A 202,188-nucleotide genomic window follows, 5' to 3' on the forward strand; every position below is an offset into this window, starting at 1 on the left:
GGGTCAAAATGGTGAGGTTGATGGCCAAAGAGCGGGTCATGCGAACCGCGAACCAACCCAAAATGTTTGAGGCAATCTGACCTAAAAAGATGGCCAGAGACGGAATTTTAAGCGCATTACCGAGCGTACCGAGAATGGGGAGCAGTGGAAGTGCCATATTAAATACCTCGCGAGCGATGCGGAACCGTACCGGGAGCCGGGGTCACGCCATTGAGCAGGATGTCAACCAACGACCAAACCGTGTAGAGATAAATCAAGAATGACGCAACGATTTTGAACTGAACGGAGAACTCACAACCGAAATCGACCACGCCAAACGGCGAGGGCATGGTGAACGATGTGCACTCTTTAATGGAGTAGGGAAACAACCATTCCAAACGGCGCACGACATTTTTCACAGGTTGCAGCGCGTCGTTGAAGTAGTAATCGTTGGTGTACTCATTTGCGTTGTACATCATGTCGGCTTCAATGGCGTCGAACTGCTCTGCGACGGACGAGTTGACCTCGTTGTGTATACGTGTGGCCAAGTCCGTGTCTAGGCCGTTGACCCCTTCACAGTTCAACGGATCATCATTCGGGTTACACACGCCATCGGTCAGTGAAACGGCATCGAGTTTATCGACAATCCGATCGCCTAAATTCTCTAAGTTGTCGGTCATGGTGTCGGTGGATGACGCCAATTGATTACTGAGTGCAGACGTTTGGCCATGCAAGTTACTGACGACGGCATCGGCGCCCTCGGCAATCGTGTTGGTTTGGTGGAGCATCAAATCTTTGGTGTTGAGGTAGATTTGATAGTCCTGATTGAGTTGGTCAACGGCGGTTTGGCCAATGGCATCACTCGACAATACCAAGTCGGCCAGTGTGTCATTCACTTGGGTAAAGCCATCGTTGAGGTCAGTGCTCAGTGCTTCAAAGCCAAGGTTGCTGTCCCGGTTTAAATTGGTGATGGCTTCGAGAACAGCGGTGTCGGTGGTGTCCGTTGGCGTGACTTCATCGGGTTCGGGTTTGCTAAAACTTGGCGCGGAAGGGTCAGAGGGTGTGGCCGTGTCGCGGTCAAAGTCTTGGTTTGGCGTATCAATCGGATTAGTCGGGTCAATGGCGCCTAAGCAAGCGGGATAGGTCGCCACACCGGGTGAGCAGGTGCCCGGCGGTGTGCCGCCAAAGAATTCTGAATCGCTCGTTGAAAGGGCGCCCGTAAACACAAAGTCACTGGTACAGGAATCAGCGGGGGTAATACCAAAATCGCCCACCGTACAGACCGTACTATTGATACGGCGCAGCTCGCAATACTGAGTTTCGGCGCTGCCATAACGTGACCCTGTGACGTCCATGCCGTAGATATACGGCTCCCAACTGCGATTCATCACGCGGCCATCATCGGCGAAGAACTGGCAAGTGTTTTTACAAGTGCCGTCGGGATTTTCACCAAGGTCGCACGACTCACGTCGGACGTTCATATACCAAGAGCTTGTTTCAAACTCACCGGAACAACCCGAACCCCAATAGCGATTGCCGATGAATTGGATGTAACCGAGTTCGCTGTAATCGTGCCATAGGCTTTGATAGCGGAAAGAGTAATTAGTGTAATGGTCAGACATTTGAAAACAGCCAAGTTCCTCGGTGAGATTGAAGTCATCAACAATGCGCGGAGGAATGACACCCGTTAACTTCCATTGATTGGCTGAGTGAGCACTAAACGAAACACCAATAAAAACGAGTAGTGCGAAGATGCTTGGTTTAATGTTCATGATGCCATGTCCGTTTGCACGAGGGGAAAATGTCGGGGCCTTGAACACCCGACGACCAAGCGATTAGGTCGCTTTGTTGGCGCCTTTTTTGAACAGCTTGATGCCCACAAAGCCCACCGTGACGACCGTCACGATGCCCCAAACGGCGACAAGAATATCGTCCACAAAGAGGGCGATAGAATCGATAGCACCTTGCGCGTCAGCAGGTAACGCAGCAGAAGCGACGCCAGCGGTCATTGCGAGCGCAAGGCCGACAGCGATTTTAGATTTCAGTGTTTTCATGGTTATTCTCCTTTAACCTAACCATCAATTTGACGTTGAAATTTCAACTGAACGCTTGAAAATCAACAGTTGTTTTCCGACCACAAGGCCAGAGATAAAGGCAGTCCCAAAGGCGCCTAGCATGAACTCAATAGACAGCATTTATCTTTGACCTCCGATAAACCAACCGATACCCATCAGCACCAGACACAAGGCGATGAACAACATCAGTTGCAGGTTGTCTAGCCTGGCCATTAACTCGATGAATTGGGTATCGGTCATGGTGATTCACTTATTTGGTTTGGGGCAGGGCGTAGAGATGGAACCCGTCCATCGATACGTGTTTGCCGTCGTTATCCGCAAAGCTGAATTTCTTGTACTCAATGTCAAACGACGAGCGATTGCCGACGAGTGTTTTGAGCAGTTCACCGGCTTTTCCGTTCTGCCACAGCTCCGGGGAGATGCGCACCTCAATGGTGTTGGTCGGATTGGTGGTGATGAGATTCAACTTGCCAAATGTCTGATGTTCGCCATCGCGGCCAATGCGCGTTTCTTGGCGAATGTCGGACGGGTCTAAAATCAGTCCTTCGGTTTTCATGGCTTGTCCTCTTTATTGATGGTTTCGTTTGGGGTAAAAATTTAAGCGACAGTTAGTGACACAAGTCCAAGCCGCCCTGATGGCTGTCCCAGTCGGGCTGCGCCCAACTAGGACAACCATCGGGCGGGGAGTCGTATTGGGTGTATATCTCGCCGTCAAATAGGATGGCCGCTTCAATCGACGGCATATCAAAATAAAAGGCCGCTTGCTCTTGGATGCGTTCGTACTCTTCCAGCTTCATGGCTAAGTATTCTTGCTGCGCTTCGAGTGAATCGAACACAAGCGTGGTGCCTTGCATCATGGTGCGAATACCACGCACGAACTGTTTCTTATTGGCAAACTTCCAATCTTTGAAACGGGTTTGAATGAGTTTGCCCTTGAACATGACGCCAGCAATGGCCGCGCTCATTTCGTCGCCATAGCGGGTTTGACGAAACAGGCCCTCAACATTGACTTTCTTGACGTAGGCCGCTTTGACTTCTTGGTCATGGCGTCGGACAAACACGCCGCCCATCGCCATGACAAAGCGCTTAAAGTCGCCGTCATCCGCCGCTTTTCGTATCGTCTCTAGGACAAAATGCTCATCCTTAGAAAGGGTGTTTCCTGCTATCACAGCATCGTCCTCTTTGAATTCTTCTCGAAAGCGGCGCATTTCACGCCACACTGTGACCGATGGGCCACCGTAAAATTGAAACTGGCGTATGCCTTGAATGCGGTTAAACGACACCACCGCCGACGAGGTAGATTTGCCATCGAGTTGTGTGTCTTTGTCGGTGTCGATGTTGGCGCCGTCAATGTTCTTGGAGAGGTACTTGGCAACGTAACCAACCGCAGAGCCGCGCTTCCAGTCAATCTGTTCACACTTAAAGCGGTATTTTTTCGCGCCGGGCTCTTTGGGTGAATCGGCCATCGCGTGATGACGCAATAGCTTGGTCACGGTGTCTTTGTGCTCGGGGCTGATGAAAAACAGCATGTGATTGTGTGGCGTTCCGTCGTGGTGTGGCTCGACAATACGCAGCCCATAAATTTTGATGTCGAGTTTATCGAGGTCTTTGCGAAACGCGTTGGTGACGCCAAGCAAGTGATGATGGGCATCAAGGGCCGACGGCTTCCCAGCTTTACTCCATGCTGGGTTGATGTCATCGCCTTTGTAGACATGAAAGCGACTAGGGGCCGTGACCGTGTAGAACATCGCAAGGTGGCCCGACTCTTTGGCAATATCTTCGAATGCGCGAAGACGCACAAACATTTCAGCGCGGCGAATCATCGGGTTGGATGTGGACTTGGACGCGAGTTCTTGGAGCGTGAACCACGTTTGCGGATCGTCTTCGAGATAACACGCGGTATTGATGAGCGCTTGTTCGGTGTCGGCTTTGCGCGTTTTCATCACATCGACACTGTATTGTGAGCAATACGCGTCTTGAGTTTTGTGCACCAAGAGTAAGTCACGGGCGACCGATTCCACTTGGCTAAAGTAGCGGCGACGGAGCTGACGACGCAGCCACTTGTCACAACAAGCGCGTTTGACCAAGGCATCGAGTTCACCACGTTTGGTTTTTTGTTTGATAAGCTCAGGGCGAAACGCCAAACCGAGTGTGTCCAGTAAGTATTCGGCGCGCTCAAAACGTGCGTTCACGTCTTTGATGGCGACGAGCTGTTTCGCAAACGCGCGTGCTTTGGCTTTGGCCAGCTCGATAATCTCTTCGTCGGTGCGACTGAAACGGATGCCGTTCTCTCGTAAGCGTTGGTCAGCGTCTTCGAGCATAGACAAGGCGGTGACGTAGTTCTTACGCTCAAGAATGTTGGTGAATGCGCGCATCATGTGCGGCGCAAAATCGCCGTGACGTCGAGTCAGTTTAAGCAGTTGTTCGCATGGGTGTGCGCGATTGGGCTTGATGAACTCGGATAAGTCGTGCGAATAAATTTGAGCGGCGAGGGCGCGGCGACGCACAGAGCGGTAAGAGACGTTCGGGTTGGTGTGGTCCGTGTACGAGTCGAGATGATCAAAGAGATAGTCGCGCTCGTAATCGGTACGCATAGGATCGGAAACCGGAATGAAATCCAGTGTTTCGAATTGTCCTTGTGATGTTTCTACAGTGCGTAACACAATCAGCCACCTTGAACGAGATTGGATTGGCTCGGCGGTTCTAATCGAATGTTTCAAGGACAAGCGACCCCGAACCACCAAGCCAAATTAAGTTACAGATACAAGCTAGTAACGATTTATCAGGATTCTAGTCCTGCATAATCAGGATTGGCAATAGCGAAAAATCAGGATTAACAAGCTAAGATATGTGCAAAGAGAGGAAATTCTATGTATGCAAATGAGCTGTTAGACGCCTACAAAAAGGCGCAAAACTACATACAAGACAAGCAGATTGCCCACGATTTGAATCTAACGCCGCAGAAACTGAGCAATATTCGCAAAGGCATTCGTTATGTGTCTGATGAAGAAGCAATTTTTCTAGCTAAAGGCGCAGGAATCGATCCGGAAATTGCATTGCTTGGATGCCACGCTGATCGCAACGAAAACCCACACATTAAAGCTGTATGGGCAAACATCGCAAAAAAGTATAACGGGCTAGGTTTATCAGCGATTTCAGGCGCTTATGCAGTGTTTACGATACAAACTGACAGCCTATTTACTCGTGTTAATGAGTGCGTATTATGTATATTATGTTAAATAGGCTTTAGGAAAACACAGGGAAGACCACTCCCTATCCAATCTACCCATCCTATAAGATGTTCCATTAAACATAACTGCATTTACCATAAAATACCTAATAATCAGTTTGTTAATCAAAGATTTCCAAAGCTGATTATTAATGCTGAGCGATGCTCATAATTTGTGATTTCGACGAAGAAGTCGCACGTTTTCTCGCTCGTTCGCGTCAAATTTAACATCTCACTGTTCGAGCCATTGGCTATCAAAATGGATTGTAGGACGTTAATTATCCCAAATTTGGGCTCAGTTACATTCGAAACTTGATTGTCGCTTCTTTGCTCTTGTTGAGCTCTTGCAAGCTTAGGCTTAACGCTTCATTGACGGGAGCCTCGAGTCTCCAGTCAGTATCACTTTCCGTAATTGTTTGCGGTGATTCTAACGATTTTAGCAGCCACTTTGTGTTGGGCTTGGTGATGATAATCTCGTTTGCCTCAAATTTTGCGGTGAAGCGGTCGTTTTCGACAACAAATGTGCACGCGGGTTTGAGTTCGCACACCACTTCTATCGCATCTTTGTGCGTGATAGTACGCCAGAAAAACGCCGTCAGAAGCAAGGTTAACATGATGATTATTTGAGCAAAACGACCTCTTGTAAGTTTTTGGGCTGCCATTCTGTTGGGTTCTCCGTGTAACAAACTTCAAACTTTTAAAATAAAAGGCCAAAACCTGACCAAGTGTAAGGTTACTATGCTGTCATTGAATTGTTAAATGAAGTATAGTTGGCGGCTGAAAGTGCCACTTTTTTTAAAAACTGGCAAGATTATTTAACCAACTGAGATTGGCGACATTTTCTTGAGGTTTTGGGTGGCATTACGACATGTGTCGTGTTGGAAGTAAAGTGTAGTTAATTAGAAATTGGAAGCATGCAAATGAGCCAAGAAAAGCAGCTAGAACAAAACTACAACTATACGGTCGTCCGTCAGTTTACCTTAGTGACTATTCTCTGGGGTATCGTCGGCATGGCTGTTGGTGTTTTGATTGCCGCTCAATTAGTTTGGCCACAGCTAAACTTTGATACGCCGTGGTTGACGTACAGTCGCTTACGTCCTCTGCATACTAATGCGGTTATTTTTGCGTTTGGTACAAGTGCCCTATTCGCAACGTCTTATTACGTTGTACAGAGAACTTGTCAAACACGTCTATTTGGTGGCCCTCTCGTCGCCTTCACCTTCTGGGGTTGGCAGGCAATTATCCTCGCAGCCGCGATCACTCTCCCACTCGGTTTTACCTCGGGTAAAGAGTACGCGGAACTAGAATGGCCGATCGATATTGCGATCGCTGTTGTCTGGGTGGCTTACGCAGTGGTGTTCTTCGGCACACTGATTACGCGTAAAACATCACACATCTACGTGGCAAACTGGTTCTTTGGTGCGTTCATCATCACTGTCGCTGTATTGCATATTGTTAACAGCATGGCGATTCCGGTCTCTATGGGTAAGTCTTACTCTGTTTACTCCGGTGCCGTTGATGCAATGGTACAATGGTGGTACGGACACAACGCGGTAGGTTTCCTACTGACCGCTGGCTTCCTTGGCATGATGTACTACTTTGTTCCTAAGCAAGCTGAACGTCCCGTTTATTCATACCGTTTGTCGATTGTTCACTTCTGGGCATTGGTCTCGCTATACATCTGGGCAGGCCCACACCACCTTCACTACACGGCTCTGCCTGACTGGACTCAGTCGCTCGGTATGGTGATGTCTCTCGTATTGTTCGCACCTTCTTGGGGTGGCATGATCAACGGTATCATGACGCTATCTGGCGCATGGCACAAACTTCGTTATGACCCAATTTTGCGTTTCCTTATCGTATCTCTGTCGTTCTACGGCATGTCAACGTTTGAAGGCCCGATGATGTCGATTAAGACCGTCAATGCCCTTTCCCACTACACTGACTGGACAATCGGTCACGTGCACTCAGGGGCGCTAGGTTGGGTTGCTATGGTGTCGATTGGTTCGGTTTACCACTTGGTTCCGCGTCTGTTCGGTCAGCAACGTATGTACTCTGTTGGCATGATCAACGCCCACTTCTGGCTTGCCACTATCGGTACTGTTCTTTACATCGTCGCGATGTGGATTTCGGGCGTTATGCAGGGCCTAATGTGGCGCGCAGTGAACTCAGACGGCACATTAACGTATAGTTTTGTAGAGTCTGTGCAAGCGTCTTACCCGTTCTATTTTGTACGTTTCCTAGGTGGCTTTATTTTCCTAGCAGGTATGTTCCTCATGGCATACAACACGTACAAAACCGTTACCGCGCCAAAAGATAGCCTAAAAGCTATCCCGCAACCGGCTTAAGGAGATTAAAGAATGAGTTCAAATTCTAACAATCGCCACGAACTAGTAGAACGTAATGTCGGTTTGCTTGCGATCCTGATTGTGTTTGCCATCAGTTTGGGTGCGCTGGTAGAAATCACGCCACTGATTTTCCAAAAACAGACAACGGAGCCGGTTGAAAACTTGCGTCCCTATTCTGCGTTGGAACTCGAAGGTCGTGATATTTACATTCGCGAAGGTTGTAACGTGTGTCACAGCCAAATGATTCGTCCTTTCCGTTCGGAAACAGAGCGCTACGGTCACTACTCCGTCGCGGGCGAAAGCGTTTGGGAGCATCCGTTCTTATGGGGCTCTAAGCGTACAGGTCCAGATCTTGCGCGCGTTGGTGGCCGTTACTCTGACGAGTGGCACCGCGTTCACTTGATTGACCCACGCGAGTTGGTTCCTGAGTCAAACATGCCTGGTTTCCCATGGCTGGCTGACAATGAACTGGATGGTAAGGACACTGAGAAGAAACTACGTATTTTCCGCGACCTATTCGGCGTGCCTTACACAGATGAACAAATCGCAAACGCGTCTAAAGATGTAGAAGGTAAAACAGAGATGGATGCCATCATTGCTTATCTTCAGTCTCTTGGTCACGCAATGAAGTAAATAAGGGGTGACGTAATGGATATCGGTACTATTCACAGTATTTGGACCATCGTTCTGTTCGTGAGCTTTATTGGCGTTGTGTGGTGGGCTTACGGCAAAAACCGTAAAGCTCGCTTCGAAGAAGATGCCAACCTTGTCTTTGCTGACGAGATTGAACAGCCCAAAAAAGAACAGGGAGTGACTAAGCAATGACGACGTTTTGGAGTCTTTGGATAATTATCATCACGGTCGGAACACTGGTCGGCTGTGCTGCACTACTTATCTGGTGTCTTAAAGACAAAATGGGCGTAGAGGAAGGCGCTGATATGGGCCATGAATACGATGGTATTCGTGAGCTTAACAATCCTCTACCTAAATGGTGGACCTACCTTTTCATTGGTACGTTCGTATTTGCAGCGATCTATTTAACGCTTTATCCAGGTCTTGGCAGCTTTAAAGGTGTCTTGGGCTGGCAGAGCTCAGATCAAACCGTTCGTTCGGTTGAAGAGTCAAAAGCGTCGATTGCCGCCTCTCAAGAGAACAAGCAGCTAGTACAATACGCCAAAGAGCTTGATGATGCAGATGCCTACTTTGGTGAAGCATTCAAGCGACTTGCGTATGTTGATGGCTCCTCTGATCTGCGCCCTATCCCTGCGATTGCAGCGGATGATGAAGCAGTAAAAGTGGGTCAGCGCCTGTTCTTACAAAACTGTTCGCAGTGTCACGGCTCTGACGCTCGCGGTCAAAAAGGATTCCCTAATTTGACTGACGACGCATGGCTATACGGTGGCGAGCCAGAAGCTATCGTGACCACCATCATGCAAGGCCGAATCGGTCAAATGCCTGCGTGGAAAGATGCGCTTGGCGAAGAAGGCGTGAAAGAAGTCGTGAGCTATACGCTGAGCTTGTCAGGTCGTAGCGTGAACGCGCGCGAAGCAGAAGCGGGTAAAGTACGTTTTGCGGTTTGTGCGGCTTGTCATGGTACGGACGGTAAAGGTAACCCAGCTGTGGGTGCACCGGATCTGACTGACCAAGATTGGTTGTTCGGTGGCTCGCGTGCTGAAGTGACAGAGACGGTCATGAACGGCCGCTCAGGCGTAATGCCAGCTTGGAAAGACATACTAGGTGAAGACAAAGTGCAACTTGTCGCTGCCTATGTATGGAGCCTAAGCAACTCAGAACAATAAGTTACATTTCAATTCCAGCCCCATGCTGTCAACAGATGGTAATGGGGCTGTCTTTCCTTTACAGTTAAAGCCCTGATTTCATTTTATAAATTGAGAACTTTTTTATGGAAAAGCCTTGGTATAAGCAGTTTTGGCCGTGGTTTCTAATCATCCTTCCATCGATCGTGGTGGTGTGGACTATTATAACGGTCGTTATTTTCTCTCAGAACTCGGTCGATCTGGTTACTGAGGATTACTATAAAAAAGGAAAAGGGATCAACGTTGATATTTCAAAGATTCACGTTGCAAAAGAGTTAGGACTGAGCGCTCAAGTCGTCTCTGACGAAAACGCTATCGTCATCACGCTTGATAAAGGCACTCTCGAACACTTCCCCGCAATCACCGCGATGTTTGCCCATCGCACACTGCCTGATCGCGATTTTAGCCGATTACTGACGTCTGACGCCAAAGGTCAATATCGCTTTGAGCTCGACGAGGCGCTGCAAGGCCCCTGGTTTATCGAACTGACCCCTCATGATGCACAATGGTTAATTCAAGGCCGCGTGACATTCCCTTCTGAGATGGCCATCCCTCTTTCCAACTAATTGATGTAAGCGTAGCTATGTGTAAAACGTGTTACCACTGTGGTGAAGAAGTACCAGACAACACGGATTATAAGGTGGAGATCCTCGGCGAATCTCGCGATATGTGTTGCCCAGGGTGTGAAACCGTCGCCCAAACGATTATTGATAGCGGGCTCGTGTCCTACTATCAATATCGAACAGCGCCTGCAGAAAAAGTCGAACTGGTTCCCGAGCAGCTTAAGGCACTCATTCACTATGACAACGAAGAGGTTCAATCGGAGTTTGTCAGAACCAATGAAGAACATGCAGAGGTGACATTGTCACTCGATGGTGTCTCTTGTGCGGCTTGTGCTTGGCTGATTGAGAAACAAGTTTCGACCCAATCTGGCGTTTTGTCTATTCGTGTCAACACCACGACCAATCGTGCGATACTCGCGTGGGATAAAAGCAAAACTCGACTCAGCGATCTTCTCTCGTCGATTCACCAATTGGGTTACAAAGCTGCGCCATTTGAAGCTGACCAGCAAGAAGCGGCTTACCATCAGCAAATGAAGCAGTACCTCTATCGGTTAGGTATAGCTGGCCTTGCGACCATGCAAGTCATGATGTTGGCAGTGGCGCTCTACCTTGAGGTGTTTGGCGATCTAGAACCAGAGTTTAAACACTACTTTCGCTGGGTAAGCCTTATTTTTGCCACACCGGTTATGCTCTACTCGGCGCTGCCCTTTTACCTAAATGCATGGCGTAGCTTACGCAGTAAAACTCTCGGCATGGATGTCCCCGTCTCTTTGGCGATGATTTTTGCCTACTTTGCCAGTTTGGTGGCGACCATTACAGAGCAAGGTGAAGTTTTCTTTGAATCCATTTCGATGTTTGCGTTTTTCCTTTTGGTTGGCCGCTTTCTTGAAATGCGCGCAAGACGCAAAGCCGCCGCTGCAAGTGGAAACCTGCTTAAATTAATACCTGCAATGGCCACCACGGTTCAAGGTGACCAAATTGCCGTCAGAAGCCTAAAACTTGGTGATCAAATCCGCGTGTTACCCGGTGAGCACATTCCTGCCGATGGCAAGATCATCAAAGGCCGAGTCCACATCGATGAGTCGATGTTAACGGGCGAATCCGTTCCTGTCGTGAAAAATGTCGAGGATTATGTGTACGCCGGTACCCTCAACGGCGAGGAAGCGTTTGAACTTGAGGTGACATCCAGCAAAGCGGACTCGATGATCTCGAAAATTGTACGCCTGCAAGATGAAGCACAGCTTGCGAAACCCAAAATCGCCGAGATAGCCGACGTCGTTGCGCGCTATTTTGTCACGATTATTTTGGTGATTGCTGCGGTTACCTGGTTCTTTTGGCACCAAGCAAACCCAGACGATGCATTCTGGATCATGTTGTCAGTATTGGTCGCGACCTGTCCTTGCGCCCTCTCTCTCGCGACACCAACGGCGTTGACCTGCGCGACATCTCGCATGGGCAATTTTGGCATACTTCTGCGCAAAAGCCACGTGTTCGAAACGCTGTGTAAAGTGAACCATTTGATCATCGATAAAACCGGGACCTTAACGCATGGTGACATTGAAATTCGTCACGTGACGCTCCATGGAGATATCACTCGTGAAGAAGTGCTCTCTATGGCCGCAGCATTGGAGTCCCACGCCAATCATCCTCTGGCCCGTGCGTTTAAGCCTTATGCGGTTCAGAGTCTGGAGATTCAAGACATCGAGAACGTAATTGGTTCTGGTGTAACCGGTTCGATTGATGGTGCGATTGCGAAAATAGGCAGTGCCTCGTTTGTGATTGGTGAAGGGGCGAGTCCCTCACCTAACTGCATTTACTTATCACTGAATAACGAGCTAGTGGCCACCTTTGAATATCACGACCCGATTCGTAAGGACGCCAAGCCGTTTATTGAGCAGTTTCAGCAAGCGGGCATCAAAGTGACGCTGCTAACGGGTGATTCCCACACCAACGCGACATTGGTCGCCGAGCAAATTGGGATTGAGGATGTAGTCGCAGGAGCCAAGCCTCAAGACAAGCTCGAATTCTTAAACCACGTTGATGCGAATGACGTCACCATGATGATCGGGGATGGCATTAACGATGCCCCTACTCTCGCCGGCGCGCATCTGTCTGTCGCCATGGGTGGTGGTGCCGATGTTGCCAAAGCCTCAGCGGACATGGTGTTGCTTGGTGATCACTTGGAACGAATCCTTGATGCACGCAAACTCGCGCTGCAAACTCGAAAAATCATCCGTGAAAACCTCGCGTGGTCACTGGGCTATAACGTACTGATTTTGCCACTCGCTGTTGCCGGCTTGGTCGCGCCTTATTTTGCTGTGGTTGGTATGTCTGCAAGCTCAATTATTGTAGTATCGAACTCTCTGCGTTTGCTCAAAGAACAGGGTAAGTAAATGGAAAGCTTGTATATCTTAATCCCTATTGCCATCGTACTGGTTTGTGTTGCCGTAGCGGTGTTTCTGTGGGCAGTGAAAAGCGAGCAGTTTGAAGATCTCGAGCGTCAAGGTCACAACATTCTGTTTGACGAAGATGAGTCTGAGCAAAAGAAACGTGAGCCATGATGATTGATTGGTTTGGCGCGTTTGTTATCGGTCTTGTCGGGGCCGGACATTGTATGGGGATGTGTGGTGGTATCGCCTCAATGCTCACCATCGGGCAAACCTCGCCCTCTCGCTGGACGCCCGTTTATTACAATCTTGGTCGATTAATCAGTTACGCACTGCTTGGAGCCATCGTCGGCGGCGCAGTGGCGTCGTTGAGCAAACTGAGCCAAATAAATAGTGTCTTGATATGGCTTCGTTTGCTGGCGGCACTTTTCATGATTTTTCTGGCGTGTTACATCGGAAAATGGTGGCACGGACTGCTGCATATTGAAAAGCTGGGTCAGCAGCTTTGGCGTTTTATCGCTCCAGCGGGCAAATCCCTACTGCCTTTACAATCCCCCTTGCACGCCCTTCCGTTTGGCATGGTCTGGGGATGGCTACCCTGCGGACTTGTCTACTCCACATTGACGTGGTCTGCGGTGTCTGGCAGCGCGCTAAACGGCGCCTTAGTCATGTTGATGTTTGGGCTGGGAACCCTACCCGCGATGCTGGCGGTTGGCATGGGGGCTGAGGCGCTTAAGCGGATTCAAAATTCTTCAGTATTTCGTCAAATTGTTGCGTTTATGCTGTTAATCTACGGCATTTTTACCGGATATGATGCAATATCGATTTTATTAATTAGTTTATAGATACCTGTTTTTATACATTTTTTTCCGCTACCTTTTGCCGCTAATGGGTGCTAAAATATTGATGTATATCAAATAGTGAAAGGTTGTTATGATTTCTGAAAAGCCTGCAACAAAGCGAATTCAGTCCGGTGGTTGTGCGATTCACTGTCAGGACTGTAGTATCAGTCAGCTTTGTATTCCGTTCACTTTGAACGAGTCCGAACTTGACCAGCTTGACCAAATTATCGAACGAAAGAAGCCTATCCAGAAAGGCCAGGAGCTATTTAAAGCGGGTGATGAGCTTAAATCTCTTTACGCAATTCGTTCAGGAACCATTAAGAGCTACACCATTACCGAGCAAGGCGATGAACAAATTACAGCCTTTCACCTCGCCGGTGACCTTGTAGGCTTTGATGCGATTACTGGTGATTGTCACCCAAGTTTCGCTCAAGCGCTTGAGACGTCGATGGTGTGTGAGATCCCTTACGAAATCTTGGACGACCTTTCAGGTAAAATGCCTAAGTTGCGTCAGCAAATCATGCGCCTGATGAGTAATGAAATCAAAGGCGACCAAGACATGATTCTCCTGCTCTCAAAGAAGAACGCAGAAGAGCGTCTCGCTGCTTTCCTATACAACCTTTCAACTCGTTTTTCGCAGCGCGGCTTTAGCCCTCGTGAGTTCCGTTTAACCATGACTCGTGGTGATATTGGTAACTATCTCGGATTGACGGTAGAGACAATCTCGCGTTTGCTAGGCCGTTTCCAAAAGTCTGAAATTCTCAGCGTGAAAGGGAAATACATCACCATCATCGACCACGATGCGCTGATGGATCTGGCGGGCGTTTCAAAAGAATCGTAATCAGTTCAATGATGTAGCTCTATTCTGAGCTACATCATACTTCTTTTACTTTCCGCATTGTTTTCCTAATACTCTCCTCAAAAGTAAGCTACATTAATCTTATAGCCCAACTCTACTCCAAGGAGTAATTATGAGCATTTACAATAAGATTTTAGTGGTTGCCGATATCAATAAAGAAGAACAACCCGCCCTTTCCAGAGCGATGCAGCTTGCCGCGCAGAGCCGTTCACCGAGTCGAGTGACGTTCTTTCTCTCTATCTATGACTTCTCTTATGACATGACCTCAATGCTCTCTTCTGATGAAAGAGATGCAATGCGCCGAGGTGTGATCGGTCAACGCGAGCAATGGATGCAAAAAGTCGCACAGCCCTATTTGAATGACAACGTGGAGTTTGAAGTCAAAGTGGTGTGGCACAACCGTCCATATGAAGCGATTATAGCCGAAGTCTTTTCTGGTGAACACGACATCGTTATTAAAGGTACACGCAAGCATGACGTCTTAGAATCGGTGATTTTCACCCCAACCGATTGGCATTTGCTGCGTAAATGCCCTTCTCCTGTGTTGCTGGTTAAAAACGAAACGTGGCCAGAGGACGCAAGTATTCTCGCCTCCGTGCACGTGGGTTCAGAAAATGACACACACATTGGGTTAAACGATGAAATGGTTGAGCAGCTAAAGAGTTTGTCTGAGCGATTAGGCGCACGTCCGCTGCTTGTTAACGCTTATCCAGTCACACCGGCCAACATTACTATTGAGTTACCAGAGTTTGACCCGACCACCTATACCGATGCTGTTCGCGGCCACCACTTAACAGCGATGAAAGCACTGAGACAAAAACATGGTTTTGATGAAGAGCAAACCATTGTAGAGCAAGGTTTGCCAGAGGACGTTATCCCAGACGCCGCTATCAAAGAGAATGCCGCTATGGTGATTATCGGTACCACTGGACGCACCGGACTCTCAGCGGTGTTTATCGGGAATACCGCTGAACATGTGATTGATAAGATCAATTGCGATGTACTCGCACTGAAACCCGCTGGTTATATCAGCCCACTCGATCCTAAAACAGCAATCTAATGGACTTGTTCTCCTTCAATAGCCTCACCCTTTGGTGAGGCTATTTTCTTTCCTCTCAAAAGACCGCGGTTTGGACCTCAAGCCGGTAAATTATTTTCTGCGCTAACGCTGGCATCTGAGTGATTTATCCGTATCATACGCACTTCATTTGGATTCATGATTGATTAAGACTGCAAGCTGATGACTGAGCAAACTCAAGAGCTAACTAAAGCTCAACAATACAACTTTAATAAGCTGCAAAAGCGTATCCGCCGCAACACCGGCCAAGCCATCCAAGACTTCAATATGGTTGAAGACGGTGATCGCATTATGGTTTGCTTATCCGGCGGCAAAGACAGCTTTACTATGCTTGATATTTTGATGAGTTTACAAAAGAGTGCGCCAATCAATTTCCAATTGATTGCGGTCAACCTTGATCAAAAACAGCCTGGCTTCCCTGCACACATCCTGCCAGAGTATTTAGAGTCACTTGGTGTCGAATACAAAATTGTCGAAGAGGATACGTACTCTATCGTTCAAGATAAGATCCCTGAAGGCAAAACGACCTGTTCACTCTGTTCACGTTTGCGTCGTGGTATCTTGTATCGCACTGCAAAAGAGTTGGGCGCAACCAAGATTGCCCTTGGCCACCACCGCGATGACATTCTCGAAACACTCTTTTTGAATATGTTCCACGGCGGAAAAATGAAAGGCATGCCACCTAAATTGGTGTCGGATAACGGTGAGCACGTGGTGATTCGTCCGCTGGCGTACTGCCGTGAAAAAGACATCATCAAGTATGCAGATTTGCGCGGCTATCCAATTATCCCGTGTAACTTGTGCGGTTCACAGCCAAACTTGCAGCGCCAGAACATCAAACAGATGCTTAATGAGTGGGACAAACGCTTCCCTGGTCGAATCGAAAGCATGTTCCGCGCTATGCAAAATGTGGTACCTAGCCACTTGGCTGACTTTGAACTGTTCGATTTTAAATCCGTTGATAAAGACTCTGGTGTCATCAACGGTGGAGATATTGGCTTCGATAAAGAAGAGATCCCGACTCCAGAGCTTGATGAAGACGATCGTGTACAAGAGTTCGATCCTAGCCTTCAGCTCAATGTGACCAACTTGTAGTCAGGTTTAGTCGTCATAAAGAATAAGGGCCGCAGATGCGGCCCTTATTACGTTTAGGTAAAGACGAGCAGATGGCTATTTTGCCTTGGGTAAGTATGGCAACACTCGCGCAGTTTGGGTCGGAAGAGTTATCTTACCCCCCTCACCAATCTCACTTAACGCCACTTGCACTTTGCCAGCCACAATCGCTTTCTCTGAGCCATTGGAGAACTGAATCACACCATTGAGATCGTTGGGAAACTCCAACGTGACACCTTCGACATCTGGCGTGAACCAGCTAGCGAACATCCCTCCGAGATCGACAAGCATGGCATGCATTTGAGGAAGGAGCACCTCAACCTCTTGGTACGAGACCTCTCCTTCCATTGGCTGTTTGGTCATGACGACCATCGAGAAATCACAGCGCTGATCTTGCGGGGTGCGCACGAAAACCAGTGGATTCGCAGAGCGCAGATTGTTATCGAGTGGTACCAAAAGCTCATGGTACTGAGAGGACTTAAGCTCTTCGTAGTGCTGCTCTTTTTCCATCCAGGCTTTCTCAATCACGCAATTACGCTTCGTATCGGCATTGAGAAAAAAGAAGCCGATTTTAACGTCTTCATGTCCCTCTTTGGCGTTTTGCTTCATGTGGGTGTAAAGCTTGGTGTAGGTAAACATGTATTCTTGCGCTGCGACGGGCGTGAACGCTATCGCCGCTGCAAACCCAAGTCCTAGGGCTAACTTTAATCGAGTCATTATCGTTACTTATTGTTTTGTCAGGTTATCTTCCCAGAAGTCCTGATTGTGCATGATCATCGTCTTGATGTCTTGGACATAGTCCTCACCGCGCTCAGAATAGCGCAGCAAGCCATTAGTTAAAGCGATAGCTGCTTGAGTGTCGGTAAGACTTTTATCTTTTACATGTCGTTGGTAACGGATCTCACGCAAGTCTTCATACGCGTGATTACGATTCACATTCATAAAATAGCCATGAATGGACTGCTGGACCGATTTAAACTTGGCAACTTCATGGCTCATATCATCGCCCCGCTTCAGCGGTACCACACCGCACCCTTCGGAGTAACACCATTGACCAAAGTAGTTGTTTGCCTTGCGGGCGAAACGCGACGTGCCCCAAGCTGACTCATTGGCGGCTTGAACCAACACCAGAGATTCCGGCAATACATCGACGCGATGCAACATAGTCTCAAGCCAAGCTTGATCAATGCCGCCTTCTGGAAGCTGGACGTTGTAACGTTCACCCAACTCAGAGGCGTATTGACGATCTTTGGCTGTTAACTGGCCTTTTTGAAAACGACGTTGAATGATGTCTAAACGCGAACGCTCTTTTTTGACTCTCTGGTTTTCCAACTCGATACCCGGGCGTAGGTAGTCGAAGAACGCCTGTTTTTTCTCGGAGACATCATCAAAGCGAGTAAAATCTGGCGCTTTACCGACTTTCTTCGCTTGAGAATAGGAAACGCTCACCGCCTCTTCTTGATCCTGTTTCTCGTACTGGTAGTAACTGCAACTGGCAACCAGAGCTGCGATCACTAAAACAAGTAGTTCCGTCTTACGCATTGAAAATTTGTGGGTCGTTGTCATCATCATTCTCATCTGTAGGTTGTTCTTTGGTGACAATTTTTAGCTTAATACCAAACATATTGCGGTACACGATGCCTTTGACGTGGAAGAAAAACGGCAGCACAAAAATGAGGCCGATTCCGTAGAACATCACACCGACGATAAACAGCACCGTTACGACCGAATACAAACCCACTAGTGGGAAAAACTTCTTATTAACGGCGCGCAGCGACAACAGCAGCGATTGCATGGGCGGTACACGCTTCTCACAGATAAGGAGCATAGAGTTGCTAAACGCCAGCGACAAATACATAGAAACAAAGGGCAGAATCATTCCGGCCACGCCTTGAAGGAGCAGGCTAAACAGTGTCGCCATAATAATTGGAATGGTATGTTGTAGCCCTTTGAGCATGTGGCGGGGCTTGGTTGAGAGTCCAGCCGCGTGACTCATCGCCATTAAGCTGATCCCGGCATAAATCGGTGCACTGATCACTTCGTAACTAAAGTTGGCGACCATAATCGCACTGAAAATACTGGGGTCGAACTCTGCGGTACCTAAAATCGCATCGAAGATGATAGAAGGATTACCCAGTTGCAATTTTAGAGCGATATAAAAAATCGCCAGTTGCAACGCAATCAAGGCGATGATCGCCGGAGAGAAAGAGATGAAATGTTTCATGGTGTGCTGGCCCGCTTCTTTGAGCACATCCACCACCTTCAGCTCGTAATTTCCGGATAAGGCGCGCTCGATACTGCCGCCAAGGTTGAAGTCTTTTTCAAACTCACTCTTCATTGGAATTCCATCACTGGTCTGCCTGCCATGTTACGCTGGCACACTCACTTTTAGAGAAAAAATTAACATCATTATACTGAAACATCTCGCACTCTAAAATCAGAACCGTCATTGTTGCCAGTTTTATCAACGATTTGATTGATATTTGAACTTTTTGTGTTTTAAAGTGGGCAACAGGTTAAACAAATCACGGGTCGTAGTCTCGTCCACCCACGTTAGATAACGTGGGCTAGTTTCGTTAACAAACATACAGGTCAGACTTCATAAAAATTTTTTCACTTGGAGGCTGATAAATTGCTTTGATTTCACGATTTTGGTGATTATGATTCGCGCCTCTAACTTCACGTTATTTTATGCGCTTTCTCATTAGGGAAATGAATCAATACCCATAGTGATGGCTAGGTACAACGCTATGGTTCTGTTTAAGTAGGAGAAATACAGACGTTGAACAGCAAAAATACAGCAGAACAACCGGTTATACGCTTAGCAGGCATCAGTAAAAGCTTCGATGGCAAAGAAATCATCGGTCACCTAAATCTCGATGTAAATCACGGTGAGTTTTTGACCATTTTAGGCCCTTCAGGCTGTGGTAAAACAACCGTATTACGTATGATTGCGGGCTTCGAGTCTGCAGATAACGGTGACATCATTCTTGATGGTCAAACTGTGACTCATGTTCCTGCTGAGCAGCGACACGTCAATACTGTTTTCCAGAGTTATGCCCTCTTCCCGCACATGACGGTGTTTGAGAACGTCGCGTTTGGTTTGCGTATGCAAAAAGTGCCGAGCCAAGATATTGAACCCCGAGTCCTTGAAGCGCTGCGCATGGTGCGCCTTGAAGAGATGGCGCAACGCAAGCCTCACCAGCTTTCCGGTGGCCAGCAGCAGCGCATAGCCATTGCACGCGCGGTGGTCAACAAACCCAAGGTATTGCTGTTAGACGAATCGTTGTCAGCGTTGGACTACAAACTGCGCAAGCAGATGCAAATTGAGCTTAAGCAGCTTCAGCGCAAACTGGGCATCACCTTCATCTTCGTCACCCACGACCAAGAGGAAGCGCTATCGATGTCGGACCGCATTATCGTGATGCGCGATGGCGTCATCGAGCAAGATGGCTCCCCACGTGAGATTTACGAAGAGCCGAAGAACCTATTCGTTGCGCGTTTTATCGGTGAAATTAACGTCTTTCATGCCACCATGATCGAGCGTTTGGACGACAAACGTGTGCGCGCCGAAATTGAAGGCGTCGATAGCGTTGTTTACTTCGAAGGTGAAGCTCAAGCCGGCGACAAGCTACAAGTGATGCTACGCCCTGAAGACTTACGTATCGAAGAGATCAAAGAGTCCGAGCAGCGTGGCATCGTTGGTCACGTCACCGAGCGTACCTATAAAGGGATGACGCTCGACTCCGTAATAGAACTTGAATCAGGTATGCGCGTCATGGTGAGTGAATTCTTCAATGAAGATGACCCGGATGTTGATCACTCTCTCGGTCAAAAAGTTGCCATCACTTGGGTGGAGAGCTGGGAGGTGGTGCTCAATGAAAGCGTCGAAGTTTAATCTTCAAAATGCGATCATCACACTGATTGTCGGCTGGTTAACACTATTTGTGCTGTTACCCAACCTGATGATCATTGGTACGAGTTTCCTTACGCGTGACGAAGCAAATCTCATCGATCTGACCTTTACTTTAGACAACTACGCGCGCTTATTCGACCCATTGTACGCCAAAGTACTGTGGCATTCGTTTTATATGGCGATCGTCGCCACCTTGATCTGCTTGGTGATTGGCTACCCTTTTGCCTACATCGTGGCAAAGATGCCGGCCAAGTGGCGCCCTATCATGCTGTTTTTGGTCATCGTTCCTTTTTGGACCAACTCGCTGATTCGTACTTATGGGCTAAAAATTGTCTTAGGTACTCAGGGTATTTTAAACAAATCATTGATGGCACTGGAACTTATCGATAAGCCACTACGCATTATGTACACCGAGAGCGCCGTGATGATTGGCCTTGTCTACATCTTGCTGCCGTTTATGATTCTGCCGTTGTATTCGGCGATTGAAAAATTAGACGATACCTACATTGAGGCGGCGAAAGATCTCGGTGCCAACAAACTGCAAATCTTCACGCGTGTCACCTTACCATTGACCATGCCGGGCATTATTGGTGGTTGCTTATTAGTTCTGCTGCCTGCACTCGGCATGTTCTATATCTCCGATTTGCTCGGTGGTGCGAAGAACTTGCTCATTGGTAACGTGATCAAAAGCCAAGTGCTCAATGCACGTGATTGGCCATTCGGCGCGGCAACCAGTATCGCATTGACCATTGCGATGGCGGTAATGTTGTACGCCTACTATCGGGCAGGAAAACTCTTGAATAAGAAAGTGGAGCTAAGCTGATGGGAAAAACAGTTAGATTTAGCTTTATGAGCGTTGTGTACGGCTTTTTGTACCTGCCTATCATCGTGCTGATCGTTAACTCATTCAATGCCAATAAATTCGGCATGAAGTGGGATGGTTTTACCACCAAGTGGTACGAAACCTTGGTCAACAATGACAGCCTAATGCAAGCTGCGTGGCACTCGATCAACGTGGCGGTGTTTTCCGCTACTGCCGCCACCGTGATTGGTAGCCTAACTGCGGTGGCGCTATTTCGCTATAACTTCAAAGGCAAAAACGCGGTGAATGGCATGCTGTATGTTGTCATGATGTCACCGGATATCGTGATGGCGATTTCGCTGCTTGCCCTATTCTTGGTGCTAGGCGCCCAACTGGGCTTTTTCACTTTGTTGATCGCCCACATTACCTTCTGTCTGCCTTTTGTGGTTGTGACGGTATACAGCCGCTTAAACGGGTTTGATGTAAAAATGCTTGAGGCAGCAAAAGATCTGGGCGCGAGTGAGTGGACGATTTTAAGCAAAATCATCTTACCCTTGGCGAAGCCAGCGGTCGCTGCCGGTTGGCTGCTGAGCTTCACGCTATCACTGGACGATGTGATCATCAGTTCCTTTGTCACAGGGCCGACTTATGAAATTCTACCATTGAAGATCTATTCAATGGTGAAGGTGGGCATTTCACCAGAGGTGAATGCTCTTGCAACCGTCATGTTGGTGGTGTCGTTGACACTGGTTATCCTCTCGCAATTGATTGCTCGCGAGAAGGACTGATACCCATGACTTTGTACGGGACGGCACTCACCGTCCTGTTTTTTATCGATAATGGCCAGTGTTGCTGGCCTGTACGTTTGGTTTGGAGCTAACGTCAATGAAAAAATGGGCAACTTTAATTACGGCAAGTGCATGCATGTTCTCTCTCTTTTCAGCGCAAACGCGTGCAGAAGACAAAGAATTAGTGTTTATGAACTGGGGGCCGTACATTAACAGCAGTTTGCTTGAGCAGTTCACCAGTGAAACCGGAATTAAAGTGATTTACTCGACGTATGAGTCGAATGAAACACTCTATGCCAAGCTAAAAACGCACAACCAAGGCTACGATTTAGTCGTCCCTTCGACTTACTTCGTCGCTAAAATGCGAGACGAAGGTATGTTGCAGAAAATTGATAAGAGCAAGCTGTCAAACTTTGCCAACTTGGACAAAAACTACCTCAACAAACCTTATGATCTAAACAACGAATACTCGATTCCCCACGTGGTAGCGATCACAGGTCTCGCCGTAAACGAAGACATGTACGATGCCAACGACTTTACCAGCTGGGCAGACCTATGGAACCCGGATTTGCAAGGTCAAGTCATGTTGATGGATGACACGCGTGAGGTGTTCCATATCGCTTTACGTAAACTGGGTTACTCAGGCAATACCACTGACCCAGAGCAAATCGACCAAGCATACGCTGAACTGCAAAAGCTCATGCCAAACGTCTTAGTCTTTAACTCAGACAACCCAGCAGCACCTTACTTATCGGGCGAAGTGGGTGTCGGCATGTTGTGGAATGGCAGTGCTGCCGCCGCGCAAAACGAAGGTCTCAACCTTAAACTGGTCTTTCCAAAAGAAGGAGGCATTGGTTGGGTCGATAACTTTGCTATCTCTTCCGGAGCGAAAAACGTAGAAGCCGCGCATAAGATGATCGATTTCTTACTACGCCCTGAAATCGCTGAACAAATCTCGCGTGATACCGGTTATTTGACCGCTGTAGCAGAGTCTAATGCCAAGTTTAAAGATGTGGCGCCGCTCTTCCCATCGCAAGAGGATCTTGACCGAGTAGAATGGCAAGATGCGGTTGGTGACATGACGGTTAAGTACGAAGACTACTTTATGAAGTTGAAAGCGGGTCAATAACCGTTTAACAGACGAAAAAGAACAAAATAGGTAGCGGATGCTGCCTATTTTTTTGTTTGGCTGATATACTTTTCGCGTATGGTTTATCTTGTCGATAAATATTATTACTCACTGCACTATCAATAAGATACGTCAGGAACGATGGATCTTGATGGCGCACCAAAAAACGGAAATACAATGAAAAGTAAATTCTATGCAAGCGCCTTGTGCGCAGCGACACTTATCGCTTCCCCTGCTATGGCTGCTGATCAAGAACTCTATTTCTACAACTGGTCGGAATACATTCCGTCTGAAGTTCTTGAAGACTTTACAAATGAAACTGGGATCAAAGTGATCTACTCAACCTACGAGTCTAACGAAAGCATGTACGCCAAGTTAAAGACTCAAGGCTCAGGTTATGACCTGGTAGTACCGTCTACCTATTTTGTGTCGAAGATGCGTAAGGAAGGCATGCTTCAACAAATCGATAAAACACAGTTGTCGCACTTTGCCGATCTCGACAGTAATTTCTTAAACAAGCCTTTTGACCCAAGTAACAACTACTCGATTCCATACATCTGGGGCGCGACGGGGATTGGCATCAACTCTGATATGCTAGACCGCTCAACCGTCACCAAGTGGGACGACTTTTGGGATACCAAGTGGGAAGGCCAACTCATGCTGATGGACGATTCACGTGAGGTGTTCCACATCGCCTTAACCAAACTCGGTTACTCACCCAACACCACCAACCCTGACGAAATTGAAGCGGCGTATCAAGAGCTGAAAAAACTAATGCCCAATGTATTGGTATTTAACTCTGACTTCCCCGCGAACCCTTACCTTGCCGGTGAAGTCTCGCTGGGTATGCTCTGGAATGGGTCTGCCTACATGGCTCGTCAAGAGGGCGCATCCATCGACATCATTTGGCCAGAAAAAGGCGCCATTTTTTGGATGGACAGCTTAGCGATTCCAGCAGAAGCGAAAAACATCGAAGCCGCGCACAAGATGATCGATTTCCTACTGCGTCCTGAGAACGCAGCGAAAATTGCCGTTGAAATCGGCTACCCGACCCCCGTCGCTACCGCGCACGACTTGCTGCCCGAAGATTTTGCCAACGATCCAAGCATCTTCCCACCACAAGAGGTGATGGAAAGCGGCACATGGCAAGATGAGGTGGGTGAAGCCAGCGTGCTTTACGATGAGTACTTCCAAAAACTCAAAGTGAACAACTAGTCCACGAATGACTCACTCATATCGATAATCCATTGTCGATAAGAGTATCAAAGTAAAACGGCTACGCAATGTGGCCGTTGTTGTATTTAACTGCTCACTTTAATCGTTGAGTGAGTCGTTTGAGCTCCTGTCGCGCCAGTTATGCATGCTTGCGTGATGGTGTCTGTAGCGACAAAATCTCATCCACAAGTTTCGGCACCTCAATACTTGCTTTACCGTAGCGTTTTTCTTCAAACTCACTCTCGATAGCGCTGGGCTCAAGATTGATTTCAATCGAATGGGCACCGTGCATTCTTGCATCATGAACAAATCCTGCGGCGGGATACACCACACCGGAAGTGCCGATGGATATAAACAGATCCGACTTTTCCAACGCTTCATAGATGTCACCCATGCGCAGCGGCATTTCGCCAAACCACACAACATGGGGGCGCATCTGTGACGGGATTTGACAGCAATGACATAAATCACCGGTGTGAATCGGCCCCTGTTCATCGACTACTTGATTGGAGACGCTGCAACGCGCTTTCAGTAGCTCGCCATGCATATGAATGACATTGGTACTGCCACCGCGCTCATGTAAGTTATCGATATTTTGCGTGATGATGGTGACACTGCCTTCCAACTCCTGCTCTAGCCTACCTAGTGCGAGATGGGCGGCGTTAGGTTTAATCGAGTCATCTTGGAGTTTGAGACGGCGCTGATTGTAAAACTCTTGCACTAAGTCTGGGTTGCGCGCGAATCCTTCTGGGGTTGCGACATCTTCAATACGGTGGTTTTCCCAAAGGCCATCTTGAGCGCGAAAGGTCTTAATACCAGATTCAGCGGAGATACCTGCGCCAGTCAATACAACGACGTTGCGGTACGGAAACTTCATAGGTCTTCCTTTATTGGTTTTCTTCCTTTGCTGTTAGCTTAGCACTTCATCAATAACAACAATAGGAATAAGGATTAGACCATAGTCGAAGCGTTTTAAACGAGGTGTGGTTTCTGTGATGGATGATCGAAAACGGGGCGCCTAGTCGCGCCCCGAGTTGGTTGGATACAGCTTTTTGATCAGTCTTCGTTGGTTGAAGAGATCTTGTGAATCGCCAAATCGGCGCCATTAAACTCATCTTCCTCGGACAAGCGTAATCCGGTCACACTATTGATGATGCCGTAGACAAGCATGGCGCCTACGACCGCAATCACGATACCAGCAATGGTGCCAAGCACTTGAGCCGTCAAGCTCACGCCGCCTAAGCCACCCAGTGCCGTTTGGCCAAAGATTCCAGCCGCAATACCACCCCACGCGCCACAAACGCCGTGCAGAGGCCACACGCCGAGTACATCATCGATCTTGGTTTTGTTCTGTAGATAGGTAAAGAGGTAAACGAACAGTGCGCCAGCCACCGCACCAGTGACAAGCGCGCCAATCGGATGCATCAGATCGGAACCGGCACACACCGCAACCAAACCGGCAAGCGGTCCATTGTGGATAAACCCAGGGTCATTTTTACCCGCAATCAAGGCCGCCACAATCCCCCCGACCATCGCCATCAGTGAGTTCATCGCCACTAGGCCGCTAATGCCTTCCAGCGTTTGCGCAGACATCACATTAAAACCAAACCAGCCGACACATAGAATCCATGCACCGAGTGCCAAAAATGGGATGTTTGAAGGCGCGAAGTTGGTGTGCTTACCTGCGCGAATACGGCCGTTACGCATACCTAGAAACAGCACGGCAACCAAGGCTATCCAACCGCCCACGCCATGCACAACGACAGAGCCTGCAAAGTCATGGAAGCCATAACCAAATTGATTTTCAAACCAAGCTTGAACGCCGTAGTTGCCGTTCCAAATCATACCCTCAAAGATTGGGTAGACCAGACCGACGGTAAAAAACGTGGCAATCAGTACCGGATAGAATCGTGCACGCTCAGCAATACCGCCTGAGACAATCGCTGGTATCGCCGCCGCAAAGGTGAGAAGGAAGAAGAACTTCACCAGTTCATAGCCATTGCCTTGCGATAGGGTTTGCGCATCGGCAAAGAAGTTCGCGCCATAGGCAAGCCAGTAACCAAAGAAAAAGTAAGCGAGGGCTGAAATACCGAAATCAGCGAGGATCTTGACCAGTGCATTGACTTGGTTTTTGTGGCGCACCGTCCCTACTTCGAGAAAAGCAAAGCCCGCGTGCATTAAAAACACCATGATTGCACCAAGCAGCAAAAAAAGGGTATCTGAACTCTGTGTCAGGGTTTGAACGGCTCCGTGTACCTGACTTACATCTAGGCTCATTATTGTCTGTCTCCATGTAGCGCACTTTTTATGTGCGTCGGTTGTTTTCTATTCACCAAATTAGTGAAAAATGAATCAGGAAAGCCAGTAAACAATATCTGTGCCAGTATTGAGCAATATGTCAGAGTAAAAATAAGGCATTGATTTTATGTGGATAATAATTCTAAAGCTTGAAGGGAGAGCGACTAAAAGTGAGAGAGATTTAAACCAATGGCACCAACTTGGTGATAACGCACCAATTTAATGCATCCACCAAATCAATAAAGCGCCCCATATTGGAGCGCTATCGATATATGTGAATGCCATGTCACCGTTAGAGGTTGGGCCCTTTGGAGAATTGAAACGGTTGATTCTGGCGAAGCAATCGCATGCCCTGTGCCATACGCACAAACCAGACTGCAATGGCCACCAAGCCCAAAGCAAAACCGATGTATGGAATCGCATGAGCCATCGAATCTATCCACTGGCTTTTATACCAGTAGTCGTTCACCCCTTTAAGCAAGCCATTGGATGTCGCGACGGTGATGATCAAGACCACAAAATAGGTCAAATTAAGGAAAAAGGTTCTGATCAATCCATAGTAGTGTGAATCCACCACCTGTCCATCTTCACCTTTATCGAGTCGATAACCCGCGTACACAATGGCGATCACCCCTGAAATCAAACAGGTAAAGGGAGTGAAGCAACTCAGGATATAGGCGACCCAAATTCCTTTATGCGTTTGGTTCATGCTTATCTCCTTTGTTGCCCTCGGGCGTTTTTGCCATGACTTCCTCGTACCACAAATCATGGTGCTCTTTCGCCCAAGTTTCGTCGACTTCACCCGTGACCATGCCCTCTAGTGCGCCCTCCATACCAAACAGACCGATATAGATGTGGAAGACAAAACCACAAATCAAAATCAGCGCCGCTAAGCCGTGCACGAGATTAGAAAGCTCCATATCGCGGCGAGTTTGACCGAATATTGGAAAATCCAACACCAACCCGCTAAACGCAACCACGGTGCCCACCACGATCAAGAGCCAAAAAAGCGCTTTCTCCCCCGCATTTGAAAACTCTGCGGACGGATGGCTACCTTTGTGTTTGCCCACCATGCCACCCAGCTTGAAGAACCAAACCAGGTCCACCTTTTTAAACACCGACTTTCGCCACCACTTAACGAGGATGCACAGCAGCAAGAGATAAAAAATAGGGCCAATGTAGTTGTGATACTGCTTGGCGGTGATGATCACCCAGCCCCATAGCTCACTTGGAATATACGGCTTAAGAAAGTGCTTGCCGTAAACCAACATCAAGCCACTAAACGCCAATGTCAAAAAGGTAAAAGCCATACTCCAGTGCAGTGCGCGGTCTAGGCGTGACCAGCGTTTGATCTTTCTGCCTGTACGCGGCGCACTCAACTTAATTGGCCCCATCACTAAGTAGACCAAGGTCACCATCGCAATACTGCCAAATATCGCCACTGCGCCTGCGGGCGACATCCACTTTTCTTTGAGGATGTACCAGGTTTGCCCTGGGGCACTGATCAGAACGCCATGCTCAGGAAACTGCGAGGTTGTATACCCCGCCTCGCCTTCGCGCACCTGGCTCCAATAATCGGCGCCGGCTAGTTGGGTCATCTCACTTTGTGCCACGTTTGTCTCTTGCTCCGCGTGCACGGGCAGAGATACGGCCCACCATGCCGCCATGACTGACAGCATGGTGACCCAAGCACGTTTAAAAATAGAACTCATTCTACTCTCCGTGCTCAGCTCTTAGTGGCGTCAAAGGCGAGATCATGACCATCAGTCCAACCAGCCCCTTTTGCTCCCCGTTCAACCACACGTTGGCGGAAAATGTCAGATACTTTCTCTGCATCGCCCGCCAGCAGTGCTTTGGTTGAACACAATGACGCACACATCGGCAACTTACCTTCCGCAATGCGGTTAGCCCCGTACTTTTGACGCTCTTCTGGCGAGCCTGGCTCTGTTTCCGGTCCGCCTGCACAGAAGGTGCATTTGTCCATTTTGCCACGTTCACCAAACGCTTCCTGTTTTGGAAACTGCGGTGCACCAAATGGGCAAGCAAACAAACAGTAGCCGCAACCAATGCAGAGATCTTTGTTGTGCAGCACGATGCCATCTTCAGTGTGTTCAAAACAATCGGCGGGACACACTGCCATACATGGTGCATCGGTACAGTGCATGCACGCCACCGAAATCGAGTTTTCACCCGGTTCACCATCATTGAGGGTCACAACGCGGCGGCGCTGTATGCCCCACTCTAATGCGTCATCGTTTTCGTTTTTACATGCCGTGACACAGCCGTTACATTCGATGCAGCGTTTGGTGTCACATAGGAATTTCATTCTAGCCATGGGGTAACTCCTTACGCTTTGCGAATGTTACAGAGGGTGACTTTGGTTTCCTGCATCTGCGTCACAGGGTCATAACCGTAGGTCGTGGCAATGTTGGCAGACTCACCAATCACATAAGGATCAGAGCCTTCAGGGTAACGACTGCGCAGATCTTCGCCTTGGAATTTGCCGCCAAAGTGGAAAGGAATGAACGCCATACCCGGGCGAACTCGGCGCGTTACCATGGCTTTAACATTGATTCGCCCTTTCTCAGCCCCTTCAACCCAAACCATATCGCCATCTTTAAAGCCGAGATCGTTGGCATCTTTCGGGTTCACCTCAACAAACATCTCTTGTTGCAGCTCTGCCAACCAAGGGTTTGAGCGCGTTTCATCACCGCCACCTTCGTACTCGACCAAACGACCAGAGGTCAAAATAATCGGGTACTCACCGGATTTATCTTGGTCTTGAATGGATTTGTAGAGCGTCGGTAATCGGTAAATCGATTCACTGTCGTCCCAAGTTGGGTAATCGGTAACAAGATCACGACGAGGTGTATAAAGTGGCTCACGGTGAAGCGGCACGCGATCTGGGAAGGTCCATACAATCGCTCGTGCTTTCGCATTACCAAATGGAATACAGCCGTGGGCGATGGCCACACGTTGAATGCCGCCAGAGAGATCGGTTTTCCAGTTTTTGCCCTCTGCGGCGGCTTTCTCAGCTTCCGTGAGATCGTCCCACCAACCGAGCGATTTAAGCAACTTGTCACTGAACTCAGGGTAACCATCTTGGATCTCAGAGCCTTTCGAATAGCTGTCTTCTGCCAATAGGTTTTTGCCCTCAAATTCAACCCCGTAACGGGCGCGGAAGTTACCGCCACCTTGTGCTACTGGCTTGGAGGTATCGTACAGGATGTGCGTGCCTGGGTGCTTCATCTCTGGCGTTCCCCAACATGGCCAAGGCAGTCCGTAGGTTTCACCGTGGATCGGGCCGCCTTCTGCTTCCAATGTGGTTTTGTGGAAGGTGTGCCAGTTTTGTTGGTGCGCCTTCAATCGCTCAGGGCTTTGTCCTGTGTAGCCAATGGTCCACATCCCTTTGTTGAATTCACGCGTGATGTCTTCAATCACAGGCTGATTGTTTTCGACCCGAATGTGTTTAAACAGTTGATCGGCAATACCCAGTTTCTGACTCAATAAATAGATGATTTCATGATCCGGTTTGGATTCAAACAAGGGCTCAACCACTTTATCGCGCCACTGAATTGAGCGGTTTGACGCAGTAACGCTACCATAGGTCTCAAATTGCGTTGTGGCAGGCAGCAGATAGACGCCATCGGTGCGATCGTTCATCACGGCAGCAACCGTTGGGTATGGATCGACAATCACCATCATGTCGAGCTTTTTCATCGCCTGACGCATCTCAACGCCACGGGTTTGCGAGTTGACTGCGTGTCCCCAGTAGAACATGGCGCGGATGTTGTCGTTTTGCTCGATGTTCTCTTTGTTTTCCAGTACACCATCAATCCAGCGTGATACTGGGATACCCATGTTATTCATCGGTTTCTGACCGCGATACTCGTTTTGATCGAAGCGATTCTTCACCCAGTCAAAATCCAGATCCCATACGCGCGCCCAATGTTGCCATGCTCCATCAGCGAGACCGTAATACCCGGGAAGAGTGTGCGACAGCACGCCAAGGTCCGTCGCACCTTGCACGTTATCGTGCCCGCGGAAAATGTTAGCGCCGCCGCCCGACTTACCCATATTACCCAGTGCCAGCTCTAATACGCAGTAAGCACGTGTGTTGTTGTTACCTGTGGTGTGTTGAGTCCCGCCCATACACCAAACCACGCAGCCAGGTCGATTTTCTGAGAGCAGTTTCGCTGTCTGATAAACATCCGCTTCACTGACGCCTGTTACACGTTCTACTTCGGCTGGCGTCCATTTGGCGACTTCCTGACGGATTTCGTCCATACCAAACACGCGTTGACGAATGAACTCTTTATCTTCCCACTGATTAGCGAACACGTGCCATAAGATGCCCCAAATAAAAGCAACGTCCGAGCCCGGTCGTAGAGAAACGTAGTGATCCGACTTCGCTGCGGTGCGCGTTCTACGTGGGTCAGCGACGACAATCTTACAGTTGTTCTTCTCTTTGGCGATCAGGATGTGCTGCATCGCCACAGGATGCGCTTCTGCTGGGTTAGAGCCAATAAACAACATCGACTTACAGTTGTGCATATCATTGAACGAGTTGGTCATCGCGCCGTAGCCCCAAGTATTGGCTACACCGGCGACCGTCGTTGAGTGACAAATACGCGCTTGGTGGTCGACGTTGTTGGTTCCCCACAACGACGCCATTTTACGGAACATATAAGCTTGTTCGTTATTGTGCTTGGCGCTGCCAAGGAAATAGACCGAATCTGGGCCCGACTGCTCTCTAATAGACAAGCACTGATCACCAATTTCGTTGATCGCTTGCTCCCATGACAACTTCTTCCATTTGCCATTTTCAAGCTTCATTGGGTACTTTAAGCGGCGCTCACCATGACCGTGCTCTCGTAGCGCTGCCCCTTTTGCGCAGTGACCGCCTGCGTTAAACGGGTGATCGAACGCAGGCTCTTGCCCTGTCCATACGCCGTTTTGCACTTCGGCGTAAATACCGCAACCCACAGAGCAGTGCGAACAAATCGTGCGTTTTACTTCGGTTTTCGCCTCAGGATCAACCGCTTTCGCTTCGGCTTTTTTCATCATTCCCGGGGTGAAGAGACACGCACCCGCCACTGCACCTCCTGCGGCGAGCGAGCTATTTTTCATAAAGGCGCGACGCGAAATACCCAGCGGATTATTTTGCTGGCTGACCGTATCGGAGCGTTTGGTTAGTTTCATCGTCTTCACTCCTATAGCGTGTCGTAGTAATCGCGCACATGCTGCGTTTCACGATAGCCAGCTTTGGTTGGCTCGGTGGCTGTAACGCTGCTCTCTTTTGCCTCTACGGCTTGACTGGTTCCAGCGACAACCGCACCAACAACGGCGGCACTGGCCACGCCTTTGAGCAGGTCGCGGCGTCCATTATCCACTTCACTTTTGTTTTTCATTTTGCTTCCTTACCTTATTGGTATTGAGAGAGTCACTCTGTTATCGTGCCCTCTCTTATTCCTGAGTTCAGACCAAATCTCTATAGAGAACTCGGTCCATACTCGGTGGCATCTTTAACTTCAATTCGTGTACTGGTGTGATGATCTGGCGAGCGCGTAAAACGCACCTGCTCGACAGTGAGAAAAGCGCTTATCAATTGAGCAACACTTCGATAGAACTGGGCGTGCTTTGCTTCATTCAGTTGCTCGGTAAACAGATAAAACCAAGGCGCAATGTGGTCGTTAAAAAACTGTTGCTGAGTCACTTCATCTTGAGGAACCAGCATCGCCATGACTTCACACAATGCTGCGAGGTGATCCTCGGGCTCTTTAACATGGCTGTCGCGTTCGAATCCAAGTCTGGCTAGCGTCTGACGCAGCTCTGCCAACGGTTTCTCCATCAAAGAGCCCGTCAGGTGCCAGGAGGCAAACGGCACCACTTCGCCTCGGCCAATACCGATAAACAGCTCAAAGAACTCATCTTCAAGTTGGCTTGGCTCGACGTACTTTGCTGCGCTGTTGAGTGATTGCCACGCCTTGACCATGTCATTGTTCGCAGACTCGGTCTCTAACTCTCGCAAAAAGTTCAACATCGGCTCATTGGGGCACTGGCGCAGCAAGGTCGCAATCAACAGATACACTTCTGCGCGCGGGGATGGATGAGGGTCCATTGTCGTTTCCATTTGAAATCCTAATAGTTGAGCTGTTGCATCGGGTCGTTCGCCATCGACTCAAACATATCGACGACACGACAATCTTCACACATGGCAATACGATTGATTGCTGCTTGATCGGTGAAATGTGAGTGACCCTGTAACTTGGATTGCAGCATGTCTATCATAGACTGAGGAGCAAACGGCTTTTCACAGCGTAAACACTTGGCAGCCGGTTCTTGGTGAATGATTCTGGCGCTCTCTCGCTCTTGCTGATTCCAGTTCATGCGCGCTTCTAACTCAATCGCGCTCTCTGGACACGCTTTTTCACACAAGCCGCACTGCACGCAATCTTGCTCGACAAACTGCAAAGAGGGCGATTGACCGTCGGTATGTAAGGCGCGCGTCGGACACACCGCCACGCAGCTCATGCAAGAGGTACACTTAGTGCTGTCACACTTCACTTGACCATAAGGCGCATGAGCAGGAACATCGGCGATAACCTGGCTTGGCGGGTAGTGCTGCGCGAGGGCATCTAAACAGCTAAACAGACGCTGACGTTTGTTGCCACTGATCTCACCCAAAGAGATGCTTAACGGCTCGGTGATCAACTGAGGTATCGTGCTGCGCAGTGACTCGATATAGAGTAGCTCAATACGCGAGGTCTCAATCCCTAGTTGCGCAAGAAAGCGTTGAGCAGTGTCAATCTCACTATTGAGTACGCGCAATATGGTTTGTGGCATGTGCTGACTGACGGCAAACAACACTTGGCAAGCGCCATTGCTCAATGCTGCAAACCACGTATCGATACCGACGCTGGCGATCTCTTCCAACTCGACGGGAATAACATTGTCAGGTAACTGCTTAAGCGCTATGACGTTGTAACTTTCATGGCGTTCACTGCAAAATAGAAGGACGGGCGCTTGGCCGTTGTGCTTGCGGTAGTTGGCCAATAGACGCTCAACAAACGTCTGCGTTTGTGTCGGGTTAGGTAGCGCGTAATGAATCGCTTCCGTCGGGCAGCTGGTTGCACAGGTGCCAACCCCTTGGCAGAGAAACGGATTAATCTCTATCTTATGCCCCGTTTTCTCACTCCCTTGGCTGGAAAGTGCGCCTGCCGGACAGGCATCGACACAGCGCTCACACCCTTTGACACCTCGTGAGCTGTGCGCGCACAAGTCGGTATCGAGACGAAAATATTTAGGCTTATCAAAGGTGCCTTTTAAGGTCGGTATCTCTTCAAGCGCTTGAGTCAGTTTGGGGTAACCTCGGCCTACAGGGTAATAACCCGGCACCGGCACTTCTTCACTCATGCAACTGCTTAAGCAGAGATCAAGCACAATATCGAATTGACTGCGGCCCAGTGTTGCAGCAGCGAGATTGCTTTCGCCGCCTTGACTCTCGATCATCACCTCAAATGCGCCGAGAAACCCACTTACTCGCACGCTGCGAGTAAAGTAAAGGGATGGATGTGTGCCCGCTTCTCCGTCGGTAGAAAGCAAAGTAACGCTGCCCATCATAGTTAACTGCTCGGCAGCGCTCTCGATAATGGCGGTTGGGCCAATGATCAGCGTATCGCCTTGGCTTTCATAACTGACGGTGGGTGGGATGAGGTTGGCAAGCTCAACCGTGCTTTGAATGGCGGCGGCGCGTGCTAGGCCATTGATTGACTGACTTTGTTCGAGCAGTTGCCTTAAGCCAAGTTCGCTAGGCAGGTGTTGACCTCCCCCACCTTGCGCCGGGTAACTGCTCACGTGTGTGTGATCATGCATTGCTGCGTTCCAGTGTTTTATTATCGTTTTATTTTGATGGAACAGAGCAAAGCAAATGCCATACCAAAAAATAATTTCAAATTAATCAGTAAATTAGCTCTATTTTATAAACAGTTAGTGCTGATCAGCTAAAGACCATAAAAAAGGTGAGACAATTTGTCTCACCTTTTCTTTATCTCTTGGTCAAAATGTCCCTTATTACAATGTGGGATCTTTTGTCCCACTCACATTAACGGGATCTGCGATCTCTGGGAGCTCTTCATCCGAATGCGTGTCAAGATCAGAGCATGACGTGTCTGCTTGCGACGGTTCTTCTATCGGGTCGCTGGTGGATGCCTTATCTTGTTCACCCATCCAGTCACGCAATTGACTCACCACATCGCTGGATAAGCTCTTGACCGCCTTAAAGTTATGATCGTAATCATTGAGATTATCGACTTCACTAAAGGCGCCGGATTGAAACAGTTGTCTTAGCGCGAGCTTTTTTATGCTCTGCTCTGCATCTGATGACAATAGTGCGGCGATGTCGCCAGAGGACTCATCGAGAGAATGATGTGACGAACTACCCGGCGCTGACGTATCTTGCTTCGCCTCAACACCACTGGTCGACGGCTGTGCTCCGCTATCGTCCGAATCTTGCGCCTCTGAATCGGACGGTAAGACAGGTTGAGCCTCCTCTCTCACGTCCTCGAGTTTGCGCTGGGACCAACGCTGTAAAAAATTACTTGCCACTGGCGCGCCCTGCTCCTTTGCGTTTCTTACGTCTCACTTCGAGTAGCTCGCCGTGTCGGCCGATAAACGCTTCCATCCACGCCTGGACGGGCAGTGGCATGGCGTTGGAAAGCACTAGGTAATCGCCATCCATGTATTGCCCCGCAACACTTTGCGAAGCAGTGATCATCACGATTTTTGGCGTTTCATCGCTTTCCATAACATCCAATATTAAGAATAGCTTGGGTTGCTGAGCGCTTAAGTTGAATCGATAGTCCGTGCGCTCATCTTTAAATAAGCGCAGCGTGCTAACAAATGGCTCACCGGAGGTGGGGTTGAGCTCAAACTCCTTGAGTTGCCATTGGGTGGTTGACCAAATCCCAGTTGAAATTTCATGCGACACCAATCGGCTCGCGATGGGCCAGCTATCCTCGGTTTTAATTCGATGTATTGAGTTTGACATGGTTCACCAGCGTATCATTGTTATCAGCCCATTCGAGAAAATGAATGGCGCTCGTATTATCTATTCGCCTGACAAGACCCACTATTGATTTCTTAAAAGACGAGTCTTAAAGAACGAACAGTAAAATAACGCTCTGCAAATATCGTACCTAGCGTTGATGTGTGCGCAAAGAGACACGATGCCTCAGTCGCTCTAATAACATAGACAACAGAGTGCACATCGATCGTGCTTAATGAGGTTGAGTATTCTAAATATTGATCTCACTAGAGTTTAGGAACGCAAATTGCTATATGTTTGTCTCAACAACAATACAAACCCATGCGAAAGGCCGTGTCGACGTGAAACCCAACATCATTAAAACCCAACCCAACCCTCAGCAAACGATTGAAGTCGACGTTTATGACGAGTACGGAGAGAAACTCGTTAAGCAGATCGCCTGTGAGCGTCCGTTGACTGTGATGCTCAATTGGAAAGAAGTGGTCACGCTGATGACACTCGGTTCAAGACCCGAATCGTTAGTATTGGGTTATCTGAAAAACCAGAGTTTCCTCACTGACCCGGACGCGATTGAGTCGGTGATCATCGATTGGGAAACGCACACCGCTGCGGTGGTAACCAAAGAGGATATTGAACACGTTGAAGGTGCGCTAAAGAAAAAGACGGTCACGTCGGGCTGCGGTCAAGGCACCATGTATGGCAATGTCATGAAGCAACTGGAGGGGTATCAAGTCCCGCAAATCTCGATCAAGCAAAGCGCCATCTACCAAGCCCTAGAAGCGCTCACCCATTACAATGATACCTACAAAAAAGCCGGCGCGGTGCATGGCTGCGCAATTTGTCAGGGCGATCACGTGCTCTCTTTTGTCGAAGATGTAGGCAGGCACAATGCGGTAGACACCTTGGCGGGTGAGATGTGGATCAATCAAGAGTCCGGCGAGGATAAAATCTTCTATACCACGGGTCGCTTGACGTCTGAGATGGTGATTAAAGTCGCGCAAATGGGCATTCCTGTTCTGCTCTCGCGCTCTGGTGTCACGCAAATGGGGTTAGAGCTTGCTGAGCAGTTTGGCATCACCACCATTGCGCGCGCCAAAGGGCTGCGTTTTCAGGTCTTTACCGGCGCGCAAAAAATGGTGTTTGATGTCAAAGGGGAAACGAGTAGCGGGACGCGTTAAGACTCTAAATCTTCTAAGCAACATCAATCAACGCGACCTACAAAAACGGCCGCCTCAGGATGCTTTCTATCGAAAGAGTACCTGAAGCGGCCGTTATCATTCATCTAGGATGGCATTGATGATGTCATCCTAGGGATCGTCCATTAGCCATCGATGCCTTTGGCTTTCAAGAACTCAGCGTAAGTGCCTTTGAAGTCAGTGATCTTACCGTCTTTGAGTTCGATGATTCGTGTCGCCAAAGAGTCAACAAAGACGCGGTCGTGCGAGACGAAGAACAAGGTGCCCTTGTATTGCTCTAGCGCATTGTTGAGTGATTCGATCGATTCCATGTCCATGTGGTTGGTAGGCTCATCCATCAACAACATGTTGGGTTTATGCATCATCAATTTACCCAACAACATGCGGCCTTGTTCACCACCAGAAAGCACTTTGACGGACTTTTTGATGTCATCTTGTGAAAACAACATACGGCCTAAGAAGCTGCGAATCACTTGCTCGTCGTCACCCTCTTGTCGCCATTGACCCATCCACTCCATCAAGTTCATGTCTTCTTCAAAGTCATGCGCATGATCTTGGGCGTAGTAACCAAGATTTGAGTTTTCAGACCACTTATAAGCCCCCGATTTCGGCTCAAGGACGCCAGCAAGCGTGTTGAGCAAAGTGGTTTTACCCACACCGTTTTCACCGATAATCGCGACGCGTTCGCCCACTTCAAAAATCGCATTGAAGTTTTCAAACAGCATGGATTCAAAACCTTGGCTAAGGTTTTCCACTTCCAGCGCATTTCGGAACAGCTCTTTTGATTGCTCAAAACGGATGAACGGGTTTTGACGGCTTGATGCTTTGACTTCTTGCAATTGAATCTTATCAATTTGCTTCGCGCGAGAGGTGGCCTGCTTAGCTTTTGAAGCGTTGGCAGAGAAGCGCGCGACGAAGGTTTGCAGCTCGGCAATTTGCGCTTTCTTCTTCGCGTTGTCGGCCAGTAGACGTTCACGCGCCTGCATAGCGGCCATCATGTATTCATCGTAGTTGCCCGGGTAGACACGCAATTCACCGTAATCGAGATCCGCCATGTGCGTACAGACAGAGTTGAGGAAGTGACGGTCGTGCGAGATGATGATCATGGTGCAGTTACGCTGGTTGAGCGTCTCTTCCAACCAACGAATGGTGTCGATGTCCAAGTTGTTGGTTGGTTCGTCAAGCAACATGATGTGCGGGTCAGCAAACAGTACCTGAGCCAACAGCACACGCAGTTTCCAGCCTGGGGCTATTTCGCTCATCAAACCGTAATGTTGCTCTTCAGGAATGCCCACTGCGAGTAGCAATTCACCCGCTTTGGCATCGGCCATGTAACCGTCCATTTCAGCAAACTGAACTTCCAGGTCTGCCACCAGCATGCCTTCTTCTTCGGTCATTTCTGGCAAAGCGTAGATACGATCGCGCTCTTTTTTCACCGTCCAAAGCTCTTTGTAACCCATGATCACGGTATCAATCACAGTGAACTCTTCGTAGGCGAACTGGTCCTGATTCAGTTTAGCAACACGCTCGTTCGGGTCGTAGCTGACGTTACCGCCCGTTGGCTCTAGCTCACCACTGAGGATTTTCATAAAGGTTGATTTGCCACATCCATTCGCGCCAATCAAGCCATAGCGGTTACCTTCGCCAAACTTTACCGAGATATTTTCAAACAGCGGCTTAGCACCAAATTGCTGCGTGATGTTGTTGGTGGATATCACAATCGTTACCTTATTTTTTGAAACCGTTAAAAACGGCGCCACACTACTTGCTCAAAGCGGCAACTGCAAGCCTTTTACCGCTTTTCCTTTCGTGTGATGCTTTATAGGGTGGCGACCTTGATACCGTTATCTGCTTTGCATGGCAGGTGAAGACTAAAGCAGCTGCCTTTTCCTAGTGTCGATGCCACTGTGATCTCGCCGCCCGTTTGGCTAAGTAAACTTTGCGAGACCGATAGCCCAAGGCCAGTACCTTCGCGTTTGGTGGTGTAGAAAGGCGAGAAAATACGCGTTAGGTTTTCTGGCTTGATGCCGCAGCCGTGATCCTCGACTTGAATCACGACACCAAGGGTCTGCCCCTCTTCTTGCCAATCGTGACTGCGAATGATCAGCGTCCCTTCCCCTTGCATCGCATGAATGCCGTTCATCTGTAGGTTCACCAAGATTTGCAGCAGATGATGTCGATTCACTTCAACCGGCGTGTGTGCACAAAGCTCGGTCTCAAAGGTCACTTGGCGCTTTTTACTGCCCGTCTTGACTAGGGTAATGCTCTCTTCAATGATGGGATTAACATGCTGCCAGGTGATTTCATCTTGCACGCCGCCTTGGCGACTGTATTGCAACAAACTGCGAGTAATATTTCGGATCCGATCAATTTGACCGTGAATCGCCACTATTTCATCGTTGACTCGATGGGCTTCCTGACCGAGTTCAAATTGAATCAACTCAATATTGCCAAGGATCACCGCAGTTGGGTTGTTGATCTCGTGCGCGATGCCTGCGGTTAACTCCCCGAGTGCCGCCAGCTTCTCCCTGACCACCAGCTTATCGCGGGTTTGGTTGAGTAATTGGATATGCAGCTCAAGTTGTTGCGTCTTCTCTTCTAAACTGGCCGTGCGTTGACGCACCTGACCTTCTAACTCGCTCGCCGCCATCTCGAGCTGGCGTTTTTGTTTCTCAAGCAAGTCCAACATATTGTCAAATTGCTTAGCCAACTGAGCCAGCTCGTGGTTTTCGTCAAGCCCTAAATCGCCAATGCGGGTCTCCTTACCCAGTTGAATCCATTTGACGACACGGTGAATGTGCTCGATAGGTTTGAACAAGTCGCGCGAGCCACGATAGACCATCACCCCAGAACCGATCAAAAGCAGCACGGTAATGATCGACACCTCAGCAATGTTGGTCATGTAGGTCATGACAAATGGCCACAGCAAGTAACCGGTATACAACATACCAATCACGTTGTCGTATTGATCGCGCAGTGGCTGATAGGCGGTGATGTACCAAGCGTCATACACAAAGGCCAAATTGACCCACTCCTGTCCGTCCTCAAGCACGCTTTGGCGCACTTCATTGGACACGCGCGTGCCGATGGCGCGGCCGAGGCGGTCTTCACTATCGAGCGGTACATTGGTGCTGACGCGGATATCATCAAGAAACAGGGTCAAGGTGCCAACCGGCCTTAAGGCATCTTGTTTGGTGGGATAAATAAGATCGCGAATTTGATCGACCAGAACAGTACTGTTATTAAGCAGTAACCCGCCGTCTAGAAATCCCATCAGATCGCCCTGATCATCATGAATCGGAACCACAGTACGACTGACCAGCCCCTCTCTAACAATATCGTCACTGCCAAGAATGGGCACTTGAGCGCGATTTTTCAGATCGCCGCCGAGCATCGCTAGCTCTTGCTTTGACAACAGGTCAAAAAAGGATTCGCGGCGCGTGAGATCGAGAAAACGGAACTTGTCTTCAATCGTATCGACACTGTGAAATCGCAAAAAATCGAGTTGGTAATCGCGCTTTTTGCTCGCCACCCATGAAATGAAATCGGCGTTGTTTTGATGCAGAGAGAGACGCTTGGATAAACGCACACGAAATTGGTAAGAATCGGCAAAGGCTTTAACGTGATTGGCTTGCTTCTCTTGAATCAGTTCGATGCTGTTATTGGCCACGCCAAGTCGCTCGGAGACATCCACCAACGCGCTCTGCCAAGTGTATTGAATCGACCAGTAGATGGTAATGCCAATCAAGGCAATCAACGTCAGAGCGATAGGCGCGGAGGTCAAAAACATCAACCGATAGCGCACCATACTCTGAAAACGGCGTCGCCACTTATAACTGAGGCGATTAGACATGGTCAGAGTCTTCCCACTCTTTAAACTTGCGTTCAAGGGTTTTTCTCGCCACACCCAAATCGCGCGCCGCTGCGGATTTATTGCCGTCATGCAATTCGACCACTTGGCAAATGTGCGCTTTTTCTACCTCTTTAAGTGACCAGTTATTGGGGTAACCGGTGGGCGGATTATCACTACCAAAGTCAATCAGCTCACTGCCAGTCGATACATTGACACTGATCGCGCTGTGCACAGGCAGAGTGTCGGTCTGGCGCCAATAATGCGCGGGGGGCTTACCGAGCAAAATGCAGCGCTCGATGACGTTTTTCAACTCACGTATGTTGCCGGGCCAATCGTAATCATTCAGTGCGACGATGTCTTCATGCGCCCACTTAGGATCGGGCATACCAAGCTCAGACGCCAACATGCGCGTGAAAAAGGGGATCAACTCAATCAGATCGAGTTTCCGCTGACGAAGTGGCGCCACGTCGATTTTCAGTACATTTAGGCGATAATAGAGATCCGCGCGAAACTGCCCTTTTTCGACCTCCTCTTGCAAGTTGCGGTTGGTGGCGGCGACAACGCGTACATCCACCGTGATCTCTCGCTCGCTGCCGACCGGACGTATGGTTCGTTGCTCGAGTACCCGCAGCAGAGCCGATTGCATCGAGAGCGGCATTTCGCCAATTTCATCTAAAAACAGTGTGCCGCCATTGGCCACACGAAACAGACCTTCTCGGTTTTTCTTTGCACCGGTAAACGCGCCCGAGGTATGGCCGAACAATTCACTTTCTAATAACTCAGGTGCAATCGCGCCGCAGTTCACCGGCACAAACGGCCCACTGCGTTGACTGGCTTCATGAACCCCCCTTGCGACCAACTCCTTACCCGTACCCGACTCACCCTCGATAAGAACAGAAGCGCGAGACGGCGCAAACTGAGTAATCAATTGTTTCAGTTGCTTGGTTTTTTCTGAGCCACCGACAATGTCGGTTTTGATGTGCCGTGCAACATCGCGCTTCAGCGCGTATTGATGACGCTCTGCCAAACGCTTATTCATACAGCGCTGCACCGCGGCGAGCATCTGTTCTAAGTTAAATGGTTTGAGAATAAAATCAGACGCGCCGAGTTTTAACGCGCTGATTGCTGTATCGAGATCCGCATAGCCAGTCATAAAAATCACATCGGCACGTTTATCATCGTCATCAAACGCTTCTTCCCACTCAATTCCGGATCTTCCCGGCAAATTGATGTCGAGAATGATCAGATCAAAATGGTGTTGGCTGCGCAGTCCCTCTGCCTCTTCAATGCTTCCGGCGCAGTCGACGCGCGTGAACCATTTACTCAAGGCTTTTTTTAATATCGCCTGCATGCCCTCTTCATCGTCAACGACAAGAACCGAAAAGGCATGGTATTGATTGGCTTTTTGCATATCGAGTGAGCTTGGCATAACCGCAGTGTCTGTGTTGGGTATCATTACGCTTGAGTGTATCAACAAATGGTCATTTCGCCCTATCTTATGTGCGACAATTTGTCCCACCTCACGTTGCACCAATCTAACTCATTGAAATATATAAGATGATTCAATGGCATTTGAATTGCATACTAAGCGTATTCTATTTTAGTGATCACGCCTCATTTTTTGAGAGCAACCATAAAGACAATAACAATTACGGACAGTTAGCATGAAATCAACCTCACTCGTTGCCCTATCGGCGTCTTTAGCCATCGTCAGTTACTCCGCGCAATCAAGCGACTCACCTTCGCATGTACGCTTAGCCACCACGACCAGCACCTATCACTCAGGTCTGCTCGACTACCTTTTGCCCAAGTTTGAGCAAGAGAGTGGCTATCGCGTCGACGTGATTGCCGCAGGAACTGGAAAAGCACTGAAGATGGGCAAGAACGGCGATGTCGATTTGGTGATGACCCACGCCCCCAAAGCCGAAGCAGCATTTGTCAACAAAGGCTACGGCGTGCTGCCTCGCGCTTTGATGTACAACGATTTTGTTTTGGTGGGCCCAAACAGCGATCCGGCCAAAGTCAATGAGCAAGAGAGCGTGATCGACGCATTCAAAGCGATCGCAACATCAGGCGTGACCTTTGTCTCTCGAGGCGATGACTCAGGCACACACAAAAAAGAGCTTGGCATTTGGCAACAAACCGAGATGGAACCTAACTTTGGTGGCTATCGCTCGGTAGGCCAAGGTATGGGCCCGACACTGAATATGGCCAATGAAATGCAAGGCTACACCCTCACCGACCGTGGCACTTGGTTGGCGTATAATAACAAGCTTGAGTTGAGCATCGTTTACCAAGGCGACCAAGCGCTGTTTAACCCTTATCAGGTGATTCTAGTGAATCCCAAACGCTACCCGAGTATTAATTACCAAGGCGCAAAAGCGTTCAGCGATTGGTTGGTTAATCCTCAAGGGCAAACGTTGATCAATGAGTTCAAACTCAACAACCAGCAACTGTTTGTTGCCAATGCAGAGAAGAACTGATCGTCGATGACCGTTTGGCAAACGACGCTAGAAGCGCTAGCGTTACTTATTCACTTTGATCAAGAGCTGTGGGAGATCGTTGCGGTCTCCTTTTCCGTCTCTCTCAGCGCTATTTCGATTGTATTGTTACCGGCGATTTTGCTGTCATTTTTGCTTGCCTATACTGAGTTCACGGGCAAATGGCTGCTGCTTGCGATCGTCAATACTCTACAGGCTATCCCAACGGTGGTCATCGGTCTGCTCCTCTATATGCTGCTGTCACGCGCGGGGCCACTGGGCGATTGGCAAATGCTGTTTACCCAAAAGGCGATGGTGGTTGGGCAAATGCTGATCGGCTTTCCTGTGATGGTGTCCATGATGCATGGCGCGCTCCAATCGAGCGATCGCCGCGCAGTGGAAACCGCCGTCACCCTCGGCGCCTCGATACCGCGTATCATCGCCACCATGATTTGGGAAACCCGCTTTCCTCTGCTGGCGGCGGCGATTGCGGCCTTCTCACGGATTGTGACTGAGGTGGGTTGTTCAACTATGGTGGGCGGCAATATCATGGGGATCACACGAAACATCCCAACCGCTATTGCGATGGAGAGCCATAAAGGCGCATTCGCGCAAGGGGTAGCTCTGGGGATTGTGTTACTTACTTTGGCGCTGGCGTTGAATTTTGTACTCACTTCGATGCGTGGCAAAGGCCATCTTAGAAATCAATAAGGCTCGACTATGACCATCAAACTTAACGCGACCCAATTGTCGATGCGCTTTAAAGAACGAGTGCTGTTTCACATTCCTCGTCTGACGATTGGCCCTAATGACGCCATCTACCTTAAAGGGGCCAACGGCGTCGGTAAGACGACACTGCTTAAAATTCTCTCTGGCTTAATCAAGCCCACTACAGGTCAAGTATTGGCACAAAACGATCACTGGCTACAACGCCTCTTTCCAAGGCTTGGCCGCAGTGACGTTATCTATTTGCATCAGTCTCCTTATCTGTTTGATGGTAGCGTCTATCAAAACGTGGTGTATGGGATAAAGTTTCAGCAAGCAACGGCAAAAGACAAGCGAGCGCAAGTTATTCAAGCGCTGCGCATGGTAGGATTAGAAACCTTGGCCGATGAGCACATTTCGGTGCTCTCAGGTGGTGAAAAGCAGCGAGTGGCGATGGCTCGAGCGTGGATTCTGAAACCGTCGATTCTGTTAATGGATGAACCGAGCGCCTCACTCGACCAAGCGTCTATCGAGCGTTTGGTATTGATGGCGAAGGATTTATTAGATCGAGGTTCGAGTATCGTCGTCACCAGCCACCAGCAAAATGCCCTAACCAATTTGTGCCGTAAGCAGTGGTGGATTAAAAAAACGACGCTAATCGAATCGCCGCTGCTGCACGTCATTTCAGAACAAGCGAAAGAGAATAACTATGCTTCATCCAACGCAAACTAGTTGGGTTATCTTAGCGGGTGGGCAAGCAACCCGAATGGGTGGACAAGACAAGGGGCTGATTACGCTCAGCGATAAACCGTTGATTGAACATGTCTACCAACGTCTTGCGACGCAAACCTCCCAGATTGCTATTAATGCCAACCGCAACCTTAAGCGTTACGGGCAGATGGCGCCGGTTTTTGAGGATCAATTCAAAGACTTCCCCGGACCACTCGGTGGCATTCATGCCGGCCTTCACTATGCACTGGCGAAATCCTCATCCCCTTGGGTAGGATTTGTACCGTGTGACAGCCCGATGATCAATCTCGATCTGGTGGAACGTTTTTGCGCGGCGATTGACGATGGCGTTGAAATCTTGGTCGCCCATGATGGCGATCATCTGCAACCGGTCTTTACTCTGTTTCACACCACCGTTCTGCCAAGGCTTGAGGCGTTCTTACGCCGAGGCGATCGCAAAATCATCCTCCTCTACCAAGAGTGTCAGACCAAATGGGTCGATTTCAGTGATTCGCCCGATTGTTTTGTCAATCTCAATACCCCTGAAGAATTGCAGCGTTTTGGACACCTTACCTCATGAATAGATCGTTTTATGCCGAGCTTGGCGTACCAGTGCTTGGTTTTGCTGCCTACTCAGGCACAGGAAAAACTACCCTACTTGAAGCCTTATTGCCCAAACTAACCCAGGCAGGGTTGCGCGTCGGCATGCTCAAACATGCGCACCACAACTTTGACGTCGACAAACCCGGTAAAGACAGTTACCGACTGCGCAAAGCGGGCGCCAGCCAAATGCTGATCGCTTCACGCAATCGCTACGCTCTGATGACAGAAACACCGGAAGCAGAAGCGCAGTTTGACTATTTGCTTAAACGATTCGATCGCAGCACACTCGACGTCATTTTGGTAGAAGGCTGTAAGAACATTGCGTTCGACAAAATCGAACTGCATCGTGAAGCGGTAGGAAAACCTTGGCTATACCCGACGGACAGCAACATTATCGCCGTGGCCTCGGACAGCGACTCACTCGACACCTCGCTACCCACACTTAATATCAATGACCTCGATGGTATTGCGCAGTTTGTTCAAGACTATATTGTGCAGAGCTCGCAACAACACGTCCGACAAAGTATCCAACAAAGCGCATCCACACCGGCCAGTTGCGACGCCCTCTCGCCAGCGTTTCTCTCGGTTGAGCAAGGACGAGCCAACATACTTGCCGCGGTAAGCCCGATTGAAGAGCGTGAAACCGCCTCCATCCAGAGCAGTTACCAACGCGTATTGGCTAAACCGCTCACCTCACCGATCGATGTACCAGCGTACACAAATTCAGCGATGGATGGGTTTGCCATTCGCGGCGACGATCTTAATCGCAGCCACTATCAGGTTGTGGCGCAAGTCTTGGCAGGTTCGAGCTACGATCGCCCACTCGAACCTGGTCAAGCGGTCAAAATCATGACTGGCGCTCCGGTGCCAATCAACGCCGACACTGTGGTGATGCGTGAACAAGCGCAAACAGACGGTGACAATGTCACCTTTGCAGGCGCGAGCATTAAAGCTGGCCAGAATGTGCGTATGGCCGGGGAAGACCTAAACATCGGCAGCGCGGTGTTTGATGCGGGTCAGCGCCTCAACTCGCCGGAGATGGGTATGATGGCGTCACTCGGTTTTGCCGAATGCGAGGTTTACCGCCGTCTTAAAGTGGCGATATTCTCCACTGGCGATGAAGTGCAAGCCCCAGGCTGCGCGGCGCAAGCCAACACCATTTACGACTCGAACCGCTTTACACTGTTTGGTTTACTTACCCAGTTAGGCTGCGACATCATCGATTTAGGGATCATTGAGGATGATGAGCAAACCATGACACAAGTGATTGCTGAGGCGGCCAACCAAGCCGATGTGATTATTACCTCTGGCGGCGTGTCCGTCGGCGATGCCGACTTTATCAAACTGGCGCTTGAGCGATTAGGCAGCATCGATTTTTGGCGCATCAATATGCGCCCGGGGCGACCTCTGGCCTTTGGTCAAGTGCAAGGTATCCCATTTTTCGGTTTGCCCGGTAACCCGGTTGCTGTGATGGTGTCGTTCATTAACTTTGTTGAACCTGCGCTGAGAAAGATGCAGGGCGAAACCGGCTGGAAGCCACTCAAGGTGCCCGCCATTGCCACTGAGAATTTACGCTCTCGCCTTGGTCGCACCGAGTTTAGCCGCGGCATCTATCACATCAATGCCAACGGACAGTTGTGCGTCGCCACCACTGGCAGTCAGGGTTCCGGCATTTTGCGCTCAATGAGTGAAGCTAACTGTTTGATTGAGATTTCACCCAGCGTTGATACGGTTAAAGTGGGTGAAAGCGTGACAATCCTCCCACTTCAAGGCAGAATCTAACCCTAACGACGATCCTTATGATCGCATCACGATTCGATTTGCCAGCATGGATGCTAACCAAAGCCTCCACGCTTTAGTGACTTATATAGAGAAGATTTATGGCGCGTACCATCCTCTACACCTACAAAGGTGAAGACAAAACCCTGACTTTTTCCTACCAGCAGCATCGCAATATTCATGAAGCCGTCGCCGAAGCGGAAGGTCTTGATATTTCAGCCTATCTCAAAATGGAGCAGCAAATCGAAGCCGTCTCTGACACCAAGGCGATGCGCAACTACCGCGACAACCACTTCAGAAAGTTAGGGTTTGACAAAATCACCCTAGCGCAAAAAGAAAACTTGGGTGTGGGTAAAAAGAAGTCGTAGAGACGTCTCTGCGCTCACTAACTTAATTGCTATGAGCCGCAAACACCACGACCCATTAATCCACGGATAAAAAGAGAGCTTGCCTAGGCAAGCTCTCTTCTTATTTCTTTATGACCATCCGTTACTTGATATTCAAGAACGCCGCGCCACGCACGCCGCCAGAATCACCGTGTTTTGCTTTGATGATTTTCGGACACTTGGCTACAGACAGTAGGTATTTTGGCACACGTTTTGGCATCTCTTCATAGATCAATTCGAAGTTCGAGAGACCGCCACCCAGTGCGACCACATGTGGGTCGTTAGCGGTGAAGATATTGGCAAAACAGATCGCAAGTAGCTCCATAAAGCGCTCAACGTGCTCAACGGCTTTGCTCTCGCCTCGTTGGTAAGCGGTGATGATATCGATCGCTTTTTTCGACTCTTGGAAGTAGTGCTCGTAGATCAGCTCAAAGCCGCGACCAGACAGGTAGCTGTCCAAACAGCCCTTCTTACCACAACCACAGCCCAGCAGCGGGGCGTTGTCACCAAGGTGGAACCAAGCGTCGATAGGCAAACGCATATGACCCAGTTCACCGGCAACGTGGTTGCGACCTGAGAATACTTTACCTTCGTACACCAAACCGCCACCAAAACCGGTGCCGAGGATAAGGCCCATCACTGAAGGCTCATCTTTCAGCTCATCGTCCCACGCTTCTGATAGAGCAAAACAGTTCGCATCGTTTTCGATTTTAACGCCACGACCAATTTTCGCTTCCAGATCGCTGCGCAGCGGTTTGCCTTTCGCTGCAGGAACGTTAACGGTCAGCACGGTGCCGTCATCGGCATCTTCCATACCTGGCAAACCCAGGCCAATCTTGCCTTCGCAGCCGAACTGCGCATCGTATTTGCTCACCAAGCCAGCGATGGTCTCGACCAGCAATTCATAGTTATCGGTTGGTGTAGGCACACGCTCGGTTGCAACACGCTCTAACTGCTCATTGAACGCACCAAACTCAATCTTAGTGCCACCCACATCAAAGCCGTAGTACATGGTTTCTCTCCCAGAAATCAATGTTATCAATTTTATAAATCGACTCATTATCCATATTGCTACGCCTACATTCCGTGACCGATGACGGATTTAGTTGTCGCTTAAAACCAGGTGCGCAGACAATCGCCACTCAAACCGTGGCTTTTAGAGCGAATTCTCATTTTCACTCTGTTCGATGAAATGTTTCAGCGCTGGTCGAGTGGCATCGCCCAAACCACGACTTTTGGTCAGTAGATAGGCTTCACGAAATACCGAAAACCAATCGCTCAGTGTGCGAGATGCCTTGACTTCGCCCAGTTGCGCCAGCAATAGGCTGGCTACTTCTGCTGTCGCGAGGTGCTGCTCATTGTCAGAGCGGCGAATCAGGTATTGGGACACGCTTTCTGGTGTCAGCGAAACCACGGGTAAATGCGCCAAATAAGGCGATTTGCGAAACATTTTTCGCGCTTCTCGCCAACTGCCATCAAACAAAATCAGTAATGGCGTCTTATTCGGGTGATTGAGGCTTTGGCTTTGTATCCATTCCGGTGTGACTAAACGAGAACTATCGTCTACGTAGGCATCTGGAAACACCAACACCGGCGCGTTGCTTGGATCGGCGATGAGGGCGAGCATGTCAGGATCGGGCTCCGTGCGCTGCCACTGATAGACATGCGTCTCACGCACGGTATCGGCAATTAACCGACCGGTATTGCTTGGTTTGAACACTTCATTATCTGAAACAATGAGCAAAACCTGCACGCCACACTCGATGTTGGGTTGATGCGCGCATAGGCAATACGACTGCGCCACTTGGCAATAAGGGCAGCGCACCACTTTGCAGCCGCGTGCAATAAACGGTTTGGTTGAGCGGTCTAATCGGTGTTGATATAAGCGATGAAACGCGTGAACTCTCATACAATGTTTGGCAAGGTCAAATTAGGGAGCTAGAGTGTACCTAGCATGATGGGAGATTCAATCAAAACTCACTCCCGATGTAGAAGATGTAGAGGATGCCATGCAAGACCCACAATTTATTCGACTCAGCGTATTTATCGGTGTACTGCTCGCGTGTGGGCTGTGGGAGTGGTGTGTGCCGCGTAAAACCTTGACCCAGAGTAAAGCGGTGCGTTGGCTAAATAACCTCACGCTTGTGGCGTTTAACTCTGTCGCCCTTAGCCTTTTGCTGCCAACCCTCGCTTTTGGCGTTGCTTTGTACGCGCTCGAGTATCAATTTGGCGTCATGCATTGGCTGGAGGTGCCTGCTTGGCTCAATGTTGCCCTATCTGTGTTACTGCTCGATTTAGCCATTTATATTCAGCACCGCCTGTTTCATCGCATCCCTTTGCTGTGGCGATTGCACCGCATGCATCACGCGGATCAAGACATCGATGTCACCACCGGGGCGAGATTTCATCCGCTAGAAATTTTCCTTTCGATGCTGATTAAAATGGCCTTGGTGTTGGGTCTGGGGGTGTCCCCGATTGCTGTAGTGGTGTTTGAAGTGCTACTCAATGCAAGTGCGATGTTTAATCATAGCAACGCCAAGCTGCGTCTTGATTGGGACCGAAAGCTGCGTCACTTCATCGTCACACCAGACATGCATCGCGTGCATCATTCAGTCATCCCCCGTGAGACCCACTCCAACTTTGGCTTCTTTCTTTCAATATGGGATAGAGGGTTTGGCACTTATATCGACCAGCCCGCTTTGGGCCACGATGAAGTGAAGATCGGTTTACCGATCTTCAACCTAGCACGCGAGCAGTGGCTGGATAAAATGCTGTCTCAGCCCTTTCGCCGCCCCAAAGCCTAACTATCGATATTTCTTTCGCTTATTTTTCTCAGGACAAGCGGTACTTATGCAGCATTGTCTGCTGTTGGCCCGCAATGTCTGCCACTTGCTCTGAGCTTTCAACCATCGATTCCAGCTGCAATTTAGTCTGTTGACCCTGATCGGAGACCTGAGTAATGGATTGACTCACATCAGCGGTGGCGCGTTCTTGCTCTTCAGTGGCGACCGTGATCTGCTCGACGCGCAATTTGATTTGGTTAACCGCTTGTTCGATGTCAGCAAAGGTGTGTTTCACCGTTTCGCTCGATGCCAATGCGTGGGTCATTTCCGCTCTAGTATCAGCAACGGCTTGGCGCGACTTCTCCGCCGCAGAGACCAACTCACCCATACGCTGGCTAATTTGCGTGGTTTGCTTAGAAGTATCGCTAGCCAGTTTCCTCACTTCATCTGCGACGACCGCAAAGCCTCGCCCTTGCTCACCTGCCCTTGCCGCTTCTATCGCAGCATTGAGAGCCAGCAAATTGGTGTTTTCTGCAATTCCAGCGATCATATCCACCATTTCACGGATCTGTTTGACGCGGTTATCTAACTCGACCATCGAAGACTCGTTCAGGTTTAATGTCTGTTCTAGTGATTGCAATCTGGCTTGATTATCGACAATAGCGTTGACGCCTTGACTTGAAAACTGCGCTGCAGCTTGAGACTCGCCGTAAGATTCATTGGTCACCTGCGCGATTTCACGAATCGATGCCTCTAGTTGGGTCACCGTGGTCACCATGCTCGCCAACGCTTCGTTTTGCTGAGTCAAACTTTGATTGGATTGCTCCGCGGCGTTGTGACTGATTTCAGCGGTTTGATACAAGGTTTCGCAGTTCCGTGTCACAGTCGAAATAGACTCATTGGTTGACGCAACGACTTGATTGAGCTTCCGGGCGATCTCTTTAAATTCAAACGGCCCGACTGAACTAATCGATTGAGAAAAGTCATGCTCTGTGAGTGTGGTGAGGCTAGCGAGAATGTTCTTCAAGCCGCGACTGGTCCAGCTGCGCAGTGCCAACCAAGAGACTACCACCAATGTCACTAAGAGGGCGCTACTTAACAACATGGTCGAGACAATCTGACTCATCGCCGTGTTGACGACCGCCTGGCTATCGTTCATTAGCCCCTCGGATGTGTCTGAGAGCTGATTCAAAAGAGTGACGGTTTGATTCGCCAATACCGCCGCTTTTGCTACGTTCGCTCTTTGCGTATCCGCGAGTTCAAGTTTGTCTAGGATCTGTTGTAAGACCCCAGCGTCTTCAAACCCCGCTAAAACCATCTCATACGGCGCGATCAAGCTGGCAAACTCAACCACATCCGGGTGCCACTCAGCGAAGTCATCGTACGCTAAGGTGATGCCGGCGATCCGGTTGCGCATCTCTTTGTATTCGTCCATGGCCTGATCCAAGTTGTCTTGCATCATCAATACCAGAAAAGTGCTCTCCATTGAGCTGGCACTGGCAATAAATCGGTTCGCCGCATCACTTGATTCTGGGTTGTCTATCGCCAAAAACGAGCTTATTCGGTTCATTTCAGGACCGATTGAACTCAATCCATAACGAAAACCGCTGACGTCTGTGTTGATCTGCGCTTGACGCTGAAGAAGGGCTGCTTGTGTTGCGAGAATTTGTCGCGTCAACTGACTCAGTTGATCAATATTGTCCGCCAGCGCTGTTTGATCTTCAGTGGAAATGGCTTGATCAAACTCGTTGGCAATAGTGAACACATCTTGCGCATATTGGTGTGATTGGCTAATGCGCTGTTCAACCTGCTCTTGAATCTGCGTCAACTCCGTTTGACTCTCGACTTGTGTGCCATAGCTCAGTTGCTTGAGCTGGTCTAAAATGGTTTGTGTTAACTTAGCGTTTGTCATCGCTAATGGCAGCGCTTGGTTTGATAAGCGGTGAAATTGTGCGTCCACTCTCTCTAAGCCTTTCACACTGGTGACAGACTGGACGATCACCAGTATGGTGATGGAGAGAAACACCGCACTGATGGTTTGAATCAGTGATAACGATTTACGATGTTTGGCGTGCGCAGTCGCGGGTTTGTTTTGAGTCATAGTTTGGAACCGACGTCATACAAAAGTTTAGATGCGCGTAGTGTATGACGTGATTATGACAACCACGTGTCAGGAGTGAATGTGAAGAAAGTCGTAAGGATACCCAGCAGCACAATAGCGACAACACTGATGTCGCTCACGCTTTTCGCCTGCAGCAGTTCGCCACAGCGCTCGGCGCAGGCACCGCTTAACCAGCCGTTAAGCGCACACGAACAAACCGTTAATCAGTCATTTATGCAAGTTTATGAGCAGTGGAAGGGGGTGCCCTATCGTTTAGGCGGCAGCTCATACTCTGGTATTGATTGCTCGGCGTTTGTGCAGATAGCCTATCGCGACGCGCTTGAATTGAGCCTTCCGCGTACAACCAAAGCTCAGGTAAAACTCGGCGCACAAATAGACTACCAAGACGCTCAAGTCGGTGATTTGGCGTTTTTCAAAACCTCGTGGAATGTGCGTCATGTGGGAGTTTATGTGGGCAACAAGCGATTCATGCACGCCTCGACGTCCAAAGGCGTAATCATTTCTCGCTTGGATAATCCATATTGGGCCTCGAAGTTCTGGCACTTTAGGCGCATCGAGACGCCGCCAGCGTAGGCATGGCGTCTAATGAGAACAATATAAACTGAACATTTCAAAACAACAAAACCGCCCTATTTGGGCGGTTTTGTTTATTGTCGCTACCGACAGGCTCGAATCACAGCGTTAGTCGTATTTGGCGACAGCGCTATCGAACAGGTTTTTCAACAGAGCAATAAACTCATCAAGGAAGGTAATTTGCTCATTGGTCGCCGGTTTGGTCCACACGCCCGCCAACACTTCACCCAAATCTTCAACAACAGAATCGGCTTCTTTGAGTAACTTGAAACGGACACTGGAGTGGAGTTCAGGATTTTGCTCAAAAATGGCCATTATGTTACTTGCCACCATATCGGTCACCACGTCTTCCACGCTCTCTGTTCCGGTGTCACCATCAGCCGCTGTGAAAATATCAATATTAAGTGCTAAATGTTCAATTAATGCTAAGTAACCATCTGTGTCAACGACCACAATCCACCCTCTTACTTATGTCGTTCCATACAGTAGTAATACTAAGTCATTTTTTTACCCTTTCACAACCAATTCAGGCTAAGAATCCATGCTTATGTTGATTTTTTGCACCAAGCTGGAATTCACTGTTCGATTAGAGCACGGTCACACTTTCGTTAATCGTACGTTTAAAGTCTCGAAATGATTGAAATTTTTGCACTAGAAACCAGTAATTATGCGTCAACTCTTCTAAACTGGATTTATAGCAACGAGTTGAGGGCAGATTATGTGGCAAGCGATCTCTAAGCACCTTTCCGATACCCTTATGTTCAATTTCGAGATCCTCGAAAAAACACGCATCAGCGGCGGCGATATCAGTGATTGCTATATGATCTCTGATGGCGAGCAACGTTATTTCGTCAAAGTGAACACACGTGAATTTTTGCCTAAGTTCGAAATTGAAGCGGAAAACATCCGTATTATGCGTGAGAGCAATACCGTGTTTGTCCCAGAGTTGATCGCCGTCGGCAAAAGCAAGACTCACGCCTTTATTATCCTCAACTATCTGCCGACTAAGCCGCTCGACGATGCCGAAAACAGCTACAAGTTTGGTCAGCAACTGGCACGTTTGCATCAGTGGGGTGAACAAAAAGAGTATGGCTTTGATGTCGATAACTATATTGGCGCGACCTTACAACCCAATCCGTGGACGAAAAAATGGAACCACTTTTTTGCAGAGCAGCGTATCGGTTGGCAACTGCAACTGATGAAAGAGAAAGGGATTAATTTGGTCGATATTGATGAATTTACCCAAGTCATCCGCGACCGCTTAGCCAATCACCACCCTAGCCCTTCGCTACTTCATGGTGATTTGTGGCATGGTAACGCATCGCTCTCTGTGTTTGGTCCGATTTGCTACGATCCGGCATGCTATTGGGGTGATCACGAGTGCGATATTGCCATGACTGAGTTGTTTGAGGGATTTCAGCCTGAGTTTTACCAAGGTTATGAAAGTATTTTACCGCTCGATCTTGGTTATTCCGAGCGTAAAGAGATCTACAACCTCTACCACCTCTTAAATCACTACAACCAATTTGGCGGGCACTATCTCGAGCAAGCACAAAAAAGCATCAACACGATTCTCAGCTACTGATCTTGACTAATCTCTACGCCTCGACGTTACGTGTAGAGAAGATACGTTAAATCTAACCAAAAGGCCGCGTAGATAAACTCTGCGCGGCCTACTTCTTTGGTGGGATTTTTCCTTAGTAGGTCAAATTTTTTACTTAATTCACGTCAAACAGCAACAAGTCAGCGTATGCTTTATTCATCGCCAAGGCGGTTTTGTTGCAAGGAGTCTGTTATGCGTGAATACACCGAAAAACGTATCTCTTGCCCTCATTGCGGGCACCATATTGCCATTACGCCGGACGCGTCCAATGGCAGTCAAAACTTTTATGATGACTGCCCTGCCTGTTGTCACACGATTCATCTCAATATGATGGTCGACGAGTTGCACGATACGGTTGAGCTCCAAGTCGACGCCGATGATGAACAGATTTTTTAACGCTCGAGCCTAAAGCACAGCACGGATTGAACGCAACGAGCGCTCAGGGCTGGTCATCCACGCTCGCCTAACTAGGTTAGGTGCGACTTGCCAATACGCGCTCGACGGTATCCACAATCGCTTGGGTTTGCGGATCAAACTCAACATTGATGGCATCACCCGCTTTGCGCTGACCAAACAAGGTACGCTGCATCGTTTCCGGGATCAGGTGCACCGAAAAGCGCAAATCTTTAACCTCACCAATGGTCAGCGAACAACCGTCTAGACCAATGTAGCCTTTGGCTAATACGTATTTGAGCCACTCTTCAGGCAACTCAAACCAGATAGTGCGATTGTTAGGTGTATCAATGATCTCGACGATCTTGGCCACTGCACTGATGTGACCCGACATCGAATGACCGCCAATTTCATCGCCAAACTTGGCCGCCCGTTCGATATTGATTTGATCGCCCTCGTTCAACTCACCAAGATTGGTCAAACGCAGCGTCGCCTGCATCAAATCGAAACTGATGTTTGCGCCGTCGATGTGTGTGACCGTCAAGCAGCAGCCGTTATGCGCGACCGATGCGCCGATAGCCAGTCCTTCTCGCATCGTCTCTGAAAGCGCAATCACATGAGTTTGAAAGTTCTCTCTTTTTTCAATGGATACAACTTGCGCTGTTCCTTGTACAATTCCCGTAAACATAATCACTTCCACCTGTTTTGTCGGGCTCACCTTGCTCTGTGTGCAAGATAAGACAGTATTGATACGTATTTTGATGGCGCTTAGTGTGACACTTCTTTATCATCGCGCACAAGCGTACTATTCACTTCTATTATAATAACGACCGTAAGTTGGAGATTTCCGTGCAACGTTATCAATCAGAGGCCAAAGCCCTCATCAAGTTGGCCACACCTGTCTTGATCGCCTCCGTCGCTCAAACCGGAATGGGATTCGTCGATACCGTGATGGCCGGGGCTGTCAGTGCCACCGATATGGCGGCGGTGTCGATTGCCGCCAGTATCTGGTTGCCGACTATTTTGTTTGGTATCGGTTTGCTTATGGCATTGGTGCCGGTTGTCGCGCAGCTCAATGGCTCTGGTCGTCAGCAAAAGATCCCATTTGAAATTCATCAAGGCATCATTATGGCGCTGCTACTCAGCGTGCCGACCGTGATCGTGTTGCTGCAAACACAAACGATTTTAGGCCTGATGGATGTAGAGCCCGTGATGGCGGCCAAGACCATCGGTTATATGGATGCGGTGATGCTTGCAGTTCCGGCCTTTTTGCTGTTTCAAACCTTGCGCAGTTTTACCGATGGCATGTCCTTAACCAAACCCGCGATGGTGATTGGCTTTCTCGGGCTTTTACTGAATATCCCTCTCAACTGGATATTTGTCTTTGGTAAATTTGGCGCCCCGGCGTTGGGCGGCGTTGGGTGTGGCGTTGCCACCGCGATTGTCTATTGGGTCATGTTTGCCATGTTGCTTTTCTACGTCGTGACCTCGAAACGCTTAGCGCATATCAACGTCTTTGGTCAGTGGTGTGCACCCAAGCTGGCTGCTCAAGTCCGCTTGTTAAAACTTGGCTTTCCCGTCGCTGCCGCGATGTTTTTTGAAGTCACACTGTTCGCGGTCGTCGCGCTGTTGGTTGCCCCACTTGGGCCCTTGGTCGTCGCCGCTCACCAAGTAGCGATCAACTTTAGTTCGCTGGTCTTTATGTTGCCCATGAGCATTGGCGCTGCGACCAGTATTCGCGTGGGTCATAAGCTGGGTGAAGAGAGTGTGGATGGCGCCGCAGTGGCTTCTCGTGTCGGGATTATTGTTTCAGTGACACTGTCACTAGCCACAGCCGTCCTCACTGTCGTCTTTCGTGAACAGATCGCACTGCTCTACACTCACAACCGTGCGGTGATCGATCTTGCTTTGCAACTGCTGCTGCTAGCGGCGATTTACCAAGTGACTGACGCGATTCAAGTGGTCGCTGCCGGTGCGCTGCGTGGCTATAAAGACATGTCTGCGATTTTTAACCGTACCTTTATCGCCTACTGGGTATTAGGGCTACCCACCGGTTACATTCTCGCGATGACCGATTGGATTACCGACCCCATGGGCGCACACGGCTTTTGGATGGGATTCATTGTCGGTTTGTCCTCCGCTGCCTTGATGCTGGGTCTGCGCCTCAAGTGGATGCACCGCCAACCTGAACAGTTGCAGTTAGAGTTTGCATCGAAATAAGGACGTGTTTGCTCATCACCTGTATTCTTCTTAAGACCAGCTAGATGCTGGTCTTTTTGAACCATACTTGGCCTCATACGTAACAACTTATCAATCAAACCACCAGACAGTATTCCATGACTTCTCGCTATGATGTAAATGAAACAGCAAAGAACAATCGGAAGATGACCCTATCCCTCGGTCGTCATATCCGAAAACTCATAATGAGGTTGGTGGCGGTAGGATGGCTCGCGCTTTTATCAGGCTGCGAATTTGGCGAGCATTCTACCGGTGAACGATTTGACGACTATTTAAGCCGTGTTGCGAATGTTCAAGATAAACCCGCGCTGGAGCCGCCAGATGCGGTTTATTGGTCGTTCCCCGCGCAATCAGACATTCGAATCGACATCGCTGCCACAACCATTGGCTTGCTCGACAGCTATGAGTTAAGAAAATGTGGGCTCTTTAACCTGATCGCCGAAAAAAACTCCTCACTGGGCAAAGTGCAAGACGAGTTCGCCAATTTCGACTATCAAACAGAGTTGTTAAGAGGTATTCAACGCTGCATCAACGCTGAGTCTCTTTCTCCCGCGCTCGTATCGACGCTCTCGACACTCTTACCCAGCAAAGAGGCGCAACTCAGCAGCCATTGGTTTAACTTGCTCTACACCAGCGATGCGATGCGGCGCCAACTTCAAGTTCAAGATTGGCTTTCACCGAGTAATGGATTTCCTGATGAGCGTTTTGTCAGTGCGTTGCAAACCTTGGCAGGCATTTCCGAATTGATTGAACCACGCAGTGCGTGGCAATACGCCCATCCAATCCGACCTCATCAAGAGGTGCTGGACAAGCAACTGTGGTTGGGGAATCTCCTGTTTTCTCTGCAAAACAGTAGATTGTGGCTTGATACCATCACCAAGCAGTTACATCAGAATGATGATGTGATTGTGTGTGGCACCGGCCGTGACACCACTCGGTATCGCTATCTACGTAACGTATTCCAATCGGTTTATATAGAGAAAATACAACCCGAACTGAGCTATTACGATAAAATCTACTACGCGCTAGAAGCGCATCTCACTTTTCTCACTGACGTCCCCCTTGACCCGGCGTACCCTATTGACACGGCCTACCAAGCATATCGCCAAGCCACGCTGGAACACGTCAAGTATTGGCAGCAGCTTTTTGCGCGGTGTGGGGACTCTCCACGCTGATAGCTAGCTGGAAAGTGAGACCTCTTACTCTTGGTGGACGCGAATAAAACGCGCGAACTTGGGCACACCATTTTGAGTCAGTCCGTTGTAGCGAAAGGTAACGGTACTGCCAAGTGGTGGTGGATTGCGGCGCTGTTCATCGTTGAACCCGCTACCAATGTAAAACTCTATGCCGTTCGGCATCTTGACCAGCAGCGCGCCGAGCATGCCTTTGTATTTTCCCTTACCCACTTTATGACCAAGCACTTGCGCTTCGGTGTCTTGATATTTTTTCAGTTTGAGCAGGTCCGTGCTGCGACCAGCTTGGTAACGACTGGTGATTTTTCTTAGCATCACCCCTTCGCCGTTATCACTATCAATACTATCTAGGTAGCGTAGCAGCTCATCTTCATCGCCTATCGGCGTGTGTTCAACATAGCGGATGTGAGGCCGATCAATGGTTTCGACTAAGGCAATTAAGTTGTAATAGCGTTTTTGATAATTGCCTGCCGAGGTCGGCAAATCAAACAGCATAAAGTCGATCTGTTTCCACGCTGCGTCTTGAGGTGTGGTATCCATCACTGTCTGTTGCACGATGTGAAAGCGCCCTCGCCCTGCCCACAACTCGCCTTCCACTGGATAGTCCGGTAGTGACTGGGTAAACCACGCTGGCGCATGGATCGGATTGCCACTTCGAGTCAGCAAGGTATTGCCCGTCCACATCGCGCGAATCCCATCGAGCTTCTCACTTTTCCAATACGCCTCAACATCGACATTCGCATCATAACTGTTGGCGAGTGGCATTTGCAGCCAGGGATCCGCACCTGTGGGTTCACTCGCTTGGCTTGTCAGTGCCGTGACGATGGCTAAAGCCGTTAATGTGTAACGTAAATGCATAACATTCATCCATGTAAAAGCGTTACGCACATCATTGTTCAGCCTACAAGCTTATGCAACTGTGAACAAAATTCGTTCGAGCCACTTCATGTTGACCTAAACTTAGAACGTTATCAGTTGCAGTTGAATTGCTTGTCAAAATGACAAAAGCGAATTTCTCAAAATGAGAAAGTGACAGAAGATCAACTTAACTCATTAAAATATATAAGAAATAAAATTGGCACGCTCCATGCTCTACTACCGATAAGCCAAACACAACCCAACACACTTATCGAGGGAATGACCATGGAAATGCAAACTCTAGAACTCAACGCCAATACTATTTCACTGATTATTCACGGCAACATGGACGCAGAAGGCAGTCGCAGTGCGCAGCCTTACATTGACTCCATTATCGACGATCAAAACAAAACGGAGATCGAAGTTGACTTTAAAGACGTGCAGTTTCTCGACTCTTCAGGCATCGGCGCGCTGGTGTATTTGTACAAGCGTTTAGTCGAGCGTAACCGCCAAATGCGTATTGAAAATGTCAGCGGGCAGCCATTGGAAATTATGAATCTGCTGCGCATTAGCCAGGCGATTCCTGTGAATTCAAAGCTGCATTAATGTCGCACAACCCGAGCAATAAGACTCTAACTAAACAGGAGCGTCGGTATGGCAACCCAACTTCGTACTTTGGCGGTGATCGCCACCACAACCTTAATATTCGGGTGCAGCAGCTACCCAGATGAAGGTCAAGGTGGCTTGGCCGAGCAATATTTGCAATCGAGCTTTTCTCCAGTGATGCCAGATGAGCCACTTGGCCCAGAGCATGGGCTGAGGTTCGACTGGCAACTTGCCAAACTGCACCTTAATTCCCTGATTCGAGAAGGCGCTCGCTGGTGCTTTCCTGCGGCGGTGGTTCAAGCGGTTGAAAAACAGAATCGAATCGCACGTGAGCTTGAGGGCGGACTTTTGGTCGACGCCGCCAACGATTTGGTGATTCAGCGCAAACGTCTCAATGAACTTGAGCAGCGTTTAGATTATGTCACTGCTCAAGCGAACTGTGTGCCTCCTCAGGACGAACAGCAATTTCAGGAGCATTTGAGCACTGTGGATTCACTGTTCGATCTTCTCAACGTCGACAACCAATTCGCCCACAACTCTACAGAAATCAACCCCAAATACATGGGGCATCTCGCGCAAGCCGCGAACGTTCTGCGTACGCATCCAACCTTGACGCTGCGCGTGACCGGCCATGCCGATGCCGATGGTTCCAGCCAATACAATGAAACGCTCGCAATGGGCCGCGCGAAACAAGTTAAACGCTATTTAACCATTTTTGGCTTAGAGCCCAACCGAGTTCAAACTCAGTCGGTCGGTGACACCCTGCCCCTTTTCGAAGGCGATAGTGCTGGTGTCAAACTCACCAACCGCCGCGTAAGTGTCGAAGTACTTGACGCAGAAGAGGTGACGCAAGGAGGCCAGCATGGCATGGAGTAAATGGCTTATCGCCCTATGTCTCGCCTTTAGCGTTCAAGCTTGGGCGGTAGAGCGCGTGCAAGTTGGCGATCTCATTCAAGTCGACTTACCTGGAGAAGAGACGCTCAACAAAGGCTTCCAAGTGGACAAACGGGGACGAATCTCTCTGCCTGAAGTGGGCGCACTGTATGTGGCAGGCTACAACGAAGCGCAGCTCGAATCCGCGGTGCGACAATCGCTTGAGCGGGTGTTTCGCGATCTTTCCAACCTCACGGTGTTTATCGCTGAGCAACAGATCCTTGTCTCAGTACAAGGTTATGTCAATTCACCCGGCGAGTACACTCTGGCAAAAAGTGCCGATGTACAAATGGCCATTTTCGCAGCGGGCGGGCTACGCTCTGGCGCTCAGTTGAACAACATGTTGCTTAAGCGCGGCGCTGACAAACAGTCGTTTAATTACAAATCTTTTCTTGATACCGGCGATGAAAGTTTGCTGCCCGAACTGGCATCCCTAGACACCATTTTTGTCCCAGCATCTCCGCTGGTAGGTAACATAGAACAAGAGTTCGATGCCGCTAAGCTCGCCAATTCCGGTGACAGCGCCGACGGGCGCACCGCCATCAAGGTGTTTGGCGAAGTGAATGCACCGGGCTCGTTTAGCTACAAAGCACAAACGGATCTGGTTGATATTCTAATGCGTGCTGGCGGCGTGACTCGCTATGCCTCTGTTGAGCAGATCCGCGTCATCAGTGAAAACTCGCCGCAAAAATTTAATCTCAAAGCCTATCTTGATAGCGGCGACACCTCGCTGCTCCCTACGATCAATCCAGGCACGACCATTTTCGTACCCAAGCAAGAAGAAGAGATTCGTGCGGGGGCCAACGTGGTTTACATCATGGGCGAAGTGGCAAGTCCCGGCGCGTACGAAAGTAAAAACGGCGCCTCTTTTATGGATATTTTGGCCAATGCAGGCGGACCAACCCGCTTTGCCGAGTCTCGCCAGATCCGTCTCATCAAAGCCAATGGCGAAGTTGTCAAATTTGACCTAACGGCGTTTACAGAAGGTTTAAATCCGCAAGCCATGCCTGCCATTGAGTCTGGCGACGCCATTTTCGTACCGGAAAAAACCGACATGAATGAAAAGTCGTGGCTTAAAATAGCGCCTAACCGTGCGGTGAGCGTGATTGGTGAAGTAGTGAGACCCGGGCGCATCGAATGGTCAGATGAAATGGATTTGATGGACTTGCTTGCCCATGTCGGTGGCCCGACATTGCGCGCCGACACCTCAAAGATTGAAGTGGTGACCGCCGATGGAACGCTGCATAAATTTAACCTTGATACCTTCATTCTTGAAGGCGCGCCAAGTCAGGCTCTGCCTCGCATTAGCGCCGGTTCGATTGTGCGTGTACACGATCTTCCGCAAGATCCCAGTGACAACAAGTCGCAATGGGTGCGCCAGAGCTCCGATGCCTCTATCTATGTATTTGGCCAAGTCAACGCCCCCGGTCGCTACCGCTTTACTAAAGAGATGCATTTTCTTGATATTCTCTCCGCGGCTGACGGCCCAACCAAAGACGCCGATATTCACAACATTCGTGTCACCCACAGAGACAAACGCTACGCCAAAGTGAGCAAACTTAACCTTTCGCTTTACTTTGAGACGGGTGACGAAAGTCTGCTGCCCAATGTCACTATGGGTGACACCATTTATATCCCCGAGAAAGATAAAGTGTGGTTGGATGCGCCCAAAGAGTCCACCGTGCGCGTGCTTGGGGCGGTCAATAGCCCGGGTCGCTATGTGTTTGACGACAACATGACCATTCTTGACCTATTGGCTGAAGCCGGCGGCCCGTCAGACAGAGCCTATCTAGAAAAGATTTCCATCGTCAATATGTCCTGCTGTCAGGGGCAAGCAAGAACCTTTGACCTGGTTGATTTCAGTAAAACCGCCAATATCTACCAACTGCCTGTGTTGCGCGCGGGTGACACCATCTATGTGCCCGATCGCAATGAGAGCTTTCTCGAGAAAGCACGTGTGGGTTTAGAAGATATTCTGCGACTCACAACAACCATAGTATTGATAGGAGCGCTGTAATGACGATTCCTGCGACTCATGCTGAAATTGAGCAACTCTATCTCGCCGCTGAAATGCAAGGCTGTCGCTCTATCTGTATTACCTCGTGCAATTCAGGTGACGGCGTCACGTCTGTTGCAACAGCTTTGGCGGAGCGCTATCTGCTCTCCGGCCTCAAAACCTTGGTGGTGGATTTAAACACCTTCCACCCCTCGCTTATCCCGAGCCTATCAGCGATAGACAATCAAGATATGCCCGGCATGTTGCTTGAACACGAAGTGAGCCACAAGCTGTTTACTGGTGTGCCAGCCCCCACCACCACCGAGGCGCTGCTCGAGTATCGAGACCCGCGCTGCATGAAAACGCTCATGACACAATGGCTCAGCTGTTACGACCGCGTGGTGTGTGATACCTCGCCAATCTTACTGATTAACCGAGGGAATATTCCCGCGCAAGTGGCCGCCACCGCCTGCGATCAAACCGTGATTGTGGTGCTCGGTGGCAGCACCACCACCGGACAACTTGAGAAAGCGACACAACTGCTAAGCAACGAATCTATTTCGCTGCTTGGCAGCGTGTTTAATTTAAAAAATCAGCCGACACTCGCGCAAGAAATGGTGCGAGAGCTCAATCGCATTCCTTTCCTTACCCCAAAATTTCGCCGCTATCTGCAAAATAAACTCTTTAGCAACGAGCTGCTCAATCAGCATTGATTCATTCTCTGCTTGCTGAAAGCGCGATCGACGTAACTCTTTCGTTAAATTAAACCGCTGACGGAATATTTTCGACTATTCTTAATGTATATCAGCCGTTTAGAAGGAAGCGATGTGAGTTTAATCGATGAGAGTATCATTAAGCAGATGATCCAAGATACCAGTGCAGAAGTGGTGCCGATGCTGATCGACCACTTTGTTGAAGAGACCCAATCACGCATTCAGCGCATCATGCAAGCGGCCAGCGACAACGACAAAACTGTACTTGAATTTGAAAGTCATACTCTGGGCAGCGCCTCGTTAGCGCTCGGCTGTCGGCGTCTCTCCAACCTTGCACGAAAAATTGAGCACCTCTGTCTTGATGATAAAGCCGCACCCGCGTTCGCGCTGTGTCCTGAGCTCAACCAGCTGACACAAGAATCGATCCAAGCCCTACAAGAACGACAACAACAGGGCTTTTGAGTGCTCGCTTCACACCAAGCGCTCAATAACTCGCATTCAACACCAAGGACTTAAGCAAGGAATCAATCATGCGATCTAAAGTACTTCTTATCGAGGATTCAACGTCCCTAGCGATTTTGTATAAGGAATACGTCAAACATGAAGACTTCGATATGTTTCATGTTGAGACCGGGCGGGACGCAATGGCGTTTATTGAGCGCCACGCGCCTAATCTGGTGATTCTCGATCTCAAATTGCCCGATATGGATGGTGAAGACATTTTAGATTGGATCAATGAAAAGCAGATCCCAACATCGGTAGTGGTGGCCACCGCGCATGGCTCCGTCAATCTTGCGGTGAGCCTAGTGCAAAAAGGCGCGAAAGACTTTTTAGAGAAACCGATCAATGCAGACCGACTGATCACTTCCATCAATCTGCATATCAAGCAAGCCAAGCTTGAGCACCTTGTTGAAGACATTGAAGCCAAGTTCGACCGACCTCAATTTCATGGTTTTATTGGATCTAGCTTGCCGATGCAAGGCGTCTATAAAATCATTGATTCAGTCGCCCCCACCAGCGCGAGCGTGTTCATCGTCGGTGAAAGTGGTACGGGTAAAGAAGTGTGCGCTGAAGCCATTCACAATGAAAGCAAACGACGCGATAACGCCTTTATTGCCATTAACTGCGGCGCAATACCTAAGGATCTGATGGAAAGCGAGATTTTTGGCCATGTCAAAGGCGCCTTTACTGGCGCGACGGCGGATCGCAAAGGCGCTGCGTCAATGGCCCACGGCGGCACCCTATTTCTGGATGAGCTGTGTGAAATGGAGCTGGAAATGCAAAAGAAACTGCTGCGTTTTCTGCAAACGGGCACCTTTACGCCCCTCGGCGGTAGCAAAGAGATGAAGGTGGATGTGCGCATCATCTGCGCGACTAACCGTGATCCTCTCAAAGAGGTTGAAGAAGGCCGCTTTCGAGAAGACCTTTACTACCGTGTCCATGTCGTGCCGATTGAAATGCCGCCGCTGCGCGAACGAGGCAACGATATTGTCACGCTCGCCAAACATTTTCTCACCCTCTATGCCAAAGAAGACGGCAAAAAATTCACCTCTATTCGCCGAGAAGCCGAAACGGCGCTCAAGCGCTACGCGTGGCCGGGCAATGTGCGTCAATTGCAAAACATCATGCGTAACATTGTCGTGCTCAATGACGATACCCAATTGCAATACGATCATTTGCCAGAGCAAATTACCCGCGGTAAAACCGCCGCACGAGTTGCCACGCCCGTGCATGTCTCTAGCCCTGCCGCCACGCAAACTGTGCCGCCCTCACCTCAGCCAGAACTCGGCGTCGCCGCACAAAGCGCTGACGAGCCTATCACTCATGTTGAAGATAAACCAATCTCCATCCGGCCCATGTGGCAAATCGAGCGAGAAGCCATTCAGCAAGCGATTGAGTATTGTGATGGCAACGTGCTCAATGCCGCTGTTTTGTTGGAGTTGAGCCCTTCGACCGTCTATCGCAAAAAGCAGGCATGGGAAAATGATGAGCAGCAAGAGCTCACCTAAAACCGTCTGGTTGATGATCGATTCACTCACCTACGGCGGCATCGAAACCCATGTCTTGCAGCTGGCGACCGGACTTATCCGCAATCACGTACCGGTTCGCGTGTTCTTGGTCAGACGCTATGGTTCAGCCAGCCCACTCGAACAAAAACTTCGTGATATAGGTGTCGACGTCGACTGTCTCTCAGACAGCGGTCAGTCGCCCCTGTTTGCCTTAATTGAAAGAGTAAAACAGAACGCACCGCAGTGCGTGCATTGCCACGGCTACAAAGCAAGTTTAATGGGGAAAGTGGCGAGGTTAATCACGGGCGTGCGTCAACTCTCCACCTACCATGCTGGCGAAGTGCCCAGTGGTAAAGTGTGGCTCTACGATGCTCTAGACCGCTACAGCGCGTTTATGTCTCACCACACACTCTGTGTCAGCGATGCAATTCGCGCTCGCATCCCGTTTCGTTCTAAGTTACAAAACAACTTTATCGACACGCAAGGTATTGCGGCTTCAGTCGGTCATCAAATCGCCTATGTCGGTCGGCTCAGTTTTGAAAAAGCGCCAGATCGCTTCGTCGGCCTTGCCAAAGCACTTCCTAATCACCATTTTGATGTTTACGGTACTGGGCCAGAAGAGGCCAAAAGCCAGCAGCCGCGACTCGCTAACCTTACCTTTCATGGTCATCAAGCTGAGATGAATAGAATCTGGCCCGACATCGGCGTATTGGTCATTCCTTCGCGCTTTGAAGGATTGCCCATGACAGCGCTGGAAGCGATGGCACGGGGAATCATCGTCATCGCAATGGATGTCGGTAATTTGAGCCGACTGATTAAACACGGTAAAAATGGCTTTCTCGTTAGTGATCCTGCCCAATTACCCGATACGCTGTGCCAAGTGCTGGCACTTGATAACGCGCAAGAGCAGGCTCTGCGTCACAGCGCCGTAGAGACAGTTCGTCGCCACTACTCCCTGCGCGCGGCATTGCCGACGCTACTCAAACTCTACTATGGACCTCACTACCAAAGTGATTGTCAATTTGAGAATTTAAACTGAACCTCACCCTACGCAGATAAATAGCCAATAAATTCAATTATTTACACACAAAGCACAGTTGGCACCCTCCTTGCTCTATGGTTGTTATGCTCATTAACCGCTAAGGAGAAGCCCCATGGCCAAGCGTATTCTTTTTGTTCATTACGGCAGTGATTGGATTCGTGGCAGCGAAAAGTGTTTGCTCGACCAAATCAAATACGTCGCGCGCCTCGGCTATTACCCAATGGTGTGGACCAATAACCCTTCGCTGGCAAAACAAGTCGAGCTGATGAGTCTACGCTGTCAGTTGGATGAGTTCCCGCTGCTACTCGGTTGGAGTAAGCCGCGCTTGGATCTCTCAGCGTGGTCAGGATTGGTCAAAAAGGCCACCGTCATGCTGCACAAGTTGAATGTTGACCTTATTCACGTCAACAGTGGCGCGCCCTGTCAGTGGATGATTCCCGCTTCCCGCGCGACGGGTACGCCATTGGTCACGCAGCTTCACTGCCCCTACACGGCGCGCGATCGCATGACGCTGGCCATTCACCTTTCGCCGCATGTGATTACCGTCAGCCGATACGTGGCGCGCACGCTCTTACGTGATGGCTTTGATAAACGCAGGCTCTCCGTTATCCACAACGGTATTGATGTCACCGCACTTGAAACCCAGCCAGAAGTCAATGTACGTGAAGAGCTTCGCCTCGCGGCTGACGATTTTCTTTTTGCCACTGTCGGTTCACTCATTCACCGTAAGGGCATTGATCGCATCATTACCTCCCTTCGCCATGTGGTGCTTGAGTATCCAAATACGAAGCTGGTTGTGATTGGTGATGGCCCACAACGCGATCACTTAGAGCAGCAGTGTGACTATCTGCACCTACAAGATCATGTACATTTTGTGGGCGAGCAGAGCCATGTCGTGGGCTGGTTGAAAGGGTGTAACGCCTTTATCAGCGGCGCTCGAAGTGAGGCGTTTGGACTTGTGGTCGCTGAAGCCGCCATTGCACAGATCCCCGTCGTAGCGCCTTATGAAGGCGGCATTCCTGAGTTTGTTCAGCATGGTAAAACCGGCGTCCTCTACGTGAATCAAGGCTACGGCCCGATGGCGAATGCGATGCGCAATGTGATCAACAGTGAAGCACTGCGTGACAGCTTAGTGGCAAACGCCTATCAGCACATCACTGAGCATTATGACACCTCGGTAGCGTGCGCCAATATTGAGCGCGTATATCGCAAGCTGATCAAGCAAAAGCAGCCGAAGAAAGTGGGTGTGCTTCGCACTCTACTGCCCATCAAAACCGCCATCAGCAACCGACTCAGCTTTGGAGGTCAACATGGCTAAATCACCCCGCTCATCAGCCCTCGTGTTTGATCCGATTCCCTTTAAGGGCGGATCCAAAATTGCCACCGCCGTCGCCCTTGGCACCTGTAAAGTCAATGCAAAGCGCTTTGTTATCGCCACCGTGGACCCAACGTTTTGGCGCAATTCGGATTTTTATCGTACCCACGACGTGCAAGTGGTGCGTCTCTGGATCCCCGGTTCACTGCTCAAGCAGCACAACGGTGCGCGCTACTGGTTGTGTCAGCTTTGGTTTATGCTTGCCTTGGCGATGATTTGCGTGACCACTCGTCAGCTCAAGCAGGTGGTCGGCGCGTCTGGTCCTGGGCTGGATATGCCGCTTTATTTGCTCAAGCCCTGTTTTCGTTTTGAGGTGATTCAGTTTATCCACGGCAATGTCGGGCTGTCACGCTCGATTGGGTACTGCTTAACCCAAGCCGATTCGGTGCACTATTTGCCCTCGACCAAAGCCAGCCTTAACCAAGCGTTAAGCTGCTATTTGCAAAGCGCGCTCGGTCAGCAAGAGGTTAACGCACTGAGTGAGTGTTACCTTAGCGGCGAGCGCTATGTCGAATTTGTTAATGGCTTGCAAGAGTCTCACTGGCCAAGCGCTTGTCAGCACAAGACACCTGTATGTTTTTGGGCGGCATCACTGCTTAAATGGAAGGGTTTGGATCTGTTTGTGCAAGCGCTCAAAACCGCACATCAGCGCACCCGCTTTGCAACCCACATCTGCTATTTGATTCCGACATCGACCACACTGCCAGTTTCGCGCGCACCGGTATTATTGAAATACACCGAATGGCACCATGATCCAGACAACCTCGACACCCTGCGCCGTGAGAGCAACATCTTTGTCTCGACCAGTGTCAATGAGCCTTTCGGTCTCTCGATTCTTGAAGCGCTCGCCGCAGGGATGTGCGTCATCCTCCCTCAAGATGGATCTTACTGGGATCAAGTGCTGACCGACGGCGAGCACTGCATCAAATATCCAGCGGGCGACACTGAGGCGCTCACCCACGCCATCGAGCAAGCCGTAACGAAAAAGGCACTCTTTTCTACATGTTGTGAAGGCGCGCAGCGCATCGCCAAACGCTATACCGCAACACAGTGCTATCAAGCCTTCGCGAACACGCTCAGCGCTGCGTAACCCCTAATATCAAACGTAAACAATGAAATAATCAATGCGACAACACAGAGGATGTCACTATGGCCAAGCAGAATCCGATAGCACAGATGGCACTTTATGCCCTCAGCCTTATCGCAATGAAAGGTTCAGCGCTGATCGCCCTGCCGTTTGTCGCCCGATACCTCAGCCCTAATGCGCTTGGTCAGTTAGAACTGATTGGTTCGGTGACCATGTTTCTAAGCCTAGTCGTCGGCTTAGCCATGCATGAAAACCTCTACCGATTTATTGCTGTTGAAGAGGCGCACAAAACTCGCAAACGTCTCGCTAGCAAACTCTACAGCGTGACTATTCTGATTTCTCTGCTTCTCAGTGCCTTTGCGGGTGTGACGCTATTTGCCTTGTCACCCAGCGATTTATCTGCACAGCACATTGCTCTCATCGCCTTAGCTGTGAGCTACGAAGCGCCGCTGGCCATCTGTTTAGCTTGGCTGCGTTTGAACGATCAAGCGAGTCTGTTCGTCAAACTGACCCTTGCCACTGTGGCCCTTCAGCTTGGCGGGCTATTTACGTTGCTGCAATTTACCACCAGTATCACCGCTATTGTGGCCTGGAATGTAACCTGCACATTGGGCCAATTCCTTTTTCTTCATCTATCGCTGCGCTTTCGTTTATCGCTGCCAAGCAGAGCGACACTACTGCGCTACCTGCGCTATTCAACGCCCATCATGCTGTCTGCGATGGTGGCGTTTGGTATGAGTGGTGCTGAGCGCTGGTTTATCGCGGCGGGCAATAATCTCGATCAGCTTGGTCTTTATGCGGTTGCCGCTAAATTTGCGCTGGCGGTGGGCATTTTGATTCAACCGTTTCATATGATGTGGATGCCCAAACGCTTTGCGCATCTGGAAAAAGGTCAACAAGGCTACGTGGTGCGCATGACTCAGCTTGGCGTGCTGTGCCTCACCCTAATCGCGGTGTGCGTTGGCGTGTTTGCCCAGCTCTTTATCAATGTGGCGATGCCCGCTAGCTACCAGGATGCGGCATTACTGTTGCCTTTGGCAATCATCATCATGGTATTAAAAGAGCTTACCGAACTCACCAACATCGGGCTACTGGCGGCAAAGCAATCTCGATGGTTGCTGCTTTCGAACGTGATCTCGACAACAGCCGCCTTATTGCTCTGCGTGTGGTTTTACGAGATGGGCGCAGGCGCGATTCTTATCTGCCTCGGCTTTGGTCAAGCTGTGCGCTTTGTGCTTGTACTCACGCTAAGTCAGCGTCATCACCCACTGCCGTTTCACCTCGCTTGGCTAATCCAAGTCATCATACTGAGCGCGGTGACGGTATTGACGCCTCTTTGGCTCGAAGATCAAGGGCTGTATATGGCGATCAGCGCGTTGAGCGTAGTCGGCCTTGTCGCTTTGTCTCTCTTCGCCAAACTGTTCTCTTTAGAGGACTTAGTGGCGCAAAAAGTGCTGATTTCCAAGCTAAGCACTATGCTTAAACGAAGCCCAGCGCATTAACTATGCGGCAGGCCGCGCTGACAATATGCCAATGTCTCTAACCCATTTCACCTCACTGATAGCATGGGAGCCAAACGATGGTGATTGCAAGTAAATGGATGACACTCAGCGCCATGACGGTGCTCTGCCTGACGCTGTTTGCATTGTGGCAATTTCTCCCTCACCCAGCCGTGATCGTGGTGCTGTGCTTTTTGCCGTTTGCGCTGCTGTTTGTGCTGCGATTTTCCTTCTGGTTGGTGATGTTTTTTGTTCTGTTCTCGTTTTTTCGCATCCATGAAGCGCTTCCTGCCCTCTACTCACTGAAAATCCCGTTGTTGCTCTCCCTTGGCGCGCTATCGGCACTGCTTTGGCATGCCATCATTACCCGTAAATTAGAGATGTATTGGCACCCTGCCTTCACTTGGCTGAGCGTGTTCTGGGCGTTGGTTGTTTTTGGCGCGGTGACCTCATCGAACCCGGGAATTGCAATTGAATACATCAAAAACATCTATTGGAAGATCATTATTATGACGTTCGCCGTCGCGTGGTTGCTCGACAATGAAGAGGCGGTAAAACACTTTTCAATTTGGATTGTTATTGCAGGAACCCTGATTGCTATCGTGGCGATTTCCAATTCACTGTCAGGGGTTGGATTGGTAGAGGGGACGCGGGTCACCATAGGTCGCCATTTGGGGTCGGTACTTGGCGATCCGAACGATCTTTCACTGGTGTTGATGTTCCCGCTGGCGTTCGCCATCAGTTTAGCCACCGCCAAAGAGATTGGCCCGCTGCGCTATCTCGCCTTTGGGGCGATGCTGCTTACCATGTGGGCGGTGATCGCCACACAGAGTCGCGGCGGCCTGCTTGGGTCATTGGCGGTATTTGGCATCTTCGGTCTAAAAATGATTCGCTCCAAAACTTTACTGATCACGCTGGGCGTAGTCGCCATGTTAGTGCTGTTTGCGTTGGCGGGTGTGTCAGATCGTCAATCGGGCGGCGCGGCAGAGGAAGGCATCGACGCCTCCGCCATGGGCCGGCTCTACGCGTGGGAAGCAGCGTTTAAAATGGCGCTGGACAACCCGCTGACGGGCGTGGGTTTAAACAACTTTTTCCCCAATTACTTTTTCTACAGCTCGCATTGGGATGGAGTCAATCACGCGGTGCACAGCACTTGGTTTGGCGTGCTGGCTGAAACCGGGTTTCTTGGCTTGATTGTCTTTTGCGGCATTATCGTCAAATTGATTCTCACCAGTCGCAGCGCACTCGCCATTTTAGATAAGCCAGAGTGCGACTGTTCCACCTATTTACGTGCAACGACCTTCGCCACCTATGCCGGTCTGGTGGGCACCATTGTCTCGGGTACCTTCCTTACCCAAGGCTTCACTTGGCCGCTGTATATCCTCGCCTCAATATGCATTGCCACCGCCAAATTGAGTCAAAACTATTCTCAAATTGAGAATACCGCCAAAGAACAAACGTAAGTCACTGAAATTTAGGTTTTTATATTTTGGCACACTCTGTGAAGTGTTCAGGGGTACACACTCATAACACCTTCAGAGGCAACTATGTTGGCGACCCATTTAAACACCTTCAAACTGTGGCTACGCGATGGCGATAGCCCCTCGAAACAACGTACTTTCCAAACGCTTAAAGCGATTCGTGCTTGTGACCTTCCCTTTCCCACTGCACTGTGCCGTTTGATGTACCACGCTCATCGCACTGTCTCACTCACAGTGCAAACACTGCTGCGCGTTCTTTGGCACACACCGATTTTTAAAGGCCGGGTGAACCAATGCGGTAAACGCTTGTATTTGTACGGAGGCGTTCCTTATGTGTCAGGCGCGCTAGAGATACATATCGCCGATGACGCGCGCATCAGCGGCCACACCACCTTTTCTGCCCGCCCTCAATCTCAACGCCCCACACTGGTGGTGGGCAGTAACACCGACATCGGCTGGCAAACCACCATCGCCGTGGGCAGCAGAGTGATCATCGGCGATCACGTTCGCATTGCGGGACGTGCTTTTCTGTTTGGCTATTCGGGCCACTCGTTAGATCCGAAACTTCGCGCGTTAGGCGAAGGGGATTTAGACAAAGACGTCGGCGATATCATCTTAGAACGCGATGTCTGGCTTGGCACCAATGTCACTGTCTGCCCTAGTGTGACGATCGGCCAAGGCACCGTCGTGGCCGCTGGCAGCGTCGTCACCAAGTCACTACCGGCGTTTGTGGTCGCGGCGGGCAACCCTGCCAAAGTGGTCAAATCCTTACCCTTTAGCGACAAATCTTCTAGCGATAAAACCTCTAGCGAAGAGAAGGAGTAACCCATGCGCGATTTGATTGTTTTCGGTGAAGACTTCACAGGCCTGCCTTCGAGCACGCAGCACCTCATTCGCACATTGGCACAAACGCGCCGCGTGTTGTGGGTCAACTCTATTGGCCTGCGCCAACCCAAATGGACTCTGAGCGATCTCAAACGCGCCGGGCAAAAGCTGCTTGGGCGAGGCAAAGGAGGCTATGCCAATCAAACGCGTCAACATCCAAATATTCATGTGATCAATTTACGTACCGTGCCTGCGCCGCGATCTGCTCTTGCAAGACGCGTTGCGCGCGACATGATGATTGCTCAGCTCAAACCGTGGATACAAAAACTCAAGTTACGCTCGCCAATTCTCTGGACCTCTCTGCCTACGGCGGCTGATTTATGCGGCCATCTTGGCGAGTCAGCGGTGGTGTATTATTGCGGCGATGATTTCTCCTCTTTGGCGGGAGTAGATCACACCTGCGTCGCCCAGCACGAAGCGACACTGGTCGATCGTGCGAATTTGATCCTCACCTCCGCCGCTGCCCTACTGACGCGATTTCCCGCCAGTAAAACCCACTACTTACCGCATGGTGTTGACCTCGAACTGTTTGAGTCATTCACCGAGAGAGCCCAGGATCTACCCAATGACGGAAAACCGATCGCTGGTTTTTATGGCAGCCTCTCCAATTGGCTCGATTACCCCTTGATTGACGCCGTCTCTGCGCGTCATCCAGAGTGGCATTTCGTCTTCATCGGACCGCAAGAACTCAGCCATAACCCGCTACCAAAGCGCGATAACGTCCACTATCTCGGCCCCAAAGCGCACCATGAATTGCCGCAATATAGCCAGCACTGGTCGGTTGGATTGCTGCCTTTTGTTCATAATGAACAAATCGCGGCATGTAACCCATTGAAGCTGCGTGAATACCTCGCCGCGGGTAAACCTGTGATCTCAAGTCGTTTTCCTGCCGCCTTGAATTACAAAAATCATCTACATTTAATAGACGGTGTCGAATGTTTTTCTCGCGCGCTCAGAGAGATAGAAACACAACGCACCCACAAGCCAGCGGCTAATCTGCGCGAAGAGAGCTGGCAAGCAAGAGGCAAGGAAGTCGCAACGCTGCTGGAGGCGCTATGAATGAGCTTAAACTGCGGTTAATGCAGATACTAAACGGGGCGTGGCGGCAGCGCTACGTCATCGTTGTGCCTATTCTGATCATGCCGTTTGTTGGGCTAGCAGTCAGCCACCTTGCCCCCGTCAAATACACCTCGCACACCAGTATGCTGATCCAAGAGACCGCCAAAATGAATCCGTTTTTGGAGGATTTAGCCGTCTCGTCGATGATCAAAGAACGACTTACGGCCTTAAGCACCTTGCTTAAAAGCCGCCATGTGTTAACCGCAGTGGCGACCAAGCATCAGTTGATTGACGACAACACCTCACCCCAAGAGGCAGAGTTTATTATCAACAAACTGGCAGAGAGTCTCAGCGTGACGCAGCCTGGCAAAGATTTCTTGCAGATCACCTTTACCGCAAGTTCGCCAAGCGGGATGAAAGAGCTGTTAGAGTCCATCAGCGATCAGTTTATTGAACAGCTGTTGGCACCTGAGCGCTCAAGCATCGAAGATTCAGCCAACTTCCTCGCCATGCACATTGACAAACGTCGCCAAGAACTCGATGACGCCGAACTCAAACTGGCCAAGTTTCGCAACCAATACGCCTCCGTCACCCCTGAAATGCAAAGCCAAGCCCTAGGTAGACTGGCATCGCTCAAGCAAAGTTTGGCAGAAAAACAAGCGGAGCTGTCCGGGGTAAAACGCAGCTTAGGTTCGTTGGATGAGCAGCTGTCAAAAACCAATCCTGTAGTTGGCAAAATTGAGGATCAAATCATAGAGATCCGCAGCGAACTGACACTACTGAAAGCGAAATACACCGATAACCACAGCGCAGTGAAAGGCAAAGAGCGCGAACTGCAGCGCCTTGAAAGCGAGCGCGAGGCGCTCCTGTCGGTCAAACAAAACGCCGTCTCGAGCGATCAATTGTGGGACATCGCCAGCAGTACAGATTTGGATGATATCCGCCGCATGCAGCCCTTATTAGTCACCCAACTGCAAAGCCTGCAAGTGGAACGTGGGCGCTACGAGTCACTCAGTGAAGAAACAAAGAGTCTTGAAGTAATCATTGCCGATCTTGAACAGCAAGCCAATCAATTTGGTGATAACGCGCGTGAGATGTTTCGCCTACAGCGCGATGTCGCCAACAAGCAGCAGCTCTATGACGAGTTATTGCAGCGCTATGAAATGGCGCAGCTCACCGGATCGCTCGGTATGTTTGAGCAAAACAAACGGGTCAAAATCATTGATTTGCCCTACACACCGACCACACCCAATAACCTCCCCACTATCGTATTTATCATCGCAGGGTTATTCGCAGGCATCGGCCTAGGTTGCGGTATTGCGACGTTTATTGAACTGTTTGACACCTCCATTCGCACCCGTCAAGAGATTCAAGCGATCACCGGCAGCCCCGTCATCACCTCTATTCCTAAGATCGCAAACTATAACGAATTTCAAATTGACAATGGCCGTGTGTCAAAATAGGAAAATATTTTAACCTACTGAAATATAAACAAATAAAAGTCGGCACACATACTGCTATTCCATAGTAACCAACACGGAACGATCATCAGTATGAGGTGCCCATGACCACACAACGTAAACTTACCTTTCATGTTGTTCAACATCTCACCCCCGGCGGGATAGAGACATTGGCGATTAACATGGCCAAGCTCGCGTCTCCAGAACGTAAAGTGCTCATCATCAGCCTTGAAGGTCAGCTTCAACAAGCGATTGACGCCTGGCCAGCGCTCGCAGAGATTCAAGACAAACTGCTGTTTCTTGGCAAAGGGCCGGGGGTGGAGTTAAAGACATGGAGCACGCTCTACCGTCTATTTCGAATCATGCAGCCAGATGTGGTGCATACCCATCATATTGGTCCACTGCTTTACGCCAGTGTCGCAGCGCGATTGGCGGGAGTGAAACATCGAATTCATACTGAGCACGACGCATGGCACCTTGAAAACAGCAAGTCACGCTGGGTACAGGGCGCTGCGCTCTCTTTCGCTAAGCCGTGGCTGGTGGCCGATGCGCAGCATGTCAAAGGGGTGATCGACGGCCACTTTGGCTACTCTCGCTCCACCGTGATTCATAACGGGATTGATTGCACCCGCTTTAAACCGGCCGCAAAGCCACTGGCTCGACAAGCGCTCGGTTTACCGACCGATAAAAGGCTCATTGGCTGTGCGGGCCGCTTAGAAAACGTCAAAGGTCACGATGTCGCGATACGTGCACTGGCAACACTGCCAAGCCACTACCATCTCGTCATCGCAGGTAGAGGCAGTGAGCGTGAGTCATTGATTGCGCTCGCCCGCGAGCTAGGCGTCGAGTCTCGGCTCACTCTCCTTGGATTGGTAGAAGATACCGCACACTTTTACCCATGCTTAGACGTGTTTGTTCAACCTTCGCGCTTTGAAGGGTTTCCTCTCGCGACACTGGAAGCGCAAGCGTGTGGCATTGCTACTGTCGCGACCGATGTTGGTGGCACTGCGGACACCTTGTGTCCACAATCTAGCCTGCTAATTGAACCAGACAACGTCACCGCCCTCAGCGAAGCCATTTTGGCGCTAGAGCGCCGAGCACTACCCCACTCACCGCGCCCGTTTGTTGAAAGACAATTTGAGATACGCGAGATGATCAAAGCCTATCAAATGCTTACTAGGGAGGCATGCGCATGAGCGATACGATATTAATGGCGCTATTTGCCCTGTCCGCCAGTTTGGTGATTTACCATCATATTGGCTATCCACTTCTATTGGCGTGGTATGCGAAAAACCATCCCGTCAACGCGCCGCGCCATGCCAATCGTGGTTTTAAAGCGCAGAAAGAGGATGATCAATGTGCTTCCATCACCATTTTGGTTCCCGCTTACAATGAACAAGCTTGGATTGCAGAAAAAATTCGTAACCTAGCCTGTTTAGATTACCCCAAGCACAAATACCAAGTGATGATTCTGTGTGACGGCTGCACTGATGACACCGTGCATATCGCGCAGCAAACGGTGCAAGAGGCCATCTGCGCCGATACCCACTTCGAAATCAAGAATTTTGCCACTAACCGCGGTAAAGTCGCGGTGCTGAATGAGCAGATTCCTTTGGTGACTACGCAACTCACCGCGCTCAGTGATGTCTCAGCCATCATCTCAGTGGATGCGCTGATACTTGCTAATACTCATTTCCAAAACCGTCAGGTTGGCGTGGTCAATGGTCACTACCAGCTGTTTGGCAGCCAGCATCAAGGCGAAAACCGTTATTGGCAGTATCAGACCAAAGTCAAACAGCAAGAGGTCAGCTTAGGTTCGACTTTAGGCGCACATGGCGCGTTTTATCTCTTTCGCACTTCTCTTTTTGATTCTCTCGATGAGAATACCATCAACGACGATTTCATTTTGCCGATGCGCATTGTGAAAAAAGGCTACCAAGCGGTCTATGAGCCTGAGCTCGTCGCGCTCGAACTCGAACCCACTAACCCAGACAGTGATTTCAAACGTCGCCTGCGCATCTCAGCAGGAAACATGCAGCAAGTCATACAGTTAGCGGACATGCTCTTACCCAAATACCGCGGGGTTGCTTTTGCTTTTCTCTCTGGCAAAGGGCTCAGACTCGCCACGCCGTATCTATTGATTGTCTGTTTTGTTACGGCTTTGCTGCTTGCAAGCTACCCGCTGTTTAGTTTGGCACTGTTCGTGCAATGCCTCTTATACACAACCGCTGTGTTGAGTTACTTGTTCCCCATCCTCTTTCGACACAAGGTGTGCAAAGTGATGTTGTATGTGGTGATGGGTCATTACGCAAATTTTGTCGGTGGTCTGCGCTATCTATGTGGCGTCGGCGCCAAAGGTTGGACTGGTCAAAACCAGTAACAGGAGTTCATTATGTCTGCTTACACTACGATTAAACATTCTAAACGCGCGTTCGACGTTACCGTTGCCCTGATTGGCCTGATCTTATCTGCGCCCATTTTTGTGCTGGTCGCCCTCGCTGTCAAGCTCACCTCCCCCGGCCCGGTGCTCTACAAACAGTTGCGAGTAGGTCAATCCAGCCCCGATCGAATGGCGCTGTTCGAAATCATTAAATTTCGTACCATGTATCAAGACGCAGAAAAAGTCAGCGGCGCCGTCTGGGCCACCGACAACGATCCACGCATCACTCCTGTCGGCCGTTTCCTTAGAAAAACCCGCCTTGATGAGATCCCGCAGCTGCTTAATGTCATCAAAGGTGAAATGTCACTGATTGGCCCGCGCCCAGAACGCCCAGTCTTTTATCAAAAATTGGAGACCGCCATTCCCTACTTTGCCGATCGCACCTATGGCGTTATGCCCGGCATCACAGGTCTTGCGCAAGTGAACCAAGGTTACGACTCCTGCATCGACGATGTACGCCGCAAAGTCGGATTCGACCACAGCTACGCACTCTCTTTGTCGTCAGTGAAGTCTTGGTTACTAATGGATATGGCAATCATGACCAAAACCGTGAGCGTAATGTTTAACGGCCGAGGCCGCTAACACGTGACCCAATGCACACTTTACCGCCAACGGCGTCTAAAACGGCGCCAATTCGATTAGATATAAAGCAAACGCACTCAAATCATTGAAATTAGGCTTGCACAGGGAATTAAGACTGGTTAATATTCTCGGCGTTCCAAGGGAATGCGTCCGTAGCTCAGTTGGTTAGAGCACCACCTTGACATGGTGGGGGTCGGTGATTCGAGTTCACTCGGACGCACCATTCCTTTCTGAATCAAGTTCAGTGGAACAAGAATTTGGGTCCGTAGCTCAGTTGGTTAGAGTACTACCTTGACATGGTAGGGGTCGGCGATTCGAGTTCGCCCGGACCCACCAAATTCGTTCTTATAGAACAAGCACAAAGCCCGCATCATGCGGGCTTTGTTGTTTTTAATCACTGTAATTTTGTGTTGATTAAATCCTAAATTCTTACCCTACTCCCGTAATTACTAAGTGCATACACATTCATTTTTTATTCACCTACAACAATCAACTTAATACTCAATAACGCTCGGTGTCCATCTGGTGTCCAAAATGGTGGCTAAGTAAAAATTGTTTGGTGACCAAAACGGAGTCCAAACTGAAAGTTGTAGGACTCAATTTCGGTGTCCATGAAATATAGAAGGCTCCCCCTCGTTGCTGTAGCCAACGCAATAGCCCACATCGCCAGACGTAAAAAAGCCAAGCTAAATCCGCTTGGCTTGCATGGTATCGAAACTGTTTACTCAAGAGGCGGTAGATTCAAGCTCTTGTTCAGCAATCGAGAGCATGGCGAACTCTTCTTCTGCGGTACCCGCCACTAAGTTATTGCGGCTATATAGACCATAGTAAGCACCACCAATCACGAACAAGCCAAGTGTCATCATAAAGGCCGAGGGATCAAACGCGTACACCCCTGTCATAGCAATCAGCGATAACACCAAACAGATCGCCGATGTGACCACACCGCCCGGTGTTTTGTATGGTCTTGGCAATTCGGGCTGTTTGACTCTAAGCAGAATATGACTCAGTGCCATCAACGCATAGGACACGGTCGCACCCACTACCGCCATGGCGAGGATCAAATCGCCCTCTCCGGTTAATGACACCACAAAACCAAAGATACCAGGGAAGATTAACGCGCGAGAAGGGACTTTATTTTTGCTCGTCAGTGACAAGCTCTTCGGTAAATAACCGGCTCTGGACAAAGCAAACACCAGACGACTGTATCCATAAATGATCGAAAAGAAAGACGCGACCAAACCGGCAAGCCCTAAGACGTTGACAATAGTGGCTATCGTCGGATTACCTGTCAGTTTAAGTGCATCTACCAGCGGAACTGCACTGCTACCAATCACGTTTGAGCCTACTGCGCCCGCCAGCAAAAGCACAACTAACGCCGCAGTAAACAGCAGAAATAACATCGCACCTATGATGCCTTTAGGTACATCTTTCGCGGGATCTTTAGCTTCTTCAGCAGCCAGTGGCACCCCTTCTACTGCCAGAAACAGCCACATCGCAAATGGCAACGCGGCCCAAACACCATACCACCCATAAGGCAGTGCCTCTGTTGCTTGCGCGCTCGCAGGCGCAATATCGAATAGATTGCTGGCGTCAAAATGGCCAATAAGCACCGCGGCGGTCAACAGGATGGCGAACACAGCAAGACCGCTGATCACCATCATCACTTTGAGCGCTTCCCCAACACCCGCTAGGTGCACAGCGATAAACGCCGCATAAAAGAGTGCATAGACCCAAGGCCCATCAATCCCGATCAGCTCATTGACGGCAGACCCAATGAAAATAACAATGGCTGCTGGTGCCAACGCGTACTCAATCAAGACGGCAAGCCCGGTGATAAACCCACCTGTTGGGCCCATGGCTTGTCGTGCAAAACTGTAGCCACCGCCTGCGGCTGGAATCGCGGCAGACATTTCCGCTAAAGAGAGAACCAAGGTTAAATACATGACTGCCATCGCGACGGCGGCAATCAGAAATCCGCCCCAACCCGCTTGGGCAATACCAAAGTTCCACCCTGCGAAATCTCCCGAGATCACATACGAGACCCCTAGTCCTGCTAATAGCACCCAACCGGCAGTGCCTCGTTTCAGTTGCCGTTTGGCAAGGTATTCTTGATGTTTAGACATAGTGATTCCCTTTACTGTTTTGAAATTAGAAAGTTTGATTGGTGTTGCTCGCCGAGCGTCAGGCCATCTTGCTGCTCATCCATACTGGATCGATCTTTGAGATTAACGCCTGTCAGCTTGAGCGAACGCGCTTCTTCAAGAAGATAACTGGCGCGAAAAGCAGCGTCGGAATAGTTCAAACCTTGCGGTCGAATGTTAGAGATGCAGTTTCGCTCAGAGTCTTTACTGCCTCGCTTGGCGCCCCAGGTGAGGTACATCCCCATGCTATCTGGCGAAGTGAGCCCTGGGCGCTCACCAATCAGAACGACAACCATATTGGCATTGAGGCACTGGGCTACATCGTCACCGACTGCCACTCTTCCCTGCTCAACAATCGTGATGGGGGCGATGCGCCAAGGCGCGTTGTGTTGGCTGGTGAGTCTCACAAGCAGAGCCTCCAGCAGTGGCACTGCATGTCGCTGAATCGCTACCGATGAAAGGCCATCGGCCACAACGAAGGCCAAGTCATAAGCGTGTTGGTCATGTCGATGCTGCGCGATCACCTCCATGCTCTCTTTGCTCAGTTCACGGCCAAAGTCGGGCCTTTGCAAATATTCGAAGCGGTCGTTGGCTTTTGATTTCGCCACAATGGGCTCGCGTCCTATCTGGGAAGTCATTACGCTTGATTGAGTAATGTCCTGCGCCAGTTTGTTAATGTCGAGCGCGCAATGCACCGCATCCATCGCCTTGGCATGGTCAAAACTAAACGACAGCCATTCGTTGGTCGGCACACTACTCCCGCAGCGGCCGAGTGCAATGCGTGCGGAGGTGAAATCTTTCAGTTTCTGCCACGGATTCTCGACCACACTTTCTCGAGCAGGATGAGACTCAAATCTGATCACTTTACCCATCAACTACGCTCCCTGGATTCGATTCATTGCGTTGGAAAACGACTTCGCGACTTGATTACTGAGGCGCACACCGCTGACATCTTCAAAGATCTGCATCTCCATTAACCAACGTTCAAACTCTGGTGCGGGCTTTAGTCCGAGCACTTTTCGCGCATAAAGCGCATCGTGAAAAGAAGTCGTTTGATAGTTAAGCATGATGTCATCAGAGCCAGGGATCCCCATGATGAAGGAGCACTCAGCCACACCGAGTAGCGTCAGCAAGTTATCCATGTCGTTTTGATCCGCGTAAGCATGGTTGGTGTAACAGATGTCGCAACCCATCGGCAGCCCGAGCAGCTTGCCGCAAAAGTGATCTTCTAATCCGGCGCGAATGATTTGCTTCCCATCGAACAGGTACTCAGGACCGATAAAACCCACCACGGTATTCACCAGCAGCGGATCAAAATGACGGGCCACTGCGTAGGCGCGCGTCTCGCAAGTCTGCTGATCGACACCATGAAAGGCATTGGCCGACAGCGCCGTGCCCTGGCCTGTCTCAAAATACATGACATTGTTGCCCACTGTGCCTCGCTTTAGCGAGAGTGCGGCATCTTGAGCCTCTTTAAGAATATTGAGGTTAATACCAAACGTGTCATTGGTACCCTGCGTGCCGCCGATAGATTGAAAAACCAAATCAACCGGCGCGCCCATCTCAATCGCTTCGATGGTGTTGGTCACATGGGTCAGAACACAGGATTGAGTAGGAATCGCGTAATGTTGAATAACATCATCCATGAGGGTCATCAATTTAACCGCTTGCGGCACGTTGTCTGTCGCCGGATTGATACCGATCACCGCATCGCCATTGCCATACATCAAGCCATCGAAAATGGTCGCGGCGATCCCGTTGAGTGAATCTGTGGGATGGTTGGGCTGAAGGCGTGTGGATAGACGTTGGGGTAAGCCGATCGTGTTGCGAAACGCCGTCACCACCTCACACTTCTTCGCGACGAGAATCAAATCTTGATTGCGCATGATTTTGCTCACTGCCGCGACCATTTCAGGGGTTAGGCCAGGCCGAATGGCGGTCAAAGTGTGGCTATCGGCTTTATCACTCAACAACCAGTCTCTCAAGCCACCCACCGTCAGGTGAGCGAGCAACTTGAACGCCTCACGGTCGTGTGTATCGATGATCAAACGCGTGATTTCGTCGTCCTCATAAGGAATAAGAAGATCATCGAGAAATGTGCTCAGTGGCAAGTCCGCCAGCGTCATTTGCGCAATTGCGCGCTCGGTGGCGGATTCTGCTGCCACGCCAGCCAAACGATCGCCTGATCGCTCAGGTGTCGCTTTGGCCATCAGTTCCGTCAGTGAAGCAAAGGTATATACTGTCGTTCCTTGCTGCCGTCGATAAATCGCCATCCATTACCTCTTTTTGGCTATTGGTGCAGTTCTTGCTCTCTTCATCATTCCCAGTAAGAGAATGAACTCTTTAAGCGTGTGTTTAAGAGGAATGAAGCGAAAACTGTTCCAATCAACTATCAAGAATTGGCAATCTTTAACCCCTTTTTATTCAATGAGTTAATGATGGGCGCCCCACAATGGCGCAAAGTGGAGATTAGGAGTATTACAGGATGGATCTCGATACCCCAACCAGTGAACCAAACTTGTGCACTCGTCACTGTAATGATGCAAATCAGCAAGCAGGCCAATTGATTAACTGGCATCAAGAGTATGATCAACTCAGCGAGGGGAATTTTAGTGGGATGATACAAGAGCGACGGTTTCGTCATCTGCATGTGTTTCGTGAAGACAGCAATCGTTCACTTCGTCAGCAATGCTCGATTGAAGAAGGGATATGGCTAGGTCTCAGCGTTGAGGCTAGTGCGATTACTGTCAACCAGCGGCCAATGAATGCTTCTGATATTCTCGTGCGTGATAGCAACAGCGAGTTTGAACTCGTCACACCGCGAGATTATGCCATCTACGGTATCGTCGCTGACCAGTCAGTGCTTGATCATGTACTGTGTGAAACCGACCATCAAGGTTCCGGTCTCAACCCCGCATTACTTGGAATCACAGACGAGTCATCCGCCAATCTCCTCAGACGTTACCTCAGTGTCCTGCTCAATCCAGAAAGGCATGTATGGTCAGCGCGCACTCATCAGCGATTATTGTGTGATTTCATTAGCGAATTACTATCTCGCAGCTCTGCGCCACCCCCTCGGGTGGCGGCCCCTCAGCAACAACGTCTTATCCAGAGCGCCATCGACTACGTCACTCAAGCGCCCTCTCATCGCCCCATCACCGTCAGTGATCTCTGCCAAGCGACACATGTCAGCCGAAGAACGTTACAATACGCCTTCGAGCACTATTGCCAGGTGTCACCCAAACAGTACATCAAGCGCGTCAGGCTCAATCAAGTAAGGCGTGCCCTACAGGCGCCATTCGAGGATGGTTCGATTTCAGACATCGCTTTTCGCTTTGGCTTTTATCATATGGGAGAATTTGGCCGTAGCTACCGTCAATTGTTTGGAGAGTCGCCGTCTGAGACGCGAATGAGTGGCACTCGTGACTGAGCACGGCGAACTCTTACCTATCGAAGCGCTGTCTATTAAGCTTATTGGCCATTCAGTTTTAACTCTGTGAAGGTCACGCTGTTGTAATCACCGTTGAGTTTGTCCACGGCAAAATCACCCGTGCCCTCGCAACCCGGCCCCCATATTGGGTGACTGTCCTGAACGCTACATTGACCATAGGCGCCTGCTTTAAAGTAGAACGCGTCTTTGGCGTAGCCGTACGGTGAATCCTTATCATCAATCCCCTTACTCAAATCAATCTCATAAGTCACGGTGTCATGACGGTCCGTTTCAAACGTTAGAGACATGGTGGTTCCGTTGACTTCAATTTGATAACTGAATGACTCACCCAAGGCGATGCCCGCTTCACCAGGCTCGGCATCATTTTCCCAAGTGTTACCCCAGACTGGGTAGGCGATGTCTTCTCTATTTGGATCGTCTTTGGCTAAATTTCGTTCATAGTTCCAGAATACTGAACCCATTTTATGATTTGGAAACTTCTTGTAGAAAATTTTGATCGGTTCGTTTCCGTGACCAAAACCTGTCTTGGCTTTGATTTGATCGTTGTCTTTTTCAGCGTGAATCTGCCCGACTACCACAGAATAGGCGGGATACTTATTTGGATACTTAGCATGAAGAGAGACATGATTAACCTTGAGCGTCGCTTCGAGTTTACCGCCAATAGCACTGAATGATTCGGCGTCTGGATGGCTCGACAATGCCCAGTTGTTTAAAGGATCATGCGTTCCGATGGCAAAGTTCGCGCCTCTTGCCATTTGGCGCAACTCCGAACGAGCATTTTTGGAATTTTTGGTGGTGATGGCTTTATTGTGCACTTCAAACACCAAATGCCCTTGGCTATCGAGATAGAAAAAATCCGAGTGTGAATAACTCATCATCGCGACCCCCTCAATCTCATCGACTCGGCCATCTTGGTTAATGTCTGAAGGAATGGTGATCTTCCAGTGGCGCATGTCGAACTTGTCTGCAGGGACGGGATAGTTCACACCATTATTGGCCACATCAGCAAACGTCGGTAAGGACAGAAGTAGCGATGTTGCCACTAACATTTGTTTCATTTTGATACTCCTTTTTGTGTTATTGTCCTACATGCTATCGATCAATTTTCATTCAAAAATAACCAAGAACTAAAAAACCAATGCAACTCACAGTATAAAGTTGCATTTTGCCACGCAGATCAAAATGCCACCAAATCAGCCTAAATTACGCATTAAAGTAAAAACAAAGTCCAAAAATGGTGATTTTAGCAACAATTAATATGAGTAAAATCACAATTCAGTTTAAATTCCACTCAATTATGCTGGCTTGCCGCACATATAAACTTTTGTGTCATTGTATTACAAATAATTCAAGAAAATACTGATGAGGAAGTTTGAAAGACGCTTCACTCTACCGACCAAAATAAAAAGGATGACAACATGAAACAGACGATTCTGACGGTGGCTGCCGCCTCGATGATCTTGGCTTTCGGTGCGCAAGCTCGAACGCTAACATTAGGTCACGCGATGAACCTAGAGAGCGCTGCCCATGCAGGGATGGAAATCTTTGCGGCGAAAGTGAAAGAAAAATCCAATGGCGAAATGGACGTGAAAATCTTTCCTAATGGCATGCTTGGGTCAGAGCGCGATCAAGCAGAGCAAGTCGTGACAGGCGCCATCGATATGGCGAAAATCAACGGATCGTTGGCTGAATCGTTTGAACCCACTTACAAAGCGATCTCTATCCCATTCTTGTTCCGTGATGCAGACCATATGCATACCTTTATGCGCAGTGAGACAGCACAGCAACTTCTCCAGTCTAGCGAAGGAAAAGGGTTCATCGGGCTCACACTGTATGATTCTGGTTCACGCAGTTTCTACAGCTCGAAACCCATTCAAACCCCCGACGATCTTGCTGGCCTCAAAGTCCGTGTTCCAGAATCTCCAACCATGATGGAAATGGTGAGACTGCTCGGTGCACGCGCGACGCCCGTTCCGTTTACGGAAGTGTATACCGCGCTTCAGCAAGGCGTAATTGATGCCGCAGAGAACAACATTTCCAGCTTAGTCGAAATGAAACACTCTGAAGTCGCGAAATACTATTCCATGGATCAACATATGATGACGCCTGATCTCATCATGATTTCAGAAGTGACATGGAGTAGCCTCAATGACGCTCAGAAAGCCATAGTCCGCGAAGCTGCCGCCGAATCGATGGAAGAAGAAATTAAGATCTGGGCTGATATCGACAGTAAGAACAAGAAATTAGCCGAAACATTGGACGTAAAATTTGTTGAGGTCGACAAAGACAAGTTCCGCGAAAAAGTCGCACCGATGTTAGACAGTGCCAAGCAAGACCCTGTCTTAGGCACCTACATTGAAGCCATCCAAAAGCTCTGATTTCCCCTTAAAGTAACAAGCCCCACCATCGCGGTGGGGCTGCAACTTTGAATCATTGTAAATAGGAGTTTCAATGGTTTCTGCTCTTAACACGTTAAAAACGACGCTCGATAAAGTGATACTCATACTGTGTGGCGTGGCCATTATTAGTCTTGTCATTACTGTGACTTGGCAGGTGTTTAGTCGCTACGTACTTAACGATCCCAGTTCTTTTACTGATGAGCTTGCCCGGTACACCATGATATGGTTCGGTCTGCTGGGTGCCAGTTATCTGTTCGGTAAAAATGGCCATCTGGCCATCACCCTTTTTGTCGGTTCAGTGGGTCCTAAATACCAAAAATACTGCCATCTACTCATCAACTTGGTGTCGTGTGCCTTTATCTATCTTGCCATGATCAAAGGTGGCAGCCAGCTCATTGGTCGGACGATGCTGCAGTTTTCGCCTGCGCTACAGATCCCGATGGCTTATGTCTATTTCATTTTGCCGCTCTCAGGAGCGTTAATGCTGGTTTACCTTCTTCTCAACACCTTACTGCTCTTCAACCAACAAGAGCGACGCATTCAAGGGTAATGATATGGATATCTCTGTAGGTTTTTGGCTTTTATGCCTCTTTATCGTCATGATCAGCTTCAGTATTCCGATTGCGATCGCCATCGCAATGTCCTCACTGGTGATCATGTGTACTATCCTTCCTCCTCACGTGGCCTTCATGACCGCAGGTCAAAAGATTGTGACTGGCATTGATAGCTTCAGCTTGCTTGCCATTCCTTTTTTCATTTTGGCAGGGAACATCATGAATCGAGGGGGAATAGCCAACCGGTTGGTCGAGTTCGCAAAACTCTTGGTTGGAAAAATGCCCGGCTCGTTGTCACATGTGAATGTGATTGCCAATATGTTGTTTGGCTCGGTTTCCGGCTCAGCGGTCGCCGCGGCGGCAGCGGTAGGAAAAACACTAGAACCAGAGCTGGAAAAGGAAGGCTACGACAAATCGTTCGCTACCGCAGTGAATGTAGCGTCGTGTCCATCAGGCTTATTAATTCCACCCAGTAATTCATTGATCGTCTTCTCTGTCGTCAGTGGTGGTACATCCATCGCGGCGCTGTTTATCGCCGGTTATGTGCCTGGCATTTTAATGGGCCTCAGCTGTATGGTTGTTGCCTACTTTATTGCCAAGAAAAAAGGCTATCGAACCTTATCGCAACCCAAAACAGCGAGAGAAATTCTCACCATTACCTGGCGGGCAATACCGAGCTTGGGGTTGGTCGTGGTCGTCATTGGAGGGATTATAGGGGGGATCTTTACTGCCACTGAAGGCGCGTGTATCGCCGTTTTGTATTCGTTTTTCTTGTCATTATGTTATCGCACTCTCGGCGTTAAAGAGCTAAAAACCATCTGTGTGGAAACGGCTGAAATCACAGGGATTATGCTGTTCTTGATTGGTGCATCAACAATTATGTCTTGGGCGATGGCCTTCACCGGTTTGCCTAACCTCATCAGTGAATGGATGCTATCGATTTCAGACAACCCGATTATTATCTTCATTTTAATGAACGTGATTTTGCTCATCGTCGGGATGTTTATGGACTTAACCCCTGCCGTGCTTATCTTCACGCCAATATTTATGCCCATCGCAACTCAACTCGGTATGCACCCGATTCACTTTGCGATGATGATCATCTTCAACCTATGCATCGGGATAGCGACGCCCCCAGTAGGGACAGCGCTATTCGTCGGCTGCAGTGTCAGCGGCGCAAGGATAGAGAGCGTAATACGTGCAGTTTTGCCTTTTTGCGCAGTATTGATCATCACTCTCCTGCTCATCACCTTTGTCCCAGACATCAGTTTGGCCCTGCCCCGAGCATTCGGTTTGATTCACTGAGTTTAGCCCCCCGTCACGCCATGTAACGGGGGACTTTGCTATTCCCTAAAACCCACTACCAATATTAATATACAGAGCACTCTCTTCGTCACTAAACGCGACATCCATACCGAGATGCAAACCGTAGCGTCTGACAATTTTGTGCACTTGGTTTTGCCTCCTAGCTGAGTTAGACGCACTACATCCATTCAACCACGCCACAACTATAGATCTAACTGCCCAAGCGGCGCCGGTTTACTGTACAGGTAGCCTTGGTGCAAGTTGACCCCTTGTGAGAGAAGGTAATCGGCTTGTTCCGCGTACTCAACCCCTTCGGCGATCATGGTCAGGTTGAGCGCTTTGGCTAGATTAATGATGGCGTTAAGCACTGGTGCGCTCACGCTGTCGACGCCGATGGTATCAACAAAGCACTTGTCAATTTTAAGCACATCGATTTTGGTCTGCTCTAACACCGCGAGTGAGGTTTGTCCGGTGCCAAAATCATCAATCAACACTTCGAGGCCTTTTTCGCGCAATTTTGCTATGCCCTCTCGGGCTTGACCATCAAGCAATTGACGCTCGGTCACCTCTAAACCTAATACAATGTTGCGCTTTGCGAACTGGTCGTGATGATTCACCAAAAATAGTTGCTTCTCCGCTGAGGCAAAGTAACCCGGCGGGAAATTGATCCCTAAGTGGAACGGCGCATCAAAGTGGCGATCGCACCAATCATTCCATGCTTGCTTGACCACCACATCGGTCAACTCATTGATTAAGTCAAACTCCTCCATCACGGGAATAAACACATCCGGATAGATCAAACCTCGAGTGGGATGCTGCCAACGCACCAACGCTTCCACCCCGACCGTTCGACCACACGCCGCATCCACTTGCGGCTGATAATGGAGCACAAACTCATTGCGACGCAGTGCGAGCTTAATTTCTGCGTACATGCTCCGCTCTGCGCTCAGCTGAATTCTAAGTAAAAACACCGCGATATAAAGCACGATTAACGCCAGTACTGCGAGACTCACGTAATACAGCGTGGTCTGTCGAATTAACTCGCTGCTCGCCTCGACGAGTATTCGATGGCCAAATTGACTGGACTCAATCGAATACACGAACCAACTGTTTGGGATGCTCGCACCAGCAGGAGCAACTTTGCCGTTTACGATTAACACAGCCGTATTGATGTTCGGCTCCGTCAGATAGCCCAAACGTGCCCGCATAAAATCTCTATCCACCAGCGACACTGCGTGGTAGATCTCTCCATCAATCACACGTGAATTAATCACCGCTAGTGAGACATCCACAGAGTTAGGGAGCGGCACCACCTCAATGGTCTGATTTTCCACCGGTTCGGTCAGCGGAAACAACGCACTGGTGTTGCTCAATGATGAGCAGATCACTTGGCCATTGCGGAGGGTTTGCTGCTCTTCCACCTCACGTTCAAAGCGCATGTTTTGCTGAATAACATGACAGAGATTGGGCGCGATGAGTGCGGCGCGGTTTTCATCAAGAATACCGTTGATGATGCGCTCATAGGTGACCATGTAATGGTCACCGATATCTTGCAAGGTTTGGTGAATTTTTTGCGTAGCAAAGTAGACTGAGGCAACAAAAATCAACAGAGGCGGGATGACATACACCGCGAAGCGCGACGAAGCTTTTTTAACCTGACGATATCCAACCATAGCCAACTCAACTTACTGTTTATAATAATATTATAAACATAACCTCAACATCGAGGTTATTCAATTTTCCTGTGCACTTTCACGCTTTGTTTGCGCCTAGCTGAGTCGTTTCAATACGATGGTTTGATCAAGCTGCTGATGAAAAGGTTGATAATCGAGTCCCGTATCAAACAGATACTCTGTCACCAAGCTTCGCACGCACCCTTGCAATTCCTTTGCGCTCCAAGGTTTTTCAAAATAGTGACTCACCCCGGCGGTGTTGATAGCGGTGATGGTGTCGGTGTGGGTCGCTTGTCCAGTGAGCAATACTTTCTTGGTGTACTTAAATCGGTGGTCATTGGTGATCTCGGTTAACAGTTCTACCCCTGTCATTCCAGGCATAACATGATCTGAGACCACGACTGCGATAAACTCGCCCTGTGCATCAAGCTCATCCATTAGCTCCAGCACTTCCTCACCAGATTCACAATCTAACACCGTGAGCCATTGGTTGAGTGGCTCTAAATCCTGAACGACCGCACTTAATACTTCTCGTTGGTCGTCAACACAAATGACATTCAGCTTATCCATTGCTCTCTCCTAACGGTAACTTAACGCGAAAAATGGTGCGTGAATGATCGCTTTTGACCACCACACTACCGCCATTTTCGCTGACGATTCTTTTAACGATGGCAAGCCCAAGGCCCAAGCCAAACGATAGACCACCTTTTTTGGTGGTGAAATTGGGCTGAAAAATTTTGCGCCGGGTCGGCTCATCAATCTCTGGCCCATTGTTTGCGATGGTGACCAAAATCCTCTGGTTGACCACCTTAGTGTGTATCTCAATCATCGGGTCGTCTGCGCTGCGCATCGCATCACACGCGTTTTTGATGATGTTGCTCCATACCTGAACAAATTCGGTCGAGGAGCCTTGAATCCTTGGTAATTGAGCAGGCCGCAAGTGCACATTCACTCGGCGTAAGTCACTTTGCAGCAACGCAAGGGCTTTGTTGAGGGTGTCGTTGATGTCGAGCAGCTCCAGCGGCTCAGTGTCCGTACGCCCAAGCTGTTTCACCGATTTGACGATGGCAACAGAATGGCGCGTAGCACTGCGCAAATCGTGCATACCCCGCCCCATCTGCCAATATTTAAGCGCAGAGTCGACATCGCTGAGCCACTCGCTTGGCACCTCATCACTGGCCAACGCACGTGCGAGCGCACTGGCGGTTTTGCTATCAACGCGATAGCGCTGCTCGATGTTTTTTGCCAAACGGCGAATCTCTCGTGACGAGATCATTTGCCCTTGCCGCAAGCCAAAATCAAAGTGCGCCTTATAAGCGGGTTTGACCTCAGCCAGCAGTTCACTCAGTTCGTGTTGCAGGCGCTCGGTTTTGCTACTGACAACACCAATCGCATTGTTGAGTTCATGGGCGATCCCCGCAGCCAGTTGACCCAGGGTGGTCATCTGCTCGGCGGTATGCAGCTGTTGTAACGCTTTTTCTTTGGCTAGCGCTTCTTGAGTGGCTCGATGCTGGCGACGATTGAGTTCATTGACCATCACCGGCATAAACTGCGCATTGAGCGGCCCCAACCGTTCAGGCTCCACCGCTGCCGTGGTGCGATCAATCCAAGCCAGTTTGACGTCCGTTTTGCTGATGACCGTTGAGGAGGCCATCCACGTCCCGGAGAAAAAACTGTGCACGCCAATGAAGGCACTTGGCCCAGCGGTAAACACCTTAATGCGTTTGCCTTTGGATTCGGATTCCACAAACCCCTCAAGCTCACCTTCTCGAACATAGTAGAGCCGATCGTTACTGCCATTTTGTTGCAAGATCACCTGATTCGCCGCCAAATCCATTTGGCGTTCTGGATCTGAAAAATAGTGACAAATCAGCTCGTCCACGACGTTATCTAACATAGCCGACAAGATTTAAAATCCACACCAACACAAAGCTCAGTAACACGCCCACCACGCCAAGAATCACCCCAACTTTTGCCATCTGGTTACTCTGTACGTGACCGGTTGCGTGTGCGAGCGCGTTGGGCGGCGTACTGATGGGAAGCGACATGCCAAGGGATGCAGCGAATGTCACCACAAGAATCAAGGTCACTTCACCGCCCAATGGCGCCAGTGACGTCATCGAGGTGCCAAGTGCGGCCATAATAGGCATCAACAAGTTGGCGGTGGCGGTATGAGACATGAAATTCGCCATCAACAAGCAGAGCATTGCGGCGCCAAACAGGACAACGTAAGGAGAGAAAGCATCAAACGGAATACTGTGAACAACACTTTGTGCTAATCCGGTTTTGTCCAGCGCGAGACCGAGCGCAATACCACCGGAAACGAGCCATAGGACATCCCAAGAGATCTTCTTCAAATCTTCTTTGTTGATGATGCCGGTGAGCGAGAAGATCGCGACCGGAATTAGCGCCACGGTGTAGGAGTTCATACCGTGGCTAGAGCCCATCAACCACAATACAATGGTCAGAGTGAATGTCGCGTACACTAAGATTGCTTTCGGCGTCTTGAGGAATTTTCCTTTGATCGACAATTCAATGCGTTGCTGCTGCGCGCGATAAAGGCTGTTCATTAACACCCATGCGAGCGCCATCATCACCACGACAAACGGCACACCAAATGCCATCCACTCACCAAAACTGATGCTGTTCTCCCCCACCAGATACTTCAACGCGATCGCGTTAGGCGGCGTACCGATTGGCGTACCGATGCCGCCGATATTGGCCGCGACCGGAATACAGAGTGCAAACGCCACACGCGCTGGATCTTTGGGGCCAAACAGCGCAATCACCGGCGTTAAGATCGACAGCATCATCGCTGTGGTGGCCGTGTTGGACATAAACATGGAAAAGATGCCCGTGATCAACATCAACCCGAGCATCACATACTTAGGATCATGGCCGAACGGCTTGAGCAATACTCGCGCTAAGTTGACATCCAATCGGTATTTCGTTGCGGCCATCGCTAAGAAAAAACCACCCAAAAACAGCATGATAATAGGGCTCGCGAAGGTCGCCATAATGTCCGAGTAGTTGAGCAAGGTACCAAAGTGCGCCTCACCCTCATTGGCACGAAACCAATAAATACCCTTGTTGGAAACCAGCAGTAGCTCCAACACAATGATCACCACCGACGTGGCATAAATAGGGATCGGCTCAAATACCCAGCACAACGCGGCCAGTAAAAAAATCGCCGTTACGCGTTGTTGTACTAGCGTAAATCCGTCAAACGGGAAAGCGGAAAAAGGTAAGGCGAGAACGATCAGTGGAATCACGATCGGTATAATGAATTTCAAGTACTTTTGCATGACACAGCTCATCCTGAGAATAATTTCTCGCCGCAGTATCAGGCTTTAGAAAGCTGACGACCCTAGTGTCGGATCAATCTTTTTGCAACTATACCAATGAGTTATTTGGAATGTGATCTAGAGCTCACTTTTCACGTGCTACGCGACAACGTGGCTGACATCAAGCGCTCAATGTGCTGTTATCCGTGCTCGCCAGAAAAATAAACGTGCAGATTTAGCCACAATCAAATTAATTTCGTGACATTGGGGTGGTTAAATTAAAATTCAATAGCGACATTATTGCCATTTTTGCACATGTAAAATGACAAACGTGATATTTATCACACTTATGATTTCGCGCAGAATACATTCCGTACAGAGAACAACTTCTCCCATGTGAACAAATTCTGAGGAAATCAAAATGAAAAAAGTATTATCAGTACTCGCCCTTACCACACTGACTTCAAGCATGGCTTTTGCGGCTAGCGACTACACACTGAACGTTGAACCTAACAACAACCAAGCGAAAGTTACCGTATTGAAAGATGGCCAACCGGTCAGCAACGTACCGGTTAAAGTCGTCGGCAACGGCACCAAAACTCACATTTCAGGCTCAAAAGGCACCTTCGTTGCGGCAAACTTGTTCGATAACGGCCGTACCTTCACCTTTGAACTGGTTGATGACAACGGCGAAGTCGTTCGCGAACAACGTTACCTCACTTCATTCTAAGTTAGACGGTTGCTGTCCACAGCTGTCTGCGTGAATCGTCACAGTGAGACGCGCCTTGTACGGCCAGTCTGCTCAGTATATCAAAACGCCCAGTATCAACTGGGCGTTTTTTATTGCTCGGACGTTATGGTTCGCTCTGCTTTCACTCAATCTACTTGGTGTATGTTAGCTAAAGTACTGCTCCCACACTGGCGGCGTCCCGATGACTTGCTGAGCAATATCAATAAAGGCTTTTGCCAAAGGCGAAACGTTGCGGTGAGTATACAGGGCGTAGACATCACCAAAAGAGGGCATGTGATAATCGGGGAGCAACTGAACCAACCCCATCTTTTCGATTTCTTTGGAAATCATAAACTGACCAATCATGGCATACCCCATCCCTGATTTAACGCTGTCTATCACTAACTGAGGCTCATTGACGCGATATGGCCCGGTCATGGTGAAGGTGTCCAATCGCAAGTTATCTTTCGAGTGGATCTGCAATTTATCAATCACAATACTGCTGTTAGCGTAAATAACCGCAGGGAGGGCCACCAACTGCTCAGGGGTCTCAGGCAAACCATGCTGCTCAACAAACTCTTCAGACGCCACCAGCGCCAATTTGTTGTCCGCCAGTCGTTTCGCCACCATGGACGAATCGCGCATTGGGCCGATGCGAAACGCGAGATCAATACGCTCTTTGATCACATCAACACGTAAATCATCCAGCACCAAGTTGACGGTCGCTTTCGGGTATTTCTCCAAAAACGCTTCCACCACTTTTTGAATGTACTTACGCCCAAACAGCGTGCTGCTTGAGATCCTCAAGTTGCCGACCGGCTCACTATGGTAAGACTCGGCAATTTGCTTGGTCTCTTCGAGCAGCGAACTGACTTTATTGGCTTGATCCACAATCTGATAGCCGACATCGGTTAGCGACAACGAACGGGTAGTTCGGTTGATAAGCCTTACCCCTAAATGCTCTTCAAGCTGTTTCACCTGCTTAGAGAGCACTGAACGGTCGAGATTGAGTCGGTCTGCCGCTTTGGCAAACGAGCCCGCTTTCGAGACTTCCAGCAACAGCTCCATCCTACTGGCCAAATCCATTCACACCTCTAATTATCTATCCACCATTCATTACGCCATAGTAGCGGAGCTACACAAAAAAATTAAGCCCGCCAAATGGCGAGCTTAATGTGTAGTCTTGATAAACCAAGTGCAAGTCGAAGGCGTTACACTTTGAAAAAGTCAAGTTCTTCTTTTTGCGTGACCGCGAGTTTTGACAGCTCAGCCGAGGCTTGCAGCGTTTCATCCACACCCGAGACGTTCTTTTGCACCAGATCATAGGCGTGAGTGGTGTTTTGGGAAATGTCCTCGGTGACGCTAAATTGCTCTTGCGCGGCGGTGGCCACTAGCGTGTTGATTTCAGAGATGGCGTCCACCGCACGATAAATCTCTTCAAATGAGGCTTTGACACGATCGGCAAGCTCGACTGACTCCTCAATCAACTCAACATTTTTGCTCATATTGTGCTGCGCCACATCAGATTGTTTTTGCAGCTTTTCAATGATCTCTTTGATGCTTACGGTAGAGTCTTGCGTTTTGGATGCCAAACTGCGCACTTCGTCGGCCACAACGGCGAAGCCTCGCCCATACTCACCCGCACGCGCCGCCTCAATGGCTGCGTTCAGCGCCAGCAAATTGGTTTGCTCTGAAATGGTATTGATGACTTCAATCACACTGCTGATCTCCAGCGCAAACTGACGCAAATCACTGACAATTTGCGCGCTGTCATTGACAGAGGCGCTGATAGAATCGGTCAAGGCGATATTTTTCTCGAGAGTCAGCTTACCGTTGGCGACATTCTCACGTGCACCTTTGGCAACCTCTTCCGCTTGCACCGCTTGCTGACTCACCTCTTGAGAGGTAGAAGACAACTCATTGATGGCTGTGGATATTTGCTCCATCTGCGCCAACTCTTGATGTGCGTTGGATTTGGTGTCATTCATGATGACGTTGAGCTGCTCAGACGCCGAAGAGACGCTTTCTGAGATGCCGTGTGTGTTCTTAATTAGCTCAGAGAGTTGCAGTTTGAGCTTGATCAGAGAGAGATAAATACCCGTCTCTTTGCCCGTTTGCGGGATCTCTTGACTGAAATCCCCTTTGGCCATCTCTTCCATCAAATGCGCAATCTCATCGGGCGTACCGCCAACCGGGACTAATACCAGTTTGTCGACCAACACAAACAGCACGCCAATCGCTAGCAGCAGACTCACAAAGCCTATAACAGCTGATGTGATCAATTGATCGTTCGCATTGCGCTCAATTTGCGCATCACGGATGAAGGTGACAAACTTCCATCCACTGACGTCCAGTTTTGTCCAAAAAGCGGTGAAGTCGGTCGCCTTACCATCCACGACTGCCTCATATTGTAGGATCTGGGTATCATTGTTGAATTGTTTATAGAGCGGGCGCTCTTGGTAGATGTCTTTTCCTAATAGATCTTGATACGGGGATAGCAAAATAGTGCCATCTTCACCATATAGGAACATGTCATTGCGACCTTTGATTTTAGTCAGCAATGAATCGAGATAGATCGAGGTGATCACAGCCACTTGAGGATTGATTTTGTAGGCCAATACCACCACTTCTTTTTGTGTCACAGCTGAGACAAAAGGCGGCGAAACGAAAAATGTCTTCCCTTGTGTGAACAGTGCATTGTAATAAGACCGGCTGAGCTCTTTAACGTTGAAATCCATTTGGCGACCTTCCACGTTGTATATGCCGCCATCCACATCAATAATATACGCGCCCTCAATAAAAGACTGCTGTGTGCGATAAAGCATTTCCAACTGCGTCACCGCTTTGGTCGATAAACCTTGGTCAGTGATATCACCAACGCTCACCTTAACGCCCGACAAGACGTGTTGGTAGCCAGTAAACTTCTCAGTTAGGTAGGTTTCTACTGCAGCATTTTTCTCCATCAGCACTGTTTGGCTGAGAGCCACGCTCTCCTCTTTGAATGATAAAAATCCAGTCACCGTCAGCAATGCAACGATGACAACAATCATGCTGCCAATCGCCGCGGATATTTTCAGTTTGAATGAATTCACACTCATTTCCCTTTGTCATTATTGAAATATGCACTAAGGGTAAATCGATGCTGCCAATCCTTTATTGATCGGAGTTAATCTTGATGCTGAAACTATTATTCCGAGTGATAATTTAACCATTCAAATGACGGGGGAGTCTTGCAGCGTGGGTGGAATCTGCTAGGATGTGCGCCCTCTACTCGATAAGGTGTTCACCATGAATCGTAAAAAACGCATCAACCAGATTTTGAAGTCAAAACAGAAAAAAGCGAACGCTAAGCTGCACAAAAGCAACAAGCCGCGTTACATCTCAAAAGCCGAGCGCGCCAAGCTTGAAAACGAGGAAGAGAACGCAAACCAAGTATCCGACAATGAGACTAAACAGAGCGCAGCCAACTCAGAATCAGCGACGCAGTAATAGATCGTGGTCGATGGCGATGAATCGATCACTCGCCTCTATCAAGCTTTGGGCTGTCAGTGCCTCGACACCGTAAACGTCAACGGGCGTATTAAAACGCTGCTTAATACGCTCCAGTAACAAGGTAAAATCCCCATCCCCTGACAGCAGAACGACTCTATCCACTTGGGCCGCCGCCTCATAGACATCGAGCGCGATACCCACATCCCAATCCCCTTTCGCACTGCCATCTTGACGCTGGATAAAAGGTTTTAACTTCACATCAAACCCGATACCACGCAAGATGTGGTGGAACTGGCGTTGTTTAGGATCATGAGAAGCGATGGCGTAAGCATTGGCGATCGACACTTGACGCCCTTGCGTCGCAACGTACCAAAATTGGTTGTAATCGAAGTGAGCGCGGAACTGCGCGCGCGTGGTGTAATAGATGTTTTGCACATCCACAAAGAGTGCGATGGTTTCCATCAAGTGCATCCAACCTAGTGATTTAGCAATGGTTCGGCACTGTAACAGAATTCGATGAGGTTGAGAAATCGGTCTATTGGCAATAACAATAGCGGCAGAGAGTCCCTGCCGCTATTGCTCGTCTAGCCAACGAGTTGTTAATTTAATACGGTGTAGCCACGGTTGGTCATGCAGTTACGCATCACGGTTTGGCGTTCAGCTTCATAGTTTTTCTGGTTTTCACGGCGATCTTTACTGCCACCAAGCACACCAACAGCTAAGCCCACGCCAGCGCCCTTCTTCGCACCTTCCGAACCTGAACCACCAGCGATTGCCGTACCCGCCGCGCCCAGCGCTGCGCCTTTCGCTGCGCCACCGACAGCACCACGTGATTGGGTGTCTTTTTGCACTTGATTGGCCAACTCTTCACATTGATGCTTATCGTAGATGAAGTCTTTCTCATCAACGCCGTTTTTATCAATAATCAAATTGGCGTTTGCGCCGGCTGCCATGACAAGGGTGGCAAATAACGTGGTCATTCGTTTCATCGTTGCTCCAACAAAGCGTTCGCGTTAATTCGTTGTTAAGGAGAATAAGCAACCCTGCGCCGTTTCACTAGGAATAACGATTATTCCGTCTTATTTTCTGGTGCAAACCAATGCAATGAACGATGCAATTGTGTGACGCTGCCGACCACAATCAGCGCGGGACTCACGGCTTGTTCGGCGAGATTCGCCAGATCTGCGAGTTTACCCGTTAAGACACGCTGCTCTTTACGAGTGCCGTTTTCGATGATGGCGCAGGGCATGTCGACATCCATACCCTGCTCAATAAGATTGGCCTGAATGTGGCGACACTGTTTTAAACCCATATAGAAGACTAACGTATTGTTTGGCTGTGCCAGCGCGGACCATTGGATCTCTTGTCCATTCTTTTGAACATGACCGGTAATAAACTGCACGCTCTGGGCATGGTCTCGGTGCGTCAAAGGAATCCCCGCGTAAGAGGTCGCACCTGCGGCGGCGGTGATGCCCGGCACCACTTCAAATGAGATATTGTGCTCGGCGAGCGCTTCCAACTCTTCGCCACCACGGCCAAAGATGAATGAGTCACCACCTTTAAGGCGCACGACACGTTTGCCTTGCTGGGCTTTTTCGACCAAGATTTGATTAATTTGATCTTGCGGTACACAGTGAAAATCGAGCTGTTTACCCACGTAAATCCGCTCTGCCTCAGGGTTAGCGATGGCGAGGATCGCCTCTGACACCAATCGGTCGTAAACCAAGACCTCCGCTTGCTGGATAACTCGATACCCTTTCACTGTCAGCAAATCCGGATCGCCCGGGCCCGCTCCGACCAAAGAGACAAAACCACCTTGATTTGTGTTAACGGCGTTTGTAGACATAGCCACCACTCTTAAAAATCCACGATAAAAAGTGACAATCGCTCTATTGAAATCATCACTTGTTATCGAAATTCAGCCCCGCGAAGAGCGGGGTTGAGTGACATTATTTCGCGTTCAATACCGGAGTTGCTTGCGCGTTCGTCTCTTCTGCGTCAAGCGCTGGCGCTGTTTTCGCGTGAGTGAGATAGAGAGGGATGCAGGTAAACACAAGGCCACCGACAATGTTACCTAAAATCGTTGGGATTAGGTTAAAGTTTAACCATGTCGCGACACCAAAATCCGCACCCAGCATCATACCTAGCGGGAATAGGAACATATTTACTACTGCGTGCTCGAATACTAGCGCGAAGAAAATAAAGATAGGGAACCACATAGCGGCGATACGACCACTTAAACGGCGCGCGGTCATATTACCAATCACACCGAGACACACCATGAGGTTACACAAAATGCCGCGCACGAAGCAGGTGATCCAACCATCCATACCTAATGATTCAAAACCCGCCGAGCGTGCTGTTGAAGCATTGATGATGGTTTTAGCGACGGCGCCGCCATCATTGGTGAAGTTGGAGGTCAGTGACAGTGCAATGATGTAAGCGATGAAGATAGAGCCCACTAGGTTGCCCAGGCCAACGAGCCCCCAGCAGCGAAGGACGCGACCCCAGGTGATGCCTGGACGGTTTTCAAATTTCGCTAGCGGCGCTAAGCCAAAGACACCGGTCACTAAGTCGTAACCCATAATACTCAAAATCACAAAGCCCACAGGGAACACCATCGCCCCTACTACACCCAACCCAGTTTGGGTAATCGTCGTGAGCGCCAGAACCACCGCCAGTGACAGGATAATACCTGCCATAAAGCCACGGATAAGTAAATCTCGCGTATGGGTGTTGGTTTTCGCTTCACCAACATTGATCATCGTTTGCACGAATTCAGCAGGCTTGAAATCAGACATCATTGTCTCTCCATAAAGTTTAAAAATAAAAGTGAATAGGGAAAGGCTCCCGGCTGTCGCAGCCCTGCGCCAACAGGGAACCTTTAATCTATTGACTCTAAGAAAGAAAGTAAGCGATAACGCTAGCCCTCAATCTCTAACGCCCCTTTCACGACGCGGGCATTAAACGCTTTGACGCTGAAGCGCTCATCTTCCATACACACGCCCGTTGCTAGGTTGAAATGCTGCTTTTTCAGTGGGCTTGCCACCCAAAGCTCGCCTTTGTGCTCACCGATAAGGCCGCGTGATAACACGTTGGAACGAGCGAAAGGATCCATGTTGCTGATAGCAAACACCTCTTCCGCTTCTGACGGACGAAAGATTGCCACTTGTTGCTCCTTCACTAGCGCACATACGCCCGTGCCTGGGATGATGTCTGTGATGTCACATACTTTTTCAAATGCCATGATGATGACTCCGCTCTTATTCAGTCACTGCTACGTGAAGGATGTCGCCCTTTGTTTTCGAGGAGACGGCTTTAGAATGTTTTTCGCTGTAAGTGGCTGGGCGATGCTGAGCACGCTCATCAACAAACACGACGTTGTCATCACGCTTATCTGAGTTGATGAAGTGTGAGAAGCGTTTTAGCTGCGACTCGTCGTTGATGGTATCCGTCCACTCACAACGGAACGCGTCAACCAATTTCTCCACGTCCGTTTCTAACTGTTCGTTGATACCCAGCTTGTCATTGACAATCACTTCACGCAGGTAATCAACGCCACCTTCCATGTTCTCTAGCCATACTGATGTGCGCTGCAGTGGCGCAGCCGTACGGATGTAGAACATCATGAAACGGTCAATGTATTTAATGAGCGTTGCTTCATCTAGGTCGCTTGCGAGCAAATCAGCATGGCGGGGCTTCATACCCCCGTTACCACAGACGTACATGTTCCAGCCTGCATCGGTCGCGATGATGCCAAGGTCTTTACCTTGCGCTTCCGCACACTCACGCGTACAGCCAGAGACACCGAACTTCATCTTGTGTGGAGTACGGATGCCTTTGTAACGGTTCTCGATCATCACGCCTAGGCCTACTGCATCTTGAACACCGTAGCGACACCAAGTGGAGCCCACACATGTTTTGGCCATACGCAGTGCTTTGGCGTACGCTTGACCGGTTTCGTAGCCTGCGGCAATCAGCTTCTTCCAAATGGCTGGAAGGTCATCTTTTTGCGCGCCAAATAGACCGATACGCTGCGCGCCCGTTACTTTGGTGTAAAGGTTGTATTCCGCTGCCACTTCAGCCAAGACTTTCAATGCTTGTGGGGTGACTTCCCCGCCCGCCATACGCGGAATCACCGAGTAAGTACCGTCTTTTTGCATGTTACCGAGGAAGTTGTCGTTGGTATCGTGCAGCTTTACCAGTTGTGGTTTTAGGATGTGCTCACCCCAGCAGGAAGCCAAAATAGAACCGACTGCTGGCTTACACACTTCACAGCCGTAGCCTTGACCATACTTCTCTAAAAGCTCATCAAATGTTTTGATCTCTTCAATGCGAATCAGGTGGAACAGCTCTTGGCGAGAGTAGGCAAAGTGCTCACAGATATCGTTCTTCACTTCGACGCCAGATTTTGCCAGCTCAGCGTTCAGCACTGATGTAACCAGTGGGATACAACCACCACAGCCAGTACCTGCACCGGTTGCCGCTTTAATGTCAGCAATCGTGTGATGACCTTCAGCAACGGCTTGTGCCACTTTGCCTTTCGTTACGTCAAAACATGAACAGATAACCGCACTTTCTGGTAGCGCGTCAGCGCCCAGTGTTGGCTTCTCTGCGCCTGCGTGCGCTGGAAGGATAAGCGTATCTGGATGTTCTGGTAGGTCGATTTCGTTGAGCATGAGCTGAAGAAGGTCGCCATAGTCAGACGTATCGCCAACCATTACGGCACCAAGAAGCTTCTTGTTATCTTCAGAAACGATCAGGCGCTTGTAAACTTCTTGCTCTTCATTTTGGTAAACGTAGCTCTTACAACCTGGAGTACGACCGTTCGCATCACCGATTGAGCCTACTTTCACGCCAAGAAGCTTAAGCTTCGCTGACATGTCCGCACCTTCAAACTTGCTGTCGTTACCAAGCAGGTGATCAACCGCGACCATTGCCATCTTGTAACCTGGCGCCACTAAGCCGTAGAACATATCGTTCCAAGAGGCGCACTCACCGATGGCATAGATGTTTTCATCAGACGTTTGTGAGTAGTCGTTGATCGCGATACCACCACGCGGTGCAACCTCTAACTCCATTTGACGAGCGAGCTTGTCTTGTGGACGGATACCCGCAGAGAAAACAATAAAGTCAGTCTCAAGCTCAGTGCCATCGGCAAAACGCATCACGTTACGTGCATTTTTGCCTTCTGGTGCAATCTCAAGTGTGTTTTTGCTGGTGTGAACGTTCACGCCCATGCTTTCAATTTTGTTACGCAGTTGGTCGCCGCCCGCTTGATCGAGCTGCTCAGCCATCAACTTAGATGCAAACTCAACGACGTGTGTTTCAACGCCGAGCGCCTTCAATGCGCCTGCCGCTTCAAGGCCAAGTAGACCGCCGCCGATAACCACACCGACTTTGCTCTTCTTCGCACAAGCTTCAATCGCTTTTAGATCTTCAATGGTGCGGTAAACAAAGCAATCTTTGCTTTCGCGACCTTTAATGGGTGGCACAAATGGGAAAGATCCCGTCGCCATAATCAGCTTGTCGTACTGAATTTCACGGCCAGAGCTTGAATAGACGGTGCGTTTGTCTCGGTTGACATTAATTGCGCGCTCACCGAGCAAGACGTTGATCGCGTGTTTTTCGTAGAAACCTTCTTTAACGAGAGAGAGTTCTTGCGCGGTATGGTGAGAAAAGTAAGAAGAAAGGTGGACACGGTCATAGGCAACACGAGGCTCTTCGCAAAAAACCGTGATGTCAAACTGTGAGATATCCGTCTTATCGACCAAATCTTCCAGATAACGATGGCCAACCATGCCGTTGCCGACGATGACCAGTTTCAACTTGCTCATAATACTTCCTAAGAGTTAGGTGCTTATATCTGAGCGCATTGTTTATCGGTTGGCTGATTTATTTCATGACGTAAATCAATTCAAAAATCAAACTACCCTAAAGGGGTAGAGGTGAACTACAGTGTATTCAAACACCTATTTGCCATTTATGCTTTGAGATCACACTAACACTGTAACAGTGCACCTAATTTCATTTCCATTAGTGTGATCTTACTTCACGCCTGAACTTGATTAGTGAAATCAATGGCATAATATGTCTATTAATCAAACAAAAGTATAATAAAACAGCGGTTAACAGATGGCTTCAGGGAACGAACTCGATATTTTTCGACCGTCGCGGCAATTGCGACGGGCAACGTTATTTTGGCTTAGTTTAGTGTTGGCCGCCATGTCGATGCTGGTGGCCATTGTGAACGTCTATGTTGGTCCGTTTTATACGCTTGCCTACATAGAAGCGATGTTTTGCACCTTCTCTCTTTACGTGGGTTACTGTTGCTATCATGGCAGGCACTCGAACACCTTAGCAGTGCTCTACATTTATAGCGTGGTGGCCATCATTAGCATCGCGACCTATAGCCACCCAGTCGCGCACGGTCTGTTTGTGTGGGCGTTCCTTTACCCTGTTCTCTTTTATCTGATTCTTGGTCGTCGACAAGGCTTCATTGCGACGGCGATTGGATTCTCTTTACAGTTGGTGATCATCTGTCAAAAAAACGGCGATACCGCCCTACTTGATTACTTCCACCTCTCGATTAACTTTGCGCTTGCCTTTGCCGCGGTGTGGGTGACTGCGCACGTCTTGGAGGTCAAGCGTAAAACCTCTGAAGCCTCCTTAGGTCACTTGGCGTCACGGGACGCTTTGACGGGTGTCTACAACCGCCATGCGTTGGTGCATAACTTCGAGCGTTATCGTCGTGAGAGTCAAACACTGCCTCTCTCTTTGCTGATCTTAGATTTGGATTACTTTAAGCAGGTCAATGACCAATTTGGCCACGATGTCGGAGATAAGGTGCTGATACAGACGGCGGCACTGATTGATGCCTTAAGCGATGAGCATCTGGTCTATCGCATTGGGGGCGAAGAGTTTTGTGTTGCTCTGCACAACACGGACTTACCGCAGGCGATGCAAAAAGCCGAACAGATTCGCGCCACGATTGAACGTGCAAACTTTCACTCTCGTGAAGAGCCGATTCATTTAACCGTCAGTATTGGGGTTTACCAGTGCGACCACTACCACGATCTTGAAAGTGTGCTGCGTGAAGCCGACAAAGAGCTCTATCGCGCCAAACAAAATGGCCGCAATCAGGTCATGGTATGCAATGAAGCGGCGGCCTCATAGGGCCGCTATTCTGCGGTGTCTGACTCGTCGTCAAACACGACGTTGTAGTTTTCTGTGTAAGTACAGTGTGGTTGGCGACTACAGGTAAAGAAACGCCGACCTTTGAACTCCCCTTGGCTGGCGATCTTGATGTTCATTGGGCTACCGCAGCGTTTGCAAAAACGCACCTCTTTATCCGATTCAATCAGATCAATATGTGCGGCGAGCAATCGACGCAGTCTCCCGACTTGATAGCTGTGCTTGACCGATGCACCGATGAGCGGGATCCCGGCAGATTTACATACGTGCATCAAGAGCTTCTGGCGCTCGACCTTACCTTTATTGAGCTCTTTGCCGTCATCAAGCTCAATCACGGCCCGCACATCCAAAGAGCGAGGATCGCACACCACATAGTCAAAATAGCTGCGCGCAATGCGGTTGTTGGCGATAAACCACTGCTTTTTGTCGGTGGCTTTGGGCGCTATGACGTTCGCCATGTTCACTTTACTCAACACCACTGCTTGCTGACCAACCGCGCTGATGAGGGCATTGTAAAACGCCGTCTCTTGCATGTTGAGTAGCGCGCCCTTGCGTTTGTAGGTGCTGTCTTTGAGCTCATCTTGCTTAAGAAATCGCTTTTGCACGATGAAAAAGAAGATCACTAGTATCGCAACAACGATGAAAACACTTTCCATTCCATTCACACCAATAGCTTAACTTTTCAATACTTTACCACAACTTCATTCCGCCGCAGCAGATTTGTAGCAGCGCTCGGGGCGTCCGACCGTGCCGTAGTTGAGATCCGCCGTCAGCTCACCCGTACTGATTAAGTGTTCCAAGTAGCGCCGAGCTGTGGTACGGCTTGCGCCAATCTGCTCACCCGCCTCATCCGCGGTCAAACTCTCGGCTTGCTTAAACAGTGCACGAATTTTATCCAACGTGACGGCATCGATGCCCTTTGGCAATCGGGCCACATTGGAGGTCGCTGGCGTGGATGCTTGGAGCATTTTATCCACTAAGCGTTGATCGATACCGTCACTGTGCGTCAGCTGTTGCTGCCTATCTCGATATTTGCTTAATGCCGCTTCTAGGCGAGAAAAGACGACGGGTTTGAGCAAGTAATCCACCACACCTCCGCGCATCGCCTGTTGTAAGGTTTCAACATCGCGCGCCGCCGTGATCAAAATCGCGTCACACTGGCGCTGTTTTGCGCGCAATTCACGCAAAATGTCCAACCCCGTTCCATCAGGCAAGTGAACATCGAGCAGCACGAGATCGGGGGTCAGCAGATCGAGTTGCATGTCTGCCTCCACTTTATTTGTCGCAATACCAATGACCTCAAAGCCGCCCATCTGATCGAGATAACGTTGGTGAAGCTGCGCGATGGCTAAGTCATCTTCCACAATCATGATTCGAATCGCCGAACTCATCCTCGCTCTTCCTTTGGTAAATAGACTGTCATTCTGGTGCCAAAATCCTTGTTATCGGTAATATCTAACTGTCCGTGGTAACGTGTAGAGAGCTCATTCACTAAGTATAATCCGACCCCGCGATTGGATTGGTCTTTACTCGACACGCCGCGCTGAACGAGCTCCTCTTTACTTAGATGTGCCGGTAGGCCGCAACCTTGATCGCTCACCTCAAGAATGATCTCGTTACCATAATCACTGATCGACACTTCTATGATGCGCCTCGATTGGGCTAATTGCCCTTCTTGGCTAATTGCCTCACGCACGGCATCGAACGCGTTATCGATCAAATTACCTAAGATGGTGACTATGTCTTCGGCATTGATTCGCTTTGGTAACGGCTCGAGTCTTGTGCCTTCTTCTACCGTCAACTCTAATCCAAGCTCGCGCGCGCGCTCGGTTTTGCCAAGCAACATGCCCGCGATTAGCGGCTCTTTAACCGTCTCGCGTAAAAATTCGATTAAGACTTGATAATGCTCAGTCTCTTGGCCAATCAATGCAAGCACTCCCTCTAACTCCCCCATTTGCACCATGCCGCTGATGGTGTTGAGCTTGTTTCGATGCTCATGCGTTTGAGAGCGGAGCATCTCTGCGTACTCTTTGGTTTTGGCTAATTGCTCAGTTAAATCGGTGATGTCGTCACGCAAGCGGAAACTGGACACCGCACCGACCACCTGGCCATCCAATATAATCGGGCTGCGATTGGCAATAAGACGTTTATTATTGAGGTAAAGATTGATGTCGTTATCGGTGCGAGCAGTCGTCAACACAGTATGTAAGTCACTGTGTGGCAACACTTCACTGAGTGGCTGATTCAAACATGCCTGTTTATCCAAACCTAAAATTTGGCAGGCACTTTTATTGATTGAGCGCAGTTTACCGGCCCCATCGATACTCAAAATGCCCTCTTTAAGGGTTTCCAGTGTCACATCCAACTCGACATAAAGTCGGCCAATCTCTTCGGGCTCAAACCCCAATATCGCTTTTTGAAAGCGCCGTGATGCATAGCTAGAGACCAAGGCGTTCGCACCGACCACAATCAATGCCATCACAATCAAGAAGAACAGGAATGGTTCAATCCTATCTTGAAGCCGGTCAATCAAATACCCGACAGACACAACGCCGATGATTTCACCGTGCTGATTGAACACCGCCGTTTTACCCCGCACTGAGTAACCCAGTGACCCTTTGGCGAACGAGATGTACGCCTCCCCGTCGACCAAAGCGCGCTTGTTGTCACCACCGCGCATTGGCTTACCAATTCGATCATCGACTGGGTGCACCAAACGCATACCTTGCTTGTCGCCGATCACGATAAACGCGGCGCCAATCAACTGGGTCAAATCACGATAGCGCTGCTGACTTTGCACTTGGCCGGTTTCAATCATTTCAATCACAATCGGTGATTTGGCAAGAAAAGAGGCCACCCCAAGCGCCTTCAAGCCCATCTCTTCTTCTTGCGAATGCTTGATGTAAATAAAGCCGGCGGCCGAGAGCAAGAGCAATTCGATTAGCCCAGATAATGTCATGATCATCAGCATCCGTTTGCGAAAGCTGATACTGCTCCAATTCATACTTTTCCTCACTGCCGATCGCGTGTCGCTGCGATCAAGAGACCTTCCTATAATGAGACATTTTAAGGCTAACATCGATGCCAGTATTGGACGACTGGCGCTCATCCAAACTGTGAATTCCCCAAGTGAATTGAGATCAAAATGCTAATGACTTGGTGATTTTTTAGCCGCAAGGTTGCTTTTTTGAGTTCACTTCATGTTTATTCAGTTATTAACCTCCTTTTCGTTGATTAAGATCAAACCGTTTTTAGAACATTTTATGCACTAAAACCGCATTTGTTTTGTATACTATTTGAACACTCAGTGGTAATCGTCATTGGCTAACCTGCAGCACACCGTTTAAAAGAAGCGACTCACGCACAAGATTCGATGCTGCTCAACAGATAGGAACGTTGGACATGGAAAAGGATATGTACGGCTTCTGCCTTTCAAAAGCGCTACTTTCAAACCATCTCACTGGTACGTTCACTCACGTTCGTGCTTATGAATCTTGCCCTTCTGGTGAACAAGATCGCATCAAACATGCCTACCCCCAATTGTCGGGTAAAGAGCTGCTTGCGACCATGAGCAGCTCGGATCGTCTGCGTTGGCGAGCCGAATTTGTCTGCTTAGACTCAAAATGATCGTCATTACTCGATGAATGCACCATACTTAAGAGAAACCATCCGGTTTCTCTTTTTGTTTCAATGCACTCTATCCACAACGAGAGGTGTAACATGACCCTTCATCCCCGTATTTTGGCGCTATTTGCGGTACTGATCTCACTGTTGTCAGGTTGTGTTTCGACACCCACCGGCATCGCGCCTGTCAATGAGTTTTCTCTCGAGCGCTATCTTGGCACATGGCATGAGGTTGCTCGGCTTGATCACAGCTTTGAACGGGGCCTCAGCCATGTCAGCGCACAATACTCGCTCAATGATGATGGCAGCGTGCAAGTGATCAATCGTGGCTGGAACGATGAAGATAACCAGTGGAAAGAAGCGATAGGTGTCGCCAAGTTTGTCGATGGAGAGGAGATTGGGCACCTCAAAGTCTCTTTCTTTGGACCGTTTTACGGCAGTTATGTGGTGTTCTATTTAGAAGAGGATTATTCAGCTGCGGTCGTCAGCGGTTACAATCGAGACTATTTATGGATTCTCGCCAGAGAGCCTGATTTGCCTACGTACAAGCTCAATAAATACGTCAGGATTGCCCAATCCGCTGGCTTTGACACAGAACAGTTACTGTTTCCTTTTCATGGTGACCTGAGCGAATAGGCCTTTTAGCACTGCGCGTAACTTGGTTTTTGTTGCCCTCCAGTGCGTTGAGGGAGTGGTGGGCGTGGTCGCGATAAGGTGCCGATAGGCACTCTCATCGAAAGTCACCGAGCCACCATGAGCAACGAGCAAAGTCTCTGGGTTTAGCTTGAAAACCCGCTCGACGGAACGCCGATAATAATTAGGATAAAAGATTGGAAAAGGTGAGATTAGGTGCTGTTTCACTTCCACCATTAAGTCCGCCACATAGAGTAGCCGTGTGGGCTCATGCCACAAAGAGAGGTCCCGATCAGTGTGGCCTGGCGTCTCTAGAATCGTCCAATCTGGAAATCCAGGTATCTGGTCCCCTTCGTTGACTACGCTATCAGGCTTGAGGTAACGGTCATACCAGAGGTTGACGCGTGCTTTTTTCATTCTGCCCGCCACCCATAATGCGAGTAGCAAGTCAGACAAAAACATCGCCCCACCCGACCACCCTTGATACCAATGGGTCTTTTTGTCGGCAGAAACTATCTGGCACCCCGTTAATGCTCTAAGACGATGCGCCGCACCCGCATGATCGGGGTGCATGTGTGTCACCACAACGACTTTCAGATCGCACAGAGGACGCGCAAGTTGCTGCTCAATGAACTGGCACAAGTAGGTAATGTCGGCTCGACTAGCGCCGTCAAGAAGCAAGAGTTTGTCGGGATACTCAGCGAGATAGATGGTTTGAATATAACCTTCAATGGTATGAATGTGCATAACGCTGCTAATTTAACAATGTATTCACATTATAAATTAGCAGCGTCTTACTCTTGGCAAAGAGTAAAAACTCTAAGCTGTGAGCCCAATCCTCTTTTTCAAGCCAGTAGCGAGACAGGTTGTGATCTTGCAAAGAGTACCCCGTTAACGGGCATTCAAACCTGTTTGCGCCGCCACTTGTTCAACGATTTTCGTGACGTTATCCGCCACCGCATGGAGCGTACTGAGCTCATCTTGAGTAAAGGGATGTTGCAAAATCGCTTGGGCACCATTTTGCCCGACGACGGTTGGCAAACTAAGCACAACATTGTCGAGGCCATAATCCCCTTGTATCAAGGTCGCAACCGGCAACACCGAGCGTTCATTGATCATAATGGCTTGAATAACCCGGAACACACTCGCGGCAATACCGTGTGTGGTGTTTTGCTTGCGCTTAAATATCTCGTAACCCGCTTGCTTGACCGATTCAAGCAGTTCATCCGCGCAAATACGAGGCATTTTGTGTGTATCGCAGTAATAATCTGCAGGTTGTCCGGCGATCGAAATTAAGCTCTTGGGGGTGAAGCAGTTGCTTCCATGCTCACCAAGAACATAACCGAAAACGTTTTTAGGATCTAAGTTGACGCGGTTAGCCACAATACTCATCAAACGTGCGGTATCAATCACACAACCGCTGCTGATCACTTTCTCCGCCGTGTAGCCAGTATTGGTTGCGATAAAGTGTGTGACAATGTCACAAGGGTTGGAGACCACGATGAGTATCGCGTTCGGTGCGACGCGCTCAACATTCCTCGCGATATCAACACCAATTTTGGCGTTGATTTCTGCCAAATCAATTCGAGTCTGCCCCTGCTTAATCTGCGCGCCTGCGGTAATCACGACAATGTCTGCGCCAATCAAACTGAGATAGTCATCGGTCGGCACAATGTGGGTATTTTTTGTGAATGTTAGCGCGGCAGTATGGCGAAAATCGAACGCTTCCCCTTCCGCCCTTGCTAGATTCTGATCCAACAACACCAGTTCACTAATACTGCCCAATGTCAGTAGATAATTACAGACACCCACACCCACTGCGCCAGCGCCGATCACTCCGATCTTCATGCTCTCTTCCTTGTTCCAATCAAATTTAGTGCTCTGGGCGTATTCTAATCGTCTGAAACCTCTTTTTTCCAATTTAATTTTATCTTCAAATTAAATATTAGATAAAAATATCGTTCATGACATAAAAACCAGTAGAGTTAATCGCAATCTGTTGAAAGAGCGAGCACAACTTAGAGATCAAAATGACTACCACATCCACTCAATGACGCGTATTCTCAGACCAAATCACTCCGTTGAGAATCAGATATGCTCATTATTGGCCACCGCGGCGTGGCAGGACACTATCCAGAAAACACCACCGCCAGCATTCAAGCGGCGATAGATCTTGGCCTTACTTGGGTTGAAGTCGATGTGCAGCCTTGCAAAGACGGTCATCTCGTCGTGTGTCACGACCATACTGTTGACCGTTGCTCAAATGGTACAGGCAGAGTCGACACCTTGACCCTCAGTGCGCTCAAACAACTCAATTTTGCGGCGCGCCATGAAGGTCAAGTGACACCACAAACCCTGTTAACCCTTGAAGAGCTACTGACACTTATTGAACCCAGCGACATCAAGCTGAATATTGAAGTGAAAGTTGATACCCACGACGCCCAATCGGTATGCGCGCTATTGGCCTCTACGCTCAATGTGACCTCAATACCGCTAGAGCGCATTATTTTGTCGAGTTTTAGCCATGACGTGATGCGCGAGTTAGCAAAGCAAATTCCTCAGTGTCGACGCGCTTTACTTACCGAGCGATTGAAGCGCAAGGATTGGCGACTTCTCAAAGAGGTGGAGGCGACAGGCTGCAATATTGGCGCAACATGGGCGACCAAGTCTACCGTCTCAAAACTACAAGATGCCGGGTATGAAGTGTGGTGCTACACCATCAATAATCCGAAACGACTCAAACACCTTTCTCAATTGGATGGTATTTTTAGCGACTATCCAGAACGTTTTCTCTAGCACCTCTTCTCACCCTGTTCGCCTCTACTTGGCCTCCTGCTGAGTAGAGTGAGTTACCCATCACATTTTCTGCACCTTTTCAAAGCTCTCATTCAACCTATCAAACCAATATAATTTAACTACTTATCAGATAGTTAGAAAACACACTCCTTCTATTAATCTACCTGACCCGCTCATTTTGCGCGCAAAAAATGCTTGCGTCTTCGCCACAATAAAACTACTGTATACGCATACAGCATGTATAAAAGGACAGTATTATGATTTCAGTTCAAACACCTCGTCACGGCTACTCAAAGTTTAATGTGTTGGCTCAGTCTACCCAGCCTCTATCTTTGGATGACACCAGCCTTGAACGACTGGCTGATCTGTCACAGCAGAAACAGTGGATTCTATTTACAGGTCAATGCCCACGTCCAGATTTTGCTCAACTGTCCTCACATCAAGTGCGTTGCAATCAAATCATCCACATGAAGCCATCGCAAATTCAGTCGGAAGTCGATATTGTGACCAAAGCGATTCAATCAGGTAACGCCAGTGCGGTGGTTGCCTCAAGTGAGCTCTCTCTTATCGAACAGCGACTATTGAAAGAACTGGCCAAGCAACATCAGTGTGAAGTCTTTTTTGTTGATGCGTCTATGCATCACTACCACTAAATCGAAACCTCACTGCTTCGCCTCCTATCATTGTGATAAGAGGCGTTTCTTTTCGCGGTTTCTTGATTTGAAACCAAGGCCTAACTCATTCAACTTAAAAACAAGCAAACGTTTGCTTTTTATCTGGAACAGAGAAAAAGTTCTGGTATCATGCTCTGCAAATGAAGGGCCTTCATGGCTTATCAACCATTTTTGACAAATTATAGGAATGTCTAAATGAGTCTCGCAGAACAAGTTCTCGCCGTTAATGACGATCTTCCCATCCGCACTGATAAACCGGTTCACAGTGGTAAAGTCCGCTCTGTGTATTGGCTAACCGAAGCCGATAGCCGACGCCTTATCGAAGAAAAAGGTTACGACGTGTCGCCTGACGCACCACTAGCAATTATGGTGATCAGTGACCGTATCTCCGCGTTTGACTGCATTTGGCACGGTGAAGGGAATCTAAAAGGCGTGCCAGGTAAAGGGGCGGCGTTAAACGCCATCTCCAACCACTGGTTCCAACTGTTTAAAGACAATGGGCTCGCAGACAGCCACATTCTCGACATTCCTCACCCATTGGTTTGGATCGTGCAAAAAGCCAAGCCCATCATGATCGAAGCCATCTGCCGCCAATACATCACCGGTTCAATGTGGCGTGCTTACGAAAAAGGTGAGCGCGAGTTTTGTGGTATCACACTACCTGAGGGTTTAGAGAAAGACAAAGCGCTTCCAGAGCTACTTATGACGCCATCCACTAAAGGCATTCTACGTGGCATCCCTGGTGTACCAGAAGCGGACGACGTTAACATCAGTCGCCGCAACATCGAGGAGAACTTTGCCGCGTTTAACTTCTCAAAGCAAAGCGATATCGCGATTTATGAGAAGCTACTCAGTGAAGGCTTTGGCGTCATTAGCTCGGCTTTGGCGAAAGTAGGTCAAGTCTTTGTTGATACCAAATTTGAGTTTGGTTACGTCACCGACGCGGCGGGTCAGGAAAAACTCATCTACATGGATGAAGTGGGGACACCGGACTCTTCACGTATTTGGGATGAAGCACAATACCAAGCCGGCAATATTGTCGAGAACTCAAAAGAAGGGTTCCGCCAGTTCTTGCTTAACCACTTCCCTGACCCAGACATCTTGCTCAATAAAGATCGCATGCCTGAGCGTGAAGCCCTTGCTCGTGACAATGCCCTTCCTCTCTCTGCGTTGATGGACATCTCAAAGACCTACACAGGTATCGCAGAAAAGATCACGGGAAAAGCGATTACGCTCAGCGATAATCCTAAGCAAGAGATCATCGATATTCTTGCCGCAGACTACGGTCTCATTGACTAAGTGACCTGTTCGACTGAAACGACAACGCCCAGCTAAGCTGGGCGTTGTTTTATCTTAACAATGATATCTCTACTTAGTGGCTTTTCATCTCATCGCTTAGAGCTTAAAGCGCTTTATCTCTTGTTCAAGCTCAAGTGAGAGTTCGGAAAGCTGTGTTGCTTGCGCCGCAGCGTCATGCGCTTCATCGGCTAATTCATTGGAGACATCACGAATACCAACCGTATTACGCGTGATTTCTGACGTCACCGAGGCTTGCTCTTCTGCCGCTGAGGCGATCTGAGTCGCCATATCGCTAATACGCTCGACCGCATGTTGAATATCAGTGAGGCTGTGTGCCGCCAAATCCGCGTCTTCAACACTGGTTCCCGCTAATTGTCCACTATCACGCATGATGCCCACCGCTTTTAGCGTGGTGCCTTGCAGCGTCTCAATCATGTGTTGGATCTCTTTGGTCGATGAGTGTGTGCGTTGGCTAAGCACGCGCACTTCATCGGCAACGACTGCGAACCCACGACCCTGCTCACCAGCGCGAGCGGCTTCAATGGCCGCATTCAAGGCGAGCAAATTTGTCTGCTCTGCGATATCTTGAATCGTCGAAAGAATGGTATTGATGCTGTTGCCATGGACTTCTAACTCTTGAATGACTTTTGTCGCCACTTGAACTTCATTAGCCAGGTTCTGAATCGAGCTTTGCGTTTGCACCACTTGTTTACCACCTTGCATACAGGCTGACACCGCTTGGGTAGAGTTCTGCGCTGTGTGGTCCGCGTTGCCGGCAATTTCTTGCGTCGCGGCCGCCATCTCGTTGATGGCTGTGGCGACCATGTTGATCTCATCTTGCTGCAAACGAATTCGTTCACTTCGCTGCGCGGCATTTCGTGCTGTGCTTTTCGATTGCTCAGACAATGAGGCAGACACAAGGCTCAGCTTCGATACCATCGCATGCATATTGCCGACAAACGTATTAAAGTTTGCCGCCAGTTGACCCACCTCATCGTCACTTCTTGGCTCTAGACGCTGAGTTAAATCCCTTTCGCCTGACGCAATGGCTTCCAAGGCGGTCGACACGCGCACTAAGTCGCGAAATAAGAAGCTCACCAACCAAGAGACCAGTGCGATGACCACTGCCGTGATCACCAGTGACGTCACCACCAGCTTGATCATCAACTGATTGAGCGCCGCTTCTTCAGTCGTCACATCCATCTCAATGGCAAAAATCCAAGGGGTGTGGGCAACGGATTTGAAATAGTACAGCTTCTCTTGATTGCCTTGATGTAAACGATGTATCGATCCGTTGTCTGCTGCTTGTTTGATGTCTCGCAAAGATAATCGGTCGAACAACTGACTGACCGGTTTGAGCAGCAAGTTTTTATCAGGATGAGCGAGGAAGTTACCATCTTGTGTATCAATCAACATCGCGTGCGCATTTTTGCCTACATTGAGGTTGATGACGTCGTTAATCAGCTGATCAATCAGCACATCGGCCCCAACCACACCACGTAGCTGCGTACCCTGCGTAATCGGTTGAGCGATCGTCACGAGCAACGCATTAGTGATTGCATCTTGGTAAGCCGTGGTGATCATCTGGCGTCCTGCATTCTTGGCATCAATATACCAAGGTCTGACTCGCGGATCGTAGTCGGCACGATTGCGGTCAGGGTGAGAGCGGAACATCTCTCCCTTCGGTGTGCCGTAGAAAATGTCGTCGAAGCCACCAGCATTGCGTGCTTGTTGCAGATAAGGCACAACATTCTCTTCGCCCACGTATTGATTGAAGGCAGACGCAATATCCTTACGGATCGCTATCCAGTCGGCAATACCGGAGGTCGCCGCATTGGCGATACTTTCTGCACGGTCTTGTACACCTTGATGAGTTTGATTGGCAAGTTGCTGGGCAGACAGCCAAGTCAAGACGCTGGCCATCAAAACAACGGCCGACAAACTAGCAATAATGAGTTTTTGTTTGAGTGATAACTTCATGGTTCGCATTGAGTGAGTAAATAAACATCGCGCGCATTCTATAGGCAAAATAGCACCTATGCACGTGAATTAAATTTCGCTCATCAATTAGCTAAACTATTGTTATAACGATATATTTTTGACGCCATTTTTTAATCGATCAAAAAAGCCGAGGGGTTACCTCGGCTTTCTTTATCAACGTAACAGAGTAAGATTACACTTGCTCGTCATCACCGTCATTCACATCCGGTGCGTCAGTTGGCGCGCTCACTTGTGCTGACTCATCTTGCTCAGCATCTTCGCCATCGATGATGTCTGCTTGTTCGATTTCATCGATACGTTGTAATCCAACGACCGATTCATCTTCAGCGGTGCGGATCAGAGTCACACCTTGTGTGTTACGACCGACTTGGCTCACTTCCGCCACACGAGTACGTACCAGTGTACCAGCATCGGTGATCATCATCATCTCATCGCCTTCTTCTACTTGAACAGCGCCAACGACTGGGCCGTTACGTTCAGAGACTTTGATAGAGACAACACCTTGGGTTGCGCGACCTTTAATTGGGTATTCCGCCAATTCAGTACGCTTACCGTAGCCGTTTTGCGTCACAGTGAGGATATCGCCTTCGTTCGCAGGAACGATCAGTGACACCACTTGGTCATCATCCGCTAGCTTCATACCGCGCACACCTGCTGCGGTCCGGCCCATCGCACGGACTTTATCTTCACTAAAGCGCACCACTTTGCCCGCTTTAGAGAACAGCATAATGTCGCTTTCGCCGGTAGTGATATCCACACCAATCAGTGAATCGTCATCACGCAAGTTCACTGCAATCAGACCATTTGAACGAACATTGGCAAATTGATCCAGTGACGTTTTCTTCACTGTACCATCGCCTGTCGCCATGAAGATGTATTTGTCTGCCGAGAACTCATCAACTGGCAAAATAGCGGTAATACGCTCTCCCTCTTCAAGAGGCAGAATATTAACGATTGGCTTACCACGCGCTGTGCGTGTCGCTTGAGGCAATTGGTACACCTTCAAACGGTAGGTCTTACCGCGAGTCGAGAAGCAGAGGATATTGTCATGCGTATTGGCGACAAGCAGACGCTCAATAAAGTCTTCTTCCTTCATCTTGGTGGCGCTCTTACCTTTACCACCACGACGCTGAGATTCGTAATCACTCAGTAACTGATACTTCACATAACCTTCGTGAGACAGGGTTACCACTACGTCTTCACGAGCAATCAGCTCTTCCATATCGATGTCATGGGTGGCCGCTGTGATTTCTGTACGACGAGGATCACCGTAACCATCACGTACCGCTTCTAACTCTTCACGGATGACTTCCATCAAGCGCTCAGTGCTAGCCAGGATGTGCATAAGCTCCGCGATTTCATCTAGAAGTGCTTTGTACTCATCAAGAATCTTCTCGTGCTCTAGACCGGTTAGACGGTGTAAACGAAGTTCTAGAATGGCTTGCGCTTGAGTTTCTGTTAGGTAGTACAGACCTTCACGGATACCGTATTGATCTTCTAGCCATTCTGGACGTGCGGCATCAGTACCAGCACGCTCAAGCATTGATGCAACGTTACCCAAATCCCAACCACGCGATACCAAGCCCACTTTCGCTTCTGCTGGTGTTGGTGCGTTTTTGATCAGCTCAATAACTTCATCGATGTTTGCAAGCGCAAGGGATAGCGCTTCAAGGATATGCGCACGTTCACGTGCTTTGCGTAGTTCGAAGATAGTACGACGAGTGACCACTTCACGACGGTGGTCAACGAAGCACTTCAACATGTCTTTTAAGTTGAATAGCTGTGGCTGGCCGTTATTTAGAGCCACCATGTTGATACCGAAAGTCGTTTGCAGCTGAGTCTGTGCGTAGAGGTTGTTGAGCACCACTTCGCCTACTGCATCACGCTTACATTCAATCACAATGCGCATGCCGTCTTTATCAGACTCGTCACGCAGTGCACTGATGCCTTCCACTTTCTTATCTTTAACCAGCTCAGCAATCTTTTCGATAAGACGAGCTTTGTTCACTTGATAAGGAATTTCAGTGACAATAATGGTCTCTTTACCATTCTTCTCTACTTCGATTTCCGCTTTAGAACGCATGTAGATCTTACCGCGACCGGTTTTGTACGCGTCTACAATGCCTTTGCGACCACTGATGAGCGCCGCAGTCGGGAAATCAGGACCCGGTATGTAGTCCATAAGCTCATCAATCGTGATTTCTTCATTATTGATGTAAGCCAGGCAGCCATCAATCACTTCACCTAGGTTGTGAGGCGGAATATTGGTGGCCATACCTACCGCGATACCAGAGGCACCGTTCACCAGTAGGTTAGGAATTTTTGTCGGCAGTACCGCAGGGATTTGCTCTGTGCCATCGTAGTTTGGCACGTAATCTACGGTTTCTTTGTCTAGGTCAGCGAGAAGTTCGTGGGCAATTTTTGCCATACGCACTTCGGTGTAACGCATTGCTGCTGCGGAGTCACCATCGATAGAACCAAAGTTACCTTGGCCATCAACAAGCATGTAGCGCAATGAAAACGGCTGAGCCATACGTACGATAGTATCGTACACAGCACTGTCACCATGAGGGTGATATTTACCGATAACGTCGCCAACAACACGGGCAGATTTTTTGTATGGTTTATTCCAATCATTACCTAGTACGTTCATCGCGAATAACACGCGGCGGTGTACAGGCTTTAGGCCATCACGCACATCTGGAAGAGCACGACCAACGATGACTGACATCGCATAGTCTAGGTAGGAACCTCGCAGCTCATCTTCAATGTTTACGGGCGTGATCTCTTTAGCTAGATCGCTCATAGAGCCATTATCCCTCTATTTATAGATCGTATGTACAATACGTTTAAGGTGCGAAAATATAACACACAAATCAATAGTTCGGCATTACTTTCCCTCTCGTTTTATCAGGTTGTGAGCTTGGTTGTGAATCAAACGCTGAGAAATTGCACACTCATGAATTATCTTGCTGATTAATGACTACTTTTTAGCCAGCCATACAGAAAAGTGCGCCCTTTCATGGTGCCAAGGAGATGATTGAGTATAATGTCGCCCAATAACCTAGGTATGGATACAGAGATGACTATGAGCCAATCACAAAACGTCGATCCAAAAGAGATAAAGAAATTCGAAGATATGGCATCACGTTGGTGGGATTTAGAAGGCGAGTTTAAGCCCCTTCATCAAATCAATCCCCTACGCCTACAATATGTGCTCGACAAGGCCAGTGGGCTGTTCGGCAAGCGTGTGTTGGATGTCGGCTGTGGCGGCGGCATCTTAGCCGAAAGCATGGCGAAAGAAGGCGCGGAAGTGACCGGTCTCGATATGGGCAAAGAGCCCCTTGAAGTCGCTCGCTTGCACGCCTTGGAAACCGGTACTCAGTTAACCTACATTCAGAGTACCATTGAAGACCATGCGCAAACCCATGCCCAAAGTTACGACGTTGTGACGTGTATGGAAATGCTTGAGCATGTTCCTGAGCCTCTTTCCGTTGTGCAATCTTGTGCTCGCCTCGTCAAGCCGGGTGGTCACGTTTTCTTCTCGACACTTAACCGCAATATCAAGTCTTATCTTTTTGCGATTGTCGGTGCGGAGAAGCTCCTCAAAATCGTGCCGGAAGGCACCCACGAGCATGAGAAATTTATTCGCCCATCTGAGCTTATCAAGATGATTGATCAAACGGATCTTACTGAACTCGGCATTACTGGGCTGCACTACAATCCGCTCACTGATCGCTATCGATTAGGCACTAATGTCGACGTGAACTACATCGTCCACACCCAAAAACGTTGATCGACGAACCCCGTCAGCGCACAACATCTAGTGGTCATGTCCTAGGCGGTAGCACAAGTTCACCGCCTTTTTAGGTCGGTTTTTGTGCACGTGATTCCATTTTAAACACATCAAAAAACGCAGAAAAAAATTAGCAAAGATCAAGGAATTTTTTTTTGTTTATGGTTACTTCTAAACCGATTCCAAAACGGTAATTTTGTACAATCTTGTTTGCCCTTTCCTCATCGGTTAGTAGTCACTTACTGTTTTTTCTATTTTTGTCAGTTATCCACAAGTCATCCCAAAACTGTAACTTGAAAACCGTCTTCGATAGCTCTATCTTGTAACCCGCACATCGATGCACCCCTATATATTGTGTTTGTACTACAATGTATAGAATGATTTTGATCACAAAGCTGGAATCAATTTTACAAGAATTACATATAAACACGGCTTTAATCAGTTTTGTTAGGGAAATGAAGCAGAATGAACCAACAACTCACCGTTACTAAACGTAATGGCAGCAAAGAAAACATTGATCTGGACAAGATCCACAGAGTGATTACCTGGGCAGCAGAAGGCCTTGATAACGTCTCTGTGTCGCAGGTAGAACTTCGCGCTCACATCCAGTTCTACGATGGCATCACCACTTCTGATATCCATGAGACCATCATCAAGTCAGCCGCTGATCTTATCTCAGAAGAGACGCCAGATTATCAATACCTCGCCGCTCGCTTAGCTGTCTTCCATCTGCGTAAGAAAGCGTACGGTCAATATGAGCCACCAACGCTGTACAACCACGTTGCGCGTCTTGTCGATATGGGTAAATACGACCAGCACATCCTAGAGGACTACACTAAGTCCGAGCTAGATGAGCTTGATGCTTACATCGACCACCGCCGCGATCTCGACTTCTCTTATGCCGCTGTGAAACAGCTGGAAGGTAAGTATTTCGTTCAAAACCGTGTGACAGGGGAAATTTACGAGAGCGCTCAATTCTTGTACATCCTTGTGGCAGCGTGTTTGTTCGCAAACTACCCGAAAGAGACGCGCCTTGACTACATCAAGCGATTCTACGATGCGACGTCGACATTTAAGATTTCTCTGCCTACGCCAATCATGTCGGGTGTACGTACCCCAACGCGTCAATTTAGTTCATGCGTACTGATTGAGTGTGGCGACAGCCTTGATTCGATCAACGCAACCGCAAGCTCCATCGTGCGTTACGTATCACAACGTGCCGGTATTGGTATCAATGCAGGTCGAATCCGTGCTCTGGGTTCAGAGATCCGCGGCGGTGAAGCGTTCCACACTGGCTGTATCCCGTTCTACAAATACTTCCAAACCGCCGTCAAATGCTGTTCTCAGGGTGGCGTTCGTGGCGGCGCAGCAACCGTCTTCTATCCAATTTGGCACCGCGAATCTCAGACACTGATGGTGCTAAAGAACAACCGCGGTGTCGAAGAGAACCGTGTTCGTCACATGGACTATGGCGTTCAGCTTAACCGCTTGATGTACCAACGCTTGGTTCAAGGTGGCAACATCACCCTATTTTCTCCTTCTGATGTCCCTGGGTTGTACGATGCATTCTTCGAAGATCAGGATGAGTTCGAACGTTTGTACGTTAAGTACGAAAACGATCCATCGATTAAGAAGGAAACGGTGAAAGCCATCGATATGTTCTCTATCTTGATGCAAGAGCGCGCATCCACAGGCCGTATTTACATTCAGAACGTCGACCACTGTAATACGCACAGTCCTTTTGACGCCAGCGTTGCGCCGGTTCGCCAATCGAATCTGTGTCTTGAAATCGCCTTGCCGACCAAGCCACTGAGCAATGTTGAAGATGATTCTGGCGAAATCGCGCTCTGCACGCTTTCTGCTTTCAACTTGGGTGCTATCCAGTCACTGGATGACTTCGAAGAGTTGTCTGACTTGGTCGTACGTGCACTTGATGCACTGCTTGATTACCAAGACTACCCATTACCAGCGGCGTATAAGTCCACCATGAACCGCCGTACACTCGGTGTGGGCGTCATTAACTACGCTTACTACCTCGCGAAAAATGGCGTGAAATACTCGGATGGCAGCGCCAACGGACTGACGCACCGCACTTTTGAAGCGATGCAGTACTATCTACTTAAGGCGTCCGTTGCACTGGCGAAAGAACAAGGCAAATGCCCATCGTTCCACGAGACCAACTACGCGAAAGGCCTCATGCCTATCGATACGTACAAGAAAGACGTGGACTTAGTGTGTGATGAACCTCTGCACTACGACTGGGATGGCCTACGTGAAGAGATCATGACACACGGTCTGCGCAACTCAACATTAACCGCGTTGATGCCTTCAGAGACCTCATCTCAGATCTCTAACGCCACCAACGGTATTGAGCCACCGCGTGGTTATGTCTCTGTCAAAGCCTCTAAAGACGGCATCTTGAAACAAGTAGTGCCTGACTTTACTGCGCTTAAGAACAACTACGAACTGCTTTGGAATATTGGTTCAAACGACGGTTACTTGCACCTAGTGGGTATCATGCAGAAATTCGTTGACCAAGCGATTTCCGCGAACACTAACTACGACCCAAGCCGTTTTGAAAGTGGCAAAGTGCCAATGAAGAAACTGCTGCAAGACCTTCTGACTGCGTACAAATACGGCGTTAAAACCCTGTACTACCACAACACGCGTGATGGCGCGAGCGACGACCAAAAAGACGCCGTTCAGCCGCAAGACGACGATTGTGCAGGCGGCGGTTGTAAGATCTAACGCTTACTAGGATTTGCAACGTTTAACCAAATTAATGCCCCGAGTCTCGGGGCATAAAAGGAATTGAGGCATCATGGCTTACAGTACTTTTAACCGAACTAAAAATGATCAACTCAAAGAGCCTATGTTCTTGGGCCAATCTGTCAACGTCGCTCGCTACGACCAACAGAAATTTGAGATATTTGAAAAACTGATCGAAAAACAGCTTTCTTTCTTTTGGCGTCCAGAAGAAGTCGACGTGTCGAGTGACCGCATCGACTACAACAAACTGCCAGAGCATGAAAAACACATTTTCATTTCCAACCTGAAATACCAAACGCTACTTGACTCGATCCAAGGTCGCAGCCCTAACGTCGCGCTGTTGCCTTTGGTCTCTTTGCCAGAAGTCGAAACGTGGATCGAGACTTGGTCGTTCTCTGAAACGATTCACTCACGCTCTTACACGCACATCATTCGTAACATTGTGAATGATCCAGGTCTCGTGTTTGATGACATCGTTGAAAACGAGCACATCTTGAAGCGTGCGGACGACATCTCACGCTACTACGATGATTTGATTCAGATGACCAACGACTATCACCGTTTTGGTGAAGGCACTTATCAGATCAAAGGCGAAGAAGTCACGGTTTCTCTACACAATTTGAAGAAGCAACTTTACCTCTGCTTGATGTCTGTCAACGCATTGGAAGCCATTCGCTTCTACGTGAGCTTTGCTTGTTCTTTTGCATTTGCAGAACGTGAACTGATGGAAGGTAACGCGAAAATCATTAAGTTGATTGCTCGTGATGAAGCGCTACATTTGACTGGCACCCAACATATGATCAACTTGCTTCGCAATGGTCAAGATGACTTCTCATTTATGCAGATCGCAGAAGAGTGTAAGCAAGAGTGCTTTGACCTGTTTAAAGCCGCGGCGGAACAAGAGAAAGAGTGGGCTGAGTACCTGTTTAAAGACGGTTCTATGATCGGCTTGAACAAAGACATCCTCTGCCAATACGTTGAGTACATTACTAACATTCGTATGCAAGCTGTCGGACTGAGCGCCGCTTATCCAAATGCGACATCGAACCCGATCCCTTGGATCAACGCTTGGTTATCATCAGATAATGTCCAAGTCGCACCGCAAGAAGCGGAGATCTCATCGTACCTTGTCGGTCAGATTGACAGCGACGTACGTGCTGATGACTTCAAGGACTTCGAACTGTAATGCCCAGTATCAAAATCAACGCGATTACCACCATCCAATCCAATTCGTCCAACACGATATTGGAGACGATGGAACAGGCCGGACTGGAACCTGAATATAACTGTCGAGATGGACACTGTGGAGCGTGCCGCTGCACCTTGGTCTCAGGCGAGGTGGAGTACGTTGGTTTTGCGATGGCTTATACACAGGGTGATGAAATTTTGCCTTGTATATGCAGAGCAAAGTCGGATGTGGAAGTGGCTGACGTCAATTATCGCCTTAAGGAAAAACGCGCTTAACAGCGATTGGTGAGCGCATACCGATTGACATCAAGCACCATCCTATTCCCAACAACATTAAGGCCAGCGTCATGCTGGCCTTACTCTTTACTGCTGTTATCAATTTTGACACTTCATATCCAATCTTCAACAGCCGAAACTGAATCACTGAAAAGACCAGAGCAACCCAGAGAGCTATCGAGATTGAGGTTACATCTGAAGACGAATACCGGACAAAAACTCATCGGCGGTCATCATGGAGACGGGTTTGTCACCAATCTGTCTTCCGTCATCATCAAACAGTGAAAGTCGATAGCCCAAACTCTCTCTAGGTGTGAGCTCTTCTGGGGCATTGAGCCACATAGAAATCACATCGTGATGCTCATCACTGAGCGCTTCACCAAGAAATACTTTCTGGCTCGCCACTTGATACCAGATAAGGATCTTCGATTGATTAAACATGTCACTCTCCTTTGCAACACCCTGCCGAATTTCCAGTTTACGATCAATTTTGTTAAATGCACGTTGCAAAAGTAAGACAAACAGCGCTTCTATTGAAAATCATCCGTTTAACCATTAGAACGATTTCTTCTAAAAGGTTTAATTCTGAGGGAGTAAAAAATAAACTTACTTTTCATAAAGATAAGGAGAAGTGACACAGTGAGTCATTTGACAGACTCACTGTTATTGACTAACTCTCGAGCGCATTTCGTGGCACGAACAGCTCTTTTTCACGAGATAACGAGCTGTATTTCGCAAACAGGGGCTTCGCTGACAAATAGCGTCTGAGCATATCTGCAGCCGTGGTCGTAATGATCGTAATTTGATCCTGACGGCCATATTGGCGATTGAACTTCAACGTCTGCCCCCATTCACCTTCGGGGCTAGAGAGCGCGAGGGAGAATACTCCCTCTATGACCTTGCCCGTCACAATAGCGACATCCGTCGCGCATTTCTCGCGAGTCGCCCCCGCCAAGGCGAACGCCGCCGCTAATGAATCCTCTTTTTGCTCGCCCACCGAGACCGCATGACCAATCACCCAGCCATGACCACAGTATTGCGCTGCCTCGGGCTCAGCGTGCAACCACTGAGATAGCGCGCCAAACGTCGATTGCTCGGCGGTCGCAATCGATGATTTACGCTCTTCGATTAAAAACGCGACATGCTTTTGCATGGTTTCATCTACCGACACCACACTAGGTTCAATGAGATTAAAGATCAGTTGCAGTAGCTTAACCCGTGTCTCTAGCTCTCCTTTCGGGCCAAAGAGTTTGACCTCAATAAAAGGCAGGTAAGACCGATAGCCCAGAGTGTACCCCTCAGGTAATGACACTTTATCGAGCGTGTCAGACAACGCCGATTCGGACGTGCCAAACGTATAGAGTCGACTGCATTCATACCCCTGCACTTGAGGGTGCTGCTGTTTTAAATCAGGCAAGATTTGCTCTTTGACCATGCGCTTAAATTCACTCGGCACACCCGGTGTAAAATAAAACACGCAGTCATTGATCACGACCTTAAACCCACACGCTGTGCCGATAGGATTGTCGAGTAAGACACTGCCTTTAGGTAACATCGCTTGCTTGCGGTTACTTTCGGGCATTGCCATGTTGCGGGCAGCAAAAAAGGCCGTCAACTTATCAAGCCACTCGGGATACAGCACAAGCTCCACATCTGCAGCCAACGAAGCTGCGTGCGCGCTTAAATCATCGCTGGTTGGTCCGAGGCCGCCATTAACCACCACCACGTCATAGTTAAAGCTCAACATCAACAGCTCTTCCACTAGGGCACTTTCTTCATCACCAACGGTAGAACGTTTAGCTAGTGAAAATCCGTGTGTAAAGAACTGCTCAGACAGCCAAGCGGCATTGGTGTCGACGATGTCTCCGTGGAGCACTTCTTCCCCAGTACTTAACATGGCAATTTTTAACATATGAATTCCTTTATTTGGTAGCGTCAGCGCGTGAAACTTATCTTTTTGTTATCGCTCTATAGTGACAGACATTACTAATATCACCTAGTTTCTTATTTATGACATTTACTGGTTTGCATTCTCCCCTCTATAAGGGATAATTGTGAGCGCGATCAATATAACAACCCTTTGGAGTTCATGTGTTTAGAAAAAGCGTGGGTGCACTATTATTAACGGCGTCGTCTTATGCCGCAGCAGGAAGCCAACATGATATTCAGCCGATAGAGTTGAGTTATATCCCTGCCAAGCCCCATACCTTCTACGCGCACTCATACCAATACCAAAGCGGTGATCCTTTTACCTTAAGTCTGAACGCAAATGAGCTAGAACTCTCCGAGCCTCCTCGCCCACGCTATCTAACGGTGCAAAGTGAGAAAGACTGGGATTACTTGATGGGCCAAACCTACACCATTTTAGGCCTCAGCGTCGCCACTGTCGGTCTGATGACTCTACTGCCTGAGTCCATCACTAAGTGGGATGAAGAGAGTCGTGACCTGAGTAATTTGGGTAAGAAGTGGAAAGACAACGTCTCTGATGGTCCAGTTTGGGATCGTGACGAGCATTTTCTCAATTACGTCATGCACCCTTATTTTGGGGGTGTCTACTACACTGCGGCGCGTCACGCTGGATTCAATGAGTTTGAGTCCTTCCTCTATTCCGCTACGATGTCAGCGTTTTTCTGGGAGTACGGGGTGGAAGCGTTTGCGGAAGTGCCCTCTTGGCAAGATCTGTTCATCACCCCATTCTTTGGCGCCGTGGTTGGTGAGATGATGTTTGAAGCAGAACAAAGTATCGTCGCCGATGGCGGTGAAGTGTTCGGGTCCCAAGGCATGGGGGACTTAACACTGTTTTTCTTGAACCCCGTTGGCCATATTCATGGCTGGGTGACTGACGCCTGGGGCGGCAGCGCAGAGTGGCAGTACGTGAGCAATCCGTGGTTTGGTAACCAAGAGGCCGCGACGTTTGCCCTCAATTCAGGCGCAACCTATGACCCCGTCTTTTACGGCTTTGAGCTTAAAGTGACGTTTTAAACCCAACGTCTCGTGTTCACACTTCTTCATCGAGCGACGCCATGCGTCGCTTTTTTGTGTCAGAAGTACCAATATTCTCAATTTCAACAATGTATTAGCTTGAAAAATTGACCTAAGTCAAACCTCAACTTTACCGCGATCCTACACTGAAATGAGACGATATGTTTTCGTCCAAGAACGCAGGAGGCACTTATGACTCACACATTTATTGTCAATTTTGTTGGTAAAGCGACGCCAACCACAATCAAAAACCTCGCGGCCATTACCCATGAGAACGGCGGTAAATGGCTGATTAGCAAAGTGAACTTTATTGAGGATCAAGTCGCAGCCGTGATCAAAGTCGATGTCCCGGTGGAGAACGTAGACACCGTCAAAGCCGCATTCCAATCTTATGATGAGTTGTTGGTACAAATTGTCGACTCAGACACAGCGGCTCATGCCTCGGATGCGATTTATCAAATCCGTTTAGACGCTAACGATCGCAACGGCATCGTTAATGAGATCACTCACGTACTGGATGGTCAAGGTATTAATATTCTCGACATGGATTGCCAACGCGTCTTTATTGCGGGCGGTGGCGGAGTGAGCTCGAGTTTGTTCACCGCCAACATGGCAATTCGATTGCCACAGGAGATCAGCATTGACGATGTGGCCAACGAACTCGAATCGCTGAGTGAAGATACGCGCGTCATGGTCGAGTCCTAATTGGACTGTCACCGCCTCAATTAATAGAAAAGCCCCGTTTGGGGCTTTTTAGATCGAATGAGTTAGTGTCAGTGAAATGGTTACCTATAACCACCCTCAACGATAGGTGGCTCTAAGCCTAGCTTGACATAATTTCGCCAAATCGCCTGTTCAGGTAAACTGATAAAACCATAGCGATTGAGCACCGATTGATGCTCTTGGCTCAGTGCCAACTCGATAAACTGCTTTTCTGACGGTGAAAAGTAATTTCGATGCGGTGGCAAATCGAGATACAAGTAATAAACACTCGACAGCGGATAACGGCCCGACAAGATGGTTTCTTTATTCACATCGTAACGATCACCTCGGTCATCGACGACCGACAAGATATTCGCCTCTTGCCAACGTTTGGAATAGGTCACATACGCTAGCGCTTGCTCGTTATCATCCAGCGCCTCTTCCAGCCCCTCTTCGTCCGCGACAAACTGCGTCGCCGCATAGGTGCCTTCCTTGCACGTGACCCACTCGTGGAAGGTATGATGGAGTTTTAAACCTTCATCCACCGCAAAAGGCAGCATCAGCGGCGTTTCTGCTTCTTTGCCCCACGTTGACCAGCGCGTAGGCAGGACATCGTCGTTACAACCAAAAACGTCACGGAGCTGTTGCAATGTCACCTCTTGGTTTGGGTTCTCTTCGTTGGCTAATACGGCCACCACATCAGCGGTAAAGTAAAGCTCGGTCGGACGATACCCGGTGAGCTTTTCAAATTTGGCCACTTCTAAGTCCGTCCAACGACGAGCGCTCACACCGACCCTAACTTCTCGGCTAAGCATAGCGGCAGGAATATTTTCTCGGCTAAGAATGTCCAACTGCTCAAACTTGCCATCCGTTAATGCACCGATGAGAGAGACCATATGACTGTCCACCGCCACTGCGGTGATCGAGTCTTGCGCCGATGCGTTAGAGACCATACTCCAAGGCATAATAAACAACGCAGTCGACATCAGTGGCAAAAGTTTACTGTTCATTTTTCACCTCTGCATTGCTTTTGGGTGTTAATTGTTGCTCGGAGCTGAAAATCGTCCACGTTGGCTTTACGCTCATGACGTCGGTCATGACGACGGCAATGGCACGACGTTTACGCGCATGCAGATACTGAGTCAATGCCGTCACTTGGGTGAACTCCTGCTCTGAAATACGGTTGGGGTCGATGCCTTGTCGCTCAAGCATCAAACGTATGGTGTAGGTGCGACGCTTAGCCAGAGCCTGGTTGTACGCCAAGCTCGCTTCAGGACTGGTATCACCGAGCAATATTACCGACGCGTCGGGGTGCGCATCGAGCAGTTGCGTAAGCTGCTCAAGGGGCGCCTGATGTTCTGGCGTTTCTTGGTCCTTGTCCATGTCGAAGAAGAAACTGATCACGTTGGCTTTTTCTTCAATTTGCCACTGCGTACAACCTTGTCTGTCGACAGCCACATTTTCCGGCGTCGATGCACACAAGTCACGCTGGTTGATCACGCCGTCGCGATCGTCATCGGTCAGATCATCAATTTGGTGACGCGTCGTTTCAATATTTGGCTCTTGCGCACAAGCGGTCAGCAGCACAAGCGAAAGGGGTAACCACTTCATCATTGTTTCTCCTCCCCTTGCCACTCTTCCGGATGTTCGACCCGAAGCGCATAAGTAAGAATACCCATCGCATTAAACAGTCGGTATGCGGCTAAGGTATGATCGTACTTAGCTGAGACATAATTTTTTCTCGCTAAGAACACTTCCACTTTGGCATCCAGCACATCCAACAAACTGCGGCGACCCACGTTAAACTGCTGGATATAACCAAGCTCTGCGATTTTCACTGCATCCACGTTTTGTTGCAGTAACATCATCTGTTTCTCTAACATGTCGTAGGCGTTCCAAGCCAGTTGCGTGCCCTCTTCGACTTCACGTTCAGTGCGCAAGCGGATAGCGCGAGCCTCTTCTACGCGCCAAGCGGAAGACTCAACACTCGCATCGGTGGCAAAGCCATTGAAAATATCGTAATCCATCGTCAGCATGATGCGCGCATCTTCATCTGGCCCTTCAGCGTTGCTGACGTTGTCATTCTTGTTGGCATGTAACTCAAGCTTGATCTCTGGGTAATAACCGCCTTTTTCTCGGCGGACCTCTTTACGAGCGGCATCCAAATCCAATACCGCCGCCTTAATTTCGGGGTGATTGTCGATGGCCTGCGTTTTCGCCACCTCCGCACTGCTCGGCAGCAGCGCGTCATCAAACACAGGATCGACCAAGTCCGTAGGCATTTTGCCCACTAGGCGCAAATACTGAGTCTGAAGATCGACGAGATTGTTCTGCGAAGCGATAAGAGAGGATTGAGACGTGGCGACACGCGCTGAAATCTGAGCTAAATCGGAATTGCTGCTCAACCCTTTTTGCGTTTTGTCCAATACATTTTGGTAGATCTCTTGGTGCTCTCGGACATTGCGCTCTGCAAGCTCAAGTAGGGTTTGCGCTTTCAGCAGTTCCAAGTAAATACGGACAATGTCGAGTGACACGTTTTCTGCCCTTGAGATTAACGTTAGGCGCTCTGCTTCTGCCTCATACCCCAAACGAGCCACATTTGAACTGGTGCTAAAACCATCAAACAGCAACTGAGAGATTTTTAGGCCAATTTCGGTGCGCGTTAAGCCTCTATCATCTGGGTCAATGTATGATCCACTGTTGTAGCGCGTCTCCTCATAACCGGCCGCAGCATAAAGGTTGGCCTGTGGAAGCTGAAATCCACTTGCGGCATCACCATCACGCACTACAGACTGATAGCGGGAATACTGAGCCAACAACTCTGGGCTGTAATCGATGGCAAACGCCACCGACTCTTCCAGAGAAATGGCGTGCGCTGAACTCGACAGCAACACGCCTAACAGTAACGATTTGGAACGCATTATCTATCCTTATGTTTATTATCGTTCTCGAAGAGCATTCTCTTTTGCTCTCAAAATAGGTTTTAGCCAATAACTCAGGACGGTTTTTTCCCCCGTCAAGATATCCACGGCCACCTGCATGCCGGGAATAATGGTAAATTGCGACACCTTTTCGTTGTCATCCAACGTGATGTGAGCACGGTAGTAGGCATTGCCCTCTTCCGTTTGCAGGGCGTCAGCACTGACATAGGTGACTTTGCCTGCTAATCCACCATAAATGACAAAATCGTAGGCACTGAATTTCACGGTCGCAGCAAGGCCGCTGCGCACAAAAGCAATGTCTTGCGGCGAGATCCTCGCTTCAACTATCAAGGTGCTATTTTCAGGTATCAACTCCATGATCGGCTCGCCGGGTCTCACCACACCACCAATAGTGCGAACAAAGACTTCTTTGACTCGTCCATCAACTGGCGAGACAAGCTGCGTGCGATTAAGTTGATCCGCTATCGCCTGTTGACTCTCTTGCAGTTGAGCCAGTTTAGTGGCGACTTCATTCAGTTGTCCTTGCGCTTTAGCGCGAAAATCGAGCGCCGTGCTTCGCCTATCGGCAATCGCTTCGGAGTAAGCGGCTTTTTGCTTTTGCGCCATCACTTGTGAACTGGCGATGTCACCTTGTAGCTTGACGTAATCACGATTGAGCTTGAGCAGTTCGACTTCCGCGACCGCGCCACTGGCAACGACGTCACGTAACATGTCGCGCTCTTGCGTGACAATGGCCAGACTGCTTTGCAATGTTTTGATGGCATTCAAGGTATCGTTGTAGGCCTGTGCTTGCTGCTCTATGCGCAGCGTCGACTCCTCAAGCTCTGCATTGAGCTGGCCGATACGCTCCAAGTAGTTAGCGCGTTCATTAAATAGTGCGTTATGGCTGCCCTCTTCTAACACAAAGGGCGCGGTGACCACGTTGACCTGCTCACGCCAGTCAACTTGCGAGCTTTGCACTTTAACACTCATCAATTCGGCTTCCAGACGCTGCTTTTGTGCCAGCAAAGATTGCGCTTGCTGAGCCGACTCTTGAAAGCTCGATTTAAAACGCGTGTCGTCTAAAATCGCTATGGGCTGACCAAGCTCAACGCGCTCACCTTGAGTGACGAGCACTTGTTTCACCAAGCCCCCTTCTAGGCTTTGTATCGTCTGGACAGAAAGGCTCGGTACCACTTTTCCTTCGCCCACCACCACCTCTTCCAGTTTGGCCCACGTGGCCCACACGATGATGGCGACAATGAGCGCACCACTTAACCAAATCAAGCGGCGTGAACGATAGGCTAAATGCGCGTTGTTCCATGCGGTGCTACTCATGCTTGCCTCCTTTGACCACTGAGACAGAGCGAACACGCTTTTTGTTGGTCTCTTTACGCGCATGCAAGATCTCTGCGGGTGAACCATCTGCGACGATCTGCCCCTGATGAACCACCAAAATACGGTCGCACAAGGAGAGGAAGGAGTGTTTGTGCGAGCTAATGAGCATCGTTTTGTCACGCGGCAACGATTGCAAACTATGGAATAAACGCGCTTCTGCGTCGCTATCTAAGGAAGCGGTCGGTTCATCTAGAATCAATAAACTTGAGTTGCGATAAAACGAACGCGCCAACGCCACCGCTTGACGTTGACCGCCGGATAAAAAACGCCCGCCTTCACCCACTTGGGTCTCCAACCCGTTACTCATACGATCGAGGTAGGCACCCAATCCCGAAAGCTGTATCGCCTGCGCTAACTTTTTCTGATCGACCTCGTTCGCACCCAAGGTGATATTGTCTATCACTGTACCATAGAGCAGTTGTGGGTTTTGTCCCACCCAGCCGGTGTGATGACGAATGGAGGCACTCGGCCAAAGTTGGCTATCAATCTCATCGTAAAAGACGCGTCCTTGGGTTGGATTGGCCTGCTTGGCGATAATGGCGAGTAACGTAGACTTTCCCGCGCCCGCAGCGCCAATAATGCCAACACGCTCACCGGCGGGAATGGTAATACTTACGCTCTCTACACTAGGCGTAGGAGTTTGAGGGTATTGGTAACTCACCTTGTCTAAACGCACGCCGCCTTGGAACTGGCCTTGGGACAATTTACTGCTTTCTTGATCTTCTTGAGGCAAATCGATGATGGCATTGAGCCCTTCGATAGCGGTCTTGGTTTGCTGATAGCGCAGCATGAGAAGAGAGAGCTGATTGATGCTGCCCGCCGCTCGGCCACTGAGCATCACAATTGCAATCAACCCGCCCATACTAAGCAAGCCCTCAGAAATCTGATAGACACCAAACACGATGAGGCAAATCGTGACGATTTGCTGACTCGATTGAATTGAGTGCGCCACTAAGTTGGAATAATGACGAGAACGATTTTGCCAGTCGGACAAGGACGCGACCGTCTGCTCCCAGCGTTTTTGTATCGTCCCTTGTGCGTTATTTTGTTTGATTTCAGGCAACGAACTTAGGCAATCAAACAGTTGGGCTTGACGCTGGCTCGACAGCGCTGCCGTCTCCTGTTGGGTTTGTTCTATCTTGCCTTTCATCGCGACCGACAACCCGATCAGCACCAACATCACAGTGACAGGAATCAACATCATCGCCCCACCTAGCCAGCCGATAAGAAGCAAAAACAGCAGGGTAAAAGGCAGATCAATCAAGGTCACCAGAGAAATGGAGGTGAAGAAATCACGGACACTATCAAAATCTTGAAGTTGGCGAGAAAACGCCCCGATCGATTGCGGACGGTTTTCTAGCTTCATCCCCAATACTTTACCAAGCAAGATGGCAGACAGCTTATTATCCAGATAACGCCCAGCGACATCCGTCACTGAGCTTCGCGCCTCGCGCAGCAACCAGTCGAAAACAATCACGACACAGACCCCAACCACCAGCACCCACAAGGTACTAAAGGCTTGATTGGGCACCACTCGATCATACACGTTCATCGTGAACAGCGGGACAACCAGAGCCAGCACGTTGATAAGTAAAGACGCTACGAGCAGATCTCGATACCAAGGCTTCACCTCTTTGACCACGTTCCATAGCCAATGCCCTTGGGAACGAGGCTGCGAGCTTTCGATTCTCTCGTCATAGTGTGCTTGAACGTCAATACGCCACAGGTTGGGCTCTGAGCACCGCTTGATCTCTTCGGCGCTCATGGTCTTCTCGCCATCTTCCGACCACAGCTGATAGCCTTGCTCATCGTATTTGGTGACGATATGAGGTTGATTGCTGTGTTTGTCCACCAGTAAGAGGGGTAAGGATTGTGGAGTGATCTCTGACAGTGGCAACGGCGTCGCGTATAGCTGTGCCCGTTCCAACGCACGGAAAAATAGCTGATGATCCAACCTACCGTGTTCAGACAGCGGCAACCCCGTCAGCAACAAATCCTTGTGGCAACGTTTATCAAAGTGGTTTACCCACCACTCAAGGGCCGCATACCAAGGGTCTAACGCCCCGTTTTGTTCCATAGCCTTCTTTCCCATCTTTTACTGCACGATGAGGTTTTGATCATCAATCATTTTTTGCAGAATCTCGGCTTCCCCGCTCACACTCGGCGCGAAGTCGTTAAGACTCACACCCGCAATACGCACGGATTGCTGAACTGTGCTGCCATCTGGTGTCACCTCAATCAAGACATCCCCGCCGTCATCTCGAATATCGAGTTTTTGCGCCGCACTATCGCCGTCGCTCACGCCAGTTAAAATCGCACTTAAGTCGATGGCATCGCTATCGGCGCTGTATTCAAAATCCGTAATCGTATCGGTGCCGCTACTTTGACCAATCACAAATCGGTCATTAACGCCATCAGTACCCGTCAACGTGGTTGAGACAACGCTAGGGTCTTGCAAACTGATGTCAATAACTTGCGCGACACCGCTTGCTGAATCGGAACCTATGCTGGCCACCGGCTCAATCGACAACTGAAAATCGCTGGCTCCATCGTAGCCGCCAACAATCGATAAATCAGCGATGTCCTCCATCGCAACGGTGTACTTACCGTTTTGACTAGTACCCGCGCTTAACACTAGGCCACTCGGTAAGCCAGAGATGATCACGCTGCCCGTTTCATTGTCGGCTGGATTGATAAGTTCAAGACTCAGCCCCAATGGTATGGTGCCATCGGCATCGGCGACAATGGTGTCATAATCCACAGTCAGAGTGGGCGCATCAGGCTCCGGCGTAATGGTTAATGTTAAACTCTCTTCGGTCGCCTCGCCCAGATCATCGGCAAGCTCACCCAACACGATCGCTTGATCATAGCTCGACACAGAAATCGTCACGTCGAACTCTCCAAAAGCATCACCCGGGAAGAAAGTGACGTTGTTAATTTCGCTCGCTTTAACCTGTACAGTCGCGATCGCTCGGCCATCGCCTGTCGACAAAAACACCGAGGTTTGCAATCCCACTTTTATCCGATCTAAGCCCGTAAACGCACTAGCGTCAGAAGTCGGTTCAACAATAAAACTGAGTAGTAGGTACTCGTCACTGTTGGTCTCAAAACTCGAGGCATTGAGTGTAATCTCCACACCGGTGTTTTCCTCACTCGTCAAGCTATCAGCCAGGTCGACCAACTCTACACGGTCACCTACCGGCAATACACCGACAATGAATTCAGAGCTGGTGAAATTGACATCACTGTTTTCAAGTTCTTGGGTGATCGCTTCCAAGGAGAGAGGCATATCACCACTGAAGTCACGTGGCGGAAGAATGTACACATCGCTCAAGCGAGCACTGTCTAACTGCCACTCATAGGTGTTGCTGCCGTCAAAAGTGCCGCCATCAGGACCATTGTTTGGTGCAAGCTCGTAACTGTCTCCCACTTTGTAAACCACAACAGCACCATCAGGGACACCTTTTAAACTCAAAGAGAGGCTTTCTGATCCGTCTTGATCGATCAGCGCCGCACTCATGGAGCCGAGAGAAATATAGCTGTCTTCGTCGCCAGTCACGTTCTCTGTCACAAGATTCGCTTCATCAGCGACAGGTTCAACATTGACGGTGACTGTGGTGGATTTATCTTGTGTGTCAGTTTCAGCGATGTCACTCGCTTCATCGGTGATATTGGCAGTGAAGGTCATCACGACGTCTCCACTGTAATGCGCTGGCGGCACCAACTCGACTTCATTTAATCGAGCAGGCTGCAAAATAGTCCACGTTCCATCGCCGTTGTCTTGCAACACATCCTCAGGGCCAGACAGCGTCGCACCGGCAGTCAGAGTCACGGTCAAGCTATTGACCGTCTCTTTACCCGTTGCTTCAGTACCCTCGCCAGTGATCATCTGGCTGTCTTCTATACTATCGCCAAGAATGAGCGATAGATTGAGGTCACTGACCGCATCCTCTTGAATCGTGTAAGTATCCGCTGTGACCGCAATGTCATCGACCACGGGCGTAATCTTGATACTAATGGTTTGGTCTGTGGTCACCGAGGTGCCATTACAGGCTGAGGTTTCTATGGTTTGAACGGTAAAGGTTAGGATACCCGCATAATCTTCATCAATACCAGTCAAGACCAAACTGTCCAGCGCCGAAGCAGTAATGGAATAGCCAATCACGTTCCCCAAACGATCATACTCTACAGTGACACCACTGCCCTGAATCTCAACACCTTCGGGCAGTGAATCGGCCGGCACAAAGAACGAGATGACGTTGTCTGGATCGCTAGCAACATCACTATTGAGTAGCCCCGAGAGGTCGATGTTGTCGCCTTCCGGTTGCGTAATATCGCCTGACTGAATATCACCGGGCGTTCCGACTGGATCGCATGTTCCGCTGCCATCATGACCGGTGATCTGCAGTTCAAAACTGGTATCGATAAAGCGGTCATCGCTGCCGTCAAGCACGCGCGCGCGAACCACGATATCCAACACTGGGGTGTTTTGTGCGCTGGAGATAGTCGCACCATTTAGAATTTGTGTCACGCTCTCCTGGAAGCTGTCACTGGTCAAACCCGCTGCTGGAATCAGCCAATTACCATCACCGTCTTGGCTAGCACCATTAGGATGCGTCACAATCAAGGTGTACCCATCCGGAACGACGAGCAAAATGTAATCGAGGTATTCTGAGCCATCGAGATCTTCGTCAATGAAAATGACCGCATCCGATATATCCACCGCGGAGCCATCATCACTGCTGTACAATTTGCCGGAGCTTTCAAGACGCGTATCCAGCTCGACTTTTGCACTCACATTGACACTCAGCGAACCGTCAAGCCAGCGAACATCGGTCGCGCCTTCGCTAGAGGTATCTGTCACTTGGTATTGAATGCCCACACTGAACACGCCACTTAAGTCTTCGCTGGCCAGCACGCTCAAACGGCCACTGGCTAATAAACTGTCGAGGGTGGGCGTGTCGCCATCCAATAAGGTACTCAAATCGAGGCCGCTTCCAATCTCAATGGGCGCCCCATCAAAGTAGAGGGTAAGGTCGTTATCTAGTGACGTAATAACGTAACCGGTTAAGGTCTCACTGCCATCCTGATCGGCATTGATGGACGGCTGAAGCGATAGTGAAATCAATCGGTCTTCGACCCCTTGGGTCGAAATCACTTGGCCATCGGCTTGATCCACCTGAGGCAACACCTCAATCTCGACGGTCATTGGGAACTCGCCGGCATCACCGTCAGGCTCGGTCGACACCGCGATCACCGACAAGGTGAGCTGGCCACTGAAATCTTTAACTGGTTTGAGATAGAGCGACGCTAAGTCGTCATTACTGACCTGATATACAGGACCTGTGGTGTCATCGATATACGCGATGGTTAACGCAACAGGGTTTCCAGAAGCATCAACTAACTGGGTACCTTCTGGAATATCGGTGAGTAGAATATTGATCGCTTCTGAGACATCATCGTCACTGGTTTGGACAACAAAATCGAGTGCGATTAGCGCATCTTCCAACATGTCCGCTTGATTGCTGATCACCTTGTTCTCAGCATCATACTGCCAATGCCCTTGGCCGCCATCGATGACCGTCGGCTCATCCACCACGCCTTTGAGGTAAATTTGAATCGTTTCAGTGTTGCTTGACGCTTCAGAGTTCTCTGGAATCAAGCCATCTTGGGTAGATTCTGTCGCCACAGCGGTCACATTGATAAAGAGTGATTCCGTGTAGGAACTGATGTCTTCTTTAGGCACCAACGTCACTAAACCAGCCGCAAGATCCGCCGCAAACACCGTGTACTGGTTGTTACCGATATAGCTGCCGCCTTCAATAGTCCAGCCGTCTTGTACTTGAATGTTGATGCGCAAGCTTTCTGAGCCGTCGGTATCGGTGAGGTCAGCGAAGATGTAATCTTGAAGATTGATCCCCTCATCTTCCAGTCCTTTGATGTCTTTGACTTCAAGGGTCGGCGTATCGGCATCCGGTCTCACGTTGACCACCACCTGTGAGGTGGTTTCAGCGGTTTTATCATCGCTGCTAGCAAAGCTATTCCCCGCTTCAATCGCAATCGCCTTGATATCGAACGTGAAACTCCCCGCGACATTCGGGTCCGCTTCGATTTTCATCTGATCGAGTTGAGGTTGAGTGTACTGTTTACCTTCACTGATGGGCGAGCCATTAAGGGTAACGGTGATCCCGTCGGGGATATTTGAGATCTCATATTTAAGCGATTCAGAGCCGTCAAGGTCGACAAGGTTGGCCGTGATATCCAGTGACAGCGCCTCGTCGGCATCTTCAACGGTACTGTAAGTAAACTGGGACTGGCCCCATTCAGGGGTATCAGCAATCGGTAACACCGAGACCTCTAGCGTTTCCGTTAGATCTCGAGGACCCGTATCCGTGCTGATCACCGCAGAGACATCAAGAGAAATCGACTGTGTAGTATCTGACTGATTTTCCGCAGGAAGATACGTCAACGTACCATTGGGTACCACTAAACTAGGATTCGAGCTATCGAGTTGGCTGCCAGAGAGGGTAATCAATCCGTCAACGGCAACAAGAAGCACACCATTGAGATAGAGTGAACCACCTTGAAGCGAACTTTCGCTGATGGCGATTTGCGTCACCTGCTCTTCTTGGTCGACATCCCCTGTTGAGACTTCAATCGCCAGCGTAGCGAGATTGTCTTCGGTCGTTTGCGTATCAGCAACACGAATAAAGCCTTCGTTGTCCCCCAGTACAAAGCTAATCTCACTGGTGGCTTCATCGCCATCAAAGTCCCGCACTACCATTTGCAGGAAGTCATTCAATACTGGGTCTGCATCTACGCTATCGTTGGTCACCAAGGTGTAACTGCCGTCTCGATTGACCGTTAGCGTGCCGTAGCTGACTGATGGGGTGTTGTCGTTATAGAGATTGATGGTATATGACGGATTGGCATCACTAAAAACATACTGATCATAGCTACCATTGCCATCGACATCATAACCGATGCTGACCAACTGACCACCATCGGCGCCAACACGGCCAAATGCGGTGATCATGTTGCCTGATTGACTGTCCCCTTCGACCAAATTGAGCGTCGAATCTACCGAGATCGGCACATCGTCTTTGACATTGACGGTGTAGTCTACGGCAGTTGAAATATCGCCATCCGCATCGGTCGCCGTCAAAGAAAAGTTGAGTTCGAGGTTGTTCTCACCTAACCCCGATTCGTGATCCAATGGGCGGTACAATTCAAATTCAACGCTGCCATCTAGGTTGAAACGGATACGAAACGCTTCGTCGCCATCAGCCATCGCATAGTACCAACCATTGATGTCGACCTCAGCCAATATCAGTGCGACGCCGCCACTGGTATAACCTTGTGCATCAAAGGCGGTGCGATCTAAACTCAAGGAAACGATATCATCCGAACCTTCAATCAAGTTGATCGAAGGCGTCGACGTTTCAATACCGCTGTCTTGCTGACCTGAGGTCAACCCCTCTTCATCGACATCCATCGACCCAGTCACTTCAATTTGAGGATCCGCGCCATCAAAAATGGTGATGCTCGATTCAACGGTATTTTCCGTCCCATCTGAATCCACTGTGTAGACCGGTACGGGGATGGTTAAGCTTAAATCATTGCCTGCAAGGTTGTGATCAATTTGCTGATACAGCTCAAGACGTACATCAATCGTTGTCGTGTCGCCTGCCGCCAGTACAAAATCGCTAGGCAGAAAAACGCTTAAAACGGTTTGACCATTGGAGAGAATGGCATCGTAACTCCCATCGCCATTGTCTCGCCATGTGATCGCTTGACCGTTTTGGGTGATGGGATCGCCATTCGAGTCCAACACGGCATCACCCGTTTCAACGCCCAAGCCCAAATAAACCAATGGGTCAAACGCTGCACTGACATCAAACGAAACGTCGGCGGTCGCTTTCGCTGTCACGCCTGTTGCTCTTGGCGTTTCAGACAAATCGACGTTCCCAGAACCAATGCTCGGCACGCCACCATCGCTGACGGTAATATCCAAGGTCAATTTCGACTCATCGCCATCGTTATCTTTGGCGGTGACCACGATCGGCAACGTGCTATCACCATCCAGTTGGTCGAGTGCTTGATAGAGTGTGACGGTATAGGGAACGGTTGCATCCGCGTCATTGTCAGGCTGAGCAAAGGTGACGGTAAACACCAGTTCATCGGGCACCAGACGAGTGTGCAGATCTTCTGTATAGCCAGAAAGCGAGCCGTCGTCATTCAAAACAAAGACAATATCACGACCGCCACTGCTTAACGTTGGTTGGTCGGCCAAATCAAAAAACAGACTATCGAGGTAATCACTGCCGATCGTGAGAGAAAAACTACCATTTGCACTTAACGGTGCTGAGCCAAGATCGCTTTCATTGAGCGTTACGCTAGTGGCATTGGCCAACTCAGGATCCGCACCGTCGTGAATCACCCATTCAAATGCACCGGATGACAATGGCGTTCCATCCAAATCGCTACCGGCAATCAAAAGAGGAATAGTGACAGCATCACTTTTTAAGGTGTGACTGATGGGCTGCGACTGATTAAGGGTGACCGTTGCCGTCACATCATCGCCATTGGCGACTGCGCTCAGTGTTAAGGTAAAGATGGTTTCGCCAGCCGAACTGGCAGTAATGAGGGTACCATCGCCACTTAAGGTATAGGTGATATCGGCTAAATCTAAGGTTGACTGCAAACCCAAAGCGTCGAGCAAAGCGAGCGTGCCATTGGCAAACACAAGGGAGGACGGATCGGGATTATCCGAGCCAGCCAATACCTCAAACGTTGCGTTAAGAGAAGCAGAAACATCGCTTAGGTTGGATTCTGTGCTACTTGCCACACCGTTTAGAATATCACCCGCGCCACCATCGTTGATGGTGATCGTGGCGGTTGCGGTGCCAAAGTCATTGCTCTCATCCCCCGCCTTGTAGTTAATAGAAACCAAGTGCTCTGCGTTGTGATCTAAGTTTCGCGATGCGGTGAACGTCCAGTAACCATTGGCAAATACCGTTAATACGCCATCACTGGTGGTAAAACTGACTGGCTGATTGCCGGTGATGGCTTTAGTTTCAGCACCGACTTCTACTTCTCGGATCAGAAGTTGCGTATCCAAATCAATATCATTGTTGAGCAAGTTACCTGATGACGTTGTCCCTTCTGTCATGGTGTAGCTTTCGCCAAACACTAGCGGATCGGAGTCCTTGATCGTAATGGGTAAATGGGCAATCACGGTTTCGGTTGTCCCATCGGCATCCGTTTGTATCCCTTCAAGCAACAGAGCCGTTTGCAGTGAATCTAACCCTTCGCCTTGATCTATCGCTTTGTAAAAGGTGACACGAACTTCATCGCCGACGATTTGTGCTCTGAACACCACTTCATCAGTGTTATTCAGCCCTTCAAGACTTTGCCCATCGCCAGCGACTGTCACCGTGATACTGCTGTTTTGAGAGGTGACACTATCGGTCAGAAAGCTTTGATCGGAATAAAAACGAAAATCGGCGAAATCAACATTAATACTGGCATCTTTTGCTTCGCTGCCAAATATGCCCACCACGGTTTCAGAAAATGAGAGCGAGTCAGGCAGCACGATCGTCGGCATATCGTCGACAGCTTGGTTGCCAATGGCGTTATAAACAGACGCATCAATGGTCCACGTTTGGCTGAGGTCAAGCGACGAGATATCGATATCTTCAACGCTCCATGTATCGCCCGTTACAGCGCCCTGAAAGGTTAACGTCTGCGTACCGTCTGAAACGGTAATGGTGACCAACAATCCATCGTCAACCCCCGTGGTTGTGCCTTGCATCGTAGTCAAATTGCCTTGGCGAAAATCTAAAATGCTAAAGCCCGACAGGGTGTCGATATCAATGGTAGGGACAGTGGTATCGACAATGGTACTCGTATCGGTCGTGGTAGCAGGGTTTCCTGCAATATCTTGCGTACTGGCCGTGACCTCTAAAGTGCCGTCGACAAAATCACCAATATCGACATCCTCGACCTGCCACTGACCGTTCACCACCACAGTGTCAAATTCAAGGGTTGTACTGCCATCGGTGATCACGACATGAACAGGCTGACCATTTTCGACATTGGCCACGGCGCCGGAGAACGTCACGCTCTCTTTTTCATTAATATTGATGACGTTGTCACCACCATCTTCGACATCCGCCGTAATTGACGCCAACGTATCTTTGGTGATGGTGTCTTGCGCGATTGCAGGGTTACCCGCCACATCGATGGTTTGTGCGATAACGGTTAAGGTGCCCTCGGCGAGTGCACTGAGGTCGAGGCCAGACAGGCTCCACTCACCGTTGAGCACCATGGTACTATAATCAAGGGTCGTACCGTCCGCATCGGTAATCGTCACATCAACCGTCTGACCATCTTCTACGAAAGTAACCGTTCCCTGAATCAGTCCAGCAGAAATTTCAAATTGGTTGTAGATACGATCTCCAAAACCATCAAACGCAACCTCTATTCCGGCGAGCGTATCTTTTGTGATCGAGTTTGTCGTCGTAGCATTATTCCCCGCTAAGTCGACGGTTTCAGCGGTTACGATGAGCTCTCCTTCATTAAACGAAGTGAGGTCCAGGTCAGGTAAAGTCCATTTACCATCAATAACTTGAGTTGAAAAATTTAATGTCGCGCTAGTAGAATCTTTTATTTGAATTGAAACCGTTTGTCCGTCTTCGACATTTTCCACAACACCACGAATCAGCCCGTCGTCTACCTCAAACTGGTTGTAATATTGGTCACCGTAACCATCAAACTCCACTGTGAGTTCCGCCTGAGTATCTTTGACGATGGTATTTGAACTCGATGCCTGGTTGCCCGCTTCATCTGTGACATTAACAGTGACGCTCAATACCCCATCAGATAAGTGACTTAGGTCCAATCCTTCAGCCACCCATGATCTATCGTCCAATACAACAGTCGAAAATTCCAACTTTTGACCGTTGACGTCGGAAATAGTCACAAAGATCTCTTGTCCAGATTCAACGAAATCGACTTCGCCTAGAACACGACCATCGACTACCTCTACTTTGTTATAAAACTCATCACCTTTACCATCAAATTCAACGTCAATCTCCGCCAAGGTATCTTTGATAATGGTATTGGAAGAAGTCGCAAGGTTGCCCGCTATATCAATAGTGTCTGCGATCACGGTAAGCTGACCGTCAGCTAATGATGAAAGGTCGATACTCTCAATGCGCCAACTGCCAGCGGTTACAACCGTTTCTAAATAAATAGATTGGCCTAGAATATCCGTAATTTGCACATTCACTTTCTGGCCATCTTCAACAAAACTAACCTCACCGTTAATTGTTGTATGATCGATCTCTAAAGCATTGTAATAGCTGTCCCCAAAACCATCGAAGGACACAGTAATGTTTGCTTGTGTGTCTTTCAAAATGGTATTTTCAGCGATAACTTCATTGCCAGCGACATCTTTCGTTGTGGCGACAACTGACAGTTCGCCATCGACAAGACCCTCGAGATCAATGCCATCAATACTCCAGGAAGAACCAGACACTTGCGTTGTTAAAGATAGCTGATTTCCTTCAACATCATAAATTTGTACGTAGATCGGTTCTCCATCTTCCACATTTGAAACGGAGCCTGTAAGGGCGCCATTGGTCAACTCAAACTGGTTATAATAACTATCTCCACCAGCATCAAAGCTCACCGTAATATCAGCCAACGTATCTTTGGTTATGGTATCTTGCGCGATTGCAGGGTTACCCGCCACATCGATGGTTTGTGCGATAACGGTTAAGGTGCCCTCGGCGAGTGCGCTGAGGTCGAGGTTATCCATCGCCCAAGTTCCGCCGGAAACGACAGAGCTCAGTGTTAACGTTGTTCCCACACTGTCAATGATTCGCACTGTGATGGGCTGACCATCTTGGACGAACTCGACACGCCCGATTAAGGCGCCGTTACTCACTTCGAACTGGTTGTAGTATTCGTCACCCTCACCATCAAAGTCGACATCAATGGTGGCAAGGGTATCTTTGATGGTGTTGTCTTGGGCGCTGACGCTATTGCCAAAGTTGTCTGCGACCACGGCGTTGACCAACAGGGGGCCCTCTGCGAGAGAGGTCAAATCCACTCCGCTTACCGAGTAGATTTCATCATTCGTCACTGCAGTGGTTGATACACTCTTACCATTGATATCGGTAATGGTGATGTTGACGGTGCGACCGTCACGAATATTCGGCGCCGTTCCTTGGATCACCACACCTGGCGATTCAAATCGGTTTTCGTAGCCGTCTCCGCCATCGAGGATATCCACGCTCAGTTGGGCGTTTTGATTAAGGAGATCGAGCACTTCTTGCTCAGGCTGGGCATCATCGTTGGCGAAAGGGTCGTTAGGACGGGTGTCAAAGCCCGCTTTAGCGATGGTTTCTTGCAGGGTTGCTTGAACAAAGTTAATCAAAGAAGCGCTTTGACTCTCTTGTGAATTCGCGCCTGAGTACGCCTCTCCGCTTCGGTTGTTAAGCGTGTATTGAGTCAGCTCTTCTACCACTTGGTCTAGCTGCGCTTCAATGGCCTCTTCTTGCTCTGGCGTCAGGACAAGATTGTCACCCTCGACATCTTGAGTAATCACCAGCACATCTGGCTCTTTGCTGGTGTCGAAAGGGATTTGTTGCCAGCTACCATCTGGCATGATCTGCCAAAGGACGCCGCCAACTTCAATATACATAATAGGGCGCATCTGCTCTCCTAGCCTTTAACTCACCTGACAACCGAATCAAAAACAACCCAGCAACAAATTTTTTATAGGTATATTTAATAATGTGCACACTCAGTACACACAGTTAACGCCTAATAGTCAAGAATTTAACCTAGATCATGGTTAATTGTAGCGAACCTGATACCAGATGCAGCTAAAGCGTCGAATTTTCAGACAATTCTGACGACAATAAAAAACCCTATCCGAAGATAGGGTTTTGGAGAAATAGCTTGTAGAACCGTCTATTCATCACATTATATTGATGTTTAACGGACACTCCATTGCGAGAGAGAGCGTTTGAAATCCGAGTAATCAAACTCGTTCAGCTTCTGTACCTCACCAGACGAGCGCTCGCAGTACACAGATGGCATGCGCAGGCCGTTGAACCAGTTCAGTTTCACCATGGTGTAGCCCGCGCTGTCAAGAATATGAAGGCGCTGACCAATCTCAAGCGGCTGGTCAAAGTTTGCAACACAGAATTGATCCCCAGCAAGACACGAACATGATCCGATCACATATTCATGCTCACCACCATCAGACGCTTCTAGAATCGAGGCAGGCTCGTTGTAAATAAGCGTATCTAAGCGGTGCGCTTCGGTCGCCGAATCAACAATCGCTGTTTTTTTGCCGTTCTCAACGATATCCACGACGGTAACCACTAAATCTGTGGTCTTAGTGATGATGGCTTCCCCCGGCTCAAGATACATTTGCACGCCATGCTTGTCGGCAAAGGCTTTGAGTGCTAGGCCCAGCTTTTCAATATCATAACCTGGCCAAGTGAAGAAGACGCCACCGCCCATGCTCACCCAGTCGAGTTTATCTAGGTAGTCACCAAACTGATGAGAGATAGAATCGAGCAAGCCAATAAACGCATCGACGTCCTTGTTTTCGCAGTTCATGTGGAACATCACGCCATCGATGCCATCAAACACCTCTGCATTAACGTGGTCCGCTTGCACGCCCAAACGAGAGAACTGACGCGCTGGGTTAGCCAGATCTTGACCTGCGTAGCTGACACCTGGGTTGAGACGCAAACCAATCGACGCCTTGCCCTCAACGATATGACGGTACGCAGCAAGTTGTGATTGCGAGTTGAAAATCATCTTATCGCAGATGTCCGCGACTTGACGCACATCCTCTTCACTGTAACCCACGCTGTAGGCGTGCGTCTCGCCGCCAAACGTTTCGTAGCCGAGTTTCACTTCAAATGGGCCAGAGCTGGTGGTGCCATCAAGATAGGGCTTGATGATGTCAAACACACCCCAGGTTGAAAAACATTTCAGCGCCAACACCAGCTTAACACCCGAAATCTCTTTGAGCTGCTTGGCTTTCTCTAGGTTTTCAATCAACTTGTCTTCGTTGATCATAAAGTACGGAGTTTTCAATTCGTTGTGCATCACGAGTTCCTGCTTAAGAGTTCTACTGTGCTGTACCACCACAGAACCCTAAATGACAAAAAACAGCCATTGAACACGACCAATGGCTGCTTTGATGAGCATCGCTGGGTGTGGACTCACACCCGATACTCGATTATTTGAGTTTATGAATCACGGGTTGGCCAGGCTCGAGTTCCTGAACATGCCAATCTAGACCAATCTCAGGCATGGTCTCTAGGAACGGATCTGGGTCGAGCTGTTCCATGTTGAACACGCCTTTATCCGCCCATTTACCACGGAAGAACTGAAGCGCAGCCGTAATAGCTGGCACACCTGTCGTGTAAGAGATCGCTTGATGCTCCACATCTTGATAGGCGACTTCGTGGTCCGCGTTGTTGTAGATGAACACGCTACGCTCTGCGCCATCTTTCTTACCTTGCACCCAAGTACCGATACAGGTTAAACCTGTGTAGCCTGGCGCCAATGAGGTCGGGTCAGGAAGTAACGCTTTCAATACGTGCAGTGGCTGAACCACAGTGCCGTCATGCAACGTCAGCGGATCTGGGCTCAGTAGGCCAATATCACGCATCACGTTGAAGTAGTTAAGGTAACGATCACCAAAGCCCATCCAGAATTCGATGCGTTTTGCAGGGATGAACTCTTTCATTGAGCGCACTTCATCGTGCGCCATAGAGTACACCTTGTGAGCACCACAATTAGGGAAATCAAACTCAAGCATACGAGAGTGACAAGGTACTTGCTTCCACTCACCGTCTTCCCAGTAGAAAGAATCGCCCTGGATTTCAAGCATGTTGGTCTCTGGATCAAAGTTAGTCGCAAACTTCTTACCATGATCACCAGCGTTGACATCCATCACGTCAATCGTGTCGATTTCATCGAACAAGTGTTTCACCGCATACGCGGCAAATACCGATACCACGCCTGGATCGAAACCAGCGCCAAGAATGCCTGTGATGCCTGCTTCTTCAAACTTCTCACGGTAACCCCACTGCCAATCGTACGCTTCAGGCACTTGCTGACCTTCTGAGCACAAATCAACCGCTACCGAGGTATCTAGGTATGACACTTTTGCTTGGTAACACGCTTCCATGATCGCCATGTTGACCCAAGGAGGACCCGCGTTGATCACAAGATCAGGCTGAACCTCTTTGATTAAGGCAACCAGTGCCTCCACGTCGTCCGCATTCACTGCGCGCGCTTCTAGTTTCTTAGTTGAATCTTTCAGATTATTTTTCTTCTGAATCGATTCGATGATCTTCTCGCACTTACCTAAAGTACGTGATGCGATAGTGATATCACCGAGGACGTCGTTGTTCTGAGCCGCTTTGTGCGCGACTACCCAGCCAACACCGCCGGCACCAATCTGTAGAATTGCCATGGTCTTTGTTACCTTATTTTACTAGTTCAACCGCAAGCTGGTTGATGTCGTTTAATAGTTTCTCAAAATCTTTCAATGAAAGCGTTGGGTTCAAAATCGTAAACTTGAGTGCTGATTTACCCGCAATGACGGTTTCGCCCAATACCGCGATACCGCGTACCAGCGCTTCAATACGCACTTTCTGGTTGAGTTTATCCAAGTTCGCTTCGTCACCCAGCGTGCTGCGGAATAGCACCGTCGATAGTGCAGGTCTGGCTAACAGTTCAAAACCAGGTGCCGCCACAACCATATCCGCCACTTGCTGAGTTTGCTCTAACAGGTGATCGTACATCTCACCGAGCGCCTTTGGTCCGACACTTTGCATTGTCATGAAGACTTTCAGTGCATCGAAACGCTTGGTGGTCGCGATAGACTTGTCGACCAAGTTTGGCAACTCATCGTGCTCACGGTTCAAATAGTCCGCGTGGTGAAGCAAGAACGCAAAGTTTGCTTTGTCGTTCACTAGCAAAGCGCCGCAGCTAATGGTTTGGAAAAACAGCTTGTGGAAGTCCACGCTGATGGAGCTTGCGCGCTCAACACCTTTGAGGCGACCTTTTGAGCCACTGAGAATCAGTGCGCCGCCGTATGCACCATCGACATGCATCCAGAGTTCGTGCTGCTCGGCAACCTCGGCGATACGCTCAAGATCATCGATCGCGCCATGATCCGTGGTCCCTGCCGTACCGACAATCGCAAATGGAATCAAGCCTTGCGCTTTCGCATCTGCAACCACTTGTTCAAGCAGTTCTGCTTTCATGGTGCCGTCAATATTCGCTGGTACAGGTAATACCGCTTTCTCACCTAGGCCCATCCAAGAAGCGGATTTTTGCACGGTGAAGTGCGCATTGGCCGAACAGACGATTCGCAATTTGTCGGCGTAATCTGGCAAACCCAATTTTTGGATAGAGTGGCCAGAAAGCTTGTTGGCGATCCAATCACGCGCCAGCATTAGACCCATTTGGTTGCTCTGCGTGCCGCCGCTGGTCATGATGCCGTCGGCGTCTTGGCTCATGTCGTATTTGTCGCACAGCCAGTTAATCACTTTTTGCTCAACGTAAGTTGCAGAAGACGCTTGGTCCCATGAGTCCATTGACTGGTTGAGCGCACCAATCATCGCCTCTGCCGCCACAGATGGCATCAAAGGGGGTGTGTGCAAGTGAGCAATACAGCTTGGGTGCTGAGTGAAAATGGCATTTTTCGCCACCAAGTCGGTCGTGCTGGCAATCACCTCTTTCAAGCTGGTTTCAGAGGCATCAAGGTTGACCGCATTGATTTGCGCTTCAAGCAATTTAGGATCCATACCTGAGTATGGTTTTTCCACTTGCTCAAACATCGCTTTCATCACATGCGTGGTGTGAAACATTACCGCCGCGAACTCATCCGCACCCTGCTCACCGGTGTGAATAAAGTGCTTGTTCCACTTTTGGTTGTTCGCAGGTGCTTCAACGTAATCCGCGCCAGCAGCAATCATCGCCGCTTCAAGTGTGCGTAGCGCAAAATCAATTTGTTCAAACGAAATAATCAGCGGTGGTAGGAAACGGATAACCGAACCGTCACGGCCGCCTTTTTCAACCATCAAACCACGTTCCAGTGCCGCACGTTGAATGCGCAACGTCATCGCACCATCGGAGGCTGGCTCGCCAAACTTGTTCTTCTCGTCGTTGGTTTTCTTGATTTCAACGCCTAGCATCAAGCCTTTACCACGAACTTCTGCTACACAGTTGACACGCTTTTGGATATTTTCTAAACCAAGGCGCAGGTATTGACCGGCGATGTTAGCGTGCTCCACTAAGTTGTCACGCTGAATGATTTCAAGTGCTTTGGCACCAGAGACCATTGCCAACTGGTTGCCACGGAAGGTGCCCGTGTGCTCGCCCGGTTTCCAAGTGTCGTGCTGCTTGTTGATGACTAACAGCGACATCGGCATACCGCCACCAATCGCTTTCGATAGGCAGAGCACGTCTGGCACAATACCCGCCTCTTCAAACGCAAAGTTGTAACCTGTTTTCGCTACACCACATTGAATTTCATCAAAAATCAGCAGGATGCCGTGCTCATCACAGATACGACGCAGGCCTTGCAGCCAGAATGCAGGTGCAGGGATGACACCGCCTTCACCTTGAACCGGCTCAACAATAATCGCTGCCGGCTTCATGATGCCCGCTTCGTCATCATTCAAGAGACGCTCAATGTAACGAATGCTGGCTTTGGCGCCTTCATCGCCACCCAACCCAAATGGGCAGCGCAGGCTGTAAGGGAATGGCATAAAGTGCACATCAGACATCAGGCCAGTACGACGCGCTTTAGTGCCTAGGTTGCCCATCATGCCCATAGTGCCGTTTGTCATACCGTGGTACGCACCACGGAAAGCAAACATGGTGTTACGACCGGTGGTCTGCTTCGCCAATTTGATCGCAGCTTCTACAGCGTCCGCACCTGAAGGGCCGCAAAATTGAATCACACAATTGTCGCCTAATTGCTCAGGCAAGAATTCCTTCACCGTCTTGATAAAGTGGGTCTTCGCTTGGGTGGCGATGTCCAATGTTTGATATGGCAATCCGCTGTCGAGCTGATCTTTCAGTGCTTGGTTGATCTCTGGGTGGTTGTAACCCAAAGCCAATGTGCCCGCACCGGCCAGACAGTCGAGGAATAACTGACCGCGAGTATCTTCAACTAAAGCACCGTACGCTTGTTTAATCGCAATCGGTAGACGTCGAGGGTAAGAGCGAACTTCAGATTCGTGCTGTTGCTGATCAAGCAAAATTTGATCAGGCGTGAGATCATACAGACCATCCACAACAGGAATCTGAGTTGAAAAAGGGGTTGCGATAGCGTTGGTATCGACTTCAAAAGCTGTGCTCATGATAAGTTCCATTGAAACAATTTTCGGCCTTTTCCGAGATAAAATGGGAGAGGAAAAGGAACAGCAAACGGCTCGGTGTCGATAGCAAATCGCAACCAAGCATAAACAGACCATCACATGGGATGGATTCGACGTTTAGTAGAAAATCAAGGTTCAGTGATGCAACTGTCTTGTAAAACAGGGCACTCAGGAAGAACTAAGCTGATCAATGTGTGTTTATTTAGTGGATTCAATGTTGGGTTTCCCATTCATATGTCGCTATACGACAACAGTATCCCGTCTATCGATAAAAGGACTTATCGATACCTACCCTACGTGGTGTTCACTCAGCCCGAATGACCTCACGCGTGTCCCCCAGAGCGTCATTACGACTGCTCTCCGAGATTGCGCGCGAAAGTATCATAATTTGCCGGAAATTGGCAACTCATTTTCGCAATATCGAATCAAATTATTAATTAATCTATCAAAACAAAAGTGTTAATAGACCACGTCAATCGAAATGATTTCAGTTAAAAAGCTGAATCAAAAAAACCGGGAGGTCATAAGAGCCATTGCGTGTAGCGGCATCTACGCAAGTAATAAGAAAATGAACGACAAAAACTCGGTGTAAAATTGCGTCCTACCCCAAACTCAATCAGTAAAAACCACCTCCAACATCTCAAAAATGAGACAAGACCTGTAAATGAGTACTACATTCGGTCATTTTTTGAATTTGCCCCTCTCACTTTGTCATTAGAAAGGCTAAGCTAGTAACAATTATAACGAAATACAAACACCTTATGTGACAGCGTCTTATCTGTAACGAGATGTATAGGGAGATCACCTTGAACTGGAAGTTATCATGCGTCGCCGCGAGCACACTGATGTTGAGCCTCGCAGCACAGTCACAAACGTTAGAACAAGCGGTGGCTTATACCATTGCCACTAATCCGGATCTAAAATCGAGCTACAATGAGTTCCGCAGTGCCGTGAAATCTAGCGATGCGGCAGTCGGTGCATACTTGCCGAGTATCGATTTAGATGCGGGCATCGGGTATGAGGGCATTAGCCCAGCGCCTGGGCAAGGGGATGATACTGACCTCACCCGAAAGGAAGCGACCGTAAGCTTAACGCAGTTACTATGGGACGGTAACGCAACATTAAACGATATCGACCGCACCGCGGCGGATGCGGAGTCTTTGAGGCTACAACTTTTGTCGCAGGCTTCAGACCTTGCACTTCAAGTCACCGAGATTTACCTAGATGCCGTTAAAGCCTACGAGGTATTGCAGCTTTCAGAGAGTAACCTCAAGGTCCATAAAGACATCTACAAAGACATCAAACGTCGCGCCGACTCTGGCGTTGGTTCAACCGCTGATGTTACGCAGGTTGAAGCGCGTATCGCCAAAGCGCATGGTAACTTGCTAGCCGCGCAAAATAACCTCTTTGATACCCATACTCAGTTTCAGCGAGTGGTAGGTCAAGCACCGCTTGGGCTCATCTACCCGCGTGCTGACGAATCACGTATTCCTCTTACTCTGGAGGAGGCACTTGATCAGGCGATTGCCTCTCACCCTGTGATTCAAACCTCACACGCGGATGTTGATGCTGCACGTTTTCAATACAAGCAGTCTAAAGGTAACTTCTACCCCACGTTCTCTATTGAAGCGAGTCAAACTTGGCGAGATGACGCTGGCGGCGATGAAGGGCGTAGTGACGAAACCCTTGCCATGCTTCGCATGCGCTACAACCTCTATAATGGTGGCAGCGACAGCGATCTCTCAGAACGAGCGGCTTATCAACTTAACAAGGCCAAAGATTTACGCGACAACGCGTATCGTCAAGTAGAGGAAGGTTTGCGCCTTTCCTGGAGTGCGCTTGATTTGACCTTGCAACAAAAGCAGTTTCTCTCTGACCATGTCGATTCTGCCTCAGAAACAGTGATTGCCTACGAGAAACAGTATCGTATCGGTCAACGTACCCTACTTGACTTACTCAACACCGAAAACGAACTGTTTGAGGCGCGTAAAGATTACCTCGACGCCCACTACGCTGAGCAGTACGCCAAGTATCGAGTGATGAATGCAACCGGCAACTTGCTCGACGCACTATTAGTGGATACGCCAAAAGAATGGCAAGAGAAGATGGAGTATTAAGATGAACAAATTGATGCTATTCCCGTTTTCTCTGCTCAGTGTAGCGCTTGCCTTTACCGCACAAGCCGAAGACGATCAGTATGACTATATTGACACTCCCACAGCAGAACAACCGTTTGATCTCACCGATGACGACAGTGATGGCGTAGTGAACGCACGTGACTTCTGCCCCGGTACACCGTTGGGAGCCCTTATTGACAACGATGGCTGCGGCCAAGCCCTCGCGAAACGCGAAGAGTCGCAGCTGTTTATCTTATTTGCAAACAATTCGGCCGAAGTCGATTGGCAATATTCAACCCAAATTGAAGCGATGGCAGAGTTTCTTGCCCAATACCCAGAGACGTCTATACAACTGCAAGGCTACGCCAGTAAAACTGGCAGCGCGGAACGCAATCTAGAGCTGTCAAAGCTACGAGCAAATGCCGTTGAGCAAGAGTTACTCTACTATGGTGTGGAGCCTGAGCGGATCGCCATTGTTGGTTTTGGAGACAGCGCAGCCGAAGAAAGCGCGGGTGACGCGACTACTGAAGCCTTAGATCGCAAGGTGTCCGCCACCGTGGTCGGCATGAGCCGAGAAGTGGTCAAAGAGTGGACGATATTTACCACTATTCCTAAGTAACACTGCGATAAGTGACTCTTTAAGGATTAAATCGATAAGGCTCTCTAATAAAACAACCGCCCCCACTGCGAGCAATGGGGGCGGTTTTCTTTACAACTCGACGTCGAAAAAATCACGATGACGATGATTCGTCTTTAACTCCCGGCGTTTCGACCGCAGCGGGCATCTCTGCAGCGCTGGGTGTCGCCTCGGTACAGTTTTGACTAGACAGTTGGTGCGTATCCATATCGTACTGCTCTTTGATGGCATCTTTTACCGTGCCTTCCCAAACAGGGACACCGACGAAGTAACTGGTCCGCGCCACCACATGCGCCGCAATCGGTGCCGTCACCATGATGAACACGACAACCGCCGCTGCGCGAACGACGATGGCGGCATCGCTCCAAAAAACAATCGCAAAGGCGATCACCAGTAGACCCACACCTAACGCACCTGCTTTAGTGGTCGCATGCATACGGGTCAGCAAGTCAGGCATGCGGTTTAAGCCAATGCTGGCAAGGAGCATCAAGAAAGAGCCCAGCAGTGCAAATAGCGCAACAAAAAACTCAGTCATCATCTTGAATTCCTCTTTTCTCCAAAAAGCTCGAGAACCCGACAGCCGCCAGAAACGACGTCAACGCCAGTACAATAGCCACATCAATGAACGCTGGCTCTTGGTATGCCAGTCCATATAGCACGACCAAACCGACGGTAAGTGAGGCCATTAGCTCAAGCGCAACCACTCGGTCGGGTAGCGACGGTCCTTTCAGCAAACGAACCGAAGAGATCAGCAGCGCAAGAATTAGCATGGCAAAACAGAGGGTATATACAGTATCCATCGTCGCCTTACTCCATAATTTCCAGCACCATGGCTTCAAGCTTTTTCAGCTCTGCCACATGCTGTTGTTCATCTTCAAAATACATCAGGTGGACAAACAGGACTTTTTTATCGGTGGACACATCCAGTGCTAGTGAACCTGGTGTAACGGTAATTAAGTTCGAAAATAGCGTGATGCCGGCATCGCTTTTAATGTCGAGTGGGACGGCAATCACCGCAGGCTTCATCAAATGCGTCGGCGTCAGTACATCGTATGCCACGCGAGCGTTCGATTTAACCAAATCCCAGATAAAGAACAGCGCGAACTTAACAAACTTAGGAAACTTACCGAAATAACGTTTGAACGCTGGCTGATCGCGAAGTACGTAAGCCAGCACCACATAGCTCAGCAACATGCCCCCAAAGAGATTTGAGATGGTGTAGGTGCCCGATAAGATCACCCACGCCAACGCCAATAACATATTCCAACCAAAGGCTTTCATCTTATTGACCTCCTAACACAGCATCGATGTATTGCGCAGGATCCAGTAGCTGATCCGCGGTCATGCTTGCGAGATTGACAAACCATTCTGCGTTAATACCAATCGTAACGGTGATGATTGCCATCAAGATGATCGGTAGGTAAAGGAAGAATCGCTCTGAATCTGACATCGCTGGCAACACTTCTGCATCCTCTGGCAGCTTCTTCCAGAACGCTTCCGCCCAAATTTTCACCATCGAATAGAGCGTCAGTAGCCCCACGGCGAGCGAAGCAATCACCCCTATCCATGCTTGCGCATCAATACCTGCCTTGATCACGACAAACTTAGCGAAGAAGCCTGACAACGGTGGAATACCCGCCAGAGACATAGCTGGGATAGCAAACAAAATCGCAAGGAACGGCGCGGATTTATACAAACCACCTAACCGACCCAGATCGTAACTGCCGTGCATACGATGCATCACACCACCGATAAGGAACAGGTTAGTTTTCACCACGATGTGGTGGAAGAGATAAAATACCCCGCCCAAAATCGCCAATGGCGTAAAGAGCGCCAAACCTAAAATCATGTAGCCAATCTGACTCACGATATGAAAAGACAAGATACGACGTACTTCAAACTGCGCCGCCGCACCCAGCACGCCCGTCACCATGGTGAAAATACCCATCCACATCAACAAAGTGCCGTGAGTAAAGGCGATATCACCGACAAAGATTAGGCTAAACACGCGATACAGTGCGTAAACGCCCACTTTCGTCAACAAGCCAGCAAACACCGCTGAAATAGCGACAGGCGGTGTATGGTAGGAGGCTGGCAGCCAGAAAAACATCGGAAATGCCGCCGCTTTGATGCCAAATGCCACCAAGAAAAGCAGTGAAATCACCGTCACCACTTGTGGGCTGTCGGTGGTCGCCAATTTTTGCCCCAGATCCGCCATATTCAGCGTACCTGCGTAGGCGTAAAGCAAACCAATCGCACTGAGGAACAATGCAGAAGAGAGCAAGTTAAGCGTCACATACTTGAGCGCGCCCTCCATTTGACTGCGTTCGCCGCCTAAAATCAGCAAGCCAAACGATGCCACCAGCATGATTTCAAACCAAACGTAGAGGTTGAAAATATCACCGGTTAGGAAAGAGCCAATGACACCGGCTAACATCAGATGCAGTAGCGGGTAGAAGCCGAACTTTTCGTGCTCCTCACTCATGGTGGCCAAGGCATAAATGGAGATACAAAACGCCACGACCGCTGACACGGTGACCATAATCACCGCCAACAGATCCGCCACCATTGAAATACCATAAGGTGGCTGCCAGTCTCCCAAGGTGACCACTTGGATCCCATCGTTATAAACGGTGTAGAACAAGGTGACCGCGGCAATCAGCAACGCAAAATTAGAGAACACACTGATCCAGCGTTGCAGCGTTTGATGTTTCCACAGCGTCATCGACAACGCCGCGGCAAACATAGGGATCAGTACGGGCAATAGAAGCATCATAATTGTGAATCTGTACTCTTCATTTCGTTCATGTCATCTTGACCGATCACGCTGTAAGCGCGCTTAATCAGCACCACGGCAAAGGCTAATACGCCAAAGCTGATGACGATAGCAGTCAGAATAAGGGCTTGGGGCAGAGGGTCAGCAATCGCGCCCACCGGAGCCGTCATACCCTCAGCGATCAGTGGTGGCGCTCCGCGAACCAGACCGCCACCAGTAAAGATCAGCAAGTTGGTCGCATTCGACAGAATGATGAGGCCAATGACCAACTTCACCACACTGCGGCGCAACATCATGTACAGAGCAGCGGCGTAGAGCGCACCGATCACCAAAGCAAATAATGTGGTCATTTAATCCTCCAACTGTGCCAGTGAGAAAAGCAGTGTCGTCACCATGCCGATCACGACAAAGTAGACGCCCACATCAAACATCAACGGCGTGCTCAGTTTGAGCTCACCCAATCCCGGCACATTGACGTACCACCATTGCGCGGTCAAAAACGTGCTGCCAGATTTAATCACACCGACAAAACCGCTGAGCGTCGAGATAATCAATCCTCCACCCATCAGGTAAGTGCTGTCGATGCCAATCAACTTGCGCGTCTCTTTGGCATCAAACGCGAACAAGTGCAATGCAAAGGCCGCTGACGCCACCAGGCCCGCGATAAAACCGCCGCCCGGTTCATCATGGCCACGCACCAATAAAAACACAGAAAACAGCAGCAACATCGGCAGCAGAAAGCGTGCGATGACCTGCAAAATCATAGAAGTACTTGTCTTATTCATCATCAGTCCCTCTTCGAACGCAGCATCGCAGTCACACCAATCGCCGCCAACGACAAGACGAAAATCTCACCTAGCGTATCCAGTGCACGGTAGTCGACCAAAATCACGTTGACGATATTGCGCCCTTTCGCGATTGGTACACTGTTTTCAATCAAGTACCCGCTAATACCGCCTGGCATCGAGAAATGCACTACTGTCATCAATAGCGTCGCCATCATTGCACCAAACAACAGGGCGACGATGGTGTCACGCCAACGCACATCCGCGCTTGAGAGCGTTTGGAACTTAGGCAGTTTGAACAAAACCAACACCAACATGATGACCGTCAGAGTTTCAATCAGCACCTGAGTGATGGCCAAATCAGGCGCGCTAAAGAAGACGTAAATCAGCGCCATGGCAAAACCGAGTGCGCCAAGGGCCGCCACCGAGCTCAAACGTACTTTGGTCAAACAAGCAAACGTAATCACCGCAATGATCAGAATCGATAGGCCGATCTCTTTGAGCGTCACGTCAGAGAAATCCAAATCCCAGTGGAAACCAACGCGGGTAACCATGGCGTACGCCACCAAACCGATCGTCGTGAGGAAAATGGTCAAAATGTAGTTCGACATATAACCATTTTGCAGTTTGGCGGTACTCCATTTGGCGAATTTCACCATGTTGTCCATAAAGACAAAGTAACCCGCTTCCGGTCCGTAGTTCAGTAATGGTTTGGCTTTAATTGCACGTTTGCCGAGTTTATCCCACTGCTTAAACAGGAGGTAACCGACCACCATAGCCGTAATACTCAGCATCAGCGGAAGATTGAGACCATGCCACAGCGCGAGATCCACCTTACTCGCAGGATTACCGAGAATCGCCGTCGATGCAGATACAACAAGCGGCGAAGCCAATGAAGGAATCAAGCCAAGAACCAGACCTAACACCGAAAGCACCGTAAAGCCAAGACGCATTCCAAGCGGCGCTTCGTGCGCCTCTTTTGGCGTGGCTTTCTTCTCACCCCAGAAGGGTTTGATCACCAATAGCCCTGCACAAGCGACAATAAAGATGGAGGTCAACAGCGCCATGAGGGCAAGCAACGCTGCCCAAGGGCTGGATAACACGCCTTCGAGCATCATCTCTTTACCGATGAATCCAAACAGAGGCGGTACCCCCGCTAGAGCTAGTGCAGCGAGAGACATGAACGCCGCAGTGTACGGCATCGCTTTACGTAGCCCACCTAACTCGCGCACATCTTTGGTGCCCGTTTCGTGATCTATGGTGCCTGCCGCCATGAAGAGTGCACCTTTGTAGAGGGCGTGGCCAAGTAAGAACACCACCGCCGCCACCAGCGCCGCTTCCGTGCCGATACCAATCAGCATGGTCAAAGTTCCCAGTGCCATCACGGTTGAATAGGCCAAAATGCGCTTCAGATCCGTGCTGGTCACCGCCATAGCCGCGCCCAAGAGCATAGTGGTAGCGCCAACAAACGTCAGTAGCCAGGTCCAGAGATCATGCCCCGCCATCGTCGGTTGTAAACGCGCCATTAAATAGACGCCGGCTTTGACCATGGTTGCAGAGTGCAGGTAAGAACTGACCGGCGTCGGCGCTGCCATCGCATTAGGTAACCAAAAGTGGAATGGGAACTGGGCCGATTTAGTAAAGGTGCCGCCCAAAATCGCCAACATCATCACGCTAAACAGCGCGTGCGTTTGCAGCTGCGTACCTTGCGAAAGAATCTCGTTGATCTGATAAGTGCCCGCAAGGCTGCCAAGCAGAATAATACCAGCCAATAGCGCCAAGCCGCCGCCGACGGTGACAAACAGACCTTGCAGCGCAGATTTACGCGACGACTCTTTTTCGTGGTAGTAACCGATCAGCATGTAAGAGGTAATACTGGTCAGCTCCCAAAAGACAAACATCGCCATCAGGTTGTTGGATAACACCACGCCCAACATCGCGCCCATGAACGCCATCAAATAGGTCAGCAGTTTGCGTTGATCCGGTTTGTTGGCCAGATAACTGCCCGCATAGATAACGACAAAAAAACCGATCCCCGAGATCAGCAGCGCAAAGAGTAAACTCAGGCCATCTAACCAGAAATCGAGACTGATACCCAACGAAGGGACCCAGTCATAACGAATCAGAAGTGGTCCTTGCTCTGTTATCTGAGTCCAAAAGGTTGAGAAATAGACAAACAAACCTGCGGGCAAAAGTGCCAACAGTTTGCTGGTCTTCTCACCAAATTGGCGAAACAGCCATGGAACAAACGCTGCCAGGAAAAAACCGGACAGGACTGCATACAGCATCGAAAAAGCCTCCAAGCTATAAAGCGTTAGCGAAACTAGAACATGAGTGAAACTCACACGTTAGTGAAACAATAGTTGATCTAGCTCACCTTACGTTGAATGTGCGAAAGTTTATTCAAATCCTGTTAACAATAACATTCGCTTCTCTGGAGCTCTTCTTTCGAAAAAAACGAACTCAAAGCAGAAATTAGTAGGAAATACCATCAGACATAAGCATTGATGATACTTCACCCTCTCACATAGGTCACATTTACGAAACACGATGAAACACTTTTTTGTCGTGTTACTTACTTTTGCCTCTTCGCGTACTTTCCCTTTGAACGATTCCGCAGGCCCTTAACAAAAAAAAGCCCGCCGGGGTAACCTGGCGGGCTGAAGTTAGATGTTTATATCACTAGGATGAAGCGGACACCGCCACAGGCTCTTTCGGCAGAGAAACACGCAGAGCAATGTAGCCCAATACCGCTGCCAGTGTTGACCCCATCAAGATACCTAAACGAGCGTAAGTGTCGAGCGTGGCGAAATCAAAACCAAAGGCTAACGAAGAGATGAATATCGACATCGTAAAACCAATGCCACACAAAATAGAGACGGCAAACAGATGTCGCTTAGTGATGCCTTCTGGCAACACAGTAATTTTCAGCGCCAGTGAGGCCCAACAGAACAACATGATGCCTATCGGTTTACCGAGCAATAGCCCCATCGCGACGCCGAGTGGCACCGTTGACATTAGGCCGTCCATTGAAATGCCCTGCAACGAGATCCCCGCGTTCGCCAATGCAAACAGAGGCAACACGCCATAGGAGACATAAGGGTGTAGCCAGTGCTCAAGGTATTTGAGTGGTGAGTAGAGCTCCTTCTCACTTTTTAGCGGAATAGCAAAACCAATCACCACGCCAGCAAGTGTCGCATGAACGCCAGATTTCAGCACCGCGAACCACAAAATCGCCCCGACAATCAGGTAGGGAGTCAGGCGTGTGACACGTTTCGCGTTAAGCCAAAACAACACACCCGTAGAGATAAAGCCCATGGTCAACGCAAGCGTCGACAAGTCTGACGTATAGAAGAAGGCAATAATCAGTACCGCGCCTAGGTCATCGATGATCGCCAGAGCCAATAGAAACACCTTAAGAGCGATCGGGACGCGTTTACCCAAGAGCGCCATAATTCCCAGTGCAAACGCGATATCCGTTGCCGCAGGAATCGCCCACCCCGCCATTGCGTTGTCGTTGCCCCAGTTCATACCAGCATAAATCAACGCAGGAACCACCATTCCCCCCACGGCAGCAACCGCTGGTAATGTGGCGGTTTCCTTTGACTTGAGCGCCCCCTCCACCAGTTCACGCTTGACTTCAAGGCCAATCACCAGGAAGAAAATCGCCATCAAACCATCGTTAATCCAATGCGATAGTGACATCCCAAAAATATAGATGTGTAAAAAGTGCTGATAATGTTCATTTAAAGGTGAGTTTGCGATAGTCATCGCCACAACAGCGGCGACGATAAGTAAAATCCCACTGGCAGACTCCAATCGGAAGAAGTCACGGACCCATTTGTTCATCATTTAAGACCTATCTGATAACGCTATTTATAAAAACCTGACGAGAACACCCAATGAATGCTTAGAGACACTAGGGCTATCATGCCGCATTGATGTCGTCGCTAAACATGTCACCTGTCGGACACAATCAACCTAACTCTCTGATTGTGTATCACAAATTGAGGCGACAAACCATAAAATCAATGCAATGCCCAGCATAAATAGCACCAACGAATAGGTTCAACCTCACTTCTATCAACAAACTGAATCATTAGTATAGAACATGCAAAAAAAAAGCAGATCACCCTGAGATAACCTGCTCTTAACAACGACAATCAATTAGAAACAATGCGTAAAGTTAATACCCTATCAGCTGCATGAAGCCTTGTGCCTTATGACTACCCGTAGTTTTTATTGGTCCTTCCCAATAAGGCACAAAGAAGGGCAGCCAAAGATTCTGATTAGTCGCAGATACGGTGAGATGAATATTATGCGCGGGGACTTCTATCGTCCAACTCATCGGCACTCGCTTGCCACGCGCGACGAGACTTGGCGCATTGGGTGTAATGACAAGATCAGAGTCTGCAAGGTTAATCACTTTCCCATCGCTACTGGATAAGGTACCAAACCAGTAGGGAAGTTGCTTGTTTTGACGATACTGACTCACAGATAACGTGGTTTCATCATCCAGATGGACGACAAACCAATCCCAGCCCTGTTGCCCTTCAGCGAGTAAGCCACTTCCCCACTCTTTACTCATCCACGCTTTGCCATCGACCTTAATCTGACGATCGCCCGGCAATGTAATTGAGCCCTGAACATTAAGGAAAGGCGCGAAAATATTGTAGGACGCAATCGGCAGCAAATCGTGTTTGGCCACGTAGCCACGTTCACCCGGCAGGACAAAAGGCCCATTGGTCGACGCACTCAACTGGACACTAAACTCATCGGTTTGCGCAGTGAGCATGCCAGGAAACGGTGTCCTACCTAGTGAGCGCCAGTTCCAATTATCGATCCACATGCGAAAAGGCTGTGACGTCATTTCTGCTTGGCCAATCCCACCTCGAGCCACCCGCTGCTCTTTCCAAACGCCATATTGACTCGATACCACAAGATGAGACACGTAGACTTGAGGGCTTAACCAACCACGCAAAGGTTGATCATGACTGGCAATCCGAATAAAGCTCCACTGAATCCCGTATTCAGTGCCGGCCTCATCTTGCACATTAGCAAAGAACTGCCACCAACCGTGCTGGTACTCATTATTGAAGGAAAAGTCGTTGGGTAAAATCACGGGGTAGTTGGGCAGCACAGGCTCAAAGACCTGCCTTTTTTGCGCGCGCAGCATGTCATTCATGCTATCAAAGTCATTTGTTTCTTCAAGTGGCGTCTCGCGAAAGATGATCAACAGCGCAATGAGCCCTGCGACCACCAAACCCACTGCCATAATGGCTGAACGACTCAACACTCGACCTTGTGTCATTACAATGCATCCCTTAACGATTTCATCGGCGTGTTTCGTACCATCCGCAATACCGGCAGAGCCCCGGCTACCATCAATGCGCCCATCGCCAACAAACCAGTGATGAGATAAGCTTGCGGAATCAATTGCAGCTCAAGCGTCCAACCGAACGACTGTTTGATGATAATGTCCACCACCAACTCCGCCAATACCCAACCGAGCGGCAATGCAATCACCATCGCGATGGTACCAAAGACAAACAGTTGTAAACCGCCCATCACGATCAGCTCCCACCCTTTCATGCCAAGACAACGCAGTAAAGAGACGTGTTTTTGGCGCGAAATCTCGCCCGCGACAGTGGCAAAAAAGATACCAAACACAGCAATAATCAAGGTAATGTTGCCCAAGGTGTCTGCGATAGAGAAGGTGCGGTCAAAAATGTGCAGCGCTTGCTTATGAATATGACTGTTGTCAAACACACGCTCAGCGTCAATCCTAAACACCGTCTCCAAACGGCGTTTCAAGGCACTGGAATCGGTGCCATCATTGAGCACAGCGCCGAGCGCCACATTGCCGCGTCCTGCGTAGGCGTACAACCAATTTCTGTGTGATAAAAGCACCTGATTGTAAGGGTTTCCGTAATCGTAGTAGATGCCGACCACTTGCCAGCCACTGCCAAGTCGACCTTTCAAATCCAAGGTATCACCGGGACGAATGCCGAGCTTTAACGCCATTGACTCACTGACCATCACCCCTTTGGTGTTGTGCAGATAGTACCAATAGTTCGGGATACCGAGTTTAACAGTTAGCGCTTCTAGCTCCCCTTCGGAACCACCGGTGCTGACCACTTGCAGCACGCCTTCTTTCTCCGTGACCTCTTTTTCCCATCGCCACCAGACCGACTTCACTTCGGGTTGCTTGGTCAACCAATTGCTCATGCGAACCGACGCACTGTTACTCGGGTAAATGTAGAGATCGGCGGCCAAACGCTGGGATAGCCACTTATCCGTCGTATCTCTAAAGCTACCCACCATGGTTTCCACCCCAATGTTGGCAGCCATCGCCAGCATAAAGGCCATGGTTGCCACACCGCGGTAACTCATACTAGATGCCGCATCAGCAAAGAACCAACGCGCTTTCACCCAGCGCAGTTTATAGGAAAGGATATTGAACACTTTCCAGATAATAAACGGCGTGATGAGCGCGGCACCAAGCAGCAAGCAAGTAATAATGGCAAAGCCTGTCTGTTGAGTTTGTGGCGCTTGGTAAATGGCGATCCCCGCCACCGCTAATCCAACAGCAATCAGCGCTTGAATAGAAAATTCACGGCCGGCGAAGCGCACTAAAGAGAGACGAGTGGTTAAACGGACCGGCTGAGAGCGCAGCAATCTCACCAAAGGCCAACCACAGGCGATAATGGCACCGAGTAAGGTCAGAGAGAGGCTGTAAAGACTGGAAGACCAACTCCAACCAATCACCAAGCCAACATTCGCATCGTAGAGGTCACCAAGGCTTGCCGATACTGCTGGCATCAACTGCTTCGCGAGCACCATGCCAAAGGCGTTACCACACAGCCAACTCACCAACACTAACGCCACTAATTCAATGCACAGCGACGCCGCCAATTGAACGCCACTGACACCGGTTTGACGAAGTACACCCACTAATGGCTGGCGTTGAATTAAAGAGAGCGACATCGCTTGATAAAAAATAAAAAGACCCACTAAGAACGCCATCATCCCCATCGCACTGAGATTGACGTGGAACGCCTCCGTGAGCGCTTCGAGTTCAACCCGAGAGTTGCGCGCTAAATTCATACCGTTGGGCAACAGCTCTTTCAACCGCTCAACTTTCTCGAGCGGCATTTCACTACACGCAATGACCGACAAGCCAGAACTGCGTTCAATCATTCGTACCAACGACATGTCGGCGACGATACGAGTCCCGTGGATCAAGTTTTGCTTATCAACGATGATCGGCCCTAATTTACTGCCATCGCCAAGCTCGACAAAATCGTTATTATGCCAACGCATGTGCTCAGCCAACTCAGCACTGACCATAATTGGGTATGGCGGCTTCATCAGTTCAAGAATTGAAGCGCTTTTTAAGCGCGTCGCCGGGGTATCTTTGAGCATGAACATAGGATCCATACCCACAACGACGAGATCGCGGTAATCCTTGGTTCTAACGCGAACGAAATCAAACGGCGCACATTGATGAAAGCCTTCTCGGCGCAGTTGAATGTAAAAACCTTGAGGAATTTTGTTGGTCGCGTGTTTGGGGCGGATGCGATAAGGCAAAGGATTAGAAAAGAGTTTTTCGCCATGCGCGTAGCTTTGTCTCGCATGCTCATTGATCGCGGTTACGCCAACCAATAACGAGACGCCCAGTGTCAGGCCAAGCCAAACAAGCAGAATTTGAAAAGGATAACGTCGGTAATGCCCCAGTAATGCCTTAATGACGGGCCATAACATGGAGTTGCCCTCCTTGCAGACGTACCTTTCCTTGCATGTGTTCAGCTACGCGCTCACTGTGCGTCACCAACAGTAGGGTGCAATCTAATTGGCGACTCAATGAGGTCAAAAGTCGCATCACGGCTTCAGCATTGCGCTCATCCAAGCTTCCTGTTGGCTCATCGGCAAGCAGCAATTTAGGCTCCATATAGAGCGCGCGAGCAATCGCGGCTCGCTGCTGCTGACCGCCCGATACCTCTTCAGGGTAACGGCCAAGCAGCGGCATGAGATCCAACGCTGATAATATTTGTCGCCACAATCCGGCGTCTTCTGGTAAGCCTTTCAATTGGCGGCAGAAGCGAATGTTATCGGCAATATTAAGAGTGGGCAGCAAGTTATACTGCTGAAAGATAAGACCAATATTATTGCGACGGTAGAGGGTGCGCTCGCTTTCAGTTGCGCTGTCCATCGACATGTTAGGGAAGCGAATGATGCCAGAATCAACGACATCCAGCCCAGCAATCAGATTGAGCAGGGTACTCTTGCCAGCCCCACTCTCGCCCATTAATGCAATTTGCTGCCCCTGGTTTAATAACAACTCAGCACCTTGTAAGACAGGGTGAAACTCACCGCCGTCGACATAGCCTTTACATAGGTCTGTAAGTTGTAGCATTAACCGTCTCACCTTTGCTAGAAATGGGACTGTGAATCTACACTAAATTGTGATGAGTAGAAAGTGTTTTGGAGGGGAGATCACAACATATGCATCAAACCCCACCACTTCGCTGCACGATGTCTAATTTTCGATCAAATTTCGAATCCACTTTTTACTTTTGGTACGGTATATGGATCCAAACCACTTGATCGCTTCTTCGGTTAGAAACAGCAGATAAATCCACTGAGGTTCCATCCCAAGGCCTATGGCAGCAAAGGCGGCCAAAGGAATACCTATCAACCACTGCGCGACAAGATCTTGATAGAGGCAGAACTTCACATCGCCCCCCGCACGCAATACACCTACGATCAGCATCATGGGGACAGAGCGAAGCACAATCCCTACACTCAAAATCACAATGAACTGATCGGCCAACGCGCGGGTCTCATCGGTCAGAGCACTGAAGGCGCCAAGCACCGCCCCTTGAACCATATAGAGTAAGATAGCCACGATCACGCTGACCGCTACATTCAATATCGTGACGCCAATCGCTTGATAATAGACTTCTTTATACGCTTTAGCGCCAATTTGATTGCCGACCAACACGGCCGCTGCATTGGACATACCAATCAACAAACTGAGAGAGATTGACTCAACTGGCGTCATCACCGAGAGCGCCGCCAAACCCTGCACGCCAGATTGTCCCATAATGGCGTGATAGACAAACAGTCCTCCAGCCCAAGCAAGAAAATTAAAGGTCGTCGGCAGAGAGAGTTTTAAGAAGCGCACGACCTTATCTAGCTTTAGGATAGCCTTGATGTCATCGACACCAAAAGCCAGTAAGTGTCGACGTAGATAGAGATAACCATACAAGGTGCCCACTTCAATCGCACCACTGAGCACGGTAGCAATCGCCGCCCCTTTGATGCCCATGGCTGGCATGCCAAATTGACCAAAGATAAGCACCCAGTTAAGAAAGATGTTCGCAACAATGCCGATGCCACTAAAGAAAGTACTAATGCCGGGGCGATGCATGGCGCGCAAACCCACAGACATACTGGCTACGCAGGCCACAGCAAACATACTCACCGAGGTTAACACCAAGTAGTCGCTGCCCAGTTGATTGACCTCTTCAGAATCCGTTGTCAGCGCCATAATCTCACTCGGAAAGAGGAGGAAAAACGCTGCGGTCAACGCCGCAAATACCATCGAAACAAGCCAAGTTAACGCCGTACTCTGCCTCACCCCTTGCTGATCACCGGCGCCCCAATACTGCGCCGTAAGCAGTGCGCCTCCGGTGGTCACCCCAACCAGCATAATGGTGGTCACGAATGTCGCACGCGCGGCCACACCCACCGCGGCGATCTCCGCTTCACCTAACTGACCCAGCATGATCACATCCACCAAGCCTCGGCTAGAGAACATAATGCTTTGCAAGGTGATGGGCAGCGCAATAGCAATAAGGCGACGAATAAAATCGCCACGAGTGTGCGACAAAACCTGAGAAATGAACAAGAGCACGTCCTTTTTTGGTAAGGTGATCAAAGCGTTGAGCGGTGGGTTTGGGCAGAGCTGCCACTTGTCGCTATTATAGGTGTGAATCACTTTGTTGCTCAAGGCCATAAGGAATGTCGATGAAAAAAGTGTTGGTGCTGGGCGGATCTGGCTATGTCGGGTCACAACTGCTTCCTCAGCTGTGCGAACAAGGTTACAGCGTCACTGCTGCTTCGCGAGATGTTTCGGCATTGAAGGCGCGTATCCAACCGCATCCCAACCTCACCTTGACTTACTTAGACCTGGCAGATCGCGCCGAGACCATCAAACTAGTGCGCGCCTTTGATATCGTCCTGTTTTTGGTACACGGTATGGCCCACGGTTCAGACTTTGTCGATTATGAAATCAGCTTGGCAGAACATTTTCGCGACGCACTTCGAGTGAGCCAAGTGAAACATGTGATTTATTTAAGTGCGCTCCAACCGCAAACAGGCAACTCACAACACCTTAAAGCGCGTTTGATGACCGGAGAGATCATCCGTCAAGCGGGCGTGCCTATCACCGAGTTACGTGCTGGCGTCATCATTGGTCCTGGCTCGGCGGCGTTTGAGATCATGCTCGACTTTGTTTACAACCTGCCTATTCTCATCGCGCCTAAATGGGTCGATTCAAAAGCCAATCCCATCGCATTGGCGAACCTTAATTACTACCTACTCTGCCTGATCAAAGAGCGAGTGACTCAGCATCAATGCTTTGAAGTGGGCGGCCCAGATGTGTTGACCTATCGAGAACAGTTTCAGGTTATCGGTCAAGCGGCGGGCAAACGGGTTCGACTTGTCAGCACTGCGCTGCTCACGCCTAAGATGGCCTCGCGTTGGCTCGCCTTGGTGACCTCCGTTCCTGCGTCAGTCGGCTCAGCGCTTCTGGCGGGGCTGTCTCATGACTTTGTCGCGGATTCAGCCGAGATACGCACTCGCTACCCACAGACCTTAATTGACTTTCAAACCATGATTGAGCGCGCGATAGAGCAAGAGGGAGAATTCGTGCGCAGTAACGTGTGGGGGTATGACCCTGCGGCCCAGAATCGCTGGCAACCGGGCTATGGCTATTACCCGAAACAGGCAGGCGCAACGATAAAAACGCCACTGAGTTCCGACGCGCTATGGCAAATCATTCAAACCATCGGCCAACCCGATCAGGGTTACTTTTTCGCCAATGGCTTGTGGCGAACGCGCGAATGGCTTGACGTCTTGTTTGGCGCTGGAGCGCCGATTCGGCGTCAACCTCCCGGACCAGAGCTTAAAGTGGGTGATTTTATTGACTCGTGGAAAGTGATCCGCTGTGAACCCAAGCGGTTTCTCTCATTGCTGTTTGGTATGAAAGGGCCTGGTTTGGGCCGTTTGGAATTTTCTATTGAGGATGATGGCACCCAGCGCACACTCAGCGTCACCGCTTGGTGGCACCCGCAAGGTTTTTGGGGGTTAATGTATTGGTTTGCCATGATGCTACCGCACCTGTTTATCTTCAAAGGCATGGTCAGAGCTATTGTGAGAAAGGCAGCAGAATAAAGCCAAAAAAACAACGCCTTGCGTGGAAGCAAGGCGTTGTTTTTATGATTAAGAACTCAGGCTAAGCCGTCAAGCTAAGGGGAATTTCGGGCAACTGCGTTCCACGATTGGCAGGAAAAATCAGATATTCACCGTGGTACTTCACATTCGACTTGTAGTCGGTCACCTTGTGCACCAAAAAGCCTGCGGCGGTGGCTTTCTCAACGAACTCGGCGTGATTACCACGAACAAACCAGCTCATCGGATTAACTAAAGCCTCGCCTTCAAAGCAAGCGTCACATTGATCCGCGCACATCGCCAAGGAATTTTGCCCTTCCGTAAAGAGTTGCACCTTACCCACACCCACTAAGGGTTCTGAGGTAGAGACTTCCCAATCCGCGTTCTCCATCAGATCCAGGAACTGCTCAATATCACTGTCTTTCAGCGTTCGTTCCTCACCACTAAAGAAGGTATCGTACAGCTTAGCGATGCGTTTAAACGTGAACAATAGTCCTGCTTCGTTGCCTTTTGAGCGCCCCATTTTTTGCCAACGCGTCAGGTCATTGCCAACCACGCGATGAAAACGCTGTTCTTTAAGCGCTCGGGTCACCCAACGCACTAAATAGTGATTGTTGGCGACCGGAGCGTCGGTCAGCTTTCCTAAACGATGCTGCGCATCGAGCTCTTCTAGCGCAAGTGTGACTAACTTGCGCATCTCAACTGTGTATTCAGACATTACGCCTTTCTTCCAAAAAATCCATACAACACGGCAGAGAGTATCGAACATGCCGTCATGGTCGCTATCATCGGCCAAGTCGCATCACTTGGCAACATCGCAACCACCACGCCAATTACGGAACCTGTACCAAAACGCAGCGTGCCCGCCAATGATGACGCCGTACCCGCCATCGACGGATAGCCGCTCAACAGCAGTCCCATACTGTTACTGCCGATAGTCGATAACGTACCGATAAACAGCACCACAAAAGGTACGGTGCCCCAAAGGCCAAGATCCAGCATCCAGGTTATAAACATCCCAATGCCGGCGAGCAGTTGCACCGCAAGACCAAATCTTAGCATGGCGTGCGAGCCGACTTTACGTACCAAACGGCCATTGATGCTGGTCATGATGATCATCGCAACGATGTTCAAACCAAACAGATAACCAAAGTGATCTGGGCGTACGCCATAAATATCAATGTAGACAAACGAGCCTGCGGTCAAAAAGGCAAACATACCGGCGAATGAAAACGCACCGGAAAAAATCAACCCCATCGCAACAGGGTTGGCGCACAAACGGGCGTAGTTTTGCATCGTGGTGCGAAAACGCAGCGGCTGACGCTTTTCCACTGGCAAGGTTTCTGGAATTTTCCATAGCACCAAAGCGATCACGATGGCGGCAAAAATCGCCAGGATCCAAAAAATTGCTCGCCAGCCAAACCAAATGGCGACGTGACCACCGATCATCGGTGCCACCAGCGGCGCAATGGTAATGACTAAGGTCACAAATGACATGGTGCGCGCGAAATCCTCACGATCAAACATGTCACGGACGACAGCTTGAATAATGACGGCCGCTGCAGCGCCCGCAAAGCCTTGCGCGGTACGCACCCAAGTGAGCGCTTCAATACTTGTGGTGGTTGCACTCACCAATGAGGCCAAACCAAAAAACAGCACGCCAAGGATCAGCACCGGGCGACGACCATAGCTGTCCGCCAATGGACCATGAATCAACTGACCAATAGCAAAGCCCGCGGTATAAGCCGTAAGGGTGATTTGCACCGCGCCACTTTCGACACCGAGATCGGCAGCGATGGAGGGCATCGCGGGCAAATACATATCAATCGCCAGTGGCGTTAAGGCACCAATGGCACCCAAAACCAAAAACAACAAAAAGCTCAACTGAGGCGTGTCGGTTTTGGTCATAGCAGTATCAGACATAAGTCTCCTATCCGATAGCGAAAAAACGAGCCGCAGAAAGGCGGCTCGTCAAAAGAAATGAAGTCAACCGGACTATATTCAACCGATTGAGATCAAATTACTAGTTCCTATTAGGAAATAAAGCTCTTCCAAATTGGGGGATTAATTCCAAATAGAATTAATTTCTGCTTGAGTCAGGTAACGGTATTCACCCGGTTCAAGCGAATCATCCAGCGCTATAGCACCGATGCGTTCACGGTGAAGATGCTCAACCTTATTGCCCAGTGCAGCAAACATGCGTTTCACTTGGTGGTACTTGCCTTCAGTAATGGTCAGCAGCACTTCGTGCTCATCCGCGTTGATGATTTCTAGTTTCGCGGGCAGCGTCGGCTCTTTCTCATTACGCAGTTCGATGCCTTGGGCGAATTTTTCAGCATAGTCGTCACCGATAGGATCGGCCAGCCACACTCGGTACGTTTTCTCACACTTATGCTTCGGTGAAGTGATGCGGTGCGACCACTGGCCATCATCGGTAATCAACACCAAACCTGTGGTATCGACGTCTAATCGCCCAGCAAAATGCAGGTTTTCAATCTTCACTTCATCTAGCAGCACAAACGCGGTGTGATTAAAACCGTCTTCATGAGAGCAGACAAATCCCTCAGGTTTGTAAAGCATGATGTATTTTGGTCCTGGTTTGCCGATTTCACGACCCTGCCACTCGACGACGCACGTGTCGGAAACTTTAACTGCACCGCTTTTTTGCACCACATCGTTGACCGTCACTTCGCCACTTTTGATGATTTTCGTGGCTTCTTTTCGCGTCGCACCTAAGGCATCGCAGAGAAATTTGTCTAAACGCATTTTTACCTCACTCTGTGTTCGCCGCGCAGTATACAGAGTTCACTGCGCGCTGCGAACCCTTTACGCTTGCGCCAGCAACTCAATCACCAATGAGCGGAGCCACTGATTCGCTGGGTTATTATCCAGCTTCTTCGGCCAATTGACCCATAGCGCGACCTTGTTGATCTCATAAGGTACAGCCATCGTTTTAATGGGTAATGATGCTTGCATAAGGCTGGCGACGTCTTGTGTACAGATACCAATAGCATCTGTATGTGCAATCGTGTGTAGCATTGAGTACAGTGAGTTGTGGTCGCTGTGTATTTTACGCTGTGGGATCGGCTGCTTAGCCAAGGTATCCGCAGCGCGAGTATTAAATCGCACCAAATTCAGAAAAGCGTGAGACTCGGCAAAATACTGCTCATAACTAATGGTATCGCCAATACGAGGATGATCACGATGGACCACGCACACCATCGACTCCTCTTTAGCTAGTTGAGAGGCAATACCTCCCAGTCTGGGCGCAACATAATCCACCACCAAGTCGACCACCCCGCTGGCGAGTGAATCATAAGTGTCATCTTGATCGGAGGGTAACGCGGCGAATATCACCTCAGCGCTAATGTCATGCTGGCCAACCAAACGCTGAATTAGGTCTGACATATACACGTCAGGCACATAGACACGAAACGCTCGATCCGTTTTGCTTGGCGAGAAATCCTCATAACCGAGAATGGTCCGTTCTATCGAATGAAATGGTTCAGCGACTTGCTTAAACAGATCATGCGCGACAAACGTTGGCTCGACACCGACGTGTTTACGCTGAAATAAGGTTTCCCCTAATTGTGTATTGAGTCGTTTGACCGCATGACTCACCGCTGAGGGGGTCAAATCCAACTCCTCGGCGGTCACAGTATATGAGTGACTTTTGTAGACGCTAAGAAATACGCGCAAAAGATTAAAATCAAAATGGGTGGCCTTTGGCATCGATTTCCCTGATTAAAGCTAAACTTCTATCACCAATACAGCAAAGGCTAGCCCTATGTAGCAAGGGCGATGCTCGTTGATTGTGACACGGGTTTGTTTATTTGCACTCTTATCTACACAATGTCTACGTATCAGTACTGTCTATCAAGATACCACATATTGAGATGAGTATAGACAGAACAAAAGACAGTTTTAATATGAATTTAATTCATATTAAAATAACACTTTTACCTGTGTATAATTGTAAAAAATTCTCAGCTACGCATTACCATGTACACCCTCAGACCCTACCAAGCAGACTCCGTCAAAGCGGTAATCCATTACTTTCGCGCCAATCAAACCCCTGCGGTGCTTGTGTTGCCAACGGGTGCAGGGAAAAGCTTAGTCATCGCAGAATTAGCGCGTTTGGCAAAAGGGCGCGTCTTGGTGCTGGCACACGTCAAAGAGTTGGTTGAGCAAAACCACGCCAAGTACGAAGGTTACGGGTTAAAGGGGGCGATTTTTTCTGCCGGGCTTGGCCGCAAGGAGACCGATCAGCAAGTGGTGTTTGCCTCGGTGCAATCGGTTGTGCGCAATTTGGACGCGTTCAGTCACCAATTTTCGCTACTGGTGATCGATGAATGTCACCGCGTACCAGATGACAAAAACACCAGTTATCAAAAAGTCATTCGCCACTTGAGCGAGCTTAACCCTGGCATTAAAGTGCTTGGTCTGACGGCCACGCCCTATCGCCTTGGGATGGGTTGGATTTACCAGTACCACACACGTGGCTTAGTGCGCAGTGATGAACCGAGATTCTTCCGCGATTGCATCTTTGAACTGCCTATCCAATATTTACTTGATGAAGGATTTCTAACACCTGCCACGCTGCTCGATGCCCCGGTACTGAGCTATGATTTCTCGCAACTCAAACCCGCCAGTACCGGGCGCTATAAAGAGTCAGAACTTGATATGGTGATTGACAATGCCAAGCGCGCAACACCACAAATCGTCGAACAAATCATCCAACACGCAGAGCACAGGCAAGGCGTGATGATATTCGCCGCCACGGTGAGGCACGCGCAGGAGATATTTTCGCTTCTACCTAGCGATCACACCGAGCTGGTCATCGGTGATACGCCTACTACGGAGCGTGACAGCATCATCGAACGCTTTAAGCAGCGCCAAATCAAATATCTGGTCAATGTCTCGGTGCTGACGACGGGCTTTGATGCGCCGCATGTGGATCTGATTGCCATTCTTCGCCCAACGGAATCGGTCAGCTTGTATCAGCAAATTGTTGGTCGTGGGTTACGTTTATCGCCAGGAAAAGGTGATTGCTTGGTACTCGATTACGCGGGCAACAGTTACGATCTCTATCAACCCGAAGTGGGCGATCCAAAACCAGACTCGGACAGCGAGATCATCACCATCCCCTGTCCGGCTTGTGGCTTTAACAACAACTTTTGGGGCAAGCTCGATAGCAATGGCTTTTTAATTGAACATTTTGGCCGTAAGTGCCAAGGGTATTTTACTGATGAAGAGACGGGCGAGCGCGAGCACTGCAACTACCGCTTTCGCGCAAAATACTGCGGTGATTGCGGCGCCGATAACGATATAGCTGCGCGTATTTGCCATGAGTGTGACGCCACCTTAGTCGACCCAGATAAGAAGATTAAAGAGGCGTTAAACCTTAAAGATGCTTTAGTGTTTGAGTGCTTGGCGATGGACTTTTCACTGCACAAAGATGGCCAAGGTAAAAACCAGCTCCGGATCAGCTACGTGGGTGACAACGATGCCAAGGTGCATGAATTTTGGTCTCTCACCACGCCTAAACAGAAAAAGACCTTCAAAGATCGCTTCGTTCGTCCGCATTTGGCGGACAAGCATCGCCCCTTTGATACCCTATCACCGAGTAAAGTGGTCGATAACCAACACCGCTTTCGCCCGCCGCAGTTTGTGATTGCGCGTAAGGTCGGGCGCTTTTGGAAAATGCGCGATAAAATCTTTGACGATGAGCTGAACGGATAATTCACTCAAGGTTCATCTTGTTGCGTGTATGCTCATGTTGATTCTGAACAGAGGAATATACTGATGAATACACTGAGAACACCCCGTATGAGTCAATTTTTACCGGCTTCCTTTCTTCTTGCTAGTGCCGTCTTCTTTTCTCTGCCCAGTGCGGCGCAAGACGGCCACGCCCTAGTTCAAGATGAGTACCACCCGGGAACCCGCGTCGATCTCGATGGCGATCAAGACGAAGTGTATAGAGCGGTGCAAAATGGCGACATTCGACCCTTTTCCGAGATGTACGCAGCGGTCGAGCGCGACTTGCATGGTAGAATCATCCAAGTCGAATTGGATCAAGATGATGGCATTTGGATCTATGAGCTCAAACTCAACCACAATAACAACATCATTAAAGTCGAGTACAATGCAGCCAGTTTAGAAATGCTGGAAATCAAAGGCCGACACTTTCGCGACGCGCTTAAACCCACCGAATAAGGAGCCTCGGTTACAATGAAAATATTGGTGATTGAAGACGACCCTCGCCTTGGACAACAAATTCAAGCGTCTTTTGACGATGCAGATTGGGTCAGTGAGTGGTCTGCCGATGGTGAGGATGGTCTCTATCGTGCCACTAGCGAAGAGTGGGACGCGATTGTATTGGACTTGGGCCTACCCAAACTGGATGGGCTTTCGGTGTTGAGTGGCATTCGCGCCAACAACATCAATACCCCAGTGGTGATACTCAGTGCCCGTGACGCGCTCAGCGAGCGAGTAGAAGGACTGAATGCTGGCGCCGATGATTATCTCACCAAACCGTTTGAGATGGTCGAGTTGATCGCCCGCGTTCGCGCCCAGCTTCGCCGAGCCTCTGGTAATGCTTCACCCGTCATGCAGGTAGGTAACCTGAGCCTCGATACCCGCAGCTCTACCGTACTCTGGCAGCAAACCCCCGTCACACTAACGGCGCTAGAATACAAAGTCGTCGCCTACTTTATGCACAACCCAGACAAAGTAATCTCTCGCACCGAACTGGTCGAGCACATCTACAAACAAGATTTTGATCGTGATTCCAACACCATTGAGGTCTTTATTGGCCGTATCCGCAAAAAAATCGCGCCTGACGTCATCAAAACCGTGCGTGGGCTAGGATACCAGCTCAATGCCTAAGCTCCGAGTCGCCAACCTTAAAAAGCTCAGCCTAAAAAGTCGCCTGGTCTTTGCCGCTATCATCTGGCTCACGGCGATGATCATCGCCGCCGGCGTGACGGTGCCGACCCAAGTTCTGCACTATATGGTTGAGGACAGCCGCGATCAGCTCTCTATTTATATGGATGAAATGGCGGGTGCGCTTAACGTCAATGACCGAGGTGAACTCTCGCTCTCTTCGGGCTTATCCGATCCTCGCTTTACTCGCCCTTATAGTGGTTTCTACTGGCAAGCGAGCACTGATAGCGACTTGCTGCGTTCGCGTTCTCTGTGGGATCAGACACTGACCTTCAAAGGCCCCAAAAAACATAAAGGCAAAAGCGCTGTATTTGGGGCAAAAGGCGAGAAACTCATCACCATGGATTCGACCCTCTATTTCCCCGATTACAACGGCCCTATTCAAGTGACGATTGGCATGGATGAACAGCCCATCGAAGCGACCGTCACCGAGTTGATGGGTCAGCTGTGGCTGATCCTCGGCTTACTCTATCTTGGGCTGCTGACTGTTATTATGCTGCAAGTGGAGTGGTCATTAAGCCCACTGGGCAAGATGAAGAAAGAGCTGGCCGAGCTGCGTCGTGGCGAAAAAAGTCGCCTTGATGAAGCCTACCCCAAAGATGTGGCTCCGGTGATCAGTGACCTCAACGCGCTGCTGTTTCACTATCAAGAGCTTCTTGAGCGTGCCCGTCATCACGCTGGTAACCTCTCGCATGCCTTAAAAACGCCGCTGTCTGTGCTTAAGAATGAAATCCGTCAATTGGGGGTGGCTGAACAAGCAAAGCTGACCCCAGCCATCGATCAAATTCAGCACCAAATTGATTATCACCTCGGCCGCGCGCGCATGGCCGGCGCAAAAAACATTCTCGCGGTAAAATCCAATCCCGCCGAGCGCGTCGATGCCATCACGCTCGCGTTTGACAAAATATACGCCAACCGAGGCTTAACCGTCATCAATGAACTGGATTCCGATATTGAGCTTGCCGTGGAACAAACTGACCTCGACGAGATGCTGGGTAATCTTTTGGAGAACGCCTATAAATGGGCCAGCAGTATGATCAGAATCTACAGTGTGGATGTCATCACTAATGAGGCAAAACGCAAAGCCGACGACGGGCATCAACTCTCCATCGTGATTGAAGATAATGGCCCCGGAATTGCCAAAGAGCACATTCAGCAAGTGCTAAAACGTGGCGTGCGCTTAGACGAGCATACCCCTGGCTCCGGGCTAGGTTTAAACATTGTACAAGAGATGGCGCACAGCTATCGCGGCGCACTGAGCTTAGAAGCGGGTGCTCAAGGCGGATTGAAAGCCATCCTCACCATGCAACGTGCGAGTGCAACCAAGAAGCACAAGCGCTAAGCCGTTGAAACAAAATAGGCGAAATTGTCGCGCGCACGGCGAATATCTATTGCGAGAAAACGGTATGGATGGTAGTATCCGCGCTCGTTTTAAGAGTTACGACCAATTTCTCTTAAGCGCACACCACATCTGCAAGGTCGCATTGCGAGATGTGAAGTTAATTTTTTCATATTTGAGAGTAATTACTATGAAATTTGAAGCAGTAGTACGTACTGAACTAGGTAAAGGTGCGAGCCGCCGCCTACGTCACGCTGGTAAATTCCCTGCTATCGTTTACGGTGGCGAAGCTGCACCAGTATCGATCGTTCTTAACCACGATGACATCGTTAACCAAATGGACAAGCCTGAGTTCTACGAAGGTATCGTTCTAGTGATCGACGGCGCTGAAGTGAAAGTTAAGCCACAAGACGTTCAACGTCACGCTTTCAAGCCAAAAGTTGAGCACATGGACTTCATCCGCATCTAATTCCTCCTACCAAGGAATAGCCGGATTGTAATCCAGCCTTTTGCATAAAGAATATCGGCCTTACCAACCGAGACTTCTAAAAATTCGAAACCCCGATGCTACCAACATCGGGGTTTCACCGTTTTTGGAACAAATAAAATCGTTTCGATATCCCCTATCGCACTCTGATCGCTAATCCAGTATTATCAACGCGTCTACCCAAACACTTGTACACCATGCTGAACAAAGAACAACTGCGCACCGAGCTCCTAGAGATCCTTTTCACTCAACGCCAAAATGCATTAGATGCGGCGGATATCGCCCATGATCTTGCTACGCATGAACAAAGTGTTGCAGAAACACAGTACGATACCGTTGGACTAGAGGCCGCGTACTTAGCACATGGCCAATCGCAGCGTGTGGCTGAATTTGATATAACCATTAATCGCCTTAAGTCCCTGCCGCTTGTTGATTTTGACGAAGAAGATGAGATCAAACTCGGCGCGATAGTGACGCTCTCAGATGACATGACGTGTTGGTTTTTACCTGCATGTGGTGGCTACAAACTCGATAACGACCGCGTTGTTGTCATCACTCCTCAGTCGCCACTAGGAAAAATGCTTGATGGAGCGGAGATTGAAGAAGTCCTGCAAGATGGTAGAGAAATAAGAGGTATCCAGTAAGAGTTTCATCGGATTTCCTTTGAGCAACTACCTGTTTACTATTTGATGTCGCATTTCAATTAACTGATGTTCACCCACAATCTCCACTTCTTTGATGAACTCAAAGCCAAACCTTTCATAGTAATTTCGAAGATAACTATGAGCGTGGATCACAATAGACTCAACACCATTACTCTGCGCATAACCCATCAAAGCCTGGATAACTTTTGAGGCAACTCCAGCCCCTCGATATGCTTTTGTGACCGCTACCCTAGCCAAAGTACACGTACTGCCCTGTTTCACTGTTAGCCGAGCAGTGGCGATGGGTTTACCTTGTTCCACAACTAACGCGTGAATTGACTCTTCATCTAGTCCATCAAGGTCTAATTCTTTTGGGATCTGTTGCTCAAGTGTGAACACCTGATAGCGGATAGATTGAGCTCGCTTCATCAACTCGGCATCATTCCCAATAGTGACTTCCATTGCTATGTATCTCCAACAATAAACATATGGCCTAACCAAATGTGAAACTGAAAACCGCATAGTAAAAATGCCACGCGGGATGAATCCCTCTTGGACAATTTGTCGTATGCCTAGCTTTTACCTATACTAAATGCGCATCATTAATACGCATGGAAAACACTTCATGAAAAATATATATAGCACACATGCACCTAAAAAGGCGACAAACCTTAGTTTAAACAGTGAGTTACTTGCCGAAGCTAAGCGCCTAAACATCAACCTATCAGCAACAATGGAAAAGGCTTTGGAAAAAGAAGTAAAGCAACAATTGAAAGCCGAATGGTTAGAACAAAACGCCGAAGCAATTGAAGCGTGTAACGACTTAACTGCAAAACACGGACTATTTTCTGATTCATACCGAGTATTCTAATGTCACAATTTACACTTTATAAAAACAACGATAAGAGCACCGCAAGCACTTACCCGTATTTTGTTGATGTTCAAAGCGAGTTGCTCGATTCACTAAATAGTCGCTTGGTCATTCCCTTAACTCCTATCGAACGGCTAGAGAACAAAGCCCCTAGCCATCTGTGCCCTACGATCCATATTGATGAAGGTGACTTTGTGATTCTTACTCAACAAATGGCCAGTGTACCAACTCAAATCCTCACGACCCCAGTCAACGATCTAAGCACATTTAGAAACGAAATTATCGCTGCTATCGACTTTCTGATTACTGGTATATAACGCTAATTTGACCGTTAGCTGCGAAATTATCTCACCCCTCAACAACCACATCACTCTGGTCGAATTAAAAAGCCACTACAATGCAGCACATTTTAAGAGATGAAACATCGATGACTGCTTCTTGAAGCCAATGGTCAAATTCCATAAGCAGACTACGTCTTGCTCAACTGACAGAAAAGATCACTCGTTCACCCGATGCATGATCATCCAGCTCCAAAATCACACCTGAAAAAGTTTTGTCTTCTAACGCGGCTAAGATCACGTCTTTCTGTGTGGTCATGATGCGGCTTAAGAACGGTTTTATAGCAATCGTTGCTAACGCCAATGGAACACTCACCGTACTTTCTTTCACTTCGTTCGTGTAGGTCTCGATTCTGAACATTTTCATCGCTTACTCCATAATCAACCAGTGACATATCAAGATACTGCAAATTTTGGAAAGTCGACTTGATGTATCTCAAGTACTGCATCGGCCACTCAAACCGTATCTTGCGTCAATCTCTCTCAAGCATAACGTTGGCGTAACCTATAGCTTTGCGAGCTTATTTGTTCATTGGCAGAAGGTTTCAATATAGAGCGCTTCAACCTTGTCTCTTGCCCATTGAGTTCGGCGTAAGAACTTCAGCGACGATTTGATGGAAGGATTGTTATAGAAACAGTTAATTGGAATCTCTGCATCCAACCCCTCCCAGCCATAGTGCTCTTGTAAACGTACAAGTATTTTCTCAAGGGTTAAACCATGTAACGGGTTATTGGGTTGCTCTTGGCTCATTGTCAGCGATTCCTAGTCAGGTAAAGGACGAAGAGTTTAGCAGATTAATGTGAGCCGGTGTTCCTAACTCTAGATCCGATTAACCGTGATATCTGATACATATCCATTGCCTACCTGTTGCAAGGCACTATGTATCATCTCTGCTACCTCGTCCGGATGCATGAACGAATGAGTATCTAGCGATTTCCCACTTGTCGGCCAAAACTCAGTATCCATACCGCCAGGATAGACAGCGACCACCTTCATCGGCTTGCTTTTTAACTCCAGCCTGACCGATTCAATCAAACCTTTCACTGCCCACTTTGCCGCACAATAGGTGGATTCACCGGCTTTCGGTTGAAGAGCTGCAGTAGACATCACCATTACAATTGTCACCGGTTTATCTTGATACCGACGCACGGCCTCTCGTAGCACATTGATCGCCGAGTGCAGATTGTTATCAATCAGTGTGCGGATTTTATTGGGCTCTTGATCATCAATCGCTCCAAAGTAACCAGAACCAGCACAATGAATAATGGTATGAGGCGGCGTCTTTATATTTGAAAACAGCGACTCTGTCTCAAAATGATCAGTGAGGTCGCAAGCATAACAGGCTGATGTGGTCGGTATGCCATCCAATACGCTTTCGAGTTTTTGCTTGCTCCGGCCAGTAATGAGAACGCGCTCTCCCTGCAACGCATAGCGCTTTGCCAATGACGCACCTAAACCGCTGCTCGCTCCTGTTATCACTATCATAAAAACTCCTGTTTAATCTTAGAAAAACGTGTAATCAGCTATTTGTGTGGCCATTCACGCCGAAAACCGTTCATCATGGTTGCGATCAATTCCTTTAACGTTTCGTCGTCACTGCGACATGAGTATGCTCTAAGACCTGTGAACTGGATCTGGAACCATTGTGCAAGGTGCAGTGGGTCTTGCTCTTCTACCTCACCGTTGGCAATCGCTTGTTCGAACAATGTGACAAGAAAAGCTTCAAATTGATTCGCTAAGCCCTGCGTTTGCGAGCGAAGCGTATCAAATCCTTCGTCAAACTCACTGGCCGATTTAACTAACATACAAATGGCACTGGGATTTGTATGGCGCTGCGTGATCACTACATCTAAAACAAACGCTTCTAGCGCGGACAAAACCGTAGAATGTTGCGCTAAGTGATCCTCAAACTGGGCCTGAAGATTCGCGACGTACATCTTTAATGCTTCACAATACAAGCCTTCTTTAGAACCGAATGTCGCATAGATGCTACCAGGGCGAAGGTTCACATTCTCTTGTAAATCTCGGGTAGACGTCGCGTGAAAGCCTTTCTTCCAGAATAGATCGGATGCGACCTTCACAACTTCCTCACGTTGAAATTTTTTTGTATTCGCCATGATTAACCACCATTTTTGAACATGTGCTCAATTTTATATTGAGCGACCGCTCAAAATCAACTATGCTGACTCTGTCGAACTTAATCAACATCACTACCAGGAGATGAAACATGGCAGAATTTAAACTATACACCGCAGAAAACGCGCCAAACGAGTCCAAGCCTCTAATCGAAAACTCAGTGAAAGCATTTGGGATGCTACCCAACCTTCATGCTGTGATGGCTGAATCTCCAGCACTGCTGGAGGGGTATCAGGTATTACATGGTCTGTTTCAAAGCACCTCATTCAACGCAGAAGAATTGACGGTCGTTTGGCAAACCATCAACGTCGAACATGGCTGTCACTACTGTGTACCAGCTCATAGCGCGATTGCAGCGTCAATGAAAGTGGACCAAGAGATTGTCGATGCGTTGGTTAACCAAACCCCACTGGCGAACCAAAAACTAGAGACGCTTCGCGAAACAACACTGCAGATGGTGCGTCAGCGTGGCGTGATTGACGATACGCAGATCGAACAATTCTTTGCGGCTGGTTATAGTCAGCAGCAGCTGTTGGAAATCGTACTTGGACTTGCACAAAAAGTAATGAGTAACTACACCAATCACCTTGCTGATACACCGATCGACGCGCCTTTTAAAAAGTTCGTCAAATAACCCGCATTCCATTATTAGCGCTGGTTCTGAATCACAAAACCAGCGCACATTTCTGCTGATGTAAAAAATGCGGCAATTCACCTCGCCATTCTTTTCCGTTTTTCTTCCTACATTAACCTTTAAAATAGCGGCTGAAGCATCGCAACCCAAAGCACCCAGCTTGGAGGCTAATTATGGATCCTCACGCCCAGCACTTACTTCAACACCTTTGCCAAGAGTACGACTCTCTCTCAGAACTTCATCAAACGAGTCCATTTCCCGAGTTTTCCGCCACCATAAGTCATGAACACGGACATTGCTTGGTTCACTGCCCGCTCGGCAGCCAGAGACTCTCCATTGTTTCGGTAAATTTTGCCCCCTATGTGCGTGGTCAAGGTGTGTTAAAGCGGTTTATTCGCTACATTCAAAGCCACCCTTACCAATATCGAGGTGTTGAGGTGGCCACCATACAAAACCAGAGCCTAGCAAAACGGCTATTAAATCTTGGGTGGCAGCACAAATCACTATTCAACAAAATGTTTAGACGCCAGGCGCCAACGTTGATCTGTGACTTCGACCAAATGACTTGAGCGCATCTTCTGTACATAGCTCATGATGAAATTGAATAAGGCTGGGTTTTACTCTAAAGAAAAAGTGATCTACATTGGGACTTAGGAAATTTAGAAGTATAGATGGCTAAAAATGACAACATTGACGATTCTTGACGGAGGAATGGGAAGAGAGCTCAAGCGAATTGGCGCTCCTTTTTCTCAACCACTTTGGAGTGCTCAAGCCCTAATTGAGGCGCCTCATTACGTGAAACAAGCCCACGAAAGCTTCATCGATGCAGGCGCTGAAATCATCACAGTAAATAGCTACGCGTGCGTACCATTTCACCTGGGTGAAACCTTGTTTTCAGAACGAGGGACCGAGCTGGCCAAGTTAGCAGCAAAGCTCGCTCGACAAGCCGCTGACGAAAGCAAACGCGACGTTCTTGTCGCAGGTGCTATTCCGCCTTTCTTTGGCTCATATCGGCCTGAATTGTTCGACGCCGAGAGAGCCGGCGCTTTGACTCACGCGTTGTATCACGCTCAAGCGCCTTATGTTGATCTCTGGCTGGTCGAGACGATTTCAAGTTTGGAAGAAGCGCGCGTGATAGCAAAGGCAATGAGTATCAGCGACAAGCCCGTCCACTTTGCTTTTACGCTTATCGATGAAGTCACTGAGGAAGCAAAACTTCGTTCTGGTGAGTCGGTAAAAGAGGCGGTGACTCTAATGCTAAGCCGCCAAGCAGATGGTCTGTTTTTTAACTGTTCGATTCCCGAAGTGATCGAACAAGCACTTATCGACACGACTTCGGTCATCAACGCCCATAATACTACGATGACGCTAGGGGTTTATGCCAATAGCTTTTCGCCTATTCTATCGGGGCACCAAGCCAACGGTACACTCCAAGAAATGCGACACTTTTCACCGCAAGAGTACTTACAGCTCGCCAAAGTATGGGCGAAACGTGGCGCGAGCGTCATTGGTGGCTGTTGTGGGATTGGACCTGAGCACATTGACCACCTCTCAGAGTGGCAGCATACTCTGAGGTATCGCTAGGTGGGTTCCAACGCCCACCTGTCGACAAACATATGTGATAGCGATGTGAGATAGCCTAGCTTTAGCCTCTGCACTGAGGTGTGCTATCACTCGACACTCTGATTCAGTTCTTCAATCGGCTCTTCGTGCAGGTATGCCTCGATCGGTTCAGGCCTACCCAATCCAAAACCTTGCAGATGAGAAGCGCCTAACTCTTGCATAAAAGCTTGCATATCCGCACTTTCAATCCCCTCAGAGACAAGGCTCATTCCTTTGTCTTTGCATAGCTGAACCAGATAAGTCACCAAGTTTCGGCAGGACGCATCGTGCTGACAATCTTCAACTAAGCTTTTATCGAGTTTAATTTGATTCAGTGGTTGTCGAAATAAGCTTATGATTGAGCTGTAACCTGCGCCAAAATCATCCAGAGATATCTCAAATCCCGCCTGTTTTGCTTTTGAGATTTGGTCATGACACACCGTACTACTATCGAGAATGTGAGACTCCGTCAACTCCAATACGATCCTCGAAGTCGGCACCTTGTATTGATTTGCAATCGACACGATATCGGTCACGAAGTCTGGATCTCTCAATTGAATCACCGACACATTAATATTGACCTTAGGTCGATTATCACTATCAATGGGGCAACGACGCACAAACTCACACGCTTTACTAAAGACTAGCTTTCCCAATGCAGAAATGAGACCACGCTGCTCGGCGAGTGGAATAAATTCAACCGGCGACACATAACCTAAGTCCTGATGTGTCCACCTAGCGAGTGCCTCATAACTGATGACTTGATTCGTTACACTGTCAAAAATCGGTTGCACAGCGATGGTGATGTCTTCATTTTCTATCGCCGATCGAATCGAATCTTTGATAACAAACCAGCGGTCAATAGCATTTTTCACATCCCCTTGATAGACGGTGATCCCGCCATTATCAGACGCATAATCGGTAATCTGATAAAGAAGACTTAATGGGCTATCGCGATCCAAATCGCATTCATACAAACCGCCGACTGCAACATCATCGGTCAGCAGATGCTCATCGACATAGATCTCGTCATTGAACGCTTCAAGCAATGATTTCAACGCCAGAGTCAATGCCTCAACAGATAATCCAGATAGCGTTCTTAATACAAATTGGGTTTCGGAAACTCGATAGATTTCGTAGTCACTTTGTTGGTCATTTACCCATTTGACTAACCGCGCAACGACTTCTTTCGCGAAGCTGCCACCCCAAAGTCGATCGTAATCTTTGAAATTATCCACAGACACAGTGATAAGCACAGCACCATCCTCATTATGTTCGATATCCTCGATCCATTTGAGTCTGTTGTACAACCCTGTGTCCCCATCGTGATAGGCGACACGATAGAAATACTCTCTTAGCAACTTTTGTTCACTGATATCACGGTGAGAGCCGACCATATAACTGCCTCCCTCATCGGCAACAATGACGCCCGTTGCCTCAAGCCAAATGTACCCATTGCTCTTTGTTTTCACGCGATACTCGGTGACCATTTCGCGAGAGTCGCCTTGCTCATGCTCGTCCACACGTTCACTCAACAGTGCTTTGTCGATAGGATGAACCAATGACAACCACTGTTCCAAAGTAATCTCATCGGAGGGCAGATCAAACTGACTATAAAAGTGCTGGTTGTAGTGTCGAATCACTCTATCCCTACCCATAAACCATGAACCATCTCGACTCATATCGAAAATATGGCTCATTTTGCTTAGCAGCAATTCGATCTCTTTTTCTTTCATTCCGTACTCCATCAACGGTTCAACCAGTCTCTCGACGTCATTTTTCGCTGCGTGCCATCCTTGACCACAACAGACTTATTATAGTTGTCAATACGTTAGGTTGCCTAATATCGTCAAACACTTACCATAAATAAATGAGAAATGTGACCGATTAACGAATCGACGACAATTTTTCATATATACGGACTTCATGGATAAAAAGATGACTGTGAACGGAGCAATGTTTGTAGGCATCATTCGCGCTGGATGTGACTGACATGCACAAGGTTAGTTAGCTTGATAGCCGGTTTAATAAGCAACTGGGCACTACCGACAATAAATAACCAAGTACCACCCAACATAAGTGCATCGTTTAAGAAAAAAATACTACCGACCAAAAACCAAATCGCTATGAGTAAATCGTTGACTGCCCCGAGGGCGTCATAACGCCTTTGAACAACAAGGTGACGCTTTCCCAGACCCAAATCGAGCTCATCCACATATTCATTCATGCTCACCTCCTCGGCTCAGTGTTGGCCAGTCGACCAATTGGACACGCTCTCTCAACAAGTTGACACTGACGAGCAAAGGGACTGCAACCAAAAATCCGATCCCCCCCCAGAGCCATCCCCAGAAGGATAACCATACGAAGATAACCAGTGGATTCAAATTGAATCGTCGGCCGAGCAGCGTCGGCGTGACGAATTGGCTCTCAACTAAGTTCAACACTAAATAAAGCGAGGTCGCCGCCAACACTAAGCTCAAGGAATCAAACTGCAAGTAGCCCACAAGAGTAAAACTTAAGGCTGAAATGAGCGGTCCGACATAAGGGGCAAAATTCAGCATGCCTGCCAATGCCCCCCAAAGAAAGGGGTCAGTCATCCCTAATATCCAGAACACTAAGCCCACCGCGACACCCAACCCTACGTTGACCAAAGTGATGGTACTGACATAACGCGAGAGATCGCTTTGCAACGCTTTAACTAACCCCACGACTTGTTTTTGCTGCGAAAAGCTATCCAGACAATGTACCATCTGCCTGTATAAACCACGTCCGTGATTAAGCATAAAATACACCATAAACAGCACCATCATCGCGTTAATAACGATGGCGGGCGTTGCCGTTGCTAAGCTTTTCAGCAACGAAAAGAGCGTACTGTCACCCATGTCATCCATATCACCGGCTATCGATAGCGACTCTCCGGTTTGCTGTTCTGTGGTCTTGGCCACTTCGCTCACTTCCTGAGTGACACTTTTTACGATATCAGGCAGTTGTGACCACCACTGCTTGACGGGCTCTGACATAGCCGAAAAACCTACCAACGACACGCCCACTAAGCAAGACAGCACGAGAACAACGACTAAGGTTCGAGGCATCCCCTTGGATTCAACGTAGTTGATGAAAGGACTACACATTAGTGCAATAAAACTACTGACAACCAGCGGCATCAAAAACGCTTTCGCAAAGTAAAGAGCCGGCACTACCGTGACAACGACAAGCAGTACCGATAGGACGAGACTCATGGAAATGGTGATACGACTTTTCATCGAACTATCTACTCCCCGCGAGGCGTGGTAACACAGACCGGACAACGAGTCGACTGAAGGACCTCGAAAGTGACGGACTCAGAATGGCTTGATGTGCCACAGCTGCACCGTAAAGCGCCATTCCACCAAAGGCAAAACAAGGGTGCCTATCAATGAAACGAGCCGTTAAGTGCCGACATAATCGGTAATGCAGTAAGCACTGATTGAGTGCCACTTTACTCTCCATTCGAGTGAGCTCGGTTTCCTTTTTCAACTGCTTGAGTGAGCGCATCCCAACCCTCCTTAATTTGCTGTTTAGTGTGTGTATAGCCCACAAGCCTCAGTAACTGATTTTGTCGCCATATCAGCAAGATAAGGCTCAAACCAAGTGAACATAGCGCAGTCAAAACCGCAAGCGGGAGTTGGGATGTCCACCAATAAATGATGATGCCGAGTGAAACCGAAAGACTAAAAATAAAAAGCACCAACAACAGCACAAATAGGATCGAGCATAGCAGCGCTGATCCCAACGCTCTTGCACTCAATTGACTTTCTAGCCGAAATAGCTTCGCGCTCGACAGCAGCCAAGAGCGAATGAGGACGCTCAAGCGTTCTGATTCTGCTGCGATGCCAGCCAAGTCGTCCCAGATCTCCTGAGGCTGTGATCGATGAGGCTCGCTCAACTGCGCTTTCTCCATCTCTGAGTCGATACCTACACTGTCACTGTGTTGTTCGTCTTTTGTCATTCGGTTACTCACTGGTTATGCTGTTTAAACAGGTGGATTCAAACGCGCAACGTGCCTGTTGCGCGCATCAATCGTTCAGTATTTGTCTCAGTGCTATTTGATCAATTTAGATACTGCCCAACCAGCTAAAAACGCACAGCCGATACTCAACAGTGGCCTCTGCTTAATGACATCGCCCGCTGAATGAGCGACCTGCTCTGCTTGGTGACTGCTTTCACCCCACTTTTGTTGTGCTTCTTGCTTGATCGCATTAACGGCTTCGAACGCCGCTTTTTCTGCGAGTTCGTACGCCTCTTCCAACTGCTCTTTCGATTTCTCTGCTGTTTCTTTCGCTGTTGTTTGTTTTGCTGTAGCCATGGAAATCTCCTAACAATGAGTAATGAGTTCAAAGTAGAACAAGCGAGAACCGTGCCACCCATAAATTTATTTCCACACCTCATCAAATAATGACTTTAAATGCTCTCATGGTTGAATGTTAATGTAATTTTTTCTTTGTTAAGCCAAAAAGTCGGTAAATTTTTCATGGCATATAGAGAACAAATAAAAATATCACCATAAAGAACAACACTAAACAAACAACTCGTACTGGCATATTACCTGCACCAATAAAACAGATGATTTTTAAAAATTGAAATGTGAGAATTAATATTGATGAATCATGAGAGGTATCAATGAAGTTAACTACCCATACGCTAGAGAATATGCTGACCTCTATTATCGATCATCATGCCCGTAGTCTAACTCTGCTTAAAAAACGGCCCAACAATACATTAACGAGAAGTGCTCATCGCTTTGTCGTTGTAGAGCAAGCGCTAATGAATCGAGTCGCCAAGCTGCTTTTCAAACAGAAGTCTCAGCAGGTATTGTCACGCCTTGCTCACGCACAACGTTCTCACTCAAAAGATGACCAATCGTTTGATGACTATCAGCACATGTATCATGCGAATACCCAACTGATCACAACTCTTCGCACTCATTTGCGAGAGATAACGGATCGTTCATTGACCCTGCAAATTTCGTATTGGGTCGCGGCGATGCAGATGGAAAATGATGAAATAGAAAAGCAGCTCCAACTCTAATTAAGTTCAGATCCCATGTGATGAAGATAATAAGATAGGTAAGGGCGTTCCCTCTAGGGAAATAAATTTATTCTAGACTAAAAAAGGGAGGTTAACCCTCCCTTTTTGCTTACTAAAAATTAAGAAAAAGATTAACAATCTTCATCTTCAGCCTTCAGATCTTCTTTAATATTCTCACAGCTGTCTTCAATGGCATTTTGAGTGTCTTGTACGGCCTCATCCATTTTTTCACCGGCTTTTTCCATCGGACCTTCTTCACTGCAAGCCGCTAAGGTAAACATTAATCCCAGTGGGATTACCCATTTCATAATAGAGTGATTGTTTTTCATATTTCGCCTTCCTATGTCAGTTATCAATTTTTATTAACGTCTACTTGTAAAGTACATCACCAAAGAAACAATCAGAGACAAAACAAACAAATAGAAGATAAGTTGTGCGATAGTGGCTGCAGCACCTGCAATGCCTGTAAACCCTAAGAGTGCAGAAACCAACGCCAACAGCAGGAAAATAAATATCCAACGAATCATCACAAACTCCTTATTGGAACGTATTGCATTAACGTACGGGATTTGAATGCGATGACGTTTCTATTGAACAATTTCTAGCTTGTCGATAACGCGTGTCACATCATTGGTGTTGCTGGCAATCAAGATAGCCAGATCGTGTTCGGCGTCAGAACTCACTTGTCCGGCGAGCGTCACTGCTTGCTCTTGCGTGGTAACTTCTATAGCACTGCCACTGACGTTGGTATCCAACAGTAAGCGGGTTTTGACAATTGCGGTGATTTTTGTGTCTGTCATCGCTTCGAGTGTCTCTGAAGTAGCGTCGGCAGGCGTCTCAGAAACCGTGAGCTTATTTTCTACCGATTTGACACCATCTAGACCAGAAACAAGCTCCTGTGCGAGGGCCCTTTCCAAATCGTTGTTAACAGAACCTGTGAGCGTCACCACACCTTCATTAACATCCGTGTTGATATCAAATGAATTGAGGTTGCTATTTAGAAGTAGTGTTGTTTCTGCCTTCCCATCCAACCAAGCATCTTTTGCCTCTTCTTGCCAATTATTTTCCGCATATACGGCTGTTGGAACGGAAATCAATGTCGTTAAAGCGATCGCTGTGGCTAATTTATTCATTGTTACTCTCCATAATTGACGTTGCTAATGAGTGTTCACTTTTGCCACTGTCACGTTGCAAACCTCACGCCAAAAACGTAACCATCTGAATATTAACGATTTAGATTATTTTCCTAGCAATACCATCTTTCATAAGTCGAAAGGTTTTGAATTATTTACACACCGCACATGTAATATTTTAGTGTTCACTTTCACCAGCGATCGTTTACTGCACAAGTCGTTGAACTCAACTCATATTGTTTCTGGTTCGGTTATTTTCGTGTATTTGAATGAATGATGACATTCGCATTCCTTGTACCTATACAATAATGCGCGTACATTGACTCTATCAAAGTAAAAAGGACAACGTTTATGTCGCTTCCCACTCTGCTTATCCAGTTGTCTGATCCCCAATTAAGCGACATGATTCATTCCAGTACTGAGCTGTCGAATTTTAATGTCACCCTCTGCTCTCACACAGACGATTGGATTACACTACTCGAAGATAAACAGCCCGATGTTGCATTGATTGAAGTCACGCAGCTTAACCACGACGACTACCAACGTCTTCGTACTCGAGATCTGTTCGACTCGATGGAGATCATTTTGATTAGCTCAGGCGATCCGCATGACAACATCGATGCCCTCCCTCATCTAGGCGCCGTTTTCCATTATAGAAAACCGGTTAATGTGTCCGTCCTAAATGAAACTTTGCGTGAAATCAGCCAGTTCTATCAGCAAAGTCAAACCAAGGGCGAAGCCATTACCACCAGCGACTTAGACCAGTTTGGTCTGTTGCTCGGCTCCTCTTCGCAAATGCACGAACTGTACAGGACACTGCGTCGCGTCGCTCGAACCGAAGCGAATGTCCTTATCGTTGGCGAAAGCGGCTCTGGTAAGGAGCTGGTCGCTCAAACTATTCACCTTGCGAGCAAGAGGAAGCAGCAACCGTATATTGCCATTAACTGCGGAGCAATTAGCCCAGAACTCGTCGACAGTGAGTTATTTGGGCATGTAAAAGGGGCGTTTACTGGCGCAAATAAACCGCATGATGGTGTATTTAAGCAAGCACAAGGCGGTACTTTGTTTCTTGATGAAGTGACTGAAATGCCGATTGAGCATCAGGTTAAGTTATTGCGCGTCCTTGAAACAGGAGAGTATCGTCCCGTTGGAGACAGCAAAGTTCACATCGCGAATGTGCGTGTCATTGCCGCCACAAACCGTGATCCTAAAGAAGCCATCGAGCAGCAACTCTTTCGCGAAGATCTCTATTTTAGGCTTTCTCATTTCCCCATTTACGTCCCACCACTTAGAGAACGTGGGAATGATATTGTCGGCCTAGCGAAGCATTTCATTGCTCACCGCAATGCAAATGAAAACCAAGTAAAAACCATTCTTGACAGTGCGCTTGATAAAATCGCCGCTAGCCAGTGGCCTGGTAATGTGAGAGAGCTAAAACATACCATAGAGCGCGCTTTCATACTGGCCGATGACGTCATTGGTGAAGAGCACCTAGTGTTTGATGCGCCTCCACTAGAAACAGGGTCCCCCATCGAAAACCTCGTCCCCGCAGGCGTTGCACTGGAAACGCTAGAGAAAGCCGCTATCTTGAATACGCTTGAAGAAACTGAGGGCAATAAAACTGAGTCGGCAAACAAACTCGGTATCAGTGTCAAAACGCTCTACAACAAGCTTGAAAAATATCAAGATGAATAGATAAACGCAGGCCGCGAGCGCTCTTTGGAAAAATTCATCTTAAATCTGCAAACAGAGCTGTTAGAAGTCACCGTTAATCAAAATAGTGTTCAATGTTCCTACTGCATCCATTAGCGGGCATCGTTCAAGAGTTGCAAGACATGGTCGACGGTTTGATCCCAGGTGTGAGATGGCAACTCCAACGCAGAAGAAGCGGTGATCCCTTCATAAATGAGCATCAATAAGGCCGAAAGGTGAGGTCGTGATACGCCATCTTGCTGGAGTCTAGTGTCAAAATCCTCGCTAAGGCGGCGCTTATAATCGCGGACATAATCTACGATGTCATCATGTTTCCCTTGATACTCAGCCAGAGCATGTAGGTAAAAACAACCACCGTGATCTTGCTGCTTGTGCCAATGGCGTAACGCAAGAAAAGGGACTAAGGCCTTAAAGGAATACTCTGCTTGCAGCTCCACTTCTTGTAGGCAGGCCCAATAGCGCGCTTCCCTTTCCTTCATAATCGCGAGGATCAACGCCTCTTTGCTCGGGAAATGCTTATATAACGTACGCTGGGTAGTATTCGCGCATTGGGCAATCTTGGCAACGCCAGTTCGATGAAAGCCCTCGTGATAAAACAATTGCTCAGCAGCGTTCAGCACATCGTCTCTTTTTGACATTGACACTCCAAGATGAAAGTATAGTGATCACTATACACACAATATCAAGTATCGATCGCATTGCAAGAAAAAACAGGGGAGCGACCTATGGAGCCAGAGAAAACCATGAAAGCCATCGTCACTACCGCTCAAGGTGGTTTGGACAAATTGGAGTACAAAGATGTACCGATGCCGACACTTCAACCCGGCGAGGTACTGGTCAAAGTGCTTGCCGCCGGCGTAAACAACACAGAAATCAACACACGTATGGGTTGGTATTCACAAGACGTGACTGGCTCAACGGACGACATGGCGAACCAGAAGCAGTTTAGCTCACTGTCTGATGGAGGTTGGAGCGACGCCACACCTTTTCCATTAATCCAAGGGACGGATGCATGTGGGATTGTAGTCGACGCCTTCGATGTAACGAATCAATCACTGCTCAACCAACGCGTTTTGGTTCGTCCCTGCATCCGAAAACACGGTTTTGACAGCCTAGACAACATCTGGATGGCCTCGGATTTTGATGGTGCTTTCGCTCAGTACGTCAAAGTACCCGCCACTGAAGTCTTTACCGTTCAATCCAGTTGGAGTGACGTCGAACTGGCAAGCATTCCCTGCGCCTATGGTACTGCGGAGAATATGCTGCATCGTGCACAAGTTTCGCGCTCTGATACCGTGCTTGTAATAGGAGCCTCTGGTGGCGTAGGTTCAGCCGCTGTTCAATTAGCAGTACGTCGTGGTGCTAAAGTCATCGCGGTCGCTTCAAAAGCTAATCATTCTGCCATCCGGGCACTGAAGGTTTCTCAGGTCTACGACCGAAACGCAGACTTACCAAGCATTCTTGGTGAAAACAGCGTTGATGTTGTGATTGATAACGTCGCCGGCGACAAATTTGGTCAACATTTAGCGCTGCTCAAACGTGGCGGCAGAATCGCTACCTCAGGCGCAATTGCAGGACCTATCGTCAACATTGATTTGCGTAAGCTCTACCTCAAGGACATCACACTAATAGGCACGACAGCATGGGATGAACCTGTCTTCGCAAACTTAATTGGTTACATTGAGCGAAATGAAATTCAACCTTTAGTCGCGAAGACGTTTCCGCTTAAAGAAATTGCCAACGCACAGACGGAGTTCTTACGCAAACGACATTTTGGTAAGTTTGTGTTGATCCCTTAACAGGGTCATATTTGGTATTTATGCGTTATCACATGACAGGAACTCATTGGTCTAAGATTGATTTTGAGTTCCTGTCAATTCTTCAAACAGCGTCGCTAGCCATTCGATAAAGGTTCGAACCCTCTTAGGTTGCTGACGACGAGACTCATACATGATTGAGATAGGCATAGCTTGACAGGTCCAAGGCTTGAGCACTTCCAGCAGTTCGCCACTTTCTATGTAGGGTTCTACGCCATACCTAGGCAATTGAATGATGCCCAAACCATTCAGTCCCGCTGTAAGATAAGCTTCCGTGGTGGCGACTGATACCCGATGGTTTACGAATAGACGTCGCTCACCATCTCCAGCAATATATTCAAACTCGCTCGAAATGCGCCGTCCATCAGGGCAATAACCCACAACAAAATGTTCGGATAAGGTTGACACATGTTCTGGCAATCCATAGCGCTGGACATAGCTGGGGCTAACACAATTTATCATGGCCATTTCGCCTAATCGGCGAGCAATTAGACTGCTATCGTTAAGAATCCCTCCTCGAACAACGCAATCTACCTGCTCTTCTATCGGGTTTATTCGCCTGTCTGCGCCTAAAACATCAATTTTCGTGTTTGGGTGCATAGAGAACCATTGTGATAGCTGTGGCGCAACAAACGAAGTAAAAAAACGACTTGGCATATCGACCCGGATCACCCCATTTAGCCCTTCACTTTGCGATTGAAACTCACTCTCTAACGCATCTAATTCAGTGAGTAAACGGAGACATTCTGAAAGATATCTCTCTCCAGACTCGGTGAGGCTGATTCGTCTTGTACTGCGTAGAAACAGGCGAGTCTTCAAATGCTCCTCTAGACGACTGATGGATTTAGAAATAGCAGACTTAGGCACATTAAGCTCTTCTGCTGCTTTAGTAAAGCTACCTAACCTTGCCACTGAGGTAAAACGGCGCATTGACTCTATTGTATCCACACCCAGTTTGTTCCTTTTATTTGAACAGTTAGTTCTAATTATCGATATTTTTCACAACAATTAAAGCAACTATTCTCGTTGATATTGTTACTGTTAACAGAAGAAAGGGATAACCATGAACAAGATTGCTATTATCACCGGAGCGAGTCGCGGCATAGGTCGCAGTGCCGCATTACATCTAGCACAACACAATATCGACATTATATTCACCTACCAAAGTCAGGCAGATGCAGCGAAGAGCCTAATTGAGGAAGTCTCTGCATTAGGGCAAAAAGCAATCGCTCTGCAACATGATGTGCGTAATATTGCTTGTACGGCTTTACTGATCGATGAAATTCGCCAAACACTCGATACTGAATTTCATCGCGATTCGTTCGACTACCTTCTCAACAATGCTGGAACGGGATTAAATAGCGCCATAGAGTCAACCAGTGAGGAGGAGTTCGATGATATGTTCGCCATTCATGTCAAAGGGCCATTCTTCTTGACACAAGCACTTTTCCCGCTCATTTCAGCTGACGGACACATTGTTAACATTTCAACAGGGTTAACTCGTTTCTCGTTCCCGGGATACGCGGCGTATGCGATGGCAAAAGGTGCAGTGGAAGTAATGACCCGATACATGGCCAAAGAGTTCGCATCTAAGAGAGTGAGAGTTAACACACTCGCCCCCGGCGCCATAGCGACGGATTTCAGAGATGGTTCCAACCGTGACAGTAGCGAAGCACGTTCGATGATTGCCAACATCACCGCGTTTCAACGAGTGGGTGAACCCGAGGATATTGGCAAAGCGATAGCGGCACTATTCAGCGATGACTTTGGTTGGATAACCGGCCAACGCATTGAAGCTTCAGGCGGCATGCTCCTTTAACCTAATAGCGCTCAACGATAGTCATTAAAATCGTAGAGCGCTATTCACCACGCAATAGCAGAAAAATGTTTTCTGTAGTTTTACACTGAGAATCGTTCAAGTGAAAACATTGAAATGTCGTATTGCGTCTGCCCATTGGAGGCAAGCTCACTTAACATCTCCCCTATCACGCTCGCAAATTTGAACCCGTGACCAGAAAAGCCCGCCGCAATCAGTACATGAGAATGCTGAGGGTGCCTGTCGATGATGAAATTCTCATCTTCTGTCATACTGTACATACATGTTTTTCCGTACATTAAATTGCCAACATCTGGCATCACTGCGGCTAAGAAACGCTCCAAATCATGGCTATCATGCACACTGTCATAAGGCTCTATGTCCAAGTTAGGATCTTGCGCTTGCCCACCATCATGACGTCCAACTTTGAGGCCCGCTTGGTCAATACTCGGGAAACCGTAATAGATGCCTTCTGGTGAATCAAAAGAATACGCTGGAAAATGATCTTGTCCATACTTTGTCTCCTCAGCTTCAAACCAAGCGAAGGTTTTTCTGGTCGGTTGCATCGGCAAGGTCAAATTGAGTTGACGAAGTATCTCTGCTGACCAAGCGCCTGCTGAAACAATCAACCGGTCAGCAGAGATCACTGTCTCTCCAGAAGTGAGTGTTACGCCTGACTCATGGATGTCTATACTATCAACGCCGTGGTAAGTCAGTAGCTCAGCACCGTGCCCAATGGCTAGGGTCCGATAGGCGCGAATACACGCTTCACAGCGCAATACGCCCGATGTGGATTCGAAACAGCCGATATAGTTGTCTGGTAAGGTAATGCCGGGGAAGCGTTCACTTACTTGCGAGGCATCAAGAATATCGAGAGGTAACTGGTACTTAACGGCACTGGCAATAAGGGTTTGAATAAATGGAGAGTCCCGCTCTCCCATATTCAGAACGCCGGTGTTAAGAAATAACGACTGGTTGGATTCTTGCTCCAACTCCTGCCACAAGTCTTGCGCTCTAAGCGCGAGAGGCACATAAGCCTCTCCTTCACCATACGCGTGGCGAATAATTCGGGTTTCACCATGATGGCTGGCATTGTGGTGGGGAGGATCCCCGGCATCCAACAAAATGACTTTCTGTCCTTTTTTCGCCAGAAAATAACCAGCGGCCATGCCCATAGAACCTGCCCCGACGATAGCAACGTCATACTTCACTATTCACTCCTTGACGCGCGCAAAGCGGCTTTGTAGACGCATGCGCTGTTTGTTATGCAAACCATTGTTTCAGCCAATGAGTCAAACATCAAGACAAGGAACCTTAACCTACACTGGTGATGAGCGGCGAAGACTTACTTGCCGTGCTGTAACAACCAGTTGTAGTTGTGCAGCAACGTTGGCTAGCAAGAGACCGATTGCTCTTTTTCTCCATGCAGTCCAAAACCATGCCCTCCGCGCTCAAAAAGGTGCATCTCAACCGCGACGCCCTGATGCCGTAGTGCTCGCCAATAGTGAAGGCTGTTGTTGACAGACACTGAGTCACATCGCTGACACTCAATCAACCTACACCGAGGCTCAATCCTGTAGTGATTTTGCCATCGCCTTCTCAAGATCACGGACGATAGCTTCAGCTGCTAAGATGCCTCGATTAAGCGACCACACCTGCGGAGAAACCTCGATAGTCTGCTGATTACCGCTAATATTCAACAACCTAAAGAGCGGATTATCTTGCCATTGGTCAAGTAGCGTTGTTGTCGAGCGTTTACTGAAAAACAACCAATCTGGATTGACTTTCAACAACAGCTCAAAATTTGCCTCGACGAGATGGCTCTCGGTCAGTTCAGGCATTGCGGGTTGTAACCCGAGCTCAGACAACAAGCTACCGGTGTAGGACTGAGGGCCATGTAACCACATCCCTCGATCATTCACGTTAGCGAACTGTACGTTACCTTGCCCTTGAAAACGCCCTCGATGGGCCTCAATGAACGCGCGATGTTGAGCGAGCCTTGCTTGCATCTCCGATGCTTTACCAACAGCCTGCCCAATGGTCAACGCCGAGTTCAAACTATCTTGGTAACTTTCACCGCGACTTTTTAACAGTAAGGTCGGCGCGATGGCATTGAGATCATCTAAACTGACTCGGTGACGGTACGCATCCGCGATGATCAAATCCGGTTTCAATTGGGCAATCACCTCTAGATTGGGTTGAGACCGTATTCCAACCGATGTCCAAGGCTGAATACGTTCTCTCACTTGAGGAATAATTCGCTCTGGATCATGATCATCGGCAATCCCAACGGGGGATATTCCCACCACCGCCAGTGCATCCACAAAAGAATACTCCAATGCAACAATCCGCTGCGGGTACGCCGCTTCATTGGTGCCTCTGATATTTGCTTGTAATGTGCTCACACACAGTACAAGCAGCACACCCATTATATTGGCCAATCGCATCAAAATTGACCCGTTAAGCTCAGTGTCACTTCGCGAGGATCACCTGCGTAAATACGATGGCTGTCCGTGCCTCCAACGTAGTACGTTTCATCAAATACGTTGGCGAGATTGAGCGATACTCGGTAATCCGTCATCTCATATTGAACACCGAGATCCACGGTAACATAAGCAGGCAACGCCACTCTCGAGCTCGGATCTTCGCTAGTGTATCGCGCACCTTCATAATTCGCACCGAGTGTGGTTCCCACGACACCGCCCGCAATCTGATAAGGGAAGTTATATTTAGTCCAAACATAGGCGTCGTGGTAGGCCGACATCGGGGTGCGACTTCCTTCTATCGTCTCATCAGCATTCGCTGCAATTCTTGAATCAACATAGGCATAACCAAGCTTGACTTGCCAGTTGTCCACGGGCTGCATTAGCAGTTCCGTTTCAATCCCTGTACTACGTACTTCACCAAGCAATTCATAATCGCCGTTGTCGTTTTTCTCAACCACGTTCGATTTTTCAATGTCAAAATAGGCCAGCGTCCATTGGCTGCCTAATCCCATCAAGTCGGTTTTTAGACCAATTTCGTATTGACGTCCCTCTTCAGGATCAAACGCCTCATCACTGGCGCTTTTCTTTTCTACACTATTGGGATTAAAGCTCTCTCCATAACTCGCGTAGAGCGATGATCGAGCTGCTAGCTTATAAACAACGCCAGCTTGCGACACCCATGCATCCGTGGATTGAGTATCTTGAGTTGACTTACTGATGTAATCGAAGTCTACGTCTTGGCGCATGTAGCGCACGCCCGCCATCAGCGTCCAGTCGGGAGTAAGGTAGACAGTATCTTGAAGATAAGCACCGTAGTTGGTGTAGTCGGTAATGCGATGATCCACGTTATACGCACTCTCATCACGCTCTGTGATATCGATGGGATCGAAAAAGTCTACACTGCTCGTCGCGTAGGTTTCACGCAAAAAATCGCGCTTTTCTAAGCCGATATTGGTACCAATCAGCAGTTGATGCTCAATATCGCCAAGCCAAATACTGCCTGTGCTCCTCGCATCAATAAAATGATATTCACGCTTATTGACTTGATCTCTATCTCTCACGGTAACCGACTGTGACGTGTCTTTTACATCACGTGTCTCGTAGAGATGACGTGAGTCTTCATGCCACACACTGCGCCAGTCAAGGGTAAGATCAAAGGCGCGAGTCAATGCGGTATTAAAAGTGGCGAACGCCACAAGTCCCTTATCTTCGTCTGTGTCATCCGCTGATTGATAATGGGTATCCAGCGAAGCAATCTGTTTGATGTCGTTATTGAGGACAGCCAGTCCGTTGTCTGCCACACGCTGCTCAGACTGAAGCTCTAAGCCAAAGGTGAGCGCTGTGGCCGTTGACGGTTGATAGGTTAAACTGGGGAACAGATAATAGTTTGTCTGATCGACGTCTTGACGATACGAGTCGGACTGCTCACCACTCACAATCATTCGATACAACCATGTTTTGCTGCTGTTAAGTGGCCCTGTCGAATCGAGCGTACCGGTAAATCCATTATTCTCGCCAACGCCACTGACCTCTGTGAGGTAACTACTTGCAGATACGTCGTACGTAACGGAAGCAACCTCTTGCGGTTTCTTAGTAATGATGTTGACCAGCCCACCCGGCTGTATTTGCCCATAAAGTATCGAAGCGGGGCCTTTGAGGATTTCAACACGCTCAACGTTCGCCGTTGTAGGAGAGCCGAAACGAGACGCTAATCCAGGCAGGCCATTCACTTGAATGGTATTTAAATCTGCGGGCATACCTCGGAGTGTAAAGCTATCTGCGTCTACCCCAGAGCGGCTTAACCCTGTGGTATAGCCATAGGCATCATCCAGCGTATTGGCGCGGATATCTTGAAGAAATTGTTGGTTGATGATGTTAACCGTATGCGGCGTTTCCAACGGATCCACATCGGTTTTGGTCGCGGTATTGACGCTAGGGTCGAGATACGAATTTTGTTGACCGACGATGACCACAGTGTCGAGTTCAGCTGTCTCGTCGCTAGAGCGGTCTTGTGCCATCGCAACCGAGGTAACGCCTAGCGAGAGGGCCAAGCATTGAGTGATAGTATTTGCAGCAAATTTCATAGATGAGATAAAAACCTTACATGTACGCGCTTATGCGCTTTTTGTTGTCGTGATCGTGCTCGACTGGCTCGTCAGCCGGCAAGATATGCGCATGGTAATTATTATCATTAGCATTGCAACTCAAAATACAGCTTTTATAACTATTTTTTATTTATCTAATGATGAAATTGATTGTAATTATCATAACGGTTACACTTCCGCGCTTCGTACAATCGTCAATAGAATGGAGTCACTCCCCATGTTGACTTCTAAGCAGATGGTTTGGCTGTGTTTTTCGCTCACCTTGTTGAGTGGAGTGAGCTACTCTGTCATCGCGTGGTCTAGTTTCCCTCTCAGCGTGATTGACCTTTGGTATTCCATGAGCACCAGCCCATCACCGAGTATTGAGCAACAAATCATTCGAACAATACGCATCCCTCGCGTCTTATCTGGCATGGTGATCGGCGCAAACCTCGCTGTTGCTGGACTGCTGATGCAAGGAATAACGCGAAATCGACTCGCCTCTCCTTCTGTACTAGGGATTAACTCTGGTGCGGCTTGCGTCATGGCACTTGGTGCTCTCAACCTACCTATACTGTCTGAATTTCCCAGTATTCTGCTAGCAGGTATCGGCGGTATGCTAAGCGGTGCAACCGCCATGTTGTTAGGTGGCGTGTTTAGCTCTCGCTCCAGTCCCCTAAAATTGGTGCTTGCAGGTATTGCGCTTAATGCCTTGCTGATAGGTCTCACGCGTGCTTCTGTGATACTTGTCGACGATAACGCTTATACGATCATCACTTGGCTTGCGGGTTCCATCTCCTCTTTGGGTTGGAAGGAATGGCATACTCTATGGCCAATCAGCTTAGTTGGGCTAACGATGGCCGTAACGGTGAGTCGTCACTTAAACCTTATTGCCCTAGGTAACGAGTCAGCGATCAGCCTCGGTATCCACATCCCTAGAACCCAAGCCATCACGAGTATCGCTATCCTATTGCTCACCGCATCAAGTGTTGCCGTCGCAGGGCCGATTGGATTTGTTGGCTTGCTGATTCCACACATGGCAAAACGCTTAGTCGGCAGTAACTACGTCGTGTTAGTGCCCGCTTGCGCACTGCTCGGCGCAGCGCTAGTCACGTGGGCAGATGCTTTGTCACGCTCTATCGCTTTTCCCGCAGAAACGCCCGTTGGCGCTATCACAGCACTGATTGGTACACCCTGCTTTATCTACCTCGCTATTCGTCACTCAGATTCATGAACAGACTTGTATTTTTTTCTCTCTCTGCCATCTTGATTAGCTTGATCGCTGTCAGCCTAATTGCCGGCGCAACGCATTTATCCGCTGTTCAAGTGGCGCACACTCTGATCTACGGGGGAGAGTACGACTTTGTCGTTAACCAATATCGATTGCCCCGTGTCATTTTAGCGATCGGTGTCGGCGCGGGCTTGGGGTTGTCGGGTGTCTTGGTTCAAGGGATCATTCGTAATCCATTAGCTTCTCCTGACCTCATGGGCATCAGTGCGGGAGCGGGGCTCGCAGCGACCGCATTGATGGTGTTTTTTCCACAGGCACCTAATCACTTGTTATCTTTGTCTGCACTGTTTGGTGGCATGAGCGCTGCGGCAATCATCTACATCATCAATACAACCACTCAACCCACACCAACAAAATTAGCCCTTATTGGCGTGTCGATCAGCGCTTTCCTTGCCAGCTTGATCGACTTTTTGATGGTGGTACATCCAATGGAAATAAATACTGCTATGGTTTGGCTTACCGGCAGCTTGTGGGGTCGGAACTGGACACACGTTCCCACTATTTGGTTCACATTAGTGGTGTTGGTCCCCTATGCATTCTGGCTCGCTTGGCGACTCGATATTCTCGGTTTAGGCGACGACAGTGCCACCTCTCTCGGTGTCACCCCCACCAAACTGCAGTGGAGAGCACTGCTCTGCGCTGTCGTTTTGGCAAGTCTTAGCGTATCCATCTGCGGTACCATCAGTTTTGTCGGCTTGTTGTCACCCCACCTTGCGAAAATGCTGTTTGGTCATCAGCATAAAGCCTTGATTCCCGGCGCAGCGCTCATTGGCGGCTCACTTGTTCTTGCCTCTGACACACTGGCCCGCGGTCTGCAGCCACCAATAGAGCTACCCGCAGGTGTCTTAACCTCTTTGATTGGTGCGCCTTATTTCATTTATTTGTTGCAACGTTATAAGGGCTGGTAATGATTACAGTACACAACCTGAGCGTCGGATACGGCGACACCACGATAATCAACAATCTGAACCTTTCGATCCCCAAAGGACGCATCACTGCCCTAATTGGTCCAAACGGTTGTGGAAAATCCACGCTGTTAAAAGCACTAGCTAGGATACACAAACCCATGCACGGTGAGGTATTACTAGACGGAACCGCTTTATCATCGTTTGGGGAAAAGTCCCTGTCCCAGCGGCTCTCACTACTGCCGCAAACTCTCCAAAGTCCCGAAGGGATAAGCGTTCAACGACTGGTTGAATATGGCCGTTCCCCCTACCTTTCACATTGGGGCAGACTCAATGCCCATGATAAAGCGCTGGTTCAGCGCGCAATGGAGCAGACCGGCATTTCAGACCTCGCGCCTGTGCCTCTTTCAAGCTTATCAGGAGGACAACGACAACGTGTCTGGATCGCTATGATCCTTGCCCAAGACACCGATGTCGTGATGTTGGATGAGCCGACGACTTACTTAGATTTATCCCATCAGATTGAGCTAATGAAGCTGATGAGAGAGATGAACAACCAAGGGAAAACAGTGGTTGTGGTGCTGCACGATCTAAATCAAGCATGCCGCTACTGCGACCATTTAGTGGTGATGCACCGAGGTGAGGTCGTCTCTCAAGGTTCACCGAAGGATATCTTCACCCCTGAGTTACTCAAAAACGTATTTTCACTCAACGCACACGTCTTACCGGATCCTATCGCTCATACGCCAATGTGTGTCGCGTGCTAAATACGCCAACAATATCAATATAAAAACAATAGACCGATATAACACAAGTACACGCCACCATCACCAATGTCGTCGCTGTGAATAAAGCAGCCAAAAGGAAATCGCTATGTCGTCAAGCTCGTTAGAAGCGAAGAGCGCTCAATCTCATCACATTAAATCACGCTACTTTATGACTTGGCGTTGGCATTTTTATGCCGGGCTTTTTGTCATCCCATTTTTGATCATACTCTCGCTCACCGGTCTCATTATGCTGTTTGATGAGGAGATCGAATTCGCGAGGTACGAGTCAATATTAGCCGTTGTACCGGAACATCACACCACCTCTCTCACCCAGCAGATGGCCAGCGTCAACGCCGCTTTTCCTGATGCAACCATCACCCAATTCTCGCCTGCTCGCAGCGACGATACCGTCAATCGTTATTCGCTTGAAACACAAGATGGTCGCTCATTAATAGTCGCAGTGAATCCATACT

At 49.0% G+C, this 202,188-nt stretch carries 184 protein-coding genes and 2 tRNA genes (1 of these 186 cut by a window edge); 89 read left to right on the forward strand and 97 right to left on the reverse strand.

Going from position 1 to position 202,188, the window contains the following annotated elements:
* The 5 genes from AC6R03_RS09765 to AC6R03_RS09785 all read right to left on the reverse strand — a co-directional run.
* A protein-coding gene (locus AC6R03_RS09765) for a DUF5455 family protein (RefSeq protein WP_500631066.1) crosses the window boundary here: on the reverse strand, window positions 1-157 show its 5' portion. It extends 209 nt beyond the left edge of the window; the window shows 157 of its 366 coding nt (coding positions 1-157); the start codon lies at window positions 155-157; its stop codon lies beyond the left edge, outside the window.
* Window position 158: 1 nt separating this feature from the next.
* On the reverse strand, window positions 159-1,751 hold the full coding sequence (locus AC6R03_RS09770; protein ID WP_500631067.1) for a hypothetical protein: 1,593 nt from the start codon (window positions 1,749-1,751) through the stop codon (window positions 159-161).
* Window positions 1,752-1,814: 63 nt separating this feature from the next.
* Window positions 1,815-2,033, reverse strand: a complete 219-nt coding sequence (locus AC6R03_RS09775) for a major coat protein (protein ID WP_500631068.1) — start codon at window positions 2,031-2,033, stop codon at window positions 1,815-1,817.
* 271 nt (window positions 2,034-2,304) lie between these two features.
* Window positions 2,305-2,610: a chemotaxis protein gene (locus AC6R03_RS09780; protein ID WP_500631069.1), complete on the reverse strand. Its 306-nt coding sequence runs from the start codon at window positions 2,608-2,610 to the stop codon at window positions 2,305-2,307.
* Between the two features lie 52 nt (window positions 2,611-2,662).
* A complete protein-coding gene (locus AC6R03_RS09785; protein ID WP_500631070.1) occupies window positions 2,663-4,717 on the reverse strand; it encodes a replication endonuclease in 2,055 nt (684 codons plus the stop codon).
* A 207-nt stretch (window positions 4,718-4,924) separates the two neighbouring features.
* Between AC6R03_RS09785 and AC6R03_RS09790 the strand changes: the two genes are divergently transcribed.
* Window positions 4,925-5,293, forward strand: coding sequence for a DUF3693 domain-containing protein (locus AC6R03_RS09790; protein WP_500631071.1), 369 nt, complete (start codon window positions 4,925-4,927; stop codon window positions 5,291-5,293).
* A gap of 289 nt (window positions 5,294-5,582) precedes the next feature.
* On the opposite strand, the gene AC6R03_RS09795 is transcribed toward AC6R03_RS09790, so the two are convergent.
* Window positions 5,583-5,897, reverse strand: a complete 315-nt coding sequence (locus tag AC6R03_RS09795; RefSeq protein WP_500631072.1) for a hypothetical protein — start codon at window positions 5,895-5,897, stop codon at window positions 5,583-5,585.
* Between the two features lie 306 nt (window positions 5,898-6,203).
* Here AC6R03_RS09795 and ccoN point away from each other — a divergent pair, with 306 nt between their 5' ends.
* The 11 genes from ccoN to ttcA all read left to right on the forward strand — a co-directional run bounded on the left by ccoN (window position 6,204) and on the right by ttcA (window position 16,272).
* Window positions 6,204-7,631, forward strand: a complete 1,428-nt coding sequence (gene ccoN, locus AC6R03_RS09800; protein ID WP_334555362.1) for a cytochrome-c oxidase, cbb3-type subunit I — start codon at window positions 6,204-6,206, stop codon at window positions 7,629-7,631.
* 12 nt (window positions 7,632-7,643) lie between these two features.
* Window positions 7,644-8,264 carry a cytochrome-c oxidase, cbb3-type subunit II gene (gene ccoO / locus AC6R03_RS09805; protein WP_334555361.1) on the forward strand — a complete coding sequence of 207 codons (621 nt, stop codon included), beginning with the start codon at window positions 7,644-7,646 and terminating at the stop codon, window positions 8,262-8,264.
* Window positions 8,265-8,279: 15 nt separating this feature from the next.
* Window positions 8,280-8,456, forward strand: a complete 177-nt coding sequence (locus AC6R03_RS09810; RefSeq protein ID WP_334555360.1) for a cbb3-type cytochrome oxidase subunit 3 — start codon at window positions 8,280-8,282, stop codon at window positions 8,454-8,456.
* Window positions 8,453-9,430, forward strand: a complete 978-nt coding sequence (gene ccoP / locus AC6R03_RS09815) for a cytochrome-c oxidase, cbb3-type subunit III (RefSeq protein WP_334555359.1) — start codon at window positions 8,453-8,455, stop codon at window positions 9,428-9,430. Before AC6R03_RS09810 ends, ccoP begins: the two co-directional genes overlap by 4 nt.
* A gap of 104 nt (window positions 9,431-9,534) precedes the next feature.
* Complete coding sequence (locus tag AC6R03_RS09820) at window positions 9,535-10,014, forward strand: FixH family protein (protein WP_500631073.1); 480 nt, start codon at window positions 9,535-9,537, stop codon at window positions 10,012-10,014.
* Window positions 10,015-10,031: 17 nt separating this feature from the next.
* Window positions 10,032-12,404 carry a heavy metal translocating P-type ATPase gene (locus tag AC6R03_RS09825; RefSeq protein ID WP_500631074.1) on the forward strand — a complete coding sequence of 791 codons (2,373 nt, stop codon included), beginning with the start codon at window positions 10,032-10,034 and terminating at the stop codon, window positions 12,402-12,404.
* Entirely contained in the window at window positions 12,405-12,572 is a 168-nt protein-coding gene (gene ccoS / locus AC6R03_RS09830) for a cbb3-type cytochrome oxidase assembly protein CcoS (protein ID WP_334555356.1), read from the forward strand.
* The gene (locus tag AC6R03_RS09835) at window positions 12,569-13,243 is read left to right on the forward strand and encodes a sulfite exporter TauE/SafE family protein (protein ID WP_500631075.1); all 675 of its coding nucleotides are present in this window, start codon (window positions 12,569-12,571) and stop codon (window positions 13,241-13,243) included. Before ccoS ends, AC6R03_RS09835 begins: the two co-directional genes overlap by 4 nt.
* 88 nt (window positions 13,244-13,331) lie before the next feature.
* Entirely contained in the window at window positions 13,332-14,081 is a 750-nt protein-coding gene (gene fnr / locus AC6R03_RS09840; protein ID WP_334555354.1) for a fumarate/nitrate reduction transcriptional regulator Fnr, read from the forward strand.
* Between the two features lie 130 nt (window positions 14,082-14,211).
* The gene (gene uspE / locus AC6R03_RS09845) at window positions 14,212-15,159 is read left to right on the forward strand and encodes a universal stress protein UspE (protein WP_334555353.1); all 948 of its coding nucleotides are present in this window, start codon (window positions 14,212-14,214) and stop codon (window positions 15,157-15,159) included.
* 180 nt (window positions 15,160-15,339) lie between these two features.
* Window positions 15,340-16,272 (forward strand): tRNA 2-thiocytidine(32) synthetase TtcA, encoded by a 933-nt coding sequence (gene ttcA, locus AC6R03_RS09850; protein WP_500631076.1) that lies wholly within the window; start codon window positions 15,340-15,342, stop codon window positions 16,270-16,272.
* A 75-nt stretch (window positions 16,273-16,347) separates the two neighbouring features.
* Here the strand turns inward: ttcA and AC6R03_RS09855 are convergent, their stop codons facing one another.
* From AC6R03_RS09855 to AC6R03_RS09865, 3 genes are read right to left on the reverse strand one after another with little or no spacing between them, the layout of a single operon-like run.
* Window positions 16,348-17,007, reverse strand: coding sequence for a DUF2987 domain-containing protein (locus AC6R03_RS09855; protein WP_500631077.1), 660 nt, complete (start codon window positions 17,005-17,007; stop codon window positions 16,348-16,350).
* A 9-nt stretch (window positions 17,008-17,016) separates the two neighbouring features.
* A complete protein-coding gene (locus AC6R03_RS09860; protein ID WP_500631078.1) occupies window positions 17,017-17,832 on the reverse strand; it encodes a glucosaminidase domain-containing protein in 816 nt (271 codons plus the stop codon).
* Window positions 17,825-18,628: a hypothetical protein gene (locus tag AC6R03_RS09865; protein ID WP_500631079.1), complete on the reverse strand. Its 804-nt coding sequence runs from the start codon at window positions 18,626-18,628 to the stop codon at window positions 17,825-17,827. The genes AC6R03_RS09860 and AC6R03_RS09865 overlap by 8 nt, the downstream gene beginning before the upstream one ends.
* 435 nt (window positions 18,629-19,063) lie before the next feature.
* On the opposite strand from AC6R03_RS09865, the gene potA reads away from it, so the two are divergent.
* The 5 genes from potA to AC6R03_RS09890 all read left to right on the forward strand — a co-directional run bounded on the left by potA (window position 19,064) and on the right by AC6R03_RS09890 (window position 24,140).
* Window positions 19,064-20,188, forward strand: a complete 1,125-nt coding sequence (gene potA, locus AC6R03_RS09870) for a spermidine/putrescine ABC transporter ATP-binding protein PotA (protein WP_500631172.1) — start codon at window positions 19,064-19,066, stop codon at window positions 20,186-20,188.
* Window positions 20,169-21,029, forward strand: a complete 861-nt coding sequence (gene potB, locus AC6R03_RS09875; protein WP_334555349.1) for a spermidine/putrescine ABC transporter permease PotB — start codon at window positions 20,169-20,171, stop codon at window positions 21,027-21,029. The genes potA and potB overlap by 20 nt, the downstream gene beginning before the upstream one ends.
* On the forward strand, window positions 21,029-21,796 hold the full coding sequence (gene potC / locus AC6R03_RS09880) for a spermidine/putrescine ABC transporter permease PotC (RefSeq protein ID WP_500631080.1): 768 nt from the start codon (window positions 21,029-21,031) through the stop codon (window positions 21,794-21,796). The genes potB and potC overlap by 1 nt, the downstream gene beginning before the upstream one ends.
* 97 nt (window positions 21,797-21,893) lie before the next feature.
* A complete protein-coding gene (locus tag AC6R03_RS09885) occupies window positions 21,894-22,925 on the forward strand; it encodes an extracellular solute-binding protein (RefSeq protein WP_500631081.1) in 1,032 nt (343 codons plus the stop codon).
* Between the two features lie 177 nt (window positions 22,926-23,102).
* Window positions 23,103-24,140, forward strand: a complete 1,038-nt coding sequence (locus AC6R03_RS09890; protein ID WP_500631082.1) for an extracellular solute-binding protein — start codon at window positions 23,103-23,105, stop codon at window positions 24,138-24,140.
* A gap of 139 nt (window positions 24,141-24,279) precedes the next feature.
* On the opposite strand, the gene cobB is transcribed toward AC6R03_RS09890, so the two are convergent.
* The 11 genes from cobB to AC6R03_RS09945 all read right to left on the reverse strand — a co-directional run bounded on the left by cobB (window position 24,280) and on the right by AC6R03_RS09945 (window position 35,487).
* Window positions 24,280-25,017, reverse strand: coding sequence for a Sir2 family NAD+-dependent deacetylase (gene cobB / locus AC6R03_RS09895; protein WP_334555345.1), 738 nt, complete (start codon window positions 25,015-25,017; stop codon window positions 24,280-24,282).
* A 179-nt stretch (window positions 25,018-25,196) separates the two neighbouring features.
* Window positions 25,197-26,417: an ammonium transporter gene (locus AC6R03_RS09900; protein ID WP_500631083.1), complete on the reverse strand. Its 1,221-nt coding sequence runs from the start codon at window positions 26,415-26,417 to the stop codon at window positions 25,197-25,199.
* A 313-nt stretch (window positions 26,418-26,730) separates the two neighbouring features.
* Window positions 26,731-27,147, reverse strand: coding sequence for a hypothetical protein (locus AC6R03_RS09905; RefSeq protein ID WP_500631084.1), 417 nt, complete (start codon window positions 27,145-27,147; stop codon window positions 26,731-26,733).
* A complete protein-coding gene (locus tag AC6R03_RS09910) occupies window positions 27,131-28,150 on the reverse strand; it encodes a formate dehydrogenase subunit gamma (RefSeq protein ID WP_500631085.1) in 1,020 nt (339 codons plus the stop codon). The genes AC6R03_RS09905 and AC6R03_RS09910 overlap by 17 nt, the downstream gene beginning before the upstream one ends.
* 14 nt (window positions 28,151-28,164) lie before the next feature.
* On the reverse strand, window positions 28,165-28,773 hold the full coding sequence (gene fdh3B / locus AC6R03_RS09915) for a formate dehydrogenase FDH3 subunit beta (protein WP_334555341.1): 609 nt from the start codon (window positions 28,771-28,773) through the stop codon (window positions 28,165-28,167).
* An 11-nt stretch (window positions 28,774-28,784) separates the two neighbouring features.
* Window positions 28,785-31,640: a formate dehydrogenase subunit alpha gene (locus AC6R03_RS09920; RefSeq protein ID WP_500631086.1), complete on the reverse strand. Its 2,856-nt coding sequence runs from the start codon at window positions 31,638-31,640 to the stop codon at window positions 28,785-28,787.
* Window positions 31,641-31,651: 11 nt separating this feature from the next.
* On the reverse strand, window positions 31,652-31,849 hold the full coding sequence (locus AC6R03_RS09925; RefSeq protein ID WP_487901950.1) for a twin-arginine translocation signal domain-containing protein: 198 nt from the start codon (window positions 31,847-31,849) through the stop codon (window positions 31,652-31,654).
* 80 nt (window positions 31,850-31,929) lie between these two features.
* A complete protein-coding gene (locus AC6R03_RS09930) occupies window positions 31,930-32,571 on the reverse strand; it encodes a TorD/DmsD family molecular chaperone (protein WP_500631087.1) in 642 nt (213 codons plus the stop codon).
* Window positions 32,572-32,579: 8 nt separating this feature from the next.
* Window positions 32,580-34,313 (reverse strand): 4Fe-4S binding protein, encoded by a 1,734-nt coding sequence (locus tag AC6R03_RS09935; RefSeq protein ID WP_500631088.1) that lies wholly within the window; start codon window positions 34,311-34,313, stop codon window positions 32,580-32,582.
* Between the two features lie 198 nt (window positions 34,314-34,511).
* On the reverse strand, window positions 34,512-35,045 hold the full coding sequence (locus AC6R03_RS09940) for a DUF3306 domain-containing protein (RefSeq protein WP_500631089.1): 534 nt from the start codon (window positions 35,043-35,045) through the stop codon (window positions 34,512-34,514).
* Window positions 35,035-35,487, reverse strand: a complete 453-nt coding sequence (locus AC6R03_RS09945; protein WP_500631090.1) for a DUF3305 domain-containing protein — start codon at window positions 35,485-35,487, stop codon at window positions 35,035-35,037. Before AC6R03_RS09945 ends, AC6R03_RS09940 begins: the two co-directional genes overlap by 11 nt.
* Before the next feature lie 290 nt (window positions 35,488-35,777).
* Here AC6R03_RS09945 and fdhD point away from each other — a divergent pair, with 290 nt between their 5' ends.
* Complete coding sequence (fdhD, locus tag AC6R03_RS09950; protein WP_500631091.1) at window positions 35,778-36,662, forward strand: formate dehydrogenase accessory sulfurtransferase FdhD; 885 nt, start codon at window positions 35,778-35,780, stop codon at window positions 36,660-36,662.
* A gap of 143 nt (window positions 36,663-36,805) precedes the next feature.
* Here fdhD and AC6R03_RS09955 read toward each other — a convergent pair whose 3' ends face one another.
* From AC6R03_RS09955 to AC6R03_RS09965, 3 genes are all read right to left on the reverse strand, one after another.
* Complete coding sequence (locus tag AC6R03_RS09955; RefSeq protein ID WP_500631092.1) at window positions 36,806-38,398, reverse strand: ABC-F family ATPase; 1,593 nt, start codon at window positions 38,396-38,398, stop codon at window positions 36,806-36,808.
* Window positions 38,399-38,499: 101 nt separating this feature from the next.
* Window positions 38,500-40,533 (reverse strand): sensor histidine kinase, encoded by a 2,034-nt coding sequence (locus AC6R03_RS09960; RefSeq protein WP_500631093.1) that lies wholly within the window; start codon window positions 40,531-40,533, stop codon window positions 38,500-38,502.
* The gene (locus AC6R03_RS09965; RefSeq protein ID WP_500631094.1) at window positions 40,526-41,962 is read right to left on the reverse strand and encodes a sigma-54-dependent transcriptional regulator; all 1,437 of its coding nucleotides are present in this window, start codon (window positions 41,960-41,962) and stop codon (window positions 40,526-40,528) included. Before AC6R03_RS09965 ends, AC6R03_RS09960 begins: the two co-directional genes overlap by 8 nt.
* 235 nt (window positions 41,963-42,197) lie before the next feature.
* Between AC6R03_RS09965 and AC6R03_RS09970 the strand changes: the two genes are divergently transcribed.
* The 6 genes from AC6R03_RS09970 (at window position 42,198) to AC6R03_RS09995 (ending at window position 47,197) form a co-directional block, all read left to right on the forward strand.
* Window positions 42,198-43,016, forward strand: coding sequence for an ABC transporter substrate-binding protein (locus AC6R03_RS09970; RefSeq protein ID WP_500631095.1), 819 nt, complete (start codon window positions 42,198-42,200; stop codon window positions 43,014-43,016).
* 6 nt (window positions 43,017-43,022) lie between these two features.
* On the forward strand, window positions 43,023-43,724 hold the full coding sequence (locus AC6R03_RS09975) for an ABC transporter permease (RefSeq protein ID WP_487901941.1): 702 nt from the start codon (window positions 43,023-43,025) through the stop codon (window positions 43,722-43,724).
* A 9-nt stretch (window positions 43,725-43,733) separates the two neighbouring features.
* Window positions 43,734-44,450 carry an energy-coupling factor ABC transporter ATP-binding protein gene (locus AC6R03_RS09980; RefSeq protein ID WP_500631096.1) on the forward strand — a complete coding sequence of 239 codons (717 nt, stop codon included), beginning with the start codon at window positions 43,734-43,736 and terminating at the stop codon, window positions 44,448-44,450.
* Window positions 44,428-45,027, forward strand: coding sequence for a molybdenum cofactor guanylyltransferase MobA (gene mobA / locus AC6R03_RS09985; RefSeq protein ID WP_500631097.1), 600 nt, complete (start codon window positions 44,428-44,430; stop codon window positions 45,025-45,027). Before AC6R03_RS09980 ends, mobA begins: the two co-directional genes overlap by 23 nt.
* Window positions 45,024-46,832, forward strand: a complete 1,809-nt coding sequence (locus AC6R03_RS09990; protein ID WP_500631098.1) for a bifunctional molybdopterin-guanine dinucleotide biosynthesis adaptor protein MobB/molybdopterin molybdotransferase MoeA — start codon at window positions 45,024-45,026, stop codon at window positions 46,830-46,832. The genes mobA and AC6R03_RS09990 overlap by 4 nt, the downstream gene beginning before the upstream one ends.
* Window positions 46,833-46,930: 98 nt before the next feature.
* Complete coding sequence (locus AC6R03_RS09995; protein WP_334555325.1) at window positions 46,931-47,197, forward strand: DUF2960 domain-containing protein; 267 nt, start codon at window positions 46,931-46,933, stop codon at window positions 47,195-47,197.
* 121 nt (window positions 47,198-47,318) lie between these two features.
* Here the strand turns inward: AC6R03_RS09995 and nagK are convergent, their stop codons facing one another.
* Both nagK and AC6R03_RS10005 read right to left on the reverse strand, forming a co-directional pair.
* The gene (nagK, locus tag AC6R03_RS10000; RefSeq protein WP_500631099.1) at window positions 47,319-48,227 is read right to left on the reverse strand and encodes an N-acetylglucosamine kinase; all 909 of its coding nucleotides are present in this window, start codon (window positions 48,225-48,227) and stop codon (window positions 47,319-47,321) included.
* Between the two features lie 144 nt (window positions 48,228-48,371).
* Window positions 48,372-49,124, reverse strand: coding sequence for a tRNA-uridine aminocarboxypropyltransferase (locus tag AC6R03_RS10005; protein ID WP_500631100.1), 753 nt, complete (start codon window positions 49,122-49,124; stop codon window positions 48,372-48,374).
* 100 nt (window positions 49,125-49,224) lie between these two features.
* Here AC6R03_RS10005 and AC6R03_RS10010 point away from each other — a divergent pair, with 100 nt between their 5' ends.
* Window positions 49,225-50,019 (forward strand): sterol desaturase family protein, encoded by a 795-nt coding sequence (locus AC6R03_RS10010; protein ID WP_500631101.1) that lies wholly within the window; start codon window positions 49,225-49,227, stop codon window positions 50,017-50,019.
* 28 nt (window positions 50,020-50,047) lie between these two features.
* Here AC6R03_RS10010 and AC6R03_RS10015 read toward each other — a convergent pair whose 3' ends face one another.
* Window positions 50,048-52,099 carry a methyl-accepting chemotaxis protein gene (locus AC6R03_RS10015; protein WP_500631102.1) on the reverse strand — a complete coding sequence of 684 codons (2,052 nt, stop codon included), beginning with the start codon at window positions 52,097-52,099 and terminating at the stop codon, window positions 50,048-50,050.
* A 129-nt stretch (window positions 52,100-52,228) separates the two neighbouring features.
* Here AC6R03_RS10015 and AC6R03_RS10020 point away from each other — a divergent pair, with 129 nt between their 5' ends.
* Window positions 52,229-52,693, forward strand: a complete 465-nt coding sequence (locus AC6R03_RS10020; protein WP_500631173.1) for a C40 family peptidase — start codon at window positions 52,229-52,231, stop codon at window positions 52,691-52,693.
* 108 nt (window positions 52,694-52,801) lie between these two features.
* Here the strand turns inward: AC6R03_RS10020 and AC6R03_RS10025 are convergent, their stop codons facing one another.
* Window positions 52,802-53,146 (reverse strand): DUF3802 family protein, encoded by a 345-nt coding sequence (locus AC6R03_RS10025; protein WP_334555320.1) that lies wholly within the window; start codon window positions 53,144-53,146, stop codon window positions 52,802-52,804.
* A 265-nt stretch (window positions 53,147-53,411) separates the two neighbouring features.
* Between AC6R03_RS10025 and AC6R03_RS10030 the strand changes: the two genes are divergently transcribed.
* Window positions 53,412-54,278 carry a fructosamine kinase family protein gene (locus AC6R03_RS10030; protein ID WP_500629807.1) on the forward strand — a complete coding sequence of 289 codons (867 nt, stop codon included), beginning with the start codon at window positions 53,412-53,414 and terminating at the stop codon, window positions 54,276-54,278.
* Window positions 54,279-54,488: 210 nt separating this feature from the next.
* Entirely contained in the window at window positions 54,489-54,692 is a 204-nt protein-coding gene (locus AC6R03_RS10035) for a CPXCG motif-containing cysteine-rich protein (RefSeq protein ID WP_500631103.1), read from the forward strand.
* Between the two features lie 76 nt (window positions 54,693-54,768).
* Here AC6R03_RS10035 and AC6R03_RS10040 read toward each other — a convergent pair whose 3' ends face one another.
* Window positions 54,769-55,377 (reverse strand): riboflavin synthase subunit alpha, encoded by a 609-nt coding sequence (locus AC6R03_RS10040; protein ID WP_500631104.1) that lies wholly within the window; start codon window positions 55,375-55,377, stop codon window positions 54,769-54,771.
* A gap of 119 nt (window positions 55,378-55,496) precedes the next feature.
* Between AC6R03_RS10040 and AC6R03_RS10045 the strand changes: the two genes are divergently transcribed.
* Complete coding sequence (locus AC6R03_RS10045; RefSeq protein WP_500631174.1) at window positions 55,497-56,909, forward strand: MATE family efflux transporter; 1,413 nt, start codon at window positions 55,497-55,499, stop codon at window positions 56,907-56,909.
* A gap of 212 nt (window positions 56,910-57,121) precedes the next feature.
* On the forward strand, window positions 57,122-58,102 hold the full coding sequence (locus AC6R03_RS10050; RefSeq protein WP_500631105.1) for a DUF3080 domain-containing protein: 981 nt from the start codon (window positions 57,122-57,124) through the stop codon (window positions 58,100-58,102).
* Between the two features lie 24 nt (window positions 58,103-58,126).
* Here the strand turns inward: AC6R03_RS10050 and AC6R03_RS10055 are convergent, their stop codons facing one another.
* Entirely contained in the window at window positions 58,127-58,978 is an 852-nt protein-coding gene (locus AC6R03_RS10055) for a DNA ligase (protein ID WP_500631106.1), read from the reverse strand.
* 285 nt (window positions 58,979-59,263) lie between these two features.
* On the opposite strand from AC6R03_RS10055, the gene AC6R03_RS10060 reads away from it, so the two are divergent.
* From AC6R03_RS10060 to AC6R03_RS10150, 19 genes are all read left to right on the forward strand, one after another.
* Window positions 59,264-59,584 (forward strand): STAS domain-containing protein, encoded by a 321-nt coding sequence (locus tag AC6R03_RS10060; RefSeq protein WP_334555314.1) that lies wholly within the window; start codon window positions 59,264-59,266, stop codon window positions 59,582-59,584.
* Window positions 59,585-59,632: 48 nt separating this feature from the next.
* Entirely contained in the window at window positions 59,633-60,460 is an 828-nt protein-coding gene (locus AC6R03_RS10065) for an OmpA family protein (RefSeq protein ID WP_500631107.1), read from the forward strand.
* Complete coding sequence (locus AC6R03_RS10070; RefSeq protein WP_500631108.1) at window positions 60,447-62,534, forward strand: SLBB domain-containing protein; 2,088 nt, start codon at window positions 60,447-60,449, stop codon at window positions 62,532-62,534. Before AC6R03_RS10065 ends, AC6R03_RS10070 begins: the two co-directional genes overlap by 14 nt.
* The gene (locus tag AC6R03_RS10075; protein ID WP_500631109.1) at window positions 62,534-63,226 is read left to right on the forward strand and encodes a P-loop NTPase family protein; all 693 of its coding nucleotides are present in this window, start codon (window positions 62,534-62,536) and stop codon (window positions 63,224-63,226) included. The genes AC6R03_RS10070 and AC6R03_RS10075 overlap by 1 nt, the downstream gene beginning before the upstream one ends.
* Window positions 63,227-63,340: 114 nt before the next feature.
* Window positions 63,341-63,688 (forward strand): Hpt domain-containing protein, encoded by a 348-nt coding sequence (locus AC6R03_RS10080; protein ID WP_500631110.1) that lies wholly within the window; start codon window positions 63,341-63,343, stop codon window positions 63,686-63,688.
* Between the two features lie 68 nt (window positions 63,689-63,756).
* Complete coding sequence (locus AC6R03_RS10085) at window positions 63,757-65,235, forward strand: sigma-54-dependent transcriptional regulator (protein WP_500629798.1); 1,479 nt, start codon at window positions 63,757-63,759, stop codon at window positions 65,233-65,235.
* Entirely contained in the window at window positions 65,210-66,274 is a 1,065-nt protein-coding gene (locus AC6R03_RS10090) for a glycosyltransferase family 4 protein (RefSeq protein ID WP_500629797.1), read from the forward strand. Before AC6R03_RS10085 ends, AC6R03_RS10090 begins: the two co-directional genes overlap by 26 nt.
* Window positions 66,275-66,389: 115 nt before the next feature.
* Window positions 66,390-67,595, forward strand: a complete 1,206-nt coding sequence (locus AC6R03_RS10095; protein WP_500631111.1) for a glycosyltransferase family 4 protein — start codon at window positions 66,390-66,392, stop codon at window positions 67,593-67,595.
* A complete protein-coding gene (locus tag AC6R03_RS10100) occupies window positions 67,588-68,742 on the forward strand; it encodes a glycosyltransferase family 4 protein (protein WP_500631112.1) in 1,155 nt (384 codons plus the stop codon). Before AC6R03_RS10095 ends, AC6R03_RS10100 begins: the two co-directional genes overlap by 8 nt.
* A gap of 59 nt (window positions 68,743-68,801) precedes the next feature.
* Window positions 68,802-70,241, forward strand: a complete 1,440-nt coding sequence (locus AC6R03_RS10105; RefSeq protein ID WP_500631113.1) for a lipopolysaccharide biosynthesis protein — start codon at window positions 68,802-68,804, stop codon at window positions 70,239-70,241.
* Window positions 70,242-70,318: 77 nt separating this feature from the next.
* Window positions 70,319-71,701 (forward strand): O-antigen ligase family protein, encoded by a 1,383-nt coding sequence (locus tag AC6R03_RS10110; protein WP_500631114.1) that lies wholly within the window; start codon window positions 70,319-70,321, stop codon window positions 71,699-71,701.
* Window positions 71,702-71,785: 84 nt separating this feature from the next.
* Window positions 71,786-72,544 (forward strand): acyltransferase, encoded by a 759-nt coding sequence (locus tag AC6R03_RS10115; RefSeq protein WP_500631115.1) that lies wholly within the window; start codon window positions 71,786-71,788, stop codon window positions 72,542-72,544.
* 3 nt (window positions 72,545-72,547) lie between these two features.
* Window positions 72,548-73,663, forward strand: a complete 1,116-nt coding sequence (locus AC6R03_RS10120) for a glycosyltransferase (protein WP_500631116.1) — start codon at window positions 72,548-72,550, stop codon at window positions 73,661-73,663.
* Window positions 73,660-75,126 carry a GumC family protein gene (locus AC6R03_RS10125; RefSeq protein WP_500631117.1) on the forward strand — a complete coding sequence of 489 codons (1,467 nt, stop codon included), beginning with the start codon at window positions 73,660-73,662 and terminating at the stop codon, window positions 75,124-75,126. Before AC6R03_RS10120 ends, AC6R03_RS10125 begins: the two co-directional genes overlap by 4 nt.
* 101 nt (window positions 75,127-75,227) lie before the next feature.
* Window positions 75,228-76,319: a glycosyltransferase gene (locus tag AC6R03_RS10130; RefSeq protein ID WP_500631118.1), complete on the forward strand. Its 1,092-nt coding sequence runs from the start codon at window positions 75,228-75,230 to the stop codon at window positions 76,317-76,319.
* The gene (locus AC6R03_RS10135; RefSeq protein ID WP_500631119.1) at window positions 76,316-77,503 is read left to right on the forward strand and encodes a glycosyltransferase family 2 protein; all 1,188 of its coding nucleotides are present in this window, start codon (window positions 76,316-76,318) and stop codon (window positions 77,501-77,503) included. Before AC6R03_RS10130 ends, AC6R03_RS10135 begins: the two co-directional genes overlap by 4 nt.
* A gap of 12 nt (window positions 77,504-77,515) precedes the next feature.
* On the forward strand, window positions 77,516-78,145 hold the full coding sequence (locus AC6R03_RS10140) for a sugar transferase (protein ID WP_500631120.1): 630 nt from the start codon (window positions 77,516-77,518) through the stop codon (window positions 78,143-78,145).
* Window positions 78,146-78,291: 146 nt separating this feature from the next.
* Window positions 78,292-78,368: transfer RNA gene (locus tag AC6R03_RS10145), tRNA-Val, on the forward strand.
* Between the two features lie 36 nt (window positions 78,369-78,404).
* Window positions 78,405-78,481 (forward strand) — tRNA-Val (locus tag AC6R03_RS10150).
* Between the two features lie 389 nt (window positions 78,482-78,870).
* Here AC6R03_RS10150 and eat read toward each other — a convergent pair.
* From eat to AC6R03_RS10165, 3 genes are read right to left on the reverse strand one after another with little or no spacing between them, the layout of a single operon-like run.
* The gene (gene eat / locus AC6R03_RS10155; RefSeq protein ID WP_500631121.1) at window positions 78,871-80,271 is read right to left on the reverse strand and encodes an ethanolamine permease; all 1,401 of its coding nucleotides are present in this window, start codon (window positions 80,269-80,271) and stop codon (window positions 78,871-78,873) included.
* Window positions 80,272-80,282: 11 nt separating this feature from the next.
* Complete coding sequence (gene eutC / locus AC6R03_RS10160; RefSeq protein WP_500627687.1) at window positions 80,283-81,161, reverse strand: ethanolamine ammonia-lyase subunit EutC; 879 nt, start codon at window positions 81,159-81,161, stop codon at window positions 80,283-80,285.
* Window positions 81,162-81,164: 3 nt separating this feature from the next.
* Window positions 81,165-82,562 carry an ethanolamine ammonia-lyase subunit EutB gene (locus tag AC6R03_RS10165; RefSeq protein ID WP_500631122.1) on the reverse strand — a complete coding sequence of 466 codons (1,398 nt, stop codon included), beginning with the start codon at window positions 82,560-82,562 and terminating at the stop codon, window positions 81,165-81,167.
* 212 nt (window positions 82,563-82,774) lie between these two features.
* Here AC6R03_RS10165 and AC6R03_RS10170 point away from each other — a divergent pair, with 212 nt between their 5' ends.
* Complete coding sequence (locus AC6R03_RS10170; RefSeq protein ID WP_500631123.1) at window positions 82,775-83,719, forward strand: helix-turn-helix domain-containing protein; 945 nt, start codon at window positions 82,775-82,777, stop codon at window positions 83,717-83,719.
* A gap of 41 nt (window positions 83,720-83,760) precedes the next feature.
* Here AC6R03_RS10170 and AC6R03_RS10175 read toward each other — a convergent pair whose 3' ends face one another.
* Window positions 83,761-84,798: a polysaccharide lyase family 7 protein gene (locus AC6R03_RS10175; protein WP_500631124.1), complete on the reverse strand. Its 1,038-nt coding sequence runs from the start codon at window positions 84,796-84,798 to the stop codon at window positions 83,761-83,763.
* A gap of 360 nt (window positions 84,799-85,158) precedes the next feature.
* On the opposite strand from AC6R03_RS10175, the gene AC6R03_RS10180 reads away from it, so the two are divergent.
* The 3 genes from AC6R03_RS10180 to AC6R03_RS10190 all read left to right on the forward strand — a co-directional run bounded on the left by AC6R03_RS10180 (window position 85,159) and on the right by AC6R03_RS10190 (window position 87,998).
* Window positions 85,159-86,118: a TRAP transporter substrate-binding protein gene (locus tag AC6R03_RS10180; RefSeq protein WP_334552255.1), complete on the forward strand. Its 960-nt coding sequence runs from the start codon at window positions 85,159-85,161 to the stop codon at window positions 86,116-86,118.
* Window positions 86,119-86,191: 73 nt separating this feature from the next.
* Window positions 86,192-86,689: a TRAP transporter small permease gene (locus tag AC6R03_RS10185; protein ID WP_487903464.1), complete on the forward strand. Its 498-nt coding sequence runs from the start codon at window positions 86,192-86,194 to the stop codon at window positions 86,687-86,689.
* Between the two features lie 4 nt (window positions 86,690-86,693).
* Entirely contained in the window at window positions 86,694-87,998 is a 1,305-nt protein-coding gene (locus AC6R03_RS10190) for a TRAP transporter large permease (RefSeq protein ID WP_500631125.1), read from the forward strand.
* A gap of 203 nt (window positions 87,999-88,201) precedes the next feature.
* On the opposite strand, the gene AC6R03_RS10195 is transcribed toward AC6R03_RS10190, so the two are convergent.
* The 4 genes from AC6R03_RS10195 to AC6R03_RS10210 form a co-directional block, all read right to left on the reverse strand.
* Complete coding sequence (locus AC6R03_RS10195; RefSeq protein WP_500631126.1) at window positions 88,202-89,671, reverse strand: EAL domain-containing protein; 1,470 nt, start codon at window positions 89,669-89,671, stop codon at window positions 88,202-88,204.
* Between the two features lie 96 nt (window positions 89,672-89,767).
* A complete protein-coding gene (locus tag AC6R03_RS10200) occupies window positions 89,768-90,241 on the reverse strand; it encodes a response regulator (protein WP_500631127.1) in 474 nt (157 codons plus the stop codon).
* Complete coding sequence (locus AC6R03_RS10205; RefSeq protein ID WP_500631175.1) at window positions 90,234-91,568, reverse strand: ATP-binding protein; 1,335 nt, start codon at window positions 91,566-91,568, stop codon at window positions 90,234-90,236. Before AC6R03_RS10205 ends, AC6R03_RS10200 begins: the two co-directional genes overlap by 8 nt.
* Complete coding sequence (locus tag AC6R03_RS10210) at window positions 91,558-92,976, reverse strand: SLC13 family permease (protein WP_500631128.1); 1,419 nt, start codon at window positions 92,974-92,976, stop codon at window positions 91,558-91,560. Before AC6R03_RS10210 ends, AC6R03_RS10205 begins: the two co-directional genes overlap by 11 nt.
* Window positions 92,977-93,376: 400 nt before the next feature.
* On the opposite strand from AC6R03_RS10210, the gene AC6R03_RS10215 reads away from it, so the two are divergent.
* Entirely contained in the window at window positions 93,377-93,685 is a 309-nt protein-coding gene (locus AC6R03_RS10215) for a hypothetical protein (protein WP_487903459.1), read from the forward strand.
* Between the two features lie 165 nt (window positions 93,686-93,850).
* Here AC6R03_RS10215 and AC6R03_RS10220 read toward each other — a convergent pair whose 3' ends face one another.
* Both AC6R03_RS10220 and AC6R03_RS10225 read right to left on the reverse strand, forming a co-directional pair.
* Window positions 93,851-94,771 carry a LysR family transcriptional regulator gene (locus AC6R03_RS10220; protein ID WP_500631129.1) on the reverse strand — a complete coding sequence of 307 codons (921 nt, stop codon included), beginning with the start codon at window positions 94,769-94,771 and terminating at the stop codon, window positions 93,851-93,853.
* Window positions 94,772-94,896: 125 nt separating this feature from the next.
* Complete coding sequence (locus AC6R03_RS10225) at window positions 94,897-96,777, reverse strand: methyl-accepting chemotaxis protein (RefSeq protein WP_500631130.1); 1,881 nt, start codon at window positions 96,775-96,777, stop codon at window positions 94,897-94,899.
* 196 nt (window positions 96,778-96,973) lie between these two features.
* Between AC6R03_RS10225 and AC6R03_RS10230 the strand changes: the two genes are divergently transcribed.
* On the forward strand, window positions 96,974-97,174 hold the full coding sequence (locus AC6R03_RS10230; RefSeq protein ID WP_500631131.1) for a DUF2986 domain-containing protein: 201 nt from the start codon (window positions 96,974-96,976) through the stop codon (window positions 97,172-97,174).
* Here AC6R03_RS10230 and AC6R03_RS10235 read toward each other — a convergent pair.
* The 6 genes from AC6R03_RS10235 to nirB all read right to left on the reverse strand — a co-directional run bounded on the left by AC6R03_RS10235 (window position 97,160) and on the right by nirB (window position 103,014).
* Window positions 97,160-97,639 (reverse strand): LabA-like NYN domain-containing protein, encoded by a 480-nt coding sequence (locus AC6R03_RS10235; RefSeq protein WP_334552276.1) that lies wholly within the window; start codon window positions 97,637-97,639, stop codon window positions 97,160-97,162. The two genes, AC6R03_RS10230 and AC6R03_RS10235, sit on opposite strands and share 15 nt — an antisense overlap.
* 137 nt (window positions 97,640-97,776) lie before the next feature.
* Window positions 97,777-98,166 carry a glycine zipper family protein gene (locus AC6R03_RS10240; protein ID WP_334552277.1) on the reverse strand — a complete coding sequence of 130 codons (390 nt, stop codon included), beginning with the start codon at window positions 98,164-98,166 and terminating at the stop codon, window positions 97,777-97,779.
* A gap of 80 nt (window positions 98,167-98,246) precedes the next feature.
* The gene (cobA, locus tag AC6R03_RS10245) at window positions 98,247-99,023 is read right to left on the reverse strand and encodes a uroporphyrinogen-III C-methyltransferase (RefSeq protein ID WP_500629775.1); all 777 of its coding nucleotides are present in this window, start codon (window positions 99,021-99,023) and stop codon (window positions 98,247-98,249) included.
* 103 nt (window positions 99,024-99,126) lie between these two features.
* The gene (locus AC6R03_RS10250; protein WP_500631132.1) at window positions 99,127-99,981 is read right to left on the reverse strand and encodes a formate/nitrite transporter family protein; all 855 of its coding nucleotides are present in this window, start codon (window positions 99,979-99,981) and stop codon (window positions 99,127-99,129) included.
* A gap of 119 nt (window positions 99,982-100,100) precedes the next feature.
* Window positions 100,101-100,424 (reverse strand): nitrite reductase small subunit NirD, encoded by a 324-nt coding sequence (gene nirD / locus AC6R03_RS10255; RefSeq protein ID WP_500631133.1) that lies wholly within the window; start codon window positions 100,422-100,424, stop codon window positions 100,101-100,103.
* Between the two features lie 16 nt (window positions 100,425-100,440).
* Complete coding sequence (gene nirB / locus AC6R03_RS10260; RefSeq protein WP_500631134.1) at window positions 100,441-103,014, reverse strand: nitrite reductase large subunit NirB; 2,574 nt, start codon at window positions 103,012-103,014, stop codon at window positions 100,441-100,443.
* 298 nt (window positions 103,015-103,312) lie between these two features.
* On the opposite strand from nirB, the gene AC6R03_RS10265 reads away from it, so the two are divergent.
* Window positions 103,313-104,353, forward strand: a complete 1,041-nt coding sequence (locus AC6R03_RS10265; protein ID WP_500631135.1) for a GGDEF domain-containing protein — start codon at window positions 103,313-103,315, stop codon at window positions 104,351-104,353.
* A gap of 5 nt (window positions 104,354-104,358) precedes the next feature.
* Here the strand turns inward: AC6R03_RS10265 and AC6R03_RS10270 are convergent, their stop codons facing one another.
* Genes AC6R03_RS10270 through AC6R03_RS10280 form a run of 3 tightly spaced genes read right to left on the reverse strand, consistent with a single transcriptional unit; the run spans window position 104,359 to window position 107,375 of the window.
* Complete coding sequence (locus AC6R03_RS10270) at window positions 104,359-105,027, reverse strand: DUF2726 domain-containing protein (RefSeq protein WP_500627669.1); 669 nt, start codon at window positions 105,025-105,027, stop codon at window positions 104,359-104,361.
* A 45-nt stretch (window positions 105,028-105,072) separates the two neighbouring features.
* Complete coding sequence (locus AC6R03_RS10275; RefSeq protein ID WP_500631136.1) at window positions 105,073-105,762, reverse strand: response regulator; 690 nt, start codon at window positions 105,760-105,762, stop codon at window positions 105,073-105,075.
* On the reverse strand, window positions 105,759-107,375 hold the full coding sequence (locus AC6R03_RS10280; RefSeq protein WP_500631137.1) for an ATP-binding protein: 1,617 nt from the start codon (window positions 107,373-107,375) through the stop codon (window positions 105,759-105,761). Before AC6R03_RS10280 ends, AC6R03_RS10275 begins: the two co-directional genes overlap by 4 nt.
* Before the next feature lie 398 nt (window positions 107,376-107,773).
* On the opposite strand from AC6R03_RS10280, the gene AC6R03_RS10285 reads away from it, so the two are divergent.
* Window positions 107,774-107,998, forward strand: a complete 225-nt coding sequence (locus AC6R03_RS10285; RefSeq protein WP_500631138.1) for a hypothetical protein — start codon at window positions 107,774-107,776, stop codon at window positions 107,996-107,998.
* Between the two features lie 93 nt (window positions 107,999-108,091).
* Window positions 108,092-108,631 (forward strand): lipocalin family protein, encoded by a 540-nt coding sequence (locus tag AC6R03_RS10290; RefSeq protein ID WP_500631139.1) that lies wholly within the window; start codon window positions 108,092-108,094, stop codon window positions 108,629-108,631.
* Here AC6R03_RS10290 and AC6R03_RS10295 read toward each other — a convergent pair.
* Window positions 108,596-109,375 (reverse strand): MBL fold metallo-hydrolase, encoded by a 780-nt coding sequence (locus AC6R03_RS10295; protein ID WP_500631140.1) that lies wholly within the window; start codon window positions 109,373-109,375, stop codon window positions 108,596-108,598. The genes AC6R03_RS10290 and AC6R03_RS10295 overlap by 36 nt on opposite strands.
* Before the next feature lie 144 nt (window positions 109,376-109,519).
* Window positions 109,520-110,476, reverse strand: coding sequence for a lactate/malate family dehydrogenase (locus AC6R03_RS10300; protein ID WP_500631141.1), 957 nt, complete (start codon window positions 110,474-110,476; stop codon window positions 109,520-109,522).
* Window positions 110,477-110,722: 246 nt separating this feature from the next.
* On the opposite strand from AC6R03_RS10300, the gene AC6R03_RS10305 reads away from it, so the two are divergent.
* The 3 genes from AC6R03_RS10305 to AC6R03_RS10315 all read left to right on the forward strand — a co-directional run bounded on the left by AC6R03_RS10305 (window position 110,723) and on the right by AC6R03_RS10315 (window position 113,397).
* Window positions 110,723-111,424 carry a glycerophosphodiester phosphodiesterase gene (locus tag AC6R03_RS10305; RefSeq protein WP_500631142.1) on the forward strand — a complete coding sequence of 234 codons (702 nt, stop codon included), beginning with the start codon at window positions 110,723-110,725 and terminating at the stop codon, window positions 111,422-111,424.
* A gap of 260 nt (window positions 111,425-111,684) precedes the next feature.
* The gene (locus AC6R03_RS10310; RefSeq protein WP_500631176.1) at window positions 111,685-112,077 is read left to right on the forward strand and encodes a hypothetical protein; all 393 of its coding nucleotides are present in this window, start codon (window positions 111,685-111,687) and stop codon (window positions 112,075-112,077) included.
* A gap of 216 nt (window positions 112,078-112,293) precedes the next feature.
* Window positions 112,294-113,397 carry a phosphoribosylaminoimidazolesuccinocarboxamide synthase gene (locus AC6R03_RS10315; RefSeq protein WP_500631143.1) on the forward strand — a complete coding sequence of 368 codons (1,104 nt, stop codon included), beginning with the start codon at window positions 112,294-112,296 and terminating at the stop codon, window positions 113,395-113,397.
* A 96-nt stretch (window positions 113,398-113,493) separates the two neighbouring features.
* Here the strand turns inward: AC6R03_RS10315 and AC6R03_RS10320 are convergent, their stop codons facing one another.
* Together AC6R03_RS10320 and gyrA are read right to left on the reverse strand one after the other, a co-directional pair.
* Window positions 113,494-115,377 carry a methyl-accepting chemotaxis protein gene (locus AC6R03_RS10320; protein WP_500631144.1) on the reverse strand — a complete coding sequence of 628 codons (1,884 nt, stop codon included), beginning with the start codon at window positions 115,375-115,377 and terminating at the stop codon, window positions 113,494-113,496.
* Between the two features lie 193 nt (window positions 115,378-115,570).
* Window positions 115,571-118,204, reverse strand: coding sequence for a DNA topoisomerase (ATP-hydrolyzing) subunit A (gene gyrA / locus AC6R03_RS10325; protein ID WP_500631145.1), 2,634 nt, complete (start codon window positions 118,202-118,204; stop codon window positions 115,571-115,573).
* Window positions 118,205-118,486: 282 nt separating this feature from the next.
* Here gyrA and ubiG point away from each other — a divergent pair, with 282 nt between their 5' ends.
* The 4 genes from ubiG (at window position 118,487) to yfaE (ending at window position 123,427) form a co-directional block, all read left to right on the forward strand.
* Window positions 118,487-119,194 (forward strand): bifunctional 2-polyprenyl-6-hydroxyphenol methylase/3-demethylubiquinol 3-O-methyltransferase UbiG, encoded by a 708-nt coding sequence (gene ubiG / locus AC6R03_RS10330; protein WP_500631146.1) that lies wholly within the window; start codon window positions 118,487-118,489, stop codon window positions 119,192-119,194.
* Window positions 119,195-119,659: 465 nt separating this feature from the next.
* A complete protein-coding gene (nrdA, locus tag AC6R03_RS10335; protein ID WP_500631147.1) occupies window positions 119,660-121,942 on the forward strand; it encodes a class 1a ribonucleoside-diphosphate reductase subunit alpha in 2,283 nt (760 codons plus the stop codon).
* A gap of 73 nt (window positions 121,943-122,015) precedes the next feature.
* Window positions 122,016-123,149, forward strand: coding sequence for a class Ia ribonucleoside-diphosphate reductase subunit beta (nrdB, locus tag AC6R03_RS10340; protein WP_500631148.1), 1,134 nt, complete (start codon window positions 122,016-122,018; stop codon window positions 123,147-123,149).
* Window positions 123,149-123,427 carry a class I ribonucleotide reductase maintenance protein YfaE gene (yfaE, locus tag AC6R03_RS10345; protein WP_487903141.1) on the forward strand — a complete coding sequence of 93 codons (279 nt, stop codon included), beginning with the start codon at window positions 123,149-123,151 and terminating at the stop codon, window positions 123,425-123,427. Before nrdB ends, yfaE begins: the two co-directional genes overlap by 1 nt.
* Window positions 123,428-123,616: 189 nt before the next feature.
* Here yfaE and AC6R03_RS10350 read toward each other — a convergent pair whose 3' ends face one another.
* Both AC6R03_RS10350 and AC6R03_RS10355 read right to left on the reverse strand, forming a co-directional pair.
* Entirely contained in the window at window positions 123,617-123,868 is a 252-nt protein-coding gene (locus tag AC6R03_RS10350; RefSeq protein WP_487903140.1) for a hypothetical protein, read from the reverse strand.
* Between the two features lie 229 nt (window positions 123,869-124,097).
* Window positions 124,098-125,339, reverse strand: a complete 1,242-nt coding sequence (locus AC6R03_RS10355; RefSeq protein ID WP_500631149.1) for a CinA family nicotinamide mononucleotide deamidase-related protein — start codon at window positions 125,337-125,339, stop codon at window positions 124,098-124,100.
* Window positions 125,340-125,518: 179 nt separating this feature from the next.
* On the opposite strand from AC6R03_RS10355, the gene AC6R03_RS10360 reads away from it, so the two are divergent.
* Complete coding sequence (locus tag AC6R03_RS10360) at window positions 125,519-126,409, forward strand: DUF3943 domain-containing protein (protein ID WP_500631150.1); 891 nt, start codon at window positions 125,519-125,521, stop codon at window positions 126,407-126,409.
* Window positions 126,410-126,601: 192 nt separating this feature from the next.
* On the forward strand, window positions 126,602-127,114 hold the full coding sequence (locus AC6R03_RS10365) for a glycine cleavage system transcriptional repressor (protein WP_500631151.1): 513 nt from the start codon (window positions 126,602-126,604) through the stop codon (window positions 127,112-127,114).
* Window positions 127,115-127,194: 80 nt separating this feature from the next.
* Here AC6R03_RS10365 and AC6R03_RS10370 read toward each other — a convergent pair whose 3' ends face one another.
* From AC6R03_RS10370 to AC6R03_RS10410, 9 genes are all read right to left on the reverse strand, one after another.
* The gene (locus AC6R03_RS10370; protein ID WP_500631152.1) at window positions 127,195-128,121 is read right to left on the reverse strand and encodes a PstS family phosphate ABC transporter substrate-binding protein; all 927 of its coding nucleotides are present in this window, start codon (window positions 128,119-128,121) and stop codon (window positions 127,195-127,197) included.
* A complete protein-coding gene (locus AC6R03_RS10375) occupies window positions 128,111-128,725 on the reverse strand; it encodes an OmpA family protein (RefSeq protein ID WP_500631153.1) in 615 nt (204 codons plus the stop codon). Before AC6R03_RS10375 ends, AC6R03_RS10370 begins: the two co-directional genes overlap by 11 nt.
* Window positions 128,722-130,032, reverse strand: coding sequence for a TolC family outer membrane protein (locus AC6R03_RS10380; protein ID WP_500631154.1), 1,311 nt, complete (start codon window positions 130,030-130,032; stop codon window positions 128,722-128,724). Before AC6R03_RS10380 ends, AC6R03_RS10375 begins: the two co-directional genes overlap by 4 nt.
* Window positions 130,033-130,050: 18 nt before the next feature.
* Window positions 130,051-131,370 (reverse strand): HlyD family type I secretion periplasmic adaptor subunit, encoded by a 1,320-nt coding sequence (locus AC6R03_RS10385; protein ID WP_500631155.1) that lies wholly within the window; start codon window positions 131,368-131,370, stop codon window positions 130,051-130,053.
* On the reverse strand, window positions 131,363-133,507 hold the full coding sequence (locus tag AC6R03_RS10390; RefSeq protein ID WP_500631156.1) for a type I secretion system permease/ATPase: 2,145 nt from the start codon (window positions 133,505-133,507) through the stop codon (window positions 131,363-131,365). Before AC6R03_RS10390 ends, AC6R03_RS10385 begins: the two co-directional genes overlap by 8 nt.
* Window positions 133,508-133,525: 18 nt before the next feature.
* The gene (locus AC6R03_RS10395) at window positions 133,526-144,154 is read right to left on the reverse strand and encodes a T1SS-143 repeat domain-containing protein (RefSeq protein WP_500631157.1); all 10,629 of its coding nucleotides are present in this window, start codon (window positions 144,152-144,154) and stop codon (window positions 133,526-133,528) included.
* A gap of 284 nt (window positions 144,155-144,438) precedes the next feature.
* The gene (nspC, locus tag AC6R03_RS10400; protein ID WP_500631158.1) at window positions 144,439-145,572 is read right to left on the reverse strand and encodes a carboxynorspermidine decarboxylase; all 1,134 of its coding nucleotides are present in this window, start codon (window positions 145,570-145,572) and stop codon (window positions 144,439-144,441) included.
* A gap of 130 nt (window positions 145,573-145,702) precedes the next feature.
* A complete protein-coding gene (locus AC6R03_RS10405; RefSeq protein ID WP_500627653.1) occupies window positions 145,703-146,947 on the reverse strand; it encodes a carboxynorspermidine synthase in 1,245 nt (414 codons plus the stop codon).
* 13 nt (window positions 146,948-146,960) lie between these two features.
* Window positions 146,961-149,849 (reverse strand): pyridoxal phosphate-dependent class III aminotransferase, encoded by a 2,889-nt coding sequence (locus AC6R03_RS10410; RefSeq protein ID WP_500631159.1) that lies wholly within the window; start codon window positions 149,847-149,849, stop codon window positions 146,961-146,963.
* 863 nt (window positions 149,850-150,712) lie between these two features.
* Between AC6R03_RS10410 and AC6R03_RS10415 the strand changes: the two genes are divergently transcribed.
* Both AC6R03_RS10415 and AC6R03_RS10420 read left to right on the forward strand, forming a co-directional pair.
* The gene (locus AC6R03_RS10415) at window positions 150,713-151,984 is read left to right on the forward strand and encodes a TolC family outer membrane protein (RefSeq protein ID WP_500631177.1); all 1,272 of its coding nucleotides are present in this window, start codon (window positions 150,713-150,715) and stop codon (window positions 151,982-151,984) included.
* 1 nt (window position 151,985) lies between these two features.
* Window positions 151,986-152,603, forward strand: a complete 618-nt coding sequence (locus tag AC6R03_RS10420) for an OmpA family protein (protein WP_487903721.1) — start codon at window positions 151,986-151,988, stop codon at window positions 152,601-152,603.
* Between the two features lie 112 nt (window positions 152,604-152,715).
* Here AC6R03_RS10420 and mnhG read toward each other — a convergent pair whose 3' ends face one another.
* The 12 genes from mnhG to AC6R03_RS10480 all read right to left on the reverse strand — a co-directional run bounded on the left by mnhG (window position 152,716) and on the right by AC6R03_RS10480 (window position 166,203).
* The gene (gene mnhG / locus AC6R03_RS10425; protein ID WP_500627650.1) at window positions 152,716-153,159 is read right to left on the reverse strand and encodes a monovalent cation/H(+) antiporter subunit G; all 444 of its coding nucleotides are present in this window, start codon (window positions 153,157-153,159) and stop codon (window positions 152,716-152,718) included.
* Window positions 153,149-153,421: an MrpF/PhaF family protein gene (locus tag AC6R03_RS10430; protein ID WP_334552313.1), complete on the reverse strand. Its 273-nt coding sequence runs from the start codon at window positions 153,419-153,421 to the stop codon at window positions 153,149-153,151. Before AC6R03_RS10430 ends, mnhG begins: the two co-directional genes overlap by 11 nt.
* Window positions 153,422-153,428: 7 nt before the next feature.
* Entirely contained in the window at window positions 153,429-153,902 is a 474-nt protein-coding gene (locus AC6R03_RS10435; RefSeq protein ID WP_500631160.1) for a Na+/H+ antiporter subunit E, read from the reverse strand.
* Window position 153,903: 1 nt separating this feature from the next.
* Window positions 153,904-155,397: a Na+/H+ antiporter subunit D gene (locus AC6R03_RS10440; protein WP_334552315.1), complete on the reverse strand. Its 1,494-nt coding sequence runs from the start codon at window positions 155,395-155,397 to the stop codon at window positions 153,904-153,906.
* Window positions 155,394-155,747 carry a Na+/H+ antiporter subunit C gene (locus tag AC6R03_RS10445; protein ID WP_334552316.1) on the reverse strand — a complete coding sequence of 118 codons (354 nt, stop codon included), beginning with the start codon at window positions 155,745-155,747 and terminating at the stop codon, window positions 155,394-155,396. Before AC6R03_RS10445 ends, AC6R03_RS10440 begins: the two co-directional genes overlap by 4 nt.
* A complete protein-coding gene (locus AC6R03_RS10450; RefSeq protein ID WP_334552317.1) occupies window positions 155,748-156,185 on the reverse strand; it encodes a Na+/H+ antiporter subunit B in 438 nt (145 codons plus the stop codon).
* Window positions 156,185-158,470, reverse strand: a complete 2,286-nt coding sequence (locus AC6R03_RS10455; protein WP_500631161.1) for a putative monovalent cation/H+ antiporter subunit A — start codon at window positions 158,468-158,470, stop codon at window positions 156,185-156,187. Before AC6R03_RS10455 ends, AC6R03_RS10450 begins: the two co-directional genes overlap by 1 nt.
* A gap of 394 nt (window positions 158,471-158,864) precedes the next feature.
* Window positions 158,865-160,031, reverse strand: a complete 1,167-nt coding sequence (gene nhaA, locus AC6R03_RS10460; protein WP_500628172.1) for a Na+/H+ antiporter NhaA — start codon at window positions 160,029-160,031, stop codon at window positions 158,865-158,867.
* Between the two features lie 337 nt (window positions 160,032-160,368).
* Window positions 160,369-161,493 carry a lipocalin-like domain-containing protein gene (locus tag AC6R03_RS10465; protein WP_500631162.1) on the reverse strand — a complete coding sequence of 375 codons (1,125 nt, stop codon included), beginning with the start codon at window positions 161,491-161,493 and terminating at the stop codon, window positions 160,369-160,371.
* Window positions 161,493-163,946: an ABC transporter permease gene (locus AC6R03_RS10470; RefSeq protein ID WP_500628455.1), complete on the reverse strand. Its 2,454-nt coding sequence runs from the start codon at window positions 163,944-163,946 to the stop codon at window positions 161,493-161,495. Before AC6R03_RS10470 ends, AC6R03_RS10465 begins: the two co-directional genes overlap by 1 nt.
* On the reverse strand, window positions 163,927-164,598 hold the full coding sequence (locus AC6R03_RS10475; protein ID WP_500628454.1) for an ABC transporter ATP-binding protein: 672 nt from the start codon (window positions 164,596-164,598) through the stop codon (window positions 163,927-163,929). The genes AC6R03_RS10470 and AC6R03_RS10475 overlap by 20 nt, the downstream gene beginning before the upstream one ends.
* Before the next feature lie 123 nt (window positions 164,599-164,721).
* Window positions 164,722-166,203 (reverse strand): MATE family efflux transporter, encoded by a 1,482-nt coding sequence (locus AC6R03_RS10480; protein WP_500653661.1) that lies wholly within the window; start codon window positions 166,201-166,203, stop codon window positions 164,722-164,724.
* A gap of 11 nt (window positions 166,204-166,214) precedes the next feature.
* Here AC6R03_RS10480 and AC6R03_RS10485 point away from each other — a divergent pair, with 11 nt between their 5' ends.
* Window positions 166,215-167,642, forward strand: a complete 1,428-nt coding sequence (locus tag AC6R03_RS10485) for a DUF2867 domain-containing protein (RefSeq protein WP_500631164.1) — start codon at window positions 166,215-166,217, stop codon at window positions 167,640-167,642.
* A 61-nt stretch (window positions 167,643-167,703) separates the two neighbouring features.
* Here AC6R03_RS10485 and AC6R03_RS10490 read toward each other — a convergent pair whose 3' ends face one another.
* The 4 genes from AC6R03_RS10490 to AC6R03_RS10505 form a co-directional block, all read right to left on the reverse strand.
* On the reverse strand, window positions 167,704-168,357 hold the full coding sequence (locus tag AC6R03_RS10490) for a DUF2913 family protein (RefSeq protein WP_500631165.1): 654 nt from the start codon (window positions 168,355-168,357) through the stop codon (window positions 167,704-167,706).
* Window positions 168,357-169,562 carry a Bcr/CflA family multidrug efflux MFS transporter gene (locus AC6R03_RS10495; protein WP_500631166.1) on the reverse strand — a complete coding sequence of 402 codons (1,206 nt, stop codon included), beginning with the start codon at window positions 169,560-169,562 and terminating at the stop codon, window positions 168,357-168,359. The genes AC6R03_RS10490 and AC6R03_RS10495 overlap by 1 nt, the downstream gene beginning before the upstream one ends.
* Before the next feature lie 141 nt (window positions 169,563-169,703).
* Entirely contained in the window at window positions 169,704-170,405 is a 702-nt protein-coding gene (rsuA, locus tag AC6R03_RS10500) for a 16S rRNA pseudouridine(516) synthase RsuA (protein ID WP_500631167.1), read from the reverse strand.
* A 60-nt stretch (window positions 170,406-170,465) separates the two neighbouring features.
* Window positions 170,466-171,371: a LysR family transcriptional regulator gene (locus AC6R03_RS10505; protein ID WP_500627639.1), complete on the reverse strand. Its 906-nt coding sequence runs from the start codon at window positions 171,369-171,371 to the stop codon at window positions 170,466-170,468.
* Between the two features lie 270 nt (window positions 171,372-171,641).
* Here AC6R03_RS10505 and radD point away from each other — a divergent pair, with 270 nt between their 5' ends.
* The 6 genes from radD (at window position 171,642) to AC6R03_RS10535 (ending at window position 177,054) form a co-directional block, all read left to right on the forward strand.
* Window positions 171,642-173,381 (forward strand): DNA repair helicase RadD, encoded by a 1,740-nt coding sequence (gene radD, locus AC6R03_RS10510; RefSeq protein WP_500631168.1) that lies wholly within the window; start codon window positions 171,642-171,644, stop codon window positions 173,379-173,381.
* A gap of 63 nt (window positions 173,382-173,444) precedes the next feature.
* Window positions 173,445-173,855, forward strand: a complete 411-nt coding sequence (locus AC6R03_RS10515; RefSeq protein WP_500628445.1) for a PepSY domain-containing protein — start codon at window positions 173,445-173,447, stop codon at window positions 173,853-173,855.
* Between the two features lie 15 nt (window positions 173,856-173,870).
* Entirely contained in the window at window positions 173,871-174,527 is a 657-nt protein-coding gene (locus tag AC6R03_RS10520; RefSeq protein ID WP_487903546.1) for a response regulator transcription factor, read from the forward strand.
* Window positions 174,520-175,926: an ATP-binding protein gene (locus AC6R03_RS10525; protein WP_500631169.1), complete on the forward strand. Its 1,407-nt coding sequence runs from the start codon at window positions 174,520-174,522 to the stop codon at window positions 175,924-175,926. Before AC6R03_RS10520 ends, AC6R03_RS10525 begins: the two co-directional genes overlap by 8 nt.
* A 187-nt stretch (window positions 175,927-176,113) precedes the next feature.
* The gene (gene rplY / locus AC6R03_RS10530; protein WP_334552334.1) at window positions 176,114-176,392 is read left to right on the forward strand and encodes a 50S ribosomal protein L25; all 279 of its coding nucleotides are present in this window, start codon (window positions 176,114-176,116) and stop codon (window positions 176,390-176,392) included.
* A 215-nt stretch (window positions 176,393-176,607) separates the two neighbouring features.
* Window positions 176,608-177,054 carry a hypothetical protein gene (locus AC6R03_RS10535; protein ID WP_500628650.1) on the forward strand — a complete coding sequence of 149 codons (447 nt, stop codon included), beginning with the start codon at window positions 176,608-176,610 and terminating at the stop codon, window positions 177,052-177,054.
* 27 nt (window positions 177,055-177,081) lie between these two features.
* Here the strand turns inward: AC6R03_RS10535 and AC6R03_RS10540 are convergent, their stop codons facing one another.
* Entirely contained in the window at window positions 177,082-177,516 is a 435-nt protein-coding gene (locus AC6R03_RS10540) for a GNAT family N-acetyltransferase (protein ID WP_500628651.1), read from the reverse strand.
* 163 nt (window positions 177,517-177,679) lie between these two features.
* On the opposite strand from AC6R03_RS10540, the gene AC6R03_RS10545 reads away from it, so the two are divergent.
* Window positions 177,680-177,925 carry a type II toxin-antitoxin system CcdA family antitoxin gene (locus AC6R03_RS10545; protein ID WP_500628652.1) on the forward strand — a complete coding sequence of 82 codons (246 nt, stop codon included), beginning with the start codon at window positions 177,680-177,682 and terminating at the stop codon, window positions 177,923-177,925.
* The gene (locus tag AC6R03_RS10550; RefSeq protein WP_487903551.1) at window positions 177,925-178,242 is read left to right on the forward strand and encodes a CcdB family protein; all 318 of its coding nucleotides are present in this window, start codon (window positions 177,925-177,927) and stop codon (window positions 178,240-178,242) included. The genes AC6R03_RS10545 and AC6R03_RS10550 overlap by 1 nt, the downstream gene beginning before the upstream one ends.
* A 163-nt stretch (window positions 178,243-178,405) precedes the next feature.
* Here the strand turns inward: AC6R03_RS10550 and AC6R03_RS10555 are convergent, their stop codons facing one another.
* The 4 genes from AC6R03_RS10555 to AC6R03_RS10570 form a co-directional block, all read right to left on the reverse strand.
* Entirely contained in the window at window positions 178,406-178,630 is a 225-nt protein-coding gene (locus tag AC6R03_RS10555; protein ID WP_500628654.1) for a hypothetical protein, read from the reverse strand.
* Between the two features lie 162 nt (window positions 178,631-178,792).
* Window positions 178,793-179,014, reverse strand: a complete 222-nt coding sequence (locus AC6R03_RS10560) for a VF530 family protein (protein ID WP_334552347.1) — start codon at window positions 179,012-179,014, stop codon at window positions 178,793-178,795.
* A gap of 69 nt (window positions 179,015-179,083) precedes the next feature.
* Window positions 179,084-179,749, reverse strand: a complete 666-nt coding sequence (locus AC6R03_RS10565; protein WP_487903780.1) for an SDR family NAD(P)-dependent oxidoreductase — start codon at window positions 179,747-179,749, stop codon at window positions 179,084-179,086.
* A gap of 38 nt (window positions 179,750-179,787) precedes the next feature.
* Window positions 179,788-180,381: a TetR/AcrR family transcriptional regulator gene (locus tag AC6R03_RS10570; protein ID WP_500631170.1), complete on the reverse strand. Its 594-nt coding sequence runs from the start codon at window positions 180,379-180,381 to the stop codon at window positions 179,788-179,790.
* Window positions 180,382-180,491: 110 nt separating this feature from the next.
* Between AC6R03_RS10570 and AC6R03_RS10575 the strand changes: the two genes are divergently transcribed.
* The 3 genes from AC6R03_RS10575 to AC6R03_RS10585 all read left to right on the forward strand — a co-directional run bounded on the left by AC6R03_RS10575 (window position 180,492) and on the right by AC6R03_RS10585 (window position 182,618).
* A complete protein-coding gene (locus AC6R03_RS10575; RefSeq protein WP_500631171.1) occupies window positions 180,492-181,034 on the forward strand; it encodes a carboxymuconolactone decarboxylase family protein in 543 nt (180 codons plus the stop codon).
* 173 nt (window positions 181,035-181,207) lie between these two features.
* The gene (locus AC6R03_RS10580; RefSeq protein WP_487903783.1) at window positions 181,208-181,603 is read left to right on the forward strand and encodes a hypothetical protein; all 396 of its coding nucleotides are present in this window, start codon (window positions 181,208-181,210) and stop codon (window positions 181,601-181,603) included.
* A gap of 112 nt (window positions 181,604-181,715) precedes the next feature.
* Entirely contained in the window at window positions 181,716-182,618 is a 903-nt protein-coding gene (locus tag AC6R03_RS10585) for a homocysteine S-methyltransferase family protein (protein ID WP_500630455.1), read from the forward strand.
* An 86-nt stretch (window positions 182,619-182,704) separates the two neighbouring features.
* Here the strand turns inward: AC6R03_RS10585 and AC6R03_RS10590 are convergent, their stop codons facing one another.
* The 5 genes from AC6R03_RS10590 to AC6R03_RS10610 all read right to left on the reverse strand — a co-directional run bounded on the left by AC6R03_RS10590 (window position 182,705) and on the right by AC6R03_RS10610 (window position 186,981).
* A complete protein-coding gene (locus tag AC6R03_RS10590; RefSeq protein WP_500630454.1) occupies window positions 182,705-184,372 on the reverse strand; it encodes an EAL domain-containing protein in 1,668 nt (555 codons plus the stop codon).
* 233 nt (window positions 184,373-184,605) lie between these two features.
* Entirely contained in the window at window positions 184,606-184,863 is a 258-nt protein-coding gene (locus AC6R03_RS10595) for a YrhK family protein (protein ID WP_487903787.1), read from the reverse strand.
* Window positions 184,856-185,899, reverse strand: a complete 1,044-nt coding sequence (locus AC6R03_RS10600) for an AI-2E family transporter (protein ID WP_500630453.1) — start codon at window positions 185,897-185,899, stop codon at window positions 184,856-184,858. The genes AC6R03_RS10595 and AC6R03_RS10600 overlap by 8 nt, the downstream gene beginning before the upstream one ends.
* Window positions 185,900-186,114: 215 nt before the next feature.
* On the reverse strand, window positions 186,115-186,624 hold the full coding sequence (locus tag AC6R03_RS10605) for a hypothetical protein (protein ID WP_500630452.1): 510 nt from the start codon (window positions 186,622-186,624) through the stop codon (window positions 186,115-186,117).
* A 93-nt stretch (window positions 186,625-186,717) separates the two neighbouring features.
* Window positions 186,718-186,981, reverse strand: a complete 264-nt coding sequence (locus AC6R03_RS10610; RefSeq protein ID WP_487903790.1) for a hypothetical protein — start codon at window positions 186,979-186,981, stop codon at window positions 186,718-186,720.
* A gap of 314 nt (window positions 186,982-187,295) precedes the next feature.
* Between AC6R03_RS10610 and AC6R03_RS10615 the strand changes: the two genes are divergently transcribed.
* The gene (locus tag AC6R03_RS10615) at window positions 187,296-187,703 is read left to right on the forward strand and encodes a hypothetical protein (RefSeq protein ID WP_500630451.1); all 408 of its coding nucleotides are present in this window, start codon (window positions 187,296-187,298) and stop codon (window positions 187,701-187,703) included.
* Window positions 187,704-187,834: 131 nt separating this feature from the next.
* Here the strand turns inward: AC6R03_RS10615 and AC6R03_RS10620 are convergent, their stop codons facing one another.
* Genes AC6R03_RS10620 through AC6R03_RS10630 form a run of 3 tightly spaced genes read right to left on the reverse strand, consistent with a single transcriptional unit; the run spans window position 187,835 to window position 188,836 of the window.
* Complete coding sequence (locus AC6R03_RS10620) at window positions 187,835-188,032, reverse strand: hypothetical protein (RefSeq protein WP_500630450.1); 198 nt, start codon at window positions 188,030-188,032, stop codon at window positions 187,835-187,837.
* 33 nt (window positions 188,033-188,065) lie between these two features.
* Complete coding sequence (locus AC6R03_RS10625; RefSeq protein WP_334552359.1) at window positions 188,066-188,230, reverse strand: DUF1328 family protein; 165 nt, start codon at window positions 188,228-188,230, stop codon at window positions 188,066-188,068.
* Window positions 188,231-188,290: 60 nt separating this feature from the next.
* The gene (locus tag AC6R03_RS10630; RefSeq protein ID WP_500630449.1) at window positions 188,291-188,836 is read right to left on the reverse strand and encodes a BON domain-containing protein; all 546 of its coding nucleotides are present in this window, start codon (window positions 188,834-188,836) and stop codon (window positions 188,291-188,293) included.
* Window positions 188,837-189,187: 351 nt separating this feature from the next.
* Between AC6R03_RS10630 and AC6R03_RS10635 the strand changes: the two genes are divergently transcribed.
* Complete coding sequence (locus tag AC6R03_RS10635) at window positions 189,188-190,531, forward strand: sigma-54 dependent transcriptional regulator (protein ID WP_500630448.1); 1,344 nt, start codon at window positions 189,188-189,190, stop codon at window positions 190,529-190,531.
* 110 nt (window positions 190,532-190,641) lie between these two features.
* Here AC6R03_RS10635 and AC6R03_RS10640 read toward each other — a convergent pair whose 3' ends face one another.
* Window positions 190,642-191,187, reverse strand: a complete 546-nt coding sequence (locus AC6R03_RS10640) for a TetR/AcrR family transcriptional regulator (protein WP_500630447.1) — start codon at window positions 191,185-191,187, stop codon at window positions 190,642-190,644.
* Window positions 191,188-191,274: 87 nt separating this feature from the next.
* On the opposite strand from AC6R03_RS10640, the gene AC6R03_RS10645 reads away from it, so the two are divergent.
* Window positions 191,275-192,348, forward strand: a complete 1,074-nt coding sequence (locus AC6R03_RS10645) for an alcohol dehydrogenase family protein (protein WP_500630446.1) — start codon at window positions 191,275-191,277, stop codon at window positions 192,346-192,348.
* Between the two features lie 51 nt (window positions 192,349-192,399).
* On the opposite strand, the gene AC6R03_RS10650 is transcribed toward AC6R03_RS10645, so the two are convergent.
* Complete coding sequence (locus AC6R03_RS10650; RefSeq protein ID WP_500630445.1) at window positions 192,400-193,314, reverse strand: LysR family transcriptional regulator; 915 nt, start codon at window positions 193,312-193,314, stop codon at window positions 192,400-192,402.
* Window positions 193,315-193,429: 115 nt separating this feature from the next.
* Here AC6R03_RS10650 and AC6R03_RS10655 point away from each other — a divergent pair, with 115 nt between their 5' ends.
* Window positions 193,430-194,185, forward strand: coding sequence for an SDR family NAD(P)-dependent oxidoreductase (locus AC6R03_RS10655; protein WP_500630444.1), 756 nt, complete (start codon window positions 193,430-193,432; stop codon window positions 194,183-194,185).
* An 80-nt stretch (window positions 194,186-194,265) separates the two neighbouring features.
* Here the strand turns inward: AC6R03_RS10655 and solA are convergent, their stop codons facing one another.
* The 3 genes from solA to AC6R03_RS10670 all read right to left on the reverse strand — a co-directional run bounded on the left by solA (window position 194,266) and on the right by AC6R03_RS10670 (window position 198,752).
* Entirely contained in the window at window positions 194,266-195,393 is a 1,128-nt protein-coding gene (solA, locus tag AC6R03_RS10660; protein WP_500630443.1) for an N-methyl-L-tryptophan oxidase, read from the reverse strand.
* A gap of 357 nt (window positions 195,394-195,750) precedes the next feature.
* The gene (locus AC6R03_RS10665; RefSeq protein WP_500630442.1) at window positions 195,751-196,587 is read right to left on the reverse strand and encodes a Fe(3+) dicitrate ABC transporter substrate-binding protein; all 837 of its coding nucleotides are present in this window, start codon (window positions 196,585-196,587) and stop codon (window positions 195,751-195,753) included.
* Window positions 196,588-196,628: 41 nt separating this feature from the next.
* Entirely contained in the window at window positions 196,629-198,752 is a 2,124-nt protein-coding gene (locus AC6R03_RS10670) for a TonB-dependent siderophore receptor (protein WP_500630441.1), read from the reverse strand.
* 238 nt (window positions 198,753-198,990) lie between these two features.
* On the opposite strand from AC6R03_RS10670, the gene AC6R03_RS10675 reads away from it, so the two are divergent.
* The 4 genes from AC6R03_RS10675 to AC6R03_RS10690 all read left to right on the forward strand — a co-directional run.
* Window positions 198,991-199,986 (forward strand): FecCD family ABC transporter permease, encoded by a 996-nt coding sequence (locus tag AC6R03_RS10675; protein WP_500628676.1) that lies wholly within the window; start codon window positions 198,991-198,993, stop codon window positions 199,984-199,986.
* Window positions 199,983-200,951, forward strand: coding sequence for an iron chelate uptake ABC transporter family permease subunit (locus tag AC6R03_RS10680; RefSeq protein WP_500628677.1), 969 nt, complete (start codon window positions 199,983-199,985; stop codon window positions 200,949-200,951). Before AC6R03_RS10675 ends, AC6R03_RS10680 begins: the two co-directional genes overlap by 4 nt.
* The gene (gene fecE, locus AC6R03_RS10685; RefSeq protein WP_500630440.1) at window positions 200,951-201,715 is read left to right on the forward strand and encodes a Fe(3+) dicitrate ABC transporter ATP-binding protein FecE; all 765 of its coding nucleotides are present in this window, start codon (window positions 200,951-200,953) and stop codon (window positions 201,713-201,715) included. The genes AC6R03_RS10680 and fecE overlap by 1 nt, the downstream gene beginning before the upstream one ends.
* A gap of 106 nt (window positions 201,716-201,821) precedes the next feature.
* Window positions 201,822-202,188: PepSY domain-containing protein (locus tag AC6R03_RS10690; RefSeq protein WP_500653662.1), on the forward strand; the 367-nt coding region annotated here is incomplete at its 3' end.

Source organism: Vibrio sp. R10-SG-ISO4 (assembly GCF_059834135.1).

Excerpts from the sequence above, each read along its gene's own strand:
- AC6R03_RS09770 (WP_500631067.1), bottom strand. The coding sequence starts at position 1,751 with ATGAACATTAAACCAAGCATCTTCGCACTACTCGTTTTTATTGGTGTT.
- AC6R03_RS09775 (WP_500631068.1), bottom strand. The coding sequence starts at position 2,033 with ATGAAAACACTGAAATCTAAAATCGCTGTCGGCCTTGCGCTCGCAATG.
- AC6R03_RS09780 (WP_500631069.1), bottom strand. The coding sequence starts at position 2,610 with ATGAAAACCGAAGGACTGATTTTAGACCCGTCCGACATTCGCCAAGAA.
- AC6R03_RS09790 (WP_500631071.1), top strand. The coding sequence starts at position 4,925 with ATGTATGCAAATGAGCTGTTAGACGCCTACAAAAAGGCGCAAAACTAC.
- AC6R03_RS09795 (WP_500631072.1), bottom strand. The coding sequence starts at position 5,897 with ATGTTAACCTTGCTTCTGACGGCGTTTTTCTGGCGTACTATCACGCAC.
- ccoN (WP_334555362.1), top strand. The coding sequence starts at position 6,204 with ATGAGCCAAGAAAAGCAGCTAGAACAAAACTACAACTATACGGTCGTC.
- ccoO (WP_334555361.1), top strand. The coding sequence starts at position 7,644 with ATGAGTTCAAATTCTAACAATCGCCACGAACTAGTAGAACGTAATGTC.
- AC6R03_RS09810 (WP_334555360.1), top strand. The coding sequence starts at position 8,280 with ATGGATATCGGTACTATTCACAGTATTTGGACCATCGTTCTGTTCGTG.
- ccoP (WP_334555359.1), top strand. The coding sequence starts at position 8,453 with ATGACGACGTTTTGGAGTCTTTGGATAATTATCATCACGGTCGGAACA.
- AC6R03_RS09820 (WP_500631073.1), top strand. The coding sequence starts at position 9,535 with ATGGAAAAGCCTTGGTATAAGCAGTTTTGGCCGTGGTTTCTAATCATC.
- AC6R03_RS09825 (WP_500631074.1), top strand. The coding sequence starts at position 10,032 with ATGTGTAAAACGTGTTACCACTGTGGTGAAGAAGTACCAGACAACACG.
- ccoS (WP_334555356.1), top strand. The coding sequence starts at position 12,405 with ATGGAAAGCTTGTATATCTTAATCCCTATTGCCATCGTACTGGTTTGT.
- AC6R03_RS09835 (WP_500631075.1), top strand. The coding sequence starts at position 12,569 with ATGATGATTGATTGGTTTGGCGCGTTTGTTATCGGTCTTGTCGGGGCC.
- fnr (WP_334555354.1), top strand. The coding sequence starts at position 13,332 with ATGATTTCTGAAAAGCCTGCAACAAAGCGAATTCAGTCCGGTGGTTGT.
- uspE (WP_334555353.1), top strand. The coding sequence starts at position 14,212 with ATGAGCATTTACAATAAGATTTTAGTGGTTGCCGATATCAATAAAGAA.
- ttcA (WP_500631076.1), top strand. The coding sequence starts at position 15,340 with ATGACTGAGCAAACTCAAGAGCTAACTAAAGCTCAACAATACAACTTT.
- AC6R03_RS09855 (WP_500631077.1), bottom strand. The coding sequence starts at position 17,007 with ATGACTCGATTAAAGTTAGCCCTAGGACTTGGGTTTGCAGCGGCGATA.
- AC6R03_RS09860 (WP_500631078.1), bottom strand. The coding sequence starts at position 17,832 with ATGCGTAAGACGGAACTACTTGTTTTAGTGATCGCAGCTCTGGTTGCC.
- AC6R03_RS09865 (WP_500631079.1), bottom strand. The coding sequence starts at position 18,628 with ATGAAGAGTGAGTTTGAAAAAGACTTCAACCTTGGCGGCAGTATCGAG.
- potB (WP_334555349.1), top strand. The coding sequence starts at position 20,169 with ATGAAAGCGTCGAAGTTTAATCTTCAAAATGCGATCATCACACTGATT.
- potC (WP_500631080.1), top strand. The coding sequence starts at position 21,029 with ATGGGAAAAACAGTTAGATTTAGCTTTATGAGCGTTGTGTACGGCTTT.
- AC6R03_RS09885 (WP_500631081.1), top strand. The coding sequence starts at position 21,894 with ATGAAAAAATGGGCAACTTTAATTACGGCAAGTGCATGCATGTTCTCT.
- AC6R03_RS09890 (WP_500631082.1), top strand. The coding sequence starts at position 23,103 with ATGAAAAGTAAATTCTATGCAAGCGCCTTGTGCGCAGCGACACTTATC.
- cobB (WP_334555345.1), bottom strand. The coding sequence starts at position 25,017 with ATGAAGTTTCCGTACCGCAACGTCGTTGTATTGACTGGCGCAGGTATC.
- AC6R03_RS09900 (WP_500631083.1), bottom strand. The coding sequence starts at position 26,417 with ATGAGCCTAGATGTAAGTCAGGTACACGGAGCCGTTCAAACCCTGACA.
- AC6R03_RS09905 (WP_500631084.1), bottom strand. The coding sequence starts at position 27,147 with ATGAACCAAACGCATAAAGGAATTTGGGTCGCCTATATCCTGAGTTGC.
- AC6R03_RS09910 (WP_500631085.1), bottom strand. The coding sequence starts at position 28,150 with ATGAGTTCTATTTTTAAACGTGCTTGGGTCACCATGCTGTCAGTCATG.
- fdh3B (WP_334555341.1), bottom strand. The coding sequence starts at position 28,773 with ATGGCTAGAATGAAATTCCTATGTGACACCAAACGCTGCATCGAATGT.
- AC6R03_RS09920 (WP_500631086.1), bottom strand. The coding sequence starts at position 31,640 with ATGAAACTAACCAAACGCTCCGATACGGTCAGCCAGCAAAATAATCCG.
- AC6R03_RS09925 (WP_487901950.1), bottom strand. The coding sequence starts at position 31,849 with ATGAAAAACAAAAGTGAAGTGGATAATGGACGCCGCGACCTGCTCAAA.
- AC6R03_RS09930 (WP_500631087.1), bottom strand. The coding sequence starts at position 32,571 with ATGGAAACGACAATGGACCCTCATCCATCCCCGCGCGCAGAAGTGTAT.
- AC6R03_RS09935 (WP_500631088.1), bottom strand. The coding sequence starts at position 34,313 with ATGCATGATCACACACACGTGAGCAGTTACCCGGCGCAAGGTGGGGGA.
- AC6R03_RS09945 (WP_500631090.1), bottom strand. The coding sequence starts at position 35,487 with ATGTCAAACTCAATACATCGAATTAAAACCGAGGATAGCTGGCCCATC.
- fdhD (WP_500631091.1), top strand. The coding sequence starts at position 35,778 with ATGTTTGTCTCAACAACAATACAAACCCATGCGAAAGGCCGTGTCGAC.
- AC6R03_RS09960 (WP_500631093.1), bottom strand. The coding sequence starts at position 40,533 with ATGTCTAATCGCCTCAGTTATAAGTGGCGACGCCGTTTTCAGAGTATG.
- AC6R03_RS09965 (WP_500631094.1), bottom strand. The coding sequence starts at position 41,962 with ATGCCAAGCTCACTCGATATGCAAAAAGCCAATCAATACCATGCCTTT.
- AC6R03_RS09970 (WP_500631095.1), top strand. The coding sequence starts at position 42,198 with ATGAAATCAACCTCACTCGTTGCCCTATCGGCGTCTTTAGCCATCGTC.
- AC6R03_RS09975 (WP_487901941.1), top strand. The coding sequence starts at position 43,023 with ATGACCGTTTGGCAAACGACGCTAGAAGCGCTAGCGTTACTTATTCAC.
- AC6R03_RS09980 (WP_500631096.1), top strand. The coding sequence starts at position 43,734 with ATGACCATCAAACTTAACGCGACCCAATTGTCGATGCGCTTTAAAGAA.
- mobA (WP_500631097.1), top strand. The coding sequence starts at position 44,428 with ATGCTTCATCCAACGCAAACTAGTTGGGTTATCTTAGCGGGTGGGCAA.
- AC6R03_RS09990 (WP_500631098.1), top strand. The coding sequence starts at position 45,024 with ATGAATAGATCGTTTTATGCCGAGCTTGGCGTACCAGTGCTTGGTTTT.
- AC6R03_RS09995 (WP_334555325.1), top strand. The coding sequence starts at position 46,931 with ATGGCGCGTACCATCCTCTACACCTACAAAGGTGAAGACAAAACCCTG.
- nagK (WP_500631099.1), bottom strand. The coding sequence starts at position 48,227 with ATGTACTACGGCTTTGATGTGGGTGGCACTAAGATTGAGTTTGGTGCG.
- AC6R03_RS10005 (WP_500631100.1), bottom strand. The coding sequence starts at position 49,124 with ATGAGAGTTCACGCGTTTCATCGCTTATATCAACACCGATTAGACCGC.
- AC6R03_RS10010 (WP_500631101.1), top strand. The coding sequence starts at position 49,225 with ATGCAAGACCCACAATTTATTCGACTCAGCGTATTTATCGGTGTACTG.
- AC6R03_RS10015 (WP_500631102.1), bottom strand. The coding sequence starts at position 52,099 with ATGACTCAAAACAAACCCGCGACTGCGCACGCCAAACATCGTAAATCG.
- AC6R03_RS10020 (WP_500631173.1), top strand. The coding sequence starts at position 52,229 with ATGTCGCTCACGCTTTTCGCCTGCAGCAGTTCGCCACAGCGCTCGGCG.
- AC6R03_RS10030 (WP_500629807.1), top strand. The coding sequence starts at position 53,412 with ATGTGGCAAGCGATCTCTAAGCACCTTTCCGATACCCTTATGTTCAAT.
- AC6R03_RS10035 (WP_500631103.1), top strand. The coding sequence starts at position 54,489 with ATGCGTGAATACACCGAAAAACGTATCTCTTGCCCTCATTGCGGGCAC.
- AC6R03_RS10040 (WP_500631104.1), bottom strand. The coding sequence starts at position 55,377 with ATGTTTACGGGAATTGTACAAGGAACAGCGCAAGTTGTATCCATTGAA.
- AC6R03_RS10055 (WP_500631106.1), bottom strand. The coding sequence starts at position 58,978 with ATGCATTTACGTTACACATTAACGGCTTTAGCCATCGTCACGGCACTG.
- AC6R03_RS10060 (WP_334555314.1), top strand. The coding sequence starts at position 59,264 with ATGGAAATGCAAACTCTAGAACTCAACGCCAATACTATTTCACTGATT.
- AC6R03_RS10065 (WP_500631107.1), top strand. The coding sequence starts at position 59,633 with ATGGCAACCCAACTTCGTACTTTGGCGGTGATCGCCACCACAACCTTA.
- AC6R03_RS10070 (WP_500631108.1), top strand. The coding sequence starts at position 60,447 with ATGGCATGGAGTAAATGGCTTATCGCCCTATGTCTCGCCTTTAGCGTT.
- AC6R03_RS10075 (WP_500631109.1), top strand. The coding sequence starts at position 62,534 with ATGACGATTCCTGCGACTCATGCTGAAATTGAGCAACTCTATCTCGCC.
- AC6R03_RS10085 (WP_500629798.1), top strand. The coding sequence starts at position 63,757 with ATGCGATCTAAAGTACTTCTTATCGAGGATTCAACGTCCCTAGCGATT.
- AC6R03_RS10090 (WP_500629797.1), top strand. The coding sequence starts at position 65,210 with ATGATGAGCAGCAAGAGCTCACCTAAAACCGTCTGGTTGATGATCGAT.
- AC6R03_RS10095 (WP_500631111.1), top strand. The coding sequence starts at position 66,390 with ATGGCCAAGCGTATTCTTTTTGTTCATTACGGCAGTGATTGGATTCGT.
- AC6R03_RS10100 (WP_500631112.1), top strand. The coding sequence starts at position 67,588 with ATGGCTAAATCACCCCGCTCATCAGCCCTCGTGTTTGATCCGATTCCC.
- AC6R03_RS10105 (WP_500631113.1), top strand. The coding sequence starts at position 68,802 with ATGGCCAAGCAGAATCCGATAGCACAGATGGCACTTTATGCCCTCAGC.
- AC6R03_RS10110 (WP_500631114.1), top strand. The coding sequence starts at position 70,319 with ATGGTGATTGCAAGTAAATGGATGACACTCAGCGCCATGACGGTGCTC.
- AC6R03_RS10115 (WP_500631115.1), top strand. The coding sequence starts at position 71,786 with ATGTTGGCGACCCATTTAAACACCTTCAAACTGTGGCTACGCGATGGC.
- AC6R03_RS10120 (WP_500631116.1), top strand. The coding sequence starts at position 72,548 with ATGCGCGATTTGATTGTTTTCGGTGAAGACTTCACAGGCCTGCCTTCG.
- AC6R03_RS10125 (WP_500631117.1), top strand. The coding sequence starts at position 73,660 with ATGAATGAGCTTAAACTGCGGTTAATGCAGATACTAAACGGGGCGTGG.
- AC6R03_RS10130 (WP_500631118.1), top strand. The coding sequence starts at position 75,228 with ATGACCACACAACGTAAACTTACCTTTCATGTTGTTCAACATCTCACC.
- AC6R03_RS10135 (WP_500631119.1), top strand. The coding sequence starts at position 76,316 with ATGAGCGATACGATATTAATGGCGCTATTTGCCCTGTCCGCCAGTTTG.
- AC6R03_RS10140 (WP_500631120.1), top strand. The coding sequence starts at position 77,516 with ATGTCTGCTTACACTACGATTAAACATTCTAAACGCGCGTTCGACGTT.
- eat (WP_500631121.1), bottom strand. The coding sequence starts at position 80,271 with ATGTCTAAACATCAAGAATACCTTGCCAAACGGCAACTGAAACGAGGC.
- eutC (WP_500627687.1), bottom strand. The coding sequence starts at position 81,161 with ATGGGTAAAGTGATCAGATTTGAGTCTCATCCTGCTCGAGAAAGTGTG.
- AC6R03_RS10165 (WP_500631122.1), bottom strand. The coding sequence starts at position 82,562 with ATGGCGATTTATCGACGGCAGCAAGGAACGACAGTATATACCTTTGCT.
- AC6R03_RS10170 (WP_500631123.1), top strand. The coding sequence starts at position 82,775 with ATGGATCTCGATACCCCAACCAGTGAACCAAACTTGTGCACTCGTCAC.
- AC6R03_RS10175 (WP_500631124.1), bottom strand. The coding sequence starts at position 84,798 with ATGAAACAAATGTTAGTGGCAACATCGCTACTTCTGTCCTTACCGACG.
- AC6R03_RS10180 (WP_334552255.1), top strand. The coding sequence starts at position 85,159 with ATGAAACAGACGATTCTGACGGTGGCTGCCGCCTCGATGATCTTGGCT.
- AC6R03_RS10185 (WP_487903464.1), top strand. The coding sequence starts at position 86,192 with ATGGTTTCTGCTCTTAACACGTTAAAAACGACGCTCGATAAAGTGATA.
- AC6R03_RS10190 (WP_500631125.1), top strand. The coding sequence starts at position 86,694 with ATGGATATCTCTGTAGGTTTTTGGCTTTTATGCCTCTTTATCGTCATG.
- AC6R03_RS10195 (WP_500631126.1), bottom strand. The coding sequence starts at position 89,671 with ATGGTTGGATATCGTCAGGTTAAAAAAGCTTCGTCGCGCTTCGCGGTG.
- AC6R03_RS10200 (WP_500631127.1), bottom strand. The coding sequence starts at position 90,241 with ATGGATAAGCTGAATGTCATTTGTGTTGACGACCAACGAGAAGTATTA.
- AC6R03_RS10205 (WP_500631175.1), bottom strand. The coding sequence starts at position 91,568 with ATGTTAGATAACGTCGTGGACGAGCTGATTTGTCACTATTTTTCAGAT.
- AC6R03_RS10210 (WP_500631128.1), bottom strand. The coding sequence starts at position 92,976 with ATGCAAAAGTACTTGAAATTCATTATACCGATCGTGATTCCACTGATC.
- AC6R03_RS10215 (WP_487903459.1), top strand. The coding sequence starts at position 93,377 with ATGAAAAAAGTATTATCAGTACTCGCCCTTACCACACTGACTTCAAGC.
- AC6R03_RS10220 (WP_500631129.1), bottom strand. The coding sequence starts at position 94,771 with ATGGATTTGGCCAGTAGGATGGAGCTGTTGCTGGAAGTCTCGAAAGCG.
- AC6R03_RS10230 (WP_500631131.1), top strand. The coding sequence starts at position 96,974 with ATGAATCGTAAAAAACGCATCAACCAGATTTTGAAGTCAAAACAGAAA.
- AC6R03_RS10235 (WP_334552276.1), bottom strand. The coding sequence starts at position 97,639 with ATGGAAACCATCGCACTCTTTGTGGATGTGCAAAACATCTATTACACC.
- AC6R03_RS10240 (WP_334552277.1), bottom strand. The coding sequence starts at position 98,166 with ATGAAACGAATGACCACGTTATTTGCCACCCTTGTCATGGCAGCCGGC.
- cobA (WP_500629775.1), bottom strand. The coding sequence starts at position 99,023 with ATGTCTACAAACGCCGTTAACACAAATCAAGGTGGTTTTGTCTCTTTG.
- AC6R03_RS10250 (WP_500631132.1), bottom strand. The coding sequence starts at position 99,981 with ATGATGTCTGATTTCAAGCCTGCTGAATTCGTGCAAACGATGATCAAT.
- nirD (WP_500631133.1), bottom strand. The coding sequence starts at position 100,424 with ATGGCATTTGAAAAAGTATGTGACATCACAGACATCATCCCAGGCACG.
- nirB (WP_500631134.1), bottom strand. The coding sequence starts at position 103,014 with ATGAGCAAGTTGAAACTGGTCATCGTCGGCAACGGCATGGTTGGCCAT.
- AC6R03_RS10265 (WP_500631135.1), top strand. The coding sequence starts at position 103,313 with ATGGCTTCAGGGAACGAACTCGATATTTTTCGACCGTCGCGGCAATTG.
- AC6R03_RS10270 (WP_500627669.1), bottom strand. The coding sequence starts at position 105,027 with ATGGAAAGTGTTTTCATCGTTGTTGCGATACTAGTGATCTTCTTTTTC.
- AC6R03_RS10275 (WP_500631136.1), bottom strand. The coding sequence starts at position 105,762 with ATGAGTTCGGCGATTCGAATCATGATTGTGGAAGATGACTTAGCCATC.
- AC6R03_RS10280 (WP_500631137.1), bottom strand. The coding sequence starts at position 107,375 with ATGAATTGGAGCAGTATCAGCTTTCGCAAACGGATGCTGATGATCATG.
- AC6R03_RS10285 (WP_500631138.1), top strand. The coding sequence starts at position 107,774 with ATGGAAAAGGATATGTACGGCTTCTGCCTTTCAAAAGCGCTACTTTCA.
- AC6R03_RS10290 (WP_500631139.1), top strand. The coding sequence starts at position 108,092 with ATGACCCTTCATCCCCGTATTTTGGCGCTATTTGCGGTACTGATCTCA.
- AC6R03_RS10295 (WP_500631140.1), bottom strand. The coding sequence starts at position 109,375 with ATGCACATTCATACCATTGAAGGTTATATTCAAACCATCTATCTCGCT.
- AC6R03_RS10300 (WP_500631141.1), bottom strand. The coding sequence starts at position 110,476 with ATGAAGATCGGAGTGATCGGCGCTGGCGCAGTGGGTGTGGGTGTCTGT.
- AC6R03_RS10305 (WP_500631142.1), top strand. The coding sequence starts at position 110,723 with ATGCTCATTATTGGCCACCGCGGCGTGGCAGGACACTATCCAGAAAAC.
- AC6R03_RS10315 (WP_500631143.1), top strand. The coding sequence starts at position 112,294 with ATGAGTCTCGCAGAACAAGTTCTCGCCGTTAATGACGATCTTCCCATC.
- AC6R03_RS10320 (WP_500631144.1), bottom strand. The coding sequence starts at position 115,377 with ATGAAGTTATCACTCAAACAAAAACTCATTATTGCTAGTTTGTCGGCC.
- gyrA (WP_500631145.1), bottom strand. The coding sequence starts at position 118,204 with ATGAGCGATCTAGCTAAAGAGATCACGCCCGTAAACATTGAAGATGAG.
- ubiG (WP_500631146.1), top strand. The coding sequence starts at position 118,487 with ATGAGCCAATCACAAAACGTCGATCCAAAAGAGATAAAGAAATTCGAA.
- nrdA (WP_500631147.1), top strand. The coding sequence starts at position 119,660 with ATGAACCAACAACTCACCGTTACTAAACGTAATGGCAGCAAAGAAAAC.
- nrdB (WP_500631148.1), top strand. The coding sequence starts at position 122,016 with ATGGCTTACAGTACTTTTAACCGAACTAAAAATGATCAACTCAAAGAG.
- yfaE (WP_487903141.1), top strand. The coding sequence starts at position 123,149 with ATGCCCAGTATCAAAATCAACGCGATTACCACCATCCAATCCAATTCG.
- AC6R03_RS10350 (WP_487903140.1), bottom strand. The coding sequence starts at position 123,868 with ATGTTTAATCAATCGAAGATCCTTATCTGGTATCAAGTGGCGAGCCAG.
- AC6R03_RS10355 (WP_500631149.1), bottom strand. The coding sequence starts at position 125,339 with ATGTTAAAAATTGCCATGTTAAGTACTGGGGAAGAAGTGCTCCACGGA.
- AC6R03_RS10365 (WP_500631151.1), top strand. The coding sequence starts at position 126,602 with ATGACTCACACATTTATTGTCAATTTTGTTGGTAAAGCGACGCCAACC.
- AC6R03_RS10370 (WP_500631152.1), bottom strand. The coding sequence starts at position 128,121 with ATGAACAGTAAACTTTTGCCACTGATGTCGACTGCGTTGTTTATTATG.
- AC6R03_RS10375 (WP_500631153.1), bottom strand. The coding sequence starts at position 128,725 with ATGATGAAGTGGTTACCCCTTTCGCTTGTGCTGCTGACCGCTTGTGCG.
- AC6R03_RS10380 (WP_500631154.1), bottom strand. The coding sequence starts at position 130,032 with ATGCGTTCCAAATCGTTACTGTTAGGCGTGTTGCTGTCGAGTTCAGCG.
- AC6R03_RS10385 (WP_500631155.1), bottom strand. The coding sequence starts at position 131,370 with ATGAGTAGCACCGCATGGAACAACGCGCATTTAGCCTATCGTTCACGC.
- AC6R03_RS10390 (WP_500631156.1), bottom strand. The coding sequence starts at position 133,507 with ATGGAACAAAACGGGGCGTTAGACCCTTGGTATGCGGCCCTTGAGTGG.
- AC6R03_RS10395 (WP_500631157.1), bottom strand. The coding sequence starts at position 144,154 with ATGCGCCCTATTATGTATATTGAAGTTGGCGGCGTCCTTTGGCAGATC.
- AC6R03_RS10405 (WP_500627653.1), bottom strand. The coding sequence starts at position 146,947 with ATGGCAATTCTACAGATTGGTGCCGGCGGTGTTGGCTGGGTAGTCGCG.
- AC6R03_RS10410 (WP_500631159.1), bottom strand. The coding sequence starts at position 149,849 with ATGAGCACAGCTTTTGAAGTCGATACCAACGCTATCGCAACCCCTTTT.
- AC6R03_RS10415 (WP_500631177.1), top strand. The coding sequence starts at position 150,713 with ATGTTGAGCCTCGCAGCACAGTCACAAACGTTAGAACAAGCGGTGGCT.
- AC6R03_RS10420 (WP_487903721.1), top strand. The coding sequence starts at position 151,986 with ATGAACAAATTGATGCTATTCCCGTTTTCTCTGCTCAGTGTAGCGCTT.
- mnhG (WP_500627650.1), bottom strand. The coding sequence starts at position 153,159 with ATGATGACTGAGTTTTTTGTTGCGCTATTTGCACTGCTGGGCTCTTTC.
- AC6R03_RS10430 (WP_334552313.1), bottom strand. The coding sequence starts at position 153,421 with ATGGATACTGTATATACCCTCTGTTTTGCCATGCTAATTCTTGCGCTG.
- AC6R03_RS10435 (WP_500631160.1), bottom strand. The coding sequence starts at position 153,902 with ATGAAAGCCTTTGGTTGGAATATGTTATTGGCGTTGGCGTGGGTGATC.
- AC6R03_RS10440 (WP_334552315.1), bottom strand. The coding sequence starts at position 155,397 with ATGATGCTTCTATTGCCCGTACTGATCCCTATGTTTGCCGCGGCGTTG.
- AC6R03_RS10445 (WP_334552316.1), bottom strand. The coding sequence starts at position 155,747 with ATGACCACATTATTTGCTTTGGTGATCGGTGCGCTCTACGCCGCTGCT.
- AC6R03_RS10450 (WP_334552317.1), bottom strand. The coding sequence starts at position 156,185 with ATGATGAATAAGACAAGTACTTCTATGATTTTGCAGGTCATCGCACGC.
- AC6R03_RS10455 (WP_500631161.1), bottom strand. The coding sequence starts at position 158,470 with ATGCTGTATGCAGTCCTGTCCGGTTTTTTCCTGGCAGCGTTTGTTCCA.
- nhaA (WP_500628172.1), bottom strand. The coding sequence starts at position 160,031 with ATGAACAAATGGGTCCGTGACTTCTTCCGATTGGAGTCTGCCAGTGGG.
- AC6R03_RS10465 (WP_500631162.1), bottom strand. The coding sequence starts at position 161,493 with ATGACACAAGGTCGAGTGTTGAGTCGTTCAGCCATTATGGCAGTGGGT.
- AC6R03_RS10470 (WP_500628455.1), bottom strand. The coding sequence starts at position 163,946 with ATGTTATGGCCCGTCATTAAGGCATTACTGGGGCATTACCGACGTTAT.
- AC6R03_RS10475 (WP_500628454.1), bottom strand. The coding sequence starts at position 164,598 with ATGCTACAACTTACAGACCTATGTAAAGGCTATGTCGACGGCGGTGAG.
- AC6R03_RS10480 (WP_500653661.1), bottom strand. The coding sequence starts at position 166,203 with ATGGCCTTGAGCAACAAAGTGATTCACACCTATAATAGCGACAAGTGG.
- AC6R03_RS10485 (WP_500631164.1), top strand. The coding sequence starts at position 166,215 with ATGAAAAAAGTGTTGGTGCTGGGCGGATCTGGCTATGTCGGGTCACAA.
- AC6R03_RS10490 (WP_500631165.1), bottom strand. The coding sequence starts at position 168,357 with ATGTCTGAATACACAGTTGAGATGCGCAAGTTAGTCACACTTGCGCTA.
- AC6R03_RS10495 (WP_500631166.1), bottom strand. The coding sequence starts at position 169,562 with ATGTCTGATACTGCTATGACCAAAACCGACACGCCTCAGTTGAGCTTT.
- rsuA (WP_500631167.1), bottom strand. The coding sequence starts at position 170,405 with ATGCGTTTAGACAAATTTCTCTGCGATGCCTTAGGTGCGACGCGAAAA.
- AC6R03_RS10505 (WP_500627639.1), bottom strand. The coding sequence starts at position 171,371 with ATGCCAAAGGCCACCCATTTTGATTTTAATCTTTTGCGCGTATTTCTT.
- radD (WP_500631168.1), top strand. The coding sequence starts at position 171,642 with ATGTACACCCTCAGACCCTACCAAGCAGACTCCGTCAAAGCGGTAATC.
- AC6R03_RS10515 (WP_500628445.1), top strand. The coding sequence starts at position 173,445 with ATGAATACACTGAGAACACCCCGTATGAGTCAATTTTTACCGGCTTCC.
- AC6R03_RS10520 (WP_487903546.1), top strand. The coding sequence starts at position 173,871 with ATGAAAATATTGGTGATTGAAGACGACCCTCGCCTTGGACAACAAATT.
- AC6R03_RS10525 (WP_500631169.1), top strand. The coding sequence starts at position 174,520 with ATGCCTAAGCTCCGAGTCGCCAACCTTAAAAAGCTCAGCCTAAAAAGT.
- rplY (WP_334552334.1), top strand. The coding sequence starts at position 176,114 with ATGAAATTTGAAGCAGTAGTACGTACTGAACTAGGTAAAGGTGCGAGC.
- AC6R03_RS10535 (WP_500628650.1), top strand. The coding sequence starts at position 176,608 with ATGCTGAACAAAGAACAACTGCGCACCGAGCTCCTAGAGATCCTTTTC.
- AC6R03_RS10540 (WP_500628651.1), bottom strand. The coding sequence starts at position 177,516 with ATGGAAGTCACTATTGGGAATGATGCCGAGTTGATGAAGCGAGCTCAA.
- AC6R03_RS10545 (WP_500628652.1), top strand. The coding sequence starts at position 177,680 with ATGAAAAATATATATAGCACACATGCACCTAAAAAGGCGACAAACCTT.
- AC6R03_RS10550 (WP_487903551.1), top strand. The coding sequence starts at position 177,925 with ATGTCACAATTTACACTTTATAAAAACAACGATAAGAGCACCGCAAGC.
- AC6R03_RS10555 (WP_500628654.1), bottom strand. The coding sequence starts at position 178,630 with ATGAAAATGTTCAGAATCGAGACCTACACGAACGAAGTGAAAGAAAGT.
- AC6R03_RS10560 (WP_334552347.1), bottom strand. The coding sequence starts at position 179,014 with ATGAGCCAAGAGCAACCCAATAACCCGTTACATGGTTTAACCCTTGAG.
- AC6R03_RS10565 (WP_487903780.1), bottom strand. The coding sequence starts at position 179,749 with ATGATAGTGATAACAGGAGCGAGCAGCGGTTTAGGTGCGTCATTGGCA.
- AC6R03_RS10570 (WP_500631170.1), bottom strand. The coding sequence starts at position 180,381 with ATGGCGAATACAAAAAAATTTCAACGTGAGGAAGTTGTGAAGGTCGCA.
- AC6R03_RS10575 (WP_500631171.1), top strand. The coding sequence starts at position 180,492 with ATGGCAGAATTTAAACTATACACCGCAGAAAACGCGCCAAACGAGTCC.
- AC6R03_RS10580 (WP_487903783.1), top strand. The coding sequence starts at position 181,208 with ATGGATCCTCACGCCCAGCACTTACTTCAACACCTTTGCCAAGAGTAC.
- AC6R03_RS10585 (WP_500630455.1), top strand. The coding sequence starts at position 181,716 with ATGACAACATTGACGATTCTTGACGGAGGAATGGGAAGAGAGCTCAAG.
- AC6R03_RS10590 (WP_500630454.1), bottom strand. The coding sequence starts at position 184,372 with ATGAAAGAAAAAGAGATCGAATTGCTGCTAAGCAAAATGAGCCATATT.
- AC6R03_RS10595 (WP_487903787.1), bottom strand. The coding sequence starts at position 184,863 with ATGAATGAATATGTGGATGAGCTCGATTTGGGTCTGGGAAAGCGTCAC.
- AC6R03_RS10600 (WP_500630453.1), bottom strand. The coding sequence starts at position 185,899 with ATGAAAAGTCGTATCACCATTTCCATGAGTCTCGTCCTATCGGTACTG.
- AC6R03_RS10605 (WP_500630452.1), bottom strand. The coding sequence starts at position 186,624 with ATGACAAAAGACGAACAACACAGTGACAGTGTAGGTATCGACTCAGAG.
- AC6R03_RS10610 (WP_487903790.1), bottom strand. The coding sequence starts at position 186,981 with ATGGCTACAGCAAAACAAACAACAGCGAAAGAAACAGCAGAGAAATCG.
- AC6R03_RS10615 (WP_500630451.1), top strand. The coding sequence starts at position 187,296 with ATGAAGTTAACTACCCATACGCTAGAGAATATGCTGACCTCTATTATC.
- AC6R03_RS10620 (WP_500630450.1), bottom strand. The coding sequence starts at position 188,032 with ATGAAAAACAATCACTCTATTATGAAATGGGTAATCCCACTGGGATTA.
- AC6R03_RS10625 (WP_334552359.1), bottom strand. The coding sequence starts at position 188,230 with ATGATTCGTTGGATATTTATTTTCCTGCTGTTGGCGTTGGTTTCTGCA.
- AC6R03_RS10630 (WP_500630449.1), bottom strand. The coding sequence starts at position 188,836 with ATGAATAAATTAGCCACAGCGATCGCTTTAACGACATTGATTTCCGTT.
- AC6R03_RS10635 (WP_500630448.1), top strand. The coding sequence starts at position 189,188 with ATGTCGCTTCCCACTCTGCTTATCCAGTTGTCTGATCCCCAATTAAGC.
- AC6R03_RS10640 (WP_500630447.1), bottom strand. The coding sequence starts at position 191,187 with ATGTCAAAAAGAGACGATGTGCTGAACGCTGCTGAGCAATTGTTTTAT.
- AC6R03_RS10645 (WP_500630446.1), top strand. The coding sequence starts at position 191,275 with ATGGAGCCAGAGAAAACCATGAAAGCCATCGTCACTACCGCTCAAGGT.
- AC6R03_RS10655 (WP_500630444.1), top strand. The coding sequence starts at position 193,430 with ATGAACAAGATTGCTATTATCACCGGAGCGAGTCGCGGCATAGGTCGC.
- AC6R03_RS10670 (WP_500630441.1), bottom strand. The coding sequence starts at position 198,752 with ATGAAATTTGCTGCAAATACTATCACTCAATGCTTGGCCCTCTCGCTA.
- AC6R03_RS10675 (WP_500628676.1), top strand. The coding sequence starts at position 198,991 with ATGTTGACTTCTAAGCAGATGGTTTGGCTGTGTTTTTCGCTCACCTTG.
- AC6R03_RS10680 (WP_500628677.1), top strand. The coding sequence starts at position 199,983 with ATGAACAGACTTGTATTTTTTTCTCTCTCTGCCATCTTGATTAGCTTG.
- fecE (WP_500630440.1), top strand. The coding sequence starts at position 200,951 with ATGATTACAGTACACAACCTGAGCGTCGGATACGGCGACACCACGATA.